Here is a 227,494-nt window from a genome sequence, read left to right on the forward strand (position 1 = left end):
AAGAGACAGGTCCCGGACCGCAAGGCCCCGGACCGCAGGGGCCCGGCGGCGAGCGGCCGATGCGCGGTGGCTACCGCCCGCCCCCCAGCCCGCCGAATCCCGAGGAGCGCGAGCCGGGTCTGCTGACCCACGACGCACTCGGCGCCGGTGCCGGCTACAGCGACGACTACGACGATTACGACGAGGACCAGACCAGGTTCAACGAGTTCGGTCCGGACGACGACGAGGCCGGCGCGGACGCGGACGGCAAGAAGAAGGGCAAGAAGGACAAGGCGGCACTGACGCCCAAACAACGCAAGAAACGCCGGTGGAAGATCGTCCGGCGCACCCTCTACGCGTTGTTCGGCTTCTTCGTGGTGCTGCCCGCGCTCGCCTTCACCATCGCCTACTTCTTCGTCGACGTGCCGACGCCCGACGAAGTGCTGGCCCAGCAGAGCCAGGTCGTGACGTACTACTACAGCGACAACACGGTGATGGGCAAGGAAGTCCCGGACACCGGGAACCGGCAGATCCTCAAGGCCGGGCAGATCCCGGACACCGTCAAGCACGCCGTGTACGCCGCCGAGGACGCCACCTTCGAGACCAACAACGGTTTCGACGTGATCGGCATCCTGCGCGCCGCCTACAACCAGGTCACCGGCGGCAGCGGCGGTGGTTCCACGATTTCGCAGCAGTACGTCAAGAAGGCCACCGAGAACGAAGCCCCGACGCTGACCCGTAAGGCGACGGAGCTGGTGAAGTCCTTCAAGATGAACCAGACACAGTCCAAAGAGGACATCATCACGGCGTACCTGAACATCGTCTACTTCGGACGGAACGCCTACGGCATCCAGGCCGCCGCGCACGCGTACTTCAACAAGGACGCCTCGCAGCTCTCGGCGTCGGAAGCCGCGTTGCTGGCCGGTCTGATCCAGGGCCCGAGCAAGTCGGAGAACACCGACTACACGTCGTGGCGCTGGAACTACGTGATGGACAACATGGTCAAGTACAACTGGCTGCCACAGGCCGAACGGCAGGCAGCCCAGTTCCCGACCCCGTTGCCCAAGGACCAGACCAAACCGCAGGCGATCACCGGACCCAACGCGTTCATCCAGGGTCAGGTCGAGGACGAACTGGACGCGGCGGGCTACTCCAAGGAGAAGCTGCAGGCCGGCGGCTACAACATCTACACGACCATCGATCCCAAGGCCCAGCAGATGGCCGCGGACGCGGTCAACAAGTACATGGCGGGCCAGCCGGCGGAGCTGAGAAAAGCGCTCGTGGCCGTCGATCCGAAAACGAGAGGCGTGCTCGCCTACTACGGCGGGCCGAACGACAAAACGGATGCCGCGGACTGGGCGAACACGACGAGAAACCCGGGTTCCTCCTTCAAGGCCTTCGACATCACAGCCCTGCTGAAGATGGGCAAGGGGCTGGGGGAGACCTACGACGGGACCTCACCGAGACAGTTCGGCTCCCGCACGGTGCGAAACGCGGGCGCGTCCAACAGTTGCAGCCAGCAGTGCACCGTCGCCGAGGCGACCATGAGATCCACGAACACCGTGTTCTTCGACATGGTGGCGAACACGACCGGCTGGCAGGCCGTGCGTGACGCCGCGTCGGAGGCCGGGGTGAAGAGCGTGGACAACCCGAAGGTCGCGCTGGACAACAACATCTCGCTCGGTGGTGGCACCACCGAGGTCACGCCGCTGGACATGGCCTCGGCGTACGCCACCTTCGCCGACGACGGGATCGGGATGGACCGGCACTTCGTCACGAAGGTGACGGACCCCGGCGGCAACGTGGTGTACCAGGCGCCGAGCAACCCGGCGCCGGCGTTCGCGGCGAACAACGCGGCCAAGAGCAAGCAGATCGCCGGGAACGTGACCGACGCGCTCAAGCCGGTGATCGACTTCTCGAAGCTCAAGTGCCCCTCCGGCCACGAATGTGCCGGCAAGACCGGTACGCAGCAGTACGTCGCGCCGGACGGCACCACGTCGGCGACCGGTAACTCGCAGGTGTGGATGGTCGGCTACACCCCGTCCATCTCGGTGTCGTCCTGGGTGGGTACCGGTGGCAACAACGAGCTGAAGGACAAGAGCGGAAAGGCGATCGGCAGTACCGGGCTCCCCGCGCAGATCTGGCAGGAGTTCATGAACAACTACCTGAAGGGCAAACCGAGCGAGAAGTTCTCGACGGTGGACCCGATCGGCAAGACGGCCACGGCGGGTACGGACGACGCGTCGTCGACGACCAAGACGACGACGCAGAACACCAACACCCAGCAGCCGACGACCCCGACGCAGCCGCCGAGCACGCCGCCGACGTCCGAGACGACGACGCCGAGCCGGAAGACCACGACGAGCACGCCGGGCGGGATCCTCTTCCCGACCGGTGACGGCCGCAACAACCTCGGCAACGGCGGGGGCGGCGGCGGCTGAGCCGGACGGCACACCTTCGGAACAGGCGGCGGGCGGCAAAGCCCGCCGCCTGTTTTGTCACCGGCGCACGATCATGGACACGACTCCGGCCGCCTTCAGCCGAAACCCACGTGACGGGCCGTAACATCGCGCGCGTGTCCAGCCCCACCGAGCAGGAGAACCCGGCCGAACCGGCGCCGGCGTCGCTGACGCCCGGCGAGCGGAGCGCGCCCAGTCGCGAAGAGCCACTGGTCGCCGCCGCGAGCAGACCGATCGGCGGGCCGCTCGGCGAACACGCGGCCGTGGGCAGGCACTGGTTCTGGACCCCGCAGCGGGTCGGGCTCGCGATGGCGGTGCTCGCGCTGATGCTGTGCTGGTTCGGCAAGGCCAGCTGCATCCAGCAGTACACCGACGACAGCGGGCAGAACCAGCTCGACTGGCGGGCGGGGCGGCCGTACGTCGCGATGTGCTACTCCGACATCGTGCCGCTCTACAGCGCGGAACGGCTCAACCAGGACGGCACCTTCCCGTACAAGACGAGCTGGGTGGACAACGCGGGCACGCCCAGCGCGCAGGTGCGCTACATGGAGTACCCGGTGCTCACCGGGTTGTTCCAGTGGGTCAACGCGAAACTCACCGCGGGCTGGACGGCGATCTCCAGCGCCGGCTGGTTGCCGGGCGCTCTGCCGGTCGCGATCTACTTCAACATCACCGCGTTCTGGCTCGCCGCCGCCTGGCTGGTGACGGTCTGGGCAGTGGGCCGGACGGCGAACCGCAGACCGTGGGACATGGCGCTGGCGGCGATCTCCCCGCTGGTGCTCGTGCACGCCTTCACCAACTTCGACACCCTCGCCACCGCGTTCGCCGCCACCGGACTGCTCGCGTGGGCGCGGCGAAAACCCGTGCTCGCGGGCGTGCTGCTCGGGCTCGGCGCGGCGACGAAGCTGTACCCGCTGTTCTTCCTCGGCCCGCTGCTGATCCTGTGCGTGCGGGCGGGCAAGTTCCGGGAGTGGGCGAAGACGGCCGGCACCACCGTCGTGGTCTGGCTGGCGGTGAACCTGCCGATCGCGCTCAGCCTGAACGCGGGGTGGCGCGAGTTCTTCCGGCTCAACGCGCAACGCGGGATGGACCCGGACTCGCTGTACAACGTGATCTCGTACTTCACCGGCTGGGCCGGGTTCGACGGACCGCTGCAGCCAGGGCAGACGCCGACGTGGCTCAACGCGGTGAGCGGCGTGCTGTTCCTGTTGTGCTGCGCGGGAATCGCGTACGTCGGGCTGACCGCCCCGCGGCGGCCCCGGCTGGCGCAGCTGTGCTTCCTCGTGGTCGCCGCGTTCCTGGTGACGAACAAGGTGTGGAGCCCGCAGTACTCGCTGTGGCTCGTGCCGTTGGCCGTGCTGGCGATCCCGCGCTGGCGGCTGCTGCTGGGCTGGATGCTCGTCGACGCGCTGGTGTGGGTGCCGCGGATGTTCTACTACCTCGGCACCGACCACAAGGGACTGCCGGAGGACTGGTTCCTCGGCTTCGTCGTCGTGCGCGACCTGGCGGTGGTCGGCCTGTGCGCGCTGGTGGTCCGCGAGATCTACCGGCCGGACAAGGACAAGGTGCGCTTCGACGGGGTGGACGACCCCGCGGGCGGGGTGCTCGACCGCGCCCGCGACGTGTTCGTGATCAAGCCGCGCCGAACCAGGCAGCCAGTGCCCCAGTGACCGGTTTGCCGGGCGCGGCCCAGCAGACGTAGCCGTCGGGGCGCACCAGGATCGCTTCCGCGCCGGGCAGTTCGGCCATCCGCACGGTTTCGACGCGGCCTGCCCACGGCCGCGCCTCGGCGAGGATCTCGTCGTCGGTGCTGAGCAGGACTCCGTGCCCGTCGCGGAAGATCCCGGCGGGCAGGTCGAGGTCGGGCAACCGGGAGCCGACCAGTTCGTGCTCGTCGCCGAGCTCGTACCGGATGTCCAGGCCGGACACCATCCCGGCGATCTCGCGCTCCCCGTCCGGCGTGTGCAGCAGCCGGTCGAAGATGCCGCGCAGCGCACGGGCTTCCGGGTCGGGGCTCATCAGCACGGCCTGCGCCCTGGTGTTGGCGATGACCCCCGCGCCGACCGGATGCCGTTCGGCGTGATAAGTGTCCAAAAAGGACTCGGGCTGGCTGCCGGCGACCACGAGGGCGAGTTTCCACCCGAGGTTCATCGAGTCCTGCACGCTGAGGTTGAGCCCCTGACCGCCGGCGGGCAGGTGGATGTGCGCGGCGTCGCCCGCCAGCAGCACGCGGCCGACGCGATAGTGCTCGGCCTGCCGCGATGCGTCGCTGTAGCGCGAGGCCCAGCGGACCTCGCCGACCCGGATCTCGTCACCGTAGAACCGGCGAACGATCCGCGCGGGTTCGTCCGCGGGCACCGGTGCGCGCTGATCTTCGATCTCCAACGCGGGATCCGCGTACACGAGCCGGTAAAGGCCCGGCTCGGAAAGTGGGATGAAGTGGGCGAACGCGCCGTCCTCCCGTTCCCGGCCGAGGTTGAGCATCGAGTTCCAGACCTTCGGCACGTCGGCGGACTCCCCGGCGAGCACGACGTCGGCGACCGTGCCGAAGTTCCGCGCGTCCACCCCGGGGAAGCCAACGCCCAGCCGTTTCCGCACCACGCTGCGGCCGCCGTCGCAGCCGACGAGGTAGCGCGCCCGCAGCGGAACGTCCGAACCCGCGACCGTGACCTCGACCCCGCGCTCGTCCTGGGTCAAGTCGACGAGCTCCACACCGCGGCGCACGGTGACGCCGAGTTCGCCGAGCCTTTCTTCCAGCACCGCCTCGACCCTGCCCTGCGGAATGCCGACCTGGAACGGGAAACGAGTGTCCAGGACGCCGTAGTCGAAGACGAGCTTGGCGAAATGCCCCTGGGAAACGCGGCCGAGCGACCGGCCTTCGGCCTCGTCGAGCAGCCCGCGCAACTGGAGTACTTCGGCTGTCCGGGGCTGGAGGTTGAGCGCCTTGCTCTGCCCGCTGCGCTCGGCCAGCTTGTCGATGACCAGCACGTCCGTCCCGGCCAGTGCGAGTTCACAGGCCAGCATCAACCCGGCGGGCCCACTGCCGGCCACGATCACGTCCGCGTCCATCGCCCTCTCCTTAACGAGATTAAATTTAATGACGTTAAGGATGCCTCTAACGATGTTAAGGTGTCAAGCATGGGGTTGAGCAGGCAGGACATCGCCCGCGCCGGGCTGAAGCTGCTGAACGACGTCGGCCTCAACGGGCTGACCCTGCGGCTGATCGCCGAGGAGCTCGGGGTGAAGGCGCCCGCGCTGTACTGGCACATGAAGAACAAGCAGGAACTGCTCGACGAGATGGCCACGCAGATGGTCCGCGACGCCGCTTCGCCCGAACAGCCGCAGACGGGAGACTGGGCGGAATCGCTTACGCGGAACGCGAAACAGGCGCGCGCGATGATGCTGCGCTACCGCGACGGCGCGAAGGTCTTCTCAGGTACGTACTACACCGACGAAACCCTGCCCCACGAAGGCGGGCTGCGGCAGCTGACCGACGCAGGCTTCCCGGCCGCGCGCGCGCAACGCGTGCTCATGACCGTGTACAGCTACGTCGTCGGGTTCACCATCGAAGAGCAGGCTGTGTACCCGGTACCGGGTGAACGCGACGAGCGCTACGCGGACACCGGCGTGCTCTCCGGCAATGTCGACGAGGCGTTCGCCGCCGGGCTGGAACTCGTCCTCGCCGGAGCGCGAACTTGGCTCAGCTGAGCGCTTTTCGCAGGTAGGCGATGTCGGCGGACTGACCGGCGGCCGGGGTCTCCACGAGCACCGGCGCGTCCGCCGCCCGCGCCACTTCGACGAGCTGGTCGGCCTCGATCGTGCCGTCGCCCTCGACCACGTTGGCGTGCCGGTCCCTCGTCGAGCCGAACTCGTCGCGCGAGTTGTTCAGGTGCACCAGATCGATCCGGCCGGTGATCGCCTTGACCTTCGCCACCACGTCGCCCAGGTCCCAGCCCGCGGCGTACGCGTGGCAGGTGTCCAGGCAGAACCCGGCGCCGAACTCGCCGACCTCGTCCCACAGCCTGGCCAGCATGTCCAGGTGGCGGGCCATCGCGCCGTCCCCACCCGCGGTGTTCTCGATCAGCACCGGGACCGCGAACCCGCCCTCGGCGGCCTGCCGCTCGAACAGCTTGCGCCAGTTCGTCAGGCCCTCCTGGGGATCGTCCTCCTTGCGCACGTGACCGCCGTGCACGATCAGCCCGCGCGCGCCGATCTCGCCCGCCGCGGTCGCGTGCTGGATGACCAGTTTGCGCGAGGGGATGCGGATCCGGTTGTTCAGCGAAGCCACGTTCACGACGTAGGGCGAGTGGATGAACACGCCCAGCCCGGACTCCGCCACTTCGGCCGCTGTCACCGGTGGCACCGGCTTCTTCCAGCCCTGCGGGTCACCGAGGAAGAACTGCACCACGTCGGCGTTGCGCTCGCGGCCGCCGGCCAGCGGATCCTCGTCGTGGATGTGTGCACCGATCTGCATGCGGCCACGCTACAACCGGGCGAGCACTCCGGCGCTCACGGAGATGAAGTAGGTTGAACGCGTTCCGTGAACCAGCGTGGATCGGCGACGCCAGGGGGAAGCGAAGCATGGGGAAGACCACGGTCAGGATCGGCGCGCTCGGGTTTCTGCTCATGGCCTCGGCCGCGGTGACACTGCCCGGCGTCGCCTCGGCGGACACGGCGGCGCCGGTGGTCGACGGCAACTGCACGGCCACTTTCCAGGACGATTCCGGTAAACCGCTGACCGTGGACGCCGGCGCCCTGCTCAACAGCCCGAAGGCGCTCACCGTCGGCACCGGCACGCAGGCCGACGGCCTGGTGAAGATCCCGGCCGCGGACGCGGTGAAGACGCTCGGGATCGGCGGTATCCCGCTCGTCGGCGACCTGACGGCGAAGGTCGTCTGCCCTGCCGCGCAGGACACGGCGAACACGCTGGGCGCCACCACGCAGAGCCTGCTGTCCGGTGAGCCGAAGGACGTGCCGCATCCGAGCGCACCCGCGCCGGCGCCGACACAGCCAGCGCCGCCGTCCACTCCACCCGCCACCACGCCGCAGCAGCCCACCACAAACGAGAACCTGACCGGCGGCGGCTTCCAGTTCGCGAACTACCCGCTGACCATGACCTCGCCGTGGGCAGGCCTCGACCTCGCCGCGCTGGCGGGGCAGAACCCGATCAGCGCGCTCGCCCCGGGAATGGTCCCACCGACTGGGACGGCACCGGCCCCACTGGCGCAGGATTCGGGGACCGCACAGGCCATGCCCGCCGACTCCGCCGGGCCCGCGAAACTGCCGTTGTTGCTGGCCGCGGTGGCTCTCGCACTGGTGGTGGCCGGTCTCGCTCACACCTGGTTACGGCGTAAGATCACCTGATTTTCCGCTCTGCGTGCGTCACACCTCTCGGTTACCGTCGTTATCTCAGTGAGTGACGCACTGGAGGTCCCGTCGCATGCAGGATCGAACTCGCAAGGCAGCCGCGGTCGGCGCGACCGCATTCATCCTGGCCGGGTCGGCCGTTTTGGCCACTTCGGGCACGGCTTCGGCAGCCACGCCGGCGTCGACATCGACGGTTTCGGCGAAATGCGGGGACACGGTCACGGTTCACCCCGGTGACGTGCTCAGCACCCCGCTCGGGTTGAAGACGGTTACGGACGGTCTCACCTCCATCGTGGGCGGACTGCTCACCGGGCTCTGCCAGATCACCGTCAACGTCGTGGACACCGTCGTCGCTCCGGTGCCCGTGGTCGGCGCCCCGGTCGCGGGCGCGGTGGACAACGCGGTGAAAGGCACGACCAACGGAGTCACGGGTGCGGTCCAGCAGGCCACCGGCTCCGGCGGGAACAAGCAGCAGCCCGCCCCGCAGAACCCGCCGAGCAACGGCGGTTCACCGCAGACCGGTCCCTCCGGCGGGAACGGCAACGCGGGCACTCCGGCGACCATCCCCGGCTCCACGAGCCCGGTGCTGGGCGGCGACCCGTCCACCTTCGCCCTGCTGCCCTTCGGTTCCTCCGGTTACGCACCGATGCGGGACTACAGCGACATCCCCTACGCGCTGGCCGGACTGTGGGCTCCGTCACCCGGCGTCCGCTACGGCGGGCAGATTCCCGGCTACGCGCCGGAAGTCGGCGCGCTCGGCGACAGCGGGAGCAAGGGCAACAGTTCGGTGCAGAACGCAGGTCAGGCGGAAGCTTTGCCCGGCACGGCCGGCGGCGCGCCCGGGCCGCTCGGGCTGCCGATGCTGATCGCGGTGCTCAGCCTCTCCGGCGTCAGCGCGGCTTTGGTACGCACGTGGGTTCTCCGCGGAGCTACCCGCTAGTATCCTCGGCGCTTGCTTTTCGTTGTCTCTTTCGGATGACGACGACGCCTGCGACCACTGGAGGACAGTGCCCGTGCGGATGCCAACGCGGTCCGACCTGACCAGGAAGACCCGCAAGGTGGTCATCGCATCGGCACTGGCCGCGATGTTCACCGGCGGGCTGTTCACCGGTTCCGCCTCCGCGAGCACGGTGCTTTCCCAGGGCTGCACCGGCACGGTCGTCGGCAACATGGGCGACACGGTCGCGGTGCAGGGCAAGGACGTCGCCGGGCTGGTCAAGGCGGGCGCGCAGGAGCAGAACGTCTTCCTCGGCGGCGTGGACCCGGACAAGCTCGCCAACGAGATCACCGCCAAGGGTGCGCTGACCGTCGGCTCGATTCCCAACGCCGCCAACGGAACCGTCACCGGTGAGAACGTCGCCGCCGCGGTGAACGACGCGCTCAAGGGCGCCGACGGCCTCGGCTGGTGGGGTCCCGACCAGCAGCAGAAGACGCTGGACTCGATCAAGAACAAGGTCACCGGAAGCTGCGGGCTGACCACGTACGCCAGCAACTTCACGACGACCACCGGGCTGCCCAGCGCGGGCACCGGCGGTACCGCCCCGGCCACCGTGCCCAACACGGGTTCCGCCGGCTCGGTCGCCGGCACCGGCTCCGCCACCGCGCCGCCGCGCGACTACGGCAACATCCCCGCCGCGGTCCCCGGGATCGCCCTTTCGCCCGGCGACCGCTACCCCTCCAGCGCCCCGATGTCCGGCGCCGCCACCCCCGAGATCGGCGTGCTGCCCGGCAACTCGGCTGGCCAGACCGACGTGCGGAACGCGGGCAACGCCAACGCGCTCGCCGACGATTCCTCCGCGCAGACCGTGCAGCTGCCGATGCTGCTGGCCGTGGTCGCACTGGCCGGCGTGAGCGCCGCGCTGGTCCGGACGTGGGTGCTGCGCAAGGTGTCGTAGCGGCCAGCTACCCTGGTACCTCGACAAACCCTCCTGCCACGGACAGTCCGTGGCCGCGAGCCCACAGGAGGTGAGTGGTTGTGTCACGCCATTACGAGGTAATGGTCATCCTCGATCCGACTCTCGACGAGCGCACCGTCGCCCCGACGCTGGACACGTTCCTCAACGTGATCCGCACGTCCGGCGGCAGCGTGGAGAAGGTCGACGTGTGGGGCAGGCGGCGCCTGGCCTACGAGATCAAGAAGCACGCGGAGGGCATCTACGCCCTGCTGGACCTGAACTCCGAGCCCGACGCGGTCAAGGAGCTCGACCGGCAGCTTTCGCTGCAGGAGAACGTGCTCCGCACCAAGGTCGTCCGCAAGGTCGCCCCGCGCAAGGCCGCCAAGGTCGCGGCGAAGGCCTGAGGCGGCGGACATGGCCGGAGACACCGTCATCACAGTGGTCGGCAACCTGACCGCCGACCCCGAGTTGCGCTTCACCCCGTCCGGTGCGGCGGTCGCGAACTTCACCGTCGCGTCCACCCCGCGCACCTTCGACCGCCAGTCCGGCGAGTGGAAGGACGGCGAGGCGCTGTTCCTGCGCTGCAACATCTGGCGCCAGGCCGCGGAAAACGTGGCCGAGAGCCTGACCCGCGGGGCGCGGGTCGTGGTTCAGGGCCGGCTCAAGCAGCGCTCGTTCGAGACCAAGGAAGGCGAGAAGCGGACCGTCGTCGAACTCGAGGTCGACGAGATCGGTCCGTCGCTGCGCTACGCCACCGCCAAGGTCAACAAGGTCAGCCGCGGCTCGGGTCCCTCGGGTGGCGGCGGCTACAGCGGAGGCAGTGGCGGCGGCGCGCCCGCGGACGACCCCTGGGGCTCGGCCCCGCCCGCCGGAGGCGGCGGTGGGGGCGGTTTCGCGGACGAGCCCCCTTTCTAACCAACCACTCTTTTTCGGATTACCAGGAGCATTACCGTGGCCAAGCCACCCATTCGCAAGCCAAAGAAGAAGGTCTGTGTGTTCTGCAAGGCGGAGCAGAAGGGCCGCCCGGAATTCATCGACTACAAGGACACGAACCTGCTGCGGAAGTACATCTCCGACCGCGGCAAGATCCGTGCCCGGCGCGTGACCGGCAACTGCAGCCAGCACCAGCGTGACATCGCCATCGCGGTCAAGAACTCCCGCGAGATGGCACTGCTGCCCTACACGTCCACCGCGCGCTAAAGGGAGGCATGTCGCAATGGCGAAGATCATTCTGACCACCGACGTCGCCAACCTCGGTGGCCCCGGCGACATCGTCGAGGTCAAGGACGGCTACGCGCGCAACTACCTGCTCCCGCGGGGCTACGCGATCGTGGCCACCAAGGGCGCGGAGAAGAACGTGCAGACCATCCGGCGTACCCAGGAGGCCCGGCGCATCCGGGACCTGGACCACGCCAAGGAGGTCAAGAACCAGCTGGAGCAGCTCGGCACCGTCGAACTGGTCGCGAAGGCGGCCGAGGGTTCGAAGAAGCTGTTCGGCTCCATCACCACGGGCGACATCGTCGCGGCCATCAAGGCCGCCGGCGGCCCGCTGCTGGACAAGCGCATCATCGAGACCGGCGGGCACATCAAGACCGTCGGCAAGCACCAGGTCAGCGCCAAGCTGCACCCCACCGTCGAGGCGGGCGTGCGGCTGGAGATCAAGGCCGGTCAGTAGGCCCTGAGCCGCAGCGAAGGCCCCTTCCCGATCAGGGAGGGGGCCTTCGTGTTTTCCCGTACGGGAACCGTACTCGCTGCGATAACATCCAAGCTGCTGATCTCGCCGCGGATGGGGATGCGGGCATAGCGAAAAGGGGAGCTCGGGATGACGCAGCCGGCGCAGTCCGCCTCGGCACCTGTCGACACGCTGACCTCGGTACCGCCGCCGGCGCCCATCCAGGTCGGCAACAACGGCGGTTCCGGGGGCTACAAGTTCGATCCGGACCAGGTGCAGGGCGTCATCAACAAGTGGCAGGCCCTCCTGGATGACGTGAACAACGACATCGCGTACGCCAAGAACATCGCCGGGGTCAAGCCACCCGGCCAGGAGTTCGCGAGCGGCGATTTCGTCGAGCAGGGCGCGAATCCGTCCGGGCAAACACTTTTGACGCAGCACGAGCGCATGCGCACCTACATCCAGAACTACATTCAGGCGCTGCAAAAAGCGAGCGGTCAGGTGGCACAGTCCGAGGACGACGCGCGCGCGGCCGCGCAGAAGCAGGGGCAGGAAATCACATGAGCAAGATCCGGGCCGTCCGACTCGGAGCCGCTGTCCTGGCCGTGGCCGGCGCACTGTCCGCCTGTTCCTCCGGGAACAGCGGTTCGCCTTCGCCGGTGGGCAATTCCAGCTCGTCGGCCGCGGCAGGCAGCAGTAGCGCCGCCCAGCTCGCACCGTCGGTGCCCTCGCCGTTGCCGGTGGACAGCCTGACCGCCAACCCGTGCACGGCACTGTCCGCCGACCAGGTCACGCAGCAGGGGCTGACCGGAGCAGGTGAGCAGGGCTCGAGCCAAACGGGCCCCGACTGCAAGTGGAAGTCCTCGACCTCGCAGCTCAACGTCGTCTACATTTCGCCGATCACCGGCAACAAGAACGGCTTGAGCGACACCTACGCGCTCAAGAGCAAGTTCGCCTACTTCGAGCCGACCACGGTGAGCGGCTATCCCGCCGTCTACGCCGAGGCGGACGACTCCCGCTCGATCGGCGACTGCTCGTTGTGGGTCGGCGTGACCGACCAGCTCGCGGTCTCGGTGTCCGCCCAGATCGGCAGCGGGCCGAACAAGTCGAACCCGTGCCCGGTCACGGCGCGCGTCGCGGGCGCGATGATCACTCACCTGCAGGGCCAGTAAGAGGGGGTTGGGTTCTCATGGGGAACGGCGCACTCACCGGCGCGGAGGTCGGCACGGTGATCATGCCCGGCGCGGGCACCTTGATCGGCGCCGGGATCGGCGGGCTGGTCGACATCTTCTCGGGGCCCGAAGCCCAGCAGCAGCAGGCCAACGTCGGCGGCCGCACGATCGACGCGCGCCAGATCTGGGAGCAGATCCACGGCGGCAACTCCGACTCGCTGCGCGAGGGCGCGGGTGCCGCGGGCACCCTGCAGGGCGTCCACGAGGCGCGGGCGAAGCAGATCGACGACATCAACAAGGCGATGGACGCGGCCTGGCAGGGTGACTCCTCGCAGCAGGTGCAGGCCGGCGCGCATCCGCTCGGCACCTGGCTGAACGACTCTGCGCAGAACCTCACCAAAAGCCGCAGCTACCTGACCAACCAGGGCGACGCGTTCGACAACGCGCACGCGAAGGTCGAGGAGATCGCCGCGACGCCGCCGCACGCCGGGTTCATGGACCACATCAACCCGTTCAGCGACAAAGACGACGAGATCAACAAGTACAACGAGCAGGGCCAGACGAACGTCCAGGCGTTCAACGCCTACTACCAGGCCAGCGCGCAGAACGCGGCCGGGATGCCGCAGTACAAGGAGTGGCAGGGCAACACGTTCTCCGACGGCGGGGACAAGAACGGGAACGACGGCAACACCGGGAACACGGGAAACACCGGTAATACCGGCAACACCGGGAACACGGGCGGCTTCCAGCCGAGCACCACCGGAAACGTGCCCAGCACCGGGAACATCCCCAGCCACAGCACCAACATCCCCGGCACCGGCAAGAGCGACGTGCCCAGCTACAACACGCCGAGCACGAACATCCCGAGCTACAACACGCCCGGCACCAGCACTCCGAGCTACAACGACGGCACCACGGCGGCCGGGTACACCCCGAGCACGTCGGGAAGCGACTTCGGCACCGGCGGGTTCGGCCCGACCGGTTCCGGCTACGGCAGTGGCGCCGGAGCGGGCGGCGGCTCGGGTTCCGGCGGCGGCTACGGCGTCGGTGGCGCGGGAGCACTGGGCGGTTTCGGCCCGGCGGGCTCGGGCAGCGCGCTCGGCGGTGGCTCCAGCACAGGCAGTGCGGCCGGTGGCGCGGCGAGCGGCGCCGCGGGCGCCGGCCGTGGCGGCGTCGGCGCGGGTTCGGCGGGCGCGGCCGGCCGCAGCGGGCTGTCGGGTATGGGCGGCCACGGCGGTAAGGGCCAGGGCGGCGACGACGAAGAGCACCAGACCAAGTACCTGGTCGGCGACGACCCGAACGAGCTGTTCGGCACCGACGAGCTCACCGCGCCGCCGGTGATCGGTGAGTGACGTGACCGCTCCGATCAAACTCGCCACCCCGATCGTGCTCAACCTGATCCGGCGCCGCGGCGGCGAGCCGCACGCGGTGCTGTCGAGCACGCCTGTCTGGTACGAGGAAGGCGCCCAGCGCAAGCTCGACCAGGAAGTCAACAACCTGCTGACCCAGCACGGGCTGATGGGCCCGCGCGGGATGGACCGCGGGCTGCTGGGCCTCGTCGAGTCGATTTCCCGGCCGCAGCTGGAGTACTACGGCTGGTTCGAGGGACAGTTCCCCGGTGCGCCGTCGAACTTCGCGGTGCTGGCGGGCAGTGGCAGCGGGGGCGCGTTCGTTCTCGTGCGCAACCTCGGCGACGAGTCGGTGGTGCTGGCGTCCGAACGTCCCGAAGAGCTGCTGATCGGCTTCGTGAACCAGATCCCGCACGCCAGGCCCGGGGCCGGACAGCCGCTGGTCGCCACGAAATCGGAGTTCGAGAGCGGCCGCGACGCGCGCCCGGATGGCGACTTCCCGGTGATGCAGTCCGGCCGGGAGGCGCGGCCCCCGGAGCCGGCGAAGGAAATGCGACGGCTCATGCAGCTGCCGCGCACCGGCGCCGGCAGCCTGTATGTCGCGGCACGGAACCGCAGCGGGAGCCGCCGCCGCAGTGAACGTCCGCTGAACTTCGTCGATACGGCCGAAGGCCGCTGGCTGATGGAAGAACGACCAGGTCGGGGCGATCCGCTCGTGGTGTTCACCCCGGCGACCCCGCAGGTGCTGGGCGAGCGGTTACGCAACGCACAGGGCGCGCTCGGCTGAGCTAGCGCCGTTCCACCCACTCAGCCTAACGAGTGGTCTGTCTACGTTCCGTAGCACCTATCCACAGGACAGGTGTGCCAGGGGCGCTTTCCGCCATCCACGACACGCCGAACAGACGAACCGCCACGACACGCCGACGAGTTTTCACCAATGTTTTCCACAACTTACACACAGGGTTTGAGCTGCAGGTTTGCCGAACCCCACAGTGTTTGTCCCCAAGTTGTACACAGCTTGAGCCGAGGGTGTGGTTCGTTCGGCCAACCCTTCCACAAGTTATCCACAAGGTGTCCCCAGACGATCAACAGGCGGGTTTGCCTTGCTCCTTCCGAGGGATCTAAGTTGCCCGCCTGGTGGTAGCTCGCAGTACGCGTCGCGGCCGCCGACATGCCGGCACCCGGTGGTGGGCACCGGTCGGCGGCTGCGGCATAATCGAACTGGTGTTCGCTTGACGAGGAGGTGTCCGCGCGGTGGCGCTGACGGACGACCGTGGTCCCGCTTTTCCGCCCGATCCCGGTCCAGAGGAGGACCCCGGGCCACGGCGCGGTGGTGACTACGACCGGCAGCCGCCTCAGGACACGGCCGCCGAGCAGTCGGTGCTGGGCGGGATGCTGCTGTCCAAGGACGCCATCGCCGACGTGGTCGAGGCGATCACCCCCGGGGACTTCTATCTCCCGAAGCACCAGGCCATCTACGACTGCATCCTCGACCTGTACGGCCGGGGGGAGCCTGCCGACCCGATCACCGTCTCGGCCGAGCTGGAGCGGCGCGGCGAGCTCGCGCGGGTCGGCGGCGCGCCGTACCTGCACACCCTGATCGCCACGGTCCCCACCGCCGCGAACGCCGGTTACTACGCCGAGATCGTGTCGGAGAAGGCGGTGCTGCGCAGGCTCGTCGAGGCCGGCACGCGGATCGTCCAGTACGGCTACGGCGCGAACAACGACGGCGGCGACATCAACGAGGTCGTGGACCGCGCGCAGGCGGCGATCTACGACGTCACCGAGCGCCGGACGACCGAGGACTACGTCGCGCTGGAGGAACTGCTCCAGCCGACCATGGACGAGATCGACGCGATCGCCTCCCGCGGCGGCAGCGCCCAGGGCATCCCCACCGGGTTCATGGACCTGGACGAGGTGACCAACGGGCTGCACGCCGGTCAGATGATCATCGTCGCCGCCCGCCCCGGTGTCGGTAAGTCGACACTCGGCCTGGACTTCGCCCGCTCGTGCTCGATCAAGCACGGGATGAGCAGCGTGATCTTCTCGCTGGAAATGAGCCGCATCGAGATCGTCATGCGCATGCTCTCCGCCGAGGCCAGGATCCGGCTGGCGGACATGCGCGGTGGCCGCATGTCGGACGACGACTGGACGAGGCTCGCCCGGCGGATGAGCGAGATCAGCGAGGCGCCGCTGTTCATCGACGACTCGCCGAACATGACCATGATGGAGATCCGGGCGAAGGCGCGGCGGCTCAAGCAGCGCAACGATCTCAAGCTCGTGGTCGTGGACTACATGCAGCTGATGACGTCGGGCAAGCGGGTCGAGTCGCGGCAGCAGGAGGTTTCGGAGTTCTCCCGTCAGCTCAAGCTGCTGGCCAAGGAGATCGAGGTGCCGGTGATCGCGATCAGCCAGCTGAACCGTGGTCCCGAACAGCGCACCGACAAGCGCCCGATGCTGTCCGACCTTCGTGAGTCCGGTTCGCTGGAGCAGGACGCGGACATGGTCATCCTGATCAACCGCCCGGACGCGTGGGAACGGGACGACCCGCGCGCCGGCGAGGCGGACCTGATCCTTGCCAAGCACCGTGCGGGTCCGACGAGCACCATCGTCGTCGCCCACCAGCTGCACTACAGCAGGTTCGCCGACCTCGCGCAGAGCTGAGGCGCTAGGGCCTACTGGCTCGGTGCTGTCTTGGGGACGGCGTTGTCGATGAGGACGACCGCGATGGCGGCGGCGGTGGGGAAGGTTTCGGCGTTGAGGGCTCGGTTGCGGGCCGAGGCGCCATCGAGCAGCAGCGCCAGTTGTTCGCCGAGCTCTTCGGGGTTGGTGGCGCCGGCTTCGCGAGCGGTCTCGGCCAACCGCGCGGCAACAGCTTTCTTGTAATCGTGAGCGCGTTGGCGTGCGGGGTGGTCAGGGTCGTGGATTTCGACGGCCGCTCCGATGAAGGGGCACAGCGGCGTGACGTCGTCCTCTGTCGCGTTCGCGGGCGCCTCGAAGGCGGCGAGAAGTCGTTCGCGGGGCGTGAGGTCGGTGCGGTCGAACACTCCGGGCATGACGTCGGGATCGAATCGGCGCAGGTATTCGGCGACGAGTTCGTCCTTGCCGGCGAAGTGCTGGTAGGCCGTGCGCTTCGACACCTGGGCGGCCGCGCAGAGCTGGTCCATACCAGTCTGGTTGATGCCTTGCTCGCGGAACAGTTGTCGTGACGCGCTGAGGATGCGCTCGCGCGCGCCTCTGCCGCGGCGCCGGCCTTGGGGGCCCTTCTCCAACTCCGTCATGCCTGGAGTGTAGCCGAACTGGGTAACGACCGGTGTACATAGCTTGTGTCCATACTGATCGACTGCTACGTTAGGCACACAGATCGGTTTACTTAATCATTCATCAAGGCAACGGAGTGATCATGGGCAAGCTCGACGGCAAGGTAGCGGTGATCACGGGCGGAACAAGCGGCTTGGCACTGGCCGGCGCGAAGCTGTTCGTCGAAGAAGGAGCGCACGTTTTCATCTCGGGCCGGCGGAAAGAGACGCTGGACGACGCCATCGAACTGATCGGCCGGAACGTGACCGGCGTGCAGGGTGACGCGGCCGATCTGGACGACCTGGACCGCTTGTTCGACACGGTCAGGCGGGAAAAGGGCGCGATCGACGTGTTGTGGGCCAGCGCCGGCATGGGTGAGCAGCGCAAGCTCGGCGAGATCACCGAGGAGCACTTCGATGCCACCTTCGGGCTCAACGCCCGCGGCACGCTGTTCACGGTGCAGAAAGCGCTGCCACTGTTCAACGACGGCGGCTCGATCTTCATGACCGGGTCGAACGCTTCACTCAAGGGCTATCCCGAGTGGAGTGTGTATGCGGCGAGCAAGGCCGTGCAGCAGGCCTATGCCCGCGTGTGGCTGTCCGAGTTGAAGGACAGGCGGATCCGGGTCAACGTGCTGACCCCCGGCCAGGTCGCCACGCCGAAACAGGAGGAACTGTTCGACGAGGCGACGAAGCGGCAGTTCGAATCCCTGATCCCGCGCGGAACGATGGGCCACCCCGAGGAGATCGCGACGGTCGCCCTGTTCCTCGCCTCGGACGACTCGAGCTATGTGAACGGGATGGAACTGACCGTCGACGGCGGCACCGCGGCGATCTGAGTGGCGGAAAGGTCAACCTTTTCGAGCAGCATCAGCATCATCGGCACCGGGAACATGGCGCGCACCATTGGCGCGCTGGCGGTATCGGGTGGCAACACCGTCGAGATCATGGGCCGCGATCAGGCCAAAGCCGCTGACCTGGCCAAGGCGCTCGGCGACAGCGCCACGACGGGGCAGTGGGGCGCCGTCCCGGCCGGGGACATCGTGATCGTGGCCCTGTTGTACGCCAGCGTCGTTCCGGTCGTCGCCCACTATGGAGACGCCCTCGCGGGCAAGGTCATCGTCGAAATCAGCAACCCATTCAATTCCGCGGGCGACGGGCTGGCCCACGGCGAGGACACCTCGATCGCGCAGGAAGTCGCCAAGGTTGCCCCGGCCGGCGCCAGCGTGGTGAAGGCGTTCAACACGATCTTCCGCCACGTCCTGGAAAAGGGCCGCCCCGTCGTCTTCATCGCCGCGACGACACACAGGCCAAAGCGAGCGTGGAGGCGTTCATCGCGAGCCTCGGGCTGCGCCCGCTGGACGTCGGCGACCTGAAGATGGCGTACTGGCTGGAAGGTGCGGGCGTGGTCACGATGGGCCTGGCCCGCCACGGCGTGGGGAACTGGGACTTCGCCCTGGGCGTCACCGAATTTCCCGGATGAGCCGCAAACGATCAGTCGCCTGAGCCACGGGCTCCGGCCGAGATCGTGATCGGTCTTGTGGCCTCGGCGACGCGCGCGGATTCACCGCGTGCAGTCAGCAGGCCGACGCCGGCGGAGACCACGAACAGGGCCGCGAATCCCCATGGCGGTAGCAGGGTTTTCCCGTCAGGGCAGGTGCTCACGACCAGCCACGTCGAGCCCGCGGCGGCGACCGCCGTGCGCCAAGCCGGCCACGCGGTCGCCGCGCCGAGCACCAGCGGCCAGGCGAAGTACCAGGGGAATGCCACCGGCGCCAGCACGACCGCCGCCAGTAGCGCCACCGCCGCCCCGCGGACCGCGACCGCGCCGCCCACCCGCGAACGCCACCAAAGCCACGCCACCAGACCGGCGAAGACGATCCAGCCGAGCACCCGGCACACCGCGATCACGTCCGGGGAATCGTGGAGCATCAGCCCGATGACCTTCCCGAGCGCGGTCGGGATCGACAGCCACGGTTCCAGGGCCGAGTTCCCGCTCAACGTCCGGAGCCAGCCGAGATCGACCCCGGCGAGTGCCGAACACAGCCCGAACGTGGCGACCACGATGGACACCGAAGAAACCAGCACCGGGAAGTAGACGCGCCCCGATACCCGTCCGACCGATCGCTGCGCCGCCCAAACCCAGACCAGGAACGGCAAAACGATGGCCGCGGGAGCCTTCACCGCGGCGGCCAGCGCGACCGAGACGAACCCGGCCACCGGGGCACCGGTCAGCACCAACGCCGTGCCGGCCGCGAGCAGTCCGATCATCAGCAAATCGTTGTGCCCGCCCGAAACCACGCACAGCACCATCAGCGGATTCGCCACTGTCAGCCACAACGCGCGTTCCGGCCGGGCGCCGAGATGGCGGCACAGCACCGGCAACGCCCAGCAGAGCAACGCCAGTCCGGCCGCGATCCCCAGCCGGGTAAGGAAAGCGCCGACCAGGATCTGTTCGCCGGTCACGGCGAGCACGGTCTTCACGAGCAGGATCTGCAGCGGCCCGTACGGCGCCGAGATGGCCAGCCAACCGCCCGAGGCGTTTTCGGTGATCGGGCCGGGGAGTTCCGCGGGAACGTGTGTGTACGGGTCGAGCCCGACGTGCGCCACCAGGCCCTGCGCGAGGTAGGTGTACAGATCTGTGCTGAACAACGGTGGCGCGCAAAGCAACGGGACGCACCACATCCAGGCCGTCCGCACGACGTCGCGTGCGCTCGTCGTGCCCGCGCGCGCCGAGTGGCCCAGCAGTACCCAAGCGGCGAGCAGCAAGGCGATGCCGAGGTACAGCAGGACGGTCGCGATCAGCCTGCCCGGCCCGGAACGCACCGCGCCGAGCAACGGTCCGGTCAGCACCGGATCGTGCAGCAGCGTGGCACCCGCGCCCAACGCACCGAGCGAGGCCAGCACGGACCCGCCCAGCCCCACGGCGGCCGCGGTCCTCCCGGCGAACATCATGCGCCGGGTCCGGTGAGCAGGTGATCACAAACAGTGAAAGTCAGTGTTTATCCAACCCTCGTCCTCGTTCGGCCACTCATGCACGGCGATGAAGTCTGCCGGAAAATTGCCGACATAAACAGGGAGTCTTGTGTGCTGAAGCTCACCGCGTCGAAGGGCTCGGCGGGTGGACGCGGTCCTCCCGGGTGGAGAACGGACTCCACCCGGGATACGGCGCTGCTCTCAGGACCACTCGGCCTGAGCGTCCTAAATTCATCAGCAGAGACAACGAACGAGAGATCGAAATTCTGTTCGAAAGGCTGCGCTGATGAGTTACCTGCGAGGATTCGCCCCGTGGATCGCCTTCTCCGCCACGTCCGCGTTCGGCTGGCAGTGGGCGGCGCTGATCGCGCTGGTCGCCAGCGGGATCTCGCTGACGGTGGACCGTCGCGCCGGGACGCGGATCGACGGGCAGATCCTGACCATCGGCATGACCCTCTACTTCGCCGCTCTCGCCGCACTGGCCTTCGCAGTGCCGGACTCGCCCGTGCAGGCCTACGACAGCCCGATCTCCACGGCCTGGCTCGGGCTGATCGCGTTGACCAGTCTCGCGGTCGGACGGCCCTTCACCCTCGGCGTCGCCCGCCGCCGCGTCCCGGCGGAAGTCGCGGACTCGCCGCGGTTCCGCACCACGAACATGGTCATCACCGCGTTCTGGACGGCCGGCTTCGTGTTCATGGCCGCGGCCGGGTTCACCTGCGTCGCGCTGGATGCCGCACCGGCGCTGCGGATCGCCTCCCAGGTCGTCGGGATCGGCCTGCCGATGCTCTGCACCCACCTGTACGCCGCGCGGCTCCGGGCCCGCCGCCCCCAGCCCGCCGTCGCGATGGCGTGACGTGCCTTCAGGCGTATCGGGATCGAACGAGATCGGCGAGCGCTCCGAGGTCGGCGGCCTGGATCGTCGCCTCCGGTGCGCCGGGGAGTTGGATCTGGCCAGGGCGCGCGACGAATCCCGTGTGGAGGCCGACGGCTTGGGCGCCCGCGATGTCCCAGCCGTGCGCGGCGATCATGATCGCCTCGTCGGCGGGAATGCCGTAGGCGTCGAGAACCTGGCGGTAGGGCGCGGCGGAGGGTTTGAGCGATCCGGCCTGCTCCGCGGAGAAAACGCGGTCGAACATCCCGTCGAGCTGCCCGTTGGCGAGCTGCGCTTCGACGGTCGCGAGCGGCGAGTTTCCCAGTGCCACCAAGGTGAATCCGTCCGACCGCAGCCTCGCCAGCGCATCGGGGACCTCGGGGTGCGGAGGCAGCGAACGAAGTCCGGCGCCGATCCGCTTCCGCTGTTCGTCATCGATCTCGCGCCCGTACGAAGTCGCGACCGCACCGGCCGCGGCGCCCGCGATCTCCGCGAAGTCGCGGTAGCCGCCGGCCGCGGTGACTGTCAGGGCGGTGTGGATGACCAGCGAGAACCACTCCTGGCGCGCGGTGGCCGAACCGGTGATGTCCGTGAAGACCTCGTCCAGCGCGGTCAGATCCAGCAGGGTTTCGTTGATGTCGAACACGCAGAGCACCGCGTCGCCTCCCAGGTACTGGTTCCTTCGTACCCAAGGTACGAGCTCCGCCCGGCCGGGTCAGGAGTCAGGGCACCGCGAGGCCCGAGGAGCGCAACTTCTCCTCGATCCGCAGTCGTTCCACCTCACGTTCGACACCTTCCGGCACCTCGTCCAGCCAGTGTGGCTCGCCGATGGCTTGGCACGCCTGGATCAACAACGCGTCGTACGCCTGGCGGGTGGCGCGGCGGCGGACGACAGGGGCATCGGGAGCGAGCGTCGCCAGCGCCCGATGCACACGACGCAGATCGGCCGCGAGCTGCTCGATCGGCGGGGCGCTGGTGAGCGGCGGGCGACGACGGCGTCTGAGCGCGGCGTCCGCCAGTGCCGGGATCTTGAGCATCAGCCAGAAGAACACCGGTGGCACCGCCGAGATCGCCAGATAGACGATCACGTTCCCGATCGGAACGGACTCCGCCACGTCTCCAGCCAAACACCGCCGCCGCGTCGAGGCCAGTCTTTACCGGTTCCGGCCCAAAGGGGCGATTTCCCCGTAACGCCGGATGCGGGAACTCGGAATAACGCGGCGGCCTCGAACGTCAGCTACAGTGGTAGTTGAAGTTTCAAGCAATGGAGGCTGCGATGGGTGCGACACCCGTGCTGTACCTGAGCCACGGCGCGCCGCCGCTCGCCGATGACCCGACGTGGACCCGGCAGCTCGCCGACTGGTCCGCCGGACTGGCCAAACCCAAGGCGATCCTGGTGGTGTCGGCGCACTGGGAAGAGGCGCCGCTGACCATCGGCGCCACCACGACGGTGCCGCTCGTCTACGACTTCTGGGGTTTCCCCGAGCACTACTATCAGGTGACGTACCCGGCCCCCGGCGCGCCCGAGCTGGCCGCACGAGTCCGGAAACTGTTGCACAGCAACGAAACGCCGGTACACGACGCGCCGGAGCGCGGTCTGGACCACGGCGCCTACGTGCCGCTGGTGGAGATGTACCCGGACGCCGACGTGCCGGTGCTGCAGATTTCCATGCCCTCACTGGATCCGCGTGCGCTGTTCGACGTGGGCCGGAAACTCGCGCCACTGCGGGACGAAGGCGTGCTGATCATCGGCAGCGGGTTCTTCACACACAACCTCGCGGCAATGCGTTCCGTCACCGGGACGGATGGCACGCCGCCGGCGTGGTCCGCGGAATTCGACGAGTGGGGTGGGGAAATGCTGCGCTCCGGTGACCTCGACTCGCTGCTGGACTTCCAGCGCAAGGCCCCGGCCGCGACGCTCGCGCACCCGCGGATCGAGCACTTCGCCCCGTTGTTCGTCTCGCTCGGCGCCGGGATCGACAGTGCCGCACCGGAAACGGTGATCGACGGCTACTGGTACGGCCTCGCGAAACGTTCGGTGCAGCTGGGCTGAAAAGCGGGCCCGGGGGCGTCGTTGCCCCCGGACCCGCTCCGGCTGAGGAGATCAGCCCTGGATGTGGATGCCCTTGCCGCTCACCATGTCGGTGATGTGGGTGATCAGCGTGGTCGGGTTCGAGTCGATGCTCGACACGCCAGGCAGATCAGCCTGCGGCAGCAGACCCTGCACGCTCGCCGGGGCGGCGGGCAGCTCGGTCGGCAGGACGCCCGACAGCGACGGCAGCGCGCTCGCGGCCGGGGTCTGCACCGGGAGCGTGTTGACCTGGGGCAGGTCCGCACGCTGCTGCGTGGGCAGCGGCAGCGACTTCAGCGACGGGAACGTCGGCAGCTTGTGCGCCTGCAGCTCGGACAGGGTGACCGGGAGGTCGAACTGCGGCTGGTGGTCCGCAACCGTCGCCTCGGTGTCGTTCACCGTGTCCGAGGTGACCGTGGCGAGCAGGCCCGCCGGGATGTCGTACACCTGAACGAGCGCGCCGACCGGGATCTGCTTGGCCACACCGGACAGCGAGTTCGTCGAGCCGGCCGTGGTGTCCGTGCCCGCGTCGGTCGCCGTGGTGGTGTTGTCCGCGACCGCGTGCGCGACGCCGCCGAGCGAAGCGGCAACGCCGAACACCTGCGCCACGGCCTCGACCGGGGCGTCGAAGATGTCACCGGCGAGCGCGCCACCGACACCGGAGGTGGTGATGTCGCCGCCGGAGGTCACCGCGGTGTCGTTGAGGCTTTCGCCGTCCGCGACGCCACCCAGGCTGGCCGCGTCACCGAAGACCTGGGCGACCGGGAGCAGCTGGGCGCTGACCACGTCACCGGCGATCGAGCCGCCGTCGCCGTTGGTCTCCGCGTCGCCGCCAGCGGTGGAGGCCACGTCGTTGGTCGACTCGCCGCTGGCGAGCCCGCCCAGCACCGCGCCGAGACCGTCCACAGTGGCCGCACCGGCCGTCGGGGCCTGCACGATGTTGCCCGCGACCGAGCCGCCCTCACCGTTGGCGGTGGCGTTGCCGCCCGCCGTCGAGTCGGTCAGGTTCTGGCTCGCGCCACGCCCGATGCCGCCGAGCGCACCGCCGATGCCGTGCACCTGGGTGGGCAGCGAAACCGGGACGTCGCCGAGGTTCCCGGCCAGGAAACCCTTCTTGCCGTTGGCGTTCAGGTCGTCGCCCGCGGTCGAGGTGGTGTCGGTGCACGCCTCGCCGATGGCCTGGCCCGCCGCCGCGGCACCGATGCCGAAGACCTGCGCGGGCACCGAAACCGGGGCCGCGATCAGGTTCGCGCTGCCGGCGCCGTTGTCGTCCTGGGTGTTGCCGCCGCCGCCCGCGGTAACGTCCTTGGTCTCGGACGCCGTGCCACCGCTCTGCCCGGCCGCGGCACCGGCCACGCCGAGCACCTCGGCGGGCACGGCCACCGGCACCTGGGCGACGTTGCCGGAACCGGCGGAGTCGTTGCCCTGGCTGCCGTTGTAGCCACCGGCGGTCACGTTCTTGTCCTCGGTGGCCGAGCCCGAGGCGAGGCCAGCCGCCGAAGCCGCCGAACCGAAGACCTCGGCCGTGCCGGCAGGCTGCGCGCTGGCGCTGTTGCCGGAGACCACGCCACCGTTGCCGTTGGTGTAGGTGCCACCCTGGCCGGCGGTCGCGTCGACCGTGTTCTCGCAGCCGCCCGCGGCGGAGCTGCCGATCGCGGCCGCGCCGTCGCAGAACACCTCGGCCGGGATCGCGACGGGAGCGTCGGCGATGTTGCCCGAGAGTGCCGCGTCGCGTCCGGCGGTGCTGGTGAAGCCGCCGGAGGTCGCGTTGCTGCCGATGATCGTCGAGGCGCGGTCGAAGCCGCTGCCCGCGACGGACTTGCCGACGAACGACGCCGCGTTGCCGACCACCGTCGCCGGGACCGCAGGCTGCGGCTGCGCGACGTTGCCGCCGAGGAACGCGTCGTCGCCGTGGGTCTCGATGTAGGTCGGGGTCTCGCGGATCGAGCCGGGACGGGTGCCGCCCGCGGTCGCGTCGGCGGTCGAGCCACCGGCGGAGTCGGCGTCGCCGCCCCAGGTGACCGCGTTGTTGGAGACCTTGGCGGGCAGGGCGACCGGCACACCGGCCACGTTCCCGCTGCCGGCGCCCTGCGAGCCGTCCGTGAGGATCGAGCCGCCGGAGGTGGCGTCGCTGCTGCCGTTGAAGTCGGTCTCGGCGTGGCCCAGGAACCAGCCGATCGCGTTGCCGGAGACCTGCAGCGGCGTGGCGCCCTGCGGGGCGACGACGTTGCCCGCGAGCGCGCCGTTGTTGCCGTCGGTGGTGGTCTCGCCGGTGGTGGCCGCGGACTGCGTGGCGCTGCCCGAGGTCTTGCCGCTGCCGCCGACCGCGCCGGCGTTGCCGGAGATCTGGATCGGCAGGGCCCAGTCGAGGTTCACCGCGTTGCCGGCGAGGCCGCCACTGGCGCCCGAGGTGTCGACGTCGGTGTTGTGCTCGTAGGTCTGCGTGTCGTCCGAGTCGACAGCGGCGTCACCCAGCACACCGATCGCGTTGCCGGTGATCTGGATCGGCACCGCGACGTTGCCGACGACCTTGTTGCCCATGAACGGGTCACCGGTCGACTCGATGCTGGGCGCGGCGGCCTTCGGCTGGTCGGTGCGCTTCCCGGCGGCGGCTTGGGCCTTCGAGACCGCGCCGCTGACCGCCTGGGAGGCGGGGGCGGCAGCCTTCGAAACCGCGCCGTTCGCCGCCTTCGTCACCGGGGCGGCAGCCTTGGCGGCGCCCGAGTTGCTGACCGGGGCCAGCGCCTTGTTCACCACGTCCGTAACCGGCTTGGTGCTGATCTCCTTGTGCACCTCGGGCAGGTTGACCTGCTTGCCGAGGGTGCCCAGCGCGTTCTTGGAGATGTCGATCGGGACGCTTGCGTGGAGATCAACGGGGCCGGCCGGAGTGTCAGGGTTGACGTTCTCGTCGGCAGATGCGATGCCGGTGCCCAGCATCAGCAGGCCACCCGTGACCAGCGCGGTCTGAATACCGCGCTTTGCCCAGGTCTGCATTGAGAATTTCTCCTTTTCCTTGGGTTCCCTTGCGGGGCTCATGGGTTTTTCGGGTGGTTGGACACCCAGGGGTCGCGGACGAAAAGCCGCGGGGAATGAGCGGGATGCAGGGAACACGCGACCGCGCGGGAAAAGGCACGGTGGACAGGGCGCGTTCGGCTGCCCCGCACGTGCGATCAGTCAGGCGTGACGCCGGGCTGCGTGCCCGGCTCGACCGGCGTGTGCCGGATGCCGAAACGCAGGGCGCGCAGCCGCTGCGTGTCGACGACGGTCAACGAGTGGGCGGGGACGCCCAGCAACGAACCGTCGAGATGTCCACCCGTGGTGGAACCGTTGGGAACGAACGGAATCCCGGACGGGGCCAGCGGGCCCGGCTGCGGCGCCAGCGGGAAGTGCCCCCGCTGGACGTGCTGATCCTTGCCCTGCTGCGAAAAATGCAGACCGGCGTGCTGAATTCCGTTGTGTGCCGAGGAGATCACCGTGGTGATCGGGCCCATCGGCGCGGCCGGGACAGGCGCGGCTTTCGGCGCCGTCACGGCCGGGGCGTGCGACTCGCCGCCGTGTTTCTCGGCGAGCTGCTGCGGAAGGTCGATCAGCTCCTTGGCACCACTGGGGTGCAACAGGTCGAGCACCGCTTTCGGCGGTGTCAGTGCCTGGCCGATGACCTTCGGTGCGTCCTGCGGTTTGCGCGTGATGTGCTCGGCGGAACCGAGCAGCCGCTGCGCCGGGTGCAAGACCGCGGTGCGGGTGAACTCGTGCACCGAGTCGGCGACGTGCTGGTCACGCTCGACGCCGTCCCGGAACTGGCCGGTGCCGAACTTGACCGCGGTTCCGGCCGCGTCACCCGCGAGGTTCGAGGCGCCCGCGACCACGTCGTCGGACGCGCCGATCGCGGCGTCGGTGAACGGGGTGAACTGGTCGCCATCCACCTGGCCGCCCGGAACCTCTTGCGTGGCGGTGGAATCCGCCTGCGGAGTGGTGACGACCTCGGCCGAGGCGCTCGCGGTGCCGATGGCCCACGCGGCGGCAGTGCCGGCGACGGCACCACCGACGACGAGCAGCGCACGCGAAAACCAGCGAGAGGCACGTGCCGTGCCCCGTCGATTGGCCGCGTTGTACTGCTTCACCGTTCTCCTGTGCCGAGGTTTTTCGCGTCGTCCACCGTTTCTGAAATAACTTTCACAGTGAGGTGGACCGGCTTGTTCTTGACGAGGTAATCAAACCGAGAGCCCGCCGCGCATCCTCAGGGGCACTTGATGCCACGATCGTGTGAAGAACACACAGTGTGGTCGGATGTCACGACCGGTCATCGCCGCTGGGCCGGCGCCCGAACGCGAAGTAAACGGCCCGCCGAGGTGTTTTTCCTTACGGCGGGCCGTTTCTTCACATCGGGAAAATCAGCCGAGCGAGCCGGCCGCACCCTGGATGATCGACGGGATGGCACCGGCCCAGGCCGAGCTGACCAGACCGGCCGCACCCGCACCGGCGAGCGCGCCGGACTGGTTCCACGCGTTCACGTAGTCCGCACCGGTCGGGTGCGACGGCACGACCACCGGGGCCGAGATCTCGTCGGCCGAGGCGATGCCGCCGGACATGCCGAGGATTCCGGCCGCGATCGCGACAGCGGCGCCGGTACGCACGAGGGTCTTGCGCATGATGGTTCTCCTTCGAAGAAAAGTGTTGGGTGGAAAGGAAAAGGTGATCAGCCGAGGGAGCCGGCCGCACCCTGGATGATCGACGGGATGGCGCCGGCCCAGGCCGAGCTGACCAGACCGGCCGCACCGGCGCCCAGCAGCGCGCCGGACTGGTTCCACGCGTTCACGTAGTCGGCACCGGTCGGGTGCGACGGCACGACCACCGGGGCCGAGATCTCGTCAGCGGAGGCGATGCCGCCGCCGAGGCCGAGGACGCCGGCGGAAAGGGCGAGAACGGCGACGGTGCGGGTCAGGGTCTTGCGCATGAGAGGTTCTCCTTGGGTATTCGAACGTACGAGCCGATGGATGGAGGTGTTCAGCCGGCAGCGCCGAGCGCGCCCTGGACGATCGACGGGATCGCGCCCGCCCAGGCCGAGCTGACGAGTCCCGCCGCGCCCGCACCGAAACAGGTGCCGGACTGGTTCCAGGCGTTGACGTAGTCCGCCCCGGTCGGGTTTTCCGGCACCTGCGCCGGGCAGGTGACCGATCCCGTGCTCGGTGCCGGTTCCGCCGGTGCGGGGGTTTCCGGTGCCGGCGCGGGCTTCGCCGGTGCCGGCGCGGGCCGCGGGTGCGAGCCCGGTCCGGGCAGGCAGCCGCACGGCGAGTCGAAGTGGGCCGTACTGGCCATCGGGGTGGACTGCGGGTTCTCCGCTGCCATCGCGGTGGAGCCGAACGCCCCGAACGCGAGGACACCGGCCGCGGCCGCGACGGAGGCGGCGACGACCTTTCTGAAGTTCACCAGTAGTGCTCCTTGAATTCACCGGCGGCGAAATCGCGGGTATTGCGATCGCGCCGCCTGCCGGGTTCCCGAGGAAACGCTTTCACGTCGCCTCGCGATCAAGGTAGACAGCTAATCCGAAAATTATCCACCCCGCTTACCCCATCGTGTGCCACCTGATCGGACGACCTGCACAAAGAGTGAATGTCACCGAATTCAGCGACATTTTCCGGGCAGCACGAAAGTGCGCATCCGAACTGGATGCGCATTATTGCCGAAAAGAAGGTCCGTCGTTTTTGCCACGTGCGGGTGAGAAAAGATTCGCAGACCGCAGGTGATCTTGCGCGGCGGACACGCCGAGGCCGCCTGATCGTGTGACGTGCCGGGGACACCGGGAAGCCACCTCGTCCGTTTCGCCCTGGTCGCTAGGGTGGGGCACGTGACCAACGGCCCCCGCCCCAGCGCACCCGCCGGAGATTCGAGCAGTTCAGCGGCGGTGCCGCGCGGGCTGCGGGTCGCGGCCGCCTACGCCTGGCGGTTCCTGCTGGTGATCGCCGCGCTGTACGTGATCATCTGGCTGATCGGCAAGCTGTCCGTGGTCGTGATCCCGGTGTCGATCGCGCTGCTTGTCTCCGCGTTGCTCGCGCCCGCCGTCGGGCGGCTCGTCGATGTGAAGGTACCGCGCGGGCTGGCCACCGCGATCGTGTTGATCGGCGGGCTGGCCGTGCTCGGCGGGCTGCTCACGTTCGTGATCATCCAGTTCACCGACGGGCTGCCGCAGCTGCAGGCGCAGCTCTACAACAGCCTCAACCAGGTGCGCGACTGGCTGATCAACGACCTGCACCTGCGCCAGGAACAGCTGCAGCAGTTCATCGACAACGCGATCACCTACCTGCAGACCCACCAGGCCGCGATCACCACGAACGCGCTGACGACGGCAGGCACGATCGGCGAAGTCCTGACCGGGATGCTGCTGACCCTGTTCACCACGATCTTCTTCCTTTCCGGTGGCGAAGGGATCTGGGGTTTCCTGATGCGCGGGGCGCCACAGGCGATCCGCGCCAGGGTGGACGTGGCGGGCCGGCGCGGGTTCGCGTCGCTGGTCGCCTACGTGCGCGCCACCGCGGCGGTCGCGGTGGTGGACGCGGTCGGGATCGGCGTCGGGCTGTGGATCCTGCAGGTGCCGCTGGTGGTTCCGCTGGCGACGCTGGTGTTCCTCGGCGCGTTCATCCCGATCCTCGGCGCGTTCGTCACCGGGGCGGTCGCCGTGCTGATCGCCTTGGTCACCAAGGGTTTCGTCACCGCGCTGATCTCGCTCGGCGTGGTGATACTGGTGATGCAGCTGGAAAGTCACATCCTGCAGCCGCTGCTGCTCGGCCGGGCGGTGAAGCTGCATCCGCTGGCGGTGGTGCTGTCCATCGCCGCCGGGCTGGTCGTCGCGGGGATCGCGGGCGCGCTGCTCGCGGTGCCGCTGCTGGCCGTGCTGAACGCCGGGATCAAATCGCTGCTGCACGAACGGGATCCCCATCCCGAGGACATCGACGTGTTGCACGACCAGACCGCCGGTGAGCCCGACGAGGAGCCGCGGGAGGAGGACACCGAAGTCCGATGAGTCGTCACTTCGGGCCCACCGCCGTCGAACCGGCCGCACCCCTGTGGTGGGGCGGGATCGGGCTGCGCATCCTGACGCTGCTGTTCGCGCTCGGCGCCGTCATCGTGCACGACACCGACTATCAAAGACCCGGGCTGGCGTGGACCGTGCTGGGCGCGATGGCCGTGTGGACGCTGCTGACCAGCCTCGTCTATTCGCGGGAAGCGCTGCGGTGGCGGTGGGGCTGGTTCGTGGTGCTGGATCTGGTGGTCACGTGCGGGCTGATGCTGACGTCGCCGTGGATCCTCAACCCCGAACAGCTCGGCGGGGTCGACCCGCTGATCACCACGGTGTGGGTCGCCGGCGTGCCGATCGCGACGGGGACCCGGTACGGCCCGGTCGGCGGCGTGTCCGCCGGGGTGGTCCTCGGCGTCGGCACCGCGGTGGCGCGGCACGCGTTCACCCTCGACGTCGCCCGCGACGGAGTGCTGCTGATCGCCACCGGGCTGCTGATCGGGCTGAGCGCCACCACGGCGCGGAAGTCGGCAGCGCTGTTGCGCCAGGCCTGGCGCACGGAGGTCGCGAACGCCGAGCGGGAACGGCTCGCGCGCTCGATCCACGACAGCGTGCTGCAGGTGCTGGCCAGGGTGCGGCGGCGCGGAGCGGAGCTCGGCGGGGAGGCCGCGGAGCTGGCGGAACTGGCCGGTGAACAGGAAATCGCGTTGCGCGCGCTGGTCACCACCGAACCGACGGGACCGAGCACCGGCCGGACGGACCTGCGTGCCGCGCTGCAGCTGCTGGCCTCGTCGAAGGTGCAGGTGGCGGCGCCCGCCGGCGAGGTCAGGCTGCCGGCGCACCGGACGTCGGAACTGGTCGCCGTGGTCAAGGAGGCACTGTCCAATGTGGACAAGCACGCCGGCCCGTCGGCGAAGGCCTGGGTGCTGCTGGAGGATCTGGGCACCGAAGTGGTGATCACGGTGCGGGACGACGGGCCGGGCATCCCCGAAGGCAGGCTCACCGATGCCGAGCAACAGGGCCACCTCGGCATCGCCCGGTCCATGCGAGGCCGCGTGCTTGAACTGGGTGGGACCATCACCCTGGACACCTCGCCGCGGCGGGGAACGGAATGGGAGGTCCGGGTGCCGACGAAATGATCTCGGTGATGGTCGTCGACGACCACCCCATCTGGCGGGACGGGGTGGCGCGGGACCTGGCGGAGAACGGGTTCGACGTCCGCGCGACGGCGCCGGACGGGGACGCGGCCGTCCGGATAGCCGCGACGGTCCGGCCGGATGTCGTGCTCATGGACTTGAACCTGGGCAGCACTTCGGGCGTGCAGGCCACGCGGGAGATCACCACGGCGCTGCCGGACACGCGCGTGCTGGTGTTGTCCGCGAGCGGCGAGCACAGCGACGTGCTGGAGGCGGTGAAGGCCGGCGCCTCGGGGTACCTCGTCAAATCGGCCTCGGCGCGTGAGCTCGTGGACGCCGTGCACCGGACAGCGCAGGGCGACCCGGTGTTCACCGCTGGGCTGGCCGGGCTCGTACTGGGCGAGTACCGGCGGATGGCCGAAGCGCCGGCGGGCGGGGCGCCCCCGCCGCAGCTGACAGAGCGCGAGACGGACGTGCTGCGGCTGGTCGCCAAGGGGCTGACGTCGCGGCAGATCGCCGAGCGCCTGGTGCTTTCGCACCGCACGGTCGAAAACCACGTCCAGTCGACGCTGCGCAAGCTCCAGCTGCACAACCGGGTCGAGCTGGCCCGGTACGCGATCGAGCATGGGTTGGACAGGGACTAGGGGTTTTTCCCCGATCCGCCGGGGGTTTTCCCGACTTACGCTGTTCGCATGGGTGAAGAGACCGAGACGACAGCGGTGAGCCCGCGCGACCTCCGGGTGTCCGACGAGGAGCGCGAGCACGTGGTCGCGGTGCTGCAGAAGGCCATCGGCCGGGGGATGATCGATCTCGACGAGTTCACCGACCGCACCGACATCGCGCTGGCCGCCCGCACCCGCGGCGAGCTGAACGCGGTGCTCGTGGACATCCCCGGGCTGATCAACCACGAGCAGGCACCCGCGCCGCCCGCGTACGTCAGCTCCGACCAGCGGCTCGAGCTGTCCGCCAAGTACTCGTCGCTCAACCGGAGCGGCCGCTGGATCGTGCCGCCGGAACTGGTGGTGCGCAACAAGTACGGCTCGACGAAGCTCGATTTCACCCAGGCGCAGGTGTCCTCGCCGACCGTGCGGGTCGAGCTGGACGCCAAATGGGGTTCGGTCGAGGTGACCATCCCGGAGAACGCGTCGGTGGACCTGAACGCGATCTCCGAGCTGAAGTACGCCTCGCTGGAGGACAAGACCGGCTCGGACGGCAGGCCGGGCACGCCGAGGTTCATCTTCTCCGGGCGGCTGCACGGTGGCTCGCTGACCATCCGCAACCCGCGCCGGGGCCTGTTCTCCTAGTTCGCGGCGGCGCGCCGGGCTTCGGCCGGGTCGGCGGTCTCGAGCACGGCGGACGCGGCCGCGCGGCACTGTTCGTAAGTCACTGCCGCCAGTGCGGCGCCGACAGCCTTGATCGCGGCGGCGTTCATCGACAAGCTCGTGAGCCCGAGGCCGGTGAGCACGCGCGCCAGCGCCGGGTCGGCAGCCGCTTCCCCACATACGCCGGCGGGTTTGCCGGTGATTTCGGCGGCGACTCCGATCAGCTTCAGCAGGCGCAGGAGCCCGGGCTGCCACGGGTCGTTGAGCTTGGCGACCGCGCCCAGCTGTCTGTCCGCGGCGAACGTGTACTGCGCGAGATCGTTGGTGCCGACCGAAACGAAGTCCACCGCGTCGAGGATTTCCTTGGCGGACAAGGCGGCCGCGGGGATCTCGATCATCACCCCGGCCCGCTCGATGCCCGCGGCGCGGACGCGTCCCGCGAACCACGCGGCTTCGGCGGCTGTCGCCACCATCGGCGCCATCACCGACACCTCGGCACCGGAATCGGCCGCCGCGCCCGCGATCGCTTCCAGTTGCCTGTCCAGCACTTCCGGCCTGTCGAAGGCGACTCGCAGGCCGCGCACGCCGAGCGCCGGATTCGGTTCGTGCTCGGGCGAAAGGAAGGGCAGCGGTTTGTCGGCGCCCGCGTCGAGCGTGCGCACGATGACCGGTTTGCCCGCGAACGGCGCGAGCACGGCCGCGTACGCCGCACGCTGTTCGTCCACCGTCGGCTCTTCCGCCGCGTCGAGGTAGCAGAACTCCGTGCGGAACAGGCCGACGCCTTCGGCCCCCGCGGCGGCGGCCGCCTGCGCGTCGGCGGGCGAGCCGACGTTGCCGAGCACCTTGACCCGGTGCCCGTCCGAGGTGGTGCCGACGCCGTCCCAGTTCACCGGTCCGGACGCGGTGGCGGTGACCACTGGCGCGTCGGCGGCGACGGTCTGGACCACTCCGGTGTCCCCGTCCACGAGCAGTGCTTCGGCGTCCAGTGCCAGCAGGCCGCGCACCGCCACGACGGCCGGAATTCCCAGTGCCCGCGCGAGGATCGCGGTGTGGCTGGTCGGGCCGCCCTCCTCCGTGACGAGCGCCAGCACGCGCTTCGGGTCGAGCCCGGCGGTGTCGGCCGGGGCAAGATCACGGGCGATGAGCACGCTCGGCTTCGCCAGCTCGGGCACGCCCGGCGGCGCGACGCCGAGCAGCTCAGCCACGACGCGATCACGGATGTCTTCCACGTCGCGCACGCGCTCTGCCAGGTAACCACCCGCCGCGGCAAGGGTTTTCGCGAAACCGTTGGCGGACTCCCACACCGCGCGCGGGGCGTTCAGCCCCTCGGCCGTGACCAGGCGCTCGGCTTCCGCAACGAGTGCGGGGTCCGCGGCCATCGCCGCGGTGGTCAGCAGGATCGTGGACGCCTCACCGGTCGCGGCTTCGGAAAGCGCTTCCAGCCGTGCTGCGACGGCCTGCGTCGCCGGGCCGATCCGCGCGGCTTCCGCCTGCGAGTCCTCCGGTTTCGGCGTGCCGTCCGGCTCGCCGAGCGGTTCGGCGACCCTGACGACGGGGCCGCTGGCGCGACCCGGACTCACGGCGACACCGGTAAGTTCCGACATGGTCTAGACCATACCTCTCCGCTATCCCGACCAACAGCCCGTCGAGTCCCGTTCGACGAGCGCCTGGAAATAGGCTTGCACGTCTCGCGGCGGAAGGCAGATCCCGCGCTCGCGCAACCGGGCGACCACCGGCAGCACCTCCTGCTCCCACCAGGACTCCGCGAGCGCGCACCGGTCGGCGAGCCCGTTGCGGAAACCCCAGGCCTCGGCCGCGTCGGCGAGGCGCGCCCAGTCCGCGGGCTCGTCCAGCCACAGCCCCAGCCGGACGTCGTCGGGCAACGGCACCCGTTCCAGGAACATCCGTTCCGCCGTCTTCACCGGCAGGTCGGCCAGGGTGAGGCAATGACTCGCGCACGCCGTCGTGCAGATCCGGTACACCCGTGCGGGAATCGTCGCCTGTTCACGGGCGCGGGCGATCGAGACCCGGTGGTGCCCGTCCTGGACGAAGTACAGGTCACCGATCCGCACGAGGGAAACCGGCGGCAGTTCGGCACAGCTCGCGGCGAGCCGCTCCCACCGTTCGCGCAGCGCCGGATTGCGCGGCCGGAAGTCGCGGTCGAAGTCACCGGCCCTGGCCACCGTGCCCACGATCGCGCACACCGGCACGTCCTGGCGGCCCTCGTCGCTTTCGCTTTCCTTGCCCAGCGCGGCGATCGCCTGGTCGAGCGGCATGATCTCCAGCTCGCCGGGACGCCGCCCGGTCAGCGTCGACCTGAGCCTGTCGACGTACGCGCGCCGCCACAGAGTGCCGAAGGTCACCGTGCCCATACCGGGGTAACGCGGATCACCCCTCGGTCAATTCCGCCGCCGACGGGTACGAAGGCTGCGCGCCGTGCCTGGTCACGGAGATCGCCGCGACCCGGACCGCCTTGCGCGCGGCCGCTTCGAGGTCGGCTCCCTCGGCGAGTGCCGCCGCGAGCGCACCCGTGAAGGCGTCACCGGCGCCGGTCGTGTCCACCGCTTCGACCTTGGGCGACGGGATCTTCGCCGTGCCTTCGGCCGTGATCACCAGCGCGCCCTCGGCGCCGAGCGTGACCACGGCAGCCGACGGGCCGAGGTCCAGCAGCTTCACCGGATCCGCCCCGTCGCCGAGCAGCCACGCCGCTTCGTGCTCATTGACCAGGAGAACGTCCAGCGCGCCAAGGGTTTTCGAACTCACCTCGGCGGCGGGGGACAGGTTCAGCATGGTCCGCACGCCTGCCGCGGCGGCGGCCGCGATGGCGCTTTCCACCGTGGACAGTGGGATCTCGAGCGACGCCACCAGGACCCGCGCGCCCTCGAAGGCCAGGTCGTCCGCAGTGACTTCCTCGTTGGCGCCGGGGGACACCAGAATCGAGTTTTCGCCGTCCGGGGTCACGGTGATGTAAGCGATTCCCGTCGGACGCTCGACCCTGCGCACGAGCGCGGTGTGCACGCCCGCTCCACCAAGGGATTCCAGCAGGATTTCGCCATAGGAGTCCGAGCCGACCGCACCGGCCAGCGCCACGTCGGCACCGAGCCGCGCCGCGGCGACAGCGGTGTTCGCGCCCTTGCCACCGGCGGAAACCGTCGTGTCGCCGCCGAGGACGGTCTCGCCGGCGCCCGGCCTGCGCTCGGCGGGAACGACCAGATCGACGTTGGCCGATCCGACAACGAGGACTCGGTGTGTCATACGGGCGCGCTTCCTCTGCAAATGTGAAGAACTTTGTAACTTTCTGCCGGGTGGATGCGACACTAGGGTAAGCGTCCGGTGACGCTCACCCGAACGGGTCAATTCTCCGCTCGGCGCGTCCCGCAGGCGACAGACCGGACTCTCCCAAGCTGTCCGACCCCGGCCCCGCCGAGGACGGGCATCGGGTCGCCGGTACCGATCGCGTAGCCCCCCGAGCGATCGGTACCGGTGGCGCCCGACTCCCGCGGAAAGCGCTTTCCGGCACGGTGTTCAAGCCTTTGACCAGGTCGCATCCGGGGTAACACGCACGTTCCGCTCATGGGCCGGAACCGGAACTTCTAGAATGCCGGAATGGACAAGCCGACGCGCCGAGGCCGCGTACGGGTGGCGACCGACCAGGACATCCGGCGGACCGCCCGCACGTTGCTCGTCGAGCGCGGGCCGGAAGCGGTCACCCTGCGGGCGATCGCACGGGAACTGGGGATCACCGCACCCGCCCTGTACCGCTACTACGGCTCCAGGGACGACCTGATCAGCCACCTGCGCCACGACGTGGTCACCGATCTCGGCGCGGAGCTGGCCGACGAGGTGTCCACGATCGGCGCGGACGGGCCGGCGCAGCTGTTCGCGATCTGCCGCGGTTTCCGCCGCTGGGCGCTGACCCACACCAAGGAGTTCACCCTGGTGTTCGCGTCGCCGACCGGCGAGGTCGGGTCGGCCGCGGGCAGTGTCGCCACGCTCAGCCGCGCGAACGAGCCGTTCGGCCGGATCTTCCTGATGGCGGCCGGGCACATCCTCGCCACACAGGAACTGACCATCCCGCCCGCCGAGTCCGTGCCCGCGGAGCTTCGGGACGATCTGACGGCGTTCCAGGACGAGCTGCTCTCCGTGCTGGGCGAGAGCGGAGTCGAGGTGCCGCCGACGAGGATCGACCTCGGCACCACCTACGTGATGATCCAGTTCTGGGCGCGGATCTACGGCCACATCACGCTGGAAGTGTTCGGCAACTACCCGATCCCACTGTCCAAACCGGACGCGGTGTTCGACGCCCTGCTGGCCGATCTGGCGAACCAGATCGGCCTCACCGGCTAGAGCACCACGTTGACGAGCTTGCCCGGCACCACGATCACCTTGCGGGGCTCGCCGCCGTTCAGCAGAGCCGCGATCTTCTCGTCCGCCAGCGCCGCCGACTGAACCGCGTCCTTGTCCGCGTCCGCGGCGACCGTGATCCGCGAGCGGACCTTGCCGTTGACCTGGATCGGATACTCGACCGAATCCTCGACCAGGTACTTCTCGTCCGCCACCGGGAACGGGCCGTGCACCAGGGTGTCCTGGTGGCCCAGCCGGTGCCACAGCTCCTCGGCCACGTGCGGGCACAGCGGCGCCAGCATCAGCACCAGCGGCTCGACCAGCTCGCGCGGCGTGCTCGCGGCCGAGCCGTACACCTTGGTCAGGTGGTTGTTCAGCTCGATCAGCTTCGCGCCCGCGGTGTTGAACCGCATTTCCGCGTAGTCCTCGCGGACGCCCGCGATGGCCTTGTGCAGCTGCTTCCGGTCCTCGGCCGTCGGCTCGTCCGCGGCGACGCGCAGCTCACCGGTGGCCTCGTCGATCACCAGCCGCCACACGCGCTGCAGGAACCTGTGCGCACCCACGACGTCCTTCGTCGCCCACGGACGGGAATCGGCCAGCGGGCCCATCGCCATCTCGTAGAAGCGGAAGGTGTCGGCCCCGTAGTCCGCCGCCATCTGGTCCGGCGTGACCACGTTCTTCAGGCTCTTGCCCATCTTCCCGTATTCCTGCTTGACCTCTTCGCCGTTGAAGAAGAACTTTCCGTCCTCTTCCACGACTTCGTCGGCGGGAACGTAGAAACCGCGGGAATCGGTGTACGCGAAGGCCTGGATGTAGCCCTGGTTGAACAGCCGCCGGTACGGCTCCTCCGAGGACACGTGGCCGAGGTCGAACAGCACCTTCTGCCAGAAGCGCGAGTACAGGAGGTGCAGCACCGCGTGCTCGACGCCGCCGACGTACAGGTCGACGCCGCCGGGGTCGCCCGTGCCGTGCTCGGCGGGACGCGGGCCCAGCCAGTACTTCTCGTTCTCCGGGTCGACGAAGCGCTCGCTGTTGGTCGGGTCCACGTAGCGCAGCTGGTACCAGCAGGAACCCGCCCAGTTGGGCATCGTGTTGGTGTCACGGCGATACGTCTTGAGCCCGTCGCCGAGATCCAGCTCGACCTCGACCCATTCCGTCGCGCGGGACAGCGGCGGCGACGGCTCGGAGTCCGCCTTGTCCGGGTCGAACGTGATGGGCGAGTAGTCGTCCACTTCGGGCAGCTCGACCGGCAGCATGCTGTCCGGCAACGCGTGCGGCGCCCCGTCCTCGTCGTAGACGACGGGGAAGGGCTCGCCCCAGTACCGCTGGCGCGAGAACAGCCAGTCGCGCAGCTTGTACTGCACGGTGCCCTCGCCGTGGTTGTGCTCCTCCAGCCAGTCGATGATCGTCTTCTTGGCCTCGGCGATGTCCATGCCGTCCAGGAAGCCGGAGTTGATCGACGGGCCGTCACCGGAGTACGCCTCGCCGTCGAAGCCCTCGGACGGCTGCACGGTGCGCACGATGTCCAGGCCGAACTTCGTCGCGAAGTCCCAGTCGCGCTGGTCCTCGCCCGGCACGCCCATGACCATGCCGGTGCCGTAGCCCATCAGCACGTAGTCGGCGACGAAGACCGGGATTTCCTTGCCGTTGACCGGGTTCACCGCGAAGGAGCCGGTGAAGACGCCGGTCTTCACCTTCTGCTCCTGGCGGTCCAGTTCGGATTTGCGCGAGGCTGCCAGCCGGTACGCCTCGACGGCCTCGACGGGGGTGGCCGCGCCGCCGGTCCATCGTTCGTCCACAGTGGACGGCCACTCGGCCGCGGTCAGCTTCTCCGCCAGCGGGTGCTCCGGGGCCAGCACGACGTAGGTGACGCCGAAGATGGTGTCCGGACGGGTGGTGAAGACCTCGATCGTCTCGGCACCGGCGGCGAACCGGACGCGTGCGCCGTGCGAGCGGCCGATCCAGTTGCGCTGCATGGACTTGACCTTCTCCGGCCAGTCCAGCCGGTCCAGATCGTCCACCAGCCTGTCCGCGTATGCGGTGATGCGCATCATCCACTGGCGCAGGTTCCGCCGGAAGACCGGGAAGTTCCCGCGCTCGCTGCGCCCGTCCGGCGTGACCTCCTCGTTGGACAGCACCGTGCCCAGCCCGGGGCACCAGTTCACCGGCGCCTCGGAGATGTAGGCCAGCCTGCTTTCGTCCAGCACCGCCAGCTGCTCGGCGCGCGTCAGCTCGCACCAGCCGCGGCCGTCCGGGGTGCGGCGCTTGTCCTGCGCGTACTCCGTCTCCAGCTCGACGATCGGGCGCGCCTTGCCCAGCTTCTCGTCGTACCAGGAGTTGTAGATCTGCAGGAAGATCCACTGCGTCCACTTGTAGTACTCGGGGTCGATCGTGGAGATCCGGCGGCGCTCGTCGTGGCCGAGGCCCAGCCTGCGGATCTGCCGCAGGTACGTCTCGATGTTCTCTTCGGTGGTCTTGCGCGGGTGCTGGCCCGTCTGCACCGCGTACTGCTCGGCCGGCAGCCCGAACGCGTCGAAGCCCATCGTGTGCAGCACGTTGCGGCCGATCATCCGGTGGTACCGGGCGAACACGTCGGTGCCGATGAAGCCCAGCGGGTGGCCCACGTGCAGGCCGGCGCCCGAGGGGTACGGGAACATGTCCTGCACGAAGAGCTTGTCCGAGGGGATGTCGGCCGCCGCGAGCGGGCCGGCGGGGTTCGGCGCGTGGTACGTGCCGTGATCGGCCCAGTAGTTCTGCCAGCGCAGCTCGATCCGGCCTGCCGCCTCCGCGTTGTAGCGGTGGCCGGGCGTCTCCTCGGTTGCTTCACTCACAGGTCAATGGTATGGCCTCGGCCTAAACGGTTAAGAGCGGACCGCGAAAGCCGGTCAGCAGGCGTCGCGGCATGGCGTGCGGCACAGCGGATCAGGGTGAGCAACAGGCTGCTTGGGGAGCACACTTATTCTTGACCGGTGTTCGTTGTCGCGCTGATTCCCGTCGTGCTCGGTGTCGTCGTCGGCTGGGGCGGTCTCCTCGGCTGGCGGGAGAAGCTGCCGCGCGACCGCGGTGCGGGGGTGCGCACGGACGCGACCCTGCGATCCGACGAAGCCTTCCGGCTCGGCAACAAGGTCGCCGGGCTGCCGACGATCTTCGCCGGCGTGGTCGGCGTCCTCGCCGGGATCGCCGGGCTGGTGATGCCCACTACCGCGGGCACGATCATCGCGACCCTCGTCGGCGTGGTCGGGATCGTGGCGCTGGTCCTGGCCGGCGGCCTGCTCGGCCACCGCGCGGCGCAGAGCGTTCCGGCTCCGGCCGCGACGCCTGCCGGGTGCGCCGGCTGTGCCTGCGGCGGCTGCTCGCTCAGTTCCGCTGCAAGTCCCCAGGGTGCGTAGCGAGTAGGGCCGTCGGCACGCCCTGACGCCGCAGCACCTGACCCCACAGATCGCGTTCCGGCGTGGCCAGCACATCGCTGGGCAGCGCTGGCACGATCAGCCAGTCACCACGGTCGATCTCGCCGGCGAGCTGGCCGGAATCCCAGCCCGCGTAACCGGCGAACACCCGCAGGCCACGGACTTTCGGCACCAGCAGATCCGGGTCCGAGTCGAGATCGACCAGCGCGACCGGGCCGCGCACGCCGATCAGCCCCGGCACCTCCGACGCCGTCTCGCCGGTGCGCAGCGCGGCCAGACACAACGCCGTCTTCTTCTCCACCGGGCCGCCGACGAACACCGACTGCGGCTCCACCACGTGCCTGCCCCAGCTGGGCAGCACGTCGTCCACGGGCACGTCGCTCGGCCGGTTCAGCACCACACCGAGGGTGCCTTCGTCCCGGTGGTCGATGATGAACACGACCGTGCGCCGGAAGTTGGGATCGAACATCGTGGGTGCGGCGACCAGGAGCGAGCCCGGTTCAACCTCGGCGTCGGCTGGCACGGGAGTCATGATCCCACCTGCCCCCCGAACGAGTCTCGGGGCGCGGGAACAACACGCCGCTCCAGGCCGTTGGACGGGATGACCGGCGCACTCCGTGTCCCCCGGGCCCACTTGAGAAGAGCCTTTGTGGAATACCGTCCGGCTGGAGCCACACTGCGCCACGCCGCCGAGAGGCGACCAAGTGCGCCGGTCCCAACTCTTCGATCTCACACGGGCTGAGAACACCTTTCGGCACCGTATGCTTGCCTGCTGTGACCACCAGCGCGGGAGTACCGGAGAAAGTCGGTCCGCGCGCCTTCCTGGCGATGCCCGGCTTCCGCCGGTTGCTGCTCACCCGCTTCGCCGCGCAGTGGTCGGACGGCGTGTTCCGTGCCGGGCTCGCCGGTGCGGTGCTGTTCAACCCCGAGCGCGGCGCCGATCCGGTGACCATCGCCGGCGGGTTCGCGGTGCTGCTGCTGCCGTATTCGGTAGTCGGCCCCTTCGCCGGCGCGCTGCTCGACCGTTGGGACCGCCGCCGCGTGGTGTTGCTGGCCAGCCTGCTGCGCGGGCTCGCGGTGATAGCGGCCGCTGTCGCGGTGGGGTTCGGCCTCGCGGGCTATGAGCTTTTCGTGCTGGCGTTGCTGGTGGAAGGGATTTCCCGGTTCGTCGGCTCGGGGATGTCGGCCGCGCTGCCGCACGTCGTCCCCAAACAGAAGCTGGTCACGGCGAACGCGCTGGCCACCACGAGCGGGGCGATGATCGCCGTACTCGGCGGCGGTTGCGCGATCGGGCTGCGCGCGCTGTTCGGCGAGGGCAACTCCGGTTCGGGGTGGACGACTTCGTTCGCCGTACTGGGTTCCCTGCTCGCCGCGGCCATCGTCTCGCGGTTCACCCGCGGCAGCCTGGGACCGGACGCGGTCGACGAACCGGCCGACCCGGTGCTCGCCGTCGCGCGAGGCCTCGTCGACGGAGGCCGCGCCGCAGTCGCCGCCCCAACGGTGACGGCGGGCTTCGTCGCGCTGTTCGCGCATCGCGCCTCGTACGGGATTTCCTTGCTGCTGACGGTTTTGCTGATGCGCTACGCGTTCACCGACCTCGGCGTGTTCAAGGCAGGGCTGCCCGGGTTGGGCCAGATGGCGGTGATGGCGGGCGCCGGAATCCTGCTCGCGGGGTTCTGCACGCCGCGGCTCGTGACGCGGTTCGGCAGGCACCGGGTGGTGTTGTGTTCGCTGCTGGTGGCGGCCGTCGCGCAACTCGGGCTCGGGCTGCCGATGGTGTTGCCGACGGTGCTGCTCGCGTCGTTCTTCATCACCTCGGCAGGCCAGGTTCTCAAGCTGTGCGTGGATTCGGCGATCCAGCGCGATGTCGGCGACCAGTCACGTGGCCGCGTCTTCGCGCTCTACGACACGCTGTTCAACATCACCCAGGTGGCCGCCGTCGCCGCTGCGGCCGCGGTCACGCCGCTGGACGGGCGGTCCCCGTCGCTCCTGATCGTCGCCACCGTGGTGTATCTGTTCGGCGGGCTCGGCTATCTCCTTGCGATTCGGCGGAATCCGGCGTCCTGAAGGGGACAGTTCGCTTAGAGTGACCACGATGGAAAGAACGGCCGGACGCCCGCTCGCCGTCACCTTCAGACAGGCGCGGGTCGTCGACGCACAACCCCCGGACGCGCCGCCGGTGGTCGAGCGCGAGCCGCTGTCCGAGGCCGAGACGGCGGCGGTGTTGCGGTACCTGGACGCGCAGCCCGCGGTTCTCGTCGGCAGCGGACTCGGGCCGGACATCTTCAGCGATGGCGCCGAAGCCGACGTGCCGGAGAGTTACCACACCGACGGCGTCTGGGTCTGGCACGCGTCGGTGCCGCACTACCTGCGCAAGTACGGAACTCCGCCGGAGCCGGACTTCCTGGCGCACATCCGCGCGCAGGAGTTCCGTCCGCCATATGTCGATAAGTTGCTACGCCGAACGGCGGCAGCGGATCTGCTCGGCAGGCCACGGCCCCGCGCCGACCCCCGCGATCTCGGGCCCACCAGCGGTGACGTGGCCGCGCAGCTGGAGACCCGCACCGACCCGGAGCTCGAAGATCCCGCGCTGCTCGTCATGCTGGCGCAGCGGCTGGGGGAGCAGGGTGTTTGGCCGGAGGCGTACCGGATCGCGGGCCGGGCCGACGGCGCCTGGTGCCTCAACTCCACCGAACAGGGCTGGGAGGTCGCGAAGTACGAGAACGGGCGGCCGGTCGAAGCGTGGTACTTCTACCGGGCCGAACCGGCCGCGCAGTTCCTGCTCGGCGCGCTGCTGCTGCATCCGGCGCGGATCACGGCCGGGCACCCGACCCCGCTCGAGACCTCCGCCGAGCTCGCCGACTGGCCGATCCAGCCCACCGAAGGGGAGCCGCCGCTCACTCTCCTGCGCAACAAGAGGATCGTCCGGCTCGGCGCGGGTACGGTCGTACTGCGCTTCGGCGGGGACGGCGGGAACCTCGTGCACCACGACGAAGCGCGGTTCCCCACCACCTCGTTGCCCATCGAACGGGAGAATGAGGAGCACAAGTACCGGTTGTGCCGGCCGCTGTCGGTGATCATCGGTCTGGCCGTGCCCTGGGCGAGCCTGCCTGGCGGTGCGGTGAGCTACGTGCTGCCGAAGGCGATCCGTGAGCATCTCGCCGACGGGAGCCTCGAACGCGTCGTGGGTTAGGTTCTTACCGGTTCGTCGAACTTCAGGGGGAGCAGGTGCGGTATCGAGTCGAGCTGGCGGAACGTCCGGATGGGCTGTTCGCGGTCTGGCGTGGACGGGTCTTCCAGGCGCAGCGGTCCACCGAGGACCGATCGCTGCTGCTCGTCGCACCGCGCGGGGAAGAACCGCCCGAGGAGGCGGACACCGAATGGGACGCGCGCCCGGCGAAGGTGATCGGCGAGGACGAGGTCGAGTCCACCTTCAGCCTGCAGACGCACTGTCTGTTCGCCGACGAGATCTTCCGCATCGTGCCGGACGGCGAGACGCTGGCCCTGCAGTGGAACGGGCATGACGAGCAGCGCGCGAAGCAGCTCGGTCTCGCCGAGTTCACCACCAGCGCGGACCCGGACGAGATCACCGCGCTGTGGCAGGAAAGGCACGATTTCGCGGGCGGCATCCAGCCTGAGGCGGAGGAGCCCGAGGTGCTGGTGCGCGCGATCGCACGGGCGGTGCGCGCGATCCTGCCCGGCGGCTGGGAGCGGGTCGCGGCGCAGTTCCGGCAGGTCGGCGCGTACAGCGAGGTCGAGGTCCGCGCGGTCGGCGAAGGGTATTCGGTGTCGCTCCCGGCGCCGCCGGAAGTGGGCCAGCTGTTCAGCTCGCTGCGAGCGGCGATGTACCAGCCGGAGAACGGCACGTGGTTCAAGGGCACGCTGACCCTCGAGGCGCCGTCGTCGTTCCAGTTCGACTACGACATGACGAACGAGCCGGCCTGGCGGCAGCCGCCGGAAGCCGAGCGGTTGACCGCGCCGGCGTACGAAGCGGAGTTGGCGCGCTTCCCTCGGGAACGCAGTCAGGTTCCGGACTGGCTCGCGGAGAAGGCCGGGCTGACGCTGGGCGTGAAGTTCCGCCAGGCGTCGCTGCCCGAGCAGCCACAACCGTTGCCACCACAGGAAGTCCGGCCGGTGCTGGATTATCTGTACCGGGCGCCGGTCGTGCTCACGCGCCCGGGCACGCTGCCGGACGCGGTGAACGCGGCGGGCCCGGCCGACGTGCCCGACGCGTTCCACACTGACGGCCTCTGGATCTGGCCCGCCGCGGTGCCGCACTACCTGCGCAAGTACGGGCTGCCGCCGGAAGCCGGGCTGCTGGAACGGATCCGGTCGAACAACTACCGCGTGCCGTTCCTGTCGCCGCGGCTGCGTGCCACGGCCGAGGCCGAGGTGCTGGGGAAGCCGCATCCGCCGGCGTTCGACCGGGTCGAGGTGGACCCGGTGACGGTGGTCGACCGCGGCGGCGAGCCCGCGCTGGGGCTGCGCGCGTCGGAGGTGCTCGTGATGCTGCAACGGCGGCTGACCGAGTACGGGATCCCGGAGTCGGCGTACCGGCTGGGCGAAGTGGCCGACGGCGCATGGTGCCTGCAGCGGGTCGGGGCCGCGTGGGAGGTCAGCGGGCCCGGCGGCGAACCGCTGGTGTTCCCGCACATCGAGGCGGCGGCGCGGTTCTTGCTGGGCTCGCTGCTGATGTACCCGGCGCGAGCGGGCGAAGGCCCGGACGTGGAGTGGCCGATAGCGCCGATGCGCGGCGAGCCGCCGTTGAACTTCTTCCGCGCCAAGCGGATGGTGCTCCTCCCGGCAGGCGCGACTGTGCTGCGCTTCGGGCATGAGCAGGGAAATCTCGTGCACGAGCAGTCCACCCGGTTCCCGGAGGCCTCGCTGACTCCGGACCGGGAACAGCCACAGCAACGGTTCCGGCTCACCCGGCCGCTGCCGGCGCTGACCGGAGTGACCCAGCCCTGGGGCCCGATGCCCGGCGGCGGGCTGGGGTACTTCCTGCCGCACTCACTGGCTCAGTACCTGGAAAACGGTGCGGTGGAACGGGTTCAGTAGTCGCGTTCGCGGCTGTCTCGCTCCAGGTTCGTGAGCAGCGCGACGATCTGCGCCATCCCGAGGTTGAGCTTGGCCAAGATACGGCCGTGCTCTATTTGAGCCGAGCGAATGCCGCACAGTTCCTCGTTCAGCACCAGCCGACTCGCTTCCCGTGCCTCCTGAAGAGCCACGCGAGCGTTTCGCGACACCACCGCGGCAGGGGCCGCGCCGCGCCGCGACCTAGCGCGGCATCCACAAAGTCACCCGGGTCCCGCTGCCCGGGCTCGACTCCACGAGTGCCCGCCCGCCTGCCTCGGCGAGCCGCGCGGTGATCGACTCGCTGATGCCGAACCCGGCGGGCCGGTGCGCGTCGTCGAAACCCGTGCCGTGGTCGCGGATCACGACGGCCACGCCGCCTTCCTGCTCGTCCACCCGCACCACGACCTCGTCCGTGCCCGCGTGCTTGAGCGTGTTGCGCATGGCCTCGCGGGCGGCGTCGCGGATCGCCAGTTGCCTTACCTCGTCAAGGGTTTCCTCATCCAGCTCGGCCATCACCAGCTGAGCCCGCAGCCCTTCCCGCGCCATCTCCGCGGCCAACGCGGTCAGCTTCTCGCCGAGTGGCCGTGCCGCTTCCTCCGCCGACTCGCGGCTCGCCTTTTCGATGGTGTTGCGCAGTTCGACTGCCTGTGCCCTGGCGATCCCGCGCAACTGCGCGAGCTGCCGCCCCGGATCACCGGCTCCAGGCAGCGCAAGGGTTTCCAGCGTCTGTAACACCGAGTCGTGCAACGCCCGGTGCTGCCGCGCGCGTTCGGCGAGCCGTCCGTTGCGGATGCCGTACGCGAGTGCGAGCCGGGTCCCCATGCCGAGCAGGACGAGCGCGCCGGTGGCGGTCAGTGCCACGCCGAGCATCGTCCCGAAACCGGTGAAGCCTTGTTTCACGTTGAACACGCCGGTGTTCAGCCACGAGCAGACCGCCGCGAGCGGGATGCTCAGCACCACCAGCCCGAGCCCGTAAACGACTCCGAGCGCCAGCGTCAGCAACGCCACCGCGCCAAGGAGTTGCTTGTCCGGCACCACCATCGCGGTGTTGTACGCCGACTCCGGGACGGACGCCGCCACCGCGAGATTCACCGCCAGGGTGAACACCACGTCGAGCAGCAACAGGCGCCCGGTGTTGGTGTCCTGGAACGGCGCCGACCGCACCAGCCACCGCACGCCGTAGCCGTTCCACAGCACGGCCAGCACCGCCACCGCGAGCACGGCCGCGTTCGCCCCGTCCTCCGCGACGGACGCCGCGAGCGCCCCGATCACCGCGACGATCCGGTACAGCAACGGGACCATCGCGACATACCGGGTCGCCCGGAGCAGCAGGTTGTCCCGCACCGTCGGATCGACCGGCCCGGCCATCTGCTGCAGGCGGCGCATCGCCCGTAGCGGACTCGGGTCGGCGAGGTCGTCGTCCAGCGAGCTGGTCGCGCTCGCCATCGCCGGCGCGCCACGTCGCAACAGGGTCAGCAGGAAGCCGGCCCGGGAATTCTCGGACGTCACGCCTTCGTAGTCCCCGGGACCGGCCAATAAGTTACGAAATCCCGCGCTCTTGCGCCCAACGGCGCAACTCGGCCACCGCTTCTTCGTGCGAGAGCGGCCCGCGGTCGAGCCGGAGCTCCTTGAGGAACCGCCACGCCTCGCCGACCTGCGGCCCCGGCTGCAGGCCGAGCAGTTTCATGATCTCGTTGCCGTCGAGGTCCGGTCGCACCCGCGCCAGATCCTCCTGTGCCTCGATCCGCGCGATCCGCTCTTCGAGCTCGTCATACGTGCGCTGCAGCGCGGCGGCCTTGCGCTTGTTCCGCGTGGTGCAGTCGGCGCGCACCAGTTTGTGCAGCCGCGGCAGCAACGGCCCGGCGTCGGTGACGTAGCGGCGGACGGCGGAGTCGGTCCACTCGCCCTTGCCGTAGCCGTGGAACCGCAGGTGCAGGAACACCAGCTGGCTCACGTCGTCCACGATCTGCTTCGAGTACTTCAGCGCGCGCAAACGCTTTCGGGCCATCTTCGCGCCGACGACCTCGTGGTGGTGGAAGCTCACGCCGCCACCGGACTCGAACTTGCGAGTGGCCGGTTTGCCGATGTCGTGCAGGAGCGCGGCCAACCGCAGCACGAGGTCCGGCTCGCCGTCCTCCAGCGCGATCGCCTGCTCCAGCACCGTCAGCGAGTGCTGGTAGACGTCCTTGTGCTGGTGGTGTTCGTCGATCGCCAGGCGCATTCCCGGCACTTCGGGCAGCACGTGCGTGGCCAGCCCCGTCTCGACCATCAGCTCCAGCCCCTGCCGCGGATGCGCGCCGAGGAGCAGTTTGGACACCTCGGTCTGCACCCGTTCCGCGGTGATCCGCTGGATCTCGCCCGCCATGCTCGTCATCGCTTCGACCACGCGCGGCGCGGGCTCGAAGCCGAGCTGCGACACGAACCGGGCGGCGCGCAGCATGCGCAGCGGGTCGTCGGCGAAGGACTCCTGCGGCGTGGCCGGGGTGTCGAGCGTGCGCTGGGCCAGCGCGTCCAACCCGTGATGCGGGTCGACGAACTGCTTGGTCGACAAATCGATGGCCATCGCGTTGACCGTGAAATCGCGGCGCAGCAGATCGCCTTCGATCGTGTCGCCGAAGGTCACCTCGGGATTGCGGCCGACCCTGTCGTAGGAGTCGGCGCGGAAAGTGGTGATCTCCAGCGTCGAACCGCGCTTGGTCACCCCGACCGTGCCGAACTCGATCCCGGTCTCCCAGACCGCGTCGGCCCAGCCTGCGACGATCTCGAGCACCCGGTCCGGCCGGGCGTCGGTGGTGAAATCGAGATCACTGGACAACCGGCCGAGCAGCGCGTCGCGCACGCTGCCGCCGACCAGGTACAGCCGATGGCCCGCCGCCGCGAACAACCCCGCGAGGTCGTCCGCCAGCGGGGAGATTCGCATCAGCTCGGTAACCGCATTCCGCTTCGCGGCCAGTTCGTTCACTGGGACACAACCACCCGCAGGGTCCACTCATCCGGACAAGACACGAGAAACCAGCCTACCGATCGACCGAAAGTGAAGGAGCAACTACGCGTTCGTAACCGCTTGGCAGTCGCAAGCACTAGCATCACAGCATGTCTGGATCGGCCGGTCGTTCCGGCGGGGGCAAGCCGCGACGCCGGTCGCGACGCCGCCGCGGCAGGCGGATGACCACGGTCGACGAAACCTCGGCCGGCGGCCTGGTGGTCGACGGCAACCGCACCGAAGCCGTGCTGATCGGCCGCCTCGACCGGCACGGCAAACTGCTTTGGTCCCTCCCGAAGGGGCACATCGAGGACGGCGAAACCACGGAACAGACGGCGATCCGGGAAGTCAAGGAGGAAACGGGCATCTCGGCCCGCGTACTGGCTCCGCTGGGCACCATCGACTACTGGTTCGTGGCCGAACGCAGGCGGGTGCACAAGACGGTGCATCATTTCGTCCTGGAGGCGGTCGGCGGCGAGCTATCCGACGAGGACGTGGAAGTCACCGAGGTGGCGTGGGTGCCGATCGCGGAGGTCGAGGCCAAACTCGCCTACACCGACGAACGCGCACTGGTCCGCAAGGCCCGCGAGCTGTTCGAGGACGAAAAGCCGGCTACCGAAGGAGTCACGGAGTGAAGCGGTTCGCCGCTGCCGCGCTGGTTGTGCTCTTCACGCTCTTGACCGCCCCGTTCGCCTCGGCAGCCCAGCCGGTCACGGACACCCCCAGGCTGCGGCTCGACGTGTCGCAGATGAATCCACGCGTAGTCACTTCCACCTCGACCACGCTGACCATCACCGGCACGGTGACCAACATCGGCGACCGCCGGATCAGCGATCTGCAGGTGAAGCTCGACCTCGGCGAGAAGCAGAGCAGCGAGCGCCAGCTGCGCACCGCGATGTCCGGCAGCGCGGTGAGCGCCGCTTCGAGCAGCAAGTTCATCGACATCGAGCCGGGCACCTTGGAGCCGGGGCAGACCGGTCAGCTGAACATCACGGTGCCGATCGACGGCTCCGCCGGCAATCTCCACGTGACCAGCCCCGGCATCTATCCCTTGCTGGTCAACGTGAACGGCACCCCGGACTACGGCGGCCAGGCCCGGCTCGCGTCGCTGAGCATGCTGCTGCCGGTGCTCAGCGCGCCGGGCAAGAACACGACGCCGACCACGGGCGACCCCGCGCAGGTCTCGATGCTGTGGCCGATCGCCGACACCCGGCCGCGGATCGTGGCCGCACCGTACGGCGGCACGACGGTGCTGGGTGACGACGTGCTGGCGTCCGAGCTGCGTCCCGGCGGCAGGCTCGACGCGCTGGTCTCGTCGGCGCTGGCGGTCCGCGACAACGCGGCCGTGTCGAAATCCCTTTGCTACGCAATCGATCCCGACCTGCTCGACACCGTGGACGCGATGAGCCGTGGCTACGAGGTCCGCACGGCCAGTGGCAACGTGGCGGGCTCCGGCGCCGAAGCGGCGAAGCTGTGGCTGGAGCAGCTGCGCCAGCTGGTCGCCGGGCAGTGCGTCGTGCAGATGCCTTACGCCGACGCGGATCTCTCCTCGCTCGCCGGTGTCCGAGGCGGTGACCTGCTGGGCTACGGGCTGAACACCGCGCAACGCGTCCAGCAGCTGCTCGGGGTGCGGCCGCTGTCCGGCGTGCTGTGGGCGGACGGACCGCAGAACTCCGCCACGCTGAGCCAACTCGGCAACGCCGGGATCAAAACGCTGATCACCGATCCCGCCTACCTCTCCGGCCAAGCCGACGGCGGCACCACGGTGAAGGGCACCTCGCTGCGCGCCCAGCCGGTGGATTCGCTGGTGTCGACCGGGCTCACCGGCCCGGCCACCCAGTCGGACTCCGGCGCGGCCACCCCGTCCGACGACCCGGCGGTCGGCGCGCAGAACGGGCTGGCGGCCCTGGCCTACCGGGCGATGAACGGCAGCACCTCGGACGAGCCGATGCTGATCGCCCCGCCGCGGCGCTGGTCGTTGCCCACCGCCGAGCTGACCGAACTGCTGCAGACGTACGGCGATTTCATCGAGCGCAATCTGCTGACCTCCGTGTCGCTGAACCAGATCCTCGCCTCGCCCGCGCAGGGTTCGGCGACGATGAGCTACACCGCCGAGGACGTCACGAAGACGATCCCGGATTCGGTCACCGCGTCGATGGCCTCGGTCGAAACCACGATGACCGATCTGCGCAGCGCGATGACCGTGGACCCGGCCGCGCAGGTCGACCCCGACCAGGTGCTGCTGCCGCTTCGCTACGCGCTGGTCCGCAACTGCTCGGCGGCATGGCAGGGCTCCGCGGACGCCGCCGAGATCTCCGCCGCCGACTCGCGCACCCAGCTGCAGGCGCTGCAGAACCGGGTCACCGTCGACACCCCCGCCGTGCCGATCTCGCTGGCGTCCGGTTCGGCGCCGCTGCCGGTGCTGCTGCACAACACGCTGCCGGTGCAGATCGCGGTCCGGATCTCGCTCGAGGGCAGCACCGGGCTGCGCACCGGCGACATCCCGGACCGGGTGCTGCCGGCCGGGCTCGGCAGCAACAACAACATCTCGATCCCCGCCGAAGCGCTGCGGGCCGGGAAGTTCAGCGTCACCGTGGCGTTGAGCACCCCCGGCGGCACCTCGCTCGGCAGCCCGGCGCGGTTCGACCTGCGCTCGAACGAATACGGCGTGGTGACGCTCATCCTCATCATCGTCGGCGGCGCGGCGCTGGTCCTGCTGTCCGGACGGCAGATCTATCGCCGGATCCGTGCCCGGCGGGCGGGATGATTACCCTGGGGTGACCGTACCGTCGACCGCCGAAGATTGGGCACGTCTTGGACAGAGAGCCGGGGTGGCCACCCGAGCGTCCCGCCGAACGTGTCACTCGGCGGCCGCCGCCTGAGCGCGTCCCGCCGCCGGACCAGCCGACGCGGCGCCGGATGCCCCCACCATCGCCGAACGGTCAGCGGCGCCAGCCGCCCCCGCGTCGCGCGGCTTCGCAGCAGGGGCAGTTGCCCCCGCGGCAGCAGCCCGCCCCTCGCCAGCCGCCGCCACCTCCGCCGCGGAAGCCGCCGCCGGTGCGGCCGTGGCGCCAGGAGCAGCAGCACCAGGACAGCATGCCGTTCGGCGCGCCACCGCTGGCCCCGAACGACCCGGACGCCACGATGTTCATCCCGCGGATCGGCGGGGTGCCTGCGAGTTCGAAGTGGCCGGTGGCCGACCCGGACTCGATGCGTCCCTACGACTCGCTGGCCACCCGGATGCTGCCGCGGTTGCCGACCAGCGCGTCCCCGGCCGAGATCACCTCCTTCGGTGAGGGCCCCGGCCTCGACGCGACGGGCTTCGTCCCGAAGGTCGAGCCGACCACCGCGGAGCCGTCGCTGGCCAAGTCCAGCAGCAAGATGGCGATCGCGTCACTGGTCAGCCGGATCACCGGGTTCTTCTGGAAGATCATGCTGGTCTGGGCGGTCAGCATCGGCGTGGTCAACGACTCCTTCAACATCGCCAACACGCTGCCGAACCAGGTCTTCGAGCTGCTGCTCGGCGGTGTGCTGAGCAGTGTCGTGGTCCCGCTGCTGGTCCGCTCGCAGGACGATCCGGACGGCGGCGAGGCGTACACACAGCGGATGCTGACCGTCGGGTTCGTGCTGCTCCTCGCCGGCACGATCGTCGCGGTCATAGCCGCGCCCGCGATCACCTCGCTGTATCTCGACAGCAGCGACAACGCCAGCCCCGAGCTGACCACCGCGTTCGCCCGGCTGCTGCTGCCCGAGATCTTCTTCTACGGCGCTTTCGCGCTGCTGTCGGCGATCCTGAACGCGAAGCACATCTTCGGGCCCACCGCGTGGGCGCCGGTGATGAACAACCTCGTCGTCATCGTGACGCTCGGGATCTTCATGCTGATGCCCGGCGACATCAGCTACAACCCGGTCAAGATGGGCGAGCCGAAGCTGCTGGTGCTGGGGATCGGCGTGACGATGGGCATCGTCGTGCAGGCGGTGATGCTGGTGCCCGCCCTGCTCAAGACCGGGTTCAAGTTCCGCTGGCGCTGGGGCATCGACAAGCGGATGAAGGAGTTCGGCGGGCTCGCGCTGTGGATCCTCGGCTACGTGGCGGTGAGCCAGATCGGCCTGACGATCAACACCCGCGTGCTGACCAACGGCGACCCCGGCGGCGTCACGATCTACTCGAACGCCTGGCTGCTGTTCCAGCTGCCCTACGGCGTCATCGGTGTTTCGCTGCTGACCGCGATCATGCCGCGGCTGAGCCGCAACGCCGCCGACGGCGACACGCGCAAGGTGGTCGCCGACCTGTCCTACGCGTCGCGCATCTCCACCGTGATGCTGGTGCCGATCGCGGCCGTGCTGAGCGTGACCGGCTCGTCCATCGGTATCGCGCTGTTCAGCCACGGTTCGAGCTCGGCGACGGAGGCGGCGCGCCTCGGCGACGCGCTGGCCATCTCGGCGTTCGGTCTGCTCCCGTACGCGCTGGTGATGTTGCAGCTGCGGGTGTTCTACGCGATGAAGGACGCCCGGACGCCGACGCTGATCATGATCGTGATGACGGTCGTGAAGATCCCGCTGCTGTACTTGTGCCCGGTGCTGTTGTCGCCGGGGAACATCGTGCTCGGCGCGATGATGGTGAACTCGCTGACGTTCGTGGTCGGCGCGATCATGGGCCAGGTCTGGCTCTGGGTCAGCCTCGGCAACCTGCGCAGCAAGCGCGTGCTCGGCGTCATCCTCTTCACGGTCGTCGCGAGCGTCCTCGGCGTCGTCGCGGCGGTGCTCGTCGGGAAGATCGTGCCGGACTTCGGAGTCCGGATCACCGCATGGATCAAGCTGATTCTGCAGGGTGTCGTAGGCCTGGGTGTGTCGTTCGGAGTACTGGCCGCCCTCAAGGTGGAGGAACTCGCGCCGGCCACGAAACGAATCACCCGTTTGGTCAAGCGCCGGTAACGATCGACACACGGAGAACCCTGATTCACGCCCGGTATTCACGTACCCTCGTCCCCAAGGTGCGGAAAGAGAGCGTGGGGTGAACGAGAAGCGGAGTGAGCAGTCCGGTGCTGCCCGGACGGGGGTCCGCGCGCGGGGTGGTTCCCTCGCGCCCGGAAGCGTCGTCGGCGACGGCAGGTATCGGCTGCTGGCCCAGTTCGGGATCGACGAACGCGCGGGCGCCCATCTCTGGCGCGCCCGTGACGGTCAGTTGCGCCGTGACGTCGCGCTGACCCTGCTGGTCGGCGACCCGGCGGACGCGGAGTCGGCGCGGATGGCGCGCCGGACGCTGGAGCGCGCCGCGCACGCCGCCAAGTTCAGCCACGACGGGGTCGCGCGCGTGCTCGACGTGCTCAGCCTCGGCAGCGGGATCACCTCCAGCGAGGGCCTGCTCGGCGTCGTGGTCACCGAATGGACCAAGGGCACCGACCTGATCGACCTCGTCGCCGAGCATCCGGTCGCCCCGCTGACGGCGGCGCGGATGGTGCAGAAGCTGGCCGAGGCGGTCGAGCAGGCGCACCACTCCGGCCTCGTGCTGGGTCTCGACCACCCGCAGCGGCTGCGGATGACGTCCGACGGCGCGCTGCGCCTCGCCTTCCCCGGCCCCCTTCCCGACGCCACCCTCCGCGACGACGTGAAGGCGATCGGCGCGGTCCTGTACCTGCTGCTCACCGGCCGGTGGGCGCTGCCGGGCGGTCCGGCGGCGATCCCGGCCGCGCCGCACGCCCCCAACGGCAGGCTCGTCCCGCCGCGCACGCTGGTGCCCTCGGTTCCGCAGGAGCTGTCGTCGCTGGCCGTGCGCACGATCGAGGACGGCGGCCACGGCGGCATCCGCACCAGCGCCGCGATCCTGCAGGCGCTGGGCCAGGCGGCCGCGGTCGAAGAACGCACCCAGCTGATGAAGGCTCAGGCCGCCGCCGGGGTCAAGGCCGAAGAGGACGACGGCACCGTCTGGACCACGAAGAAGCCGATCAAGGACAAGGCCCGCAGGCGCAAGCTGGCGCTGGGCGTGACGGTCCTGGTCGTCGCCGCGGTCGGCATCCTCGCCTGGCTGGGCATGCTCGCCATCAGCTTCTTCCAGAACGACCCCACCTCCGGCGGCCCGCCGATCAACGTGGCGCAGCCGACCACCTCGGCCCAGGCCCCGCCGCCTTCCACACAGGCGGCGCCACCGCCGAGCACCCAGACGGGTCAGGCACAGATCGGCGCCGCGGTCGCCCCGTCGAGCGCTTCGGTCTACAACCCGGACGGCGACGGGGACAACACGAGCCGCGCCAAGAACACGGTGGACGGGGACCCGGGCACCACCTGGCGCACCGACCAGTACAACCAGCAGTTCCCGACCATCAAGCAGGGCGTCGGCATCGTCGCGAGCTTCGACAACCCGATCAACCTGGCGAAGGTGACGATCGCGGCGAACAGCCCCGGCACCGTGGTCGAACTGCGCGCGGCGGACTCGAAGAACCCGAACCTGTCCTCCACGCGAGTGCTCGGCACAGCGACGCTGAACGGCCAGAGCACCGACATCACGCTCCCGCAGCCAACCCAGGGTCAGTACTTCATCATCTGGATCACCCAGTTGAGCAAAACCGGCGGGAAGTACCAGTCACAGATAGGCGAACTGACGTTCCTGCCCGCGCAGTAGTCTCTGCCGGGTGACCGCAGCTGCACCGACGGACGCCGATCTCATCGCGGCACACGCCTCGGGGGATCCGAACGCGTTCAGTGAACTGGTCCGGCGACACAGAGACAGGATGTGGGCGGTCGCGCTGCGTACGCTGCGCGACCCGGAGGAAGCGGCCGACGCGCTGCAGGACGCCTTCATCTCGGCTTTCCGTGCCGCCGGCAACTTCCGCGCCGAATCACAGGTGACCACCTGGCTGCACCGGATCGTGGTGAACGCGTGCCTCGACCGCGTGCGCCGGAAGCAGGCCCGGCCCACCGTGCCGTTGCCGGAAACCGGGTTCAACGAACCGGCCGCACCGCGCGACTCGATGGCCGAGCGGGAGACCAGGCTCGTCATCGACGAGGCGCTCGGCCAGCTGCCGGAGGAGCAGCGCGCGCCGATCGTGCTGGTCGACGTGGAGGGCTATTCGGTCAGCGAAACGGCGAAAATGCTGGGTATCGCCGAGGGCACGGTGAAGAGCCGGTGTGCCCGGGGTCGCGCCAAACTCGCGAAGGTTCTCGGTCACCTGCGGAACCCCGATGCACCAGCAAACGTCCCAACTTCCGAAAGCAAACGCCTTGGGGAGGGACGATGACGGACGAGAGTCGGGGGATCGAGGCCGCCGGCCCGCCCTGGTCTGTCGATCTACTCGCGGATCTGCACGCGGGTGTGCTCGACGAGGCCGCCTCGGCGGAGCTCTGGCCGCGCGTCCAGGCCGATCCCGAGGCCCGCGCGATCATCGAAGCACTCGAGGCGACCACAGCCGACCTGGCGAGCCTCGGCACGTCACCGGCACCGCCGATGCCTGCCGACGTGGCCGCCAGGATCGACGCCGCACTGGCCGAAGAGGCCAAGCAAGCCGCGCCCGTCGCTCCCGTGGTGAGCATCGACGCGGCACGCCGCAGGCGCAACCGCCGCATCGGCTGGATCAGCGGTGTCGTGGCGGTGGCCGCGGCCGCGGTGGCAGCCGTGGCGATCGCCGTTCCCGGCTCACAGGACACCACCGGCTCGCCGGTCGCCATCGCGCCGACGAGCAGCCCGGAGCAATCGGGCAGCAGCCCTGGTCTCGCGGTCCGCAGCGACCAGCCGCAAGCCGCGGTCGGCAAGCTCAGCACCGGGGTGAAGGACTACGGCCCACTGGGTGACGCCCAAGGGCTGAGCCGCTGCCTGCAGGCCGCGGGCTTCACCGGCGCGGCCGATCCCATCGGCGTCCAGCAGGGCACCATCGACGGCAAACCGGCCGTGCTGGTGCTGCTCACCACGGGCAGGCTGGCGGAGTTCCGGCTCGTCGCGCTGTCCCCGGAATGCGGCTCCACGCCGCTGCTGGACAAGGTGGTCGGCAAGTAGCCGCGGGCCCGGCGGCGACGCCTGTCACCGCCGGGAACACCTGACCCTACGATCGTGTTGAGCCTGGTACGCAGGTCGAAACGAGCGGAGGTCACGGGTGGCTGCAGAAGACGTTCGGAACCTGATCATCGTCGGGTCCGGGCCGGCTGGTTACACGGCGGCGGTCTACGCCGCGCGCGCCCAGCTCGAACCCCTGGTGTTCGAGGGTTCCCAGTTCGGTGGCGCGCTGATGACCACGACCGAGGTCGAGAACTACCCCGGCTTCCGGGACGGCATCCAGGGCCCCGAGCTGATGGACGAGATGCGCAAGCAGGCCGAGCGCTTCGGCGCCGATCTGCGCGCTGAGGACGTCGAGGGGGTCGAGCTGCTGGGCGAGACCAAGTACGTGACCGCGAACGGTGTGCGCTACGCCGCGAAGGCCGTCGTGCTGGCGATGGGTGCCGCTCCGCGGTACCTGCACGTGCCCGGCGAGCAGGAGCTGCTGGGCCGTGGCGTGTCGTCGTGTGCGACCTGTGACGGGTTCTTCTTCCGCGACCAGGACATCGCGGTGATCGGCGGCGGCGACTCGGCGATGGAGGAGGCGACGTTCCTCACCAAGTTCGCCAGGTCGGTGACGATCATCCACCGCCGCGAGGAGTTCCGCGCCTCCAAGATCATGGTGGAGCGCGCCCGCGCCAACGAGAAGATCCGCTGGCAGCTGAACTCGCAGGTCACCGAGGTCGTGGGTGAGGGCAAGGTCGAGGGCGTCAAGGTCCGCGACGTCAACTCCGGCGAGGAGAAGACGCTCGACGTGACGGGCTTCTTCGTCGCGATCGGCCACGACCCGCGCAGCGAACTGGTGCGCGGCCAGGTCGACCTGGACGACGAGGGCTACGTGCTCACCAAGGGCCGCACCACGTACACGAACATCGACGGCGTCTTCGCCGCCGGTGACCTCGTGGACCACACCTACCGCCAGGCCATCACCGCGGCAGGCTCGGGCTGCTCCGCGGCGATCGACGCCGAGCGCTGGCTCGCCGAGCACGGCACGGCGGCGGCCGAAGAAGCGCCGGAACTGGTCGGCGGCGGGTACGGCGCCTCCAACTGACCACCTGTCTCAACTGTTGATCGAAGGAGAAACGATGTCCAACACCGTCAAGGTGACTGACAAGTCGTTCGCGGACGACGTGCTGACCAGCGACAAGCCCGTGCTGGTGGACTTCTGGGCGACCTGGTGCGGTCCGTGCAAGATGGTCGCCCCGGTGCTCGAGGAGATCGCCGACCAGCACGGTGACAAGCTGACCGTCGCGAAGCTCGACGTCGACGAGAACCCCGGCACGGCCCGTGACTACCAGGTCATGTCGATCCCGACGCTGATCCTGTTCCAGGGCGGCAAAGCGGTGAAGCAGATCGTCGGTGCCAAGCCGAAGGCAGCGCTGCTGCAGGATCTTTCCGACGTTCTCGCCTGAGCGAGGCAACCTGAACCCGGGGGCCGGCGTCTTTCCTAGAAGGCCCCCGGGTTTCTTGCTGCCCGGAATTCGCAGGCGGTGACGCACCGGCTGGCCCTGCGCGGATACGGAGAGTTCTCAAGGCAGAATAAGGCTCCGGGTCTGTCGCCCGAAACTGTTTGTGCCGCACCGGATCTCACCCCGGTGCCCAAGGAAGAGCGAGGAGTGCATGCGGGTACTCCGCCGCGGTGACGCCGGAGAAGACGTCGCTGAGATCAGGTCGATGCTGGTCGCACAGGGCCTGCTCCGCACCCCTGGGGAGGCGGACGACCACGCGCCTTTCGACCACGAGGTCGAGCGCGCCGTCCGTGGGTTCCAGCAGCGCCGGGGGCTGATCACCGACGGCATCGTCGGCCCGGCCACCTACCAGGTGCTGCGTGGGGCGACCTACCACCTCGGCAGCCGTCCGCTCGCGTATCTGATTTCTTCGCCGGTGCACGGCGACGACGTCTTCGCGCTGCAGGACAGGCTCACCGAGCTCGGCTACGACGCGGGCAGGCCCGACGGCCTGTTCGGCGGGCGCACGGAAAAGGCGCTGAGGAACTTCCAGCGCGACTACGGCCTGGTCGTGGACGGGATCTGCGGTCCGGCGACGGTGCGCGCGCTGCGCCAGCTGTCGCCGCGTGCTCGTGGTGGCCGTCCGGTGTTCCTGCGTGAGCAGGAGCAGGTCCGCCAGGCGGGCCCCCGGCTGCGCGGCAAGCGGATCGTGATCGACCCGGGGCACGGTGGCGAAGACGCCGGTGTCGAGGTCAAGGACGTCCGCGAAGCCGACGTGGTGTGGGACCTGGCGCGCCGGCTCGAGGGCCGGATGAAGGCCACCGGCATGGAGGCCTTGATCTCGCGCGGCCCGGACTTCGGCCCGACCGAAGCCGATCGCGCCGCCTTCGCCAACGACGCGGGTGCCGACCTGTTCCTGTCCCTGCACTGCGACGTCAACTCGTCGCCGCACGCGCAGGGCGTGGCCACCTTCCACTTCGGCAACGGCTACGGCACCACGTCCACGGTCGGCGAACTGCTGGCCGGGTTCATCCAGCGTGAGCTGGCCGCGCGGACGGGGCTGCTGGACTGCCGTACGCACGCCAAGACGTGGGAGATCCTCCGGCTCACCCGCTGTCCCGCGGTGCGCATCGAGATCGGCTACCTGAGCAACCCGAACGACCGGGCGCGGATGTCCGACCCGGCCTTCCGCGACGTGGTGGCCGAAGGCATCCTCATCGCCGTCAAGCGGCTGTACCTGCTCGGCGAGGGCGACCAGCCCACGGGTACGTTCACCTTCGCCGACGTCCTCGCGCACGAGCTCGCGAAGGCCGAATAGCCACAGGCATCCATGCACAACTGGGGATAACTCATCGAGTTATCCCCAGTTCTGTGGATAACTCAGGCTCGCGTGGTGCTCGGCTCCGCCGTGGTGATGGTGACCTGGCCCAGCAGCCGTTCCAGCGCGGCCTCTACGTCTTCCTTCCAGGAGATCGCCGAACGCAGCTCAAGGCGCAGCCGCGGCCACTTGTGGTGCGGCCGCACGGTCTTGAACCCCACCGCCGTGAGGAAGTCCGCCGGCACCACGCAGGTGTGGCCCATCGCGTCGTTCTCGACCTCGCTCGGGTTCGCGTCCCCGAAGGCCTCGATCGCGCGGACACCTCGCTTCGTCAGGTCCTTCGCGACGGCCTGGATGAGCATCCGCCCGAGCCCGCCGCCGCGGAACTCCGGCAGCACGTTGAACCCGGTCAGCAGCACGGCGTCCGCGCTGGGCGGGGAAGTGGGGAAGGCCTGCGCCCTCGGCACGGCGTTCGGCGGGGCGTACAGCACGAAACCGACGGGCAGGGTGTCGCTGTAGATCAACCGGCCGCAGGAGCCCCACTCCAGCAGCACGCTGGAGACCCAGGCTTCCTTCTCGACCTCGGTGGAGCCGAACTCCTCCGCCTGCGCCTTCAGATGCGGCGGGAGCTCCCAGTAGACGCAGCGCCTGCAGTTCTTGGGCAGGTGCTCCAGGTTGTCCAGCGTGACGCCCACGACGCGACGCGACACCCGACCTCCCAGATTGCAGTGCTCATGGCTCGCGGGCAGGCGTGACCGCAGCTGCCTTTCGGACCGTACAAGAGCATAGGGCGCTGTGACGCCTGCCGAAAGGACGCGAAGGTCACAAGGACGGGTGGTTACACTCGACTAACTGAACCCACGACACCCAAGCGAAGTGCTGATGACTGCCTCACCGCCCGAGAGAACCGGCCGCCACAACCTCGATCCGCACCTCGACCGGTACGCCGCGCGTACCGAGGGGATGACGGCATCGGAGATCCGGGCGTTGTTCGCGGTGGCGAGCAGGCCCGAGGTGGTATCGCTGGCAGGCGGCATGCCGAACCTCGCCGCGCTCCCGCTGGACAGCCTCTCGGCGCAGGTCGGTGAGCTGATCGCCGAAGACGGGCTCACAGCGCTCCAGTACGGCTCCGCGCAGGGCATCCCGGTACTGCGAGAGCAGATCTGCGACGTTATGGCGCTGGAGGGCATCTCAGCCCACTCTGACGACGTCGTGGTGACGGTCGGCTCCCAGATGGGCCTGGACATGGTCACCCGCCTGTTCTGCGATCCCGGCGACATCGTGCTCGCCGAAGGGCCCTCCTACGTGGGGGCCCTCGGTTCGTTCGCCGCCTACCAGGCCAAGGTCGTGCACGTCGTGATGGACGACGAGGGCCTGGTGCCGGAGGCGCTGCGTGAGGCGCTGGCCGCCGCGAAACGGGCCGGGCAGCGGGTGAAGTTCCTTTACACGATCCCGAACTTCCACAACCCGGCCGGCGTGACGCTGGCCGTCGAGCGCCGCGCGGAGATCATGGAGATCTGCCGGGAGCACGGCGTGCTCGTGGTCGAGGACAACCCGTACGGCCTGCTCGGGTTCGACGGGCAGACGTATCCGTCGCTGCGCTCCATCGACCCGGAGAACGTCGTGTATCTCGGCTCGTTCTCCAAGACCTTCGCCTCCGGCCTGCGGGTCGGCTGGGTGCTGGCGCCGCACGCGGTGCGGGAGAAGCTCGTCCTGGCCGCCGAGTCGGCCACGCTCTGCCCGCCGACGCTGAACCAGATGATCGTGTCGCGGTACCTGGCCACACACGACTGGAAGGGCCAGATCAAAACCTTCCGCGAGAACTACCGCGAGCGCCGGGACGCGATGATCTCCGCGCTCGAGCAGTACCTGCCGTCGGGATGCAGCTGGACCCACCCCGATGGCGGCTTCTACGTGTGGGTGACCGTGCCCGAGGGCGTCGACACCAAGGCGATGCTGCCCAGGGCCGTCACCGCGCGGGTCGCGTACGCCTCCGGCACGGGTTTCTACGCGGACGGGTTCGGCAGCAGGCAGATGCGGCTGTCGTACTGCTACCCGACGCCGGAGCGGATCAAGGAGGGCGTCCGGCGGCTGGCCGCGGTGCTCGAGTCCGAAATGGACCTTGTGCGCACGTTCGGTACGGTCAGCATGAAACCCATATCCGGGCCGGAAAATCCGTCCCCGGACACGGCTTAGATTCCACATTGGACATTCAAGGGGAGTACGGCGTGGTTGTGCCCACCGTGGCGGTTCTGGCAGGCGGGCTTTCGCATGAGCGCGACGTTTCCCTGCGCTCGGGCCGGCGGCTGTCCGCCGCGCTGCGCTCGCAGGGGCTGACGGTCGAGGAATGGGACACCGATGGTGGCCTGCTCGACCGCCTGCGCTCCGAACGGCCTGACGCCGCGGTGGTCGCCCTGCACGGCGGCGAGGGCGAAAACGGCTCCGTGCAGACAGTCCTGGAGATGCTGCAGGTGCCTTACGTCGGCACCAGCTCGCAGGGTTGCCGCCGCGCTTGGGACAAGCCGACTGCCAAAGCGCTGCTGGAGCAGGCCGGGTTCGCCACGCCGGACTGGGTCGTGCTGCCGCACAGCACTTTCCGCGAGCTGGGTGCGCAGGCCGTGCTGGACGCGATCGTGGACCACCTCGGCCTGCCGCTGATCCTCAAGCCGGACCAGGGCGGCTCGGCGCTGGGCACTCAGGTGGTGCGGGACGCCTCGGAGCTGCCGACGGCGATGGTCGGCTGCTTCGCGTACGGCGACACGGTGCTCGCCGAGCGGTACGTGGAAGGCGTGGAGGTGGCGGTCACCGTCATCGAGCGCGATGGCGGCCCGGAAGCGCTGCCCGCGGTGGAGATCGTGCCGGAGAGCGGCGTCTACAACTACACCGCCCGCTACACCGCCGGGCTCACGAATTTCTTCGCGCCGGCCCGGATCTCCGAGGAGTCGGCGAAGGCGGTCGGGGAGTTGGCCGTCGGGGCGCACCGGTTACTCGGTCTGCGGGACATCTCCCGCACCGACGCGATCGTCGACGCCGACGGCACCGTCCAGTTCCTCGAAGTGAACTCCTCGCCCGGTCTGACCGAGACCTCCACCGTGCCGATGGCGATCGAGTCCTCCGGGGCTTCCCTCGGCGGGGTTTTCGCCGATCTGGTCAGCCGGGCGATCTCCCGCACCGCTTGATCAAATCATCACCGTGACGAAATGACCTAGGGTCATCCTTCATCGGTTTCACGTGTCTGATTTGACTCTTTCGGCGCCATCAATGCCACGATCCGCTCGAGATCGTCGACCGAGCCGAACTCGACGACGATCCGGCCCTTCCGGCGGCCGAGGTCGACCTTCACCCGGGTGTCGAAGGTGTCCGACAGGCGAGTGGCCAGATCCTGCAATCCCGGCGCCTGCATCGCCTTGCGCGGCTGCGGCTTCGGCTTGGCCGGCGTCTCGCTCTTCTTGAGCGTGACCGCTTCCTCCGTCGCGCGGACCGAAAGTCCCTCGGCGACGATTCGGGTCGCGAGGTCTTCCTGAGACTCGGCATCCTCCAACGACAGCAGCGCGCGGGCGTGCCCCGCCGAAAGCACCCCGGCGGCGACGCGACGCTGCACGGGGAGGGGGAGCTTCAGCAGCCGGATGGTGTTCGTGATGACCGGGCGGCTGCGGCCGATACGGCCGGCGAGCTCCTCGTGCGTCACCTCGAACTCGTCGAGCAGCTGCTGATAGGCCGCCGCCTCTTCGAGCGGGTTCAGCTGGACGCGGTGGATGTTCTCCAGCAGGGCGTCCCGCAGCATCGCCTCGTCGGCGGTCTGCCGGACGATGGCCGGGATCTTCTCCAGCTCCGCCTGCTGCGAAGCGCGAAGCCGGCGCTCGCCCATGACGAGCTCGTACTCGTCATCGCCGAGCTCCCGCACCACGATCGGCTGCATGAGGCCGAACTCGCGGATGGAGTGCTCCAGCTCGGCGAGCGCCTCTTCGTCGAAAACCTGCCGGGGCTGTTTGGGGTTGGCCTTGATCGCGCTGATCGGGACTTCGCGATAGACCGCCCCGGCGACCTCGCCGCCGACGGCCGGCGCGCCTTCCTCCGGCGCGGGGACCTGATCGCCATTACGCGAGGATGGCTCGGTGCGGACCTCGATTGTCGCGCCTTCGGCGGCAGCGGGCCCGGTCGGGATCAGCGCCGCAAGGCCGCGGCCGAGCCCCCCTCTGCGTTCGGTCATAGTGTTCCGCTCCTCGATCCGTTGGTGCTGCCGCGCTCGGCGATCTCCTTCGCGGCGTCCATGTAGCTCATCGCGCCGCGCGATCCGGGGTCGTACGCCAGCACGGTCTGGCCGTAGCTGGGCGCCTCGGACACCTTCACGTTGCGGGGGATGACCGTCTTGAGCACGACGTCGCCGAAGTGCCCGCGTACCTCCGCGGTCACCTGATCGGCCAGTTTGGTCCGGCCGTCGTACATCGTGAGCAGGATCGTGGAGACGGCCAGCGCCGGGTTGAGGTGCTTCTGCACGAGGTCGATGTTGCTCAGCAGCTGCCCCAGACCTTCCAGCGCGTAGTACTCACACTGGATCGGGATCAGCACCTCGCGGGCGGCCACCATCGCGTTCACCGTGAGCAGGCCGAGCGACGGCGGGCAGTCGATGAAGACGTAGTCGACGCCCGTCTCGTCGATCGCCTCGGCGGAGAGCGCCTCCTTGAGCCGCGACTCGCGGTTGCCCATCTCGACGAGTTCGATCTCCGCACCGGCGAGATCGATCGTGGCGGGCACGCACAAGAGGTTCGGCGACTGCTCGGACACGGCGGTCGCCTCGGCGAGCGAGACCTCGCCGAGGAGCACCTCGTAGACCGACGGGGTGCCCGAGCGGTGTTCCACGTTGAGCGCGGTGCTGGCGTTGCCCTGTGGGTCGAGGTCGATCACGAGGGTCTTGAGCCCGTGCACGGCGAGGGCGGCGGCGAGGTTCACGGCGCTGGTGGTCTTGCCGACGCCGCCCTTCTGGTTGGCGACGGTCAGCACGCGACGGTGGTCGGGCTTGGGGAGCATGTTGGATTCGGGATGGAGGACGCGCGCGGCGTTCTCCGCCTCTTCGGCGATCGGGGTCCAGTCTGACGAAGGCGGGGTCACTGGCCGAGCCACCTCTCTGGTATCGACACTCCACCGCGCACTTCGCACGGTTTCACGTGGAACATGGCCATCTTTTCATCCCGTCCGCTTCGATCGGACACCGACAGCGCTTCGCCGTCGTCTCTGTTGAGCCGATGCCTGCGGGCGGATTCGCTCGACAATCACAACTGTCGTGGGAGTCTCAAGTAGGTCGACTCCGCACTCGGAGACCGTGGGCTCGCCGCCTCCGACCCTGGCGACGGCGGACATGTCACGCGCGACTTCGTCCCGCGCGCTGGCCCCCTTCAGTGCAAGCATCATGCCACCTTCGCGGAGGAGCGGCAGACACCAGCCCGCCAATTTCGCGAGCGGCGCCACAGCGCGCGCGGTCACGACGTCGACGGTGCCGATTTCTGCCCGGATCGCCTTCTCTTCCGCCCGGCCACGGAGCACGCTCACGTCGAGGTCGAGTTCCTCGATCACTTCGTCGAGCCAGTCGACCCGTCGCGCCATCGGCTCGACGAGCATCAGGTGAAGGTCCGGCCGCGCGATCGCGAGCGGGATGCCGGGGAGGCCGGCACCCGAGCCGACGTCCACGACGCGCGCCCCGTGCGGGATCCGCTCACCGATGACAGCGGAGTTGAGCAGATGCCGATCCCACAGCCGGTCGACTTCCCGCGGCCCGATGAGTCCGCGCTCGACCCCGTGCCGCTCCAGGAGAGCGGCGAACCGCTCGGCGCCCTCCAGTCCGTCTCCGAACACGCGGGCTGCTGACTCTGGTACCGGCGCCACTCGTCACTCCGTTTCACGTGAAACCGCTGTCGTTCCGATTGTCCCCGACGCCGGACGTGCATCGGGGGAGTGGCTCGGTTTCACGTGAAACTGGGCAAGAAAAAAGCGGCCCGCCGGATGTCCGGCGGGCCGCTTCGGGTTCCTGGTTGTCAGTCTTCGTCGCTGTCGGGGATGACGACCACCCGACGCTTGGGCTCCTCGCCCTCGCTCTCGCTGTGCACACCGTCGACCGCCGCGACGGCGTCGTGCACGACCTTCCGCTCGAAGGGGCTCATCGGCTGCAGGCGAACCTTCTCGCCATTCGCCAGCACCGACTCGGCAGTCGACCGGCCGAGCTCGCGGAGCTCCTCACGGCGACCCGCGCGCCAGCCCGCGATGTCCAGCATCAGCCGGCTCCGCGTTCCGGTCTCCTGTTGCACCGCGAGCCGGGTCAGCTCCTGCAGCGCCTCGAGCACCTGACCGCGGCCGCCGACGAGCTTCTCCAGATCGTCACCGCCGTCGATGCTCACGATCGCCCGGCCCGCTTCCACGTCCAGGTCGATGTCCCCGTCGTAGTCGAGCAGATCCAGCAGGCGCTCCAGGTAGTCCCCGGCGATGTCGCCCTCACGCACGAGCAAGTCGGCGCCGGTGGGCGCGTTCTCCTCGTTCTCGTTCTCGGTCTTCTCCGACTCGGTGTCGATCGCCTCGACCGTCTCCGACATCATTCGTCTCCTCTCCCGGGGCCGGCGTCAGCGACGCTTCTGCCCCGAGCCTTTCTGTCCTGAGTTCTTGCCACCCTGTGCCGACTTCTTGCGCTGCCCGCCCGAACCCTGCGGGCGCTGCCCCTGCTGGGCGAACCGGTGGGGTGAACCTGCCTTGGGACTCCGCTTGCCGTTCGACTGCTGGCCGTTGGCGGAGGACTCGTTCTCTTCGTCGGTGCTTTCCGTCTTGGTCTCGTTCTTCGGCTGCACGGGCTTCGCGCCCGGCTTCGGCTTGGCACCCGGCTTCGGGGCGAGCGCGTCGCGCTTCTCCTTCGCCTCGGCCTTCTTGGCCGCCTCTTCCTTGTCGATCCGGGTGTAGACGAGTCGCTGCTGCATGAGGGTCCAGCCGTTGTTGGACAGCCAGTAGACGAGCAGGCCGATCGGGAAGAACGCACCGAAGACGAGCACACCGAGCGGGAAGATGTACATCGTCAGCTTCTGCATGAGCGCGGCCTGCGGCTGCGCCTCCGTGGCCGTCGCCGCCTGCCGGGCCGCCGAGTGCCGCGCGGTGAGGTGGGTCAGGACGCTCGCGAGGATCATCAGCGGAACGGCCACCGGGGCCACGTTCCAGTTCCAGCCACCACCGGTGCCACCCAGCACCGAGGCGTGGTGGATCGCGTCACCGATGTTGACGCCGAACAGCTTGGCGTTGACGTAGGACTCGACGCCGGCGTGGTCGAAGAAGTAGTTCTCGGTCTTCTGGTCCAGCGGCTTGTTCGTGAACGAACGCAGCACCCAGTTCAGCCCGATGAACACCGGGATCTGCAGGACCATCGGCAGACAGCTGCCCAGCGGGTTGACCCCGTGCTCCTTCTGGAGCTTCTGCATCTCCGCGGCTTGGCGCTGCTTGTCGTTCGCGTATTTCTTCTGGACCCGCTTCAGTTCCGGCGCGAACTCCTGCATCTTCTTCATCGACCGGACCTGGTTCACGAACGGCTTGAACATGATGCCGCGGACCGTGAAGGTCAGGAACATGATCGCGAGGATCCAGGCGATCGCGTTGTCGTCGCCAAGGACGAAGCCGAAGACTTTGTGCCAACACCAGAGGATGAAGGACACGGGGTAGTAGATGAAGTTGAGCACTGAGCTACTCCTCGGTTGACAAACCAGGTCTGGTGTGGCGCCAGGAGAACTTCTCGGGCACCGGGTCGCGGCCGGGCATTGTCCACGGGCCGCAGCGCAACAGCCGTCGCAGCGCGAGGTACGAACCCCGGGCCGCGCCGAAGCGGGTCAAGGCCTCAACCGCGTACGTGCTGCAGCTCGGATAGAACCGGCAACTCGGCGGGAGGAAGGGGGAGATGCATTTGCGATAGAACCGGAGCGGGAGCAGCAACAGCCAGGCGACCGGACCAGGCCGGCCTGCCTCGCGGGGCCCGTCGTCGATCGCGGCCGTGGGTTCGTTCACACCGCTGACCCATCATGATCGTGCTCGGCCGGGCCGGCCGCTCGCCGGTCCGGGATCAGGCCCAGTTTGCGGAGCGCGGAGTCGAGATCCACGCCCAGTTCGGCACTGGACGCCGTCGCCGCCGGCGGTAGGGCCCTAATCACCAACGAGCTGCCCGCCGGAACGGTTCCAAGGCGCGCGGCGACGAGATGACGCAGCCGACGGCTCACTCGGTGGCGAACGACGGAGTTGCCGACGGCCTTGCTCACCACAAAACCCGCCCGCGTTCCAGACGCGGGCGGGTCCGAGGCCTGCAACACATGGACCACAAGGCGCCGCCGCCCGGCGCGAGACCCGCGACGCATGACTTCGCGGAAGTCCTCACTTCGCCGCAGACGAGCGGCAGCGGGCAGCATGGGCGCGCCTGGGTTCAGGCGCGATCAGGCGGACAGCTTCTCGCGGCCCTTGCGACGACGGCCCGCCAAGATCGCCCGGCCCGCGCGGGTGCGCATGCGCAGCCGGAATCCGTGCGTACGGGCGCGTCGGCGGTTGTTCGGCTGGAAAGTGCGCTTACCCTTGCTCACGACTCTGCTTCTCCTGGTCTCGACATACCGGTGGCTTCGGTGTGCCACCGTCAGGTCTGGGTGTCAGCCCGCGCTGTCAGCGAACATGGACACGCAAATGTGCCCGTCGCAAGCGGGAGACCCTACGAGAGTACGCACCCGGTCCCGCCGTCCGGCAACCGGCCCCGCCGAGTACGCGCGAGGACCGACTGGCGACCGCCGGTAGACCATGGAATCCTTCTGCGACGGGTGTCTTGTGGGACAGCGCCGGGCTTGTTAGCGTGTCTCCTCTTGAGTCACCCGTTCGAGGGGCTCGACGCCATGGTCGGAAGGTGTGGAGGCTCTGGCTGGCGTAGGTTGCACCCGCAGGTGGAGGCGCTGCGGGGGCCCGTACATTAGTGCACAGTTGTGGACAACTCTGTGGATTACCGCTGCGCGCGGTGACCACGGCATACGGAGACGCCGCTCCATGTGATGAGCAGGCGACCCGCAGGGTGGTTTCAAGGTGTCGTCCAGCGCGGCGAGGGGAGGGGAGCGGAGTCGGTGTCCGAGCACCAGATCAATCTGGGCGTCGTCTGGGATCAGGTCGTGCGCGAGCTGTCCGACGGCACGCTCTCTCCGCAGCAGCGCGCGTGGATGCGAGTGACCCGCCCGATAGGTCTGCTCGACGGGACGGCACTCCTCGCCGCTCCCAGTGACTTCGCCAAGGAAGCGATCGAGCGCGCGCTGCGCGAGCCGATCACGCACGCCTTGTCCCGGCGCCTCGGGCGGCCGGTCTCCCTGGCGGTGAAAGTGGACACCGCGGAAGTGGCTCCCGCGCCGCCGGTGCCGACCCCGCAGTACGCGCCTTCACCCGCGCGAGTGGAAAACGGGAGCGCCGCGGAGGCGCCTTCCCGCACGATGCCGCCACTGGACGACGGACTGCTGCCGCCACTGCGCCGCACGCGTGTCCAGGCCGAGCCGGCCAAACCGGTCGTCCCCGAAGACGACGGGGAAGAAGAAGTGGACGAAGAGGGCGACGCGCTCGCGGCCGCGCACGAGATCTGGCCGATGTTCTCCGGCCAGCCGGTGGCGGGCCAGCCGTACACCGCTCCGGCACAACCGCAGACTTCGAAGACGCGCCTGAACGAGAAGTACACCTTCGACACGTTCGTGATCGGCGCGTCCAACCGCTTCGCGCACGCGGCGGCGTTCGCCGTCGCCGAAGCGCCTTCCCGCGCGTACAACCCGCTCTTCATCTGGGGCGAGTCCGGCCTGGGCAAGACGCACCTGCTGCACGCCGTCGGGCACTACGCCCAGCGGCTGTTCCCGGGGATGCGCGTGCGGTACGTGTCGACCGAAGAGTTCACGAACGACTTCATCAACTCGCTGCGGGACGACCGGAAAGTGGCGTTCCAGCGCCGCTACCGCGACATCGACATCCTGCTCGTCGACGACATCCAGTTCTTGGAAGGCAAGGAAGGAACCCAGGAGGAGTTCTTCCATACCTTCAACACCCTGCACAACGCGAACAAGCAGATCGTGGTGTCCTCGGACCGGCCGCCCAAGCGGCTGGAAACCCTGGAGGACCGGCTGCGCACGCGGTTCGAGTGGGGGCTGATCACCGACATCCAGCCGCCCGAACTGGAGACCCGGATCGCGATCCTGCGCAAGAAGGCCGCGCAGGACAGGCTCGCGGTGCCGGGCGAGGTGCTGGAGTTCATCGCGTCTCGGGTCGAGGCGAACATCCGTGAGCTCGAGGGCGCGCTCATCCGCGTCACCGCGTTCGCTTCGCTTAACCAGCAGCCGGTGGACGTCGGGCTCGCCGAGATCGTGCTGCGGGACCTGATCCCGGATTCGCAGGCGCCGGAGATCAGCGCACCGACGATCATGGCGACCACCGCCGAATTCTTCGACGTGACGATCGACGACCTGTGCGGGCCGGGCAAGACGAAGGCGCTCGCCACGGCACGCCAGATCGCGATGTACCTCTGCCGCGAGCTCACCGACATGTCACTGCCGAAGATCGGGCAGACCTTCGGCGGCCGCGACCACACCACGGTGATGCACGCGGACAAGAAGATCCGGAAGGAAATGGCCGAACGGCGCCGGATCTACGACCAGGTGCAGGAACTGACCTTCCGCATCAAGCAGCGCGCCCGCCAGTAGCCGGCCGCGCGCGCACCTCTTCTCTACGCTCACCTCTTCTCTAACTGTCATGCCGCGTTCGACCGCGGTATGCCGCGCGCTCCTTGCCACGCAAGGGGATTCGCACGGCCTCGTGTCGGGGCGGACCTAGAGCCGCACAGTCCGCGCGAAGCCGCTTCGTCCGCCGACACCGTCTCGGCCCGCGCGCTTTCCCAGTCCGCGTAAGCGGTTCGTCGCCGCGCTCGCGAATCCTTCCTTGCCGCTCAACGGATTCGGCTTCGCACTCCTGTCCGCGTTCGTGCCGCGGCCCGCTCGGCTCGTGTGATCCCAATAACGACAACGCATCGAAGAACGATCACCGTCGCTCACAGGAGTGAAGTACTTGGTCCCCACGTCCCTCCGCGACCGTGGGTACAACTCGGCCCACAGCTGGGGAGAACTGTGTGGACAACTGTGGATGGATGTGGATGGGTTGTGGGGAGCCGAAAACTGTCCACCGGCGGCCGAAACTGTCCACGGGGATGACCGCCCGGATGTCCACAGCCGGACGCGCCGTGGGACCTGCGACAACACCGGCTGTCCACACAACCCACAGCCCTTATTACTGTTACTGCCCTTGTTCTTCTCAAGAAGATCTTCTAAAGCAAAAACAGGGGACTGTGGATCTGGGGACAAGCGGGGAGGACGAGGAGTCTTGTCGACTTGTCGATGGCGTGCCCCGGATGACGGGCGGAGCGGTCACGTTCTAACGTGGGTGTCCACACCCAAGCCCGCAGGCCGCTGGCGACATTGGCATCGGGCCAACACCACACACGAGATCCCCTGGCCAAAGCGCTGCGCACCGCGCCGTCCAGGGCCGTTTGTCGATCTTCTCGAGCCCAGGGGTGGCTCGGCTGTCGAAAGGATGGGCGCATGAAGATCCGCGTCGAGCGTGACGGGCTGGCCGACGCCGTTGCCTGGGTGGCACGGAGCCTGCCGTCCCGGCCGCCGGTCCCGGTGCTGGGCGGTGTGCTTCTCGACGCCGGTTCGGACGGGACGACCGACGCACTGACCGTCTCCGGCTTCGACTACGAGGTGTCGGCCACGGTCGGTGTGCCCGCGACGATCGCCGACGGGGGGCGGCTGCTCGTGTCCGGCCGGTTGCTCGCGGACATCACCAAGTCCCTGCCCGCCCAGCCGGTCGAGATCTTCGTCGACGGCTCCCGAGCTTCCATCACTTGTGGCAACGCGCGGTTCAGCCTGCCGACGATGCCGGTCGAGGACTACCCCGCGCTGCCGGCCCAGCCCGCGCTCGCCGGCGAGGTCGCCGGTGACGCCTTCGGCCAGGCCGTCACCCAGGTCGCCGTCGCGGCGGGCAAGGACGACACGCTCCCGATGCTCACCGGGATGCGGCTGGAGATCTCCGGCAGCTCGCTGACCCTCGTCGCGACCGACCGGTTCCGGCTGGCGATGCGCGAGTTCGCGTGGCAGCCGGCCGAAGGGCTGGCGGACGCCGCCGTCCTCGTCCCCGCCCGCACGCTCGCCGACGCCGCGAAGTCGCTCGGCGCCAGCGGTGCCACCGTTTCCGTCGGTCTCGCGAGCGGCGAGGGTCTGCTCGGTCTGTCCGGCTCCGGCCGCTACACGACGACCCGGCTGCTCGACGCGGAGTTTCCGCCGTACCGCCAGCTGTTGCCCGCGCAGCACACCTCCCGAGCGGTCATCGAGGTCGCGCCGCTGTCCGAGGCGATCAAGCGTGTGTCGCTGGTCGCCGAGCGTGGTACCCAGGTGCGGCTGGAGTTCGCGGACGGTTCGCTGCGGCTTTCCGCCGGTGGTGACGACGAAGGCAGCGCGGAAGAAGAACTGCCCGTGGACTACGAGGGTGAAGCGGTGACGATCGCGTTCAACCCCGGCTATCTCGTCGACGGCCTCGGGGCACTGCACGCCGATCGCGCGGAGCTGACTTTCACCACCCCCAACCGGCCGGCTTTGATCAAGCCGGCGGACGAGCAGGGCCAGGTCATTCCTGGTTACCTCTACCTGTTGATGCCGGTCCGCCTACCCGGCTGACCGGCGCCCGCGAACGAAGCAGAGGGGAATTTCCAATGGTTCAGCTGGGACTCGTCGGCCTGGGCAAGATGGGTTTCAACATGCGGGAGCGGCTGCGCGCGGCCGGGCACGAGGTGGTCGGCTACGACCGCAACGAGGCCGTCAGCGACTCCTCCTCGCTGGCCGACATGGTGTCCAAGCTCGACGGGCCGCGGATCGTCTGGATCATGGTTCCGGCCGGTGGCCCCACCAGGGACACCGTGGCCGAACTGGGTGAGCTGCTGAGCGAGGGCGATCTCGTGATCGACGGCGGCAACTCGAAGTTCACCGACGACAAGCACAACGCCGGGGTGCTCGCCGAGAAGAAGATCGGCTACCTCGACTGTGGCGTCTCCGGTGGCGTGTGGGGCAAGGACAACGGGTACGGCCTGATGGTCGGCGGCGCGGCCGCGGACGTCGAGCGCGCGATGCCGATCTTCGACACGCTGCGCCCGGAAGGTCCGCGCGAGGAAGGCTTTTCGCACGCGGGCTCCGTCGGCGCCGGACACTACGCGAAGATGATCCACAACGGCATCGAGTACGGGATCATGCAGGCGTACGCCGAAGGGTTCGAGCTACTCGAAGCCGCGAAGGTCGTCGAAGACGTGCCCGCGGTGATCAAGGGCTGGCAGCGCGGCACCGTCGTCCGCTCCTGGCTGCTCGACCTCCTCGTCCGCGCGCTGGACGAAGACCCGGACCTCGACGACCTCGAGGGTTACGTCGAGGATTCCGGCGAAGGCCGCTGGACACTGGAAGAAGCGATCAACAACGCCGTTCCCGCGCCGGTCATCTCGGCCGCGCTGTTCGCCCGATTCTCTTCGCGCCAAAAGGATTCCGCCGCCATGCGCGCGGTCGCCGCGCTGCGCAACCAGTTCGGCGGGCACGCGGTCAAGAAAATAGGTCAGTAGCAGCCTTGTACCTCCGTCATCTCCAGGTCACCGACTTCCGCTCATGGGAGCACGTCGACCTGCCGTTGACACCGGGGCCGACCGTGCTGGTCGGGCCCAACGGGCGGGGGAAGACCAATCTGCTCGAGGCCATCGGGTACGTCGCCACGCTCGGCTCGCACCGGGTCGCGACCGACGCGCCGCTGGTCCGGCACGGTTGCGAACGCGCGCTGGTGCGCGCGGCCGTGGTCAACGAGGACCGCGAACTGACCGTGGAACTGGAGATCACGCCCGGTAAGGCGAACCGGGCGCGGATCAACCGGGGGCAGGTCGGCAAACCGCGCGACGTGCTCGGCATCCTGCGCACGGTGCTGTTCTCCCCGGAGGACCTGGCGCTCGTGCGCGGTGATCCCAGCGAGCGGCGCCATTTCCTCGACGATCTTTTGGTACTGCGCGCGCCGCGCTGGGCCGGGGTCCGGTCCGACTACGACCGCGTCCTGCGCCAGCGGAACGCGTTGTTGAAGACAGCCGGTAAGAGAAAGGGAACGCGCGAAGATCCGTACGCGCTGTCGACGCTCGAAGTGTGGGACAACCACCTCGCGACCGCCGGCGGCCAGTTGCTCGCGGCCCGGCTCGACCTGGTCGCGGACCTCGCACCGCACGCCGCTGCCGCATACATGGGGGTGGCGCCGGATTCGAGGCCGGCCAAGATCTCCTACCGATCGAGCCTCGGGGCCGCGCTGCCTGCCGGATACGGAATTCCCGGCGGGGAACGGGCCGATCCGGACAAACTGGCGGGTATCCTCGTGCAGTCCTTGTCCGAGGTTCGGCAGGCCGAGCTCGACCGCGGGGTCAGTCTGGTCGGTCCGCATCGGGACGAGCTGGAGCTCGTCCTCGGCGAAGCGCCGGCGAAGGGATACGCCAGTCACGGGGAGTCCTGGTCCTTCGCGCTCGCGCTGCGCCTCGGTTCGTACGAGCTGCTGCGGGCCGAAAACGGTGAGCCGGTGCTGCTGCTCGACGATGTGTTCGCGGAGCTGGACCGGCGCAGGCGGGCGCGGCTCGCCGAGGTGGCGGCCGGTGCCGAACAGGTGCTGGTGACCGCCGCGGTGGACGAGGACGTGCCCGAAGAGCTATCGGGCACGCGGTTCGCGGTCTCGGACGGGGAGGTCAGGCGTGGCTGAAGAAGATTCAACAAGATCAAATCAGGCACACCGAGTGACCGGCGCCACACATTTTATGCACCGATCTGGGGACAACTCTGTGGATAGTGTGGATAACACGGTGAGCGAGTTATCGCCGCCTGTGATCAAGAGGCCAAATGAGTCGTCCTCGGCCACTGGTACGGGGGTTAACCCCGACGAGGGGACTCTATCGAACACGCAGAGTGATCCCGCGCCTGGGCCGAACGAGCAGGGGTCCGGACGCGACCTCGCCAGGGCGGCATTGGCGGCAGCCAGGGCGAAGGCCGAAGCCCGCGGCGTGGAGCCTGGCGTGCGCAAACGCGCCAAGCCCAGCGATTTCAGCCAGAACCCCCGTCGCCGCCGCTGGTCCTCGCCCGGCGCCGACGCCCGTGATCCCCAGCCGCTCGGCAGGCTGATCTCCCGCCTCTCCGCCGAGCGGGGCTGGGCGGCCAAGCTCGCCGACGGCCAGGTCTTCGGGCAGTGGGCGCAGCTGGTCGGCGAAGAGGTCGCCGAGCACGCCCAGCCGGTTTCGCTCAAGGACGGCGAGCTCACCGTCCGTGCCAGCTCGACGGCCTGGGCCACGCAGCTTCGCCTGCTGCAGGGCCAGTTGCTGACCAAGATCGCCGCCGCCGTGGGGCACGGCGTCGTCAAGCGGATGCGGATTCACGGGCCCACCGCGCCCAGCTGGCGCAAGGGTTTGCGGCACGTTCCCGGCCGCGGTCCTCGGGACACTTACGGCTGACACTTGAATGCGCCGAGATGCCCCGGCATGACGCAGAGCCATCTCGGCACCCATCTGGGTTCGAGTTCGTGCGTCTGTGACGAAATCAGGGGTGTCCTTGCCGCATGTATGCGGAGGTGGCCAAGTAGAATATACGGGGAGCGGGGAACCCTTGGGCGAGACTGAGGAGAAAGCAGGCCTGTGGCAGCCAATCAGAGTGACTACAACGCGTCCTCCATCACCGTGCTCGAGGGGCTCGAAGCCGTCCGGAAGCGTCCGGGTATGTACATCGGCTCGACCGGCGAGCGCGGTCTTCACCATCTTATCCAGGAAGTCGTCGACAACTCGGTCGACGAGGCGATGGCGGGCTATGCGACCAAGGTCGAGGTGACCCTGCTGGCCGACGGCGGCGTCCGCGTCAGCGATGACGGCCGCGGCATTCCGGTCGCCATGCACCCCAAGGAGAACCGGCCGACCATCGAGGTCGTGCACACCGTGCTGCACGCGGGCGGCAAGTTCGACAGTGACTCGTACGCGGTGTCCGGTGGCCTGCACGGCGTCGGCATCTCGGTGGTCAACGCGCTGTCCACGGCGCTCGACGTCGAGGTCTGCCGCGAGGGCAGGCTGTGGAAGCAGCACTACGACCACGCGAAGCCCGGCGAGCTCATCGACGCCGGACCCACCGACGCGGCCGGGACCACCACCACGTTCTGGGCGGACCCGGACATCTTCGAGACCACCACGTACAACGCGGAGACGGTCGCGCGCCGGCTGCAGGAGATGGCCTTCCTCAACAAGGGGCTGTCCATCACGCTGCGGGACGAGCGCGTCAGCGACGACGACACCGAGACCGACGTGGACGGTCAGCAGGCCAGGGTCAAGGAGCGCATCTACCACTACCCGGGTGGGCTCGAGGACTTCGTCAAGCACATCAACGGCAGCAAGGACCCGATCCACCCCAGCGTGATCTCCTTCGACGCCAAGGGAGACGGCCTCGAGGTCGAGGTCGCGATGCAGTGGAACAACTCGTTCACGCCATCGGTGCACACCTTCGCGAACACGATCAACACGCACGAGGGCGGTACGCACGAAGAGGGTTTCCGCGCGGCGCTCACGCGCGTGGTCAACGTCTACGCGCGCGACAAGAAGCTGTTGAAGGAGAAGGACGAGAACCTCTCCGGTGAGGACGTGCGCGAGGGTCTCGCCGCGATCGTGTCCATCAAGCTTTCCGAGCCGCAGTTCGAAGGGCAGACGAAAACCAAGCTGGGCAACAGCGAGGCGAAGTCGTTCGTGCAGAGCAAGACGAACGAGTGGCTGTCCGACTGGTTCGAGCGCAACCCCGGCGAAGCCAAGACGATCATCAACAAGGCGGTGTCCAGCGCACAGGCGCGGATGGCCGCGCGGCGGGCCCGGGATCTGGTGCGCCGCAAGGGCGCGATGGACATCGGCGGGCTGCCGGGCAAGCTGAAGGACTGCCAGTCCACCAACCCCGAGGAGTGCGAGCTCTACATCGTGGAGGGTGACTCCGCGGGTGGTTCGGCCAAGGAAGGGCGCGAGTCGCGGTTCCAGGCGATCCTGCCGATCCGCGGCAAGATCATCAACGTGGAGAAGGCCCGGATCGACCGGGTGCTCAAGAACAACGAGGTCCAGTCGCTGATCACCGCGCTGGGCACCGGCATCCACGAAGACTTCGACATCACGAAGCTGCGCTACCACAAGATCGTGCTGATGGCGGACGCCGATGTGGACGGCCAGCACATCCGCACGCTGCTGCTGACCCTGCTGTTCCGGTTCATGCCGCAGCTCATCGAGCACGGCCACGTGTACCTCGCGTGCCCGCCGCTGTACAAGATCAAGTGGCCGCGGGCGGAGCCGGAGTACGCCTACTCCGACAAGGAGCGCGACGGGCTGATCGCCGCCGGCGCCGAGGCGGGCCGGAAGCTGCCGAAGGACGACGCGATCCAGCGGTACAAGGGTCTCGGCGAGATGAACGCCGAAGAACTGTGGGAGACCACAATGGACCCGTCGCACCGGTTGCTGCTGCAGGTGACGCTCGACGACGCCGCCGCGGCCGACGAACTGTTCAGCGTGCTCATGGGCGAGGACGTGGAGGCGCGCCGCTCGTTCATCACCCGCAACGCCAAGGACGTCCGGTTCCTGGACGTCTGAACCAGCCTCTCTGTCCAAAGTGCACTGACTCTGTTTTTCCTTCGAGAAGGACCCCATGACGGAAACCTTGCCGCCGGATCACGACCGCACCGAACCGGTCGACATCCAGCAGGAGATGCAGCGCTCGTACATCGACTACGCGATGAGCGTGATCGTGTCGCGGGCGTTGCCGGACGTTCGCGACGGGCTCAAGCCGGTGCACCGCCGCGTGCTCTACTCCATGTACGACTCGGGTTTCCGGCCGGACCGCGGGTACAACAAGTGCTCGCGCGTCGTCGGCGACGTGATGGGCAACTACCACCCGCACGGTGACTCGGCGATCTACGACGCGCTCGTCCGCCTCGCCCAGCCGTGGTCGCTGCGCTACCCGTTGATCGACGGGCAGGGGAACTTCGGCTCGCCGGGCAACGACCCCGCTGCCGCCATGCGGTACACCGAGTCGCGGCTCGACCCGCTGGCGATGGAGATGCTCCGGGAGATCGACGAGGAGACCGTCGACTTCTCGGACAACTACGACGGCCGCACCCAGGAGCCGGACGTCCTCCCGTCGCGCATCCCGAACCTGCTGGTCAACGGCACATCCGGGATCGCGGTCGGGATGGCGACCAACATCCCGCCGCACAACCTGCGCGAGGTGGCCGACGGCGTCATCTGGGCGCTGGACAACCCCGAGGCGAGCGAGGACGAGCTGCTCGCCGCGTTGCTGCAGCGGATCAAGGGGCCGGACTTCCCGACCAAGGGCCAGATCCTGGGCACCTCCGGGCTCGAGGAGGCGTACCGCACGGGCCGCGGTTCGGTGAAGATGCGCGCGGTCGTCGAGGTCGACGAAGACGTCAAGGGCCGCACGATCCTCGTCGTCACCGAGCTTCCGTACCAGGTCAACCCGGACAACCTGGTGGAGAACATCGCGTCGCTGGTCCGGGACGGCAAGCTGACCGGCATCTCCGACATCGCGGACGAGTCGAACAGCCGCCGCGGTATGCGCATCGTGGTCACGCTGAAGCGGGACGCGGTCGCGAAGGTCGTGCTGAACAACCTCTACAAGCACACCCAGCTGCAGTACAACTTCGGCGTCAACATGCTCGCCCTCGTCGACGGCGTGCCGCGGACGCTGCGGCTGGACCAGGTCGTCCGGCACTACGTCAAGCACCAGCTCGAGGTCATCGTCCGGCGCACCCGGTACCGGCTGCGCAAGGCCGAGGAACGGGCCCACATCCTGCGCGGGTACGTCAAGGCGCTGGACATGCTGGACGAGGTCATCGCCCTCATCCGCCGGTCGCAGACCGTCGACATCGCCCGCACCGGCCTGATCGAGCTGCTGGAAGTCGACGAGATCCAGGCGAACGCGATCCTGGAAATGCAGCTGCGGCGGCTCGCCGCGATGGAGCGGCAGAAGATCATCGACGAGTTGGCCGAGATCGAGGCCAAGATCGCCGACTTCAAGGACGTCCTGGAAAGGCCGGAGCGGCAGCGGCAGATCGTCAAGGACGAGCTGACCGAGATCGTCGAGAAGTATGGTGACGACCGGCGCACCGAGATCATCCCGTTCGACGGCGACGTTTCGGTCGAAGACCTGATCGCGGTCGAGGACGTGGTCGTCACCATCACGCGCACCGGCTACGCGAAGCGGACTAAGACGGATCTGTACCGCTCGCAGAAGCGCGGCGGCAAGGGCGTGCAGGGCGCGCAGCTCAAACAGGACGACATCGTCCAGCACTTCTTCGTGTGCTCGACGCACGACTGGATCCTGTTCTTCACCAACAAGGGCCGGGTCTACCGCACGAAGGCGTACGAACTGCCGGAGGCGAACCGCAGCGCACGCGGCCAGCACGTCGCGAACCTGCTGGCCTTCCAGCCGGACGAGACGATCGCCCAGGTCATCGAGATCCCGAACTACGAGGTGGCGCCGTACCTGGTGCTCGCCACGCAGAAGGGTCTGGTCAAGAAGACCAAACTGAGCGATTTCGACTCGAACCGCTCGGGCGGGCTGATCGGCGTCAACCTGCGCGAAGGCGACGAACTGGTCGGCGCCGTGCTCGCCGGCCCGGAGGACGACCTGCTGCTGGTTTCGGCCGAAGGGCAGTCGATCCGCTTCCACGCCACCGACGAGGCACTGCGCCCGATGGGCCGTGCCACCTCGGGCGTGCTGGGGATGCGGTTCAACGACGGGGACGAGCTGCTCGCGCTGAACGTGGTGAAGCCGGAGAAGTTCCTGCTGGTCGCGACCGACGGCGGGTACGCGAAGCGCACACCCATCGAGGACTACCCGGTGCAGGGCCGCGGAGGCAAGGGTGTGCTGACCATTCAGCACGACCGGAAACGTGGCAGGCTGGTGGGGGCGCTCATCGTCGATGTGGATGACGAGCTCTACGCCATCACCTCCAGCGGCGGGGTCATCCGGACCGCCGCCGAGCAGGTGCGCAAGGCGGGCCGGCAGACGAAGGGCGTGCGGCTGATCAACCTCGGGGAGGGCACCACCCTGCTCGCGGTGGCACGCAACGCGGACGAGCCTTCGGACGTCGGTAATGGTGAAGGCAACGAAGGAGACGAGGCCGGCGCGGACAACGCCGGGTAAGGACTAGTTGGTGACTTCCCCCGAAAACTCGGAGCAGCCGACAGCCACCGGTGAAGCGGCGACTCCGCCTTGGCAGCGATTGAGCAAGGACGCCTCCGGCAACGGCAAGTCGGAGACCACATCTGAGCAGTGGTTTCCAGGCGGCCAGGCCGGGGAAAGTGTGTTGTACTCGAACGGCGGCGGTGATGAGCAGCCGGTGGTGACCGGCACCGCGGCACAGGGGCTGTTCGGCAATCCCGGCCCGTCGCAGGATGACGCGCTGGCCGGGCTGAGGGGGCAGGAGACAGTGAGCGTGGCCGGTCCCGGCGTGAAGCAGCGCTCCGCACCGAGCGCGCTGCGCCGCCCTGGTCGCGGCCCGCGCCGGGCGAGCCTGCAGGTCAAGCGCTTCGACCCGTGGTCGGTGCTGAAACTGTCGCTCGTACTCGGCGTCGCCATGTTCTTCGTCTGGCTCGTCGCGGTCGGCGTCCTGTATACCGTGCTCGACGGCATGGGCGTGTGGGACAAGCTGAACGGCACCTACTCGTCCCTGGTCTCCGGCGACGGCGGCGACGCCCCCGCCGACCCCCTCATCAGCGCGGGCCGCGTGTTCGGCATCGCCGCCATCCTCGGCGCGATCAACATCGTGCTGATCTCGGCGCTGGCCACCGTGAGCGCCTTCATCTACAACGTCTCGGCCGATCTCGCCGGCGGGCTGGAGGTCACCCTGTCTGAAAGGGAGTAGGAGGCATCCTGTAGTCTTTCTCCGTTCCCACAGACGGGCCCATAGCTCAGGCGGTTAGAGCGCTTCGCTGATAACGAAGAGGTCGGAGGTTCAAGTCCTCCTGGGCCCACCACCACCCCGGTTCGCCAATCGGCGAACCGGGGTTTTTGTGTTCAGTGAACGACTTCGAGCACCTGCTTCTGCAGGCCGTTGCTGTAAGGCTCGGACTCGACGAGCTTTAGTTTCTGCGCGTCCTTGTCCGTGGTGCTGAACAGTCGTTTGCCCGCGCCGAGCAGCAGCGGGAAGACGAGCAGGTGGTAGCGGTCGATCAGGCCCGCGTCGGACAGGCCGTGGTTCAGGGTCGCGCTGCCGTGCACGATGATCGGGCCGCCGTCGGTCTCCTTGAGTGCCGCCACCTCGTCCAGCGAACGCAGGATCGTGGTCTCACCCCAGCCGGACACCAGCCCGTCCTCGGTGAGCGTGGTGGAGACAACGTACTTCGGCATCGTCTTGTATCGCGCGAACTCCGCCATTCCTGGCCACACCGGCGCGAACGCCTCGTAGCTGACCCGGCCCAGCACCATTGCGGTGGACTCTTCCTGTTCTCTCCCTTTGATTTCGAAGGCTTCGGGGACGAACTCGACCTCCTTGAAGGTCCATCCGGCGTTCCGGTAACCGGACTCTCCGCCCGGCGCCTCGGCGACGCCGTCGAGCGAGATGAAGGCCGTGCTGATGAGCGTGCGCATGGGAATCTCCTCGTTTCCAGTATCAGGTCCTACGAAAGGTCAGACTCGCGTAGACAAGAAAAGTTGTCGGTGATGTGGTGAAGAGTTTGACGCGCGTGACGTGTGTAACGAGCAGACCGGACTTGCGCCCTCCGCTGTTTAGGGTCGTGGACAACAACCGTCAGCGAGGGGAGTGGGACATGTTCGGCCGTCTGGGTCGCCGGGCCGGCCGGCAGGGAGAACCGGTCAGCTTCGAGTCCGGAGCGGGACTGGTCAGCGCCAGGGTCCGTGACGAACAGGGCCGCCCCATGCCGGGCGCGGAAATGTCGTTGCGGCACAAGCGATCGCAGCGAGTGAGCCGGACCGCGGCGGATGACTTCGGGCTGGTGGTCTGCACAGCGGCGGCCGGCAACTATGAGGTCTCCATCAACGTCGGCGGTTACCGCACGGTCACACAGAATGTCGATGTGGCGACGGGCGACCACACCGCGCTCGGCGAGGTGCATCTCATCCCCGACACCGGGCTCCGGCTGCCCGAGGCCGGCGAATGGATGCTGGACCCGGACCACACGTCGATCCGGTTCGTGGCACGGCATATCGGGCTTTCCCGGGTGCACGGCAGGTTCACCGGGTTCCGCGGCCGGGTGCACGTCGGCGATCGGCCGGAGGACTCGTTCGTCGAGGTGCTCATCGAGGCCGCGAGCATCGACACCGGCTCGCCGAAACGGGATGAGCACCTGAAGTCCGCGGATTTCCTTGATGTGGAACGGTTTCCGCGCCTCCAGTTCTACGCCGACCGCTTCCGGCCCGTGGCAGGCGACCAGTGGACGCTCGACGGCACGTTGAACCTGCGCGGCGCGAGCCGCGGGGTGCAGCTGAACGCGACCTACCTCGGTCTGCGGTCCTGGAACGGCGACCGGCTGGGCGCGGTGGCGACGACCGAACTGCACCGTGAGGATTTCACCATCAACTGGCAGCAGACCCTGGCCAAGGGCCTCGTGGTCGTCGGTTCGACCGTCGAGATCCGGCTCGACGTGCAAGCCGTGCGAGCCTGACGTCGCGGGCCTTGTTCCACGTGGAACGGCCAGGGCCGATGAGGGCCCTCGCCACCCCGGGGCCGCGTGGCGTGCAGTAGCATCGTGTGGTCAGTCAGATCGTCGAGAAGGGGCTTCAGGTGAAGAAGCTGTTGGCGCTCGCGGTTATCGCGGGTGGTGTGCTGTTCGTCATCAAGCGCAACAAGGACGCCAAGGCCGAAGCCGACCTGTGGCGCGAGGCCACCGCCCCGACGGACGGCCCGCTGGGCACCGTCTCGGCGAACGGCAACGCCCCGGCGAAGGCCGCCGGCGCGGGCCACAACAACTGAACTTCCGCGGGCACACGCCCGCGTCCGGGGCTGTAGCTCAATTGGTAGAGCGCTGCTTTTGCAAGGCAGAGGTCAGGGGTTCGATTCCCCTCAGCTCCACACGAGTTCGGCCGGTCAGGCCGGATCACGATACTGGTGCAACACGCTGTTGAAATTCCGCAGCATGTCGATGGCATCCTCGGGCACCGGATCGGGGTGAAAGTGCATCACCTTGTTGCGGATGAGCCGGATCTTTTCCAGTCGTGTGATGAACGGCTGCCGGTCCAATGGCCAGCCCAGCTTTCGCCAGACTTTGCGGTTTTCCAGAATGCGTTGGTAATCACCGAACGAGAGTTGGTCGAAGCTCGTGATCGGCCTGCCGCAGAGCGGCTGCACGGTCGGCACGTCCAAGGCACGGCTCAAGATCCACCGGAGTGTCTGGTCCAGTTCGCCCAGCTGGAAAAACGGGGTGGCCATTTCGCCGTAGCGCTGTGCTACGTCTGATGTGGTCACGATGCCTTTGACCTCGTTGCTCTCGTCCAGGACGAACACGAACTCCCGCTGTTGCAGTGTCGGGAGCACTTCGAAAAGGTCGCGGTCGTATTTGGCGACTTCCACGTGACTGTCGATCGCATCCGCGATGCTCGCATCGGATTTCTGGTGCATGGCCTGAACGATCGACCGCCACGTCACTGCACCGCGCAGGGTGCGGGGACCGTTGAGAACGGCGAGCTGCGAGTAGTCGTTGAGGAGCATTTTCGTGATTGCTTCCTCGAGCGTGCTGTTCGGACTGACGGACTCCACGCCGGCCAACGGGGAAAGGTTTCCCAGCGTCAACCGGACATTCAGGTCGCTGCCCCCCTCATAGTCCTCGCCGACCGGCAGGTCTTCGATTTCGGATGTTTCGGCCGCCGGAGGTGCTTCCTCGTCATCGGGTGGCGTGGTCAGGGAAACGACCGTGTCCAGCGTGACCGCGCGAAAGCTCGGTGAGGTCATCAATCCGTGGTTGGCCAGGTCCGCTTCGATTTGGCTGACCTGGTCACCACGATCCGTGGCCCCCCACAATTCCAGGAGCTGCCGAACAGATATGCGCTCGGGATTGTGTTCGTCGGCTCGGGCGCGCGCCTGGCGCAGACGTTCATGGATTCGCTGGCGTGCCGTGTCCTCGCTTTGCCGGTAGGCCGCAGCCGCCGCTGTCGAGATCGCTCGGTCGAGCAATTCCTGACGTACCGCGTCCAGCAACCGGTCCTGATCGACCACCAGCCAGGCGTGCCAACCATCGACTGCTCGCATTCCGGCCGCCACCATGGCGGCCCGCGATGGCGAACGGAACTCCTCACCGTCAGGCTCGAGCCGGATCCGGCCTTTGTCGGTGACGGTCGCGTCGTAGGTCACGCCGATGCGGTTGCGTTTGAACCTCAGCTTCGTGCCGGCCTTGATCAAACCCGCTTCGAGCAGATCCGCCACCGTGACGCGGCGACCGCCGATCAGGTACATCGAGCGACCGCCGGCGAGCTCGTCCTTGGTTTCCTGCGTCCCACCGGTCAACGCGCTCACCACTTTCGCAGTCCGGCGAACTTGCGTCGGGCACCGATCGCTTGTTTGAGTACTCTCTTCTCGAGTTCTGTTTGGCTGAGCCGGTTCACTCGCGTCAGCTGCAACTCGGCAGCGACAGCGAGCAAGCTTTCCCGGTCCAGGTGTTCGGCGTGAAGGTACGCCGTTCCTTCTTCTTCGGTCTCGGTTTCGCGCAGCCGTGTGGCGATGGCCGCCACGTCCACATCCAGCCTCTTTTCGGGCGGCGTAGCCGAAGTAGGTGCCGCCTTGACCTCATCGACTTCGTGGTCGGTGCCGTGTGTCGCCAGGCGGTCCACGAGGTTGGTGCGGTTGAGGTTGCTGTACCGGGTCAGACCCATGAATTTGGCCACCCGTTTCAGCCCGGCAACCGACATCCCGGCGGCGTTCAAGTAGGCCCGGCGTTCGTGCTCCGACAGCCGTCCAAGATCTTGCGCCACCTGCAGCGGATCGTCGGAAGGCATCAAGCCTCGGGAAGCTTTCGCCTCCTCATGCGGTCGTGCATCGAAGGGCGCCTGTGCTTCGTCGGGAGCCGAGACCTTCAGCTGCACCGTCCCACTGGCTATCGCCTGCAATGTCGCTTCATCCTGGTGCGCAAGGAATTGATACAACCGTGCCTGCAATGCGACGAACGCCTTCAGACCGTTCACCGCTGACCACCCGGCACCAGCTCGAGCGCGCTCAATACCTCGTCGGTGAGCTCATGGAACTCCCGGACTACCTCGTCCCGGCCAGTGGTGCGGAGCATCGCGGGCACGCCACTTTCACCGGCGTCGCCGAAGTGGCGAGGGCTGTTGCGGATCCTGCTCTCCAGCACCGGAACCCGCGAATTCAGGCGCACTTCTTCGATATACGTGTGCTGCGCCAGAGTCACCTGCTGCGAATAGATCTGCACCATGGTGAAGACGACCCCCAGGATGCCGGGATCGATGGGACGATGGTTCCTGGTGCCGCCCTTGTGGTTGACGAAATCGTTGAACTGTTGCACCAGCGCGGCGCAGTTGCCGACGAGGTAGTCCAAACCCAACGTGGACAGGTAATCAGCCTTGGCCGGAACGAGGATCTGTTGGCTGGCGACGATCGCGGTCTTGGTCACGAGGCCGAAGTTGGGTGCGCAGTCAATAAGCACGAGATCGTATTCGGCGAAGTGAGCGTCCTCCAGCGCCTGTCGCAGGCAACCGTGGAGGTCCAGGAATTTCCGCTTCGAGCCGTCCAGGGTGGTCGTCCCGCCGAGTCGCGCGGCGAGTTCGAGATCGATGTCGATGAGGCCGAGGTGAGAGGAGATCAGATCGAGTTGCCCCGCGGTGTTGTCCAGCGCCTTGTTGACCCGTTCCGGCGTGACGACGAGATCCGCCAAAGAGGTGTCCCGGCCCGGTATCTCGGCGTCGTACCACTGCCTGATGGTGCGGTTGTCCTTCAAGCTCTGGTGCCAATCATCGATCGAGAAGAACGAGAACGTCAGGTTGGTCTGCGGATCAAGATCGATCAGTAGTACGCGCAGGCCGCGACTTGCGGCGACCGCCCCGAGGTTCGCGGTAAGAGTCGTCTTACCCACACCACCCTTGTAGTTCATGACCGCGACGATCCGCATACGCCTCTCCCCAGAAAGATCGAATTCGCCTGTCAATCGATCTACGACCTTCGCAGAGCCCACCTGACGAAGGCAACTGCGGAAATGTGGATCGACACGAAAGTGAGTCCTGGATACGCCATTCGTCGTACTCGCTATACCGCTCTGCTGGACGATTCACGGCAGGGAGTAACAAGCCGGCCGAGTAGGGAGCAATATTCCGGTTTCACCATTCCGAACCACGACGACGTCATGACCGCTGGACCACGCCTTCCTTCGAAATCGTCAACGGGTTGCCCGGTAGTTGTCCGGCGACGATCGCCGCCAGTGAGACCGCGAAACCGAGCAGCTGCACCGGATTCAGCGTCTGTCCCAGCACGAGCACGCCCAGCAGCGCGGCGACGATCGGTGAAAGCAGGGTCAGCACCGCCACGGACGTGACGGGCAAAGTCGTGATTCCGCGGAACCACAACACATACGCGATCAGTCCGCCCGCCAGGCCCAGCCACAGGTAGCCCGCCACGGCGGGCAGGTCGATCGCGGGCGGCGCGCCCTCCACCAAGAACGTCATCGGCAACAGGACCACACCGCCGGCCGCGAGTTGCCAGCCCGCGAATGCCGTCGGGCTCACGCCATCCGGTCGCCCCCAGCGTTTCGTCCATGTCACGCCGAAAGCCATCGACGCGGCACCGCCCAGCCCGGCCGCGATCCCGACCGGATCGACCCCGGCGCCAGGGCGAATCACGACCAGCCCGACACCGACGAGCCCCGCCACGCCCCAGCCGAGTTTCCACCCGGAAGGCCGTTCGCCCAGCAATGTCACCGCCAGCACGGCGACGACGATCGGCTGCGACGCGCCCAGGGTGGCGGCCACGCCACCGGGCAACCGTTCCGCGGCGACGAACAGCAGCGGAAAGAACAAACCGATGTTCAACACCCCGAGCGCGGCCGCTTTCGCCCACCAGATCCCGCGGGGCAAAGTCCGGGTCAGCGCCACCGCGACCAGGCCCGCGGGCAACGCGCGCGCCAGCCCGGCGAACAGCGGATGACCGGCCGGGAGCAGCTCACTCGTCACCAGATACGTCGTGCCCCAGCTCGCCGGGGCCAACGCTGTCACCAGTCTCTTCATGCTTTCCAGTGTTGGTTGACCTGCGTACATGAGTCCAACACATCGTTGTCATCTCACTGATCTGACTTCACGATTGATCCATGGAGCTTCAGCAGATGCGCTACGTCCTGGCCGTCGCCGAAACGAACAGCTTCACGCGTGCGGCGAAGCAGTGCCTCGTGGTGCAGTCCGCGCTCAGCCACCAAATCGCCCGCCTGGAGCGCGAACTCGGCGCCAGACTCTTCGAGCGCACCAGCCGTCGCGTCCGGTTGACGGCCGCCGGCCGGGCTTTCCTGCCCGAAGCGCGCCAATGCCTTGACGCCGCCGAGCGTGCGGCCGCCCGGGTCGCCGCCGAGGTCGGGGAGATCCGCGGCCGGCTCACCGTCGGCGTCATCCCGACCGTCGCCGCGGTGGACATTCCGGCTGTACTGCACGAATTCCACCAACGACACCAGCAAGTCCGCATCGGCCTGAAGGTCGGTGCCAGTGCGGACCTGGCCGAACAGGTCGAGCGGGGCGCGATGGAGGTCGCGTTCCTCGGGCTGCCGGCCACCGCCCACCCGCGTGGCGTGCGGGCGCACGAGTTGGCGCGCGACAGGCTCGTCGCGGTTGTCGCGCCGGGGCACCCGTTGGCGGGTGAGCGTGAAGTGGACTTACAGCGGCTCGCGGACGAGTCTTTCGTGGACTTTCCGGCCAAAACCGCGGGCCGCCTCCAGTCCGATCAGGCCTTTGCCGCAGCCGGCCTGCCGCGGGAGGTCGCCTTCGAGGTCACCACCGCAGACCTGATGCTTCGCCTGGTGCTGCAGGGTTTTTGTGTCGGATTACTGCCGTCTGCGTACACGCCACAACTCGGCGGGGTGATCACGATTCCGGTGACCGACGCGCCGGCCAGGGTCGAGTACCTCGTCTGGCCTCGGCTGGGGCTCACGCCCGCGGCCGCCGCTTTCCTGGACGTGCTGGACATTCCCGCTTCTGATGTCACTTGACCGGGCGATTCTGCTCTTTCCCCGCGCGGTGATCCCCGCCTGCACGGAGGATCGCGGTAACCCTGAACTGGCTCTTCCGCGAAACCGAAAGGTCGTCGATGGCGCAGGAAGCGGTGTACCGCAGGTTGGCGCTGGGCGGAGTCGCGTGCCTGGTAGCGGGCGTGATCGCCACCGGAATGCAGGCCAATGTGCCGGTCGCGCGGGCGGCCGGCGGGATCAACCCGGTGATGCCGGTCGCGCCGAACGACGTGCAGGCCGACCCGAGCCACGGGTTCCTTGTGCTGGTCGAGAAGGACGCGAACCTGTACGAGAACGAGACCGAGGGCCCGGTCGCGATCGGCGGTGACGTGCGCTTTCGCAGCTACCAGGTCGCGTTGAACAACCCGGGTACCTACATCGCGCCGGGGGACAGCGTGGTCTCCGGCCTGGTGGTCGGCGGCGCCCCCGACTACGCGGGCAGCCCGGCCGACGGCCAACTCCGCGTGCTCACCAACACCTACGCCAAGATCGGCGACCTCTCCGGTTCGGACGTCGAAGCCTCCGGATCGCACACTTTCGTCGAGCCCTCCGGCGCCGGCCCCGGCGTGCTGCCGGACGTCGACATCCAGACGGCCCAGCCCGAGGCCAGCGTCGGCGGCACCAGCGGGTTCGATTTCCCCGCCCTGTTCGGGATCTACCGCGGACTGAACGACCGCATCGCGGACTGCCCGCAGACCATCACGCTGAAGGACCAGAACGGCCAGGCGGAGTGGAACGGCACCGACCCGGTGGCCACGATCGGCCTGGAGCCCGGCGAGAACGTGCTGACCCTGACCGAGGACCAGATGTCGGCGCTGAAGTACATCAACCCGGTCAACGGTTCGCTCCAGCCCGGCGACAACGCCTCACTGATCATCAACGTCCAAAGCCAGGGCGACTACGACTGGCCCGTGCCGCAGGTCAGCTGGCAGGGCAACGCCCCTTCGCGGCACGTCCTCTGGAACTTCACCAACGACGGCACCATCACGTTGCCCGAGGGCTCGGCCACGGTCTGGGGCACGGTCTACGCACCCAACGCCGAGCTTGTCGACCACAGCTCCAACAACATCGAGGGCAACGTCGTGGTCCGCGAGTTCACCCACGGCGGCGCGGTCGCGGGCGGTTCCGGATCGAACGGCGGCGAGGTGCACTACGCGCCGTTCTCCAACACCGTGAGCTGCCTGGACAACGACGTACCGACCACCACTGAGCCGACCACCACCACCGAGCCGACCACCACCACAACGGAACCCACGACGACGACCACCGAGTCCTCGACGACCACGACCACGACCACCGTGCCCACCACCACGCAGCCGACCTCCACCGAACCGACGATGACCACCACCACGACCAGCTCCGAATCCGGCGGGATCGTGCCGACGACGACCTCCGAGACGGGCGAGTACCCGGGGCAGCCGGGGCCGTCCGACAAGGGCCCGTCGAGCGGCGAACTGGCCAGCACCGGTGTGTCGATCGTGCCGTGGCTGGTGGTCGGGCTCGGGCTGATCGGCTTCGGCGTCGGCATGCTGGTGTTCGGCAGGCGGCGGGCACGGGGATCGTCCCAGAACTGACCCGCGTTACGTTGGTGCGGTGACTTGGACGGCCCCCGAGGCGGAGATCGTGTTCGGTGCCACCGCCGCCGACGAGCGGACGATGCTCGCCGGTTACCTGGACTGGCACCGCAGCGTGCTGCTGCACAAATGCGCCGGGCTCACCGGTGAGCAGCTCGCGGAGCGCAGCGTCGAACCGTCGAGTCTTTCGCTGCTCGGGCTGATCCGGCACATGGCCAAGGTGGAGCGGATCTGGTTCCGCGAGCGGTTCGCGAACCTGCCCGTCGAACGGCTGCACGCGGGCACCGACACGGATTTCGACCAGGCCGATCCGGCGCGGGCCGCCGAGGACTACGCCCAGCTGCTGGAGGAACGCAGGCAGGCGGACGAAATCGCCGCGCGGGCGTCGCTCGAGGACACGTTCACTTTCGACGAAAACGTCTTTTCCCTGCGTTTCGTCTACCTGCACCTGATCCAGGAATACGCGCGGCACAACGGGCACGCCGACCTGCTGCGCGAACGCATCGACGGGGTCACCGGAGCTTGAGCAAACGAAGGAAACCGGCGCAGCCGATCCCGGGCGATTACCCGGTCCGCTTCGGCACGGCCGAATTGCGCGCCGACGCCGACCGGCCCGGCGGCTGGCTGCTGAGCGTCGACGGCATCGCACAGTCCTATGTGGACCTCGACGAGCCGCGGCACCTCGAGTTCGACTACGTGCGGCGGATGGGCGACGTGATCGATTGCCTTGGCACGGCAGGGGTGCCGATGGACGTGCTGCACCTCGGCGGCGCCGGGTGCACGTTGCCGCGGTATGTGGCGGCGACGAGGCCGGGGTCGCGGCAGCTGGTCTTCGACGCCGACGGCGAACTCATCGAGCTGGTGCGGGAACACCTGGATCTGCGCGGTGTGCCGAAGCTGCGGGTGCGTATTTCCGATGCGCGCGAAGGCGTCGCGACCCGGTACGACGATTCCGCGGATCTCGTGATCGCCGACGTTTTCCAGCGGGCGAGCATGCCCGGCGGGCTCGCCACGGTCGAATTCACCACCGACGTCGCTCGCGTGCTGCGGTCGGCCGGAACGTATTTGATCAATATCGCCGACGGCCCGGGGCTGGTCTTTTCCCGCCGCGTGGCCGCCACCGTCGCCGAGGTTTTCCCGCACGCACTGCTCCTCGCGGAGCCAGGTGTGTTGCGGGGCCGCCGATTCGGCAATGTCGTCCTCGCCGCGGCGAAGAACGAACTGCCGGTGCAGGCAGTGGCGGCGCGGGCGGCATCGGCGGCATTCCCGGCACGGTGCGTCGCGGACGCGGATTTCCGTTCCTTCCACGGCCGCGCCAAACCGCTGACCGACGACGCACCGATGACCGCGCCGACACCGCCACGCGGTTCGTTCGGTTAGCCCACCAGCTCCCGGAACCGGTCGACGGACACGTTCCCGCCGGAGAGGATCACGCCGATCTTCGTGCCCGGCAACGAGATCCGGCCCTGCAACAACGCGGCGACGCCCACCGCGCCGCTCGGCTCGACCACGATCTTCAACCGGTCGAACAGGAATCGCATCGCGTCCACGATCTCTTCGTCGGCCACCGTCACGACCTCGGAAACCAGTTCCTTGTTGATCGGGAACGTGAGTTCGCCGGGAGTCCACACGGCGAGCCCGTCCGCGATCGTCCGCGGCGCATCGACGCTGACGCGTTCGCCCGCCGCGAAGGAAAGCTGGGTGTCGTTCGCCGCGCTGGGTTCGACGCCGATCATCGTGATGTCCGGCAGCAGCGAGGTCGCCGCGACGGCGCTCCCCGCCATCAGCCCGCCGCCGCTCATCGGGACGGCGAGCGCGTCGAGCTCGCCGGCGTCCTCGACCAACTCCAGTGCCGCGGTGCCCTGGCCCGCCATGATGTCGGGGTGGTCGTACGGCGGGATCAGCGTGGATCCTTGCTGTTGAGCCAATTCTTCGGCCATTGCTTCGCGACTGTCGGCGTAGCGGTCGAACCGGCGCACCTCGGCGCCGTAGCCGAGCACAGCGTCCACTTTGGACTGTGGCGCGTCTTCCGGCATCAGGATCGTCGCCTTGGTGCCGAGCAACGCGGCGGACAACGCGATCGCCTGTGCGTGGTTCCCGGACGAGTGTGCGCACACGCCGCGTGCCAGCTCTTCGGCGGACAGCTTCGACAGCGCGTTGTACGCGCCGCGGAACTTGAAGGCGCCGATCCGCTGGAAGTTCTCGCATTTGAGCAGTACCTGGGCGCCCACCCGCTCGTCGAGGGTGCGGGAGGTCAGGATCGGCGTCCGGTGCGCGTGCCCGGAGATGCGGGCGGCCGCCGCCCGGATGTCATCGAGGTTCACCTGGACATTATGTCAAATTCTCAGACTGATCGTCTATTTCGTGCGAACCGGGGCGGATCTGGTTCACTGTGCGGGCTATGCGACGAGTCCTGTTGACCCTCGGTGCGCTCGGGGCGCTCGCGGCCTGTTCCGCCCCGCAGCAAAGCGCCCCCGCTTCGTCCTCCGCGTCCGCTCCGCCCGCGAGCGCCGCCGTGCAGGTGCCGCCTGATCCTCAGCCGACCGCCGACGGACCCTGTCCGTACCTGGAGACCTCCTTCATCGCCGACGCCAATGGGCAGCACGTCTCGAAGGTGCGGACGTCGGCCGACCAGCCCCATCCCGCGTGCTTCTTCTACGCGCTGAGCGGTCAGCTGCAGTTGACCGTGCGGGTCTACGTCGGTGACACGGCCGTCGCGAAGGCGCTGGTGGACCAGTCGGCGCCGGTGAACAGCAGCAATCCCGCCACCGACCCCGCTGGCTGGTCCGGCGGTTACCAACCCACCGGCAACGGTGCCGTTTACGCGGTTTCGAAAGCGGGGACGGCCGTCGTGGTGACGACGAACCAGAAGCAGACCGTCAAGGCCAGAACCGTTGCCAAGCAAACGATTTCGGCACTCGGGCTATAAAGGCCGAGTGGCTGAAGTGCCGGTTGGATCTTGTACTACGCTGACCTCCACCTGCGGCCGGGGAGGACCAGCACCCGTGCGGAGTGCCAAGGGCCGTGGCAGATTCCGTGTACCTCGAAGTGAAGAAGTAAGGACTACAGCAGTGGCTGACACCCTCAAGGAAATCCTGCTCGACTCCAGCAGGCGTCCGGCCGTCGTGACCGATCTGGGAAACCTGGTCGACGAAGAGGTTGCGGACAAGGGCGGCGTCTCCGGTGCCGTGATCAAGACCGGCTTCGCCGCGGTCAAGAAGATCAAGCCGGGCATCATCGGCTCTGCCGTCGACAGCCTGCTGGACGACTTCACCGCGAAGCTCGAGCCGTTCTACGCGGACTTCAAGGGCAAGGGCGGCGGCGACTTCGGCGCCTACCTGTCCGGCCGGGGTGACGAGGCCGCCGACGCGCTGCTCGGCGTCACGGACGCGCGCGCCGAGAGGAGCAGCCGGGACAGCATCAAGAAGGTCTACTCGAAGCTGCGCCCGAACGGCAAAAAGAACGTCGAGGAAGCGCTTCCCCGGCTCGGCCAGCTGATCGACAAGCACGCGGCCAACGCCTGACGTTCGCACGAAAACCGTTGAGGCCACCTCCGTTTCGGAGGTGGCCTCAATTGGTTTCGCCCTCGGGTCAGTTGTTCTTCTGCTCCGCGGGAGAGGTGTTCGCCGCCTGGCCGTTGCTGGACTGCGTCGGCTCGGCGGGAGCCGGCGTCGCGCGCGGGGGCTCGGTGGCGACCGGCGGCTCCTGCTTGCTCTTCAGCACGTAGACAGCGCCGGCGGCGACCACGCCGACGCCCAGCAGCCACGGCCACTTGCGGCGCTTGTGCTCGCCCTTGGCTGCGGCCTTGGCCTCGACCACCGCGGCCTTGAAGTCCTTCTTCGCGGTCTTGAACTCGCGCTTGGCCTTGCGCTTCGACTCACCGGCCGTCTTCGCGGCCTGGATGGCGGCCTTGCGTGCCTTGCGGCCGGGCTTGCGCATCTCGGCGAGCCTCGCGGCAGCCTCCTTGCGCGCCTCCTTGCCGGCCTTGGCCAGCTCCTTGCGCGTCTTGCCGGACTTCTTGGCCAGGTCCTTGCGTGCCTTGCGGCCGCGCTTCCCTGCTTCTTTCCTGGCCTCTTCGGTGTTCTCGGCGAGCAGTTGCTCGGCCGCCTGCGCCGCCTTGGCGGTCGCCTCGGCACCCGCCTTACCGGCCTCCACGGCACGGTCACGCAGGCCCAGCAAGCCGGTCTTGACCGACTCACCGACCGAGTCTGCGGCTCGGGTCATGGCCTTCACCTCGTCAATCGTTCGGACTACCGTTGTTTCCCTGTTACCTATCCTGCCCGTTTCCGGCGGATCTCGCTGCGGATGGCACGATGAGTCTCGTGACTGAGAGCAATGAATCCCTCGTTGGTGCGAAGGTGGCCGCCGTGCTGCACACCAACCACGGTGACATCCGGCTGAACCTCTTCCCTGATCACGCCCCCAAGACCGTGGCCAACTTCGTGGGCCTGGCCGAAGGGACGAAAGAGTACACCCAGCCCAACGCCAAGGGCGAAAAGTCGGGGCCGTTCTACGACGGCTCGGTCTTCCATCGCGTCATCTCCGGCTTCATGATCCAGGGCGGGGACCCGACCGGCACCGGTCGTGGCGGACCGGGCTACCGGTTCGGTGACGAGTTCCACCCGGAACTGCAGTTCAACCGTCCTTATCTGCTGGCGATGGCGAACGCGGGGCCCGGCACCAACGGCTCGCAGTTCTTCGTCACCGTCGCGCCGACGACCCACCTCAACTTCAAGCACACGATCTTCGGTGAGGTGGCCGACCAGGACTCGCAGAACGTGGTCGACGAAATCGCCAACACCGCAACCGGCGTCGGTGACCGTCCGCTCGAGGACGTCGTCATCGAGAGCGTCGAAATCCAGCGCTGAGAGCACGGCGGAATCTGAGGCTAGCCTGGAAGTACTGTGACCCAGCCTCCTCATCCCCAGACCCCGCCGACCTCCGCACTGCCCGGCTGCTGGTGGCATCCCACCCGGCAGACCGGCCTGAGCTGTGTCCGCTGCGGCCGGCCCGCGTGCCCGGATTGCCTGCGTGAGGCGTCCGTCGGTGCCCAGTGCATCGATTGCGTGCAGGCCGGCCGCAAGCAGGAGCGTGCGCAGCAGCGGAGCCGCCCGATCCCGGCCGGCGCGCGCACGGTCGCGGGCGCGAAGCTGTCGACCAACCTGGCTGTCACGCCCACCCTGATCGCGCTGAACGTGCTCGTATACGTGTTCACGGCGTTCCAGGCGAAGAGCGTGATGGACAACGACACCGCGACGGTGTTCCGGGACTGGGTGCTGTGGCCGCGCGCGGTGGCGGGGGAGAGCGAGTGGTGGCGGCTGTTCACCTCCGGCTTCCTGCACTACGGGCTTCTGCACATCGCGGTGAACATGTTCTCGCTCTGGATACTGGGGCGGGACATGGAGATCCTGCTCGGCAAGGTCCGGTTCGCCGCCGTGTACCTGCTGTCGCTGTTCGGCGGCGGCGTATCGGTTTATCTCTTCGACGACTCGAACCGCGCCACGGCAGGCGCCTCCGGGGCGATTTACGGGCTGCTGGGCGGAATTCTCATCGCGGTGATCCGGTTGCGGCTCAACCCGGCCGCCGCGATCGGGACCATCGTGCTGAACATCGTCATCAGCGTCTCGGTGCCGAACATCTCGCTGCTCGGCCACTTCGGTGGGTTCGTCGTGGGCGCGCTGGTCACCGCGGCGATGGTCTACGCGCCCGCGAAGAACCGGGTGGCCTGGCAGTCCGCCGCGGTTGCCGTCGTGCTGGTTGCCTTGGTGGCGCTGGTGTTCTACGGGAACGCCCAGCTCGCGGGCGTGACCTGCCAGTACGTTCAGGGGCAGCTGGGCTGTACGCCGCCCAGCGGTTAGCCCTGGAGGCGGGCCAGCTCGTCGTGTACGTCGCGTGGGTCGGCGCCCAGCTCCACCCAGCCGAACACGAACAGCTGCTCGCCCGCGGAAACCTCCAGTGTGGTGCTGTCCCGGGTGAGGCGGCGCGTCTGCCGCAGGGCCACGTGCGTCCCGGCCCAGGGCAGCTCGTGCGCGCCGCTGAGCGTACGGACGCGGACGCCGTGCTCGTCGGCGACCAAGCGGGGCCGGACGAGCATGCCGTGCAAGGACAACAGCACGAGGACGACGGTGGCGATGCCGAACAGCACGTCGCCGAGCCGATCTTCGTACAGCAGCGTGCCGGCCAGCGCGACGGCCGCCGCGAGCCAGCCCACGGCGACGAGAGCGGGCTTGGGCGCCCAGCTGACCGAGGAGTTATCCACAGGAGTTATCCACAATGGGGATGAGTCACACCGGTGTAATTCGCTGTCAATCGGCCGTTCGGAGTATCTCTGTGAACACTTGCCGAACTAGCGCCAGCGCATCGTCATCAGCAGGCCGACGATCATGAGCGCGAACCCGATGGCGAAGTTCCAGTTGCCGAGGCCGGCCATGAACCCGATCTTGTCGCCGGCGATGTAGTTCACCACCAGCCAGGCGAGCCCGATCAGCATCAGCCCGAACATCACGATCTTGTAGACCGGGTGCGACGGCCCGGCGGCGCGCACCTTGACCGGGGTACGCCGGTCGGCAGGCGGGGTGTACGCCGTCTTCTTGCGAACCTTGGACTTGGGCATCGGGAACCTCGCGTGATCGGGTGACTCCTGGGGGACGCGCTGCCTCCTCGGGCGCATCCACCTCTCCCATCACACGTTAACGTAAGCGAGTCCTGGAGAGGAGCGTGCGTGGCGATCCTGGAAGCACCGCCGCCGAAGAGATCGGGCGGCCGCGGTGGCAAAGTCGTGCGGACCATCGGCGAGCTGCTGATCACCGCCGGTCTCGTGGTGCTGCTCTTCGTCGTCTACGAGCTGTACGTGACCGATCTCTTCTCCGCGCAGAAGCAGGCCAGCGCCGCGCAGAGCCTGGACGACGACTGGGCGCAGGGCCGCGAGCTGCACCCCGAGCTGATCGACGGGAAGGCCTTCGCGAAGCTCTACATCCCCAGCTTCGGCGCCGACTACCACTTCACCATCCAGGAGGGCACCGACGCCGCGGCGCTCGAGGTTGGCCCGGGGCACTACAAGGGCACGGCGCTGCCGGGCGAGCCGGGCAACTTCTCGGTCGCCGGTCACCGCGTCGGCAAGGGCGCGCCGTTCAACGACCTCGACCTGCTCCAGTCCTGCGACGCGATCGTCGTCGAGACGCAGACGGACTTCTTCGTGTACCGCGTGATGCCGCACGAGGACGAAATCGCCGGCTGGGCCGACGGCAAGGGCAAGCAGCCCCAGTGCGCGCATGTCGGCACGCTGCGTACGAGCGCGCCGGACGGCGGCCCGTACGGCAAGACAGTGGGCCGCGAGGTCGTGTTGCCGACGCAGGGCGACGTGGTCGCTCCGGTGCCGCACCAGACCGCCGACGTGCTGCCCGCCGCGCAGCAGGTGGCGCTGCTGACGCTGACCACCTGCCACCCGCAGTTCTCGGACAAGCAGCGGCTCGTCGTGCACGCGGTGCTGACGAACCAGTACCCGAAAACGCCGGGCGCCACGTACGCCCAGCTGCTGCAAGCCATCGGGGAGGGCTGATGTACGCGTGGATCTGGCGCCACCTGCCAGGACCGGTGGCCGCGAAACTCGTGCTCGCGATCGTGCTGGTCCTGGCGGTGGCCGCCCTGCTGTTGTTCGTGGTGTTCCCGTGGCTGGACCCGATGCTGCCGTTCAACCAGGTGTCGGTAACCAACTAGGCGCGAACCAACTAGTCGCGGCTGACGCGGACCATCTCGTCGCGCTCGACCACCTTCACGCGCTCGCGGCCGTGCGGCTCGCCGAGTGAGCGCTCGTGCGCGTCGAGCTTGCCCCAGCCTTCCCAGGTGGTGAACGGGATTCCGCGCTCCTCCAGGAAGCCGAGGATCGCGTCCGGGTCGCCCTCCTTGGGCTCGGCGGGCGCGTCCGCGAGGAGGTTCGCGATCGTTTCGGCCGCGTCGCCCTTGGTGTGCCCGATCAGCCCGACCGGGCCGCGCTTGATCCAGCCCGTGACGTACACGCCGGGCACCTGGTCGCCGTCGATGTCCAGCACACGGCCGCCGTCGTTGGGCACGGTGCCGGTGTTGTGGTCGAACGGGACTTCGGGCAGCGGCGACGAGAGGTAGCCGACCGCGCGGTAGACGGCCTGCACGTCCCAGTCGTGGAATTCGCCCGTGCCGCGCACGTTCCCGTCGCCGGTCAACTCGGTGCGCTCGGTGCGGAGGCCGGTGACGCGGTCGGTGCCGAGCACCTCGGCCGGGGAGTGGAAGAAGTGCAGGTGCAGCCGCTTCGGCCGGTCGCCCTGGTCGCGGATCGCCCATTCCTGGACGGTCTTCACCACCATGTCGACCTGCTTCGAACCGCGGATCGCGGCCATCGAGCCCTCGTCGAACTCGATGTCCTCCGGGTACACGATGACCTCGACGTTCGGCGAGTGGTCGAGCTCGCGCAGCTCCATCGGCGTGAACTTGGCCTGCGCGGGGCCGCGGCGGCCGAACACGTGCACGTCCGTGACCGGGCTGGCCTTGAGGCCCTCGTAGACGTTCGGCGGGATGTCCGTGGTCAGCAGCTCGTCCGCGGTCTTGGCGAGGATGCGCGCGACGTCCAGTGCCACGTTGCCGACACCGAGGACGGCGACGCTGGTCGCTTCCAGCGGCCAGGTCCGCGGCACGTCGGGGTGCCCGTCGTACCAGGACACGAAGTCGGCGGCGCCGTGGCTGCCGGGCAGTTCGATGCCGGGGATGTCCAGCGCCCGGTCGCTCATCGCGCCGGTGGCGAAGATGACCGCGTCGTAGAACTCGCGCAGGTCGTCGAGTTTGATGTCGGTGCCGTAGTCGATGTTCCCGAGCAGGCGGATGCCCGGTCGGTCCAGCACCTTGTGCAGGGCGGTGACGATGCCCTTGATCCGCGGGTGGTCGGGGGCGACGCCGTAGCGGATCAGGCCGAACGGCGCCGGCATGCGTTCGAAGAGGTCCACGCTGACCTGCACGTCGGACTTGTCGAGGATGTCGGCGGCATAGATACCGGCAGGACCGGCACCGACGATGGCAACGCGTAGGCTCACCCTTCCACGGTAAAGTGAGGTGACCCTAACTTTCACTGTGATATCGAGTACCATCCAGGATCCGGACACCGGTAGCCTTGCTGCCATGCGCGTTCTCGTCGTCGACAACTACGACAGCTTCGTCTACAACCTGGTGCAATACCTGGCGCAGCTCGGCGCCGACTGCACGGTGTGGCGCAACGACGTCGTGGACATCGAACGCGTCACAGAGTTCGACGGCGTGCTCGTCTCGCCCGGCCCCGGCACGCCGGAGCGGGCAGGCCAGAGCATCGAGGTGGTGCGCCGCTGCGCCGACACGAGCACGCCGGTGCTCGGAGTCTGCCTCGGGCATCAGGCGATCGGCGTGGCCTGGGGCGCCACGGTCGATCGCGCGCCGGAGTTGTTGCACGGCAAGACGAGCCAGGTCCACCACGAGGGTGCCGGGGTGCTGGCCGGGCTGCCGGATCCGTTCACGGCCACCCGCTACCACTCGCTGACCGTGCTGCCGGAGACGATCCCGGCCGAGTTCGAGGTCACCGCGCGCACCGAATCCGGTGTGGTGATGGGCATGCGCCACCGCGAGCTGCCGGTCGAGGGCGTGCAGTTCCACCCCGAGTCGGTGCTCACCGAACGTGGGCACCGGATGCTGGCCAACTGGATGGCAGGCGCCGGGTACCCGGTCGAGAAGTCCATTGTGGACGGATTGGTGGCTCAGGTCGAGTCGCTGCAGAAGGCCGCGGTTGCGTGAACGCGCTGCTCCGCCTCCACGGAGTCGGCAAGCGCTACGGACGGGGCCGCGCCGTACTCGACGGCCTGGACCTCGAAGTCGAAGCCGGGCAGGTGCTCGGGGTGGTCGGCACAAACGGTTGCGGAAAATCCACCCTGCTGCGGATTCTGGCTGGCGTTTCGCGGCCGACGGAAGGCGTGCGCGCCGGTTCGCCGTCGCTCGGGTACGTGCCGGACAGGTTTCCGGCCGCCACCCGGATGAGCGCGCTGGGCTACCTACGGCACCTCGGCCGGATCAGCGGTTTGTCCACTGTGGACGAAAGGGCGGTCGCGCTGCTGGAACGGCTGGCGCTCGAAGGCGGGCCGAAGGCGCCGATCCGCCGGCTGTCCAAGGGGAACGCGCAGAAAGTCGCGCTGGCACAGGCCTTGCTGGGTGATCCCGAGCTGCTCGTGCTCGACGAACCGTGGTCCGGGCTGGATCCCGCGGCGCACGGCGTGCTCGGCGAGCTGATCGCGGAGACCAGGGAGCGTGGTGCCGCGGTGGTGTTCACCGCGCATCGCGAGGACGTGGCCCACGACCACGCGTCCCGCGTTTTCCGGCTCACCGAAGGAAAACTCCGCGCTGTCGAGGCGTCCGACGAACACGGGCCCTGCGCCCGGATCCGGTTGCGCGGGCCCGGTAGCGGCGACTGGTCCGGCGAGCCCGGACTGTTCGGCATCACCGTGAACGGCGAGCACCTCGACCTGACCGTCGCGGCAGGCCGTTCCGACGCGATCCTGCTGACCGCGCTGCGCCGCGGCTGGTCCGTGGTCGCCGTGGACACCCCGGTCGCGAAATGATCCGGTACCAGCTGGCCCTGCTCCTGCACACCCAGCGCTACGTGCCGCCCCTGCTGGCGTACCTGCTCCTGCTCGGCATCCTCTACACCGACGTCGGCGCCGTGCCGGTGCCCGAGCTCGCGGTGAGTGCCGGCGCGCTGTCCGTCGTCGCGTGCTGGCTGACGATCGCGTTGGTCGACGCGGAGGATCCGGTGCAGCGGCTGATCACGCTCGTGCACGCACGCCGGGTTTCCCAGCTGCTGCTCGGGATCGCGTCGACCGCGCTGGCCCTCAGCGCGGTGGCGACGGTCGTTTCACTGGCGTGGTCCTCGCTCGAGCACCACGGGCTTTCGGCGGGAGACCTCGGCCTCGGGCTGCTGGCGCACCTCACGTGCGCGTGCACCGGGATCGCGATCGGGCTGCCCTGTTCCCGCCTTCTGGTGCCGCGCATCGGTTACACCGTCATGGCGGCGCTGGCCGGGCTTGTCGCCGTGCTGCTGATCCGCTGGCTCCCGCTGATCAACCCGATGTTGCGCGCCATGACCTCCGGCTCATCCGTGACCGGCGCCATCCTGTGGTGCCTCGTCGTCTCTGCCGCGGTACTCGCGCTTTCCGCCACCGTCACCGGGTTCGTTCACCAGCGTCGCAACTGAAAGAGGCCCAGGGCAAGCTGCCCTGGGCCTCATTCAGTCATCCGTGTCGATCAACCGCCGTTGCTGCCGGGGAAGAGCCCGCCGCTGGTCGGAATCGTCGGTGTGGTGGGGTTGGTGCTCCCACCGCCGCCGCCGTCGCTGCGTTCCCCGATGATCAGGGTGATCGTCTGGTTCTTGGCGATCTGCGACCCCGCCGTCGGCGAGGTCTGCTGCACGATGCCGTCCTGGTCCCGGTCGGTCACCTTGGTGGCCTGGTAGTTGATCTTCCCGTCCCAGCCGGCCTGCGTCAGCGCCGCCATCGCGTCTTCCTGCGTCTTGCCGACCAGGTTCGGCATGCTGATCTGCTGCTGCGAACCGTCGGACACGTAGACGGTGATCGTGGCGCCCTCCGGCTGCTGGCCGGCGTTCGGCTTCTGGTTCACCACCGTGTTCTCGGGTTCGGCACTGGCCTGGGTCTGCTTGCTGACCTTGAAGCCCAGCGCCTTCAGCCCGGCCTCCGCCTCGGAGTACTGCTTGCCGGTGAAGTCGGTGACGGTGACCATGTTCGGCGTCTTGCCGACGGTGATCTTCACCGTGGTGCCCTCGTCGACCGTCGTGTTCGCGTCGACGCTCTGGTCCACGACCTTGCCGTACTGGTTCGGGTCGCTGACGTCGACCTCTTCGACGTTCGGGTCGAGGTACAGCCCGGCCTGCGTGAGCGCCGTCTGCGCGTCCTGCTGGGACTTCCCGGTCAGCGAGGGCACGCTGACCTGCGCGGGCTTGGCGCCGACGCTGAGCTTGATCTCGGTGGTCGCGCTGACCGACACACCGGAGGCCGGGTCGGTCGAGAGCACCCTGCCGATGTCGTCCGGCGAGCAGGACGAGGTGCCGTTCTGCTGCATCTTGCAGGGCACCTGCACCGGCGTGACGTTGGTGAAGCCCTTCGCCTTCAGCTGCTCCACCGCCGTGTTCTGCAGCTGGCCGCGCACGTCGGGCACCGCCACCGTGGCCGGCGGGCTGTCGAACGCACCGGCCAGCCACAGGATGAAGGCCAGCAACGCGAGGCCGATCACGGAGAACGCGGCGATCGTCCAGCCGCGGCGCTTGCGACGGCGCGCGGCGTCGTCCTCGTCCGCCCCCGGGTACTCGTCGTAGTCCGCGGCGTGCCCGACCGGGCCGCCGCCGTTGAGCACCTGGGTGCGCTCGTCGGCTGTCATCACCATCGGCGCGGACGGCCGCTGCCCGGACAGCACGCGCACCATGTCCGAGCGCATCTCCGCGGCCGACTGATACCTGTTGGCAGGCCCCTTGGAAAGCGCTTTCAGCACGATGGCGTCCAGCTCGGGGGAGACCGCCGGGTTCACCGTGGACGGCGCCTTCGGGTCCTCCCGGACGTGCTGGTACGCCACCGCCACCGGCGAGTCACCGGTGAACGGCGGCTCCCCGGTGATCAGTTCGTACAGCACGCAACCGGCGGCGTAGACGTCGCTTCGCGCGTCCACACCCTCGCCGCGTGCCTGCTCCGGGGAGAGGTACTGGGCCGTACCGATCACCGCGGCCGTCTGCGTCATCGCGGCCTGGCCGTCGTGCATCGCGCGCGCGATGCCGAAGTCCATCACCTTGACCGCGCCGTGGTTCGTGATCATCACGTTGGCCGGTTTGACATCGCGGTGCACGATGCCGTGCCGGTGCGAAAAGTCCAGCGCGGCGCAGACGTCCGCCATGACCTCCATCGCCCGCTTCTGCGACATCGGGCCTTCGGTCTTGACGATGTCCCTCAGCGTCCGGCCGCTGACGTACTCCATCACGATGTAGGGCAGCGGACCGTACTCCGTCTGCGCCTCACCGGTGTCGTACACCGCGACGATCGCCGGGTGGTTGAGTGCCGCCGCGTTCTGCGCCTCGCGGCGGAAGCGTTCCTGGAACTGGGGATCACGGGCCAGATCGGCACGCAGGATCTTCACCGCGACCTCGCGCCCGAGCCGGACGTCGGTACCGTGGTGGACCTCGGACATGCCGCCGTAGCCGAGCGTGTCGCCCAGTTCATAGCGGTTGGACAGCATTCTGGGTGCGCTCATCGGGGAAAGCCGTTCCGTTCCGTCCAAGATTTACTCATCATGCCCTGTACGTGGTCTGTTGGGTGGGAGGCGGTTGTCTGCTCGGCAGCACATCGGACGTGCCGAGCCTGCCTCCTGGCGGCGGGTTGTCATCGTCTGACGGGCTGAGCAGTTTCGGCAGTAAGAGCACCGCCGCCACCACCAGCCCGACGAACAACACGGCGAGCACCACCCACAACGCCGTCAGGTTCCGCCGCCGTGGGGGGACCGGCATCGGTACGACACCGCTCGGGTGGCCCATCGGCGGCGGGGGCACCGGCTGCATAGCCGGCTGTGACACCGGGCCCACCGGGGAGATCGGGGCCGGCATCGGGTTGTGGACCTGGTACGCCTGCACCAGCCCGGCCGGTGCCGGCAGCGGATGGCCCGCGCGCACGGCGGCCGCGGCGGCGGCGAACTCGCCACCGTTGCCGTAGCGCTGCCGCGGATCCTTGACCAGGGTCGCCTCGATCAGCGCGCGCACTCCCGGCGGCACGTCGGGCGGCAACGGCGGCGGCACGTCGCGGATGTGCATCATCGCGACCGTCACCGAGTGCTCGGACAGGAACGGGCGGTGCCCGGCGAGACATTCGTAACCGCACACCGCGAGCGAATACACGTCGCTGGCCGGGCCGGCGTCGTGGCCCAGCGCCTGTTCGGGCGCGATGTAGTGGGCCGTGCCCATCACCATGCCCGACCGCGTCACCGGTGCGGCGTGCGCGGCCTTCGCGATCCCGAAGTCGGTGACCTTCACGGTTCCGGTCGTGGTGACGAGGATGTTGCCCGGCTTGATGTCGCGGTGCACCAGCCCGCGCTCGTGCGCCGCCTGCAGCGCGTTGCCCGCCTGCTCGAGGACGTCCAGCACGCGGTCCGCGGCCAGCCTGCCTTCGCGCGCGAGGATCCCGGCCAGCGGCTCGCCCTCGACGAGCTCCATGACCAGGTACGCGATCGAATGCTCGTTCGCGTCGTTCGCATCGGCGGTCGATTCACCGTAGTCGTGCACGGCCGCTATCCCGGGGTGGTTCAGCGAGGCCGTGGTGCGGGCTTCGGTGCGGAACCGGTGCAGGAACTCCGCGTCACCGGACAGTTCCGCCTTGAGGATCTTGACGGCGACGGTGCGGTCCAACCGGGTATCGCTGGCCTGCCAGACCTCGCCCATCCCACCGACGGCGATCCGGCTGACCAAACGGTAGCGATCCGCTACCAGCTGACCCGTGGACAGCATCCGCTACCCACCCCCGAGCTGGGCGTTGATCGCGGCGCGGCCGATCTCGGCCGCGACGGTGCCACCGGTGGCCTCGAGGCCGCGGTTACCGCCGGACTCCACGATCACCGCGACCGCGATCTGCGGGTCGTCGGCCGGGGCGAACGCGGTGTACCAGGCGTGCGGCGGGGTGTTCTTCGGGTCGCTGCCGTGCTCGGCGGTGCCGGTCTTGGAGGCGATCTTGATGTTCGACTTCTTGCCGCCGCCCTTGGTGTTGTCCTCCGAGGCCTCCATCATCTGCTTGAGGATCTCGGCGTTGGACGAGGACAGCGCGGGCTCGCCGGTCAGCTCCTCCGGGGTGAAGCCCTCGAGGTCGGACAGGTCGGGCGCGAGCAGCTTCTTCACCAGCTGCGGCTTCATCGCCATCCCCCCGTTGGCGATGGTGGCGGCCAGCAGCATGTCCTGGATCGGGGTCAGCTGGACGTCCCGCTGCCCGATGCCGGACTGGTAGAGCGCGGCGGTGGAGTCGAGCGCGCCGAGGCTGGACGCGGCGACCTTCTGCGGGATGGCGAGGTCGGTCTGGCCGATGCCGAAGTTCGCCGCCGTCTGGCGCAGCTTTTCGGCACCGAGCTGGCCGGCGAACGTCGCGAAGGGAACGTTGCACGAGTGCGCCAGCGCGGCCTGGAACGTGGTGCCGGGGCACACTTCGCCGCCGTAGTTCTCCAGGGTGGTGCTGGTACCGGGCAGGGTCACGTTCGGCGCGTTGCTGACCGGCGTGTCCGGGGTGGCCCCGTTCTCCAGCTCGGCGGCGGCGACGACCAGCTTGAACGTGGAACCGGGCGGGTACGTCTCCGAAATCGCCCTGTTCAGCATCGGGTTCTTCGGGTCGTTGCTGTACTGGTTCCAGGCCTGCTGCTGGGTGGTGCTGTCGTGCGAGGCCAGCGCGTTCGGGTCGTAGGACGGGGTGGAGACCATCGCGAGGATCTCGCCGGTCTTCGGGTTCATCGCCACGACCGCGCCGGTGTAGCCCTTGGCCATCATCGCGTTGTAGGCGGCCTGCTGCACCGCGGGGTTGATCGTCAGCTGCACGTTGCCGCCGCGCGGATCCCGGCCGGTGACCATGTCCGACAGGCGGCGCACGAACAGGCGCGGGTCGGAGCCGTTGAGGATGTCGTCCTCCGAGCGCTCCAGGCCGGCGGAGCCGTAGCGCACCGAGTAGTAGCCGGTGACCGGGGCGTAGAGCGGGCCGTTGATGTAGCGGCGCTGGAACTTCAGCTTGTCGTCGGTCGGCGTGACGTCGGCGATCACCTGGCCGTTGAACTGCGACACGAGGCTGCCGCGCTGGCGGGCGTACTCGTCGAGCAGCACGCGCTGGTTGCGGGAGTCCGTGCGGTAGTCGTCGGCCTTCACCACCTGGATGTAGGTGATGTTGACTAGCAGCAGCACCACCATGACGAGCATGGCGATGCCGACTCGGCGCATGGGTTTGTTCACTGGGCACTCCCCGGTTCGGTTCCGCCAGACGGGGGCCGCTGCACCATCACGGTGTGCGCCTCCGCGAGCGGGGCCTGTTGCTGCTGCGCCTGCTTCGGCCGCGGCTTCTGCGCCGGGCGCCGTGCCGCGTCCGAGATCCGCAGGAGCAGCGCCACCAGGATGTAGTTGGCGAGCAGCGAGGAGCCACCGTACGAGAGGAAAGGGGTGGTGATACCCGTCATCGGGATCAGCTTGGTCACCCCGCCGACGATCACGAACACCTGCATGACGATCGCGAACGACAGCCCGCAGCCGAGCAGTTTGCCGAAGGTGTCACGCACCGCGAGCGCGCTGCGCATCCCGCGCGTGGCCAGCAGCAGGTAGACGATCAGGATCGCGGCCAGTCCGACGAACCCGAGCTCTTCGCCCAGTCCGGCGGTGATGAAGTCGGTGTTGGCCTCGGGCACGATCTCGGGACGGCCGGCGCCGAGCCCGGTGCCGCCGACACCGCCGGTGCCGAGGCCGAACAGGTCCTGCGCGATCTGGTAGCCGCCGCCGGGGTCGTAGTAGGTGGCCAGCGGGTCGATCCAGTTCGCCACGCGCTGCTCGACGTGCGTGAACAGCTTGTACGCGATCAGGCAGCCGATCACGAAGAAACCGAGCCCGGTGACCACCCAGATCGCGCGCTCGGTGGCCACGTAGATCATCACCAGCACGATGCCGAAGAACAGCAGCGAGGTGCCGAGGTCCTTCTCGAACACCAGCACCAGCAAGCAGACCGCCGCGGCGATGAGCAGCGGGCCGAGGTCACGCGCGCGCGGCAGCTCCACGCCGAACACCTTGCGCCCGGCGATCATGAACAGATCTCTTTTCGCCACGAGGAAAGCGGCGAAGAAGATCATCAGCAGGATCTTCGAGAACTCACCTGGCTGGATCGACAACCCTGGCAGCTTCAGCCAGACCTTCGCGCCGTTGACCTCGGACAGCGAACTGGGCAGCAACGCGGGCAGCGCCAGCGCGATGATGCCGACGAGGCCACAGGTGTAGCCGTAGCGCGTCAGCGTGCGGTGGTCCCTGACCCAGAACAGCACGGCGAGGAACAGCGCCAGTGAGAGCGCCGTGAACAGCACCTGCCGGGGCGCGACGCTGGTGTAGTCGTCACCGCTCTGCGTCGCCTTCTCGGCCATCGCCAGGTCGATCCGGTAGATCATCACCAGGCCCAGGCCGTTCAGCAGTGCGACGCACGGCAGGATCAGCGGGTCCGCGTACGGAGCCCAGCGCCGGACGGCCAGGTGCGCGATCCCGAACAACGCCAGGTAGGCAAGGCCGTACCAGACGATCGAGAACGAGAGCTCCTGTTCCTGGTTGGCCTGGACCAGAACGAACGCGCAGGTGACGATGAACGCGGCGAAACCGAGCATGGCTAGCTCGGTGCCGCGCCGCGTCGGGAGTTCGCGCTGCGGGTTGCTCTGGTAGACCGCGGCGGCCGGGTCGGGCACGGACGGCTGGCTCATCAGCCACCGCCACCGGTGGGTGGTGTCGTGCTCGTGCAGCCCGCCGCCTGCCCGGTGGTCGGGGCCGCTGGATCCGTCGACTGCTGCGAGCAGTCCTGGAGTGTCTTGTAGCGCAGGAAGTTGTTGATGTAGTCACGCGCGGACTGCAGGCTGTCCTTCTTCACGCCGTTGCGGACCGCCGTCTGCGCGTCCTGCTGCAGCTGCGAAACCTTGAGCACGTCGCACAGCGAGCTGCCGCTCGGGCACGATCCCTCGGCCTGCTGGTGCAGCTGCAGGCCGAGGATGCTGCCCGGCACCCCGCGGAACACGGCGACCTCGGAGTTCGCGCCCTCGCCGACGTAGTACTGGCTGAGCACGAAATACCTGGTGGCGATACCACCCGCGGCGAGTAGCACCAGCACCAGGAAGATGCCGACGAACCAGCGCCAGCGCTTGCGGCGCTTGGCTTTCGGGTCCGGTGGCGGTTCGCTCTGCTGCTGCGGCGGGGCCGGCGGAGGCGCCGTGAGCGCCCTCGCTCTGGCCGCCGGCGAGTCACCCTGGTGGTACTCGTCGCTGCCGTCACCGGCGGCGCCCCCGACGATCGGGGCGTCCTCACCGAAGTCGACGTCGACGATGTCCGCGACCACCACGGTCACGTTGTCCGTGCCGCCGCCCTTGAGCGCCAGCTCGATCATCCGGTCCGCGCAGTCCTGCGGATCGGGGATCTGGATGGCCTCGGCGAGCGTCTCGTCGCTGACCATGCCGGACAACCCGTCCGAGCAGAGCAGGTACCGGTCACCGGCGCGGGCCTCGCGGACCACGAGCGTCGGTTCCACCTCGTGTCCCGTAAGCGCTTTCAGCAACAGCGAGCGCTGCGGGTGGGTGGCCGCCTGGTCGGCGGTGATGCGGCCCTGTTCGAGCAGCTCGTTGACGAAGCTGTCGTCACGGGTGATCTGGGAGAACTGGCCGTTGCGGTATTGGTAGGCGCGCGAGTCGCCGACGTGCACCATGCCCATCCGCGAGCCGGAGAACAGCATCGCGGTGAGTGTGGTGCCCATCCCGTCGAGGTCAGGGTCGTTGGCCACCAGTTCCGAGATCGCGGCGTTGCCGCCGGCGACCGCATCTCTCAGTAGGGACAGCAGGTCGTCACCCGGCTCATCGTCGTCGAGCGGGGCGAGGGAGGCGATCACGACCTTGCTGGCGACTTCACCGGCGGCGTGGCCACCCATGCCGTCGGCGAGTGCGAGCAGGCGTGGGCCCGCGTACACCGAGTCCTGGTTGCTCGATCGCACCAGGCCACGGTCACTGCGGGCCGCATAGCGAAGGACGAGTGTCATGGGCGAAGCTCGATCACCGTCTTACCGATCCGGATGGGGACCCCCAGTGGAACTCGGAGGGGTGCAGTGACCTTAGCCCGGTCGAGGTAAGTCCCGTTTGTGGATCCCAGATCTTCCACGTACCAATCCGCTCCGCGCAGCGAGAGGCGCGCGTGCCGGGTCGAGGCGTAGTCGTCGTCGAGCACCAGGGTGGAGTCGTCCGCCCTGCCCAGCGTGATGGGCCGTCCGTCCAGCGCGATCCGGGTTCCGGCCAGCGCCCCGTGCGTCACGATCAGCTGCCGGGGCGACTTGCCGGTGCCCTTGGGGCGCTGTTTGTCCTTGTTCCGGCGCAGGCCGGGCACCGCCACCTTGAGTCCGGAGGCGGCGTACAGATCCGAACGCACCACCCGCAAAGCGGCAAGCACGAACAGCCAGAGCAGGACGAGAAAGCCCACTCTGGTGAGTTGAACGACCAGCTCTGGCACTTGTTGTGTCAGCTCCCGCCTTCATCTGCTCCCACCCCGCGACACGGGTTCGCCACGGGGTCCCGCAGGGTAATTCTGCGGGACTCGGGAAATCAGCTTCCCAGGGGCTCGGCCGAGCGCAACAAGTGGCTGGTCGACTCAGCCCTGGGTGCGGAAAACCAACGACGAATGACCGACCCGGATCACGTCTCCGTCGGCCAGCTGCCACGTCTGCACGGGGGTGCCGTTGACCGTGGTGCCGTTCGTGGAGCCGATGTCCGCCAGCGTCGCGCTCTGGCCGTCCCAGGTGATCTCCAGGTGGCGGCGGGAGACGCCGGTGTCCGGGAGCCGGAAGTCCGCGTCCTGGCCGCGGCCGACGACGTTGCCGCCCTGCTTCAGCGAGTAGGTGCGGTTCGAGCCGTCGTCGAGCTGGAGCGTGGCCGCCAGCTGGCGGTTGCCACCCTGCACCGCGGGCGGGGCGTAGCCCTGCTGGGCGTACGGGTCCGGGCCACCGGCGGGCGGTGCGTAGCCGCCCTGCGGGGCGCCGCCGTAGCCGCCCTGCGGGGGCTGGCCGTAGCCCTGGTCGTAACCGGGCTGGCCGCCGTAGCCGCCTTGGTCGTACCCGCCCTGGGGCTGGCCGTAGCCCTGGTCATAGCCGGGCTGGCCGCCGTAGCCGCCTTGGTCGTACCCGCCTTGCGGCTGGCCGTAGCCCTGGTCATAGCCGGGCTGGCCGCCGTAGCCGCCTTGGTCGTACCCGCCCTGGGGCTGGCCGTAGCCGCCCTGGTCGTATCCGCCCTGTCCGTAGCCGCCCTGGTCGTAACCCGGCTGGCCACCGTAGCCGCCCTGGTCGTAACCGGGCTGGCCCTGCTGTCCGTAGCCGTACTGGCCCTGCTGGCCGTACGGGTCACCCTGGTCGTATTGGCCGTAGCCGGGGGGCTGGCTCATTGCTGGGTCTCCTGCGTTGCTGGGTCGTGCTGGCCGTCCTGGACCCGAGACGCCCTTCGGGGTGACGTCCGGGTCGACGGATGAACGGATCTTGAATTGTCCAGTATGCAGCGCCTCGTTGCGCTCGAGCGAGACTACGACGTCACCATAGGTGTCCCAGACGTGCTCGGCGAGGTGCTGTCGTACTGCTTCCGTGAGCGCCCCGGTGACTCGCTGTTCATCGCCGGCCATCCGGTCATGGTCGGTCGGCCCCAAAGACACGACGTAGTGATTCGGGGCGAGCAGCCTGCCACCGGCCAGCTCACGAACGTTCTCCTCGCTCTCCCGCTCCAGGGCGGTGGCCACCTCCTGGGTGACCACGTTGCCTCCGAACATCCGCGCGAAGGTGTTACCTACCAGGCTCTCCAGGCGCCGATCAAACCGTTCAACTCGGCCCACCGGGTGTTGCCGCCTCCTTCACGCGTGTGCTTTCGCACCCGATCCTATCGGGATCTGCGCCTGCTGACACCGACCCCGCGAAAACCGCCCGAAGGGGCCTGATACGCTTTGCTGGCTGTCGAGGCGACTCGGGCGAGTGGCGGAATGGCAGACGCGCACGGTTCAGGTCCGTGTGTCCGAAAGGACGTGAGGGTTCAACTCCCTCCTCGCCCACCGAAAAAGCCCCCTGGTTCACCAGGGGCTTTTCTCGTGGGGTGGATCACAGTGCTCCTGGCGCAGGGTGCACAACCAGTTCGATGGGGAAGCTGAAGCGGTTGTGCAGGCCCGTGACATCGGAGAAGTCCACTTTCGCTCTCCGAGAAACTCCTGACCGCGAATGGCTGGCAGCCCGACGAATTACCGGTGAGCCTGGCTGGCGCTCGTGCAGCGACGGCAAGCAATTGGGCGATCGGGGGGCGCGGATCGACCGCGTTTCGCGCCCAGCGCCTGCCGGTAGGACTCGCGCAGCGGCAGGCCTCACCGAGGTCGCCGCCGTAACTGGCCGCGATCGCGAAATCCGGTTTCCGCCAGCCGGGTGGCCGCCGTGGTGTTGTGCACGACGGCCAGTACCGTCCGCTCCGCGCGCACCGTGCTCCAGCGCTCAACCGACACGACGGCTGAGTTCAGGCGCGGGACCTCAGAAGTTGATGTTGCCCTGGATGTCGCGGGCCTGCACGACCTTGCCGCTGACGTTCCCGAGATCTGGTTGAGCACCCCGCCGGACTCGACGTGCTGCGCGTACTCGGTGCGCAGCGCGGCGGCGAACTCGGGATCCGCCTTGCCCGCCTCCTCCAGCCGCTCGGCGACGGCGGTGATCGTCTCGGGCTTGTCCTCGCTCGCGGCCTCCAGTTCCGCGATCGCCTTCGGATCCTTGCTGAACTTCTTCTTGACCAGGTCGAAGAGGGTGGTCGCGGCCTTGGTCGACAGCGCCGTGGCGATGGAGATCAGAATCGGCTCAGGCATGGGTCAAACCCTAGCTACGGAGTCCAGTCCGCGTTGGCGCCACAAAGAAGAACGCACGGAAGCGCACCGGGCACCCGGCCGGCAAGGAAGGCCGCGAAGGGGACAGCCGCGGCCGGTTCCACCGCGAGGCGGAACTCGTGCCACAGCCTGTCGCGCGCCGCAAGGATCTCGTTCTCGCTGACCAACACCGACTGCACGTTGTGGCTCGACAGGACGGCGAAGGGCGCTTCGCCGACGCGCGTGGCCCCGAGGGCCGAAGACGCGACGGAGTCGACCTCGGCGTCGACCGGTTGTCCGGCTTCGAGCGCCTGGTGCAGGCACGAGCACCGCTCGGGCTCGACAGCGACGGTCAGCCTGCCGCCGGCGCCCAGCGCTGTGCCCGCCGCCAGCCCGCCACCGCCGACCGCGACGGCGATCGCGTCCACGTCCGGCGCGTCCGCGACGATCTCGGCGGCCACCGTGCCCTGGCCCGCGATCACCGCCGGGTCGTTGTACGCCTCGACGTAGCGCGCGCCGGGCGCAGCGGCAGCTTCGTGCGCGGCTGCGGCCGCCTCGGCGTAGCGATCGCCGACGCGGACCAGCCGGGCGCCCGCCTCTTCGATCCGGCGCGCCTTCCCTGCTGGAACCGAGTTCGGCACGAACACCGTGGCGGGCAACCCGAGGATCGCGGCCGCCGTGGCCACCCCAATGCCGTGGTTCCCACCGGACGCGGTCACCACTTGTTCCGGCAGCGGGCCGGTGAGCAGCGAGTTCAGCGCGCCGCGCAGTTTGAACGAGCCGGTGCGCTGCAGCTGTTCGAGCTTGAACACGAGCGGCCTGCCGTCGGCCTCCGCGCGCAGTAAGGGCGTCCGGCGAACGTGCGGGGCGATCCGCGCGGCGGCGGCTTCGGTGGAAAGGGTGGCTGTCATACCTCCACTCTGGGCCGCCGAAGCCATCAGCTGCCAGCCGAGGAGGACTGGATTTCCGGCCCCCGAAGCAGGTGGTCACGATGGTGGCCCTGCTCCGGGAGGCCGCGACTCCTGACTAGCCGACCTCGACCAGGTCGACCACGAAGATCAACGTCTCGTTCGGCTTGATGACCCCGCCCGCGCCGCGTTCGCCGTAGGCGAGGTGCGGCGGGATGACCAGCTTCCGGCGGCCGCCGACCTTCATCCCGACCACGCCCTGGTCCCAGCCGGGGATGACGTGCCCCTGGCCCAGCGGGAACCGGAGCGGCTGGCCCCGGTCCCAGGACGCGTCGAACTGCTCGCCGCTGGAATGCGAGACGCCGACGTAGTGCACCGAAACGACCTGACCGGCGTTGGCCTCCGCGCCGGTGCCCTCTGTCAGATCGGTGATCTCCAGTCCGGCGGGCGGCGGGCCGTCGGGCCGGTCGACCTCGGGCTTCTCCAATGCCATGTGTAACTCCTCGTCTTTCGGTCGGTGCACGGTATCCAGCTGAGACCCGGATCGCATCACGACACGGGTGCGGCCGCGGCTTCCGTACGCTGGCGCCGAACACCGGACAAGGAGCACTGATGAACGACTGGTCGCCGCGCACCCGCGCGATCGCCGCGGGCAGGCCCGCCGGGGCCGGGAAGCCGCTGAACACGCCGATCGTCCCGGCGAGCACCTTCTACGCGGGCGGCGACCACACCTACGCCCGCGAGGAGGGCACCCCGACCTGGACCGCGCTGGAAGAAGCGGTCGGGGCGCTCGAAGGCGGCAAGGCGACTTCGTTCGCGTCGGGGGTCGGCGCCGTCGCGGCGGTGCTCGACCTGTTCCCCGCCGGGGCGCAGGTGGCGGTGCCGACGTTCAGCTACGCGGGCACGCGCGGGTTGCTCGACCACGCCGCCGAGATGGGCAGGCTGAAGGTGCGCCGGATCGACCCGGCCGACACCGCGGCATGGGCCGTCGCCGCCGAAGAGGCCGACCTGCTGTGGATCGAGTCGCCGACCAACCCGACGCTGGAACTGATCGACATCGCCCCGCTCGTCGGGCATCGCGCCCGCGTGGTGGTGGACAACACCTTCGCCACCCCGCTCGGTCAGCAGCCGCTTTCCCAGGGCGCGGACATCGTGGTGCACAGCGCGACCAAGCTGATCGGCGGGCACAGTGACCTGCTGCTCGGGATCACGGTCACCGCCGACGACGCGCTGGCCGAAGAGCTCGTTCACGCGCGCACCCGCACCGGCGCCACTCCGGGCGCGCTCGAAGCGTGGCTCGCGCTGCGCGGGCTGCGCACTCTCCCGGTGCGCTTCGCCGAGCAGTCGAAGAGCGCCGCGCTTCTGGCCGAGCGCCTCGCCGAGCATCCGGCCGTGACGAAGGTGGCGTACCCCGGCCTCGGCACGATGATCGCCTTCGAGCTGCCCGACGCCGAAGCCGCGGCGAAGGTCTGCGAATCGCTCGAACTGATCGTGCACGCCACCAGCCTCGGCGGGGTGGAGAGCCTGATCGAACGGCGTGCGATGTGGCCGGGCGACGCGCACGTGCCCGCCGGGTTGCTGCGGTTCAGCGTCGGCCTCGAAGACCCCGAAGACCTCTGGCGAGATCTGCGGAACGCACTCGGTTAAGCGACGTTCCTGTTGTACTGCAGCTGGTCCGCGTCGAGGTGCCAGCTCAGGATGCGGCGTGGGTGGATTCGGATGGTCTCGTTCGAAAACCACTCGCCGCCGTAGGCGGGTTTGTGCCCGGTGACCAGTTCGGCGGTGCCGCGGATCTCGATGCCGCGACCCCAGCCGGGTTTCACCGCGCCGGGCTCGTCCGGGGTCATGTCGTCGATCACGAACGACACCCGCGGGTTGGCCGCGATGTTGCGCCATTTCTGGCTCTTGGACAGCTCGGGCCCGCCGATGTCGATCGTGCCGTCGGAGTTCACTTCGAAGCCGAGCGGCCTCGACTGCGGGGAGCCGTCCGGTGCGACGGTCGCGAGCCGGCCCAGCGACTGGGTCTTCAGGTAGCCGAGCTCGTAGTCCGTGAAGATCATGCCTCGACCCTAGAACTTCGAGTTAACTAGAGGTCAACCGTTCGTCTTGACCATGGTCGGCCGGGGTGCAAGCCTTCGTGGGTGAAGGTCCGGAACTCGGTGCTGGCGCTCGCCCTGCTGCTCGTGGTCTCGGGCTGCTCCGCCGGTTCGACGGCGTCGGTGAGCACCGGGCCGGACACTCTTTCGGTCGGTTTCTCGGCCGAGCCGCAGAACTTCGACTTCACCCGCACGGACGGCACGGCCATCCCGCAGGCGCTGCTCTACAACGTCTACGAGGGACTGGTGAAACTGGACAGTGGCGGCAACATCGTGCCCCTGCTGGCCCGCTCGTGGACCGTCAGCCCGGATCGCACCACCTACGACTTCCAGCTCGCGCCGGGGGTGAAGTTCAGCAACGGCGCGCCGTTCACCGCTTCCGACGTGAAGTTCTCGATCGACCGCGTGAAGACCGACTGGACCATCTCGATCAAGTCCAAAATGGACGTCGTGGACCACGTCGACGTGGTGGACCCGTCGCACGCGCGCGTGGTGCTGAAGAAACCGAGCAACGGCTGGCTGTTCGACATGACCGGCCGCGTCGGCACGATGTTCAGCCCCACCGGGGTGGGCGATCTGGCGAACACGCCCATCGGCACCGGCCCGTACGTGATGGCGCAGCGCAAGCGTGGCGACTCGATCGTCCTGCGCGAGAATCCGGCGTACTGGGGCGCGAAACCGGCATACGGGACCGTGGTGCTCAAGTACTACAAGGACGCGACCGCGCTCAACAACGCCTTGCTCAGCAACGGGATCGACGTGATCTCCACGGTCGCCGCGCCGGACTCGATCCCGCAGTTCGAGACGGACACCCGGTTCACCGTCCTGCAGGGCACCACGAACAGCGAAGTCGTGCTGTCGTTCAACGGCGCCCGCGCGCCCTTCAACGATGTCCGGGTGCGCCGCGCGCTGACGCTGGCCATCGACCGCAAGGCCCTGCTTGCCACGGCGTGGGCGAACCGCGGCACGCTGATCGGCAGCATGGTCCCGCCGACGGATCCTTGGTACGAGGACCTTTCCGGCTACTACCCGTACGACCCGGCGCAGGCCAAGGCGCTGCTCGCGCAGGCAGGCCAGAGCAACCTCTCGATCCGGCTGCGCATCCCGAACCTGTCCTACGCGACCAACGCCGCGCAGGTGGTGGCCTCCGATCTCGCCGACATCGGGGTGCACGTGACCATCGAGCCGCTGGACTTCCCCGCGGTGTGGCTGAAGCAGGTGTTCACCGACCACGACTTCGACATGTCGATCGTGCAGCACGTGGAGGCGCGGGACATCACCACGTTCGGCAATCCCAAGTACTACTGGGGATACGACAGCCCGCAGGTGCGCCAGTACCTCGCGGCCGCCGACGCCGGCACCCCGCAGCAGCAGATCGACGAGATGCGCCAGGCGGCGCGCACGATCACCGCGGACGCGGCGGCGGACTGGCTGTTCCTCTTCCCGAACGTGGTGGTGGCGAAGAAGAAGGTCACCGGGCTGGCGCGCAACCAGGTCAGCGAGTCCTTTGATCTGACGGGACTCGGGCGCGCATGACCGCGATCCTGCGCAGGCTGGCGATCTTCGTGGTGAGCGTGTTCGTCGCGTCGATCGTGGTGTTCGCCTTCATGGCCGTCCTGCCCGGTGACCCCGCGCAGGTCGCGCTGGGCGTGAACGCGACGCCGGAGCTGCTCGCGAAGACGAGACACGACTTCGGCCTCGACCGCTCGCTGGTCACGCAGTACCTCAGCTGGTTCGGCGGCGTGCTGCACGGGGACTTCGGGCATTCCTACGTGACCGGCGAGGCGATCGGGCCGCAGCTGGTGGACCGCCTCGGCGTGACGTTGTGGCTGGTGGGCGCCGGGATGCTGGTCGCGCTGGTGCTCGCGATCCCGTTCGGCACGCTCGCCGCGACGTGGCACCGGCGGTTCTCCGGCGCCGCGATCTCCGGGATTTCCCAGCTGGGCGTGGCTGTTCCGGCGTTCCTTGCCGGGATCCTGCTGGTGCAAATCTTCGCGGTGCAGCTGCGCTGGCTGCCGTCCGGTGGCTGGACCCCGCCGGATCAGGACGCGGGCGAGTTCGTGCGCGGGCTGATCCTTCCCGCGCTGTCGCTGGGAATCGTGCAGGGCGCCGTGCTCACGCGCTACGTGCGGTCGGCGGTGCTCGACACGCTGGGCCAGGACTACCTCCGCACGGCGCGGTCGAAGGGCCTTCGCCCGTACCCCGCCCTGATGCGGCACGGCCTGCGCAACGCCGCCGTGCCGGTGGTGACGGTGCTGGGCCTGCAGCTGAGCACGTTGCTGATCGGCGCGGTCGTGGTGGAGCGGGTGTTCGTCCTGCCGGGGCTCGGCAGCATGTTGCTCGACTCGGTGTCCTCGCGGGATCTTCTTGCGGTGCAAGGGATCGTGCTCGTGCTGGTGGTGGCGGTGCTGCTGGTGAACTTCCTCGTGGACGTGCTGTACGTGCTGATCGACCCGAGGCTGCGGGTGAGCCGATGAACCGGAATCTCGTGCTCGGCTCGGTGCTCGTCGGGCTCGTGGTGCTCGCCGCGCTGGTGTCTTTCGTGTGGACGCCGCACGATCCGCTGAAGGTGGACGCGGCGGTGCGGCTCATGGGCCCGAGCGGCGATTACTGGTTCGGCACCGACAAGTTCGGCCGCGACGTCTTCTCGCAGATCATGGTCGGCGCGCGGACGACGCTGTACGTCGGCGTGATCGCGGTCGGCGTCGCGGCGGTCATCGGCACCCCGCTCGGGATGCTGGCCGGGATGTCGGGGCACCGTCTCGGCGAGTTCGTCATGCGTGTCAACGATCTCGTGCTCGCCTTCCCCGCGCTGCTGCTGGCGATCATGCTCGGCGCGGTCTACGGCGCGAGCACGCTGACGGCGATGATCGCGATCGGCGTCGCCACGATCCCGTCGTTCGCGCGGATCACGCGCGCGGGCACGTTGCAGGTGATGAGCACCGAGTACGTGCTCGCCGCGCGGGCGGGCGGCCGGTCGCGGGTGTTCATCGCGCGCCGGCACGTGCTGCGGAACATCGCGGGGCTGGTGATCGTGCAGTGCTCGGTCTCGTTCGCGATCGCGGTGCTGGCCGAGGCGGCGTTGTCGTTCCTCGGTTTCGGCACCCGGCCGCCGACCCCGTCGTGGGGGCGGATGCTGCAGGAGTCGCAGGAACTGCTGACGGTGCAGCCGCGGCTGGCGCTGGTGCCCGGCATCGCGATCGCGGTGGCGGTACTGGGTTTCAACCTCCTCGGCGACGGGCTGCGTGACAGGTTCGACCCACGGCTGGAGCGGCGATGATCAGCGTTGCCAACCTGACCGTCTCGAGCGGTGGCCGCGCGCTGGTGCGCGATGTGTCGTTCGAGGTCGGCGCCGGGGAACGGGTCGGGCTGATCGGCGAGTCCGGCTCCGGCAAGTCGCTCACGGCGCTGGCGATCACCGGCCTGCTGCCCGAGGGGCTCCGGGCGGCTGGATCGATTACGTTCCACGGGAAACAACTCGTTGGGACATCGGAACGCCAGATGTCACACCTGCGTGGGGCCGAGCTGGCGATGGTGTTTCAGGAGCCGATGACGGCGCTGAATCCGTTGATGCGAGTGGGAAAACAGGTCGCCGAAGCGATCCGGCTGCACGGCGGAAGAGGCGCGCGAGAAAAGACCGCGGCACTGCTGGAGAAGGTCGGGCTGCCCGACGTCGCGCGGGCGTACCCGCATCAGCTCTCCGGCGGGCAGCGGCAGCGGATCGTGCTGGCCATCGCGCTGGCGAACGACCCCTCGCTGCTGATCTGCGACGAACCCACGACGGCGCTCGATGTGACGGTGCAGGCGCAGATGCTCGAACTGATCCTCGCCGGGGTGGCGGAACGCGATGCCGGGCTGCTGTTCATCACGCATGACCTCGCCGTGGTCGCGAAGGTCTGCGAACGACTGCTGGTGATGCACGAGGGACAGATCGTCGAAGAAGGCTCGACCCGCGCGGTCCTCACCCAGCCGCGGCACGAGTACACGCGGAAGCTGCTTGCCGCCTCGGACTTGGAGGCCGCGTGATCGAGCTGAAGGACGTGCATCGCCGGTACCGCCGGGTGCACGCGCTGCGCGGGGTTTCGCTGGAAGTCCCAGCGGGACAACGGTTCGGCATCGTCGGCGAGTCCGGTTCGGGCAAGTCCACTCTGGTCCGCCTGCTGGCCGGGTTGGACCGTCCGACGTCGGGGGAGATTTCCTTCCAGGGCAGGCGGATCGACGGGCTGCCGGAACGCCGTCTCGGTTTCCTGCGCGAGGCGCTGCAGGTGGTGTTCCAGGATCCGATGGGCTCGCTCGACCCGCGCATGCGCGTGCGCGACATCATCTGCGAACCGCTGGGCCGCACCGATCGCGCCCGCGTCGCGGAGCTGCTGGCCGCGGTCGGGCTGCCCGAAGACAGCGGAGAGCGCTTTCCGCACCAGTTCTCCGGCGGTCAGCGGCAGCGGATTTCGATCGCCCGCGCGCTGGCCCCGCGGCCGCGCGTGCTGGTGGCCGACGAGCCGGTCAGCGCGCTGGATGTGTCCGTGCGCAAGCAGATCCTCGACCTGCTGCGCACCCTCGTCGAGCGGTTCGACCTGACACTCGTGTTCGTGTCGCACGACCTCGCCGTGGTACGCCGGGTTTGTGACAGCGTGGCGGTGATGCGTCGTGGTGAGATCGTGGAACAGGGCACGGTGGCGGAGGTGTACGACACCCCGCGGCACCCGTACACCCGCGAGCTGATCGCCGCCGCCCCGAACCTGCGGGCCGAGCTGGCCCGGCTGAAGGAGGAGCCGTGATCGAGCTGACCGCGACGGAACTGCTGCGCCACTATCGCGAATCGGGTCTTTCGCCGGTCGAGGTCACCGAGGCGGTGCTGGAGCGGATCGACCGGCTGGAGCCGGAGCTGCACGCCCTTTACGCCTATCACCCCGAGCACGCGCGGGCCGCGGCGAAGCAGTCCGAACAGCGCTGGCGCACCGGAACAGCGGGCCCGCTCGACGGAATTCCGTTGACCCTCAAGGAAAACATCGCCACCAAGGGCACGCCGGTGCCGCTCGGCACGGCCGCCACCGAGCTGGTGCCCGCGGCCGAGGACGCGCCGGCCGCCGCGCGGGTGCTCGAGGCCGGGGCGGTCCTGCTCGCCAAGACCACGATGCCGGACTTCGGGATGCTCACGTCCGGCCGCTCGAGTTTCCACACGGCCAGCCGTAATCCGTGGGACACCAGCCGGACACCGGGCGGCTCCAGCGCCGGTGCCGCCGCGGCGGCCGCCGCCGGCTATGGGCCGCTCCACGTGGGAACGGACATCGGCGGCTCGATCCGGCTGCCGGCCGGGTGGTGCGGCCTCGTCGGGTTCAAGCCGAGTTTCGGCCGGGTGCCGGTCGATCCGCCGTACATCGGCCGCGTCGCCGGGCCGTTGACCCGCACTGTCGCGGACGCGGCGTTGCTGATGGGCGTGCTCGCCCAACCCGATCCGCGCGACCACATGTCCTTGCCGCCCAGCGAAATCCCGTGGTCCGAGCTCGACTGCGAGCTCGCGGGACTGCGCGTCGGGTTGCAGCTCGACGCGGGCGTCGGCCTGCCCGTGGAGCCGGAAATCGCCGCTGCCGTCGCCGAAGCGGCCCGTGTCTTCGAGTCGGCAGGAGCGATCGTGGAGCCGGTCGAGCCGTTCCTGACCCGCGAGATGCTCGACGGCCTCGACACGTTCTGGCGCGTGCGCGCGTGGTCCGACATGAGCGGGCTCCCGCCGGAAAGGCAGGCGAAAGTGCTGCCGTACATCGCGGACTGGGCTCGCGGCGGGGCGGAAGTCGACGGGCTCGCGACCTACCGCGGCTTCGCGCAGATCGACGCGATGAGCGCCGCCACGGTGCGGGCGACCGAAAAGTTCGATTTCGTCCTTTCGCCAACGTGCCCGGCCGGGCCGCCGCCCGCGGACTGGGCCTCGCCGACGAACGATCCGGCGCGCCCGTTCGAGCACATCGCCTTCACCGTGCCCTACAACATGTCCGGTCAGCCCGCGGTATCGGTGAACTGCGGCTACACCGCGGCGGGCCTGCCGATCGGGCTGCAACTCGCCGGGCGGCGCTTCGATGATGCCGGGGTGTTGCGAACGGCTGCAGCATTCGAAGGAATTCAGGGCCCGGCACGCTCTCCGGAGGTGTAATCGGCGGCCGAACTTGAGACCATCGTCTCATGCGCATGGTCTACACCGGAGCCGACGAAGAGGACTTCATCGACGCCCGTGAGCGCCTGCTCGTCGAACTCGACGCGTGGTCGCAGATGCGGCAGCGGATGATCGATCCCGTGGTGGCCGGCGCCATGCTCGACTACCGGTTCGAACGGGACGGGATGCTCGGCCGATGGTCGCGCGAGGTGCTGCGCGGCGCGCTGCTCACCTGGTTCCCGCGCAAGGTCGTACTGCTCGATCCGCATTCGACGGCGGTGCTGTCGACCGTCGAATCGTTGCTCGACTTCTTCGACGACGCGGATCTGTTCGACGAGCGCAGCGAACCGCCGTCGGTGCTGCGTTCGTTCGTGCGCGGCATCGCCGACGAGTTCGACGAGGCGATGAACGAGCCCGCCAACTACGGGCTGGCCAAGTTCTGGGCCGTGGCGATGGCCGAGCACGGCATCGACCCGCTCGACGAGCAGGCCGCGCAGGCGTTCATCGACCAGGTGCAGCAGGGCGAGGTCGAGGTCGACCAGGTGCTGCTGCACGAGATCGCGTACCGGCACTACGAGGGCGACCCCGAGGTGGAGCCGCTCGACCCGACGCCGGTGTTCGCGCTGACCACGGACGAAGAGCTGACGGCGGAAGCCGCGGCCACCACGGTGGTGCGGGTGTTGCGCCGCTTCGTCGACTGGGTCGGCGAAGGCCGCGAGCTGGCCCCGAAGGGCAGGCTCGCCGAGGCGGACTCCCGTGAGCTGGCCGAACGCCTGGCGATGGACGACCCGGGCGAGGTCGTGTCGCTGGCCAAGACGGCCGGCGTCGTCCGGGTTCTCAAAGGCCGGCTGGTGCGGGTGAAGCGCGCGGCGCCGCTGCTCGACAATCCGCTCGCGCTGTGGCGCGCCGCCGTTCCGCACGCGGTCGCCGACCACAGCGAGCCGGTGCGCCGCCGCGCCGCGGACAGGCAGCTGGCGTACGAACTGATGGAGTCGATCCAGGCCGATCACGACTGCGCGACCGTGCCGATGCTCGTGGAGATCCTGGACGACCTCGCCGATCTCGCGTGGCGCTCGGCCGACGCGGCGCCCGTGTTGAGGGTGGTGCACCGGCTGAGCCTGTACGGACTGGTGGAAATCGCCCCGGCGACGGAGGAGCACTACGAGGACCTGATCGATTTCTCCGGTGTGGACTCGGTGGAAGAGGTCCCGGAGGAGGAACGGCAGGTCGTGCGGATGCTGCCGTTGGGCACGCGCGCGATGTACGAAGCGCGCGTCGCGGCGGGGGTGCCCACGCTGACGCTGCAGGATCTGGCCGAAGAGACGGCCGAGGTGTTCTTCGCCCGTATCGCGCCGCTGCCGCGCGAAGCGTTCGAGGAAGGCGCGCGGCTGTGGCTTCAGGCGCGCGCCGCGAGCCGTGCGATAGCCGAGCTGACCGAGTTGGCCCGCCGCACGGACGATTTCGAGCACCGGATGCTGGCGTTCCAGCTCCTTGCCGAGTACGGCGAAGCGGGTGTGACGGCGATAGACGAACTGCGCGAGCACTCCGCCGCCGGTCCCGCCGCGCTGAGCTGGCTGCTCGACGCCGGCCTGATCGACTCCAGCGAGGTGCACGGCCGCGAGCGCACGTACAGCATGGTCGACGTGCTGGCGAGCGGAATCCGTTCAGCAGGGCGGAAAAAGGCCCTGGAGGAGTTCGCCGCGCAACCCCGCCCCGCACAGCTGCTGTTCCTCGCCGACGCGACGATCTGCGGTCACCCCAGCACCCGCGAGGTGCTGGAGTCGATGGTGGTCGCGCATCCGGACCGGATGGTCTCGAACGCGGCGCGCAAGGCGCTCGACTGGCTCCACGAGGAGGACTGAGCCTGCTCTGTCCACACTGGACAGAGCAGGCGTCCCGCGTCAGGCGCCGAAGGCCTCGGCCAGTGCGAGTACCCGCTGTGCGTTGTCCACATGCAGGTTTTCGATCATCCGGCCGTCCACCGTGACCACCCCGCGGCCCTCGGCCTTGGCCTCGTCGAACGCGGCGATGATCTTGCGGGCCTGCTCGACCTCCGCCTCGGACGGGGCGAAGATCCGGTTGCACGGCTCGATCTGGCCGGGGTGGATCAGCGTTTTGCCGTCGAAGCCGTACTCCCGGCCCTGCCGGCATTCCGCCTCGAACCCCTCGGTGTCCTTCACGTCGTTGTAGACGCCGTCGAGGATCACCTTGCCGGTCGCCCTGGCGGCGAGCAGGCACAGCGAAAGCGCGCCGAGCAACGGCCCGCGGCCCGGCACGAACTCCGCGTGCAGCTCCTTGGCCAGGTCGTTCGTGCCCATCACCAGCACGGTCAGCCGGTCGCTCGCCGCGGCGATCTCCTCGGCGTGCAGCATCGCGACCGGGGTTTCGACCATCGCCCAGATCTTGGTGTGCTCCGGCGCCCCGCCGAGCTCCAGCGCGCGCTCGATGTTGTGCACCTCGCGAGCCGAGTTCACCTTCGGCACGACGACCGCCGCCGGGCCGGCCTGCGCGGCCGCACGGAGGTCCGCGTCGTGCCATTCGGTATCGAGCCCGTTGACGCGGATGGTGACTTCGCGCTTGCCGTACTCACCGGAAGAAGCGGCCGCGCAAACGCGTTCACGTGCGGCTTCCTTCGCGTCCGGTGCGACGGCGTCCTCGAGGTCGAGTATGAGCGCGTCGGCTGGGAGTGCCTTCGCCTTCTCCAGCGCGCGTTCGTTCGCGCCCGGCATGTAGAGCACCGATCTGCGCGGTTTGACCTCGGTCACGCGAGGGCCTCCTTCGTTGCTTCGTCGTACGCCTTCGCCAGTTCCGGGTCACGCTCGGCCAGCGCGTCGGCCAGCTCCGCGACCACCCGGCACTGTTTGTACGAGGCGTCGTCCTGCATCTTCCCGTCGATCATGACCGCACCCGTGCCGTCACCCATCTCGGCGATCACCCGGCGGGCCCACGCCACGTCCGCGGGCGCCGGCGAGAACACCTTCTTCGCGATGTCGATCTGTACCGGGTGCAGCGACCAGGCGCCGACACAGCCGAGCAGGAACGCGTTGCGGAACTGGTCTTCGCAGGCCACGACGTCGCGGATGTCCCCGAACGGGCCGTAGTAGGGCAGGATCCCGTGCATCGCGCAGGCGTCGACCATCCGCGCGACCGTGTAGTGCCACAGGTCCTGCTGGTAGGTGGTGCGCCCGGCATTCAGGTCCTCGCCCGTGGGGTCGGTGCGCACGAGGTACCCGGGGTGCCCGCCGCCGACGCGAGTGGTCTTCATCCGGCGGCTCGCCGCGAGGTCCGCGGGACCGAGCGAGATGCCCTGCATCCGGGGGCTCGCCCCGGCGATCTCCTCGACGTTCGCGACGCCGCTCGCCGTCTCCAGGATCGCGTGCACCAGCAGCGGTTTCGTCAGCCCGGCGCGCGCTTCGAGCTGGGCGAGCAGCCGGTCGACGTAGTGGATGTCCTGCGCGCCCTCGACCTTCGGCACCATGATCACGTCGAGTTTGTCGCCGATCTCGGTGACCAGGGTGACCAGGTCGTCGAGCACCCACGGCGAGTCGAGGCTGTTGACCCGCGTCCACAGCTGCGTGCCGCCGAAGTCGGTGGCCTTCGCGATGGTGACGAGGCCGTTGCGGGCGGCCTCCTTGCGGTCCGCGCGCACGGCGTCCTCGAGGTTGCCGAGCAGCACGTCCACTTTCTTCGCGATGTCCGGCACCTTGGCCGCCATCTTCTCGTTGCTCGGGTCGAAGAAGTGGATCATCCGCGAGGGCAGCGCGGGGATTTCGCGGACCGGCTCCGGTGCGCCGACCGCGAGTGGCGCGAAGAAGTCCTTCGGCGAGCGCATCGATCCTCCTGACATCTGTAACTGGCCAGTAACCCTAACCTCGATCCAGGGGGAACCGCTGCGGCGAAACTCACCTCAGAGTCCCGTGGACGGATGGTCGTTGCCCGGTTTCACCGAGATCAGAGCACTGGGCGAAGGTGGCTTCGGCCGTGTCGTGCTGGCGAGACACGACGGCTCGGGCACCTTGGTGGCCATCAAGTACCTGTTCGGGCACTACCTGCGCGACCCGGCGCGCCTCGCCGCGTTCCGCCGTGAGGCCGAGATCCTCAGTCGCGTCCCGAGCGAACACATCACCCGGTTGTACGAGTTCGTGGAGACGCCGCACGGCGCGGCGATCGTCATGGAGGCCGTGCGCGGGGTGCCGTTGCGCGAGCTGATGCTCGTCGACGGACGGCTCGCTCCCGAAGCGGCGCTGGCCGTGTTGAAGGGCTCTCTGCTCGGGCTCGCCGACGCGCACCGGGTGGGTATCGTGCACCGGGATTACAAACCCGACAACGTGCTGGTCGGCCCGGACCGCGAGAGCAAGCTGGTCGACTTCGGCATCGCGACGCTCGCCGGGGAGACGGGCCTCCCGATCGGCACCCCGGCGTACATGGCGCCGGAGCAGTGGAACGGGCTACCCGCCAGCCCGGCTACGGACGTTTACGCGGCGACGGCGGTCTTCTTCCAGGGAGTGACCGGCCGCAAACCGTTCGCCGCGGAGGACACCGAGACCCTGCGCGACATGCACGAGAACGCGCCGATCCCGCTGGAGATGGCGCCGGAACCGGTGCGCCCGCTGATCGCCCGCGGCATGGCGAAGAACGCCGAGGCCCGGCCCGGTGGCGCGGCGGAGTTCGTCGGCGATCTCGAAACAGCGGCCGTCGCCGCGTACGGCGAGGATTGGGAGGAGCGCGGCCTGGCCCGGCTCGCCCAGCGCGCCGGAGTGCTACTCGCCTTGTCTCCCTTGGCTTTGCTCACCGTCGGCACCGCTGCCGCGCCGACCGTCGGCGCCGGGGCCGCGGCCGGCACAGCGGTGGCCGGGACAGCCGGAGCCGGCACGGCTGCCACGGCCGCGGGGCTGCTGGCCGGGGGAAAGATCGCGGCGATCGTCGGCGCGGTGGTCGCGGCCGCCGTGGCTGCGGTGGTCGTGGTCTCGGTGAACAGCGATCCGGCGCCGCCGCTCGCCGTGAACCTCAAGACCAGGACGGGAACCGAGGACAACTTCGACGTCAACGCCCAGTACGCCGAGGTCACCGGCATCAGCGACCCGGCGTTGCAGCAGCGGATCAACGCGGCGCTCACCGCGCCGCTCGACGAGTGGATCTCCTACGTCCGGGAGGGAGCGCTGGAGCGCGAGCCGGACGGCAGCCGGGCCCACGTCGGCAACGGCGTGAAGATCGACCGGCAGGACGCCAAGGTGCTTTCGGTGCACTACGACCTGACCGTCGACTCGACCCAGTTCGGCGTCCACGGTGGGTACGACACGAAGCTGCTCAACATCGATCTCCGCACCGGGAAGGTGATCACGGCAGGTGACGTGTTCACCGGCATCGCCACGAGCCAGGCCGCGATTTCGGAACTCGAGCAACGGATCCTCGCGCACGCGCCGGGCGGGTACTGCTCCGGCGAGAGCGGGCCGTCCGTCGGACTGCAGCCCGACGTCCTCCAGGAGTACACCATCGGCGGCTCGCCGGCGCTGCAGATCGCCTTCACCCCGCAAGGAGTCGACTTCAGCGTCTTCGCGGCCGCGATCGGCTACTCGTACGCGTGCGGTGTGCCCGAGTTCGTGGTTCCCTACCAGGAGGTTTCCGATCTTCTGACGCCCGAGGGACGGGCGCTGCTGCCGGGCAACTGAGCCAAAACGTCCACAGTGGACGAAACCGCGGATTGCTCCGTTCGGCGGTACGGAGATCGGCTGGGTAACGCCGTTCGGCTGGCCCTCACCCGTTCGGAAGCAGGGTCGGACTGAAGTCCGTCGACCGCTTATCGACCGGTCACCGACCGTTGGGCGCCGCCGATCGCAGCTGTTCCGCCGACCCGAAGACCCGCGGCCCTAGCACTGGTAGTCAAGTCATGTGCCACTTTTCACGAGGGGGAGCGGCACGGAAGACGAAGCAGGGCAGAAGGAGGCGGAGTCGTGGCGGTTACACCAGGACACACCGGGGATGCGGTGGTGGCTGGGGGAACCCGGTCTTTCCCAACCCGGGCGGTGCCGCGCGTCGAGCTTCCGGCGAGTACGTCGTATCTGGCCGGCGCCGCCGCGGCGCAGCTGGGCTGGGAAGGTGTGGTGCTGCCCGAGGTCACCATCCTCGGCCGCCGCGTCTGCGTCGTCGCCAAGCTGCGCACCGACGTCCACGCCGAGCGGATCGCCGTGGGCATCGGCCCGGTGACCGACCGCACCACGGTCGCCACGTGGACCTGGCCCGAGTTCGCTCGCACCGCGCCCGCCCCCGCCGCGGAGATCGTCGGCGTGCTGTCCGTCGCGCGGCACTGGCGCACCGGCATGGCGTCCGTGGTCCCGTTCTCCCGCTACGGCGAGGCGGCGATGCTCCTGCCGACGTCGGCGGTGCTGTCGAAGGACTATGTGGACAGCTGCCTGCCGCGCGCCCGCTCCTACGGCATCGCGGTGGTCTCCGCCGACGAACACGCCAATGTGGAGCGTGACATCCCCGGCCGCCCGGAGCGCACCCTGCTCCCGCAGGACTCGGTTTCCCGCTGGATCAACGAGATGGTGTACGAGCAGCTGCTGGCGTCCTACGACCTGCCGGTGGCCTAGGGGGTGTCCTCAAAGCCTGGTCGATGGGCTTGGTGATCCAGGTGGTTCCTGGCGGTGCCGGGGATTCTCCCTCGTACCGGGTTGTACTCGGGTGAATCACCGGTGCCCGCCAGGGGCCGCCTGGGCGCCAAGAGCGCGAATGAGGCTTTGAGGACGCCCCCTCGGTACAGTCGGCGGTATGCGAGTCGTCATTGCCGGAGGACACGGGAAGATCGCGCTGCACCTCGAGCGGCAGCTGGCCGCCAGCGGTGACCAGGCGGTGGGCATCATCCGGAACGCCGCGCAGGCGGAGGATCTGCGCGCGGTGAGCGCGGAGCCCGTCGTGCTGGACCTGGAGAACAGCACCGCGGCCGAGGTCGCGGAGGTCCTCAAGGGCGCCGACGCCGCGGTGTTCGCGGCGGGCGCCGGGCCGGGCAGTGGCGCGGAGCGCAAGCAGACGGTGGATCTCGGCGCCGCCGCCCTCTTCGCGGAGGCGGCCGAGCTGGCCGGGGTTTCGCGGCACGTGCAGATCGGCTCGATGGGCGTCGGCCGTCCGCCGCGCCCCGGCACCGACGAGGTTTTCGCCGCGTACCTGAAGGCCAAGGAAGCCGCCGAGGACGATCTGCGCACGCGCCAATTGGACTGGACCATTCTCCGGCCAGGCAGGCTCACCGACGAGCCGGCCACCGGCGAAGTGCACATCGCCGAATCCGTGGACTACGGCGAGATCCCGCGCGAGGATGTGGCCGCGTTGATCATCGCCCTGCTGGAGGAGCAGCGCAGCGTCCGCCGCACCTTCGAAGCGGTCGGGGGTAACACCCCGATAGCGGAGGCCGTCGTCCGCCTGTGATCCGTCCTTTCAGGACGATCGGCCGAGCACCCGCTCCAGATAGGGATTGCCGAAAACCCCGGCGGGGTCCACTTCATCGCGTACGCGCACGAAGTCGTCGAAGTGCGGGTACAGCTTCTGCAGCGCGGCGGCGTCCAGGTTGTGCATCTTCCCCCAGTGCGGCCTGCCGCCGACCTCGGCGGCGATCGCCGCGAACCCGGCGAAGTACTCCAGGTACGGCATGCCGACGAACTGGTGGATCGCGATGTACGCCGAGTCGCGGCCGTTCGCCGTGGAAAGCCAGATGTCGTCGGCCGCGGCCACCCGCACCTCCACCGGGAAGGCGACCGGATTTTCCAGTCGTGGCACCAGATTCCGCAGTTCGCGCAGGACGTGGTGCACGGATTCGCGCGGCACGGCGAACTCCGACTCGACGAACCGCACCCCGCGGTGGGTCACGAACACGCGGTGCGAATGGTCGCTGTACTCGCGCGCGGACAGCACGGCCGAGGCGAACCTCCCGAGTGGACGGACGAGCCGCGGCACGGTCCGGCCGATCCGGCACAGCGTGCCGAACGCGACGTTCTCCATGATCTCGTAGTCGACGAACTGCTTGGCCCGGCCGAGCGGTTTCCGCTCGCTGCCAGCCGGCAGCCGGTTGTTCCGCTTGACCAGCGCGTTGCTGCCGTACGGGAACCAGTAGAACTCGAAGTGGTCGTTGCCGTCGGCGAACTCGTCGAAGCCCTCCAGCACCTGCTCCAGCGGCTCCGGCCGTTCCTGCGCGGACAACAGGAATGACGGCTCGCACTGCAGGGTCACGTGGGTGAGCACGCCGAGCGCGCCGAGGCCGACCCGCGCCGCGTGGAACAGCTCCGGCCGCCGTTCCGCCGAGCACGTGACCACCGAACCGTCGGCGAGCACCAGTTCCAGCTGCACGATCTGGGTGGCCAGCCCGCCGAGCTTCGCGCCGGTGCCGTGGGTGCCGGTCGACACCGCGCCCGCGATGGTCTGCGCGTCGATGTCGCCGAGGTTCGTCATCGCCAGCCCGAGCGCGTCGAGTTCGGCGTTGAGCTGGTGCAGCGGAGTCCCCGAGCGCACGGTGACGCGATGGGAGTCGGCGTCGACCGAGGTGATCCCGGCCCACTGGGTCAGGTCCATCGCGTCCGAGTCCGCGACGGCGATCGGCGTGAACGAATGCCCGCTGCCTCGCGCGCGCAGCCGCCTGCCGTCGACGGCGACACCCGTCACGACCTCCGCGATTTCGGCCACGCTGCGCGGCGTGTGCACCCGTCGCGGGTCGGCCGTGGCGGTGCCGGCCCAGTTGGTCCACCGGTTCATCGGGCCTCACCTGTCCAAGTCGAATGCAAGAGACCGTAAGTGAAGAGTATTCGCGTTTCAAGGGTTCTTGCCGTACCGTACTGCGCATGACCTTGCCGAACGCGGCAGCATATGACCTGGCCACGAAGGATTTCGACGCTCCGCTGGCCATCGTCGACCTGCCCGCGTTCGACGCCAACGCCGCCGATCTCGTCCGCCGCGCCGACGGGTTGCCGATCCGGCTGGTCAGCAAATCCGTCCGCTGCCGCTACCTGATCGAACGCGGGCTCGCGAAGCCAGGGTTCGCCGGGCTGATGTGCTATTCGCTGCGTGAAGCGCTGTGGCACGCGAAGCTCGGGACCAGCGAAGACATCCTGGTCGCGTACCCGACGGTGGACCACGACGCGCTGCGCCGGCTGGCCGCCGACGACCACGCGCTCGCCACGATCACGATCATGGTCGACTCCGCGGAGCATCTCGACGTGGTGGACAGCGCCACCGGTCCGGACCACCCGGAGATCAGGGTCTGCCTCGAACTCGACGCCTCGTGGCGTCCGCTGCCGACGCTGCACGTCGGCACCAGGCGGTCGCCGGTCTTCACGCCGGGCCAAGCCGTGGCCGTCGCCCGGACAGTGTTGCGCCGCAAGGGTTTCCGGCTCGTCGGACTGATGGCCTACGAGGGGCAGATCGCCGGCCTCCCGGACGCGGCAGGCAGCCGCACCGACCGGCTCGTCCGGTGGATGCAGCGCCGCTCGGCGCGCGAGCTCGCCCGCCGCCGCGCGGAAGCCGTGCGCCTCGTGCGGGAGATCGCCGACCTCGAGTTCGTCAACGGCGGCGGTTCCGGCAGCATCGAGCGGACCCGCGCGGAGTCGGTGGTGACCGAGGTGGCGGCGGGGTCCGGGCTGATCGGCTCGACCCTGTTCGACGGCTACACGAGCTTCAGCCCGCGGCCGGCCGCGCTGTTCGCACTCCCAGTTGTCCACAAGCCGACCCGGCGGATCGCCACCCTGTTCGCGGGCGGGTACATCGCCTCCGGGCCGGCCGCGGAATCGCGGCTGCCGTCCCCGTGGCTGCCAGCCGGGCTGAAGCTGCTCGGCTTCGAGGGCGCCGGTGAAGTGCAGACGCCGGTGACCGGGAAAGCGGCCCGTGACCTGCGGCTGGGCGATCGGGTGTGGCTCCGCCACGCGAAGGCGGGCGAGCTCGCCGAGCGGTTCGACCACTACCACATCGTCGCGGACGGGCAACTGGAGCGCACCGTGCCGACCTACCGCGGGGAGCGGCAGAACTTCGGGTAGCCGACGGTCCACATATCCACAGGCCTGTGGACTACTCTCCGAGCCTGCTCGCGAGGTATCCCTTGATCAGATGCTTGGCTTCGTCCACAATCTCCGGGTCGCCGTCGGGGTCCCGGTGAAAGGCCAGCTTCAGCACCGCGTCGGCCGCCTCGATGGCCACCGTGATCGCCAGCGAAAGCCGTTCGCCTGGCGTCTCGATGTACTTGCGCACCAGTTCGGTCAGCGAGTCCGCGATGACCTTGTTGTTGTCGCGGCTGTCGTCGAGGAGCTGCCTGTCCACCACGTCACCGAAGTGCACCTTCGAGAAACCGGGGATCCGCCGGTGCATGTCGAGGTAGATGTCGAGGATCGAGTCGACCACGTCCCACCAGTGGCCGGGGTCCTCGCCAGCCAGCCGTTCGCTCACCGCGGCGACGAACCTGTCCAGGTTGCGCTGGGTCAGCGCCTGCACCACGGCCCGCTTGTCCGGGAAGAACTGGTAGAGCGAACCGACGGCGACCCCGGCCCGTTTCGCGATCAGGGTGGTGGTCAACGAGTCGTACCCGACCTCGTCGATGAGCAGCGCGCTGGCGTCCAGCATCTGCTCCACTCTTCGCGCGCTGCGCTGCTGTACCGGTTGCCGGCGCAGCGGCGTCGCCTGGGTCTCCGACACTGATGCTCCTTCTGGTGCTCTGATCTGCGACTTTAGCGGGTCGAAACGCTTCCCCCCGGACCAGGGACCGGCTATTGTATGAGAACTTTTCATGTTTCCTCGGCGAAAGGTGAAGCGCCAGTGGAAAGCCTGAGCTTCCCGCCCGATTTTCTGTGGGGCGTGTCCACCTCGGCCTTTCAGATAGAAGGTGCGAACGACGCGGACGGCCGGGGAACGTCCATTTGGGACACGTTCACCTCCGCCCAGGGCAAGATCGTCGCTGACGATCACTACCACCGCTACTCCGAAGATGTCGCACTGCTCGCCGATCTGGGTGTCGGCGGCTATCGAATGTCGTTTTCCTGGCCCAGAATTCAGCCGAATGGAGTAGCGGCCCCGAATTCGCGCGGACTCGATTTCTACGACCGGCTGCTCGACGAAGTGTGCGCCGCCGGAATCGCGCCGGTGGGCACGATTTACCACTGGGACACGCCGCAGCCGCTCGAGGACGCCGGCGGCTGGCTCGTCCGTGACACCGCGGAACGGTTCGCGGAGTACGCGAAAATTCTTGGCGAGCACTTCGCCGACCGGGTGAAAATGTGGATTCCGCTCAATGAGCCGATGGTCATGTCGATTTACGGATATGCCATCGGGGAGTACGCGCCGGGGAAAACGCTCCTTCTGGACGCATTGCCAACGGCTCATTTTCAACATCTCGCGCACGGGCTGGCCGTTCAGGCATTGCGGTCGGCCGGGGCGGAGCGCATCGGTACCGCCAATCATCATTCCCCGATCTGGCCTGCCTCGCCCGCCGAAGCCGACCGCGCCGCCGCGGACTGGCTCGACGCGCTGCTGAACCGCGCCTACCTCGAACCCGTGGTGCTCGGCAGCTATCCCGAGGAGATCGTGCCGTACCTGCCCGCCGGGTTCGAGGCCGATCTGCCGGACATCGCGCAGCCGCTGGACTTCTACGGCATCAACTACTACGAACCACAGGGTGCCGCCGCGCCGGGAGAAGGCAACCCACTGCCGTTCGAGCTGCGCCCGATCGACGGTTTTCCCCGTACCACCAACGATTCCCCGGTCGTCCCCGACGCGTTCCGCGAGCTGCTCGTCGATCTGCACACCCGCTACGAGCTGCCGCCGGTCTACATCACCGAGAACGGCTGCAGCTACGACGGCGTGCACGACCCGGAACGCATCGAATTCCTGTCCGGGCACCTGGCGGCGTTGCGGCAGGCGATGGACGCGGGCGTCGATGTGCGGGGATATTTCGTGTGGTCGTTGCTCGACAACTTCGAATGGTCGAAGGGCTACGGCCCGCGGTTCGGGCTCGTGCACGTCGATTACGAGACCCAGCGCCGCACCCGCAAGGATTCCTTCGACTGGTACCGGAAACTGGTGAGCCGATGACCGACACCGACGCCCCGGCGGCGCTCGCCGAACCGACCACGCGCGTCCGGCGCGGGTGGACCAGCCTGCTGTTCGTCGCCAATATCGGGCTCTGGCTGGGGATCTACGCGCCGATCCAGGTGTTGTTGCCCGAGCAGGCGGAGCTGTTGAACGCCGGGCACAAGGAGCTGGTGTTCGGGGTGGTCACCGGGGTCGGTGCGGTGGTTTCGCTGTTCGCCAACCCGTTGGTCGGGCTGGCGTCGGACCGCACGAGGTCCCGCTTCGGGCGGCGCCACCCGTGGACGCTGGGCGGCGCGTGTGTCGGTGCCGTCGGGCTGGTGGTGCTGGCGCTGGCGGGCAACGTCGTGGTGATGACCGTCGGCTGGTGTCTCGTGCAGGCCGGGCTGAACGGGATGCTCGCCACGCTCACTTCGGCGGTGCCGGACCGGGTGCCGGTCGAACAGCGCGCGCAGATCGGTGGCCTGGTCGGGATCAGCCAGATGCTGGGCACGGTGCTCGGCGCGGTGGTGGTGACAGTGCTGATCACGAGCCTGCCCGGCGGGTACGTCGCGTGCGCGGTGGTCGTGGTGCTGGGCGCGCTGGCTTTCGTCCTGCGGACCCCGGATCTGGCGCTGCCGAAGAGCTGGCACCCGTCGAACCGATGGCGCGACGTGCTGGCCGAGCTGTGGGTCTCGCCGCGGGAACAGCCGGACTTCCTGTGGGCGTGGGGCTGCCACTTCCTGATCAACCTCGGCAACGCGCTGGGCACGTTCTATTTGCTGTACTTCCTGAAGGACGCCGTGCACTACCCGGACCCGGACACCGGGCTGTTGATCATGATGGGCCTGTACGGGGTCGCGCTGGTGATCGGCGGGCTCTCGGTCGGCTACCTTTCGGACCGATCGGGCCGCCGGAAGCCGTACGTGTACCTGGCCGTGCTCGTGATGGCGGCGGCCGCCCTGGTGCTGACGTTCTGGCAGACCTGGCCGGCCGCACTGGCCGCGTCTCCGTTGCTGGGCGTGGGTTTCGGTGCCTACTGGGCCGTCGCGCTGGCGATCCTCACCGAGGTGCTCCCCGCCGCGCAGGACCGCGCCAAGGACTTGGGAGTGGTCAACATCGCGAACCTGCTGCCCCAGGTGATCGCCCCGCTGGCCGCCACGGTGATCTTGGCGAATCTTGGCGGATACCCGGCGCTCTTCGGGGCAGCGGCGATCGCGACTCTGGCCGCCGGGGTGTTGATCGTGCGGGTGAAGAAGGTTCGTTGAGGTTGGGTGGTCCGGTTCAGGGATGGGCGGTTCCGGTTCAGGGATCAAAAGAATGTCCTCGCCGGACGGGCTGGCTCCGGGATGACTGGGGTTTTCGCAGGTTCTCTTGGCTTGAGTGGGTGGTTGCGTGGGTGTCATCCCGTCGCCTACTCCCAGGAGTATCACTTCGTCCCGGGCCCGCACGCTTTGTGTTGCTGGGTGGCGGTTCCGGCGCGGGGTGCGGGCCCGGGACAAAGCGATTTCGGGGTCGCAGGCGACGGGATGACACCCAACGCGGGCTTGCGACAAAAGCACAAGAAGTGGTGGGCGCTGGTGTATGTAAACGTCACCAGGCCGTCAGGGTGAGGAGCTCGCACCGTGGGGGTCTGGGGGCTCGGCCCCCAGAAGCAATAACCAGCCCTCCCCGGCGCCGCGAGCGAAGCGAGCAAGCAGGGGAGGGCCAGAGGAGATGGGCCCGCGGGCCGGTGCCGGTCGGGGGAGGGGAGTGCAACGGCACCGGCCCGCGGAGTCGGGGGGTCCCTCTCAGGAGGGCGGGGGTGGCCGCAAGCTGCCTTCTGCAAATTCACAGCCAGCGACCATGATGATCAACATACCCACGGATTCACCCCTGCGCTAGGGGTTTGCGCTCACTATTCACGATTAATCGCCGAGTGGTCAGCGGGTGGCGACCTGCGGGATAAGCGCGTGGCGGCCGGTGCTCTCGGCCTGCGTCGCCTTCGGGCCCCGGGTCTGCGACGGCACGCTGTTCTTGCTCTTCCGCCAGGAGCCACGAAGGTCCTGTTGCGGAGCGAGTCCCCCGGCGACCAGGTGCTCGTGCGCGACCTGCCAGACCGAGCACGGCGCCTTGCAGCGGTGCCACCGGGTCGAGCAGGTCGGGCAGTCGCCGCGCTCATCGGGTTCGTGCGCCGAGAGCATCGCGCGCCAGCCTTCGGTCAACCGGGGGAGTTCGCTCCTTGCCACCGACACCAGCGAATCCGTGTCGGCGCGGTTGGCGAGGTCGGCGAGCATGTCCAAGCGCTCCCAGACCGCGTTGCGGAGCACCTGTCCTAGGATCTGATCCACCTGTAACTCACCGTCACCTTTCCGTCAGCTTCGCAGCTTCGTTGAGCGCCGCCCGCAGCTGGCCCAGTTGGCCCGCGGACAGTCGCGCTGTTTCTCCGGGCGGTCCCACGAGCACGACCTCGCCGTCTTGGACGAGCACGGTCACGCATCGCTCCCGGTTGATCATGTCGCCGCACTGCACGCGCCACACCAGCTGACCGCTCTCGTACCGGCGCACCTGCGCCGCACGGGGGTCGGTCACGGCCGGTACCGCCGAGCGGGCTGCCAGCCCGGACGGCCGCATCGGGCTCCTCGCGGCCTGGGCGGTCGCACGTGCTGCCGGGATCGAGTCCACGAACTCCACCGCGTCAACTCCGCTCTGTCGGTTCCTGTTGCGTTTGCAGTTGCTCTGAGTGATCGCGGGCGGTGCCCGGTCGCTCACGGAGAACTGAGAACTAGATTGCGATGAACCGCTGCGGAAGAGAAGCCGAACCGACGCAGGAGCGGCGACCGGCTCAGGTTCGACGGTGAACGGTCCGAGAAGTTCGGTCCGGCCGATCAGGCTCGGCAAACAGCGTTTCGCACGGTTCAATGGGTATGCCTACGCTGCGAATCGACGCCCAAGGTGACGGTGAGGGGGCGCAATATGGACGCCAGTACTGCTGCGGAAGCCCGGCAGGGTCATCCGATCAGCTCTGATGTCTGGGAAAAGCGCGAGATGCGGGAAGCGCTGGCCGGTCGCGAGATCAGCTCGGTCTACCGGAACCTCCGCAAGGAGGGCATCTCGCAGCGCCAGATCGCCGCGCTCACCGGCCAGTCACAGTCCGAGGTCTCGGAGATCCTCAAGGGACGGCAGGTCATGGCCTATGACGTGCTGGCGAGGATCGCCGACGGGCTGGGCGTCCCCCGTGGATACATGGGCCTCGCGTACGACGAGGCCACCGAGATTCAGGTCGTCGGCGCGGCCGACGAGCAGCAGGCTGAGGAGGACGAGTCCGTGAAACGGCGGAACTTCCTCGCGCATGCCGCCCAGGTCACGATGGGGGCGGCGGTCTTCGGATCGTCCCCGCAGGCCTGGGCCGCGAGCCCCGCGAGGACGCCGGCACCGGGCCACATCGGGATGACCGACGTGCGCCAGGTGGAAGCGGCGACAAGGGCGCTGCGGGCACTCGATTACCAGTACGGTGGCGGTTTCTGCCGGGACGCCGTGGTCGCGCAGCTGTCCTGGGGGCAGCAGATGCTCGATTCGTCGGCGACCACCCCGGTCAAGTCCAGGCTGTTCGTCGCGCTCGCCGACCTGCACAGCCTCGCGGGCTGGACCTCGTTCGACACCGGGCTGATGGACTCCGCGCGCGGGCATTTCGCGAACGCGCTGGAACTGGCCAAACAGGGGGACAACGACTCGCTGGTGGCGAACATCCTGTACCGCATGGGCCGCGTGTACCTGCACCAGGAAGCGCCCAACGACGCGCTGAAACTGTTCCAGCTCGGGCAGATCGCGGCACAGGAGTCCGGTTCGGAACTGGCCATCGCGGTGCTCGCCGCGAACCAGGCGTGGGCCTACGCGATGATGCAGAACGAGGACCAGGCGCTGAAACTGCTGGGACTCGCCAAGGACGAGTTCGCCCGCGCGAACCTCGCCGAGGCCGAGGACTGGGTCAAGTTCTTCAACGAGACCGACGTGTACGCGATGATCGGCACCGTGCACACGGTGCTCGCGCGCAGCGTCGACCTCAAGCACACCAGGTACGCGATCCCGGCGCTGACGAGGGCGGTCGACTCGTACGGCGAGGACATGCAGCGCAGCAAGACGTTCAACCTGAGCGCGCTCGCGACGAACCACCTCCTCGAGGGCGACATCGACCACGGGGCCAGGGTCGGCCGCGCCGCGCTGGAGTCCGCCGAGGGCCTCAAATCGGCCCGCATCAAGGACCGGATGGAACCGCTCAAGGACGAGGCCGAGAAGCGCAAGAACAACCCGGACGCCCGCGATCTGGCCGAACGGCTCGGCATCTTCTTCGCCGCCTAGCCGGTCGTCAGGGTTCCCAGTGACCACCGAGAACGCCCGCCGTCGACGCAAGCGCCGCGGCGCCCGGGTCACGGGTACGCCGGTCCGGCGTGCCGCCGTTCGCGGCGGTGAGAGGTGCACCAAGATGCCTGCCGGCACCATGAACGGCCGGTTCACCAGGGAAAAGCTGGACCGGGCGCTGGCGCAGGCCTGCGAACTGCTTGGCCTGGACCACCGTGGCGCGAGGCTGCTGCGGTTCACCAACAACGCGGTCTACGCGCTCGCCGAGGCCCCGGTGGTGCTGCGCATCGTCGGATCGACGACGCTGCGCCACCGGGCGGCCAAGGTCGTCGAGGTCGCGAAACACTTCCAGCGGCACGGGATCCCGGCGATCCGGCTGCTGCCGGGCGTCGAACAGCCCATCGAGGTGGGCGAACACGTGGTCACGGCGTGGGAGTACGTCGAGCCGGTGGCCAGGGCGACCGCCGCCGACCTCGGCACGCTCCTGCGCCGCGTGCACGAACTGCCGCTCCCGGCCGACGTCGGCGAGTGGGCGCCGCTCGCCGACGTCCGCGCCAGGGTCGCCGACGCCGAGGAACTCGAGTCCGGCGACAGGCGGTTCCTGCTGCGGCGCTGCTCCGAGGTCGGCGCCGCGCTGGCCGAGCTGCAGTTCCCGCTCCGCAGGGCCCTCATCCACGGCGACGCGCACCCCGGCAACGTGATCGTCGGCGTGGACGGGCCCGTGCTGTGCGACTTCGACTCGTCCTGCTTCGGGCCGCCCGAATGGGACCTGACCCCGCTGGCCGTCGGCCGCGAACGGTTCGGGGACCCGGCAGGCCGGTACCGCGCGCTGGCCGAGGTCTACGGCTTCGACGTCACACGCTGGGAGGGGTTCGCCGTGCTTCGCCAGGCGCGCGAGCTGAAGCTCACCACCAGCGTGTTGCCCATCCTGCGCAGCCATCCCGAAGTGCGCACGGAGCTGCGGAAGCGCCTGGACGACCTGAGGACGGGCCGCCGCGAGAAGTTGTGGGCCCGCTACCGGTGACCCACGATGCGGGAAGCGGCGGTGACACTCGCCGCTGGTTGGTGACCGCTCGTCGTTTGTGCAAATGCACGTGCATTGAGTAGTAAATTCGGCTCGACTAGTCACCCCGACCGGTCCATCCGTCACTCGCTCAGTGCAAGTTGCAGCTACCTGCGGTTACGACACCGGCGCGCGGGTCAACACCACCGCGAAACCGAACGCCAACCCCATCACCATCAGCTCCAGCGTGGCCCACGTGGCGAGCGCCGTGCGCTCGTGCTTGGCGATTCGCGGCATCAGCCGCCACCTCAGATGTGCACCGAGGGCCCCGATCGTCACGGCACAAGCCGCCTTCAGCAGCACGAGCACCCCGTAGGGCGTGGTGAACAGGGCGGACCAGAACCCGATCGTCGGATTGAGCAGGATTTCCACGCCGGCGTTGAAGAGCCCGGTCAGCACGGTGAGCACCAGGCACAACGTCGCCAGCTTCGAAAACCGCGGCAGCGCGTAGGCCAGCAGTGTCCGGTTTCCGACGAGCAGCACCGCCATCGCGCCGAGCCCGCCCGTCCACGCGACCGCGCCCATGACGTGCAGCTCCATCGAGATCATCGTGTAGTCGTGGTAGTTCCAGTTCGACGCGTGGCCCGTCACCGGAAGCGGCAGCAGCGCGAACAGGGCGAGCCCGACGCGAACCTCGGCCGGCACCTTCTCGCCGTGGCGCAGCGCGAGAACGCCGAGCACCGCGTGCGCCAGCGCGAGCACCGCGACCACGAGCAGCGCCTTGCCCGCGCCGATCTGCACCACGTAGTCCCAGATGTCGCCGAAGCTGACGTTTGCTTGCTGCGGCCGGAATTCCGCGGTCTGCAGCACCAGGGTGACCAGTGCCGTGACCGCCCACAGCAGCGCGCTCGCCACCGCGGCGGGCCGGGCCAGTTCGAGCACCGGCTCGGTCAGCTTCGGCCGGTCGTAGCCGACCAGGATGGAGAGCAGGGCGAGCCCGATCGTGCCGACCGCCGAAAGATCCAGCAGTACGCGCACGATCGGGATGGCGACCGTGACCACCTCGCCGACTTCCGCCACGCCGGGCACCGGCGCCGTCGCCGTGATGGCGACGCCGATCAGCGCGGCGGCGAGCGACGCGGTGAGCACCGCGAGGATCGTCGGATAGCGGACCCGCGAGGTGGTCCCGGCCTGTGTCATTCGACCTTCCTGCCCATCCGCAGTGCCAGCGAGAGCCCGATCGCCAGCAGGACGACGGCACCCACGATCCACACCCAGATCGGGATGCCGGTCGAGCCGTCGGACGACTCGGCGGACGCCCCGGTGGCCGCGTTCGCGGTGGCCGGGGTGCCGTTGCCCGCCTTGGTCAGGGTGAACGTGTACTCACCGGAGACCGGGTGCCCGTCGGCGGAGAGGATCCGGTACCCGACGGTGTAGGTGCCGGCCGGGCCGAGCGGCCGCACCCCGGCCGAGATCACGTTGCTGCTGATCTCCACCGAACCCTCGGCCCACTGGGTGTTGCCGGGACCCACCACCGAAATCTGGTTGATGTTCCCGCCCTGGACCGGTGCGTCGAAGGTGAGCGTGATCTTCGCCGGGCCGGTGTCGAGCGAGGCGCCCTTGCCCGGATCCGTCGAGATCAGCACGTTGTGCGCGGACGCCGGGGCGGCCATGCCGAGCATGGCCGCCACCGTGAACGCCAGCGCGAGCAGTGCCCTGCGCATTTACTTCTTGACCGCCTTACGTGCCCGCAAGGTCGCGCCCGCCCCGAAACCGAGGCCGAGCGCGCCGACGACCAGCCCGGCGCCGCCGAGCCAGCGGGCCGTGCTGTCGGTGCCGCTGGAATCGGAGTCCGGCGCTTCCGCCGTGCTCATGTCCATCCCGTCGTGCGCGGACGTGGTGGACGCGGCGGCGAGCGTGACCGTCGGCGCCGGGTGCTCCGGTTCCTCGCTGCCGTTCTGGACCTGGTCCCAGTTCACGACCTCACCGTTGTCGTAGGTCTGGATCGCGGGCAGCACCAGTTCGTCCACATTGGACGGAAGGGTGGACACGCTCAGCTCGAACTCCTGGAACTCGCTGTCGCCCTTGGCGATTCCGCCGCCGGGCTGCGCGGTGAACACGACCTTCGTGACCGGGTTCGAGACATCGAGGTTCTTCCCGTTCTTCACCGGTGCGGGCAGCTGTGTCTTGGTGACCTCCGCGGTCCAGCCCGGAATCGGCTTGTACCGCACGGAACTGATCGCGTACTCCTGCTTGAAGTCGATCTCCAGCTTGGTCGTGCCCGCGTCGGCTTCCTCGTTGGGGACACGGAAGACGATGGCGCCGCTGCCGCCCTTCTGCGGTTCGCTGCCGTAGATGTTGGCCGTCACGTGCGCCGAGGCGACACCCGAGCCGAGCAGGCCGGCGATGCCGATCGTGGTGGCCATGACTGTCGTGCGCAGGACGCGTTTCGATGACATGGGTAGGGATGCTCCTGAATGAGTCGGGCCGACGCGTTGCGCCGGTGTGAGAAAGAGATTTCAGGAGTTCCGCGGTGGGCCACGCCTGCCGTGAACACGGTTCAAAACGACCCCGATCAACGGGGTGTTCTCGGGAGACGGCACCGGGGCCAAGTCCGGGCCGGCGGAAACCGGGGCGGCACGCCAGACGACGGGCAGCAGCAGCCACAGGGTGGCGGCCGCGCCGCGCAACATCGTCTCCGCGTGCGCGAGCAGCAGTCCGGTGAGGACAGTGGCCATCGCGTGCGCCAGGTACATGGCCGCGTGCGTCGGGCCGTGGTGTGCCATCAACTCGGTGAGCACGAGGTGCATCCCGAGCTGGGCTGTGCCGAGCACCGCGAGTACGCCGAGCGGTCCACGCGTCTTCTCGGCGAGCGCGGCGCCGATCCAGCCGACGAGGCAGGTGAGCAACAGGGTCAGCGCCGTGTCCGGACAGCCCCCGCCGCCGAGGGCGTGCGCGGTCACCGCGAGCCCACCGGAGCTGAGCGCGAGCAGGCCACCACGCACAGTGCGTAACGCGCTGTATCGCCCAGCCTGCTTGCTCACCCGCACAGCGTATGAGACGAGCGGAGGCGCGCGGGACGCTGTCTCATGTGGTGAACACGACGTTAAGTATGGCGCCTGCAAAATTATGGGAAACGGTTATCTTGCCTGATCACGTACCCACGAACGGGCGACGCGGCTTGTTTCGGAGGGTGTCGATGGTTGCTCATTCTCGGTGAATGAGGAACTGTGAGCAGGCCATTGACCAACGCAGACGGCCTTCGGGGGCCGGCGTCGGCATGCTGAATAGCGGGCCTCCTTGCCGTCTCCGTTGGGCCGGACGAGTGAACTGCATCGGGGAGGAGGGCACACCGCGTGAACCTGTTCGACTACGTGGCGGACCGGTGGAGCAGACTGTCGTTGCAAGCGTGGTTGCACGTGAGCGAGGTAGTGCAGGCCACCATCATCGCCGCGGTGATCGGGGTCCTGATCGGGGTCGCGGTTTACCGCAGTCCGATCGGTTCGGCCCTGGCCACCGCGCTCGCCAGCACGGTTCTGACCATTCCGTCGTTCGCCCTGATCGGGCTGCTGATCCCGCTGGTCGGGCTCGGCGTGGCGCCCAGCATGATCCCGCTGGTCGTCTACGCCCTGCTGCCGATCGTGCGGAACACCATTGTCGGCCTGTCCGGTGTGGACCCGGCGGTGGCGGACGCCGCGAAGGGCATCGGGATGAACAGGTTCGGTGTGCTCACCAGGGTCGAGCTGCGGCTCGCCTGGCCCGCGATCCTGACCGGGATGCGGGTGGCCACCCAGATGCTGATGGGCATCGCGGTGATCGCCGCCTACGCGAAGGGGCCCGGCCTCGGCTCCGAGGTGTTCTCCGGGCTGACCCGCGCCGGCAGCGCGAACGCCACCAACCAGGCGCTCGCCGGAACCCTCGGCGTGGTCATCCTCGCCCTCATCCTCGACGGCATCTACGTCCTCATCGCCCGCTTCACCGTTCCTAGGGGTGTCCGTGTCTGAAACCGTGGAAAGCTCAGCAGCCACTTCCGTGCCGGCCGACGGCGTGTCCGGAGTGGAGATTCAGCTGGAGAACGTGACCAAGCGGTATGCAGGCTCGCGTGAGCCCGCGGTCAACGACGTCACGATGACCATCCCCGCGGGCAAGATCGTGATCCTGGTCGGCCCGTCCGGTTGTGGCAAGACGACCACGATGCGGATGATCAACCGGCTCATCGAGCCCAGCTCGGGCAAGATCACGATCGGCGGCGAGAACGCGCTCAAGATCAACCCGGACCAGCTTCGCCGGAAGGTCGGCTACGCGATTCAGCAGGCCGGTCTCTTCCCGCACTTCACCGTGGCGCAGAACATCGCGGTCGTGCCGGGGCTGCTGAACTGGGACAAGAAGAAGATCAACGCCAGGGTCGAGGAGATGATGGACCTGGTCGGGCTCGACCCGAAGCAGTTCCACGACCGCTTCCCGCGTCAGCTTTCCGGTGGTCAGCAGCAGCGCGTCGGCGTGGCACGGGCGCTGGCCGCGGACCCGCCGGTGCTGCTGATGGACGAGCCGTTCGGCGCGGTCGACCCGATCACCCGAGGCAATCTCCAGGACGAGTTGCTGCGGCTGCAGTCCGAACTGCACAAGACGATCGTGTTCGTGACGCACGACTTCGACGAGGCCGTGAAGCTCGGCGACAAGATCGCGGTGCTCGGCAACCAGTCGAAGATCCTGCAGTACGACACCCCGGAGTCGATCCTCGCCAACCCGGCGGACGACACGGTCGCCGGGTTCGTCGGTGCCGGCGCTTCGCTGAAGCAGCTCACCCTGTTGCGCGTGCGTGACGTGGAGCTGCAGACCGACACGGTCACCGCGACGACCGGCGAGTCGCCTTCGGAAGTGCGGCAGAAGCTGACCGAGAACAAGAAGACGTACGCGCTGATCCTGGACGACCGCAAGCGGCCGATCCGCTGGGCGCACGTTCGCGACCTCGCCTCGGCGGGCTCGCTCGCCAACGCGGGCAAACCGCTGGGCGACCTGGTGAGCCTGCAGTCCACGCTGCAGGACGCGCTGGAGGCGATGCTCGTCGAAGGTGGCGCGGTGCCGGTGACCGGCGCGCGCGGTGAGTACGCCGGGATGATCGAACTGGACACCGTCATGGCCACGGTCCAGCGGCTGCGCGAGGAGCACACCGAGTCATGACAGCCACCGTAGAAAGCGGTTTCTCGACCGGATCCGGTTCCAAGCGCGCCGAACGCGGCAGGCTGTTCGCCCAGCCGGTCGCGGTGATCGTGATCGTCGGCGCGGTGCTGATCTGGGCCCTGACCCGCGACAACGACGCCATCGAAGCGGAAAGCCTCAACTGGAGCACGCTGCTCAACGACACCTGGCACCACCTGCTGATCACCATCGCGGTGGCGGCGATCGTGGTGCTGGTCGCGGTGCCGCTCGGCATGGTGCTCACCCGGCGCTGGGCCCGCCCGGTCGCCCCGGTGTTCCTGACCATCGCCAACATCGGCCAGGCCGCGCCCGCGCTCGGCATGATCGTGCTGTTCTTCCTGTGGACCAGCTGGGAAGGCTTCTGGTGCGCGGTTCTGCCGATCGCGTTCTATTCGCTGCTTCCCGTGCTGCGCAACACGATCGTCGGCATCGACGCGGTCGACCCGGCACTCACCGACGCCGGCCGCGGCATCGGGATGTCCGGCGCCGGCGTGCTGTTCCGGATCGAAATGCCGCTCGCCCTGCCGCTGATCCTCGCCGGCCTGCGCACCTCGCTGGTGCTCGCGGTCGGTACCGCCACCCTGGCGTTCTTCGTCAACGGCGGCGGGCTCGGCGAACTGATCGACACCGGCTACAAGCTCAACCGCATCCCCGTGCTGATCACCGGCGCGGTGCTCGCGGTCGGGCTGGCGCTGCTGATCGACTGGATCGGTGCGGTGCTGGAGGAGGCATTCGGACCGAGGGGGCTCAAATGAGGAAACTGAAAGCGATCCTCGGCGTCATCGTGCTCGCGGCTTCGCTGACCGCGTGCGGGCTGAACGTCAACGCCTCGCTGCCGTACAGCGTGAAACCGGGTTCGATCCAGCCGGTGCCCGGCCTCGAAGGGCTGAAGGTGACGGTGGGGTCCAAGGACTTCACCGAGAACATCATCCTCGGCTACATGGCCGAGCTGGCGTTGTCGGCCGCGGGTGCGGACGTCATCGACCTGACCAACATCAGCGGTTCGAACAGCGCCCGGCAGGCGTTGCTGAACGGGCAGATCGACCTGTCGTGGGAGTACACCGGCACCGGCTGGATCTCCTACCAGGGCAACACCGAGCCGATCCCGGACGAGCAGGGACAGTTCGACGCGGTGAAGGCTGCGGACGAGAAACAGTACGGCATCACGTGGCTGGACTACTCGCCGGTGAACGACACCTACGCGTTCGGTGTGCGGGAAGCCTATGCGCAGCAACACAACCTGAAGTCCAATTCGGACATGACGGAGTTCCTCAAGCAGCATCCCGAGGAAGGCTCCTTCTGCGTCGAGACCGAGTTCGCCAGCAGGCAGGACGGGATGCCAGGGGTGCAGAAGGCCTACGGCTTCACGCCCAGCGTGGTCAAGACCTTCGGTACCGGCGCGATCTACACCGCGGTCGCGAACAACACCTGCAACTTCGGTGAGATCTTCACGACGGACGGCCGGATCGCCGGGCTGAACCTGCGCGTGCTGCAGGACGACAAGAAGTTCTTCCCGCAGTACAACGCCGCGGTGACGATGAAGAAGTCGTTCCTCGACGCGCACCCGGAGCTGTCCGGTGTACTGGTGCCGGTGGGCAAGGCGCTGGACAACCAGCAGATGATCGAGCTGTGCAAGGAGGTCGACGTCGACGGCAAGGACGCCGGCGAGGTCGCCAGGGACTGGATGGTCTCGAAGGGATTCATCAAGTAGCGGCAGGCAGCGCCGTGGCCCGGGTTCTTCGTCGGAAGAGCCCGGGCCACTCGCTTTTCCGGGGCTAGACGCCGAGTCGGTGCAGGAGCTGTGACTCCAGGCTGCTCAGCTCCGAAGCGACCGCCTGGTGTGCCGCCTTCCGGCGGGACGCCGGCATCCGTTCGGCCGCATGCACCGCCGCGGTGAGCTGTTCCAGCGTTCCGTGCGCGTTGTCGGCGAACTCGGTGTCCTCCTTCGTCGCGCGCTCGGACTTGCGCAGTTCCGCCAGCGCTTCGGAGACACCGGCGATCCGCGCGAGCAGGCTCGCGCCGCGGCCGGTGAACTCCGAGAGCCTGTCGACGGGCACGCCGAGGCGCCGCGCCTGGTACCTGTCGTAAGCCTCGCGGGCGGCGCCCGCCGCGCGCACCGCGAAGGGCAGCACCACCGGCGCCACCGCGGGCACGACGATCTTGGCCACGGAGACGTAGTTGCGGGCCTTCTTCGGCGTCAATCCCTGGTCTTCCGCCTTCTTGCGTGCCATGAGGAGAACTTACTTGGCCCCACAAGCGCGAGCATGTCGGACACACTCGCCGTTTCGGCGGAAGTGCCGTGTACAGGTGGTCAGGCCGGACGCACTCGCTGTTTTGTCGGTGGCGCCTTCTACAGTGTTGGCTATGTACACACAGGTGCTACTCGATGCCGGAGCGGTGAGCCGCTGCCGGCGCCGGGTGCACCTCGAACACGATCCCACCGCCCGCGAGTTCGAGCTCGCTCCGCCGGATCCGGCCGCCGAGCAGCGCATGGCCGACGCGGCCGCCCACCGGGACGAGCTGCGCCGCCGTCTGGTCGAGGCCGTTCCGGGCACGTGGGTCACGGTCGCGCGTGACCTGCCGGTCCAGGAGCGGTTGAGCATCACCGAGCAGGCGCTGGCCGAGGGTGCCACGTACATCTGGGGCGGGCTGCTCCCCACGGGAGACGGGCATCGCCGCGGTGGCGCGGAGCTGCTGGTCCGGACCGATGGCGGGTACCTGCCGGTGCTCGTGGTGCGGCACCGGATCACGGACCCCGGCGCGGGCGCGGTCACCACCGCCCCGACGGATCTCGACCCGGGCAACGCGAAGACGGACGAGAAGCGCAAGGTGCGTTCGCAGCCGCGGGATCAGCTCCGGCTCGCGCATCTGCGCCGGATGCTGGAGTCGCTCGGCCTCGCCACGGCCAGGCCGCTGGGCGCGGTCATCGGGCTGGACGCGGATGTCGTGCTGTGGCATGACCTTTCGGCGCAGACGTGGCCCGGCGGCCGCAGCGCGCTCGCGGAGTACGACGCGCGTTTCGAGGACAGGCTGGCCATCGCGGAGGCGGCGGCGACCGGTGGCCCTGGGCTCGCCGAGCCGTCGCGAATCCTGGAATGCCGCAGCTGTCCATGGTGGCCGACGTGCGAGGCCCAGCTCCGCTCGGTTCGTGACGTGAGCCTGGTGGTCCGCGGTGAGGACGCGATGGAGCTGCGTCGCGCCGGCGTGTCCACTGTGGACAAGCTGGCGGCGCTCAACCCCGGTGACGAGCCGCCGATCCTGTGGACGTCGGGCACGTTCGCCGACGCGGTGGCGCTCGCGCGGGCCTGGCTGGCGGATCTCACCGTGGTGCGCAAGGTGCCGGAGGTCCAGGTGCCGAGGGCCGACGTCGAGGTCGACGTGGACATGGAGAGTTTCGGCGAATCCGGGGCGTACCTGTGGGGCTGCCTGCTCTCCGGCGCGGACATCGGCCTGCCGCACGGTTATCACTCGTTCGTCACCTGGGACCCACTGCCCACTGTGGACGAAGCGCGGTCGTTCGCCGAGTTCTGGGCGTGGTTGAGCGAAGTCCGCGCGCGCACGGCCGCCGCCGGGCTCACGTTCCGCGCCTACTGCTACAACGCGATGGCCGAGAACCGCTGGCTGTTCGGTTCGGTCGAGCGGTTCGGTGGCAGGCCGGGGATCCCGGTCAAGCGGGAGATCCAGTCCTTTGTGGATTCCGACGAATGGGTGGACCTGTTCCGCGGGGTGTCGGACCAGTTCCTGTGCGCGCGGGGCAAGGGGTTGAAGGTGGTCGCGCCGGTGGCCGGGTTCAGCTGGCGTGACCCGGAGGCGGGCGGCGAAGCGTCGATGCGGTGGTACCGCGCCGCGGTCGGTATGAACGGCACCGAGCCCGAGCCGGGTCAGCGCACCCGCCTGCTCCGCTACAACGAGGACGACGTCCGGGCCACGAAGGTGCTGCGCGAGTGGATGTCCGGCGCCGCCAACGAAATCCCGTACATGGGCGACCTGTAACCCAGCTCACGTTGAACCTGACACCGATGGCAGGTTCGACCATCGGGGCATGCGAAACCTCCCGGCATTGCTGGCGCTGACCACAGCCGCCTTCATCACGGTGCTCACCGAAGCGCTGCCCGCGGGCGTACTGCCCGCCATGAGCGCCGACCTCCGGGTCGGCGAATCGGCGATGGGCCAGTCGGTCACGATCTACGCGACCGGCACGGCGCTCACCGCCATCCCGCTCGCCACGGCCACCGCGGGCTGGGGCAGAAAACGCTTGCTGCTGGCCGGGGTGGCGGGTTTCGCGGTGGCCAACACGTTGACGGCCATCTCGGATTGGTACCCGCTGACGATGGTGGCCCGGTTCGTCGCCGGGGTGGCGGCGGGCGTCGTGTGGTCGCTGCTCACCGGCTACGCCCGGCGGCTGGCGCCGGAAAACGGCCAGGGCAAGGCGATCGCGGTCGTCATGGCGGGCATCCCGCTGGCGCTTTCGCTCGGCATCCCGGCCGGGACCTTCCTCGGCGGCGCGCTCGGCTGGCGGGCCACGTTCACGGTGATGACCGCGATCGCCGTCGTCCTGCTCGGCTGGATCCTCGCCGCGGTACCGGACTTTCCCGGGCAGCGCGCCGAAAGCAGGCCGCCGGTGCTGCGCACGCTCCGGAGCCCCGGGCTGGCCGTGATCCTCGTTGTCACCACTGTGTTCGTGCTGGCGCACAACATCCTGTACACCTACATCGCCGCGGTGCTCGACCGGTTCTCGCTCGGCGGCGAGGTGGACCGCGTGCTGCTCGTCTTCGGCATCGCGTCGCTGGTGAGCATCTGGGTGGTGGGCGCGTGGATCGACCGCAGGCTGCGTGCGCTCACCGTCGCGGGCGTCGGGCTTTTCGCCGTCGCCGCAACGATTTTGGCCGTGCTCACCGGTTCCCCCGCGCTGGTCTACACCGCCATCGCGTTGTGGGGCCTCGGCTGGGGCGGCGCGCCGACGTTGCTGCAGACGGCGGCGGGCATCGCGGGCGGGGAAGCGGCGGACCTGGCGCAGACCATGCTCGTCACCCTGTGGAACGCCGCGACGGCGGGTGGCGGGCTCGCCGGTGGGCTGCTGCTCGACCTCGCGGGCCCGCTTTCCCTGCCGTGGAGCGGACTTCTGCTCGCGCTGCCGGTGTTGGCCCTGGTGCTCGCCACCCGCGTCTTCGGGCCTACTTCGGCGCCATCCGCAGCGAGCCGTCCAGCCGGATCACCTCGCCGTTGAGGTAGTCGTGCTCGACGATGTCCAGCGCCAGCTGCGCGTACTCGTCCGGGCGGCCGAGCCGCTTCGGGAACGGCACACCGGCGGCGAGCCCCGCGCGGAACTCCTCGCTGACCGTGGCCAGCATCGGCGTGTCGATGATGCCGGGGGCGATCGTCATGACGCGAATCCCGTGCGAGGCAAGGTCGCGCGCCGAGGGCAGGGTCAGACCGACCACGCCGCCCTTGGACGCCGAGTACGCGACCTGCCCGATCTGCCCGTCGTAGGCGGCGACCGAAGCGGTGTTCACGATGACACCGCGCGCCTCGTCTTCCAGCGGCTCGGTCTTCGCGATGGCCTCGGCGGCGAGCGTGACCACGTTGAAGGTGCCGATCAGGTTGATCTCGATGACCTTGCGGAACAGGTTCAGATCGTGGCGGCCCTTGCGGGACAGGATGCGCGCGGAGGGGCCGATCCCGGCGCAGTTCACGACGGTGCGCAGCGGCACCCCGGAGCCGGCCGCCTGGTCGACGGCCTCCTGCACCTGGTCTCCGTCGGTCACGTCGGCCTCGACGTAGGTGATGCCTTCGATCTTCGGCGCCTTTTCGATCCCGGCCGCGAGATCCAGCGCGAACACCCGCGCGCCCTTCGCGGCCAGTGCCTTGGCCGTCGCTCCGCCGAGCCCCGAGGCGCCGCCGGTGACGATCGCCGCCGTGTCCGTGATCCGCATGTTCTTTCCTTCCGACCGGACTGTGTGCGGTTTCGAGGCTAACGCTCGTTCACTTGCCGGCCGGGTGGCCCTCCTCACCCGTCGTGCGGAGTATCCGGGCCTGACCACTGCAGTTAGCGAACCCGTCAACTCCGGCTGTCACCGTCGTCGCATGGGCTCAGCTCGGATCGTCGTGATCGGGACCGGATACGTCGGACTGACCACCGGGGCCTGCCTTGCCGGCCTCGGCCACCAGGTGACCTGCGTGGACGTGGATCGGGTCAAGGTGGCCAGACTCGCCGCCGGTCAGGTGGACATCCTCGAACCCGGCCTGGAGGAACTGGTTTCGCGCGGGCTGAGCAACGGACGGCTGCGTTTCGTCGTCGGTTCGCGGGAAGCCGTCGCCGACGCGCAGGCCGTGTTCCTCTGCGTGCCGACGCCGATGGGCGCGGGCGGCGCCGCGGACCTTCGCGCGGTCGAGGCGGTCATCGACGAAATCTCCGGAACAGTGCCCGCGGGCTGCTCCGTGATCACCAAGTCGACCGTGCCGGTCGGTACCGCGCAGCGCATCCGCGACCTGCTCGGCCGCCGCGACGTTCCGGTGGTGGCGAACCCCGAGTTCCTGCGCGAAGGCACCGCGGTCAGCGACTTCCTGAACCCGGACCGGATCGTGGTCGGCTCGGACGACCAGCCCGCCGCGGCCTGGGTCGCCGGGCTCTACGCCGACCTCGCCGCGCCGAGCGTGGTCACCGACGCGGCCAGCGCGGAGCTGGTGAAGTACGCGGCGAACTGCTTCCTCGCGATGAAACTGTCCTATGTGAACGCTGTCGCCGAACTCTGCGAGCGGCTCGGCGCGGACATCGAGTCGGTCACCGACGGGATGGGGTACGACCGCCGGATCGGCCGCGCGTTCCTCAAGCCCGGCCCCGGCTGGGGCGGTTCCTGCCTGCCCAAGGACACGCACGCGCTGGTGCAGGTCGCGGAGTCGGTCGGTTTCGACTTCTCCCTGCTGTCGGCGGCGATCCAGGAGAACATCGCGCAGCGGGACCGGATCGTCGCGAAGATCGCGGGCGCGGTCGGCGGCACGCTGGCCGGCACCCGGATCGGCGTGCTGGGCCTGGCTTTCAAGGCGGGCACGAACGACCTGCGCGACTCACCGGCGCTGTCGGTCACCGCGATGCTCGCCGCGCACGGCGCCGAGGTGACCGCCTACGACCCGGCGGTCGGCGGCGAGCAGCCGGGAATGCGCATCGTGGACGACCCGTACCAGGTCGCGAAGGGCGCCGACGCGATCGTCGTGCTGACCGAATGGGCCGAGTTCTCGAGGCTCGACTGGACCTACGTCGCCGACCTGATGCACGGCGACGCGGTGGTCGACACCCGGAATCTCCTTGACCCGCAAGCGATCCTGAACGCAGGGCTGTGCTGGCTCGGCCTCGGCCGCCCGCGAAGGCACGCCCGCGCGAACGCCTAGCGCTGCCACAACCAGAACTCGATGCCCTGATCGTCCACGCATTCGGCGCTCAGCCCGTACGGGAACCGCTCGATTTCCCCTGCTGTGCCACCGAGTTCGCGGACGCGACCGAGCGCGGCTTCGAGATCGTCCACCGCATACATCATCTTCCAGCCGATCTGACGACCCGGGCCGCCCCAGAGGCCGCCCATCATGCCCGCACCCTCGACACCCCAGCCGTTTTCGACGTGTCCCGGCGAGAACTGCCAGCCGAGAACGCCGCCGTAGAAGGATTTCGCGGCTTCGGCGTCAGGAACCTGGAAGGTGAAGTACCCGGCCTCGCCGTGCCGCGGACCGGCCTGCCCGCCGCTGCGCGCAGGCGCCTGCGTGACCAGCCAGCGCTGGCCGAACGGGTCGCGGATCGTGCCGCCGCGGCCGTGCCCGCTGTCCTGCACCGGGCGGATCAGCTCGGCGCCCCGCGCCACGGCGCGTTCCACCGAACCGTCCACATCGGACACTTCGACCCGGATGGACGCGCCGCCGGGCGAGGCGACGTGCCCGATCTCCTCGAACTCCTCGGCCAGCATCAGCACGGTGTCGCCGATGGCCAGTTCGGCGTGCCCGATCCGGCCGTCCGGCATCAGGATCGGATCGCCGCGGCGGGCCGCGCCGAACACTTCGACGTAGAAGTCCAGCGCCCGCCGCGCGTCGGAAACGGCGAGATACGGGGTCAGGGAACGAAGTTCGGCCTGTGCGGGGGTTTCGGTGGTGGTCATCTCTTCTCCCATCAGCACGGCGCGACGCAACCGCTCGCGCAGTTCGGCGGCGAACCGCGGGTCCGGGTCGGCCGGGCGCACCGGTGCGCGGAGGGCATCCAGTGGATCAGTCACGACGGCCCTCCTTCTGCTGGTAGACGGTGCGGAATGCGGCCTTGGCGCGGACGAGCAGCGCTTCGGTGGCGTGCACGGTGCGGCCGAGCAGCTGCGCGACTTCGGCGACCCGCAGGCCGTCGAGGTAGCGCAACGTGAGAGCGGCCCGGTGGTGCGCGCCGAGTTCGGCGAGCACCTCTCGGGCCAGCAACGCGTCCACTTCCTCGTCCCACGGGTCGACGGACTTGGCCTCGTGGACCAGCCGCAGTCCGCGCTCCTCCCGTTCACGCCTGCGCCAGTGGTCGACCAGCTTGTGCCGCGCGACCCCGATCAGCCAGGGGGTGCTCACCGGCGCTTTTTCGTTCCGGCAGGCGGACACCGCGCCGAGGAAGGTCTCGGAAGTCAGGTCTTCCGCGACGCTGCGGCTGCCGCACCGGGACAGCAGGTAGCCGTACACCTCCGGCAGCGCCGTCTCGTACAGTTCGAGCAGCGCGAATGCCGGGTCCGGTCGTACCCGCGGTTCGCTCACATCCCTATCGTCGTCCGGGAGCCCGGTTTTCCGACGGGTGAATTTCGGTCAGCCGCGCGGGTCGGGCAGCCGCGTGGCGGCGAGCGCGATCCCGGCGAGCAGCACGGCCTGCGTGATCATGACGATGACCAGCGCGTGCTCCGTTCCGGACATCGCCAGCGTCGCGAACAGCGTGCCCAGTGTCGCGACGCCCAACGCCAGCGATGTCTGCTGCGTGGTGGTCAGCATCCCGCTGCCCGCGCCGGCGTTTTCGGTGGGCACGCGCGACAGGATCACGCGGAACAGCGTCGGCGCCGCGAGCCCCTGACCGGCGCCGAAGACCAGTGTGCCGGGCGCGAGCGCGAGGGCGTCCAGCGCGGGCCATTCCGCCAGCACTGTGCCGATGAGGATGAGCAGGCCGAGCAGTTGCACGCTCGCGCCGAGCACGATCGTGCGCGTCCCGAGTCGCTGCACGATCCGGCTGCTGAGCAGTGACATGACCAGGAACGCCACGGCGAGCGGGGTCAGCGCGAGCCCGGAGCCGAGCGGGCCGAGGCCGAGCCCGTCCTGCAAGGCCAGCGCGTAGACGAACAGGAAACCGCCGAAGACCAGGAAAAACGGCACGGCGATGGCGAGCCCGCGCCGCATGCTCGGCACGTGTAGCACCGACATCGGCAGCAAGGGGGTGATGCCGCGCGACTCCAGCCGCCGCTCGACGACCACGAAAGCGATTGCCAGGAACGGAAGGGCGGCCAGCGCGAGCCAGCACCACACCGGCCAGCCGAGCGCGCGGCCCTCCATCAGTGGCACGAGCAGTGACAGCAGGGTCAGGCCGAACAACGCGGTGCCCAGCCGGTCCACACGGAGCGGGTCGTTCGCCCTCGTTTCGGGGAGCGTGCGCCGGGCCAGCACCACGCCGAGCAGCCCGAACGGCACGTTGATCAGGAAGATCGGGCGCCAGCCGGTGCCCGCGATGTCGGCCGAGACGAGGACGCCGCCGAGCAGCTGACCGATCACCATCGCGATGCCGCCGGTGGCGCCGTAGTAGCCGAGCATCCGCGAGCGTCGCTCGCCCGCGGTCGTGGCCTGGATGATCGAGAGGACCTGCGGCACCATCAGCGCGGCGGCCGCGCCCTGCGCGATCCTGGCGAGCACGAGCACGGTGGCGTTCGGGGCGAGTCCGCAGATGAGCGAGGTCAGCGTGAACGCCGACATGCCGGCGATGAACAGCCGCCGCCTGCCGAAGGCGTCGCCGAGCCTCCCGCCGACGACGAGCAGCAGCCCGAAGGCTATGCCGTACCCGGCGACGATCCATTCCAGGGTGGCGGTGGAGGCGTGCAGGTCGGCATCGATCGTGGGGAGGGCGACGTTGACGATGAAGTAGTCGATGGGCGCGAGCGCGGCACCCAGCAGGACAGTGCCGAGCCCGGCTCCGGTGAGTCCCCGGGTCGCGGGGGCCTCGAGCGTGGTGGTCATGACTACCACGCTCGGCCGACAGCGATCCAGGTACCAGAGCGTGTTTATCCAGGTATCAGCACTACCTGGTACCACGTTGCGGGCGCTGGCATCGTGGAACCGTGAACACTCCTGTCCTCCGTCGCGAACTGGCCGAGTTCCTGCGCAGCCGGCGGGAACGCATCACGCCCGACCAGGTGGGCCTGCCGAATGTGGGCCGGCGCCGCACCCCCGGCCTGCGGCGCGAGGAGGTCGCGCAGCTGGCGGGTGTCGGGGTCACTTGGTACACGTGGCTGGAGCAGGGGCGCGACATCCACGCGTCGGAGCAGGTGCTGACGGCGATCGCCGGGACGCTTCGGATGGATCCGTACGAGCGCGGCCACCTGTTCACGCTGGCCGGGAGCCCGGAACCACCGGCGGAGAAGGAATGCCGGGCGATCCCGGACGCGATCCACACGATGCTGGCCAAACTGGAGCCCTTCCCGGCGGCGGTCCACAACGCGCGTTCGGACATCCTGGCGTACAACCGCGGCTACAACTGGCTGATGGATGTGGACGCGCTGCCGTTCGAAGAGCGCAACACGATCCTGCAGGCGTTCACGAATCCACAGTGGGCGAGCCGGCTCGCCGAATGGCCGGAAAGCGCGCCGCGAGTGGTCGCCCAACTGCGCGCGTCGATGGCCGCCCACGTCACCGAGCCGAGCTGGAAAACGCTGGTCAAACGCCTGCGCCAGGCCTCGCCGCTGTTCGAGCAACTGTGGACCCAGCACGACATCCAACCGATCCGCAACCTCACGAAACGCTTCGTGCACCCCGAGGCCGGACTGCTGAGCTTCGACTACACGCACCTCTGGTTCGGCCCCACCTCAGAAATCCGCATGACGACGTACACCCCCGCCGACGACGAGACGGCGTCGAAGATCGCGGCGCTGCCCTGACTGCCATGACCGCCACCTCGGTTGCGGATATTGCGATTATTGCGGATAATGCGTTTGTCGGTGAAGTCGACCAGTGGAGGGCTGATGACAACGTGCACCGTTGACCAGGTCACCCCGGGACCGGCCGACATCGACAGCGCGCATGAGGCGCTCCCGCACATCAAGGCGTACCTCGCGCAGCACAGCCAGGAAACCGTCCGGCTGGTCGTCGATGATGACCAGGACGAGGCGCTCGAGGTGCCCCGGCCTGCCGTCGAACTGCTGGCCCGGATACTGGCGCATATGGCAGCAGGGGAGAGCGTCTCGCTCGTCCCCACGCACGCGGAGCTGACCACCCAGCAAGCAGCGGATCTGCTGCACGTCTCCAGGCCGTTCCTCATCGGCCTGCTCGAAGCGGGGGAGATCGAGTACCGGACCGTGGGCAAGCACCGTCGCGTCAAGGTCGAGTCGCTGAGGCAGTACCTGCGCGCGGACGACCGTCGACGTCGCGACGCCGCTGATGAGCTTTCGGCTTTGAGTCAGGAGATGGGGCTGACCTGAGCAGCGGCCTTCGTTGTTGTCTACGACGCGAATGTGCTCTACCCGAATGCCCTGCGTGATCTGCTGATCCGGATCGCGCAGGGCAGATCGGTCCGGGCGAAGTGGACCGAGGAAATCCTGGACGAGACGTTCCGCAGTCTCAAGGAGAAGCGGCCCGATCTTGATCCGGACAAACTCGACCGAACCCGCCGCTTGATGAACTCCGCGGTCCGTGACTGTCTGGTCACCGGCTACGAGCCGCTCGTGCCCATGCTCGAACTGCCGGACGCCGACGCTCGGCGCGACCCGCCGACCACTGTGGGCGACGTGCTGTCCGAACTCGAACGCAACGGACTGCTCGAATCCGCCGCGGCGCTGCGCACCTGACTCCACGCACCAGACTGCTCGAACCCGCGGCGCTGCCGCGCACATAACGCAGCCGTCGTAATCCAACAGTCGCTTTTCGACGGACGCGCGGGGCTCTCGTGTGACGTAGCTTTTCAGGCGTGTGGCGAGAAAACGGGCGCGGGCCAGGTCTCGTGGACGTGCTGATCACGGCCGTCCCGCTGGTTTTCGTGCTCGCGGTGACGACCGTCGCGGCGCATTTTCAGCCTGGGCGTCACCCGCTGGACGCGCTCGGCTACGGGTGGCTCGTGCTCGCGGCGTTGCCGTTGCTGCTGTCCCGCCGCTTCCCGCTGCCCGTTTTCGTCCTGGTCGCGGGGCTGACCTGGGCCTACTACTGGTCCGGCTACCCGGGCGGCCCCGCCGCCGTGCTGCCGACCATCGCGCTGTTCACGCTCACCCGCCTCCGCGGCCCGCTCCAGGCGGGCATCGCCGGGGCGGCCGTCCTGCTCGCCGGGCTCGGCGTGCTCCTGGCCACCGGCAGCACGATCGCCCTCGACGGCCGGGTCGGGTTCTTCCTCGTGTGGCTGATCGCCGTCCTCGGCATCGGCACGGCGGTCCGCAACCGCGTCGCGGCGATCCACGCCGCGCGCGAGAGCGCCGCCGAGCATCAGCACCGGATGGCCGAGGTCGAACGCCTCCGCATCGCCCGCGAGGTGCACGACGTGGTCGCGCACAGCCTCGCCATGATCAACGTGCAGGCCGGGGTCGCCGCGCACGTCGCGGACCGGCGGCCCGAGCAGGCGGTCGAGGCGCTGCTCGCGATCAAGGAAGCGAGCGCCGCCGCGTTGGCCGATCTGCGCGCCACGGTCACGGTCCTGCGCTCCGGCCAGGGCCTCGGGCCCGCCCCGAGCCTGCGGCAGCTCGACGAGCTGGTCGAGCACACCCGCGCGACCGGGATCGACGTCCGCGTGCACGGTTCGCCGGGCGAGCTGCCCGCCCCGGTGGACGCCGCGGCGTACCGCATCCTGCAGGAGTCGCTGACCAACGTCGTGCGCCACGCGAACCAGCCCACCGCCGTGACCATCCACTTAGGACGGAAGAGCGACACCTTCCGCCTCGTGGTGCGCGACAACGGGCGCGGCGCCGTGGAACCCAGGGCGGGCAACGGTTTGCGCGGTATGTGCGAACGGGCCACGGCGCTCGGCGGCGAGGTGACCGCCCACCCGCTGCCCGACGGCTTCGAGGTCCTGGCCGAACTGCCCATCGAGGGGGAACGATGACGATCCGCGTGGTGCTCGCCGACGACCAGGCCCTGGTGCGCGCCGGGTTCCGCGTGCTGCTCGAGACCGAGGACGGTTTCGAGGTCTGTGGCGAAGCCGGAGACGGCGCCGAAGCGGTGGCACTCGCCAGGCAGCACAAGCCCGACGTCGTCGTGATGGACGTCCGGATGCCCGGCGTGGACGGGCTCGAAGCCACCCGCCGGATCACCGCCGACGAACAACTCGCCGCGGTGAAGGTGCTGGTGCTGACCACTTTCGACGTCGACGAGTACGTCTACGACGCCCTGCGCGCCGGCGCCAGCGGCTTCCTGCTCAAGGACACCGACCCCGTCGAACTGCTACGGGCGCTCCGGGTGGTCGCGGCGGGGGAGGCCCTGCTCGCCCCGACGGTGACGCGCAGGCTGATCGCGGAGTTCGTTGGGCGACCGGAAAACCGGCGCGTCCACGCCGGCGCGGTCACGCAGGTCACCGAACGCGAACGCGAGGTCCTCGCGCTGGTCGCGGGCGGGCTTTCCAACGACGAGATCGCCGCGCACCTGGTGATTTCCACGGCCACGGCGCGGACGCACGTCAGCCGGATCATGACCAAGGTCGGTGCGCGGGACCGGGCGCAACTGGTCGTTCTCGCCTACGAATCCGGGCTCGTCGTGCCGGGCGGATGAGGGCGGCTCCGGCGCGGCGTGCCGACCCCGCACGGGCGGCAACACCGTGGTCTCCTCAGCCGGGCGCGGCCGGGGCCGGGGCCTCGGCGGCGGGGGAACGCGGCGGCGCGGCCCGGCCTTCGGGATCTCGACCGTGGGCTCGGCGCTGTCCGGGACCGGCTCTTCGACCTCTTCGACCTCTTCGACTTGTTCCTTGGGGGGCTCGGGTTTCCGGTGCGACAGCCGTCGCGCCAGCCCATGGGAAGGCCGTTCCACGAACCGGTAGCTGATCTCGACCATCCCGAACACCGCCGGGATCACGATCAGCAGCGCGATCGGCAGCGGCACCGCCGGGCGCAGCAGGTTCAGCAGCACGAACGTGACCAGCATGTGCAGCAGATAGATCGAATAACTGCGCTCGGACAGCGCTGTCCAGACCTTCCGCTGCTTCAGCTTCGGCTCGGCGAACATGCCGAGCAGGAAGCAGAGCACCGCGAACGCCATCGCCAGGTTGTACGAAGTGTCCACGCGGCCGACGTTGATGATGTCGCCCAGCACGTACAGCGACCACGCCACCGCGCCGAACACGGCGCCGGCCCACAGCGGGATGTGCTTGGACGTGGTGGCCCAGATGGTCTGTCCGATGATCATGATCGGCAGGTAGGACGCGTTGACCGCGAACAGGAAGTACGAGGCCGAGAACTGCCTGCTGCTCATCATCACCACGAAGATGAACGTGAGCTCGATCGCGATCGCCAGCCACACCCACCGCCGCAGCAGCGGCAGCAGGAGCATCAGCACCACGTAGAACAGGACCTCGACGATCATCGTCCAGGCCACCGGCACCAGGACAACCTGCGGGACGACCAGGTAGTTGAGCAGCAGGGTGTTGGTGAGCAGAGTGAGCGGGGTCAGCGTCTGCGGCTGGCCCGGCGTCTCCGGCGGGTGCAGGTGCACCAACAGCAGCAACGCGGTCAGCAGCACCACGAACACCATCGGCGCGTAGACGCGGATCAGCCGGTTGAGCGCGAAGCGCCCCTGGCCCTGGCGAAGCGCGATCGGGGTGACCACGAACCCGCTGACCAGGAAGAAGAACGGCACCGCGATCTGCCCGATGCCCTGCTGGGACATGTGCATCGGGTTGCTGGTGAGCGCCTCGATGAACGAGATGTACGGGGCGTCCTCGTGCTTGGCGATCACCCACGGGTGCGCGATATGGCTGTAAAAAACCAGCAGCGCGCCGAGGCCACGGCCGATGTCGATGAAGACGATGCGCGTCTTCTTCTCGGTGGGTTCGCCTGCGGGTTTCGGGGGCGCGGTCTCGACCAGTCCCCTCACCCCCCAGGCTCGTGCCGCATGGTCGTTACCAGGTTGGAGTGTAACCAAGAACCGTTGGTGCTTTTCCGGCTTCGCGGAACCGGGGTTACGGCTCCAGCCAGAGGGTGATGAACTCCTTGTCGCTGCGGCGGGCCGTGCGGATCAGCTCGGTGTCGCCCTGCTCGCGCTCCAGATGCCCGTCCTCGGTGACCTCGACGGGGCGGTAGCCCAGCTCGCGGTACCCGGCCAGCACCTGCTCCGGATCGTCGCCGAGCTCCTCGATCGCGTTCGGGCAGAACTCGCACACCACGTGCGGGCGGTCCCTCCGCAGCACCTCGGTCAGCCCGGCCAGCGCCCGGTGGTCGCGCCCCTGCAGATCCACCTTGATCAGGCTCAACGGCTGCCCGGTGACTTCCGGCACCGCGTCGAGACGCACGGCGGGCACTTCGACGCCGGGGCCATCGGTGCTGACCCTGTTGTCGCCGCTGTTGTTCGGGCTGGCGTGGCTCAGATGCAGGGTGCCCGCACCGTCCCACGCCGCCGCCTCGACCACGGTGACCAGCGCACGAGCCGCTTCCGGCAGGTTGACCCGCAGGTTCCGGCGGAGGTACTGGGCGTTGACCGGATCGGCCTCGACCGCCACCGCGCGGGACACTTCCGGACGGCGCATGAGGCGCAGCGTGTGATAGCCGACGTGCGCGCCGATGTCGAGGATCGCGCCCGGCTTGCGCCGCACCAGCTCGGCCATCAGCTCTGCTTCGCCCGGCTCCCAGGAGCGGTGGAACTTGATCCACGGCAACATGACCTGGTCGACGGGCATCAGCAGCGAGCCCACATCGCACAGCACCACGTCCGCGTCACGGGGGATCGGGGCGTGCGCCAGCCGGGCCGTCTCGCGCATGGCGTCGACGTCCACGGTGATCCGCTTTATCGCGGCCTCGTCCTGGTCGAAGCGCTCGTCGCGGGCCTCGAACATGCGGCTCATGGTCGCGTTGGTGGCTTCGAGCTCACCGGTGAAGCCCTGCGAGACCTTGCTCAGGTCGGCTTCGAGATTCCGCAACGCCAACTCGGTGCCCGGCTGGCGCTCGCGCAGTTCGTCGACGCTCGCTTGCAGCGCCTTCAGATGTGCTTCGACCGTCCCCTGCACCGAGTCCAGTCGCTCGCCGAGCAGGCGGGTGGCCTCGCCCGCGCGCTGCGAGTCGCCGAGCCGTTCTTCGAGCGACTCGATCCGGGACAGCAGCCGCTGCACCGTCTCCTCCGTGCCGCTCTGCAGCGCGCCCATGACCTTGCGCTGGTGCACGTCGTAGTGGTCGATCGCGCGGAGCACGGCCTTGCGCATTGCGGGCGCGAGCGGAGTGCGCGACGCCGTGCCCGGCTCGGGCCGCCAGTGCAGCGCCTCCGTCGCGCGGCGCAGGGGAGACAGCGGGTGCTCGGGCGCTTCGGCCGCCAGCGGTCGCCGTTGTTGCCATGTGCGGTACGCCGACGACAGCTCGCGGTGCATCCACTCCGCGGCGGCCGTCATGGACCGGGTGGTCAGGATGTGTTCACGCGCCGCCGTTCCGCGCCGGTGCGCCTCTTCCGGGTTGTCCGCGACCTCGCGCATAGCGGCGGCCGCGGCGTCGATGTCGGCGTCCGCCCACCGGGAGTCGGCGCTGTAGGGCTCGCAGTTCTTGCCGACCGGGATCAGCTCGTACGGGATCGGCCAGCCGGTCCTCTCGTCGAGGAACTCGGTGGTGCTGGAGTAGTCGGTGGCTATCACCGGCATCGCGCGCGCCATCGCCTCGGCGACTGTGAGCCCGAAACCCTCGCTGCGGTGCAACGACACGTAGCAGGTGCTCGTCTCGTACAGCTCGTGCAGCTCGTCGATCGACAGGTAGCGCTCGATCAGCTCGATCCTGTGGTCACCGGCCGCGGCCGCGCGCAGCTGTTCGGCCTCCATCGGCCGCTGCTTGGCATTGATCGTCTTGATCGTGAGCCGCACGTCGTCCCGGCCGGGGAACGCCCGCTGGAACGCGGTGATGGTGCCCCACGGGTTCTTGCGCTGGGCGATGCTGTTGAAGTCGAAGGCGAACAGGAACCGCACCGGTTCGCCCGCTTCCCTGGCCGGCCTCGTGGGCTCGCCGGGGTCGCGCACCGGGACCGGGATGGTCTTCACCGGGATCGGCGAGTGCTTCTGGATGGCGCGGCGGCAGAAGTCGCTGACCGTCCACACTTCGTCCAGCTGCCCGAACGCTTCGTGTTGCCAGGCGGGGAAATCCTCCAGCTCCCACGCCCACAGGCCGATCCGGTAGCGCTCGTACGCGACCTCGCGGTGGCCTGACAGCACATGCGCGGTCTGGTCCGCGTTCACCGCGATCACGCTGACCGGGAACTTCGGGTCTCCCACCGTCACCGGGCGCTCCAGCCCTGTGCGGTTGAGGATCTTCTCCTCCAGCACGGAAGCGACCGGGATGTTCGCGGTCTCGATGGCCTCGTGCACGATCCGGCCCATCTCGCCGACGCCCAGCTCGGCCGTCAGGTAGCCGAGCAGGTTCGCCCCGAACTCGTCCACCGGCGGCCGCGGCGGGATCGGGTGGCCAGGCAGTGCCCACTCCGCCAGCTCGCCTTCGCTGACCCCCGAGGACACACACCAGGCGCGGAACGCCTCGGCGTTGGCGCCGGTCGGCTGCGGGAAGGCGATGCGGAGATCCACCCGCGCGTCCCACACCGCGAGCGTCATCCTGTTCAGCCCAGCCGCGGACTGGGCCTGGTCCTCCGGCGACGCGAGCCACTGGCGCAGCGCTTCGCCGCCGTCCTCGCCATACGCGTGCGGCGGCAACGTCTTCTTCTTGCGCTCGGCCTTGATCCACGCTTCGCGGAAAGCGCGCCGCGCCAAGCGCGGAAGCCGTGTGCCATCGCCGAAGCCCGCGAAGCCGTACGGCACCGCTTCGAGCGTCTCGGCGTACCCGGCGTCGCGCAGTGCGGCGCCGTACTCGTCGCACAACGCGCGCAGCTCTGGGTTCGCCGACAGCAGCACGCGCGGTTTGCGCGGGCAGTACATCGTCAGCACCCACGGCTTTTCCGGCCGGTAGCCGCTGAAGTGGAAGAAGCGCAGCTTGACGCCGCCGGCCGTCAAGTCGCCCTGCTCGTCCTTCGCCAGCGGGCGATCGTGCAGGTTCCAGTACGCGACGTTGAACCCCGGGTCCGTCAGCACGTGGTGACGGAACAGTGCGGGCACGTTGTCCACCCAGCGCTGGTCGGTGAACAGCTGCTGCTCGGGCGCGACGATCGCGTCGTGCTTGAGGCGTTCGGCCCAGAAGTCCAGGAACTCGCCCGAACCGGGGCCGACGCCGATGAAGCCGAGGTTGAAGATCCCCGCCCCCATGATCACGGCCTCGTCCGGCTCCAAGCCGTCACGCGGCAGCGGTTCGAGCACGTGCGGGGTGAGCACGATGCCGTGCTCCATCGCGCGCTCCGCGATCTCCGGCATCGCCTTGAACACCCGGATGTCGGGGTCGAGGTAGATGGCCACGTCGTACTCGCGGCGCAGTTCGCGCAGCAGGTACGGCTTCACCGACGTGGCCAGCTCGGTGACGGAGTAGGCGGTGGCCATCCGGAGGTAGTCGTCCTCCGCGATGCCGAAGGCCGCGGGCCCGACGACCCGCACACCGTCCTCGGAGAACTCCTCGTCCCGCGGCGCGTCGATCACCGCGATGACGAAGGAGTTTTCCGGGTGCTCGGCGAGGTACGACCTGGCGAGCACTCTCGCCGCCGGCAGGTAGTTACGGGCGACGATCGTGCACGCGGTGACCTCAGGCATCAGCAGGCAGGACCTTCAGTTGTGAGTTCAGGATCGAGGCGAAATCGGTTTCGGCCGTCTGCACGCTGGTCGGGTTGTCGACCTCGATGCGGACCACCACGTCGTCGTGCGCGTAGTGCCCGCGCACCTGTGCCGGGTTGCCGTCCTTGGTGTCGAAGTAGGACGCCAGCACGCCGTCCGGCGCGGTGGTGAGCCGGGTGGCGCCGTTGCGGATCTGGATGCTCAGCAGCTGGTCGGCCGCGTTCTGCGCCGCTGTCGGGCTGTTGACCTTGGTCAGCAGCATGAGCACCCGGCTGCCGTCGTCGAGCTTGCGGACGACGAACCGGACGTCACTGGCCTGCGCCGTCTCGTACACCGACTGCTCTGCCGACACCAGGTAGTTCAGCGCCGGGACCTGGTCGAAGGTCTTGATGGTGTCGTAGTTTTCCGCCTGGCCAGGCAGGTTCGCGACGCCGAGCGGGTCCGGCGGTGCCTGGCTCGTCGGCGGCGCTTGGCTCGTGGTCGGCTCCGCTTGGCCGCCTCCGCTGTCCCGGCCCCACAACATGTACGCACCGAACGCGATGCCGGCGAGCACGACGACCGCCGCGACGATGGCGCCGATCTTCGCGCCGTTGCCCTTCTTCGGCTTGTCGTTGAAGGATTCCGGGCCCTGCTGGATCCAACCCTGGTCGCCGGAGGGCACCAGCGGCGGCAGATCGCCACCGCCCCACGGCGGGCTCTGGTCGGACTCCGGCGCGTTCCACTGCGGCTGGTGTTGCGGGAATCCACCGGCAGGCGACGCCGGGCCGGGGAAACCGCCGGGCGGCGAGTACGGCGTCTGCGGGTTCTGCGGCGGGGGCACGTGCTGGGTGCGGTTCGGGTCGGCCTGCTGCGGCTGCCACGGCGGGACCGCCTGCGTGCGGTCCGCGCTGTTGTCCGGCGCCTGCTGCGGCACCCCCTGCGCGGGGCTTATCGGCGCGATCACCTGCGTGGAGTCGGCCGAGTTGGTGTTGTCGCCGCTCTGCCCGCCGGGCTGTTGCTGCTGCGGCTGGCTCTGCTGCGCGTCGGGCTGCCCGACGGCCGACGACAGCACCTGGTCACGCCGTACCCGGTAGTCGTCCGCGGAGAGTCGGCCGGATGCAAGCTCCTCGTCCAGCTTGCGCAGCTCCTCCTGCCAGGACACCAGGGGCCCCCTATCTCTTGGTTCAGGCCCGCGATTGCGGACGCCACGACCCGACGTGTATAGCGACGTGCACATTGTGCACGGGTGCGGCCGGTTGCGGCTGCGCGGGTCGTATTGTTATCTACCGGTCCGTAGCAGGCGTTTCAGCCCGCCGGGAGCGCACCGGTCACCTGGGTCCTGATCTGCTCGAGCCTGCTGCGCAACTGGGCCGGATCGCTGGTCGAGGGCTGGGAAACCCCGATGCCGACGGCGAGTGAGCCGGAGGTGTACCAGAGCGCGCTGACCCGCCCGGTCGCGTCGCTGCCGGTGTACGCGATGTCCGATTCGGCGGGCCCGTGCGGTTCGGCGACGAACCCGTTCGCGGTGAGGTTCTTGCGCAGGGTGGCGACGAGCTTCGCGGCCTCGGCCGCCGAGGTCGCGGGCACCGCGAGGACCATGTTGCCGTTCGGGCTGTTCGCCGGGTCCGACGAGGCGCGATAGACGATTTCCTGCGCCCCGCTGGCCTTCATCAGCGCGGCGTCGCCCTCGGAGACCAGCTTGAGCTGCACGGCCTTGTCGATCGACATCGTCGAGTTGTTCGGGTTGGCCTCGCCGGGCAACGTCGGCAGCCGGGCCTCGGCGGCGCCCGCCGCGTCCTGCGGGGCGAGCGTCGGGCTGGAGGTCGGCTGGGCCGCGGTGGTGGTGTCGTCGCGCGCGCCGAGGAAATACGTGGCGCACAGGATCATCGCCAGCACCACGAGCACGCCGAGGGTGACGAACAGCCAGGTCGGCCTGCCCCGGCCGGTCCGCTTGGGGATGGTCGGCAGGCTCGGGACCGAGGGCGGCTGGGCCGGCGGCGGGGTCAGCCCCGGCAGCGACGGCGTGCGCACCACCGGCGTGATCACGGTGGGCGCCTCGTGGATCATCGGGTACGGGATCGACTCGGTGGCGCGGTAGTCGGCAGGGCTGGGCGCGCTCGTCGGGCGGTCGGTGTGCAGGAGCGCTTCGGACGCCGTCATCGCCGGTTCGGGTTCGGGCTCCGGCTCGGGGTGCGGTACGGGCGCGGTCGCCTGCCACTGCTGGGACTCCGGCGCGGGTACGGTCGCCTGCCACTGCTGAGGCTGCGGTGCCGGCACGGTCACCTGCCACTGCCGCGGCTGGTTCACCGGTGCGGGCACCGGCGATGGCGACATCCCGCCCGAGGCCGCGGCGAGCAGCTCGTCACGCTGCTTGCGGTGCTGGTGCAGGCTGATCTTGCCGCTCGCCAGTTCGGCGTCCAGGCGGCGCAGCTCGTCCTGCCAACTCATCCGGGGCTCCTCGGGTGTGTTTCGGGCGCGCGACCTGCGTACAACGCCGGCCTGGTCGTAACGGTAACGCTATGGGGTGAACTTAGTCCGATCACTGGTCGTTTGGGGCCCCGTACAGTGGAAACATGGCGTGGTTCGGCATGGACAAGACCCGTCGAGTGGCCGCCGGTGAGGCGCTGCCGGGGCGGGCGGAGGCGCTGGACACCCCCGACTGGCATGACGTCCACGAGGACAGGCGGATCAAGCCCCCGTTCCCGGACGGCCTGCGCACGGCGGTCTTCGGGATGGGCTGCTTCTGGGGAGCGGAAAGGCTGTTCTGGCGCACCCCCGGTGTGTACTCGACGGCGGTGGGCTATGCGGGCGGCCACACGCCGAACCCGACGTATGAAGAGGTGTGCACGGGGCTGACGGGGCACGCCGAAGTGGTGCTCGTGGTGTACGACCCCGCGCAGGTCTCCTACGAGACGCTGCTGAAGGTGTTCTGGGAGGGCCACGACCCGACGCAGGGCATGCGCCAGGGCAACGACGTGGGCACCCAGTACCGCTCGGCCATCTACTACACGGACGAGACGCGGCAGGCCGAGGCCGAAGCCTCCCGCGCGTCCTTCGAGCAGGCCCTGCGCGGCGCGGGCTACCACGCGATCACCACGGAAATCGCCCCGCTGGGCGAGTTCTACTATGCCGAGGACTACCACCAGCAGTACCTGCACAAGGTGCCGGACGGCTACTGCGGCCTCGGCGGCACCGGGGTTTCCTGCCCTGTCGGGCTCGGGGTCAGGAAGGGCTGACCTGCTCATCCAGGTAGGCCGCCGCCTGGAGGGTGAACAGGTCGGCGTAGTGGCCGCCGACGGCCATCAGTTCGTCGTGGGTGCCGTGTTCGACCAGCTTTCCCTGTTCCAGGAACATGATCTGCTCCGCCTGCCGCACGGTCGAGAACCGGTGCGAGATGTACAGCGTGGTGCGCCCCGCGGCGAGCGCCCGCAGACGCGTGAACAGGTCGTGCTCGGCCTGCGCGTCCAGCGCCGAGGTCGGCTCGTCCAGGATCAAGAGCGGGGCGTCGCGCATGAAAGCCCGCGCCAGAGCCACTTTCTGCCATTCACCGCCGGACAGGCTCACGCCCTGGTCGAACCACCGGCCGAGCGGGCTGTCATACCCCTTCGGCAGCCGCTCGATCCGCTCGGCCGCGCCCGCGCGGTGCGCCGAGTCCGCGATGCGCTCGCGGTCGTCCAGCCCGTCGAGCTCGCCGAGGCCGATGTTCTCCGCCGCTGTCCCTTGGTACGTAACGTAATCCTGGAACATCGCGCTGATCGACGACCTCAGCTCGTCCGGGTCGAACTCGCGGATGTCGTTGCCGTCCAACAGGATCCGCCCCGCGGTCGGGTCGTAGAGGCGGCACAGCAGCTTGATCAGCGTCGACTTCCCGGCTCCGTTGCGGCCCACCACGGCCACCGTCTCCCCGGGCCGGATCTCGAAGCTCACCCCGTCCAGTGCCGGCTCGGCCGCACCGGGATAGCTGAACGAAACGTCCTCGAACCGCACGTGCCCGCGCACCTTTTCGGGCATCCGCCGCGGCTCGACCGGTGCGACGATCGCGGGTTCGGTCCCCAGGAACTGGTACAGCGTGTCGAGGTACAGGTTGTTCTCGTACATCCCGGTGAACCCGGTGAACAGCCCCTGCACGGCCGTCTGCACCGCCGTCGCGGCGCTCGTGTACAGCGCCAGGTCACCGATCGTCAGCCTGCCGGCGACCGCCTCCAGCGCGATGTACAACGCGATCCCCGAACCGGCCACTGTGGACAGTAGGCTCCACGAAGTCCCGACGAGGTTCCGCTTCGTGGTGAGCTTCCGCTCGCGCGCGTAGTACGTCTGCCCGAGCCGCTTGAACCGGTCCACGAGGTACGGGCCGAGCCCGAAGAGCTTGGTCTCCTTCGCGTAGGTGTCGGTGGTCACCAGCGAAGACAGGTAGTCCATCCGCCGCCTGATCGGCGAGATGTACAGCGCCAGCATGAAGGCCCGCCCGCCGTACTTCGACTGCGAGATGAACGCCGGCACCGGAGCCAGCAGCGCGACGAACGCCAGCAGCGGGTTCACCGAAACCAGCAGCGCGACCATGCTCGCGAAAGTCACGCCGGTGCGCACGAGCCCGAGCGCGGAGGTCATCATCGAAACCGGCCGCGACGGCGCTTCCTGCGAGGCCTGGCGCAGCAGGTCGTAGGACTCCGAGCCCTCGAAGAAGGCCAGATCCAGCCGCGCCGCGTGCGCCATCACCTGATGCCGGATGGTGAGCGTCATCCGCTCCTGCAACAACTGCTGCGCCACGTTCGTCAACGCCGTGGTCACCGCGGTGGCCGTGAAGATGCCCAGCTGGAACGCCGCCACTTCGACGATCCGCGCTGTCGTCCCGTGCCCCTGCACCGCCGCGACCACCGAGTCCAGCAACAGTTTCGCCACATACGCGGTCACCGTCGGCAGCAGCCCACTGACCAAAGTGGACAGTACGATCACGACGGTCATCACCGGGCTGGCCTGCCACGTCAGCTTCGCCACCTTCGGCAGCCCGCGCACGGTGCCGCCGACGTTGGAACGCAGCCGCCGCCACCGGGCCCGCAGGTCCTTGGCCTCGTCGGCCGGTTTCGGGTCCGGGATCTCGATCGGCCCCGTCAGCCCGCTGTCCGGCACCGAACTGGCCGCCGCCTTCAATCTCTTCCGCAGCCCGACCGGCGGCCCACCCCCGTGCATCATCAGGCTTTCACCGCCCCGTGCAGGAAAACGTCCACGAGTTCGGCCGCGGTCGCCGGCTGCTCGCGGTCCTGCGCGCGGCTGAACAGCAACGACAGGAAGAGCCCGCTCGATTTGTCCGCGGACAGACGCAGCTTGCCGACGTCCGGCTCGAACAGTTCCTCGATCGCGCCCCGCATGGCGGCGAACGATTCGGCCCGGTTTCCCTTGCCCGGCTTGCGTTCCCGGCGGCGCCCGGACGCGTGCATCGCCCCGATGATGGCGCCCATCCGGTTCAGGTGCGCGGAAAGCGCTTCCGCGGCCTCGGTCAGCCGCTGCTCCAGCGGCCGGTCGAGCGGGATCTCCGCGATCAGCTCCAGCGCGTGGTCCGGGCGCAGCGCCTCCACGAGACAGGCGTCCACCAGCTCGTCCTTGTCCTTGAACGCGCGGAAGATGGTGCCCTCGCCGATGCCGGCCGCGCGCGCGATCTGCGCGGTGGTGACCGCGGCGCCGTGCTCGACCACGAGCGGGAGCACGGCGCGCACGATCATCTGGCGCCTGTCCTCGGGACTCATCGCGCGCGCACGACGTTTGGGCTGGGGTTCGGTCATGCACCCCAGTGTGCGGAGTGAGCGCTCACTCCGTCAAGTCACTTCTCCCGGCGGATCATCCGTCCCGCGCCGGCCGCCACCGTCGTCGCGAAGATCCAGCCCATCGCGATGAACCCGTCCGAAACCCATTTGTCGAGGTCGTGCATGTACCAGCGGCCCTTGTTGCCGAAGTCCACGATCGGCACCAGCAGGTCCGCCGTGTACAGCACCGGGTTCCACTGCATCCCGCTGTCCTGGGAGTTGATCACGCACCGGGGCCCGACGGCGAGCACGGCATGCATGTCCGTGCGGGTGTCGTCGACGCAGGAATCCGTGCCCAGCCCGAAGTACAGGCTGCCCACCACGAGCAGGCTGATCAGCCACCCCAGCGCCCGCGCCGGCCGGTAGCCGTACCCGACCATCCACCGCTGAAGCCAGCTCCACAGCCGGACACCGGGCCCGAGCAGTTTGTAGCCCTGTGCCAGCGCTTCGTAGCGATCCTGCTGTTTGCGGAACAGCACCGTATCCGCGTGCTCTTCGTTTCCCGCGCTGCGCAGCATGGCGGCCAACTGGTCATACGGCCCGGGTCGGTAGCCGGCCATGGCGCCGCGCAGTTGCTCGATGCGGACGTCGACGGCGCGGTCGTCTTTCATCGCTATCGGGCGTTGGAGTACGTCGTAGCGGAAGTCTTCGAGTTCGATGCCGCCGGTGGTGGCCCAGAACTGGTCGTTGTCGCCGAGGGTGCGGCAGTGCGCGTGCCGCAACAGGATCCGGCCCTCGGGCGGCTTGGCCGGGTTCAGCAGCAGCTCGTCGGCGGAGAGGTCGCTGGCGTCGAGCGCTATCCGGTGTTCCGGGCGTGAGGAGAGTTCCGAGCCGCTGAGATCGACGCGGCGGACGGCGGTGGCGCCGTCGAGGTTGACCCCGCCGGTGGCGCGGAAGGGCATCGTCCCGGTGGGAGTGAGGCTGATGTTGCGGCCGACGCGGACCGTGCGCAGGTCCACCGAGTAGCTCGTCTGCGTGCGCACGGTGGGCGCGCTGACGTCGGTGCCGTAGAGGTCGATGCTGCCGCCGACCTCCGCGCCCTGCAGCCGGATCGTGCCTTCGATGGTCGATTCGGTGAGCTGGACGTTGCCGACGACTTTGATGCGCCGCGCGGACACGACGTCGCGTTCGGCGTGTTTGAGTTCGACCTTCGCGGCCAGCATGTTCCCGCCGATGCTGACGTCGGCCATCCGGAACTGGCCCGAGGGCACCCGCAGCCCGGTGGCCTCCAGGTCACCGCTGATCTCGCTGCCGTCGAGGTGCACGGCCCGGTCGTAGAACGGCTCCGACGTGCCACGACGCACCTTCACCCGCGCCTGGGCCAGCCGCAGGGTGCCGCCGATCCGGGTGTTGATCATGCGCAGGGTGCCCAGCGCGGTGAGCCCGTCGGAGAGTTCGAGGTTGCCGTCCACGCGCAGCCGGTCGGCCACCAGCGCCGGCCACGGGTCGATGTAGGGGTCGCTGGAATTCCACGCCTCGGCGGGGATGTGGCCGCGTTGCGGGCAGGCCAGGTCCGCGCCGCGGAAGACGATGTCCCCGTCCACCCGCGCGCTCGGCAGATGCAGCACTCCACGCGCGACGAAGGGTTTCTTCTTTTCCGGGGCGCTGTAGTTGTCCACCTCGCACAGCAGGCTGCCGCCGATGTGGACGCCGTTGCAGTCGAGCGCGAACCCCATCGGGTTGCGCAGCGTGGCGCCGGAGAAGTTCACGTTGCCGCCGGTCCACATGCCGGGGAACCGGACCTGGCCCTCGGCGTGCAGCCGGTACGCCAGCAGCGCGCCGCTGATCTTCAGCCTGTCCGCCTGCAGCGCCCTGCCCTGCGCCGACGCGATCTGCGTGCGGGTCAGCACCAGCGAGCCTTCGATCACCGCGTCGGTCAGGTTGATCGCCGCGTCCGGCACCCCGCGCTCACGGGTGGATCCGCGCTGCACCGCCGTTTCCCCGTCGTCGTGGGTGCCGGGGAACGGCTCGACCACGCTGCGGATGAGGCGGACGTCGTTGCGGCTGCGCAGGTTGCGCGCCTTGAGCCCGGGCAGCCAGCACCGCCGGAACACCAGCCCGAGCAGCTTCGCCTCGCGCACGTCCGGCGGGTACTCGAACCGGCAGTTCTCGAACCGGAACAGGCAGTCGAGATCCGCGCCGCGCAGATCCAGCCTGCCGGTGATGTACGCGTTCTCCACCGGCACGATCGGCGCGTTGCTGGTCTGCCTGCGCCAGCGCAGCAACCCGCCGCTGCCCGGCTCGAGCAGCGGTTTCACGATCTCGTCCGCCGAGATGTGGTGACGGCTGTCCGGGACGCCGGCGAACGGATCCAGCGGCGGCAGCTCCCGCTCGAAAGATCCGGCCTGGCCGTTCACCATTTTCGCCCACTCCTCGTACTCGACGGGTTACCGACTTTAGTAGGACGGTTACTCCGGTAGGGCCGTTTCGCTGAACCGGGGTAAGAACGGAGCTATCGTCGGAATGTGGAGGCGCTCGCCGAACTGCGCGTGGTCACCGACGCGGTGACCTACGGCGAGCTGGCCACGCTGCGCCGCAGGCTGTGGGCCGACGAGGAGAACGCGTACCGCTGGTCCGGGCAGTACCTGCCGCCGGCGCCGGAGGAACGGCACGAGATCGAGGCCGAGTTCGAAGCGTCGGTACGCCGGGCGGTGGCCGCCGGTGGCCCGCTTTCCGAATGGTGCGCGCGGTTGCGCGAGGAGATCGCCCCCGCGATGTCGCTGCGCAGGCTGCTGGCCAGGCATCCGAACCTGGACTACCCGGTGATTTCGCCGAACGTGGCCGCCTGGCGGGTGCTGGCCCGCTTCGGCGGCGTGTTCGAGGTGGCGCAGGGCTGGGCCGCGGTACCGGACCTGAGCACTGCCGTCGCGACCACCAGGGACACCGTGACAGCGCTTTCCACGGGGATAGCTTCACCCGCGGAAGCCTTGGCGGCACGGGGTTTCTCGATGAGCGACGACGAGCTGGTGTCCTGGCTGTGGTTCAGCGGCTACCGTGCGTCGCCCGCCGAACTGCACCAGCCGCGCCGGGCGCTGCATCGCGCGTACGAACGGATTTCCCCTGGCAGGCGGACGATCCGCGGCCCGACGGCCACCGACTCCACCGCGGAACTGCTGACCCGCGCGGGAAAACCGCTGCACCTCGACGAGATCCTCAACGGGCTCGACCGCCGCTACAGCCGCGGCCCGCTGTACAACCGCCTCAACGCCGACGAGCGCTTCGTCCGCGTCGCGCCGAGCACCTTCGCGCTGGCGACGTGGAACATCGAGCCGGACGCCGCGCCCGCCGGCTCCAGCACGGACAACGCGATCCGGCTGATCCAGCAGGCAGGGCGCGCGTTGCACCTCGACGAAATCCGCGCCAGGCTGGAAAAGCCGATCACCCGCGAGGGACTGCGCAACGCGCTCAACGCCACCGGCAAGCTGATCCGCGTCGCGCCGTCCACCTACGACGTCAGGCGTTCGGGTTGAGCACCCTGGCCAGGAAGCCGCGGGTCCGCTCGTGGCGCGGTTCCGAGATGACCCGGTCCGGCGGGCCCTCTTCGACCACCACACCCTCGTCCATGAACACCACCTTGTCCGCCACCTCGCGCGCGAACTGCATCTCGTGCGTCACCACGATCATGGTCATGCCGTCCTTGGCGAGCTGCCGCATGACGCCCAGCACGTCGCCGACCAGCTCGGGGTCCAGCGCCGACGTCGGCTCGTCGAACAGCATCAGCTTGGGCTCCATCGCCAGCGCACGCGCGATCGCGACCCGCTGCTGCTGACCGCCGGAAAGCTGCGCGGGGTAGGAGCGTTCCTTGTCCGCCAGGCCCACCCTGTCCAGCAGCTCGCGGGCGTGGTCCCGTGCCGTCGCCTTGTTCGCGCGCCGGACCTGCACCGGCGCCTCCATCACGTTCTCCAGCGCCGTCATGTGCGGGAACAGGTTGAAGCGCTGGAACACCATGCCGATGTCCTTGCGCTGCTGGGCGATTTCGCGTTCCCGCAGCTCGTACAGCTTGCCGCCGTGCTCGCGGTAGCCGACGAGATGGCCGTCCACGTACAGCCGCCCGGCGTTGATCTTCTCCAGGTGGTTGATGCAGCGCAGCAGCGTGGACTTGCCCGAGCCGGACGGCCCGATGAGGCAGGCGACCTCGCGTGGCGCCACCTCGAAGTCGATGCCCTTGAGCACCTCCAGCCTGCCGAACCTCTTGTGGATGCTCTGCGCCTGCACGACCGGGGTCATCCGGTGACACCTCCTCCCGCGCCGCCGCCCTTGTCGCCCGAGCCGAAGGTGAACCCGAACAACCGGGTGCGCCACTTGTTCCGCTCGGTCATCGCGCGCGACGTGCCTCTGGCGAAGTACTTCTCGATCTGCATCTGGATCACCGTCAGCACCGAGGTCATGAACAGGTACCAGAGCGCGGCGGTGATCAGCAGCGGCGCGATCTTGTAGTTCTGCGCGTAGATCTGCTGTGCCGAGGTCATCAGCTCGAAGTAGCCGATGACCACCACCAGCGAAGTGGTCTTGAGCATCGCGATGGTCTCGTTGCCGGTCGGCGGGATGATCACCCGCATCGCCTGCGGCAGCACGATGCGCCGCAGGGTCTTCCCGCGGGACATGCCCAGCGCGCTGGAGGCCTCCAGCTGCCCGGAGTCGACCGACAGGATCCCGCCGCGCACGATCTCCGCCATGTACGCGGCTTCGTTCAGGCCGAGCCCCAGCAGGGAAGCGATGAACGGGGAGATGAGCACGTTGGTGTCGGCGCCGACGAACTCCGGGCCGAACGGGATGCCGAGGCCGAGCCGCGGGTAGAACAGCGCGAGGAAGTTCCAGAAGATCAGCTGCGTGATCAGCGGCGTCCCGCGCAGCAGCCAGATGTAGATGCCGGCCGCGCCCGCGGCGAGCGGGTTCGGCGACATCCGCATCACGGCCAGCAGCACGCCGCCGACCACGCCGATCACCATCGAGATGACGGTCAGGATCAGGGTGTTCTGCAGTCCGCGCAGGATCCGGTCGTCGAAGAGGTAGTCACCGACGACGCTCCACTGCATGTTGGCGTTGGTGATGACGCTGCGGATCGCGATGACGGCGAGGATCGCGATGACCACGCCCGCGACCCAGCGCCCGTAGTGCCGCACGGGCACCGCCCGGATGTCCTCCGTGGTGCCCGTGCGCTCGGTGGTCTCGCTCATCTCAGCTTGCCGGGTTGATTTCCGACTTCGTGATGGCGCCGGAGGTGCTCAGCCCCCATTTGGCGAGGATCTTGCCGTAGGTGCCGTCGTCGATCAGCGCCTGCACCGCGCCCTGGATGGCCTGCGAGTACGAGCCCTGGTCCTTCTTCAGCGCGATGCCGTAGGGGGCGGTGTCGTAGGGCTGCCCGACCACCTCGACGGCGTCGCCGGTCTGCTTCACCGCGTAGTCCACGACCGGCGAGTCGGCGAGCATCGCCTGGCTGCGCTTGGTGGTCAGCTGCAGGTTGACGTCGGTCTGTGCCTGGAACTGCTGGACGTTGATCGCGGGCTTGCCGGCCTTGGTGCAGTCGTCGGAGCGCTTGGTGACGTCGTCGACCTGGACGGTGCCCTGCTGGACGGCGACGTTCTTGCCGCACAGGTTGTCCAGCGTGATGCCGTCCGGGTTGCCCTTGAGCACGCCGAGCGAGGTGCCGGCGCTGTAGTAGCTGACCATGTCGACGGTCTGCAGCCGCTCGGCGTTGATGGTGAACGAGGACATCGCGAGCTCGTACTGGCCGGAACCGAGACCGGCCAGGATGCCGGAGAACGCGGCGTTCTGGTACTCCATCTTGACGCCCAGCTTCTCGCCGATGGCGTTGCCGAGATCCACGTCGAAACCGGTGACCGTGCCGTTGTCGACGAACTCGTTCGGTGGATAGGTCTGGTCCTGTCCGACCACGATCTTGCCGTCGGCCTTCACCGCGTCCGGGACGAGCGCGGCCAGCTTGTCGTCCTTGACCGGGGACGGCACGGCCGCCGCGGCGCTGCTGGACGCGGTGCCGCTGCCGGAACCGTTGCCGGAGGCGCCGCAGGCCACGGTCAGACCGGCCAATGCGACGGCGGGGAGCAGGACTAGCGCCTTGAGGTGGGTTGCACGCGCCACGATGGGTCACTCCTAGTAGTTCATACCGTGTGAGTTCCCGCATCCTGCCATCCGCGTGAGGGACTTCGCAGCATCCGAAAGGTCACGTAGTGGTGTCGACCAATCAGGCAACAGATCGGTAACGGCGGGTTAACCGCAGGTCGGCGCCCATCTCGGCGGCCTGTCCTTTGTGGATGCAAATCCGTCCACATAGGACTATCGCCTCGCGCGTACTTCCTTAAGACGCTTGGGGTTCGCCCGGGTTGCGTGCCTGCGGGCGATCCCACAGGCGGGCATCCAGGTCGGTCCATGAGCGTCTTTCCGGGTGAGAGCGATCAAGGTGAATTACTCACCGACCACAGCAAAAGGGGAACAGATCATGACCATCCGGACGATCCTTCGCCGTACGGCCGCCACCCTCGCCCTCGCCGGCATCGCCACCGGGGCTTCGGCACTGGCTGTCAGCACCGCCTCCGCCTCGGAGTTCTCCCTAGGGAGCGGCGTCGCCTCGGTCTCCTCGGCTTCCCAGGCGCAGGGCACCGGGTCCGCGTCGAGCGCGTCGACCGTCTCCGAGTGCACGTCCAACCAGTTCACGGCCGAACTCGTCTACGGCGGCGCGGGCATGGGGAACCGCAACGCCGCCATCCAGATCACCGCGAACCCGGGCGAGCGCTGCTACCTGCCGGGCAACCTCACGACGAACCTCGTCGGCGCCCACAACGTGCTGCTCACCAGCACCGCCCCCGCCGACGCGCCCAACGTCGCGCTGACCGACGGCTCCTCGGCCTACATCCCGCTGCACTGGACCGGCATCGAAGCCGCCGCCGACCAGCAGACCCCGAACGCGATCACCTTCGACGCCCCCGCCGACTCCAACATGCACGGCGACTACATCGACCCGACCGTCTCGCTCGACTGGACCCTCGGCGCCGTCGACGCGTCCGCGAACAGCCACACCATCGAGGTCGGCGCCGTCACCCAGGGCACCGCCCCCACCGCATGACCTTCTAGCGGCAAAAGGCGGGTGGTGTCAGGGGGCACCACCCGCCTTTTCAGGTACGCGGCCCGTCCGTCGACCAGTGGACACGGGCACCCCCGACCGGTCGACACCGGAGGACGGCACCGGCCGCAATGCTTTCGGCATGAAACATCTCAAGGACGACGAACTGGTTCCCGCGCTGTCCGCCGAGCTCCGGCAGGAACTGCGCGCCGCCGTGTACGCCAGGGTCGACACCGTGCTTGGCCCGGCCCGGATGTTGTCCCCGTTGGGCAACTACTTCATCGCCCGGCCGGCGGCGCGGGCCGCCGCGCACCGGATCACCGAACGCACCGACGTCCCGCTGGACGCGGCGATGGTCCTCGGCATCACGACGGACGCGCTGCACATTTGGCGCGCGGACCCGATGCTGAACCGGGTCGGTGAGCACGTCGGCCGGGTCTCGCTGGACCGCATCACAGGCATCACGGTGGGCCCGGCGCGGAGCTGGCAAAAGGTCACGGTCCTGCTGGCCGAGGGGGAGACGATCGAGGTCGAGGGTCGTGGGGCAGCGCATGCACTGGCCGCCGCGTACCGGGATTGCCGCGCGGGTTGATTCGCGCGGAAACCGAGTGCCGAAAACGCGAAACCCGGCCCGCCCGCCGTCCGGAGGGCTGCCGGGTCCCCTTCGAAAGGCCTACCGACCTCCGCGTCTGTAACTCTGCTCAACCCCGCGCGTGTGCGTCCACCGCGTGTGCGACGGCCTCCGTGAGTCGCTGTGCCTGGGGGAGGTGCAGCCATTCGTCCGGGACGTGGGCGTTCGAGTCCGGGCCGAGTGCGCCGGTGACCAGGAACTGCGCCGCCGGGTACTTGGCCGCCAGCAGTCCCATGAACGGGATCGACCCGCCAAGGCCGACGCTCCGCCAGGGCGCGCCGAAGACCTCGTCGCTCACCTTTTCCAGCGCCGCGGCCAGCCAGGGCGCGGCATCCGGCGCGTTCCAGCCCGTCGCGTGTTCCACGCCCGCCAACTCCACCTGCGCGCCGTACGGCGCATCCGTGGTCAGCGCCTTTTCCACCGCGTTCAGCGCCGCCGCCGAATCGGCCGTCGGGGGCAGCCGGAAGCTCAGCGCGAGCGTGCTCGAGTCGCGCAGGACGTTGCCGGCGTCGGCGGGCTCCGGGAAGCCGGCAGCGCCGATCACGGACAGGGTGGGCCGCCAGCTGTTGTTCAGGGTCAGCTCCAGCTCGTCATCCGACACCGGCCGCATGCCTTCGACCAGCGGGAACGCCGACTTCACCGAACCGGGAGCCACCTCGACCGTCGCCCGCGCCTCGGCGATCCGGTTCTCCGGGATGGCCACGTTCAGCTCGGCGAGCTTGATCTCGCCGGTCTCCGCGTCCTCGAGCCGGTCCAACAGCAGCCGCAGCACGCGGAACGAGCTCGGCACGACCCCACTGGCCAGCCCCGAATGCTGCGCCGACTCCAGCACCCGCACCTTCACGTGCACCTGCGCCATCCCGCGCAGACTGGTCGTCAGCCACAGCCGCTCGTAGTCGTTGCCTCCCGAGTCGAGGCAGATCACGAACGACACCTCACCCAGCCGCCCGGCCAGGTGCTCCAGGTACACCGGCAGATCCGGGCTGCCCGATTCCTCGCCCGTCTCCAGCAGAATCACCGAGCGCGCGTGCTTGCCGCCCGCGGCGTGGATCGCCTCCAGCGCGGTGACCGCGGCATAGCCGGCGTACCCGTCATCGGCCGAGCCGCGGCCGAACAGCTTTTCGCCCCGCACCACCGGAGTCCACGGGCCGAGCCCCTCCGACCAGCCGCCGACCGGCGGCTGCTTGTCGAGGTGCCCGTACAACAGCACCGTTCCGCGATCCTCCGCGCCAGGACTGGCAGGCACGTCCACCAGCAGCACCGGGCTTCGGCCGTCCACACTGACCACATCGAGCTTCGCGCCGGGCAGCTGCCGGGCCGCGACCCACGCCCGGACGTGCTCGACCGCGGCGGCGAGATGCCCGTTCGCGGCCCAGTCCGGATCGAAGCTCTGCGACAGGGCGGGGATCTCCACCAGCCCCGACAGACTCGGCAGGACCTCGTCGGCCCACAGCCTGGACACGGTTTCACGCACGGTTGTCTGCTCCACGGCGCCATTCTGCCAGCGCCACGCCGGTGTGGTGCAGGTCACGACACGCGCCGGTTTGGCAGCCACCCGCCCGTGGCCCCGTCGGGCACGGGAACCAATCGGCTGCTCACACGCCGTGTGCAAGACCGACTTTCGGCGGCCCGTTCGTCGGTAGTCCTAGGATTTTCGCAGCTCAAGTGCCGTTTCTCAGCAAGAAATCAGCCGACGGCCCTCTCCCGCGCCCACCCGTTCGTGCCAGGATGTTCCGCGTAAGCCGTCACGGCCGACGGTTACCCGAGCGCTTCGGACCCGATGCGCAGGTTGCCGCCGGCGCCGTCGCGAAGCCGCCAAAAGTGGCTTCGCGGCACCGACATCGAGGAGAACACGCGCATGTCGTCCCCCGAGCAGTGGACGCACCCGGAGCCCGGAGAAGGACCGGCCGCACGAGCGGCACAACCGTCCCGGGAGCAGGTGATCGCCGGTTTGCGAGCAACGACCGAAGGTGGAGCTGAGCTGACTCAGCTGCTCACCCCCGAAGGCGAACGAGTCGCCTCACCCCAGTTCGACCGCTATGTCGCCGATATCGACGGCGACGCGTTGCGCGGCCTCTACCGCGACATGGTGCTGGTGCGCCGGGCGGACCGCGAGTCCAACGCGATGCAACGGCAGGGCCAGCTCGGCATCTGGGTGCCGCTGCTCGGCCAGGAAGCGGCGCAGATCGGCTCGGGCCGCGCGCTGAAGCCGCAGGACATGGCCTTCCCCAGCTACCGCGAGCACGGCGTGGCGTACACCCGCGGCGTCGACATGCGTGAGCTGCTCGGCATCTTCCGCTGCACCGACCACGGTGGCTGGGACTTCCAGGCGCACCGCTTCCACCCGTACACCATCGTCATCGGCAACCAGGTGCTGAACGCGACCGGGTACGCGATGGGCCAGAAGTTCGAGGGCAAGGTCGGCGACGACGACGGGGAAGCGACCATCGTCTACTTCGGCGATGGCGCCACGAGCCAGGGCGACGTGCACGAGGGTTTCGTGTGGGCCGCGGTGTACGACGCCCCGCTGGTCTTCTTCTGCCAGAACAACCAATGGGCCATTTCGGAGCCGACCGAACGCCAGTCGCGGCTGCCGCTGTACCAGCGCGCCCGCGGCTACGGCTTCCCCGGCATCCGCGTGGACGGCAACGACGTGCTGGCCTGCCTCGCCGTTTCGCGGTGGGCGCTGGACGAATGCCGCCACGGCAACGGTCCGGTGCTGATCGAGGCCTTCACCTACCGCATGGATGCCCACACCACCACAGACGACCCGACCCGCTACCGGCTCTCCGACGAGCTGGAGGCGTGGAAGCTGAAGGACCCGATCGAACGGGTGCGGGCTTTCCTGGCGCGCAACGGTTTCGCGGACCAGTCCTTCTTCGACGAGGTGCAGGCCGAGGCCGACACGTTCGCCGCGGAACTGCGCGACTTCTGCTTCAACATGCCCGAACCGCCGCCGGAGCGGGTGTTCGAAAACGTCTACGCGGAGCCCTCGCCGGTGCTCGACGCGCAGCGCGAGGAGTATCTGTCCTATTTGGACGGTTTTGCCACGGCAGGTGAGCGATGATGGCCGCCCCAGTGAAGTCCCGTGCGGACGAAGCGCCTTCGAGCGTGCAGACGCTGACCATCGGCAAGGCACTGAACCTCGGCCTGCGTGCCGCGATGGAGGCGGACCCCAAGGTCCTGATCATGGGGGAGGACGTCGGCAAGCTCGGCGGCGTCTTCCGGATCACCGACGGGCTCCAGAAGGACTTCGGTGAGCAGCGCGTGCTGGACACGCCGCTGGCCGAGTCCGGGATCATCGGCACCGCGGTCGGCCTCGCCGTGCGCGGGTTCCGGCCGGTGTGCGAGATCCAGTTCGAGGGGTTCATCTTCCCCGGTTTCGACCAGATTTCCAGCCAGCTCGCCAAACTGCACTACCGCACGCAGGGCAGGGTCAAGATGCCCGTCGTGATCCGGGTGCCGTTCGGCGGCGGGATCGGCGCGGTGGAACACCACTCCGAATCGCCGGAGTCGTTCTTCGCGCACATTCCCGGGCTGAAGGTGGTCTCCTGCTCGAACCCGGCGGACGCGTACTGGATGATCCAGCAGGCGATCGCCAGTGACGATCCGGTGCTGTTCTTCGAACCGAAGCGCTTGTACCACAACGGACAGCTGAAGTCCGAAGTGGACACTGTGCACCCGGTGGGCCCGCTGTTCGCCTCCCGGGTGCTGCGCCATGGCACCGACGCGACGCTGGTCGGCTACGGGCCGTCGGTGAAGGTCTGCCTCGACGCCGCCACCGCGGCGGCCGAGGAGGGCAAGTCGCTGGAGGTCATCGACCTGCGCACGATCTCGCCGCTGGACCTCGGCCCGGTGTTCGAGTCGGTGCGGCGCACGGGAAGGCTCATCGCGGTCAGCGAGGCCTCTGGCGAATCCTCGGTCACGTCGGAGATCGCCGCGCGGGTGCAGCAGGAGTGCTTCTACTCGCTGGAGGCCCCGGTGCTGCGCGCGACGGGTTTCGACACCCCGTACCCGCCGTCGAAGCTGGAGGAGCACTTCCTGCCGGACCTCGACCGGGTGCTGCACACCGTCGACCGATCGCTGGGGTGGTGAAGCGTGCCGGAATTCAAGCAGTTCCTGCTCGCCGACACCGCCGAAGGCCTGACCGAAGCCGAGATTCTCGGCTGGCGCGTGCAGCCGGGCGACGCGGTGACGGTGAACCAGATCGTGGTCGAGGTCGAGACGGCCAAGGCCGCGGTCGAGCTGCCCATCCCGTGGGCGGGCAAGGTTACCGAGCTGCTCGTCGAGCCGGGCCAGACGGTGGAGGTCGGCGCGCCGATCCTGACTATCGACGTGGACCCGGCCGGCGTGGCGAAGAACGGTTCCGCCCCGGCCGCCGCCGAGGAGGAGATGAAGCCCCTCGTCGGCTACGGCTCGAAGACGGTGCAGGCGAAGCGGCGAACCCGTAAGGCTCCCGCCGAGAAAGCGCCTGAGCAGCCACAACCCGAGCCGGTCGCGAAGGGCGGGTACGTCCCGTTGGCGAAGCCCCCGGTGCGCAAGCTGGCGAAGGACCTCGGTGTCGACTTGACGACCCTGTCCGCGGGCGGCGAAGTGATCACCCGTGAAGACGTCGAGCGGGCGGCTTCCCCTGCCGCACCGAAGAAGACGGGCGAGCGCGAGCGGCGAGTGCCGATCAAGGGTGTCCGCAAGGCCACCGCGCAGGCGATGGTCTCGAGCGCCTTCACCGCCCCGCACGTCACGGAGTTCCTCACCATCGACGTGACGCCGATGATGGAGCTACGCGAAAAGCTGAAGAAGCACCCGGGCTTCGCGGGCGTGAAACTCACCCCGCTCGCGTTCGCCGCGAAGGCGGTTTGCCTTGCGGTGAAACGGACTCCGGACGTCAACGCGACCTGGGACGAGGAAGCGGGCGAGATCGTCTACAAGGACTACGTGCACCTCGGGATCGCCGCGGCGACCCCGCGCGGGCTCGTGGTCCCGAAGATCCGGGACGCCGACGCGATGTCGCTGGCTGAGCTGGCCGGCGCGCTGGAGCAGCTGACAAGTACCGCCAGGGAAGGGAAAACCACCCCGGCCGACATGCTCAACGGCACGATCACGATCACCAACGTCGGGGTGTTCGGAGTGGACACCGGTACGCCGATCATCAACCCCGGCGAGGCCGCGATCCTGGCGTTCGGCGCGATCAAGGACATGCCCTGGGTCGTGGACGGCGAACTGGCGGTGCGCAAGGTGCTCCAGCTCGCGCTGAGCTTCGACCACCGGCTCGTCGACGGGCAGCAGGGTTCGCAGTTCCTCGCCGATGTCGGGGCGCTGCTGGCCGACCCGGCGATGGCGATCACCTTCTGAGCCAACAAGAAAGCCGCTCCCCGGCAACAGGGGAGCGGCTTTTTTGTTGCTATTTGGGAAGATGCGGGCGCTTGCCCGGCTCCTGCGTCGGCGGCTTGTCGACCGTCGGCGGGACGGTCGGGGCGGGCAGGTTCGCGGCTTCGTAGCGGGACAGCGTCAGCGGGCCCGAGGTGTCCGGCAGCGTCGGCGGCTTGGATTTGGCTTCGTTGAAGCGGAAAGCCGAGGTCAGGTCGCCGAAGGTCTTGCGGCGCCAGCCCGAGATGTTCGACTCGGTGACGCCGGTGAGCTGCTCCAGGAACCGCAGCTGCGAGGTGTGGTCGAAGTTCTCGCTGCACACCCAGCCGCCCGCGGTCCACGGCGAGACGATCACGCAGGGCACGCGGAACCCGCCGCCGACCCACAGGCCGTTGCCCTTGGTGCCGCCGTGCGAGGTGCCGGTGACGAACTCGTCCGGCGTGCCTGCGGGCGGGATCGGCGGGACGACGTGGTCGAACAGCCCGTCGTTCTCGTCGTAGGACAGGATGAACACGGTCTTGGCCCACACCTCGGGGTTCGAGGCGATGGCGTCGATCTTGCTGGCGACGAAGGCGGCGCCGTCGGCCGGCGTGTAGTTCGGGTGCTCCGACTGCGTGCTGGTGGTGATGATCCAGGAGACGGTCGGCAGCTTGTCGTTGCGCGCGTCGTACTCGAACTGGCCTTCGGGGCGGTGCGTGAGCCCGTTGTCGTACAGCTCGGAACCGGGCGCGGAGTTCTTGAACGCCGCGAAGTTCTCCAGCATGTTGCAGCCGTAGGTGTCGTCCTGCTCGTAGACCTTCCAGCTGACCCCGGCCTCGGTGAGCCGCTCCGCGTAGGTCTTCCAGGTGTAGCCGCCGGCGGGCACGGTGTTGTCGAGGATCGGGCCGCCGTTCTCCGCGTTCGGGTCGACGGTGCCGGTCATCCACATCATCCGGTTCGGCCACGTCGGGCCGAGCACCGAGCAGAAGTACGCGTCGCACACCGTGAAGGACTCCGCGAGCGCGAACTGGAACGGCAGGTCGGCGCGGGTGTGGTAGCCCATCACGTACGGGCCGTTCTTGCCGTCGGCCTTGCGGTGGGCGGGCAGCCAGTTGTCCATCTTGCCGTTGTTCAGCGAGTCGTGCTGGACCTGCCAGGCGTGCGACGTCGACGGGATCTTCTGCGCGTTCGTGGCGTGCGTGTCGAGGTGGAACGGCAGCGCGTAGCCCGCCGGGTTCGCCGTGTCGGGCTGGTAGAAGACCGACTTTCCGTTCGAAAGCTTCAGCGCGTCCGGGTCGTTGAAGCCGCGGACACCCGAGAGCGTGCCGTAGTAGTGGTCGAACGAGCGGTTCTCCTGCATGAGCAGGACGACGTGCTCGATGTCGGCCAGCGACCCGTGTTTCGGCGCCTCCTGCGCGAGCGCGCGCTGGACGTTGGGCGGGAGCAGGGTCGCCGCGGCAGCGGTCGCCGCCGCTCCTGCCGCCGAGCCGAGCAGTCGTCTCCGGGTGACTTCGGACATGGCTGAAGGCCTCCAGTGGGTTCGGGAAGGGCAAAACCTCCGCAACCCTGCTCGCCTTGCACGCCGTTGGTCACTACCTCGAACCAACTCCGGAAGAACAACCAATGACCAACTTCGCGAAATCGCCCATCAAGTGACGATCAGCCGCTCGCCGCTTTCGACGTGGTCCTGCTTGTGGCGCAACAAGTCCAATCCCGCCTCGGACGCGCTGCCCGGCGCGGCGAAGTCGAGGTGCCCGGCGAGTAGCAGGTGCACGAGCCGGTTCCAGGCCAGGATTTCGTTGCGTACACCCAAAACCACGGCCGGCACGTCGTGCATGGCGTTGATCAGCTGCAGGGTCCCGCGGCGCACTGTTGCCGGACGCGTGCGGCGGCGCTTCGCGGGCGTCGGCCGGGCGAGGTCGTGCAGATGCGCGCGCTCGTCCTCGTCAAGGCGCAACGCGCGAGCGAGCGCCAGGCGCAATGTCGGCTGGGGCAACGTCGCCGGTCTGCTGGCATTCCTGACCGAGACTTCGCTCGTGTTCCTGCTGCCCCTGTGCTTGCAGGATGTGCTCGGCTACTCGCCGCTGGAGGCCGGGCTGTCCTCCGCCGTGCTGGGCGTCGGCCTGGTTCTCGGTGCAGGCGCTGGCCACGTTCTCGCTCGTGTTCCTCGGTCCGGCCCCGGCGTGGATTGCGCTGCTCCTGGTCGCGACTTTCGTCGGTGGCGAGGCGGACGCCGCGCTGAACGTGGCGCTGCCGGCCGCCGTGGTCCTGGGAGTCGTGGTGACCCGGAAACGACCGAAGGCCCCTTCCCTGAACTTCGGGAAAGGGCCTTCGGTGTGAGAGCGGATGACGGGATTCGAACCCGCGACCCTCACCTTGGCAAGGTGATGCGCTACCAGCTGCGCTACATCCGCACGCCCGGCATCAACCGGTGCGCACACTCTATACCCTCCCTACGGAGGCCGTGACAGGCACCCGGTCGGAGGTAACTCCGTCACTCCCGGAGTACAAGGGGTGACGGCAAGCGCTTCTCTCCGTATGGTGTCTCCATTCAACCGAACGGGGTAGTGCCCCGCCCGGGGAGGAGGTGCCTGGCCGGATGACGGAGGAAGCGACGGTACCGGAGCAACGCACGGTATCGGCCGATGAGCAGGCTCTTCTGCGTCGCCTCCGTGCAGGCGAAGACCAGGCGTTCAGCGAACTTTTCGAGCTTCACGCGTCGGCCGTGCGCCGGCTCGCGCGCGGGCTCGCCAGCGACGCCTCCGAGGCCGAGGACATCACCGCGGAGACCTTCTTTCGCGTGCTGCAGGCATTGCGCCGCGGCTCGGGTCCGCGTGACCACGTTCGGGCGTATTTGCTGACCGTCGCCAGACGCGTTTCGTGGGAGTGGCACGGTGCCCGCCGCGATGTCCCGGTGACCGACGACGAACTGACCCACCGCGCCGGAGCCGGCGCGGACGCGCACGCGCGCACGGCCGAAGCCAGCCTGATCGCGACAGCCTTCACGAGCCTGCCCGAACGCTGGCGTTCGGTGTTGTGGCAGACGGAGGTCGAGGGCGAGCAGCCCGCCGTCGTCGCGCCACACTTCGGGCTGAGCGCGAACGCGACGGCGGCGCTCGCGCGGCGAGCCCGGCAAGGGCTGCGCGCGGCGTACCTCCAGGCGCATCTGGCGATCAACCGCGAGTCCGACGTCAGCTGCCGGGGGGTGATCGAAAAGCTCGGCGGGTACACCGCCGGCAGTGTGACGGGCGCCGAGGCGACCAAGATCAGGACCCACCTGCTCGGTTGTGCCTCCTGCCGGTCGATGCACGCCGAACTGCGCGAAGTCTGCTCCTCGCTGCGTGCCCACGCCGGCGTACTCGCGATGCTGGTGCCCGCCACGGCGGCAGGCGTCGGCGCGGCCTCCGGTTCCGGGGTGCTCGCCACCCTCAAGGGCGTGCTCTTCTCGAAGCTGAAGGTCGGGATAGCGCTCGCGTCCACGGCCGCGGCCGGGGTCGTCGGCATCACCGCCGGGCCCGCGATGCTGAACTCGGACCACACGCAGGTCATCGGCCTGCCGCAGAGCGGGATCGAACTGGAGATCTCGCAGCCACAGCCCACGTTGCTCAGCCCGCCGCCGAACCAGCCGGGCAGGCCGGACGAGGCCACGCTGCAGTACCCGGGCAACGGCGCGAACCCGCCGTCGAAGCAGAGCACCGGCCGCGCGGAACAGCCGGCGCAGCAACAAGAACCGAAGCAGCAAGAACCCAAGCAGCAGGGCTCCGCGCCGGTCGAGCAGAAGCCCGCGCAGGCGCCCGCCGGCAAGACGGACGGAACAACGCCGCGCGACGACACCTCGACGGGCGTGGACTCGCGTGACGATCTCCCCTCGTCGGGCACCACGTACAGCTCCACCGAGAGCTCGCCGAGCAAGCACGGGCGGGACTCGAAGAGCCGCTCGCGGGCGGATCTGCCGAGTTCGGACGAGGACGAGGCGCCGTCGGGGCTCCTGGAGTGGTTGCTGCCGATCGTGCGGGACGAGCCGGCGACGACGACCGAATCCGGTGAGTCCGGGTCATCCGGTTAGACGATCTTCACGCGGACCTCGCGCGGCGCGGCTCGGCCACGCTACCGTTGTTGACGCTCAAGACGTTCGAGCGTGACCCGGGAGGCCACGGAAGATGAACCGGCTGGTGCAAGGCGGAGACGGCCGGGAATGGGTCCTCCGGGCGCAGATGGAGTGGCGCCGTCCGGCCACGGTCGAGGACTTCGAACACGACGTCGCGGGCAGTCCGGCGCCGGGCATCGCGATGCTGGTCGTCGCCATCGTGCTCGCGGTTATCCTGGTGGCCTGGTTGCCCGACGGGGTCGTCGTCCCGCCGTGGGTGATCTGGGGCCTGCTGCTGATCGGCCTGTTCTTCCCGCTGCGGTGGACGTTGAACCGGCCGTGGACAGTGGTCGCCGAGACCGAGGGCGACGGGCTGGGTGAGCACCCGCCCGAGCGCTGGGTCGGCATCGTGCCGGGGATGTTCCGGGTGCGCGGCGAGGTGACCAAGGTGGCCAAGACCATCCAGCGCGAGTCGCTGCCGGACTTCGACGGCCCCCTGCATCCCATGGAGTGAGCCATGCCCGAACTGCCCGAGGTCGAGGCACTCGCGCACCATCTGCGCGAGCACGCCGTCGGCCGGACGGTGACCCGGATCGACGTGGCCTCGCTGAGCGTGCTCAAGACAGTGACCCCGGCGTGGACGGACCTGCACGGCCGCGAGGTCACCGCCGCCGGACGGCACGGCAAGCACCTCGACCTCGACTGCGACGGGCTGCACTTGGTGGTGCACCTGGCCCGCGCGGGCTGGCTGCGCTGGTCCGACTCCCTCTCGCCCACCCCGCCGAAGCCCGGCAGAGGCCCGCTGGCGTTCCGCGTCCACCTCGGCGGCCCCGGTTTCGACCTGACCGAGGCCGGCACGAAGAAGGGCCTCGCGGTGTGGATCGTGCGCGACCCCCAGGAGGTGCCGAGCATCGCACGGCTCGGCCCGGACGCGCTCGAGTTGACCAGGGAGAAGCTCGGCGAGTTGTTCACGGGCCGCACGGAGCGGCTGAAAACCGCCCTGACGGACCAGTCGCTGATAGCCGGGATCGGCAACGCCTATTCCGACGAAATCATGCACACGGCCAAACTGTCGCCTTACGCCACACCGGGAAAGCTGTCCGAGGAAGCGCTGGACAGGCTCTCCGACGCGATCCACGAAGTGCTCACCGGAGCGGTCGAGCGTTCGGTCGGACAGGATGCCGCGCGGCTGAAGGGCGAGAAGCGCTCGGGGCTGCGTGTGCACGCCAGAGCGGGTCTGCCGTGCCCGGTCTGTGGTGACACGGTTCGCGAGATTTCCTTCGCGGACAAGGCTTTCCAGTACTGCCCGACGTGCCAGACCGGCGGCAAGCCGCTCGCCGACCGCAGGATGTCCCGCCTGCTCAAGTAGTCCAAAGGGGACGGTCGCGCTGCGTGCCGTCCCGGTTCACCCGTTCGGCCGCCCGGCCGGACACAGCCCCACTGAAAGCGCTCGCAGTCGCGCTGTCGGTAAACTCGCCCCTACCCCTGGGTGTTGATCTCTACACAGAAAGTGGGCTCGAAGGCTTGCACCTGACCGGGCAAGCGCAGAGCATTGACGCCGTGTCCGAGTTGCCGATCGCGCAGATCATTCCGTGGAGCGTCGCGGGCCTGCTGCTGATCGCTGTCCTGATCCTGCTCGCCCGCTCGCGCAAGCCGAGCAGCTTCGTCGACGACGCGGTTCTGGAAGCCGTGTACCACATGTCGAAGGCGACGCCGGACCTGCGCGAAGGCTTCGACGGGGCCTCCGCGGACAGGATCACCTCGCAGCTGCTGGAGCTGCTCAAGTGCGTCGCCGTCGGCATCACGGACCCCGAAGGCGCGCTGGCCTCCTGGGACGGCGAGGCGAACGACCACTACCTCGACCTGACCTCCGCGGTCAGCCTGGCCATCCGCAAGCACCGCCGCGAGGTCGTCTCGCACGACGACGTGCCGTGCGACCACCGCGGCACCTGCAAGATGAAGACGGCGGTGATCGTCCCGCTGATCGTCGAGGGCGAGATCGAGGCGGTGCTCATCGTCGTCGGCCGCACCCGGGGCAAGCGGCTGGTGCAGATGGCCGACGCGGTCGCCCAGTTCGTCACCACCCAGTTCGAACTGGCCCGCCTCGACGAGTTGAAACTGCAGCTGCAGCAGGCCGAGATCAAGGCGCTGCGCGCGCAGATCTCCCCGCACTTCATCTACAACGCGCTGAACACGATCTCCTCGCTGATCCGCACCGATCCCGAGGAGGCGCGCGAGCTGCTGCAGGAGTTCGCCGACTTCACCCGCTACTCGTTCCGCACCTCCGGCATGTTCACCTCGCTCGCCGACGAGCTGCGCAACATCGACCGCTACCTGACCATCGAGCGCGCTCGCTTCGGCGGCAGGCTCGAGGTCCGGCTCAAGATCGCGCCCGAGGTGCTCTCGGTCGTCGTGCCGTTCCTGATCATCCAGCCGCTCGTGGAGAACGCCGTGCAGCACGGGCTGGCGAACAAGCCCACCGGCGGCATGGTCACGGTGACGGCGCAGGACTACGGCACGGAGGCGTTGATCAGCGTCGAGGACGACGGCATCGGGATGGACCCGGCGCGGCTGTCGGACCTGCGCAACTCGCACCGCACCGGCGCGCACGTCGGGCTCGGCAACATCAACGCGCGGATGCGGCAGCTGTTCGGCGACGAGTACGCGCTGATGGTCGAGACGGCGCCGGGCGCGGGCATGAAGGTGACGCTGCGGGTGCCGAAGTTCGCGCCGGGCGTACGCACGGAGCTCCCGGACTACTCGGCCGCGGTGCCGCCGCAGGAGTCGCGCACCAACGGTTCGCCGGCGCACGCCCGCCGCAGCAGCTGACCTGACTGCGGTCTCAGCTGGTTCGGCCTAACCTGGCGGCCATGACCAGCCTGACCGACAAAGTGACCAGCCGGATCCCGCGGATCGGCGAACGGGGCGACCGCAAGGACGTCGTCGCGGTGGTCAAACTGCACGGCGTGATCACGCCGACGCCGTCCCCGCTCGCCCGTGGCACGATCAACCTCGCCGCCGTGGAGTCCGCGCTGACCAGGGCCTTCGACCACGACCGGCTCCAGGCCGTGGCACTGCTGATCAACTCGCCGGGCGGGGCGCCGACGCAGTCGGGGCTCGTCGCGGAGCGGATCCGGCAGCTCGCCGCGAAGAAGCCGGGCGTGCCGGTGATCGCGTTCTGCGAGGACCTCGCGGCCTCCGGCGGCTACTGGCTGGCCTGCGCGGCCGACGAGATCTACGCGCACCGCACCTCGCTGGTCGGCTCGATCGGCGTCGTCAGCGGCGGGTTCGGGTTCACCGGCCTGCTCGAACGGTTCGGCATCGAGCGGCGGCTGCACACGGCGGGGGAGAACAAGTCGAGGCTCGACCCGTTCCGCCCGGAGAAGCCCGAGGACGTCGAGTGGCTGGAGAAGATGCACGGCCAGCTGCACGAACTGTTCGTGGACTGGGTGCAGGAGCGGCGCGGCGGCAAGCTGACCGACGGCGAGAACCTCTTCACCGGCGACGTCTGGCTCGGCGCCAAGGCGCTCGAGCTGGGCTTGGTCGACGGGCTCGGCAACCTCCGCGAGGTGATCGCCGAACGTTACCCGGACGCCGAAATCACCGTCGCGGAGCCGAAGAAGCCCTTGCTGGCGCGGCTCGGCCTCGGTGCGCCCGCGGCCGCGAGCGCCCTGCTCGACGCGGTGTCCCAGCGCGCGGCCTGGTCGAGGTTCGGGTTGTAATGTGATCGCCCGAGCGCGGTATGGACACCGACCTCCGCCCTAGGCAGGATGCGAATCACTGTGAGTGCGCAAAATGACACCCGACGGCTGCTCGTTCTCGCGGTGGACGACGAGCCGCACGGGCTGAGCCTGCTCGTCGAGAGCTTGCAGAACAACCCCCACATCGGCCGCGTGTTCACCGCGGTCGACGCGTCGGAAGCGCTGCGGCTGCTGGCCTCCGACGATCCGCAGCTGCTCGAGCGCAAGGATCGCGGGCTGCCCGCGATCGACGCGGTCTTCGCCGATCTGCAGATGCCCGGCCTGTCCGGGATGGAGATGGCGCGCGTGTTCTCCGCGCTGAACCCGGCGCCGGTGCTGGTGTTCGTCACCGGGCACGCGTCGGAGGCGGTGAACGCGTTCGACCTCGGCGCGGTGGACTACCTGCTCAAGCCCTGCAACCAGAACAGGCTGGACAGGGCGGTGGAGCGGGTGCTGGACAAGCTGCGCTCCACGCCGGCGCCGAGCGGCGAAAGCCCCGCGGCCCCGGCGAAACCGGACGACGACGAGGTCATCCCGGTCGAGCTCGCGGGCACCACGAAACTCGTCCCGCGCTCCAGCGTGCGGTGGGTCGAGGCGCAGGGCGACTACGCGCGGCTGTTCACCACGGACGGCAACAGCCACCTGGTCCGCATCCCGTTGACCCAGCTCGAAGAGCGCTGGGAGAAGGCGGGTTTCGTGCGCATCCACCGCTCGTTCCTGGTGGCGCTGAACTTGATCACCGAACTGCGCATGGGCCAGGGCGGTTACCAGGTGGTGATCGGCAACGACGAGAAGCTGCTGCCGGTCTCGCGGCGGCACACCCGTGAGCTGAAGGACCGGCTGACCGGCGGCCGATGAACGACGACTACCTCCGCCGCGTGGAGGGGGTCCGGGAGCCGGACCCCACCCTCGGCAAGAACTACGCGCCGCACGAGCCGGCCATCGTCGAGCGGGTGCCCGCCGCGCCTGAGGAGGAGGCGAAGGCAGAGCCCGCCGCGAAGCCGCCGAAGCGGCAACGCGTGGTGCTGGCCGACCCGCGCTCGAAGAACGCGCCGACGTTGCGCGCGCGGGTGGAGCTCGAGGAGCAGACGTCGTGGGGCACGCTGCTGATCAACGACCTGGTGAAGCGCCAACTGCGCACCGGGTTCATGCTCGCGGGGATCGTGCTCGTCGTACTCGGCGCGTTCCCGCTGGCCTTCTACCTGTCCCCGGGTTTCGCCGGGCTGCGGGTGATCGGGGTGCCGCTGGCGTGGCTGCTGCTCGGAATTCTGCCGTTCCCGCTGTTGCTCGTCACCGGTTTGGTCTACAACAGGCTTGCGGAGCGTCACGAGCGTGACTTCGTGGACATGATCGAAAGTTAAGGCTGCAGCGCCGATGGTTACCAATCCGACCGGCAGTCACGGCTATCGACTCGCGCAGGTCGGCTGCCGGTCGAGCGGGTCGGCCTGCTTTAGGTCGGATTGGTAACTTCCCCCTGTGGAAATGAACCCGTGGGTACTGACCGGCATCGTGCTGGTCGCCGCGCTGACCTTTTACCTGGGTCATCGCTCGTCCCGGTTCGCCAACTCCACGCACGACTTCCTCGTCGCGCGGCGGACTGTCCGCTCGCGCCGCAACGCCGCCGCCATCTCCGGTGAATACCTTTCCGCCGCGTCGTTCCTCGGCGTCGCCGGGATCGTGTTGAAGGAGGGCGCGGACGGGCTCTGGTACCCGATCGGCTTCACGGCGGGCTACCTCGCGCTGATGCTGTTCGTCGCCGCGCCGCTGCGCCGCTCGGGCGCGTATACGCTGCCGGACTTCCTCGAAGCGCGCCTCGGTTCGGTCGCGCTTCGCCGCTGTGCCACGGCTTTCGTGGTGTTGATCGGGATCATGTACCTCGTTCCGCAGCTGCAGGGCGCCGGGCTCGCGCTGCACACGGTGCTGCCCGGCGTGCCGCTGTGGGTCGGCGCGCTCGCGGTCACCGTGCTCGTGGCGGGCAACGTGCTCGCCGGCGGGATGCGCGCGATCACGGTGGTCCAGGCCTTCCAGTACTGGCTCAAACTGTTCGCGATCGCGGTGCCCGCGTTCGTGTTGTGCGCGGTTTTCGTTGTGGGGCAACACTCCAGCCCCAGTGGGGCGCTCGGCGACGCCGCGCCACCGGTGTTCTCCCAGGACACCACGGTCGCCGTGCAGACCGACGTCGGGCTGCGGGTCGACGTGGTCACCCCGGTGCGGATCAAGGATCCCGGCGCGACCACCGAGCGGACGGTGGTCTGGGCCAAGGGCGCCACCGAGCAGGTCGCCAAGGACACCCAGCTGAAGTTCGCCGCGGGCACCCCGGTTCCGGTGGTCGAGGACGCGGTCGCGAACAACTCCGACTGGCTGCGGCCCGGTTCCGGCGGGCTCGGCGACCTGCTGCAGACGTACTCCCTGATCCTCGCGACCTTCCTCGGCACGATGGGCCTGCCGCACGTGCTGGTCCGCTTCTACACCAACCCCGACGGCAAGGCCGCCCGGCGCACCGCGGTGCACGTCCTGTTGCTGCTCGGACTGTTCTACCTGTTCCCGACACTGCTCGGGGTGATCTCGCGGATGTACGTGCCGGAGCTGCTCGTGACCGGGCAGACCGACGCGGCGGTGCTGCGGCTACCGCAGTCCGTGTTGCCCGGCGTCGCGGGCGAAGTGCTGACAGCGGTGGTGATGGCCGGTGCTTTCGCCGCGTTCCTGTCGACGTCTTCGGGGCTGCTGGTGAGTGTCGCCGGGGTGGTCTCGACCGACCTGTTCAAGGGCCGGGTACCGGATTTCCGTTGGGCCACCGGCATTGTCGCCGTGATCCCGGCGGTGCTGGCGCTGACGATGCGGCCCACCGACCTGTCGCTGAGCGTCGGGATGTCGTTCGCGCTGGCGGCTTCGACGTTCTCCCCGTTGCTGGTGCTGGGCATCTGGTGGCGGCGGCTGACCTGGCCGGGCGCGATGGCCGGGATGATCGTCGGCGGCGGGCTGGTGATCGCCGCGATCGTGCTGAACACGGTGAGCGGTTACACCGGAAACTGGGCGCCGTGGCTCGCGGATCAGCCGGCGCTGCTCACCGTGCCCGCCGCGTTCCTGGTGACCGTGCTGGTCAGCCTGGCGACGAAGGACGGCACGCCCGCGGACGTCAACGCCGTGATGCTGCGGCTGCACGCGCCGGACCCGCTGGGCTTCATGCGCGACCGCGCGGTGGCGCGGTTCGGCCAGGTGCAGAACAAGGAGCGCACCGGCAAGGGCAGGCACCGCAAGTAGCGGGCCGTCAGCGCTGGAGCCCGATCAAGCACTTGATGTCTGGTTCACCCGGATGGCGGTGTCTTGGTGCGCCATTGAATCTCGTTTGACCTTTGCTGACTCAGTGCTACCAGAAATTTGGACATTATTGTCCGAAAGGGATAGAAATCGGCTCTACGGACAGTAAAGTAACTCACTCGAAAGGATTAACAACTTACCTGGCCTTTAAGGGCAAGATCTACCGCAGCCGTCGACCGGAAGAGGTAGTGATCATGTACAGGGAGGTCGTCCCGTGAGTACCACCGACCAGGGCCTCAGCGATGGGACAGGCCCGGGCAGCGACTGGAAACAGGTCCAGGACAGTCCGGAGTTCCGGCAGCTGCGCCACCGGCTCCGCTCGTTCGTCTTCCCGATGACGGTGCTCTTCCTCGCCTGGTATCTCGTCTACGTCCTGCTCGCCGCCTACGCGCACGACTTCATGTCCACGAAGCTGGTCGGCAACTTCAACGTCGGCCTGCTGATCGGCCTGCTGCAGTTCGTCTCGACGTTCGTCATCACCGGTGTCTACGTCCGTTACGCGAACCGGAAGCTCGACCCGGTCGCCGACGAAATCCGCGACGGCATCGAAGGGGGCGCCGCGTGAGGAACCTCGCCGCGAGCGTCGAGGGCAGCAACCCGACGCTCAACATCATCATCTTCGCGCTCTTCGTCGCGATCACGCTGGTGATCGTGTTCTGGGCCAGCCGCAACACCAAGACGGCCTCGGACTACTACGCCGCGGGCCGCGCGTTCACCGGGCCGCAGAACGGCATCGCGATCTCCGGTGACTACCTGTCCGCCGCGTCGTTCCTCGGCATCGCCGGTGCCATCGCGGTCAACGGCTACGACGGGTTCCTCTACTCCATCGGGTTCCTGGTGGCGTGGCTGGTCGCGTTGCTGCTGGTCGCGGAACTGCTGCGCAACACCGGCAAGTTCACGATGGGCGACGTGCTGGCGTTCCGGATGAAGCAGCGCCCGGTGCGAGCCGCGGCAGCGGTCTCCACGCTGATCGTTTCGTTCTTCTACCTGCTCGCGCAGATGACCGGCGCCGGCGGGCTGGTGAACCTGCTGCTGGGTGTCCAGGGCAACGTCGGGCAGGACGTCGTGATCGCCGTCGTCGGCGTGATCATGGTGCTGTACGTCCTGATCGGCGGGATGAAGGGCACCACGTGGGTGCAGATCATCAAGGCCGGGCTGCTGATCATCGGCGCGCTCGCGATGACGATCTGGGTGCTCGCGAAGTACGGGTTCAACTTCTCCAGCCTGCTGCAGGCGGCCGTGGACAAGGCGGGTGGCGGCGCCAAGGGCGAGGCGCTGCTCGACCCCGGCAAGCAGTACGGCAAGACGGGCACGAGCAAGCTGGACTTCCTGTCGCTGGGCATCGCGCTGGTGCTCGGCACGGCGGGCCTGCCGCACGTGCTGATGCGCTTCTACACGGTGCCCACCGCGCGTGACGCGCGGAAGTCCGTGGTGTGGGCGATCGGGCTGATCGGCGTCTTCTACCTGTTCACCCTGGTGCTGGGCTACGGCGCGGGTGCGCTGGTCGGCGCGGAAAAGATCAGCAAGGCGCCGGGCACGACGAACTCCGCCGCCCCGCTCCTCGCGCTCGAACTCGGCGGGCCGGTGCTGCTCGGGTTCATCGCGGCGGTCGCGTTCGCGACGATCCTCGCGGTGGTCGCCGGGCTGACGATCACGGCTTCGGCCTCCTTCGCGCACGACGTGTACGCGAACGTGATCAAGAAGGGCAAGGTCGACAGCAAACAGTCCGAGGTGCGGGTCGCCCGGATCACGGCACTGGTGATCGGCGCGATCGCGATCGTCGGCGGCATCCTCGCCAAGAGCCAGAACGTCGCCTTCCTGGTGGCGCTTGCGTTCGCGGTGGCCGCCTCGGCGAACCTGCCGACGCTGCTGTACTCGCTGTTCTGGAAACGGTTCAACACCAGGGGCGCGCTGTTCAGCATCTACGGCGGGCTGATCGTCACCATCGTGCTGATCGTGTTCTCGCCCGCGGTGTCCGGCGAATCCACGTCGATGATCAAGGGTGCGGACTTCGCCTGGTTCCCGTTGTCGAACCCGGGCCTGGTGTCCATTCCGCTCTCGTTCTTCCTCGGCTGGCTCGGCACCGTGCTGTCCAAGGAGAGCAACGAAGACAAGTACGCGGAGATGGAGGTGCGCGCGCTCACCGGCGCCCACGCCGAGAAGGCCACCGCGCACTGACGCTTTCCCAGTGAACGCCCCAGTGAAGGCCACCGTCCGGCTGGACGGTGGCCTTCACTGCATCTCATGTGCAGCAAACGGGGTCGCGTGCGACGATGTCGGACGTGAATCCCGCTGAACTTCCCACCGTGTCGGTCACCGAACTGCCGTCAGGCGAACTGACGCTGCTCGACGTGCGGGAGGACGACGAGTGGGCCGCCGGGCACGCGCCGGGAGCGGTGCACATCCCGCTCGGTGAGCTGCCCGGCCGCGTCGAGGAGCTCGCGAAGCTGCCCGACGACAAGCCGATCTACGTCGTCTGCCGCAGCGGCGGCCGGTCCGCTCGCGCCACCGCCTGGCTGAACGCCAGCGGCTGGGAGGCCGTGAACGTGGCAGGCGGAATGAAGTCCTGGCACACCGAGGGCCGCCCGGTCGAGGGCGATCACGACGGCGTGCCCCCGGAAATCCTGTAGATGCATCCCAGCCGGTACGCCCGTCCCCGCGTGCGCTGGGTGGCTTCACCGCCGCCCGGCGCTTTCGTGCCGCGCCGCGCGCGGCCGCCGGAGCGATACACCGGCCCGCCCGCGTACCCGGTGCCGCCCCGCTGGGGCTTCCCGAACCTCACCTGGCGCGAGCCGACGGCCGTGCCCGGCACGCCGTCGAGCTACCCGCGCCCGATGGAGCGGGTGCGGGTGCTGTCCCGCAACGCGATCACGATCCTGTGGTTCCTCGCCGGGCTCGCGGCGGTCGCCGCGATAGCCGAGTTCTGGCAGTACGCGCTGCTGGTGATCAGCCGCACTTCGGCGCTGGACACCGATGTCGTCACCTTCTCCGACAGCCTGAAGGTGATCGCCGCGCTGCTCTCGGTCATCTTCGGGGCGCTGGCGTTCGGCTCGGTGCTGTGGTGGCTTTACGTCGCCCGCCAGGCGGCGGCCGAGGAGAGCGGCCAGGAGCCGCCGCGGTCCAGCTGGCAGGTGCTGGCCGGCACGCTGATCCCGTTGCTGAACCTCGTGATGGCGGGGTCGATCCTCGCTGAGCTGGAACACGCCGCGTTGCGCCGCCCGGCCGTGAAGAGGCCGAGGCCCTCGCGGCTCGTGCTCGGCTGGTGGGCCACCTGGGTGCTGAACGAAGTGCTGCTCGTCGTGGTCATCGTGTGGCGTTTCCGCGGCGGGATCCAGGCGCAGGCCGACGGCGTGCTGCTGTCCGGGCTGCTCGACCTTTCGGCCGCCGGGCTTGCCGTACTGACCGCTGTGGTGCTGCAGCGCATCACGAGCCTGCTGGCGCCGATCCCGCTCGACAGGCTGCGGGTGCGCCGGGTCGTCGCCGTGAAGGGCGCGCCCCGCGCCACCGAGCGCCCGCCCCGCCCGGTCAGCGCTTCACGCTGAGACGGGCAGGGTCCGCAGCCCGCGGATGACGAATTCCGGCCTGCGCTCGGGCTCGCGCGCGAAACGCAGGTTCGGCGTCTTTTCCAGCAAAGCCCGCACGGCGGCGGCGATCTCGATCCGCGCCAGCGGGGCGCCGATGCAGTAGTGGATACCGGCGCCGAACCCGATGTGCTGGTTGGGCGTGCGGCCGACGTCGAAGGTGTCCGGATCTTCGAACACCTGCGGATCCCTCGCCGCGGCGCCGAGCAGGGCAGCGATCTTTTCGCCCTTCGCCACAGGAAACCCGGCTATCTCCAGGTCCTCCGTCGCCGTGCGCTCGAACAGCTGCAGCGGCGCGTCGTAGCGGATCAGTTCCTCGACAGCGCTTTCCGCGAGCGAAGGATCGTCGAGCAGGCGTTGCCACTGCGCGGGATGCCGCAGCAGCGCGGACACGCCGTTGCCGATCACGTTCACCGTCGCCTCGTGCCCGGCCATCAGCAGGAGCACCGCCGTGGCCACCACTTCGTCCTCGGTGAGGCCGGCGCGCACGAGGTCGCTCACCAGGTCCTCGCCGGGGTTCCGGTGGCTCAGCTCGCGCAGGTAGCCCGCGAACTCGGCGGCCGCGTTCTCCGCCGCGCGCCGCCCTTCTTCGGGCAGGCCGTACTCGTACATCTTCACGATCGCGTTCGACCACGGCACGAGGCGCGGCCGGTCGGCGTCGGGGATGTCCAGCAGTTCGGCGATCACCGCCACCGGCAGCGGCTGCGCCAGCTGCTCCAGCAGATCGGCCTCGCCGCTTTCCGCGATCCGCGCGACCAGGCCGTCCACCATGTCCCGCGCCAGCTCGCCGACCTTCGGCCGCAACCGCTCGACGTGCCCGCGGTTGAACGCCGCCGAGATCGACCGGCGCAGCCGCGTGTGCACCGGAGGTTCGTTCTCCAGCAAGGAGTTCCGGTGCAGCAGGTTGAACGAGACGAACCGCTCGGCCGGCTGCGCGTCGGACCAGATCCGGCCCAGCCCACGGTGCCGCAGCACGGCCGACGCGGCGGAATGCGACACGGCGACAGCGAGGCCCAGCCCCTCGTGCCGATGTACCTCGCCTTGCTCGCGCAGCCGCGCGAACTCCGGGTACGGGTCGGCGAGAAACTCCGGGTCACGGGGATCGAACACCCGGCGAGCGTATCCGGTAGCGTCTGCGCCCGAACTGCACGAGGAGGCGAAATGGGTAAGGCCGCGCGAAAGAAGAACAAGGCCCCGAAGGTGCGCGAGAAGTTCGTGGCGCAGCCCTTCGAGGGGCTTGCCGCCGAACCCGAACTGATCGCGCTGCGCGAGTTCGTGCCGTCGGCGACCGCGCCACTGTCCCTTGTGGACAGTCCGGATCGGGGGATCACGCTGGCCACCGTGCTGCCGATGGCCGCGGCCGCGTTCGTCCGCACGGACGGCGAGGTGTTCGTCGGGCTGCAGGTGCAGACACGGTCCTCCGACATCAGCCGCGACCTCGGCCGAGCCGTGCGCTGGGCGCTGGAGGCCGAGCCGGGCGACGTGCTCTCGGTACCGGACACCACGAGCGCGCCCGCCGAGGGTGAGCGGCTGCAGGACCTGCTGGTCGCGGACGCGGAGCTGGACGTCACGGTGCACACCGACTTCGGCTGGTGGCTGCCCGAGGACACCGACGCCGACGGCGAGGTCAAGCTTTCGCTGGACCGCGCGAACGAGGCGATCATGCCCACCGAACGGCTCGGCGCCGGTTCGTACTGGGTGCTCGCGGGGGAGAAGGCGCACCTGCGCTGGGTCCGCCCGGAGCCGGAGAACAAGCTGCTGCAGGCGCTCGCCCGGCTGTCCGCCGCCGGCGAACTCGGCCTCGGTGAGGGCTCCCGCTACGCCGGTTCGTTCCGCGCGCACGGGCTGCTCGTCCCGGTCTGGGACCTCGACCCGGAGGCGCATGCGCGCGAGTGGACGGAGCCGGCGAAGCAGCTCGGCGTCCGGCTCGACGAGGCGCTGGCGTCGCTGGACGACCAGCCGCTCGACGCCACCGAGCGCCGCGCCCGCGACGGGCTGATCGGCCGCCAGCTGACGCTGCGGTGATCCTGCACATCTGCGCCGAAGGGGACTGGACGGGCGGGGACTACCGCCCGTCCTCCCTGGACACGGTGGGTTTCGTGCACTGCTCCGATCCGGGCACCGCGCACCTGCCGGCCAACGCGCTCTACGCCGGACGTCGTGACCTCGTCCTGCTGGAGATCGACCCGGTGCGGCTCGGCGTCCCGCTGCGCTGGGAAGAGGGAGACCCTCCGCATCCTGCGGGTATCTGGTTCCCGCACGTCTACGGCCCGATCCCGGCGGAGGCCGTCCTAGCCGTGCATCCCTTCCCGCCGCGCGACGACGGCACCTTCCGGCTCCCCGCCGCCATCGCGAATCGGTAACCCCTGGCAACACCCCCGGGTCTCACGCGTCCCTCAAATGGTGGGCAGCGCGAGACAACCCCAGGGGGCATCTCATGCGTGGTGGCAACGAAGGAGATGTGGCGGACAGACGCTGCCCGGGAGGAGACGCTACGGTGACCACGACCGTTCCGGCCGTTACCAGCTGGCCGGTGGGGAGGGAATCACCGATGGCGGGCGAGCTGGCGGACTTCGAGGAGTTCGTGCACGCCAGTCTGCCGGGTCTGCTCCGCTACGGGCACGCGCTCACGGGTAACCCGCACGACGCCGCCGACCTGGTGCAGACGGTGCTGGAGAAGATCGGCTCCCGGTGGACGCACGTCCAGCGCAAGACCGGGGACCCGCTCGCCTACATCCGCCGCTCGATGGCGAACGCGCACGTCAGCCGCTGGCGGCGGACCCGCCGCGAGAGCCTGGTCGCGGACGTCCCGGATGCCCGCGTGGTGCAGCCCGCCGACCCCTTCGAACACGAGCCGCTGTGGCAGGCCCTACGCGAACTGCCACCGAGGCAACGCGCGGTCATCGTGCTGCGTTACTACGAAGGACTGTCCGAGGTGGAGATAGCACGGACGCTCGGGATCAGCCAGGGCACGGTGAAAAGCCAGGCCAGCAAGGCGATCGCGAGTCTGCGGGGCAAGATCGTCCCGGCATCCGACGAGAACGATGGGAGGGAAGCGGGTTGAACCAGCCTGAGGAGCTGGACGAGGAGCTGCGGCGGCTGTTCGCCGACGAACGGCTGGCCGTGCCGCCGGGCGACGGCGCCGAAACCGCGATCCTCGCCGGGGCCCGCCGGATTCGCCGCCGCCGGAGGGTGCTGACGGCGACGGGCGGCGCGCTGGCCGCGGTCGCGCTGGTCGGCACCGGGCTGCTCGTGAGCGACCTGCGTTCGAATCCCGACCGGGTGGCCTCGCCCCCGGCGGACCAGACGCTGTCGATCGCGAATTCCACGGGCCAGCCGACGTCGATCGCGCCCGCCCCGCCCGCGGCCTCGCCCACGTCGACCGAGGCGGCCCCGCCCCCGGAATCGACCACGTCGGTGCCACGGCAGACCACCTCGAAGACGGCACCGCCGACTTCGAGTACGCGCGTGGCCACCGTTCCCCAGGTCTCCGGCCCGGTGCTCGGGCCGACCGGGTACAGCAAGCTGAAGCTGGGCATGAGCTTCCAGGACGCGAAGTCGACCGGACTGCTGGCGAACGCCGACTCCGAGCCGGCCCAGTGCACCTACTACACGCTGACCGAGGGCACTTCCGCCGTCTCGAAGGTGAAGATCTCGCCGACGGACGGGGTCGTCGCCTTCCTGGCGAGCGGCGCGCATACCCCGGAGCAGATCCAGATCGGTTCCACCAAGGACCAGCTGGAGGCGGCGTACCCCGGCCTTTCCGGTGGCAGCAGCCTCTACAGCGCGGACGCCGGTGGCAACGGCACGTACATGTTCACGATGAGCGGGGACAAGGTCTCCGTGCTGTCTCTCATCGGGCCCGGCAGCGACTGCTGAGCCCGATGCGCGGGAAAAAGCCCGGGCCACTCCAGGGGGAGGGCCCGGGCTTTCCCGCTCCAGGTGCTGCTGGACTCAGAGCTTGCCGCCGGCCACGGCCGGCATGTCCGAGCCGCCGTCCGAGACCGACTCGCGGGCGAGCCAGGTCTCGACGTCGAACAGGTTGCTGCCGGCCCGCTTGACGACGTTCAGCAGCGTCTTCATCTGCGAGACCTCCTCCACCTGCTCGGCGAGGAACCACTGCAGGAACTGCTCGCCCTGGAAGTCGTCCTCCTCGCGGGCCGTCTTGACCAGCGTCCTGATGTCCGCGGTGACGTCCTTCTCCTGCGCCAGTGCGAGCTCGACGAGCTCGACGGCTTCACTGAATTCATTGCGTACCTCGGCGACACCGGGGATTTCCACGTGGTGGTCGGTGTCCATCAGGTACTGCACGATCGCGAGCGCGTGATTGCGCTCTTCCACCGACTGCCGGTAAAACAATTTCGCCAGTTGGGGCAGATCCTCGTTGTCGAACCAGACTGCGAGTGCCACGTATTGCTGCGACGCGGTGAATTCGTTGTGCACCTGCTGTTGCAGCAGCTCGTAGAACTTGGAGCGCGGTTCCCTCTTTCGCGTGGCCATGCCTCGACGATAAGTGAAAGTACTGCTGAATTTCCACTCGAACCTGGTGATGTCCACCCTATTTGGGTAGGCTTACCAAGATCGGTCGTTACTTATTCGGTAAGGCTTCCCTCATTGGGAAAAGCATTTGTTTAGGCAAGCCTTTCTTTATTCGACCGGCGCGCGTTCGATCGGGCAGGACATGCATCGTGGCCCGCCCCGGCCGGAACCCAGCTCGGAGCCGGCGATCGGCAGCACTTCGATCCCGGCGTCGGTCAGCCGCGCGTTCGTCTCCACGTTGCGCTCGTAGCCGACGACCACGCCCGGCGCCAGCGCCAGGGTGTTGTTGCCGTCGTCCCACTGCTCGCGCTCGGCGGTGACGGGGTCCAGTCCCGTGTCGATCACCCGCAGTTTTTCGATGCCCATCGCCTCGGCGGCGGCGTGCAGGAACGGCTGGGGCCCGCTCACCCGCAGGCCACCGTCGTCGTCAGGGCACAGGGTGAACGCGACCAGCGAATCGCGGGCGAGCGGATACATGACCACCGCGTCGCGATCGACCATCGTGCAGACGGTGTCCAGGTGCATGGTCGCCCTGTCCTGCTCGATGGGCACGGCCAGCACGGTGTGCGCCAGGTTGTCGGTGAACACCGAGCGGGCCAGCGACTCGGCGCCGGCGGGCGTGGTCCGTTCGCCGACGCCGACGGCGAGTACGCCCGGCGCCAGCAGCATCACGTCGCCGCCCTCGACCGGCGCGGAATGCGCCCCGTACGCGCGGGCAGCGTGCCGGAACCGCGGGTGGTAGGCGTAGATCAGGTCCAGCAGCATCGTCTCGCGGCGGCGCGCGGGCAGCGCGAGCGACGAGAGCGCCACTCTGTCCCCGATCCACACCGAGGAGTCGCGGGTGAACAGCAGGTTGGGCAGCGGGTCGATGGCGAAGTCGTGCGGGTGGTGCATTTTCCGCACCAGCGAAGGACCCGCCGCGGTGGGTAGCTCCTCGAAGGTCATCCCGCCGGTGAGCACCTCGGCCAGCGTATCGGCGTCCACAGTGGACAGATGATCGCGGAGCGAATCGGCCAGCACGTCACCGAGTCGCCGGTCGTCGATCGCCGCGTGCACCCCGGCCGTGCGCGCACGCGGGTCCGCCAGCGCCTCGGTCAGCACGTCCGTCAGCAGCAGCACCTCGACCCCGCGCCCGCGCAGCACGCCGGCGAAGGCGTCGTGCTCCTGCTGGGCGCGGTCCACCCACGGGATCGAGTCGAACAGCAGCTGGTCGTTGTTGCGCGGGGTGAGCCTTTTGAGCTCGTTGCCCGGCCGGTGCAGCAGGACCGTGCGCAGCGGCCCCACCTCGGTGTCCACCTTGGGTTGGGTCATTTCGGCAGCCTACGGCAGGACGGAGAGGTGGCCCTTCAGCAGCGAATAGCCCACGAACGACACCACGTCGAGGATCGTGTGCGCGACGATGAGCGGCCACAACCTGGTGGTGCGCTGCCAGATCCGGCCGAACACGAGCCCCATCACCAGGTTGCCGACGAACCCGCCGAAACCCTGGTACAGGTGGTAGGAGCCGCGCAGCACGGCGGCCGCGAGCACCGCGGAGTTCTCCCGGAAGGCCAGCTGCCGCAGCCGGGTCAGCAGGAAGCCGATCACCAGCATCTCCTCGGCGAAGGCGTTGCCGAACGCCGAGAGTACGAGCACGATCGGCCGCCACCAGGTGCCGTCCAAAGTGGACGGGGCGACGGCGAGGTTGAAGCCGAGCTTCCAGGCGGCGAAGTACAGCGCCAGTCCCGGAATCCCGATCAGCGCGGCCAGCCCGACGCCCCACAGGGCATCCTTGCCGCGCCAGGTCAGCCCGACCGAGGCGAGCTTGATGCCGCCGCGGTAGAGCAGGTAGCCGCCGAGCGCGCCCCAGCCGATCAGCTGCACGACGCTGAGCAGCTGCGCCAGCAGGTCGAGCAGATCGAGCGCTTCCTGCGGTGCGTTGAGCGCGACCTGCTGCTTGCTCAGCGGCGTCGGCTGCAGCAGCGAGTTCAGCAGGGAGACCAGGCTGCGCGCCCCCGACAGGCCGAGGGTGATCGAGAAGACGATCAGCAGTTCGAGCTTGATCCGGCGCCGCTCGCGCTCGTCCTCCACCACCGCGGGCAGGGCCGGGCGCGGCGGGGACAGCCAGTCGCGGGCGAGTGAGGTCACGGGCGCACGCTACCTTCGGTACACATGGCACCGAAAATAGCGACGGCGGACCGGGTCGGACGTGAAGAACTGCTCGAGTTCCTCCGCCCCCGGCACCGCGCCATCCTGATGACCACCCGGGCGAACGGCAGCCCCCAGCTGTCCCCGGTCACCTCCGGCATCGACACCGAAGGCCGCTTCGTCGTGGCCACCTATCCGAAGCGGGCGAAGGTCGTGAACGCCAGGCGGACCCCCGCGGTGTCCGTCATCGTGCTGTCCGACGAGTGGAACGGCGCGTGGGTGCAGTTCGACGGCCAGGCCGAAGTGCTCGACATGCCCGACGCGGTGGAGCCGCTGGTGGAGTACTTCCGCAGCATCTCCGGCGAGCACCCGGACTGGGACGAGTACCGCGAGGCGATGCGCAAGCAGAACAAGAGCCTCCTGCGCGTGACGATCGAGCGCTGGGGCCCGATCGCCACCGGCGGCTTCCCGCCCGAGCTCGCTCAGGCGGAGTGACGCTGCTGTTGCTGGGCGGCGAGGAACGGGCAGCCGACGAGCCGGCGCAGCTCCACCGCGAGCTGCGCCGGAGTGAGCACGGGCCGCTCGAAGGCCAGCCGCACGTCGTGGTCGCCGGAGTCGGACTCCACGCGTAGCCGCAGCCCGAACCGGTCGAGCCCGAGCGGCCGGATGTGCCCGGTCCGCAGTTCCTCGGGCAGGTGGCGGGCGAGCTGATCGACCACGTCCGCGTGCTCGTGCTCGAGATGCCGCAGCCAGTTGGTCTCGTAGTCGTGGAAGGGATCGGGCGAGGCCGCGCCGAACATGTGCGGCCGCAGCGAATGCGTGCCCTCCGCGTCGGCCAGCACCAGCGACGCCGGGGTCAGGCGGAGCAGGCTCGCGCCGTGCCCGAGGTCGAGCAGCCTCGGGTCGGGGCGGGTCTCCGCGATGGCCACCGCGCGCGCCCTCGCCGCCGCCGCGCTCAGCGGGCGGAGCCAGCCGGTGATCCACAGCAGCCCGCGCACGGGCTCGCGGAGCTGGACCGGGGCGTGGTCGGCGAGTTCGAACATCACCGCGACCTCGGCGTCGGTGGCGCGCGCCAGCAGCGGGTGGTCTTCCCTGAGCAGGACGCTGACGCTGCCGCTGGCGTGCACGTGGTGCAGTTCCGGGGTCACGCGCTCGGCGTTGGCGGAACCGGTCGGCATCAGTGTTCCTGGACAGTCGCGGGTCGCGATCGTCTTGGCGCGCTCGGCCGGCGTTGGTGCGGGCGGACGGGTCTCGGTCACGGGCCACCTCCTAGTTAGGTGAGCCTAACCTCTGTCTCGGAAAAGGGGAAGTGATCTCACTCCGCCAACCGGCCTAATGCTGATTTGTCCGCCCTGCGGACCGGTTTGTCCGGCTGTCGTACGCTACTAGCGTGTCCCTTGTGTCAAGCGCTGTGGAACTCACGCCCCCCGGCCCCCGTGGAATTCCGCCCCTGTTCGCCCGGCTCGTAGACGACTCGGCGCTGTTCCCGCCGGGAACGGCGACGATGCCCGAGGCGCTGCGGGCGCACTACGAAACCCGCGCGGCCGAACACTCGGGACTGCTGGGGGTGTTCCTCTGCCAGGCCTCGCGGCTGCCCGAGCTGATCACCGAGCTGATCAAGCTCAAGCCGAAGCAGCCGCTGCCGCTGTCACTGATCATCGACACCGGCCTCGGGGGCGTGCCCAAGGCGATCTCGATCGTCGAATCCCGCAGCGAACTGCTTTCCCTGCGCATGGTGGAGATGCCCGCACCGTCCGATGTGGACGAAGTCTGGCTGGAACGTGTGTCGGAGTTCGTGCCGGAGGACGTGATCAGGGTGGTCGAGCCGCGCCGCGGCGTCGGCTGGCTGGACGGTGTCCGCAAGGTGATCGAGCACGGCAGCTGGCCCAAGATCCGCTGCGGCGGGGTGTCCAGCGAGAACTTCCCCAGCGTGGACGAGGTGGCCGACTTCCTGTCCGTGGTCAGCGGGTTCAGCGGCGCGTCCTTCAAGGCGACCAACAGCCTGCACAGGGCGGTCCGGCACGCCGACCCCGAGACGGGCTTCGAGCACCACGGTTTCCTGAACCTCCTCGTCGCGGTCGGCCGCTGCCTCTCGGGCGGCGACGTGCGGGAAGCGCTTTCCTCCACCGACGGGGAAGCACTCGCGGAGGAGGCCCGCTCGCTGTCGGAGCCCGCCGCGAAGGCGGTGCGCTCGCTGTTCGCCTCCTACGCGTCGGCCACCTTCGCCGAACCGGTCGCGGATCTCGAGGCGCTCGGCCTGCTGTGACAGCCGAGGGTTCGCTGACGCTGGATCGCGGACTCGCGCTGTTGCAGGCGATCGCGGACGCGGGCGGCGAGGCCGCCACGATTTCCGAACTCGCGGCGGCCATCGGTGCCAGCCGGGCGGCCGTGTACCGCCTGCTGGTCCCGCTGTCCGCGCGCGGGCTCGTCCGGCGGGACGCGAACAAGGTCCGCCTCGGTGTCGGTGTGCTCCGGCTCGCCGAGCAGGTCGTCCCGCAGCTGCGCGAGGTGGCCCGGCCCGTGTTGCGTGAGCTCGCCGAGGAGTCCGGGGCGACGGCGCACCTCGCGATCGCGGAAGGCGACCAGGTCGAGTCCGTGGTGGTCGTCGAACCCTCGTGGACGGATCTGCACGTGGCCTACCGCGTCGGCACGCGGTTCCCCATCGGCACCGGGGCGGCGGGCAAGGCCATCACGCTGCGCCAGGGCGGGCGCGGCTGGGTCACGTCGGCCGGTGAGGTGCGGCGCGGGGTTTCCGGAATCGCGGCGCCGGTCCGGACGGTGCCCGGGCTGCGCGCGTGCGTCGGGCTGGTCTCGCTCGGCCCGATCAAGGCGGAGACGGCCGGGCCGCAAGTGGTCGCGGCGGCGGCGAAACTGGCCGAGCTGCTCAAATGAGGCCGGGGCTCAGGCGAAGGCCTGCCAGATCGCGAGCACGGTGAAAGCGGCGAACGCGAAGCCCGCGACGCGCTGCAGCAGCTTGGGGCGGATCTTGCTGCGCACTTTGTGCCCGATCAGCACGGCTACCCCGGCCACCGTGATCAGCGCGAGGAAAGCTCCGAGACCGACCGCGAACGGCTGCCCGTAACGCGCGGTCAGACCCGCGGTGGCCAGCTGCGACGCGTCACCCCATTCGGCGGCGAACAGCACGCCGAACGAGGTGAGCGCCGAGCGGAAGAACGACACCGGGCCAGGCCCGGAACGAGACGCGTCTTCGCCGCCGTCGACCTCCCTGGAGAAGCCTTCCTTCAGCAGCAGGATGGCGCCGATGCCGAACAGGGCGGCGACCACGCCGGCCACGAGCCCCTCCGGCAACAGCGTCAGCGCGTGCCCGAAAGCGACCGCGATAACGCATTGCACGGCGAACGCGACGGTGACTCCGGCGAACACGGCCAGCGCCTTGAAACGGGTGGTCAGAACAAGAGTTGCGATTAGTGTCTTGTCCGGTAGCTCCACGGCGAGGATGAGGGCGAAAGTGCTGGTCAACGCCAGTAGCGCGGAAGACATCGCGTTTTCACCCCTTTCCGTCTTACACGATAAAGGGGTCAAGTTAAGAAGACCAGCTGATTGGGTTTGCGAATCGCGGGTTAAGGCACGCCGAAATTGTTTTTCCTGCGCCCCGGCCGTGGCCTGAGGTGCGGTTATGACGGTGCGTGGGCCGGGTCTCACGTTAGGTAAGCCTTAGTTCAGTGCGGCGGAATGGCGACGGGACCTAGGTCCCGGGATGATCAGGACCGCCGGACCTGATGAGCGGGTCGCGGGGGGAGAAGGCTGAACAACGTGGATGTGCTGCAACTGGCCCGGTGGCAGTTCGGGATAACGACCGTCTACCACTTCCTGATGGTGCCGCTGACGATCGGCCTGTCCGTGCTCGTCGCGGGCATGCAGACGGCGTGGGTCCGCACCGGCGACCGGCGCTACTACAAGATGACCAAGTTCTGGGGCAAGCTGCTGCTGGTCAACTTCGCGATGGGCGTGGTGACCGGGCTCGTGCAGGAGTTCCAGTTCGGGATGAGCTGGAGTGCCTACTCCCGGTTCGTCGGTGACGTGTTCGGGGCCCCGCTCGCGATGGAGGGCCTGGTCGCGTTCTTCGTCGAGTCGACCTTCCTCGGGTTGTGGATCTTCGGCTGGGACCGGCTGCCGAAGCGGGTCCACCTCGCGTGCGCCTGGGCGTTCTCGCTGGCCACGGCGGTTTCGGCGTACTTCATCCTCGCCGCGAACTCGTGGATGCAGCACCCCGTCGGCGTGGAGTTCGTCGACGGCAAGCCGACCATGCGCTCGATCTGGGCGGTGCTGACCAACAACACCGCGCTGGCCGCGATCCCGCACACCATCGCCGGGGCGTTCTCGGTGGCCGCCGCGTTCCTCGTCGGGGTGGCGGCGTGGCATCTGTGGCGCAAGCGCAAGGACGACGACGAGCACCGCAGCGTCTGGCGCAGCTCGCTGCGGCTCGGCGGCTGGGTCGGCATCGTCGCCTTCGCGGTGCTCGCGATCACCGGCGACACCCAGGGCAAGCTGATGTTCCAGCAGCAGCCGATGAAGATGGCCTCGGCGGAGGCGCTGTGCCACACCGAGCAGCCTGCCAGCTTCTCGATCATCGCGATCGGCGACGTGCGCAGCCAGAACTGCGAGGACGTCAAGACCTTCAACGTGCCGGCGCTGCTGTCCTTCTTGGCGCACAACGACTTCTCGACCGAGGTGAAGGGCGTCGAGGACCTCGTCGGCGAGTACCAGGCCAAGTACGGCACGAACTACCCGGACGACCCGGCGCTGGGCGAGCTGGCAGGCAAGCCGATCGACTACGTGCCGAACCTCCCGGTCACGTACTGGGGCTTCCGGATCATGATCGGGTTCGGCGCTGTGTCGGCCGGGCTCGGCGTGCTGGCGCTCTGGTTCACCCGCCGCGGCCGCATCCCGGACACGAAGTGGTTCCCCGTCGTGATGCTGCTCGGGATCGCGACCCCGTTCATCGGCAACAGCGCGGGCTGGGTGTTCACCGAGATGGGCAGGCAGCCGTTCGTGGTGGCGCCGAACCCGACGGGTGTGGACGGCGTGTGGCTGTTCACGGCCCAGGCGGTGTCGGACCTGTCCACAGGCGAGTTGTGGACCTCGATCACCACGCTGACCTTGCTTTATGGCGTGCTCGCCGTGATCGAGCTGGTGCTCATGCGCAAGTACGTCCGGGGCGGGGTGGACGGCGTGCTGCCGCCTGAAAAACCGGAGAAACCCAAGGGGCCCAACGATTCCGGCTCCGATTCCGACGAAGCACTCTCGTTCGCCTACTAGGGATGCACATGCCCACCTGTGGACAACCTCGCAATCTGTGGACAAGCCTGTGGACAACTTTCCCGTCGGCTAGCTCGGGGAGGTGGGGGCGATGAGCCTGGAGACCCTCTGGTTCTGCATCATCGTGCTCTTCTGGGTCGGCTACCTGTTCCTCGAAGGGTTCGACTTCGGGGTCGGGATGCTGCTGCCGGTGCTCGGCCGCGACGACACCGAGCGCCGGGTGCTGATCAACACCATCGGGCCGGTGTGGGACGGCAACGAGGTGTGGCTGATCGTCGCGGCGGGCGCGACCTTCGCGGCCTTCCCCGACTGGTACGCGTCGCTGTTCTCGGCGACGTACCTGCCGCTGCTGATCGTGCTGGTCGCGCTGATCGGCCGCGGGGTGGCGTTCGAGTATCGCGGCAAGGTGGACTCGGCGCGCTGGCGGCGCAACTGGGACCGGGTGATCATGGCCGGGTCGTGGATCGCGCCGCTGGGCGTCGGCCTGCTGCTCACCACGAGCATCCTCGGGCTGCCGCTGGACGAGCACGGCAACCGCATCGGCCCGGCGTTCGAAGCGGTCCGCTGGGACACGCTGCTCGGCGCGGTCGCCGTGGTCGGGTTCTCACTGGTGCACGGCGCCGCCTTCCTGGCGCTGAAGACCGCGGGTGACGTCCGTGAGCGGGCCCGGCGGCTGGCGATCCGGCTGCTGCCGGTCGCACTGCTGCCGATGGTCGCGCTGCTGGTGATCGTGCAGCTGCGCGAGGGCGAGGCGTGGACCCTGGTCCCGCTGGTCCTCGCCGTGGTGGCCACCGTCGTGGCGTGGCAACGCCTGGTGGCCGATCGCGACGGGCAGGCGTTCGCCGCGCTCGGCGTCACGATCGCGGCCGCGGGGGTGGCGCTCTTCGGCGCGCTCTTCCCGAACGTCCTTCCGTCCACTCTGGACGCGGCGAACTCGCTGACCGTCGGCAACGCCTCGTCCAGCCACTACACGCTGACCGTGATGACCTGGGTGGGCGCGTTCGGCGCCCCGGCGGTGCTGGTCTACCAGGGCTGGACCTACTGGGTCTTCCGCAAGCGGATCAGCGTCAAGCAGATTCCCCCGGTGCACACCCCATGAACTTTCCCGGACGCCCCACCCTTCCCGCAGATGTGTCCACAACGGACACAGGGCGACTGGGAAAGGGGCCGCTCGGCGCGCTGCCGGCCCTGTCCGCGGCGGCGCGCCGGGCGCTGGCCCTCGGTGGGTTTCTCGCACTGCTGAACGCGGCAGCGCTGGTGGCGCAGGCTTTCCTGCTCGCGTCGGCCTGCGCGGCGCTCGTCGCCGGTACCGGATTTCCGGCGACGCAACTGGCCGTGCTGTTCGGTGTCGTGCCCGCGCGTGCGCTCGTCGCGTGGGCGATGCGCACGGTCGCGGCGCGGGCTGCGGCCGGAGCCAAGGAGGAGTTGCGGGCGAAGGCCGTCGACCACGCGATGAAACTCGGTCCGGAGTGGATCGCCGAGCGCGGCCCCGGTGAGCTGACTTCCTTGACCACCAAGGGTTTGGACGCACTCGACGCGTACTTCACGGACTACCTCCCGGCGCTGGTGACGGCCGCGGTCGTGCCGCTCGGGGTCGGCGCCGCGGTGTTGTTCGCCGACTGGCCCTCGGCGGTGATCATCGCCTTCACCGTGCCGCTGCTGCCGTTGTTCGCGATCCTCGTCGGGAAGTACACGGCCGAGCGATCGGCCGCCGCGACGGAGGCACAGCACCGGCTTTCCGGGCAGCTGCTCGAATTCGTCCGCGCGCTGCCCGTGCTGGCGGCGTTCCGCCGCGCCGAAGCGCAGGCGGAAGCGGTCCGCCGGGTCTCCGAGCGGCACCGGCAGGCCACGATGAAAACGCTCCGGGTCGCCTTCTCATCGGCCTTCGTGCTGGAGCTGGCGGCGACCCTGTCGGTGGCGTTGGCCGCGGTCGTGATCGGGGTCCGGCTCGTCAGCGGGGACCTGCCGCTGGTCATCGGGCTGGGCGTGCTGATCCTCGCGCCCGAGTGCTATCAGCCGATCCGGTCGGTCGGCGCCGCTTTCCACGCGAGCGAGGACGGCGTCGAGGCTGTCCGCCGGGTGACCGACGTGCTGGCGGAACCTGTTGCGGCGCAAGGGACTCAGGTGCCCAGCCGTGGCGAGGTTCGCGTGTCGGGTCTGCGTGTTGCCCGCCGGGGCGGGTTCGCGCCGGACGGCGAGTCGTTGTCCGTGCGACCGGGGCAGACGCACTGGCTGCGTTCGCCGAGCGGTGCGGGTAAGTCGACAATTTTGGCCACCCTGCTCGGTTTCGTCCGTCCGGCCGAGGGGTCGGTGACGGTGGATGGCCTCGAATTGTCCGATGTGGACATGTCGACATTCAGGCGAAGTGTGGCCTGGGTTCCGCAGTCACCGGCCTTCACCGGCGGCACGGTCGCCGACGAGGTGCCGGACGTGCCGGACCTGCTGGCGTCGTTGAACCTCCAAGGCCTGGAAGGAAAGCGGCTCAACGAACTCTCGCTCGGTCAACGCCAGCGGGTCGCGGTGGCGCGGGCGTTGCTCCGCATCCGCGACGGCGCCTGGCTGCTGCTGCTCGACGAACCGACGGCGCACCTGGACCAGGCGAACGCGGAACTCGTCCTGACCGCGGTGGAAAAGGCCCGTGCGGACGGGGCCGCGGTGATCGTCGCCGCGCACGAACGGCCCCGCGCCGACGAACTGCCCGGCGCGGCACCGGTTGCCACGCTGAAGAAAGCGGTCGCGTCGGTGCCCGGCCCCGTGCGGCGGATTCTCGACCGCCGATTCCTGTTCGGGGCCGCGCTGGGCGCGCTCGCGCTGCTCTCGGGCATCGCGCTGACGGCGACGTCGGGCTGGCTGATCGCGAAAGCCTCGCAACAGCCGCCGATCCTCACGCTCACCGTCGCGGTGGTCGGGGTGCGGGCGTTCGGGCTCGGCCGCGCGGGACTGCGGTACGCCGAGCGGCTCGTCACGCACGACGCCGCGTTCCGCATCGCCGGGCGGACGCGGGTGCGGCTCTGGCGCGACCTGGTGCGCCTCGGCCCGGCGCGCACTCTCGGCCTGCGGCAAGGAGAAGGGCAGCGGCGGCTGGTCGACGACGTCGACACGGTGCGCGATCTGCTGCCCCGGGTGCTGACCCCGCCGGTGATCGCCGGCGCGGTGCTGGTGTTCGCCGTCGCCGTGCAGACGATCGTGCTGCCCGCCGCCGGGCTCGTGCTCGGGATCGCCGTGGGGATCGGGGCGATCTGCGCCCCGCTGCTGACGCTTCGGCTGGAGCGGCGGGCGACCTCGGTGCTGGCGTCGGGCCGTCGTGTGGTGAGCTCGCAGGTGCTCGAACTCTTCGAGGGCGCGGCGGAACTGCTGGCGTTCGGCCGGGACGGGGCGCGCCGGGCCGAGCTGGCGGAGTCCGACACGCGGCTGGCCGCGCAGGCTCGGCGGCAGGCGCTCGCCGCGGGCGCCGCCGACGGCCTCATCGCGCTTGTCACCGGATTGGCTGCGGTGGCCGGGGTCTGGCTGGCCGCCGGTACTTCCGTCGACCCCGCGCTGGTGCCGGTGCTCGGGCTGATTCCCTTGGCACTGGGCGAAGTTCTCGGCTTGCTCCCGCCGGTCGCGCAGCACTGGGACACGTTGCGCACCGCGCGTGCGCGGCTACGGATGCCGTCCGCCGAGCGGCCGGAACGGGACCAGTCGGCCGACATCGAGCTGTGGGACGCCGACCTCGCGTGGCCGGACAGCGAACCGGTGCTGCGCGACGTGCACATCCGGATTCCGGCGGGCACGCACGTCGCGGTCGTCGGGCCCTCTGGCGCGGGCAAGTCGACGCTTTTGGCCGCATTGCTCGGTTTTCTCCAACCGGTGCGCGGCACGGCGCGGGGGCCGGTGGCCATCGCATGGTCGCCGCAGGAGCCGCAGCTCGTCTCGACGACGGTCGGGGAGAACCTCCGGCTCGCCGATCCCCATGCCGACGACGACCGGCTGCGGGAGGCGTTGCGGCTGGCCTGTCTGCCGGACCTCGACCTCGGCACCCGGCTCGGGAGCGCGGGCAGTGGCCTGTCCGGCGGCCAGGCCCAGCGCCTCGCGCTGGCCAGGGCGCTCGTGGGTGTGCCGAAGTCGGAGCTGGTACTGCTCGACGAACCGACCGCGCACCTCGACGAGCCGACCGCGGAACGGCTGCGGGCGAACCTGCGCACGGTGCTGGCCGGCCGGACAGTCGTTCAGGTGACGCATCATCCGGACGAAGCGGCCGATGCGGATTTGCTGCTCGAAGTGCGGGACGGCTCCGTCGTCGCGCGGATGCCTGCGGGAGAGGGCGTCTACTCTTGATGACGCTCATGGAACCGACGCTCGCCGCGCACGCCTTGTCCGCGGCCACCGAGATCACCACCGCCGCGCTGTCCGGCGACGAACCCGACACCGTGCTGGCTTCGGTCGTGCGGAAGGCCGCCGAACTGGCCGGTGCCCACCTCGGCCTCGTGATGGTGCGAGCCGACGACGGCAGTGTGACCGTCGAGGCCGCGTACGGTTCGAACACCGACGACCTGCGGGGCCTCGTGCTGCCCGCCGAGTCCGCCGCGGGCCGTGTCGCGCGCGGTGGCGAAACGGTGGTCACCGACGACGTGGTGACGGACCCGCGCACGGCGCCGTACGTGCCCGGCGAGCTGCGGAAGTTCGGGCCCTTCGCGGCCGCGCCGTTCGGCACCGGCGGCCGCGTGCTCGGGGCGCTGGCGGTGTACAAGTCGGCCGGGGCCGAGGGGTTCTCTCCGGCGACCGTCGAGGTGCTGACGGCCTTCGCGGCGCAGGTGGGCGTGGTGCTGGCGCTCGCCGACGGGGCGAACGCGCGCCACCGCGTGACCCTGTACGAAGAGCGCGAGCGGATCGCCCGCGAACTGCACGACGTCATCGTGCAGCGGTTGTATGCAGCCGGTATGCAGCTCGATCGCGTGCGGCGGCGGATGCGCAAACGCTTCGCCGGTACCGACGCGGTCCGCCTCGGCGAGGCGATCGACCAGCTCGACCAGACGATCGGGGAGATCAGGGCGACGGTGCACAGCCTGCGTTCGCCCGCCCCGGAGCCGGAGGCCGCGCCGAAGACGGACCTCGCCGAGTCCGCCCGCGGCGAGGTGCGCATCGCCGAGGAGCTGCTCGGTTACCCGCCCACCCTGGAACTCTCCGGCGAGTTCGCGGACATCCCGGTGGAGCGCGCCGACCACATCCGCGCCGCGCTGCGCGAGGCACTGTCCAATGTGGTGCGGCATTCCGGGGCGAGCGAGACGCGCGTGACGTTGCGCCGTGACCACGACGAGGTGCAGCTTCGCGTGCGGGACAACGGTTCCGGCGTTCCGCAAGACGTCGCGACCCGGGGGCTGCGGCATCTCGCGGAACGGGCGGAGCGTGCGGGCGGGAAGTTCTACCTGAACTCCTCGCCGAGCCTGGGCACACTGGTGGCCTTCGACCTCCCGTTGGAGCCGGGCAAACGCCTCACTTGAGCTTGTTCTCGGTGATCCTGGCCAGCTGGTCCCGCGACGCGGACGCGACGTCGTTGGGCACGCCCAGTTCGTCCAGCATCTCCGCCGCCGCGGCCATCTCGTCCGTCCGGCGCTTGGAATGCTGGTAGGAGCCGGTCTCCAGCCTGTCCACAGTGGACTCATCAGCGGCGGTCAGCTCGTCGGTGATCATCTTCCGCAGCCAGTCCTCCTTGCCAGCCGCCTTCGCCGCCGTCAGCGCTTCGACCACGGCGGCCGACATGCCCTTGAAGAACACGCTTCGCAGTAGCTTCCGCTCCGCCGCGAGCCCGGCCTCGCCCTCCAGTACATCGATCGACGCGCCGAGCGCCGACAAGGTCTCCGCGACCGAAGCCGCCGCCACGCCGCTGACCAGCAGCGGCACCTTCAGGCCCTTGCCCGGCACCGGCGCCATGATCGACACGTCGGCGAACGCGATGCCCGATTCCGCCGCGATCGCGGCCAGTTGCCGCTTCAACCCCGGCGAGCCGGTGTTCAGGTCCGCCCACGCCGCGCCGCTCCCGACACCCTTCGCACCGGCCCGCAGCGCGTCCACCGCCACGGACGCGCTGTTGACGCTCAGCACCAGGTCAGCGCCCTCGGCGGCCTCCGACTCGGAGCCGGTGTCGATGATCCCTTCGGCCGCCGTCACCTGCGGGTCGTAGCCGCGGACGACGGCGCCGGCCCGCACCAGATCGCGCGCCAGCGCGCCGCCCGCCTCACCCAGCCCGAGGACCGCGATGGTGACTGGCATTACGGACATAGCAAACTCCTTGTCGTCCAGGGCATTACGATCGAGTAGACGATGTCAGCGACAAAATTGTCAACAATGTCGGCGCGGGAGTGGGGAAGCTGTGACGGAAGCTCAAGCCGAGGTGGACCAGCCGGTGGTCGTCGCCATCCGCGATGCCATCGTGCGGGGTGAGTTCGTGCCCAACCAGCGGCTGGTCGAGGCCGACCTGTCCGCCCAGTTCGGGGCCAGCCGCGCCAACGTCCGCGCCGCGCTGATCGAACTGGCCAACGAAGGTCTCGTCGAACGTGTGCAAAATCGCGGCGCGCGCGTGCGGGCGGTGTCGGTCGAGGAGGCCGTCGAGATCTCCGAGGTGCGCATGATGCTCGAGTCGCTCTGCGCCGCGAAGGCCGCCGAGCGGATCGACGACGCCGAGATCGCGGAGCTGCGTCAGCTCGGCGAGGACATGCGAGCCGCCGTCGCCGCGGGTGACGTCGTCGGCTACTCCGGGCTCAACCAGCAGCTGCACCGGCGCGTCCGCGAGATCAGCGGGCAGAACACCGCCGCGCAGGTGCTGGAGCGCCTGCGCGGGCAGAGTGTGCGGCATCAGTTCCGGCTCGCCATGCGGCCGGGCCGCCCGTCGGTCTCGATGCCCGAGCACCTCGCCATCATCGACGGGATCTGCGCGCACGACCCGGTGAAGGCCGAGAAAGCGATGAAGGCCCACCTGTCGAGCGTGATCGAAGCGCTGCGCGAGTCGGAGGCCGCCACAATCCAGGGTTGACGGCTGTCGCCAAGATTGTTAACAATTTGGTCGGAAAATGGCGCAAAGGAGCGACATGACCGACCAGCTCAGGCACGCTGCCCGTGAGTACGTCCGATGACCGCGGTGCTCACCGCGGACGCGGTGACCAAACAGTTCGCCAAGGGTGATGCCGCGACGGTGGCGCTGCGCGAGTTCAGCGTCGGCATCGAGGAAGGCAGTTTCGTCACGGTGCTCGGCCGCAGCGGCTGCGGCAAGTCCACCCTGCTGAACATGCTCGCCGGGCTCACCACGCCCACCACCGGCGAAGTCCGCTACCGGGACCGCAGACTCGACGGGCCCGACACCGACATCGGGTACCTCACCCAGCACGACACGCTGATGCCGTGGCGGGACGTGCGGCGCAACGTCGAAATGCCGCTGGAGATCGCCGGCGTCCCGGCGAAGGAACGCGCCCGCGTGGCCGCGGATCTGATCGGCCGCGTCGGGCTGTCGGGGTTCGAAGCCCATTACCCGCGCGAGCTCTCCGGCGGCATGCGACGCCGGACCAGCCTCGCCAGAATGCTCGCCGCCGAGCCCGAAACCCTGCTGATGGACGAGCCGTTCGGCGCGCTCGACGCCCAGCTGCGCACCGAGCTGCAGGCGGAGCTGCTGCGGCTGTGGCAGGGCACCGGCCAGACGGTCGTGTTCGTGACCCACGACATCGAGGAAGCGTTGCTGCTCGGCGACCGCGTGGTCGTGCTCGGCAAGCTCGGCCGGGTGCTGCTGGACCGCGAAATCGCGCTGAAACGGCCGCGCGACGCCGACGACCTGCGCGTCGATCCCGAGTTCGTCGCGCTGCACCGCGAACTTTCCGCGGCACTCAAGGAGGACCGATGACCCTTACCGCGACCGGTCCTGTCCGGGTTGCCCTCGATCGCACCTGGTGGCAGCGCCACGGCAGGACCACCACCGTGTGGGCGTTGCGGATCGCGCTGCTGGTGGTGATCCTCGTGCTCTGGCAGGTGGCCGCCGACCGCTGGATCGACAGCACGTTCACCAGCAAGCCCACCGACATCGTCGGGCGGCTCGGCGAATGGAGCGCCGACGGTACATTGTGGACGAACACGTGGATCACCGTGCAGGAGATCGTCTACGGCTTCCTGATCGGCGCCGCGGCCGGTGCGATCGCCGGGTTCGTGCTCGCTTCGCTGAACCTGATCTACCGGGTGCTGGACCCGTTCGTGCTGGCGCTGTACTCGATCCCGAAGGTCGCGCTGGCCCCGCTGTTCATCGTCTGGTTCGGCATCGGCATGCACATGAAGGTGCTGCTCGCCGCCGTCACGGTGTTCTTCCTGGTCTTCCTCAACACCTCCGCCGGGGTGCGCGAGGTCGACCGCGGGCTGATCGACGCCGTGCGGCTGATGGGCGGGAGTCGCTGGGACATCGCACGGAAAGTGGTGCTGCCCGCGTCGATGACGGGCGTGCTGACCGGGCTCAAGGTCTCCATTCCGTACGCGCTGATCGGCGCCGTGATCGGGGAACTCGTCGCGTCGAACCGCGGGCTCGGTTACCTGATCAACGACGCCGCTTCGCAGTTCGACACCGCCGGAGTGTTCGCCACGCTCGTCGTGCTGAGCGTGATCGCCGCGGTGCTGAACGTCTTCGTCAGCCTCATCGGGCGCCGGGCCAACCGCTGGAAGCCGCTCGATGACTGACCGGCGGACGTTCCTGAAAGCGCTTTCCGCAACCCCGCTGCTGCTCGCCGCCGGTTGTGCCACGCGCGAGTCGACCACTCCGCCCGGCGTGCTCAACGTCGGCCAGATCAGCGATTCGGTGGCGTTCCTCCCGTTGTTCATCGCGGAGAAACAGGGCTATTTCACGCAGGAAGGCGTGACGCTCGGCGAGCGCCCGCGGCTGGGCACCGGCGCGAAGGTGGCGGCCGCGCTGAAATCCGGCAGCATCGACCTCGGCGCCGGGGTGATCACGGACGCGTTCAACCTGGCCAAAATCGACAACGGCACGCGCATCACCACGAGCCTCGTCACCGAGTACTACGTGGACATCGTGGTGCCGCCGTCGTTCCCGGAACCGGAGTCGCTGGAGCAGAAGGTCACCGCGCTGCTGGGCCGCAACATCGGCATCACCGGCCCCGGCAGCGGCACCGAAGCGCTGGTGGACTACCTGTTCACCAGTATCGGCCGTAACGCGGCGACGGACGCGACGCTGGTGAACCTCGGCAGCGCGACCACCTCCGCCATCGGCGCGCTCAAGACGAAACGGGTGGACGCGCTGGCGTTCTTCCAGCCGATCGCGCAGCAGGCGGCCGCCGCGGGGGTGGGCCGGACGTTCATCTCGCCCGCGCGCGGCGACGTGCCGAGCCTGCGCGGCGCACTGCACGGGGTCGTGTTCAGCACGCAGAAGCTGTTGAACCGCAAGAAGAACGAGCTCGCCGGCTTCCAGCGGGCGATCGCGCGGGCGCTGGCGGACATCCACGGGGACCAGGCGAAGGTGCGCTCCCTGCTCGGCCAGTACCTGAAGGGCACGGACGGGAAGGCGCTGGACGCGCTGATCCCGATCCTGCGCCAGGAAGTGCCCGCGAGCCCGGACGTCCAGCGGGCCGCGTACGACACCGCGCGGTCGTTCCACCTGACCAGCGGGCTGGTGAAGAAAGCCCCCGAATACCAAGGAGTCCTGTACGGCCAGACCGCCACCTAGGAGCTCTTGCCCTCGACGGTCTGCAGCACCCTGCCCAGCAGTTCGGCGAGTTCGGCGCGTTCGGTGTCCGACAGGTCGTCGAGCGCGTTGAGCTCGGCCCGCAGTTGGCGGGGGAGCAGGTCGTCGATCAGGGCCACGCCCTTGTCGGTCAGCCGGACCTGCACCACCCGCCGGTCCCTGGCGCTCGCCGCGCGGGACACCAGGCCCATTTTGGTGAGCCGGTCGAGCCGCTTGGTGATCGCCGCGCCGGAGGACAGCATCTCCCGGCTGATCTGGCCCGGGTTGAGCACCCCGTTGCGGCGCAGCGCGCTGAGCACGTCGAACTCCGCGCGGTTGAGCTCGTGCCCGGCCAGCAGGTCGTCGGTGTCGCGCCGGATCAGCGACGCGAGCCGCAGTACCCGGCCCACCACCGCCATCGCGGAGGTGTCCACCTCGGGGCGCACCTCCCCCCACTGCCGCCGCACCCTGTCGATGAAATCACTCACCGGACCGCTCCTTCGCGCCGAATCTTTCGTTAGTATTTTACTTGTGAAACATCTGGACCGTCATGACCTTCGCCGTGCGCTCGCCACCCGCGGCTGGTGGCGGCTGCGTCCGGTGACGGGACCCGTCGGGCTGACGGCGTTGCGTGCCATGACCGGGGCGAACATAGTCCTGGCCGTGGTCGTGCTCGCGGGGCACGCCGAGTTGGCCGCCGCCGCGGCGTTCGGCGGCATGACGGCGGTGCACGCCCGGTTCGAGCCCTACCCGATGCGGGCCCGGCTGCTGACGGTGATCGGCGGCGGGATCGTGCTGTGCGTGGCGCTCGGGAGCGTCGCTTCGGCGGCGCACTGGGGCGCGGTCCCGGTGGTGGTCCTGGTCGCTTTCGTTGCCGCGGCGGGAAAACTGCTGACCGACGTGATCCGCTCCGGGCCGCCCGGTGGGCTGATCTTCGTCTTCGCCGTCGCGACCACTTCGGTGCTGCCCGTGAGCTGCGGCCAGGCCGGGGCGCAGGTCCTCGTCACGGCCGCCGGTGCGCTCGTCGCTTGGCTCGTCGCGCACGCCGGCTGGTTGTTCAAGCGCGCGAAGCAGGAGAGCCGGACAGCTTGGCGCGAAGGGCTGCGCGCCGCTTTCCACCTGCCTTCGGACGAACTCCCGCGCGCGGCCAAGGTCGGCGCCGGGGTGCTGATCGCGGGCCTGCTCGCGCACTTCCTCGGCCTCGGCCACCCGTACTGGACGATGATCGCCGCGGCCGCCGTACTGCAGTCCACGCACCTGCAGCACACCGTGCACCGCACCGTCCAGCGCGTGCTCGGCACGGTGGCCGGTGTCGTGATCGGCGGGCTGCTGCTGGCCGCGGACCTGCCGACGGCGGCGAAGCTCGCCTGCATCGTGATCGCCCTGCTGTGCGCGGAGTTCACGGTGGTGCGCAACTACGCCGTGGCGATGCTCTTCGTGACCCCGCTGACCCTGCTGCTGGGCTCGCTGCTGAACCAGGGCACCGCGCTCGGCGCGGCCTCCGACCGGCTGATCGACACCGCGCTCGGCGCGGCGATCGGACTGGTCGCCGCGATGGTCCGGCCGGGGCGCGGGTACCACCTCGCGCCGGTCACTTAGCGCGCCGGGCCACCCAGGCGGCCGCCTGCGTCCGCCGTTGCATGCCCAGTTTCGCGAGTACCGAGGTGACGTAGTTCTTCACCGTTTTCTCCGCGAGGAACAGCCTTTCGGCGATCTCGCGGTTGGACAGCCCATCCCCGATCAGCTCCAGCACGCTGCGTTCGCGTTCGGTGAGCTGGGCCAGTTCGTCATGCTCCGCGGGGTTGCGCAGTTTGTGGAGTACGTGCGCCGTCGTGACCGGGTCGAGCAGCGAACGGCCGGCGGCGACCTCGCGCACCGCGTTCACGACGTCCTGCCCGCGCACCTGCTTCAGCAGGTACCCCGCGGCGCCGGCCATGATCGCGCCGACCATCGCCTCCTCGTCGTCGAAGGCCGTCAGCACGAGGCACTGCGGCGGGTTCGGCGCCGCGCGGAGCTCGCGGCAGAGCGAAACGCCGTCGCCCTCGCCGAGCCGCACGTCCACCACCGCGACGTCCGGCTCCACGTGCATGGCCACGGCGAGCGCCTCCTCGGCGCTGCTCGCCTCGGCCACCACCTCGATGTCCGGCTCGTCGCCGAGCAGTTCCTTCAGGCCACGGCGCACCACTTCGTGATCGTCGACGAGCAGTACTTCGATGGCCATACTCCGAGATTACGTCGTCTTCTCCCAGATCTTCCTGGAGGCGGCTTCGGGGTCGGCCGCCACAGAAACCGGGCTGTCCCAGATCCGGGTCAGGCTCTCCCCGGCGCGGAACTCCGGCCAGCCGGGATCGCCCGTGGCGGCGAAGGAAAGCCACGCCTTGCGGATCTCCGCGGACAGGTACTCGGCCTCCTGCGGGATCGGGTCGCCGAGTACCAGCGCCGCCATCGGGCCCTCGAAGTTGCCGAAGGTCAACGGCACGTCCAGGCCGTGGCAGGCGCCCAGCGCGCCGCCCAGCGACGGGGTCGGCCAGGTCAGCTCGTAGCAGAAGCTGTGGCCCGCATGCTTTTCCGCGCACCAGACCGTCGGCATCCGGAAGATCGCGTCGGAGGAGATCAGCACGTGCAGGTCGCCGTCGGACAGCTCCGGGTACGCGGCGCGGTAGTCCTGCACGGAAACCCCGTAGCGGGCGGCGGTTTCGGCCGGGTCCTTCGTGGTCAGGTCCTCGTTCAGGGCGAAGAGCCGGTACTCGTCGCGGGTGAACCCGGCGATCAGGTCGACCTCCGCGCGCAGGCCCTTCCACGGGTTGCCGCGCACCAGATCGCCGTCGATCACCGGGCCGTACGGCGTGATCTCACCCGGAGCGCGCTGCACGCGGTGGATCTCCTCCGACGGCAGCCGGGCGAAGCCCTCGATGGTGGCGGGCACGCCCAGCTCCCCGGCGATCCGTTCGCTGGTCCGGCGTGCGCGTGACTCGGGCAGGAAACCGCCCGCGATGCTCTGCCCGATCGCCCGGCGGAACAGCCCGCGCCCCGCGTAGCAGGCTGTCAATGCCGCGACCGACGTGCCGCCGGCGGACTCGCCGAAGATCGTGACGTTGTCCGGATCCCCGCCGAACTGCGCGATGTTCTCCCGCACCCAGCGCAACGCGGCGAGCTGGTCGAGGAAGGCGCGGTTCTGCGGGGCGTCCGGCAGCCAGCCGAAACCTTCGAAGCCGACGCGGTAGTTCAGCGTGACCACCACCGCGCCGTCCCGGGCCAGGACGGCGCCGTCGTACTCGGGTTCGCTCGCCGTGCCGATCAGGAACGCGCCGCCGTAGATCCACACCAGCACCGGCAGCCCGGAGGTGCTCGGATCGGGCGTCCACACGTTCACCGTCAGGCATTCGGTGTTGTTCCACGGCTGCCACGGCGAAGGCAGGCCGGGCATCAGCGTGCCCTGCGGCGGGTCGGCGCTGAAGCGCACGGCACTTCGCACGCCGTCCCACGGCTCGGGCGGGGCAGGCGCCTGGAACCGCCTGATCCCGTCCAGCGGCGCCGCGTACGGAATGCCCTGGAAAGTGCTTACGCCGCCTGCTTCCCTGCCACGGACGGTGCCGGACGTGGTCTGCGCGATCGGGTCCACCGGACCACTGATACCAGAGCGGCGTTGGGTGGCGAAGATTTTCGCGCCAGGTTGGGCTATTCGCAGGCCACCCCGTTGTGGTCGCGATCGAGGCCGGGGCGGTATCCGGGCTGCCACAGGTACAACGGCGCCTTGCCCGCGGCGCGCACTTCTTCGCAGTCCTCGTAGTACGTGCGGTCCGGGCCCGGTTTGGTCGACGGCGGCCGGGTTGTCGTGGTCTGGGGCGGCGGCGGGGTCGAGCTCGACGGCTTCGGCGTGGTGGTCTTCGGGGTGGTCGTGGCGGGTTTCGTGCTGGTCACCGGTGTCGGGCCGGTGATCATGCCGTTGCAGGGCGCCGCCCACAGGCCGGCGTTCGCCGAGCGTGCGTCGTCTTCCGCGGTCTGCAACGCGTCGCTGTTCGCGTTGGCGACGTACTTCGCGTGCCCGGTTTTCAGCGCCTGGGTGGAAAAGTCGGTGCCGTCGGCGAGCGTGACGAAGGCGAGGGTGGGTTCTTCCGCGTTTGCCAGCTGGACGGTTACTTGTTTCCCGCCGAGGAACTGCGTTGCCCATTCCTCGGTTTCGGTGGCATAGCAGTTGCCGGCCGCCGGTGTTTCGATTCCCGCCGCCTGCACGCTTTTGGTCACCCCGGCCGGATCCGTGAGGTACACCGTCTCCCCGTCGACCACGCTCGTGACGGTGTACGTCGGTGGCTTCACGGCGCTCGAACTGGGCTTGTCCGTGGTGGCCTGTGCCGCGTTGTCGGATTTCGCCGGCGCCCTGCCGAACACCGCCCCGAGTACGAAGAGCACGCCGAACACCCCCAGGGTGATCTTCATCCACCGCGGCAGGCGGCGGCGGGAAGCTGCGGGCATCGACGGTTTCCTGACTGCAGGGGTGCGTTTCCTTACTCGTTCGAAGTGGTCGAGTCGTTACGTTTTCCGTGCCACCCGCGATTGATCCGGCGATGAAACCCGTAACGGATCTCCGGTTGTCCGCGAGCGGCGCTTTCCCGGCGCACACGACGGAGTTCACCGCGCTGGAGTTGACCACCACCGCGTTGCGCCCCGGGCACGTGGTCGAGCTGGGCGCGGTGCGGCTGCGCGCGGACGGCACGGTGCTGGACGAGTTCTCGACGCTGGTGAACCCGGGCTGGAACGTGGACGCCGGGCCGGTGCACGTCCACGGCCTCACCCGCCGCGACCTCGACTCCGCGCCCGCGTTCGGCGAGGCGCTCGGCGAGCTGGCCGACCTGTGCCGGGGCACCGTGCTCGCGATGCACAACCTGCCGTTCCAGCAAGAGTTCCTGCTCGCCGAGCTGGCCAAGGCGGGCGTGCAGCTGCCAGCGCTGCCCGGGGTTTGCACCGCCGCTGCGGCCGGCGAAGCGTTGCGGCTGCCGAACTACCAGCTCGCCACCGTCGCCGCCGCGCTCGGCATCGGCGACTACCCGAGGCACCTGGCGCTGGCGAAGGCGCGGACCTGCGCCTGCGTGGTGGCGTCGCTGATCACGACGCACGGGTTCGCGCTCACCGCCGACCCGCGGCCGCCGGAGCTGCCGAAGATCGCCACCGGGCTGCGCGTGATCAATCGGCCGGAGACGCCGCCCGAGGAACCCGGCTGGCTGAGCGAAGCGCTGCCGAGGTTGCCGGTGACGGACGGGCAACCGGCGCTGCTGGCGTATCACGAGCTGCTCGCCGTCGCGGTCACCGACCAGGACCTGTCGCCGGACGAAGCCCGTGAGCTGGGGGCACTGGCGGGCGAGGCGGGAATCCCGGTCCGCCAGACCCACCTGGACTTCGTCGCCGCCCTGCGCCAGGTGGCCGAGGACGACGGCGTGATCACCGCCGTCGAGGCGCGTGAGCTGAGCCGTATCGCGAACGCGCTGGCCGTTCCCGAGGCTGTATACAACCTGCGTACAGGCGCTAGAACGCAGACACCGGCACGAGTCCTGGTCCTCGGCGACACGGTGGAGGCGGACGGCCTGCGCGCGGCGGTGCTGGCGGCCGGGATCCAGCTCGCGAAACGGCTCACCCCGGCCGTTTCCCACCTGGCGGTCGCCGACGACGTACCCCGCAGCGAACCGCGTCTGGCCAGGGCGCGGGACCTCGGCATCGCGGTGCTCGACGTGCGTTCGGCGTGGACCGTGCTCGGGCTCGTGAACCCGGCGCCCACGGTGGTGCGGGTCGCGGCGAGCGCACCGCCGCCGTTGCCCGGTCCGGTGGGGCGAGGGCAGTTGTGGGCGTCCCGTGTCCTGATGATCGCCGGTGTCCTCGTCATGGCTTTCGCGCTCGTCGCCCTTTTCGGCGGAGCGCCTTTCGTTGCAGGCCTGTTCCTCGGCGCTTTCGGCGTGGCGGCCCTGCTCGGCGGTTGGTACCTGAGCGAGCCCGCGGCGCCTTAGGCGGCGGCGAACTCGCGGGGGCGCTGGATCAGGTCGTCGAGCTTCACGGGGTCCGAGTACGCGCCCCTCCGGCCGTCCTCCATCCGTGGCTGTCGGTCGGATGAGGTATCACTGTGGGTATGTCGCCGATCCCCGAGCTACAGCAACGGCAGATCGATCGATGGTGTGAACGGCGCGTACCGGCCCACAAGCGTGACGAGTTCCGCGTCCAGTCCCGCTGGCGCGGCCGCATGGTGACGCTCGTCGAGAAACGGACCGAATGGTCGGACGTGCCCGCCCCCGGCGACTTGACCGAACACGCGTTCGCGCAGCTCAGGTACGGGATCGACGGCATGTGGACGCTCTACTACTGGTCGGCGGACCAGAGTCGCTGGCGCAAGTATCCGGAGAGCCTGCGCAAGAACTCGCCCGTCCCGCTGCTCGCGGACATCGACAGCAGCGCGGACAAGCGGTACTTCGAGAGCTGGCTCGAAGCTCACTGAACGTGCCCGGTTTCCCCGAGAATTCGACGCTCCTGGGTGACGGTGCCACTCCTTGGGGTCCGGCAGGATAGTGCCCGTGACCTCGGCCCCCGATCTCCGCGCCTATCTGCGCACTCTCGACGCCGAGACACTGGCCGAGTTAATCCTGGCGGAGGCCGATCGTGACGCACGGTTACGGCAGGAGCTGGAGCTCCGAGCCCGCGCGCACGGCAAGGTCGGCCCGGTGCTGGACACCGTGGCGCGGCTGCTCGACTCGGGCACGCAGGCCGATCTCACCCCGCTCGCCCGCCGCATGGTCGACGGGCTCGACGGCGCGTCCAGCACGGAGCTCCGCCGGGCGCTCGCTCTCTACGCGCGGGCCTGTGCCGCGCACCCGCCGGACCCGGTCCGGCTCGCCGACTGGATTCTCGGCGTCGCCTTCAACCGTCCCGACTGGCCGCTGATCGAGCTGGCCGAGTTCGCCGACGCGCTCGGCGAGGCTGGTCTCGCCCACCTTCGGTCCATTGTGGACAGAGTGCGGACGGAGCGGGCCGGACCGCGGCGCGAGGTCGCCCGCTCGCTGGCCGAACAGCTCGCGGAGATCACGGGCGACGCCGAAACCCTGCTCGCGATACTGGCCACGAAACCGCCGACGCCCGAGGTCAACCTCCGCATCATCCGCACGCTGCGAGCGGCGGGACGGCACGGCGAGGCGATCGCATACGCGGCGCGTACGAGGGTCCACGCCGAGCGGCCGCGCACGGGGGTGCTGGCGCTCCGGCGCGCCGAGTTCCGCCGGAATCCTTGTCCGGCAAGCTATTCGTCGCTGCGAACGGCTGCCGAGCAAGCTGGCGTCTGGCCGGCCGAGCGGGCTTCCGCGCTCGAGGCGCTCGCGGGGCGCGAGCCGGGCGAGGTGATCCCGGTGCACAGGCTGTACGTCGAGGAGCTGATCGAGCAGAAGGATTCGACCTGCTACCGCGAGGCCGCGCTCGCGTTGCGGCAGCTGCGCGTGCTGCACCGCGACGCGGAGACGCCGGGCGAATTCACCGAGTACCTCGCCGAGCTGGTCGAGAAGCACAAACGCAAGACCCGCTTGCTCGTCGAGCTGCGCAACGCCCGCATCGCCCTGCCCCGGCGGCGTGCTGCCACGATAGGTGCATGAGTCCGGTCAGCCGCGGTCGCAAAAGCAAGAAGAAGAAACCCCAGTCCCTGGACTCCGAACTGCGCGCGGCTTTCGACGACGCACTCGCGGAGTACGAGGGCGTCACCGACGTGCTCGACGTCGAACTGCTCACCAGCGATCTGCTCGGTGAGTTCTGGTCCCCGCGCGACCCGGAGCGCAGCGCGCGCGAACTCCTGTTCCCGCTGCTCCGCTACGCCGCGAAGGACCAGAGCGCCGCGGGTTTCGCGTTGCTGCGCGCGGTCGCGGCGCTCGCCCCCACCGAAGAGCTGCGGGAACGGGCCCGCGAAACGGCGGAGCGGCAGTCCGCGCTCGGGATGCGGGAACCGTCCTGGGCGGCGGCGATCGAGGCCGTCGAGGTCACCGGGTGCGTCCGGCAGACCGACGTCTTCGGTGACCACGAGGTGCTCGTCTTCCGTTGCCGTCGCGGCGAAACCCGGCACGGCCTGGTCGCGGAGATCGACCTGCACGGCCTCGACGACGTCTACCTGACCGTCGAAGAGGACAAGATCATCAACGAGCTCGAGAAGGACGAGGGCGAGTTCCTCAGCTGCGGCGAGATCCCGTTGGCCGAAGCGCGCGGGATCCTCGAAGCGGCGATGGCGGTGAACGACAACCTCGCCGAGGCCGAGCCCGACGAGGACGACGATCCGCTCCCCGAAGCCCGCGCCTACGTCCTCGCGCGCCTGCGCGCCATGCCGCCCGCCGAATCTGTCGTGTCGGAAGAGGCCGACGTCGACGGCGTCGTGCAGGAGTTTTTCGCCGCGGGCAAGGACATCCCGGACAATGAGGACAGCCGGTACTTCGCCGCCGCGCTCGTCGAACTCGGGTACGCGCTCGACGAGCGGCGGCCCCTGCGCGCGAGTCCCGGACGCGTCGAGGCGTACCTCGCGGACCTGCTGGTAGAAGGCGAGATCGACGAATCGGCGCTGGATTCGTTGCGTGCCGTCGTGCTCGGGTGGGCGCGGTGGCGCGGCGCGGAGGAGGGCCTGCCCACCGCTGCCGCCGAGCTGCTGCTGGAGGAGGCCGAGGCGATGCTCGCCGCCGTCGCGGAGGAACTGGCGTACGCCGGACCGCGATAGGCCAAGATGTGCCGGTGACCGATCTTCGGGGCTACCTGCGTTCGCTGGACGCCGAGACGCTCGCCGAGCTGTTGCACGAGCAGGCCGAGCGCGATCCCGAACTGTTCGGCCGTCTCCAGCTGCGGGCCACCGCCTCGGGCAACGAGCTGTCCGAGAGTTCCGGTGAGGCCGCGAAGATCGGTGCGGTGCTGGACACCGTGGCGCGGCTGCTCGATTCGGGCACCCAGGCCGACGTCGCGCCGCTGGCCCGGCGCACGGTCGACCGGATCGCCGAAGCCCTGCGGCACGGGGACGATTCCTCGGGCGCGGCAGGAGCCGAGCTGCGGCGGGCGATCAAGCTGTACGCGCGCGCCTGCGCCGGGCACCCGCCGCAGCCCGAACAGCTGGCCGACTGGATAGTCGGCGTCGTCTTCGGCGGGGCGGAGATCGAGCTCGCCGACTTCGTCAAGGCGTTGGGGGACAACGGACTTCGCCGGATCAAGTCCACTGTGGACGAAGTGCTGGCGGAGCCGGGAACGGAAGCGCGGCGGCGCGCGGCCGAGCGGCTCGACGAACAGGTCGCGGAGATCACCGGTGACGTCGACGCCCTCCTCGCGATCCTTTCGCGACAGCCGCCGCGGCTCGACGTCAGCCTGAAGATCGTCCGCGTGCTCCGCGCCGCCGGCCGTACGACGGAGGCGGTCGCGCATGCGGCCAGGGCCCTGAGCCAGGAGAAAAGTCAGCCGCCGGATGACGGCACCACGGAAGACGGGGCCACGGAGGGTGAGGCCACCGCGGACGAGGTCATCCGCGCGCTCATCGCCGAGGACCGGCCGGAGGAGGCGTGGGAGGCAGCGCGACGGCTCGGCACCGATCCGACCGAAATACTCGTTGTATACAAAGCGTATATCGAGGACCTCATCGGACTGAAGGACGCCGTCCACTACGAACAGGCTGCGAAAGCGTTGCGCAAGCTCCGCACGCTGCATCGCAGGGCGGGCCTGGCGGCGGAGTTCGCCCCCTACCTGGCCGAACTCGTGCGCACCCACCGGCGGAAGACCCGGCTGCTCACGGAAATCTCGGCCGCGCGGATCGCTCTGCCAAAGGTGTGATCACGGGTCCCCGCGCGTGCTGCCCCCGGAGGGCGGTGCGAATATGTGCTTCATGACCGAGCTTTCCCAGCACGAGCCCGAAGACGACACCGAGAGCGTGAACGGATTGCTCGAGGAGGTCCTCCGCGAGTTCGCGGCGCTGGAGCCGGACGCCGATCCACTGCGTGTCGAGCTCGTCACCTCCGAGATACTCGGCGAGTGGTGGGAGGCCGGTGACGACCTCGCCGCCGAGCTCATCGAGTTCGCCTCCGCCGCGCCCGAGCCGGAGCGCCTGGTCGGCCCGCTGGCCGCCCTGCGCACGCTGGCCACCACGGAGGAGCAGCGGGAGGCCGCGGGCCTGGCGCTGGAGAAGCTGGGGCTGCCGGAGCCCGACTGGGCGGGCAGGCTCAACCAGGTGGCTGCCGGCGAGTGCTGGCGCACCGCCGATGTCTACGGCGACGAGACGTCCGTGCTGTGCGTGTTCGGCGAAGGGGAGCAGTCCCACGGGCTGCTCGTGTCGATCGGGTACGCGGTGTTCGGCGGCTGGGTCGACGAGGCGGTCATCGTCGAGTCGCCCGAAGAGGTCGTGGCCGAGATGCACTCGCAGGCCAGCGAGGGCGGTGACCTGGTCACGGTCGAGGCGATCACCCCAGGGCGCGCGCACCAGCTGCTCGCCGATGCCTTCGTGGGCACCGAGCTGCAGAGCGAGCCCGAGGTCACCGACGACTACGTGCGCTTCCGTGCGCTGGCGATGGCGCGCACCCGGGCGCTGCCGCAGGCGGAGCGGGTGGACGAGCCCAAGATCATGACCACCGAGGACCAGGCCGAGGCGATCGACGAGTTCTTCCGCGCCTCGCCCGACCTGGTGGACAACGAGGCCGCACGGGTGTGCGCGCTGCGCATCATCGAGTTCGGCTGCGAGCACGACCCGCGCCGTCCGCTGCGCGTCGGCCCGGACAAGCTGGCGTCCTTTGTGGACTTCGTGGACGACGGCGCGATCGAGCTGACCGAGGAGCAGGACGAGGCGCTGGAAGC

Annotated in this window: 220 protein-coding genes, 4 tRNA genes and 1 pseudogene (1 of these 225 cut by a window edge); 136 read left to right on the forward strand and 89 right to left on the reverse strand. The window is 69.0% G+C overall.

Going from position 1 to position 227,494, the window contains the following annotated elements; genetic code table 11:
• Both FPZ12_RS00005 and FPZ12_RS00010 read left to right on the forward strand, forming a co-directional pair.
• Positions 1-2,420 (forward strand): transglycosylase domain-containing protein (locus FPZ12_RS00005; RefSeq protein WP_341771176.1); only part of this gene is annotated, 2,420 nt, incomplete at its 5' end.
• A 134-nt stretch (positions 2,421-2,554) separates the two neighbouring features.
• Entirely contained in the window at positions 2,555-4,108 is a 1,554-nt protein-coding gene (locus FPZ12_RS00010) for a glycosyltransferase family 87 protein (protein WP_144745277.1), read from the forward strand.
• Here FPZ12_RS00010 and FPZ12_RS00015 read toward each other — a convergent pair.
• Positions 4,071-5,507: an FAD-dependent monooxygenase gene (locus FPZ12_RS00015; protein WP_144745278.1), complete on the reverse strand. Its 1,437-nt coding sequence runs from the start codon at positions 5,505-5,507 to the stop codon at positions 4,071-4,073. The genes FPZ12_RS00010 and FPZ12_RS00015 overlap by 38 nt on opposite strands.
• Before the next feature lie 69 nt (positions 5,508-5,576).
• On the opposite strand from FPZ12_RS00015, the gene FPZ12_RS00020 reads away from it, so the two are divergent.
• Positions 5,577-6,146, forward strand: coding sequence for a TetR/AcrR family transcriptional regulator C-terminal domain-containing protein (locus tag FPZ12_RS00020; protein WP_144745279.1), 570 nt, complete (start codon positions 5,577-5,579; stop codon positions 6,144-6,146).
• On the opposite strand, the gene FPZ12_RS00025 is transcribed toward FPZ12_RS00020, so the two are convergent.
• A complete protein-coding gene (locus FPZ12_RS00025) occupies positions 6,139-6,912 on the reverse strand; it encodes a deoxyribonuclease IV (protein WP_144745280.1) in 774 nt (257 codons plus the stop codon). The two genes, FPZ12_RS00020 and FPZ12_RS00025, sit on opposite strands and share 8 nt — an antisense overlap.
• A 107-nt stretch (positions 6,913-7,019) precedes the next feature.
• On the opposite strand from FPZ12_RS00025, the gene FPZ12_RS00030 reads away from it, so the two are divergent.
• From FPZ12_RS00030 to dnaB, 12 genes are all read left to right on the forward strand, one after another.
• A complete protein-coding gene (locus FPZ12_RS00030) occupies positions 7,020-7,802 on the forward strand; it encodes a hypothetical protein (protein ID WP_144745281.1) in 783 nt (260 codons plus the stop codon).
• 76 nt (positions 7,803-7,878) lie between these two features.
• Entirely contained in the window at positions 7,879-8,745 is an 867-nt protein-coding gene (locus tag FPZ12_RS00035; RefSeq protein ID WP_144745282.1) for a hypothetical protein, read from the forward strand.
• A 79-nt stretch (positions 8,746-8,824) separates the two neighbouring features.
• Positions 8,825-9,700, forward strand: coding sequence for a hypothetical protein (locus tag FPZ12_RS00040; RefSeq protein WP_144745283.1), 876 nt, complete (start codon positions 8,825-8,827; stop codon positions 9,698-9,700).
• An 80-nt stretch (positions 9,701-9,780) separates the two neighbouring features.
• On the forward strand, positions 9,781-10,104 hold the full coding sequence (rpsF, locus tag FPZ12_RS00045; RefSeq protein ID WP_144745457.1) for a 30S ribosomal protein S6: 324 nt from the start codon (positions 9,781-9,783) through the stop codon (positions 10,102-10,104).
• A 10-nt stretch (positions 10,105-10,114) separates the two neighbouring features.
• The gene (locus tag FPZ12_RS00050) at positions 10,115-10,615 is read left to right on the forward strand and encodes a single-stranded DNA-binding protein (RefSeq protein WP_144745285.1); all 501 of its coding nucleotides are present in this window, start codon (positions 10,115-10,117) and stop codon (positions 10,613-10,615) included.
• A 36-nt stretch (positions 10,616-10,651) separates the two neighbouring features.
• Positions 10,652-10,900, forward strand: coding sequence for a 30S ribosomal protein S18 (rpsR, locus tag FPZ12_RS00055; RefSeq protein ID WP_144745287.1), 249 nt, complete (start codon positions 10,652-10,654; stop codon positions 10,898-10,900).
• Positions 10,901-10,916: 16 nt separating this feature from the next.
• Positions 10,917-11,375, forward strand: a complete 459-nt coding sequence (gene rplI / locus FPZ12_RS00060) for a 50S ribosomal protein L9 (RefSeq protein WP_144745288.1) — start codon at positions 10,917-10,919, stop codon at positions 11,373-11,375.
• Positions 11,376-11,522: 147 nt separating this feature from the next.
• Positions 11,523-11,936, forward strand: a complete 414-nt coding sequence (locus tag FPZ12_RS00065) for a hypothetical protein (protein WP_144745290.1) — start codon at positions 11,523-11,525, stop codon at positions 11,934-11,936.
• Complete coding sequence (locus FPZ12_RS00070) at positions 11,933-12,544, forward strand: DUF3558 domain-containing protein (RefSeq protein ID WP_144745291.1); 612 nt, start codon at positions 11,933-11,935, stop codon at positions 12,542-12,544. The genes FPZ12_RS00065 and FPZ12_RS00070 overlap by 4 nt, the downstream gene beginning before the upstream one ends.
• Before the next feature lie 17 nt (positions 12,545-12,561).
• A complete protein-coding gene (locus FPZ12_RS00075; RefSeq protein WP_144745293.1) occupies positions 12,562-13,896 on the forward strand; it encodes a PPE domain-containing protein in 1,335 nt (444 codons plus the stop codon).
• A 1-nt stretch (position 13,897) separates the two neighbouring features.
• A complete protein-coding gene (locus tag FPZ12_RS00080; protein WP_144745295.1) occupies positions 13,898-14,680 on the forward strand; it encodes an ESX secretion-associated protein EspG in 783 nt (260 codons plus the stop codon).
• Between the two features lie 467 nt (positions 14,681-15,147).
• Positions 15,148-16,557: a replicative DNA helicase gene (gene dnaB / locus FPZ12_RS00085; RefSeq protein WP_144745297.1), complete on the forward strand. Its 1,410-nt coding sequence runs from the start codon at positions 15,148-15,150 to the stop codon at positions 16,555-16,557.
• Between the two features lie 11 nt (positions 16,558-16,568).
• On the opposite strand, the gene FPZ12_RS00090 is transcribed toward dnaB, so the two are convergent.
• Positions 16,569-17,174 (reverse strand): TetR/AcrR family transcriptional regulator, encoded by a 606-nt coding sequence (locus FPZ12_RS00090; RefSeq protein WP_144745298.1) that lies wholly within the window; start codon positions 17,172-17,174, stop codon positions 16,569-16,571.
• A gap of 122 nt (positions 17,175-17,296) precedes the next feature.
• Between FPZ12_RS00090 and FPZ12_RS00095 the strand changes: the two genes are divergently transcribed.
• From FPZ12_RS00095 to FPZ12_RS46195, 3 genes are read left to right on the forward strand one after another with little or no spacing between them, the layout of a single operon-like run.
• On the forward strand, positions 17,297-18,031 hold the full coding sequence (locus FPZ12_RS00095; RefSeq protein ID WP_144745300.1) for an SDR family NAD(P)-dependent oxidoreductase: 735 nt from the start codon (positions 17,297-17,299) through the stop codon (positions 18,029-18,031).
• Positions 18,032-18,568 (forward strand): NADPH-dependent F420 reductase, encoded by a 537-nt coding sequence (locus FPZ12_RS00100; RefSeq protein WP_243769590.1) that lies wholly within the window; start codon positions 18,032-18,034, stop codon positions 18,566-18,568. It abuts the gene before it with no gap.
• A complete protein-coding gene (locus tag FPZ12_RS46195) occupies positions 18,514-18,675 on the forward strand; it encodes a hypothetical protein (RefSeq protein WP_243769591.1) in 162 nt (53 codons plus the stop codon). Before FPZ12_RS00100 ends, FPZ12_RS46195 begins: the two co-directional genes overlap by 55 nt.
• Positions 18,676-18,686: 11 nt before the next feature.
• Here the strand turns inward: FPZ12_RS46195 and mptB are convergent, their stop codons facing one another.
• Entirely contained in the window at positions 18,687-20,147 is a 1,461-nt protein-coding gene (gene mptB / locus FPZ12_RS00105) for a polyprenol phosphomannose-dependent alpha 1,6 mannosyltransferase MptB (RefSeq protein ID WP_144745302.1), read from the reverse strand.
• Between the two features lie 307 nt (positions 20,148-20,454).
• On the opposite strand from mptB, the gene FPZ12_RS00110 reads away from it, so the two are divergent.
• Positions 20,455-21,021, forward strand: coding sequence for a hypothetical protein (locus FPZ12_RS00110; RefSeq protein WP_144745304.1), 567 nt, complete (start codon positions 20,455-20,457; stop codon positions 21,019-21,021).
• Between the two features lie 7 nt (positions 21,022-21,028).
• Here FPZ12_RS00110 and FPZ12_RS00115 read toward each other — a convergent pair whose 3' ends face one another.
• The gene (locus tag FPZ12_RS00115; protein WP_341771177.1) at positions 21,029-21,685 is read right to left on the reverse strand and encodes a haloacid dehalogenase type II; all 657 of its coding nucleotides are present in this window, start codon (positions 21,683-21,685) and stop codon (positions 21,029-21,031) included.
• Between the two features lie 76 nt (positions 21,686-21,761).
• The gene (locus FPZ12_RS00120; RefSeq protein WP_144745308.1) at positions 21,762-22,154 is read right to left on the reverse strand and encodes a hypothetical protein; all 393 of its coding nucleotides are present in this window, start codon (positions 22,152-22,154) and stop codon (positions 21,762-21,764) included.
• Between the two features lie 161 nt (positions 22,155-22,315).
• On the opposite strand from FPZ12_RS00120, the gene FPZ12_RS00125 reads away from it, so the two are divergent.
• A complete protein-coding gene (locus FPZ12_RS00125) occupies positions 22,316-23,092 on the forward strand; it encodes a dioxygenase family protein (protein WP_144745309.1) in 777 nt (258 codons plus the stop codon).
• A gap of 51 nt (positions 23,093-23,143) precedes the next feature.
• On the opposite strand, the gene FPZ12_RS00130 is transcribed toward FPZ12_RS00125, so the two are convergent.
• The 5 genes from FPZ12_RS00130 to FPZ12_RS45950 all read right to left on the reverse strand — a co-directional run bounded on the left by FPZ12_RS00130 (position 23,144) and on the right by FPZ12_RS45950 (position 28,537).
• Positions 23,144-26,104, reverse strand: a complete 2,961-nt coding sequence (locus tag FPZ12_RS00130) for a beta strand repeat-containing protein (protein WP_144745311.1) — start codon at positions 26,102-26,104, stop codon at positions 23,144-23,146.
• A gap of 176 nt (positions 26,105-26,280) precedes the next feature.
• Positions 26,281-27,231 (reverse strand): hypothetical protein, encoded by a 951-nt coding sequence (locus tag FPZ12_RS00135; RefSeq protein WP_144745312.1) that lies wholly within the window; start codon positions 27,229-27,231, stop codon positions 26,281-26,283.
• Positions 27,232-27,501: 270 nt separating this feature from the next.
• Positions 27,502-27,759, reverse strand: coding sequence for a hypothetical protein (locus FPZ12_RS00140; RefSeq protein WP_144745314.1), 258 nt, complete (start codon positions 27,757-27,759; stop codon positions 27,502-27,504).
• Between the two features lie 47 nt (positions 27,760-27,806).
• Positions 27,807-28,064 carry a hypothetical protein gene (locus tag FPZ12_RS00145; protein WP_144745316.1) on the reverse strand — a complete coding sequence of 86 codons (258 nt, stop codon included), beginning with the start codon at positions 28,062-28,064 and terminating at the stop codon, positions 27,807-27,809.
• A 50-nt stretch (positions 28,065-28,114) separates the two neighbouring features.
• Positions 28,115-28,537: a hypothetical protein gene (locus FPZ12_RS45950; RefSeq protein ID WP_208025699.1), complete on the reverse strand. Its 423-nt coding sequence runs from the start codon at positions 28,535-28,537 to the stop codon at positions 28,115-28,117.
• A gap of 418 nt (positions 28,538-28,955) precedes the next feature.
• Between FPZ12_RS45950 and FPZ12_RS00155 the strand changes: the two genes are divergently transcribed.
• The 4 genes from FPZ12_RS00155 to FPZ12_RS00170 are packed head-to-tail and all read left to right on the forward strand — an operon-like array spanning position 28,956 to position 32,562.
• On the forward strand, positions 28,956-30,128 hold the full coding sequence (locus tag FPZ12_RS00155) for an AI-2E family transporter (protein WP_144745318.1): 1,173 nt from the start codon (positions 28,956-28,958) through the stop codon (positions 30,126-30,128).
• Positions 30,125-31,261 (forward strand): MacS family sensor histidine kinase, encoded by a 1,137-nt coding sequence (macS, locus tag FPZ12_RS00160; RefSeq protein WP_144745320.1) that lies wholly within the window; start codon positions 30,125-30,127, stop codon positions 31,259-31,261. Before FPZ12_RS00155 ends, macS begins: the two co-directional genes overlap by 4 nt.
• Complete coding sequence (locus tag FPZ12_RS00165) at positions 31,258-31,902, forward strand: response regulator (protein ID WP_144745322.1); 645 nt, start codon at positions 31,258-31,260, stop codon at positions 31,900-31,902. The genes macS and FPZ12_RS00165 overlap by 4 nt, the downstream gene beginning before the upstream one ends.
• Before the next feature lie 48 nt (positions 31,903-31,950).
• The gene (locus FPZ12_RS00170; protein ID WP_144745324.1) at positions 31,951-32,562 is read left to right on the forward strand and encodes a DUF1707 SHOCT-like domain-containing protein; all 612 of its coding nucleotides are present in this window, start codon (positions 31,951-31,953) and stop codon (positions 32,560-32,562) included.
• Here FPZ12_RS00170 and ptsP read toward each other — a convergent pair.
• Genes ptsP through FPZ12_RS00185 form a run of 3 tightly spaced genes read right to left on the reverse strand, consistent with a single transcriptional unit; the run spans position 32,559 to position 35,835 of the window.
• Complete coding sequence (gene ptsP, locus FPZ12_RS00175) at positions 32,559-34,184, reverse strand: phosphoenolpyruvate--protein phosphotransferase (protein WP_144745325.1); 1,626 nt, start codon at positions 34,182-34,184, stop codon at positions 32,559-32,561. The two genes, FPZ12_RS00170 and ptsP, sit on opposite strands and share 4 nt — an antisense overlap.
• A 21-nt stretch (positions 34,185-34,205) precedes the next feature.
• The gene (locus FPZ12_RS00180; RefSeq protein ID WP_424923559.1) at positions 34,206-34,943 is read right to left on the reverse strand and encodes a hypothetical protein; all 738 of its coding nucleotides are present in this window, start codon (positions 34,941-34,943) and stop codon (positions 34,206-34,208) included.
• A gap of 25 nt (positions 34,944-34,968) precedes the next feature.
• Positions 34,969-35,835 carry a ribokinase gene (locus FPZ12_RS00185; protein ID WP_144745329.1) on the reverse strand — a complete coding sequence of 289 codons (867 nt, stop codon included), beginning with the start codon at positions 35,833-35,835 and terminating at the stop codon, positions 34,969-34,971.
• Between the two features lie 351 nt (positions 35,836-36,186).
• On the opposite strand from FPZ12_RS00185, the gene FPZ12_RS00190 reads away from it, so the two are divergent.
• Positions 36,187-36,927: a TetR/AcrR family transcriptional regulator gene (locus FPZ12_RS00190; RefSeq protein ID WP_144745331.1), complete on the forward strand. Its 741-nt coding sequence runs from the start codon at positions 36,187-36,189 to the stop codon at positions 36,925-36,927.
• On the opposite strand, the gene leuS is transcribed toward FPZ12_RS00190, so the two are convergent.
• Positions 36,924-39,755 (reverse strand): leucine--tRNA ligase, encoded by a 2,832-nt coding sequence (leuS, locus tag FPZ12_RS00195; RefSeq protein ID WP_144745333.1) that lies wholly within the window; start codon positions 39,753-39,755, stop codon positions 36,924-36,926. The two genes, FPZ12_RS00190 and leuS, sit on opposite strands and share 4 nt — an antisense overlap.
• 138 nt (positions 39,756-39,893) lie before the next feature.
• Here leuS and FPZ12_RS00200 point away from each other — a divergent pair, with 138 nt between their 5' ends.
• A complete protein-coding gene (locus tag FPZ12_RS00200) occupies positions 39,894-40,313 on the forward strand; it encodes an SdpI family protein (protein ID WP_144745334.1) in 420 nt (139 codons plus the stop codon).
• Here the strand turns inward: FPZ12_RS00200 and FPZ12_RS00205 are convergent.
• Positions 40,282-40,863, reverse strand: coding sequence for a YqgE/AlgH family protein (locus tag FPZ12_RS00205; protein WP_144745336.1), 582 nt, complete (start codon positions 40,861-40,863; stop codon positions 40,282-40,284). The genes FPZ12_RS00200 and FPZ12_RS00205 overlap by 32 nt on opposite strands.
• Positions 40,864-41,159: 296 nt before the next feature.
• Here FPZ12_RS00205 and FPZ12_RS00210 point away from each other — a divergent pair, with 296 nt between their 5' ends.
• Genes FPZ12_RS00210 through FPZ12_RS00220 form a run of 3 tightly spaced genes read left to right on the forward strand, consistent with a single transcriptional unit; the run spans position 41,160 to position 45,389 of the window.
• Positions 41,160-42,398: an MFS transporter gene (locus FPZ12_RS00210; protein WP_144745458.1), complete on the forward strand. Its 1,239-nt coding sequence runs from the start codon at positions 41,160-41,162 to the stop codon at positions 42,396-42,398.
• Between the two features lie 28 nt (positions 42,399-42,426).
• On the forward strand, positions 42,427-43,524 hold the full coding sequence (locus tag FPZ12_RS00215) for a TNT domain-containing protein (RefSeq protein ID WP_144745338.1): 1,098 nt from the start codon (positions 42,427-42,429) through the stop codon (positions 43,522-43,524).
• Between the two features lie 35 nt (positions 43,525-43,559).
• Positions 43,560-45,389, forward strand: coding sequence for a TNT domain-containing protein (locus FPZ12_RS00220; protein ID WP_144745339.1), 1,830 nt, complete (start codon positions 43,560-43,562; stop codon positions 45,387-45,389).
• Here FPZ12_RS00220 and FPZ12_RS45405 read toward each other — a convergent pair.
• From FPZ12_RS45405 to FPZ12_RS00230, 3 genes are all read right to left on the reverse strand, one after another.
• A complete protein-coding gene (locus tag FPZ12_RS45405; RefSeq protein WP_166462504.1) occupies positions 45,383-45,523 on the reverse strand; it encodes a hypothetical protein in 141 nt (46 codons plus the stop codon). The genes FPZ12_RS00220 and FPZ12_RS45405 overlap by 7 nt on opposite strands.
• Before the next feature lie 85 nt (positions 45,524-45,608).
• A complete protein-coding gene (locus FPZ12_RS00225; RefSeq protein WP_144745459.1) occupies positions 45,609-46,853 on the reverse strand; it encodes a sensor histidine kinase in 1,245 nt (414 codons plus the stop codon).
• 94 nt (positions 46,854-46,947) lie between these two features.
• Positions 46,948-48,369: a CCA tRNA nucleotidyltransferase gene (locus FPZ12_RS00230; RefSeq protein WP_144745340.1), complete on the reverse strand. Its 1,422-nt coding sequence runs from the start codon at positions 48,367-48,369 to the stop codon at positions 46,948-46,950.
• 131 nt (positions 48,370-48,500) lie between these two features.
• Here FPZ12_RS00230 and FPZ12_RS00235 point away from each other — a divergent pair, with 131 nt between their 5' ends.
• The 9 genes from FPZ12_RS00235 to FPZ12_RS00280 all read left to right on the forward strand — a co-directional run bounded on the left by FPZ12_RS00235 (position 48,501) and on the right by FPZ12_RS00280 (position 59,179).
• Positions 48,501-49,025, forward strand: coding sequence for an NUDIX hydrolase (locus FPZ12_RS00235; RefSeq protein WP_144745341.1), 525 nt, complete (start codon positions 48,501-48,503; stop codon positions 49,023-49,025).
• Complete coding sequence (locus tag FPZ12_RS00240; protein WP_144745342.1) at positions 49,022-51,157, forward strand: DUF6049 family protein; 2,136 nt, start codon at positions 49,022-49,024, stop codon at positions 51,155-51,157. The genes FPZ12_RS00235 and FPZ12_RS00240 overlap by 4 nt, the downstream gene beginning before the upstream one ends.
• A 290-nt stretch (positions 51,158-51,447) precedes the next feature.
• Positions 51,448-53,325, forward strand: coding sequence for a murein biosynthesis integral membrane protein MurJ (murJ, locus tag FPZ12_RS00250; protein ID WP_424923560.1), 1,878 nt, complete (start codon positions 51,448-51,450; stop codon positions 53,323-53,325).
• Between the two features lie 79 nt (positions 53,326-53,404).
• Complete coding sequence (locus FPZ12_RS00255) at positions 53,405-55,009, forward strand: protein kinase family protein (RefSeq protein ID WP_144745343.1); 1,605 nt, start codon at positions 53,405-53,407, stop codon at positions 55,007-55,009.
• Between the two features lie 10 nt (positions 55,010-55,019).
• Positions 55,020-55,625 carry an RNA polymerase sigma factor SigM gene (gene sigM, locus FPZ12_RS00260; protein ID WP_144745344.1) on the forward strand — a complete coding sequence of 202 codons (606 nt, stop codon included), beginning with the start codon at positions 55,020-55,022 and terminating at the stop codon, positions 55,623-55,625.
• Positions 55,622-56,377 carry a hypothetical protein gene (locus tag FPZ12_RS00265; RefSeq protein ID WP_144745345.1) on the forward strand — a complete coding sequence of 252 codons (756 nt, stop codon included), beginning with the start codon at positions 55,622-55,624 and terminating at the stop codon, positions 56,375-56,377. The genes sigM and FPZ12_RS00265 overlap by 4 nt, the downstream gene beginning before the upstream one ends.
• A gap of 97 nt (positions 56,378-56,474) precedes the next feature.
• Positions 56,475-57,464, forward strand: a complete 990-nt coding sequence (trxB, locus tag FPZ12_RS00270; protein ID WP_144745346.1) for a thioredoxin-disulfide reductase — start codon at positions 56,475-56,477, stop codon at positions 57,462-57,464.
• Positions 57,465-57,498: 34 nt separating this feature from the next.
• On the forward strand, positions 57,499-57,825 hold the full coding sequence (gene trxA, locus FPZ12_RS00275) for a thioredoxin (RefSeq protein WP_144745347.1): 327 nt from the start codon (positions 57,499-57,501) through the stop codon (positions 57,823-57,825).
• Between the two features lie 208 nt (positions 57,826-58,033).
• Positions 58,034-59,179, forward strand: a complete 1,146-nt coding sequence (locus tag FPZ12_RS00280; RefSeq protein WP_144745348.1) for an N-acetylmuramoyl-L-alanine amidase — start codon at positions 58,034-58,036, stop codon at positions 59,177-59,179.
• A gap of 62 nt (positions 59,180-59,241) precedes the next feature.
• On the opposite strand, the gene FPZ12_RS00285 is transcribed toward FPZ12_RS00280, so the two are convergent.
• Complete coding sequence (locus FPZ12_RS00285; protein ID WP_144745349.1) at positions 59,242-59,889, reverse strand: GNAT family N-acetyltransferase; 648 nt, start codon at positions 59,887-59,889, stop codon at positions 59,242-59,244.
• Between the two features lie 172 nt (positions 59,890-60,061).
• Here FPZ12_RS00285 and FPZ12_RS00290 point away from each other — a divergent pair, with 172 nt between their 5' ends.
• Both FPZ12_RS00290 and FPZ12_RS00295 read left to right on the forward strand, forming a co-directional pair.
• A complete protein-coding gene (locus FPZ12_RS00290; protein WP_144745350.1) occupies positions 60,062-61,375 on the forward strand; it encodes an aminotransferase-like domain-containing protein in 1,314 nt (437 codons plus the stop codon).
• A 32-nt stretch (positions 61,376-61,407) separates the two neighbouring features.
• Positions 61,408-62,358, forward strand: a complete 951-nt coding sequence (locus tag FPZ12_RS00295; RefSeq protein ID WP_144745351.1) for a D-alanine--D-alanine ligase family protein — start codon at positions 61,408-61,410, stop codon at positions 62,356-62,358.
• A 32-nt stretch (positions 62,359-62,390) separates the two neighbouring features.
• Here FPZ12_RS00295 and FPZ12_RS00300 read toward each other — a convergent pair whose 3' ends face one another.
• The 8 genes from FPZ12_RS00300 to rpmH all read right to left on the reverse strand — a co-directional run bounded on the left by FPZ12_RS00300 (position 62,391) and on the right by rpmH (position 67,767).
• Complete coding sequence (locus FPZ12_RS00300) at positions 62,391-63,389, reverse strand: ParB/RepB/Spo0J family partition protein (RefSeq protein ID WP_144745352.1); 999 nt, start codon at positions 63,387-63,389, stop codon at positions 62,391-62,393.
• A complete protein-coding gene (locus tag FPZ12_RS00305; protein ID WP_243769592.1) occupies positions 63,386-64,288 on the reverse strand; it encodes a ParA family protein in 903 nt (300 codons plus the stop codon). Before FPZ12_RS00305 ends, FPZ12_RS00300 begins: the two co-directional genes overlap by 4 nt.
• 75 nt (positions 64,289-64,363) lie before the next feature.
• Entirely contained in the window at positions 64,364-65,059 is a 696-nt protein-coding gene (gene rsmG, locus FPZ12_RS00310; RefSeq protein ID WP_144745353.1) for a 16S rRNA (guanine(527)-N(7))-methyltransferase RsmG, read from the reverse strand.
• 149 nt (positions 65,060-65,208) lie between these two features.
• Positions 65,209-65,760, reverse strand: coding sequence for a Jag family protein (locus FPZ12_RS00315; RefSeq protein ID WP_166462505.1), 552 nt, complete (start codon positions 65,758-65,760; stop codon positions 65,209-65,211).
• Positions 65,761-65,787: 27 nt separating this feature from the next.
• The gene (gene yidC / locus FPZ12_RS00320; protein WP_144745355.1) at positions 65,788-66,882 is read right to left on the reverse strand and encodes a membrane protein insertase YidC; all 1,095 of its coding nucleotides are present in this window, start codon (positions 66,880-66,882) and stop codon (positions 65,788-65,790) included.
• 4 nt (positions 66,883-66,886) lie between these two features.
• Positions 66,887-67,204 carry a membrane protein insertion efficiency factor YidD gene (gene yidD / locus FPZ12_RS00325; RefSeq protein WP_424923561.1) on the reverse strand — a complete coding sequence of 106 codons (318 nt, stop codon included), beginning with the start codon at positions 67,202-67,204 and terminating at the stop codon, positions 66,887-66,889.
• A complete protein-coding gene (gene rnpA, locus FPZ12_RS00330; protein WP_144745356.1) occupies positions 67,201-67,599 on the reverse strand; it encodes a ribonuclease P protein component in 399 nt (132 codons plus the stop codon). Before rnpA ends, yidD begins: the two co-directional genes overlap by 4 nt.
• Before the next feature lie 24 nt (positions 67,600-67,623).
• A complete protein-coding gene (gene rpmH, locus FPZ12_RS00335) occupies positions 67,624-67,767 on the reverse strand; it encodes a 50S ribosomal protein L34 (protein WP_084628390.1) in 144 nt (47 codons plus the stop codon).
• 522 nt (positions 67,768-68,289) lie between these two features.
• Between rpmH and dnaA the strand changes: the two genes are divergently transcribed.
• From dnaA to FPZ12_RS00380, 9 genes are all read left to right on the forward strand, one after another.
• A complete protein-coding gene (gene dnaA, locus FPZ12_RS00340) occupies positions 68,290-69,894 on the forward strand; it encodes a chromosomal replication initiator protein DnaA (RefSeq protein WP_144745357.1) in 1,605 nt (534 codons plus the stop codon).
• 891 nt (positions 69,895-70,785) lie between these two features.
• Positions 70,786-71,919, forward strand: a complete 1,134-nt coding sequence (dnaN, locus tag FPZ12_RS00345; RefSeq protein WP_144745358.1) for a DNA polymerase III subunit beta — start codon at positions 70,786-70,788, stop codon at positions 71,917-71,919.
• A gap of 35 nt (positions 71,920-71,954) precedes the next feature.
• The gene (gene gnd, locus FPZ12_RS00350) at positions 71,955-72,845 is read left to right on the forward strand and encodes a phosphogluconate dehydrogenase (NAD(+)-dependent, decarboxylating) (RefSeq protein ID WP_144745359.1); all 891 of its coding nucleotides are present in this window, start codon (positions 71,955-71,957) and stop codon (positions 72,843-72,845) included.
• Between the two features lie 5 nt (positions 72,846-72,850).
• Positions 72,851-74,005 (forward strand): DNA replication/repair protein RecF, encoded by a 1,155-nt coding sequence (recF, locus tag FPZ12_RS00355; RefSeq protein WP_144745360.1) that lies wholly within the window; start codon positions 72,851-72,853, stop codon positions 74,003-74,005.
• A 262-nt stretch (positions 74,006-74,267) separates the two neighbouring features.
• On the forward strand, positions 74,268-74,747 hold the full coding sequence (locus tag FPZ12_RS00360; RefSeq protein ID WP_243769593.1) for a DciA family protein: 480 nt from the start codon (positions 74,268-74,270) through the stop codon (positions 74,745-74,747).
• A gap of 180 nt (positions 74,748-74,927) precedes the next feature.
• Positions 74,928-76,895 carry a DNA topoisomerase (ATP-hydrolyzing) subunit B gene (gene gyrB, locus FPZ12_RS00365; protein WP_144745361.1) on the forward strand — a complete coding sequence of 656 codons (1,968 nt, stop codon included), beginning with the start codon at positions 74,928-74,930 and terminating at the stop codon, positions 76,893-76,895.
• A gap of 55 nt (positions 76,896-76,950) precedes the next feature.
• A complete protein-coding gene (gene gyrA / locus FPZ12_RS00370) occupies positions 76,951-79,470 on the forward strand; it encodes a DNA gyrase subunit A (protein ID WP_144745362.1) in 2,520 nt (839 codons plus the stop codon).
• A gap of 10 nt (positions 79,471-79,480) precedes the next feature.
• Positions 79,481-80,191, forward strand: a complete 711-nt coding sequence (locus FPZ12_RS00375) for a DUF3566 domain-containing protein (RefSeq protein ID WP_144745363.1) — start codon at positions 79,481-79,483, stop codon at positions 80,189-80,191.
• 35 nt (positions 80,192-80,226) lie between these two features.
• Positions 80,227-80,303: transfer RNA gene (locus tag FPZ12_RS00380), tRNA-Ile, on the forward strand.
• A gap of 40 nt (positions 80,304-80,343) precedes the next feature.
• On the opposite strand, the gene FPZ12_RS00385 is transcribed toward FPZ12_RS00380, so the two are convergent.
• Positions 80,344-80,916 (reverse strand): dihydrofolate reductase family protein, encoded by a 573-nt coding sequence (locus tag FPZ12_RS00385; protein WP_144745364.1) that lies wholly within the window; start codon positions 80,914-80,916, stop codon positions 80,344-80,346.
• Between the two features lie 179 nt (positions 80,917-81,095).
• Between FPZ12_RS00385 and FPZ12_RS00390 the strand changes: the two genes are divergently transcribed.
• From FPZ12_RS00390 to FPZ12_RS00400, 3 genes are all read left to right on the forward strand, one after another.
• A complete protein-coding gene (locus FPZ12_RS00390; protein WP_144745365.1) occupies positions 81,096-81,950 on the forward strand; it encodes a YceI family protein in 855 nt (284 codons plus the stop codon).
• A 119-nt stretch (positions 81,951-82,069) separates the two neighbouring features.
• Positions 82,070-82,258 carry a DLW-39 family protein gene (locus tag FPZ12_RS00395; RefSeq protein WP_144745464.1) on the forward strand — a complete coding sequence of 63 codons (189 nt, stop codon included), beginning with the start codon at positions 82,070-82,072 and terminating at the stop codon, positions 82,256-82,258.
• A 26-nt stretch (positions 82,259-82,284) separates the two neighbouring features.
• Positions 82,285-82,357, forward strand: a tRNA-Ala gene (locus FPZ12_RS00400).
• Between the two features lie 15 nt (positions 82,358-82,372).
• Here FPZ12_RS00400 and FPZ12_RS00405 read toward each other — a convergent pair.
• The 4 genes from FPZ12_RS00405 to FPZ12_RS00420 all read right to left on the reverse strand — a co-directional run bounded on the left by FPZ12_RS00405 (position 82,373) and on the right by FPZ12_RS00420 (position 86,508).
• Entirely contained in the window at positions 82,373-83,794 is a 1,422-nt protein-coding gene (locus FPZ12_RS00405; RefSeq protein ID WP_243769594.1) for a restriction system modified-DNA reader domain-containing protein, read from the reverse strand.
• Entirely contained in the window at positions 83,791-84,459 is a 669-nt protein-coding gene (locus FPZ12_RS00410) for a hypothetical protein (RefSeq protein ID WP_144745366.1), read from the reverse strand. The genes FPZ12_RS00405 and FPZ12_RS00410 overlap by 4 nt, the downstream gene beginning before the upstream one ends.
• Positions 84,456-85,400 carry a ParA family protein gene (locus tag FPZ12_RS00415; protein ID WP_144745367.1) on the reverse strand — a complete coding sequence of 315 codons (945 nt, stop codon included), beginning with the start codon at positions 85,398-85,400 and terminating at the stop codon, positions 84,456-84,458. The genes FPZ12_RS00410 and FPZ12_RS00415 overlap by 4 nt, the downstream gene beginning before the upstream one ends.
• Positions 85,401-85,629: 229 nt before the next feature.
• A complete protein-coding gene (locus FPZ12_RS00420) occupies positions 85,630-86,508 on the reverse strand; it encodes an EamA family transporter (protein ID WP_144745368.1) in 879 nt (292 codons plus the stop codon).
• An 80-nt stretch (positions 86,509-86,588) separates the two neighbouring features.
• On the opposite strand from FPZ12_RS00420, the gene FPZ12_RS00425 reads away from it, so the two are divergent.
• The 4 genes from FPZ12_RS00425 (at position 86,589) to FPZ12_RS00440 (ending at position 90,445) form a co-directional block, all read left to right on the forward strand.
• Positions 86,589-87,473, forward strand: coding sequence for a LysR family transcriptional regulator (locus FPZ12_RS00425; RefSeq protein ID WP_144745369.1), 885 nt, complete (start codon positions 86,589-86,591; stop codon positions 87,471-87,473).
• 98 nt (positions 87,474-87,571) lie between these two features.
• Positions 87,572-89,065, forward strand: a complete 1,494-nt coding sequence (locus tag FPZ12_RS45955; protein ID WP_144745370.1) for a collagen-binding domain-containing protein — start codon at positions 87,572-87,574, stop codon at positions 89,063-89,065.
• A 19-nt stretch (positions 89,066-89,084) separates the two neighbouring features.
• The gene (locus tag FPZ12_RS00435) at positions 89,085-89,591 is read left to right on the forward strand and encodes a DinB family protein (protein ID WP_144745371.1); all 507 of its coding nucleotides are present in this window, start codon (positions 89,085-89,087) and stop codon (positions 89,589-89,591) included.
• A complete protein-coding gene (locus tag FPZ12_RS00440) occupies positions 89,588-90,445 on the forward strand; it encodes a spermidine synthase (protein WP_243769595.1) in 858 nt (285 codons plus the stop codon). Before FPZ12_RS00435 ends, FPZ12_RS00440 begins: the two co-directional genes overlap by 4 nt.
• On the opposite strand, the gene FPZ12_RS00445 is transcribed toward FPZ12_RS00440, so the two are convergent.
• Positions 90,442-91,389, reverse strand: a complete 948-nt coding sequence (locus tag FPZ12_RS00445) for a pyridoxal-phosphate dependent enzyme (protein WP_144745372.1) — start codon at positions 91,387-91,389, stop codon at positions 90,442-90,444. The two genes, FPZ12_RS00440 and FPZ12_RS00445, sit on opposite strands and share 4 nt — an antisense overlap.
• 77 nt (positions 91,390-91,466) lie before the next feature.
• Between FPZ12_RS00445 and FPZ12_RS00450 the strand changes: the two genes are divergently transcribed.
• Positions 91,467-91,994: a DUF2020 domain-containing protein gene (locus FPZ12_RS00450; protein ID WP_144745373.1), complete on the forward strand. Its 528-nt coding sequence runs from the start codon at positions 91,467-91,469 to the stop codon at positions 91,992-91,994.
• 142 nt (positions 91,995-92,136) lie between these two features.
• A complete protein-coding gene (locus FPZ12_RS00455) occupies positions 92,137-92,589 on the forward strand; it encodes a DUF6918 family protein (RefSeq protein ID WP_144745374.1) in 453 nt (150 codons plus the stop codon).
• A 67-nt stretch (positions 92,590-92,656) separates the two neighbouring features.
• Here the strand turns inward: FPZ12_RS00455 and FPZ12_RS00460 are convergent, their stop codons facing one another.
• A complete protein-coding gene (locus tag FPZ12_RS00460; RefSeq protein ID WP_144745375.1) occupies positions 92,657-93,289 on the reverse strand; it encodes a hypothetical protein in 633 nt (210 codons plus the stop codon).
• An 89-nt stretch (positions 93,290-93,378) separates the two neighbouring features.
• On the opposite strand from FPZ12_RS00460, the gene FPZ12_RS00465 reads away from it, so the two are divergent.
• Positions 93,379-93,933, forward strand: coding sequence for a peptidylprolyl isomerase (locus FPZ12_RS00465; RefSeq protein WP_144745376.1), 555 nt, complete (start codon positions 93,379-93,381; stop codon positions 93,931-93,933).
• Positions 93,934-93,969: 36 nt separating this feature from the next.
• On the forward strand, positions 93,970-94,923 hold the full coding sequence (locus tag FPZ12_RS00470) for a rhomboid family intramembrane serine protease (protein WP_144745377.1): 954 nt from the start codon (positions 93,970-93,972) through the stop codon (positions 94,921-94,923).
• On the opposite strand, the gene FPZ12_RS00475 is transcribed toward FPZ12_RS00470, so the two are convergent.
• Positions 94,920-95,324, reverse strand: a complete 405-nt coding sequence (locus tag FPZ12_RS00475; protein ID WP_144745378.1) for a PH domain-containing protein — start codon at positions 95,322-95,324, stop codon at positions 94,920-94,922. The genes FPZ12_RS00470 and FPZ12_RS00475 overlap by 4 nt on opposite strands.
• Before the next feature lie 87 nt (positions 95,325-95,411).
• Positions 95,412-95,678 (reverse strand): cell division protein CrgA, encoded by a 267-nt coding sequence (gene crgA, locus FPZ12_RS00480; protein ID WP_144745379.1) that lies wholly within the window; start codon positions 95,676-95,678, stop codon positions 95,412-95,414.
• Between the two features lie 108 nt (positions 95,679-95,786).
• Between crgA and FPZ12_RS00485 the strand changes: the two genes are divergently transcribed.
• Together FPZ12_RS00485 and FPZ12_RS45415 are read left to right on the forward strand one after the other, a co-directional pair.
• The gene (locus FPZ12_RS00485; protein WP_144745380.1) at positions 95,787-96,623 is read left to right on the forward strand and encodes a class E sortase; all 837 of its coding nucleotides are present in this window, start codon (positions 95,787-95,789) and stop codon (positions 96,621-96,623) included.
• Positions 96,623-96,781: a hypothetical protein gene (locus FPZ12_RS45415; protein ID WP_166462506.1), complete on the forward strand. Its 159-nt coding sequence runs from the start codon at positions 96,623-96,625 to the stop codon at positions 96,779-96,781. The genes FPZ12_RS00485 and FPZ12_RS45415 overlap by 1 nt, the downstream gene beginning before the upstream one ends.
• An 11-nt stretch (positions 96,782-96,792) precedes the next feature.
• Here FPZ12_RS45415 and FPZ12_RS00490 read toward each other — a convergent pair whose 3' ends face one another.
• A complete protein-coding gene (locus FPZ12_RS00490) occupies positions 96,793-98,106 on the reverse strand; it encodes an FAD-dependent oxidoreductase (RefSeq protein ID WP_144745467.1) in 1,314 nt (437 codons plus the stop codon).
• A gap of 103 nt (positions 98,107-98,209) precedes the next feature.
• Between FPZ12_RS00490 and FPZ12_RS00495 the strand changes: the two genes are divergently transcribed.
• Genes FPZ12_RS00495 through FPZ12_RS00505 form a run of 3 tightly spaced genes read left to right on the forward strand, consistent with a single transcriptional unit; the run spans position 98,210 to position 100,301 of the window.
• A complete protein-coding gene (locus tag FPZ12_RS00495; RefSeq protein WP_144745381.1) occupies positions 98,210-98,851 on the forward strand; it encodes an aminodeoxychorismate/anthranilate synthase component II in 642 nt (213 codons plus the stop codon).
• Positions 98,852-98,856: 5 nt separating this feature from the next.
• Positions 98,857-99,669 carry an ABC transporter ATP-binding protein gene (locus FPZ12_RS00500; protein ID WP_144745468.1) on the forward strand — a complete coding sequence of 271 codons (813 nt, stop codon included), beginning with the start codon at positions 98,857-98,859 and terminating at the stop codon, positions 99,667-99,669.
• Positions 99,666-100,301 (forward strand): hypothetical protein, encoded by a 636-nt coding sequence (locus tag FPZ12_RS00505; protein ID WP_144745382.1) that lies wholly within the window; start codon positions 99,666-99,668, stop codon positions 100,299-100,301. The genes FPZ12_RS00500 and FPZ12_RS00505 overlap by 4 nt, the downstream gene beginning before the upstream one ends.
• Positions 100,302-100,351: 50 nt before the next feature.
• Here FPZ12_RS00505 and pknB read toward each other — a convergent pair whose 3' ends face one another.
• From pknB to FPZ12_RS00540, 7 genes are all read right to left on the reverse strand, one after another.
• The gene (gene pknB / locus FPZ12_RS00510) at positions 100,352-102,358 is read right to left on the reverse strand and encodes a Stk1 family PASTA domain-containing Ser/Thr kinase (protein ID WP_144745383.1); all 2,007 of its coding nucleotides are present in this window, start codon (positions 102,356-102,358) and stop codon (positions 100,352-100,354) included.
• Positions 102,359-102,395: 37 nt separating this feature from the next.
• Complete coding sequence (locus FPZ12_RS00515) at positions 102,396-103,601, reverse strand: serine/threonine-protein kinase (protein WP_144745384.1); 1,206 nt, start codon at positions 103,599-103,601, stop codon at positions 102,396-102,398.
• A gap of 3 nt (positions 103,602-103,604) precedes the next feature.
• Positions 103,605-105,074, reverse strand: coding sequence for a peptidoglycan D,D-transpeptidase FtsI family protein (locus FPZ12_RS00520; protein ID WP_144745385.1), 1,470 nt, complete (start codon positions 105,072-105,074; stop codon positions 103,605-103,607).
• Positions 105,071-106,567: an FtsW/RodA/SpoVE family cell cycle protein gene (locus FPZ12_RS00525; RefSeq protein ID WP_144745386.1), complete on the reverse strand. Its 1,497-nt coding sequence runs from the start codon at positions 106,565-106,567 to the stop codon at positions 105,071-105,073. Before FPZ12_RS00525 ends, FPZ12_RS00520 begins: the two co-directional genes overlap by 4 nt.
• A complete protein-coding gene (locus tag FPZ12_RS00530; protein ID WP_144745387.1) occupies positions 106,567-107,883 on the reverse strand; it encodes a PP2C family protein-serine/threonine phosphatase in 1,317 nt (438 codons plus the stop codon). Before FPZ12_RS00530 ends, FPZ12_RS00525 begins: the two co-directional genes overlap by 1 nt.
• Positions 107,880-108,347, reverse strand: a complete 468-nt coding sequence (locus FPZ12_RS00535; RefSeq protein WP_144745388.1) for an FHA domain-containing protein FhaB/FipA — start codon at positions 108,345-108,347, stop codon at positions 107,880-107,882. Before FPZ12_RS00535 ends, FPZ12_RS00530 begins: the two co-directional genes overlap by 4 nt.
• Positions 108,348-108,485: 138 nt before the next feature.
• Positions 108,486-109,709, reverse strand: coding sequence for a DUF3662 and FHA domain-containing protein (locus FPZ12_RS00540; RefSeq protein WP_144745389.1), 1,224 nt, complete (start codon positions 109,707-109,709; stop codon positions 108,486-108,488).
• 130 nt (positions 109,710-109,839) lie between these two features.
• Here FPZ12_RS00540 and FPZ12_RS00545 point away from each other — a divergent pair.
• Positions 109,840-109,922, forward strand: a tRNA-Leu gene (locus tag FPZ12_RS00545).
• Positions 109,923-110,225: 303 nt separating this feature from the next.
• On the opposite strand, the gene FPZ12_RS00550 is transcribed toward FPZ12_RS00545, so the two are convergent.
• The 3 genes from FPZ12_RS00550 to FPZ12_RS00560 all read right to left on the reverse strand — a co-directional run bounded on the left by FPZ12_RS00550 (position 110,226) and on the right by FPZ12_RS00560 (position 112,109).
• Complete coding sequence (locus tag FPZ12_RS00550) at positions 110,226-110,711, reverse strand: hypothetical protein (protein ID WP_243769596.1); 486 nt, start codon at positions 110,709-110,711, stop codon at positions 110,226-110,228.
• A gap of 14 nt (positions 110,712-110,725) precedes the next feature.
• Positions 110,726-111,619, reverse strand: a complete 894-nt coding sequence (locus tag FPZ12_RS00555) for a serine/threonine dehydratase (RefSeq protein WP_144745390.1) — start codon at positions 111,617-111,619, stop codon at positions 110,726-110,728.
• A 115-nt stretch (positions 111,620-111,734) separates the two neighbouring features.
• Positions 111,735-112,109 (reverse strand): FKBP-type peptidyl-prolyl cis-trans isomerase, encoded by a 375-nt coding sequence (locus FPZ12_RS00560; protein WP_144745391.1) that lies wholly within the window; start codon positions 112,107-112,109, stop codon positions 111,735-111,737.
• Between the two features lie 119 nt (positions 112,110-112,228).
• Between FPZ12_RS00560 and FPZ12_RS00565 the strand changes: the two genes are divergently transcribed.
• On the forward strand, positions 112,229-113,263 hold the full coding sequence (locus FPZ12_RS00565) for a trans-sulfuration enzyme family protein (protein WP_144745392.1): 1,035 nt from the start codon (positions 112,229-112,231) through the stop codon (positions 113,261-113,263).
• On the opposite strand, the gene FPZ12_RS00570 is transcribed toward FPZ12_RS00565, so the two are convergent.
• The gene (locus FPZ12_RS00570) at positions 113,260-113,676 is read right to left on the reverse strand and encodes a PPOX class F420-dependent oxidoreductase (protein WP_144745393.1); all 417 of its coding nucleotides are present in this window, start codon (positions 113,674-113,676) and stop codon (positions 113,260-113,262) included. The genes FPZ12_RS00565 and FPZ12_RS00570 overlap by 4 nt on opposite strands.
• An 81-nt stretch (positions 113,677-113,757) precedes the next feature.
• Here FPZ12_RS00570 and FPZ12_RS00575 point away from each other — a divergent pair, with 81 nt between their 5' ends.
• Genes FPZ12_RS00575 through FPZ12_RS00605 form a run of 7 tightly spaced genes read left to right on the forward strand, consistent with a single transcriptional unit; the run spans position 113,758 to position 121,719 of the window.
• Positions 113,758-115,248, forward strand: a complete 1,491-nt coding sequence (locus tag FPZ12_RS00575) for an ABC transporter substrate-binding protein (protein WP_243769597.1) — start codon at positions 113,758-113,760, stop codon at positions 115,246-115,248.
• Positions 115,245-116,189, forward strand: coding sequence for an ABC transporter permease (locus tag FPZ12_RS00580; RefSeq protein WP_144745394.1), 945 nt, complete (start codon positions 115,245-115,247; stop codon positions 116,187-116,189). Before FPZ12_RS00575 ends, FPZ12_RS00580 begins: the two co-directional genes overlap by 4 nt.
• Positions 116,186-116,992, forward strand: a complete 807-nt coding sequence (locus FPZ12_RS00585; protein WP_144745395.1) for an ABC transporter permease — start codon at positions 116,186-116,188, stop codon at positions 116,990-116,992. The genes FPZ12_RS00580 and FPZ12_RS00585 overlap by 4 nt, the downstream gene beginning before the upstream one ends.
• Positions 116,989-117,738, forward strand: a complete 750-nt coding sequence (locus FPZ12_RS00590; protein ID WP_144745396.1) for an ATP-binding cassette domain-containing protein — start codon at positions 116,989-116,991, stop codon at positions 117,736-117,738. Before FPZ12_RS00585 ends, FPZ12_RS00590 begins: the two co-directional genes overlap by 4 nt.
• Positions 117,735-118,490: an ABC transporter ATP-binding protein gene (locus FPZ12_RS00595; RefSeq protein WP_144745397.1), complete on the forward strand. Its 756-nt coding sequence runs from the start codon at positions 117,735-117,737 to the stop codon at positions 118,488-118,490. Before FPZ12_RS00590 ends, FPZ12_RS00595 begins: the two co-directional genes overlap by 4 nt.
• On the forward strand, positions 118,487-119,857 hold the full coding sequence (locus FPZ12_RS00600; RefSeq protein ID WP_144745398.1) for an amidase: 1,371 nt from the start codon (positions 118,487-118,489) through the stop codon (positions 119,855-119,857). Before FPZ12_RS00595 ends, FPZ12_RS00600 begins: the two co-directional genes overlap by 4 nt.
• Before the next feature lie 29 nt (positions 119,858-119,886).
• Complete coding sequence (locus tag FPZ12_RS00605) at positions 119,887-121,719, forward strand: hypothetical protein (RefSeq protein ID WP_144745399.1); 1,833 nt, start codon at positions 119,887-119,889, stop codon at positions 121,717-121,719.
• Positions 121,720-121,758: 39 nt separating this feature from the next.
• On the opposite strand, the gene FPZ12_RS00610 is transcribed toward FPZ12_RS00605, so the two are convergent.
• Together FPZ12_RS00610 and FPZ12_RS00615 are read right to left on the reverse strand one after the other, a co-directional pair.
• Complete coding sequence (locus tag FPZ12_RS00610) at positions 121,759-122,622, reverse strand: HpcH/HpaI aldolase/citrate lyase family protein (RefSeq protein ID WP_144745400.1); 864 nt, start codon at positions 122,620-122,622, stop codon at positions 121,759-121,761.
• Positions 122,619-123,689 carry an HpcH/HpaI aldolase/citrate lyase family protein gene (locus FPZ12_RS00615; RefSeq protein ID WP_144745401.1) on the reverse strand — a complete coding sequence of 357 codons (1,071 nt, stop codon included), beginning with the start codon at positions 123,687-123,689 and terminating at the stop codon, positions 122,619-122,621. The genes FPZ12_RS00610 and FPZ12_RS00615 overlap by 4 nt, the downstream gene beginning before the upstream one ends.
• A 100-nt stretch (positions 123,690-123,789) precedes the next feature.
• On the opposite strand from FPZ12_RS00615, the gene FPZ12_RS45960 reads away from it, so the two are divergent.
• From FPZ12_RS45960 to FPZ12_RS00630, 3 genes are all read left to right on the forward strand, one after another.
• Positions 123,790-125,526 carry a serine/threonine-protein kinase gene (locus FPZ12_RS45960; RefSeq protein WP_208025689.1) on the forward strand — a complete coding sequence of 579 codons (1,737 nt, stop codon included), beginning with the start codon at positions 123,790-123,792 and terminating at the stop codon, positions 125,524-125,526.
• A gap of 282 nt (positions 125,527-125,808) precedes the next feature.
• Positions 125,809-126,447: a hypothetical protein gene (locus FPZ12_RS00625; protein ID WP_144745402.1), complete on the forward strand. Its 639-nt coding sequence runs from the start codon at positions 125,809-125,811 to the stop codon at positions 126,445-126,447.
• 178 nt (positions 126,448-126,625) lie between these two features.
• Complete coding sequence (locus FPZ12_RS00630; protein WP_144745403.1) at positions 126,626-127,276, forward strand: NAD(P)H-binding protein; 651 nt, start codon at positions 126,626-126,628, stop codon at positions 127,274-127,276.
• Between the two features lie 9 nt (positions 127,277-127,285).
• On the opposite strand, the gene FPZ12_RS00635 is transcribed toward FPZ12_RS00630, so the two are convergent.
• Positions 127,286-128,593 carry a D-arabinono-1,4-lactone oxidase gene (locus FPZ12_RS00635; protein ID WP_144745404.1) on the reverse strand — a complete coding sequence of 436 codons (1,308 nt, stop codon included), beginning with the start codon at positions 128,591-128,593 and terminating at the stop codon, positions 127,286-127,288.
• Positions 128,594-128,679: 86 nt separating this feature from the next.
• Between FPZ12_RS00635 and FPZ12_RS00640 the strand changes: the two genes are divergently transcribed.
• Entirely contained in the window at positions 128,680-129,867 is a 1,188-nt protein-coding gene (locus FPZ12_RS00640; protein WP_144745405.1) for an amino acid deaminase/aldolase, read from the forward strand.
• 31 nt (positions 129,868-129,898) lie between these two features.
• On the opposite strand, the gene FPZ12_RS00645 is transcribed toward FPZ12_RS00640, so the two are convergent.
• On the reverse strand, positions 129,899-130,519 hold the full coding sequence (locus FPZ12_RS00645; RefSeq protein ID WP_144745406.1) for a TetR family transcriptional regulator: 621 nt from the start codon (positions 130,517-130,519) through the stop codon (positions 129,899-129,901).
• Between the two features lie 120 nt (positions 130,520-130,639).
• Here FPZ12_RS00645 and FPZ12_RS00650 point away from each other — a divergent pair, with 120 nt between their 5' ends.
• Positions 130,640-131,911, forward strand: coding sequence for a GH1 family beta-glucosidase (locus tag FPZ12_RS00650; RefSeq protein WP_144745407.1), 1,272 nt, complete (start codon positions 130,640-130,642; stop codon positions 131,909-131,911).
• Positions 131,908-133,155 carry an MFS transporter gene (locus FPZ12_RS00655; RefSeq protein WP_144745408.1) on the forward strand — a complete coding sequence of 416 codons (1,248 nt, stop codon included), beginning with the start codon at positions 131,908-131,910 and terminating at the stop codon, positions 133,153-133,155. The genes FPZ12_RS00650 and FPZ12_RS00655 overlap by 4 nt, the downstream gene beginning before the upstream one ends.
• Before the next feature lie 654 nt (positions 133,156-133,809).
• Here the strand turns inward: FPZ12_RS00655 and FPZ12_RS00660 are convergent.
• Together FPZ12_RS00660 and FPZ12_RS00665 are read right to left on the reverse strand one after the other, a co-directional pair.
• A complete protein-coding gene (locus FPZ12_RS00660; RefSeq protein ID WP_144745409.1) occupies positions 133,810-134,217 on the reverse strand; it encodes a hypothetical protein in 408 nt (135 codons plus the stop codon).
• 13 nt (positions 134,218-134,230) lie between these two features.
• A complete protein-coding gene (locus FPZ12_RS00665) occupies positions 134,231-134,560 on the reverse strand; it encodes a hypothetical protein (protein ID WP_144745410.1) in 330 nt (109 codons plus the stop codon).
• Positions 134,561-134,842: 282 nt separating this feature from the next.
• Between FPZ12_RS00665 and FPZ12_RS00670 the strand changes: the two genes are divergently transcribed.
• Together FPZ12_RS00670 and FPZ12_RS00675 are read left to right on the forward strand one after the other, a co-directional pair.
• On the forward strand, positions 134,843-136,225 hold the full coding sequence (locus FPZ12_RS00670) for a helix-turn-helix domain-containing protein (RefSeq protein WP_144745411.1): 1,383 nt from the start codon (positions 134,843-134,845) through the stop codon (positions 136,223-136,225).
• 139 nt (positions 136,226-136,364) lie between these two features.
• Positions 136,365-137,249 (forward strand): phosphotransferase family protein, encoded by an 885-nt coding sequence (locus tag FPZ12_RS00675; RefSeq protein ID WP_144745470.1) that lies wholly within the window; start codon positions 136,365-136,367, stop codon positions 137,247-137,249.
• Between the two features lie 156 nt (positions 137,250-137,405).
• Here FPZ12_RS00675 and FPZ12_RS00680 read toward each other — a convergent pair whose 3' ends face one another.
• The 4 genes from FPZ12_RS00680 to FPZ12_RS00695 are packed head-to-tail and all read right to left on the reverse strand — an operon-like array spanning position 137,406 to position 140,272.
• The gene (locus tag FPZ12_RS00680; protein WP_144745412.1) at positions 137,406-138,428 is read right to left on the reverse strand and encodes a copper resistance D family protein; all 1,023 of its coding nucleotides are present in this window, start codon (positions 138,426-138,428) and stop codon (positions 137,406-137,408) included.
• On the reverse strand, positions 138,425-138,952 hold the full coding sequence (locus FPZ12_RS00685; RefSeq protein ID WP_144745413.1) for a copper resistance CopC family protein: 528 nt from the start codon (positions 138,950-138,952) through the stop codon (positions 138,425-138,427). The genes FPZ12_RS00680 and FPZ12_RS00685 overlap by 4 nt, the downstream gene beginning before the upstream one ends.
• Positions 138,953-139,687: a YcnI family copper-binding membrane protein gene (locus FPZ12_RS00690; protein WP_144745414.1), complete on the reverse strand. Its 735-nt coding sequence runs from the start codon at positions 139,685-139,687 to the stop codon at positions 138,953-138,955.
• Positions 139,688-139,747: 60 nt separating this feature from the next.
• Positions 139,748-140,272, reverse strand: coding sequence for a hypothetical protein (locus FPZ12_RS00695; RefSeq protein WP_243769598.1), 525 nt, complete (start codon positions 140,270-140,272; stop codon positions 139,748-139,750).
• Between the two features lie 312 nt (positions 140,273-140,584).
• Here FPZ12_RS00695 and FPZ12_RS00700 point away from each other — a divergent pair, with 312 nt between their 5' ends.
• From FPZ12_RS00700 to FPZ12_RS00715, 4 genes are read left to right on the forward strand one after another with little or no spacing between them, the layout of a single operon-like run.
• Positions 140,585-141,232, forward strand: coding sequence for an ABC transporter permease (locus FPZ12_RS00700; protein ID WP_144745415.1), 648 nt, complete (start codon positions 140,585-140,587; stop codon positions 141,230-141,232).
• Positions 141,233-141,275: 43 nt separating this feature from the next.
• On the forward strand, positions 141,276-142,409 hold the full coding sequence (locus tag FPZ12_RS00705; protein WP_144745472.1) for an ATP-binding cassette domain-containing protein: 1,134 nt from the start codon (positions 141,276-141,278) through the stop codon (positions 142,407-142,409).
• A complete protein-coding gene (locus FPZ12_RS00710) occupies positions 142,406-143,182 on the forward strand; it encodes an ABC transporter permease (protein WP_144745416.1) in 777 nt (258 codons plus the stop codon). The genes FPZ12_RS00705 and FPZ12_RS00710 overlap by 4 nt, the downstream gene beginning before the upstream one ends.
• Complete coding sequence (locus FPZ12_RS00715) at positions 143,179-144,138, forward strand: glycine betaine ABC transporter substrate-binding protein (RefSeq protein WP_144745417.1); 960 nt, start codon at positions 143,179-143,181, stop codon at positions 144,136-144,138. Before FPZ12_RS00710 ends, FPZ12_RS00715 begins: the two co-directional genes overlap by 4 nt.
• A gap of 64 nt (positions 144,139-144,202) precedes the next feature.
• Here the strand turns inward: FPZ12_RS00715 and FPZ12_RS00720 are convergent, their stop codons facing one another.
• Complete coding sequence (locus tag FPZ12_RS00720) at positions 144,203-144,658, reverse strand: DUF6474 family protein (protein ID WP_144745418.1); 456 nt, start codon at positions 144,656-144,658, stop codon at positions 144,203-144,205.
• Positions 144,659-144,791: 133 nt separating this feature from the next.
• On the opposite strand from FPZ12_RS00720, the gene FPZ12_RS00725 reads away from it, so the two are divergent.
• Both FPZ12_RS00725 and FPZ12_RS00730 read left to right on the forward strand, forming a co-directional pair.
• Complete coding sequence (locus FPZ12_RS00725; RefSeq protein ID WP_144745419.1) at positions 144,792-146,420, forward strand: TM0106 family RecB-like putative nuclease; 1,629 nt, start codon at positions 144,792-144,794, stop codon at positions 146,418-146,420.
• Between the two features lie 49 nt (positions 146,421-146,469).
• Positions 146,470-147,654, forward strand: a complete 1,185-nt coding sequence (locus FPZ12_RS00730) for an MFS transporter (RefSeq protein WP_144745420.1) — start codon at positions 146,470-146,472, stop codon at positions 147,652-147,654.
• Here FPZ12_RS00730 and FPZ12_RS00735 read toward each other — a convergent pair.
• Positions 147,602-148,360, reverse strand: a complete 759-nt coding sequence (locus tag FPZ12_RS00735; protein ID WP_144745421.1) for an SDR family NAD(P)-dependent oxidoreductase — start codon at positions 148,358-148,360, stop codon at positions 147,602-147,604. The genes FPZ12_RS00730 and FPZ12_RS00735 overlap by 53 nt on opposite strands.
• Positions 148,361-148,511: 151 nt before the next feature.
• Here FPZ12_RS00735 and FPZ12_RS00740 point away from each other — a divergent pair, with 151 nt between their 5' ends.
• Entirely contained in the window at positions 148,512-149,813 is a 1,302-nt protein-coding gene (locus FPZ12_RS00740; protein WP_144745422.1) for a UDP-glucose dehydrogenase family protein, read from the forward strand.
• On the opposite strand, the gene FPZ12_RS00745 is transcribed toward FPZ12_RS00740, so the two are convergent.
• The 3 genes from FPZ12_RS00745 to FPZ12_RS00755 are packed head-to-tail and all read right to left on the reverse strand — an operon-like array spanning position 149,810 to position 152,645.
• Entirely contained in the window at positions 149,810-150,682 is an 873-nt protein-coding gene (locus tag FPZ12_RS00745; RefSeq protein ID WP_144745423.1) for a VOC family protein, read from the reverse strand. The two genes, FPZ12_RS00740 and FPZ12_RS00745, sit on opposite strands and share 4 nt — an antisense overlap.
• Positions 150,675-151,190 carry an RNA polymerase sigma factor gene (locus FPZ12_RS00750; protein WP_144745424.1) on the reverse strand — a complete coding sequence of 172 codons (516 nt, stop codon included), beginning with the start codon at positions 151,188-151,190 and terminating at the stop codon, positions 150,675-150,677. Before FPZ12_RS00750 ends, FPZ12_RS00745 begins: the two co-directional genes overlap by 8 nt.
• 48 nt (positions 151,191-151,238) lie before the next feature.
• On the reverse strand, positions 151,239-152,645 hold the full coding sequence (locus tag FPZ12_RS00755; RefSeq protein WP_144745425.1) for an MFS transporter: 1,407 nt from the start codon (positions 152,643-152,645) through the stop codon (positions 151,239-151,241).
• Positions 152,646-152,746: 101 nt separating this feature from the next.
• Between FPZ12_RS00755 and FPZ12_RS00760 the strand changes: the two genes are divergently transcribed.
• From FPZ12_RS00760 to FPZ12_RS00780, 5 genes are all read left to right on the forward strand, one after another.
• Positions 152,747-153,562, forward strand: a complete 816-nt coding sequence (locus FPZ12_RS00760) for a helix-turn-helix transcriptional regulator (protein ID WP_144745426.1) — start codon at positions 152,747-152,749, stop codon at positions 153,560-153,562.
• 84 nt (positions 153,563-153,646) lie between these two features.
• Positions 153,647-154,102 (forward strand): helix-turn-helix domain-containing protein, encoded by a 456-nt coding sequence (locus FPZ12_RS00765; RefSeq protein ID WP_144745427.1) that lies wholly within the window; start codon positions 153,647-153,649, stop codon positions 154,100-154,102.
• A gap of 33 nt (positions 154,103-154,135) precedes the next feature.
• The gene (locus FPZ12_RS00770; protein ID WP_144745428.1) at positions 154,136-154,468 is read left to right on the forward strand and encodes a VapC50 family PIN domain-containing toxin; all 333 of its coding nucleotides are present in this window, start codon (positions 154,136-154,138) and stop codon (positions 154,466-154,468) included.
• 152 nt (positions 154,469-154,620) lie between these two features.
• Positions 154,621-155,706, forward strand: coding sequence for a sensor histidine kinase (locus FPZ12_RS00775; protein WP_144745473.1), 1,086 nt, complete (start codon positions 154,621-154,623; stop codon positions 155,704-155,706).
• Positions 155,703-156,368, forward strand: a complete 666-nt coding sequence (locus FPZ12_RS00780) for a response regulator (protein ID WP_144745429.1) — start codon at positions 155,703-155,705, stop codon at positions 156,366-156,368. Before FPZ12_RS00775 ends, FPZ12_RS00780 begins: the two co-directional genes overlap by 4 nt.
• Positions 156,369-156,656: 288 nt before the next feature.
• Here the strand turns inward: FPZ12_RS00780 and FPZ12_RS00785 are convergent.
• The 4 genes and pseudogenes from FPZ12_RS00785 to FPZ12_RS00800 form a co-directional block, all read right to left on the reverse strand.
• Positions 156,657-157,685, reverse strand: a pseudogene (locus FPZ12_RS00785) (acyltransferase family protein); the annotation flags it as partial.
• 85 nt (positions 157,686-157,770) lie between these two features.
• Positions 157,771-161,463 carry an FkbM family methyltransferase gene (locus FPZ12_RS00790; RefSeq protein WP_144745430.1) on the reverse strand — a complete coding sequence of 1,231 codons (3,693 nt, stop codon included), beginning with the start codon at positions 161,461-161,463 and terminating at the stop codon, positions 157,771-157,773.
• Positions 161,456-162,625 carry a hypothetical protein gene (locus FPZ12_RS00795; protein WP_144745431.1) on the reverse strand — a complete coding sequence of 390 codons (1,170 nt, stop codon included), beginning with the start codon at positions 162,623-162,625 and terminating at the stop codon, positions 161,456-161,458. Before FPZ12_RS00795 ends, FPZ12_RS00790 begins: the two co-directional genes overlap by 8 nt.
• A 143-nt stretch (positions 162,626-162,768) precedes the next feature.
• On the reverse strand, positions 162,769-163,911 hold the full coding sequence (locus FPZ12_RS00800) for a hypothetical protein (RefSeq protein WP_144745432.1): 1,143 nt from the start codon (positions 163,909-163,911) through the stop codon (positions 162,769-162,771).
• Positions 163,912-164,036: 125 nt separating this feature from the next.
• On the opposite strand from FPZ12_RS00800, the gene msrA reads away from it, so the two are divergent.
• Positions 164,037-164,699: a peptide-methionine (S)-S-oxide reductase MsrA gene (gene msrA, locus FPZ12_RS00805; RefSeq protein ID WP_144745433.1), complete on the forward strand. Its 663-nt coding sequence runs from the start codon at positions 164,037-164,039 to the stop codon at positions 164,697-164,699.
• Here msrA and FPZ12_RS00810 read toward each other — a convergent pair.
• The 3 genes from FPZ12_RS00810 to FPZ12_RS00820 form a co-directional block, all read right to left on the reverse strand.
• Positions 164,686-166,650: an ABC transporter ATP-binding protein gene (locus FPZ12_RS00810; RefSeq protein ID WP_144745474.1), complete on the reverse strand. Its 1,965-nt coding sequence runs from the start codon at positions 166,648-166,650 to the stop codon at positions 164,686-164,688. The genes msrA and FPZ12_RS00810 overlap by 14 nt on opposite strands.
• 2 nt (positions 166,651-166,652) lie before the next feature.
• Positions 166,653-167,204, reverse strand: a complete 552-nt coding sequence (locus FPZ12_RS00815) for a TetR/AcrR family transcriptional regulator (protein ID WP_144745475.1) — start codon at positions 167,202-167,204, stop codon at positions 166,653-166,655.
• Between the two features lie 74 nt (positions 167,205-167,278).
• Positions 167,279-169,621: an oxidoreductase gene (locus FPZ12_RS00820; RefSeq protein ID WP_208025691.1), complete on the reverse strand. Its 2,343-nt coding sequence runs from the start codon at positions 169,619-169,621 to the stop codon at positions 167,279-167,281.
• Between the two features lie 105 nt (positions 169,622-169,726).
• On the opposite strand from FPZ12_RS00820, the gene FPZ12_RS00825 reads away from it, so the two are divergent.
• Positions 169,727-170,731 carry a hypothetical protein gene (locus tag FPZ12_RS00825; protein ID WP_144745434.1) on the forward strand — a complete coding sequence of 335 codons (1,005 nt, stop codon included), beginning with the start codon at positions 169,727-169,729 and terminating at the stop codon, positions 170,729-170,731.
• Here FPZ12_RS00825 and FPZ12_RS00830 read toward each other — a convergent pair.
• The 3 genes from FPZ12_RS00830 to FPZ12_RS00840 are packed head-to-tail and all read right to left on the reverse strand — an operon-like array spanning position 170,715 to position 173,360.
• The gene (locus FPZ12_RS00830) at positions 170,715-171,488 is read right to left on the reverse strand and encodes an amino acid ABC transporter ATP-binding protein (RefSeq protein ID WP_144745435.1); all 774 of its coding nucleotides are present in this window, start codon (positions 171,486-171,488) and stop codon (positions 170,715-170,717) included. The genes FPZ12_RS00825 and FPZ12_RS00830 overlap by 17 nt on opposite strands.
• Positions 171,485-172,438, reverse strand: coding sequence for an amino acid ABC transporter permease (locus tag FPZ12_RS00835; RefSeq protein WP_144745436.1), 954 nt, complete (start codon positions 172,436-172,438; stop codon positions 171,485-171,487). The genes FPZ12_RS00830 and FPZ12_RS00835 overlap by 4 nt, the downstream gene beginning before the upstream one ends.
• A 1-nt stretch (position 172,439) precedes the next feature.
• The gene (locus FPZ12_RS00840) at positions 172,440-173,360 is read right to left on the reverse strand and encodes an ABC transporter substrate-binding protein (RefSeq protein WP_243769599.1); all 921 of its coding nucleotides are present in this window, start codon (positions 173,358-173,360) and stop codon (positions 172,440-172,442) included.
• Between the two features lie 358 nt (positions 173,361-173,718).
• Here FPZ12_RS00840 and FPZ12_RS00845 point away from each other — a divergent pair, with 358 nt between their 5' ends.
• Positions 173,719-174,342, forward strand: a complete 624-nt coding sequence (locus tag FPZ12_RS00845) for a DUF4232 domain-containing protein (RefSeq protein ID WP_144745437.1) — start codon at positions 173,719-173,721, stop codon at positions 174,340-174,342.
• 139 nt (positions 174,343-174,481) lie between these two features.
• Positions 174,482-174,931: a hypothetical protein gene (locus FPZ12_RS00850; protein WP_144745438.1), complete on the forward strand. Its 450-nt coding sequence runs from the start codon at positions 174,482-174,484 to the stop codon at positions 174,929-174,931.
• 109 nt (positions 174,932-175,040) lie between these two features.
• On the opposite strand, the gene FPZ12_RS00855 is transcribed toward FPZ12_RS00850, so the two are convergent.
• Positions 175,041-176,459 (reverse strand): M20/M25/M40 family metallo-hydrolase, encoded by a 1,419-nt coding sequence (locus FPZ12_RS00855; RefSeq protein ID WP_144745439.1) that lies wholly within the window; start codon positions 176,457-176,459, stop codon positions 175,041-175,043.
• 369 nt (positions 176,460-176,828) lie between these two features.
• On the opposite strand from FPZ12_RS00855, the gene pdhA reads away from it, so the two are divergent.
• The 3 genes from pdhA to FPZ12_RS00870 are packed head-to-tail and all read left to right on the forward strand — an operon-like array spanning position 176,829 to position 180,322.
• Complete coding sequence (gene pdhA, locus FPZ12_RS00860; protein WP_144745440.1) at positions 176,829-178,037, forward strand: pyruvate dehydrogenase (acetyl-transferring) E1 component subunit alpha; 1,209 nt, start codon at positions 176,829-176,831, stop codon at positions 178,035-178,037.
• Entirely contained in the window at positions 178,037-179,065 is a 1,029-nt protein-coding gene (locus FPZ12_RS00865; protein WP_144745441.1) for an alpha-ketoacid dehydrogenase subunit beta, read from the forward strand. Before pdhA ends, FPZ12_RS00865 begins: the two co-directional genes overlap by 1 nt.
• 3 nt (positions 179,066-179,068) lie before the next feature.
• On the forward strand, positions 179,069-180,322 hold the full coding sequence (locus FPZ12_RS00870) for a dihydrolipoamide acetyltransferase family protein (protein WP_144745442.1): 1,254 nt from the start codon (positions 179,069-179,071) through the stop codon (positions 180,320-180,322).
• 49 nt (positions 180,323-180,371) lie between these two features.
• Here FPZ12_RS00870 and FPZ12_RS00875 read toward each other — a convergent pair whose 3' ends face one another.
• Positions 180,372-181,835: an alkaline phosphatase family protein gene (locus FPZ12_RS00875; RefSeq protein ID WP_144745443.1), complete on the reverse strand. Its 1,464-nt coding sequence runs from the start codon at positions 181,833-181,835 to the stop codon at positions 180,372-180,374.
• A 129-nt stretch (positions 181,836-181,964) separates the two neighbouring features.
• Positions 181,965-182,312: an MmyB family transcriptional regulator gene (locus tag FPZ12_RS00880; RefSeq protein ID WP_166462508.1), complete on the reverse strand. Its 348-nt coding sequence runs from the start codon at positions 182,310-182,312 to the stop codon at positions 181,965-181,967.
• A 137-nt stretch (positions 182,313-182,449) separates the two neighbouring features.
• On the opposite strand from FPZ12_RS00880, the gene FPZ12_RS45965 reads away from it, so the two are divergent.
• The gene (locus tag FPZ12_RS45965; RefSeq protein WP_208025692.1) at positions 182,450-182,656 is read left to right on the forward strand and encodes a hypothetical protein; all 207 of its coding nucleotides are present in this window, start codon (positions 182,450-182,452) and stop codon (positions 182,654-182,656) included.
• 1 nt (position 182,657) lies between these two features.
• Here FPZ12_RS45965 and FPZ12_RS00890 read toward each other — a convergent pair.
• Positions 182,658-182,730: transfer RNA gene (locus FPZ12_RS00890), tRNA-Gly, on the reverse strand.
• A gap of 185 nt (positions 182,731-182,915) precedes the next feature.
• Between FPZ12_RS00890 and FPZ12_RS00895 the strand changes: the two genes are divergently transcribed.
• From FPZ12_RS00895 to FPZ12_RS00950, 12 genes are all read left to right on the forward strand, one after another.
• Positions 182,916-184,382: a sigma-70 family RNA polymerase sigma factor gene (locus FPZ12_RS00895; RefSeq protein WP_144745444.1), complete on the forward strand. Its 1,467-nt coding sequence runs from the start codon at positions 182,916-182,918 to the stop codon at positions 184,380-184,382.
• Between the two features lie 94 nt (positions 184,383-184,476).
• Positions 184,477-184,917, forward strand: a complete 441-nt coding sequence (locus tag FPZ12_RS00900; protein WP_144745445.1) for a DUF983 domain-containing protein — start codon at positions 184,477-184,479, stop codon at positions 184,915-184,917.
• A 3-nt stretch (positions 184,918-184,920) separates the two neighbouring features.
• Positions 184,921-185,772, forward strand: a complete 852-nt coding sequence (locus FPZ12_RS00905) for an Fpg/Nei family DNA glycosylase (protein WP_144745446.1) — start codon at positions 184,921-184,923, stop codon at positions 185,770-185,772.
• A gap of 182 nt (positions 185,773-185,954) precedes the next feature.
• On the forward strand, positions 185,955-187,232 hold the full coding sequence (locus FPZ12_RS00910; RefSeq protein WP_144745478.1) for a GAF domain-containing sensor histidine kinase: 1,278 nt from the start codon (positions 185,955-185,957) through the stop codon (positions 187,230-187,232).
• Positions 187,233-187,273: 41 nt separating this feature from the next.
• Positions 187,274-188,125: a S49 family peptidase gene (locus FPZ12_RS00915; RefSeq protein ID WP_144745447.1), complete on the forward strand. Its 852-nt coding sequence runs from the start codon at positions 187,274-187,276 to the stop codon at positions 188,123-188,125.
• 48 nt (positions 188,126-188,173) lie between these two features.
• On the forward strand, positions 188,174-189,001 hold the full coding sequence (locus FPZ12_RS00920) for a LytR/AlgR family response regulator transcription factor (RefSeq protein ID WP_144745448.1): 828 nt from the start codon (positions 188,174-188,176) through the stop codon (positions 188,999-189,001).
• Positions 188,998-189,504, forward strand: a complete 507-nt coding sequence (locus tag FPZ12_RS00925) for a DUF485 domain-containing protein (RefSeq protein WP_144745449.1) — start codon at positions 188,998-189,000, stop codon at positions 189,502-189,504. Before FPZ12_RS00920 ends, FPZ12_RS00925 begins: the two co-directional genes overlap by 4 nt.
• A gap of 115 nt (positions 189,505-189,619) precedes the next feature.
• Positions 189,620-191,404: a sodium/solute symporter gene (locus FPZ12_RS00930; protein WP_144745450.1), complete on the forward strand. Its 1,785-nt coding sequence runs from the start codon at positions 189,620-189,622 to the stop codon at positions 191,402-191,404.
• A gap of 271 nt (positions 191,405-191,675) precedes the next feature.
• Entirely contained in the window at positions 191,676-192,026 is a 351-nt protein-coding gene (locus FPZ12_RS00935; RefSeq protein WP_144745451.1) for a DUF485 domain-containing protein, read from the forward strand.
• Positions 192,023-193,639 (forward strand): solute symporter family protein, encoded by a 1,617-nt coding sequence (locus FPZ12_RS00940; protein ID WP_144745452.1) that lies wholly within the window; start codon positions 192,023-192,025, stop codon positions 193,637-193,639. The genes FPZ12_RS00935 and FPZ12_RS00940 overlap by 4 nt, the downstream gene beginning before the upstream one ends.
• A 95-nt stretch (positions 193,640-193,734) precedes the next feature.
• Positions 193,735-194,091, forward strand: a complete 357-nt coding sequence (locus tag FPZ12_RS00945) for a rhodanese-like domain-containing protein (RefSeq protein WP_144745453.1) — start codon at positions 193,735-193,737, stop codon at positions 194,089-194,091.
• Positions 194,092-195,003 carry a DUF4328 domain-containing protein gene (locus tag FPZ12_RS00950; RefSeq protein ID WP_208025693.1) on the forward strand — a complete coding sequence of 304 codons (912 nt, stop codon included), beginning with the start codon at positions 194,092-194,094 and terminating at the stop codon, positions 195,001-195,003.
• On the opposite strand, the gene FPZ12_RS00955 is transcribed toward FPZ12_RS00950, so the two are convergent.
• Complete coding sequence (locus FPZ12_RS00955; protein ID WP_144745454.1) at positions 194,995-196,152, reverse strand: cytochrome P450; 1,158 nt, start codon at positions 196,150-196,152, stop codon at positions 194,995-194,997. The genes FPZ12_RS00950 and FPZ12_RS00955 overlap by 9 nt on opposite strands.
• 51 nt (positions 196,153-196,203) lie before the next feature.
• Between FPZ12_RS00955 and FPZ12_RS00960 the strand changes: the two genes are divergently transcribed.
• From FPZ12_RS00960 to FPZ12_RS00975, 4 genes are all read left to right on the forward strand, one after another.
• Positions 196,204-197,067 (forward strand): DUF5926 family protein, encoded by an 864-nt coding sequence (locus tag FPZ12_RS00960; protein WP_144745455.1) that lies wholly within the window; start codon positions 196,204-196,206, stop codon positions 197,065-197,067.
• Entirely contained in the window at positions 197,064-197,405 is a 342-nt protein-coding gene (locus tag FPZ12_RS00965; RefSeq protein ID WP_144745456.1) for a DUF952 domain-containing protein, read from the forward strand. The genes FPZ12_RS00960 and FPZ12_RS00965 overlap by 4 nt, the downstream gene beginning before the upstream one ends.
• 188 nt (positions 197,406-197,593) lie before the next feature.
• Positions 197,594-198,106, forward strand: a complete 513-nt coding sequence (locus FPZ12_RS00970; protein WP_144745480.1) for a SigE family RNA polymerase sigma factor — start codon at positions 197,594-197,596, stop codon at positions 198,104-198,106.
• Positions 198,103-198,921, forward strand: a complete 819-nt coding sequence (locus FPZ12_RS00975; protein ID WP_150980161.1) for a hypothetical protein — start codon at positions 198,103-198,105, stop codon at positions 198,919-198,921. The genes FPZ12_RS00970 and FPZ12_RS00975 overlap by 4 nt, the downstream gene beginning before the upstream one ends.
• Before the next feature lie 75 nt (positions 198,922-198,996).
• Here the strand turns inward: FPZ12_RS00975 and FPZ12_RS00980 are convergent, their stop codons facing one another.
• The 3 genes from FPZ12_RS00980 to FPZ12_RS00990 form a co-directional block, all read right to left on the reverse strand.
• Positions 198,997-199,542, reverse strand: coding sequence for a ferritin (locus FPZ12_RS00980; protein ID WP_144746282.1), 546 nt, complete (start codon positions 199,540-199,542; stop codon positions 198,997-198,999).
• Positions 199,543-199,689: 147 nt separating this feature from the next.
• Positions 199,690-200,877, reverse strand: a complete 1,188-nt coding sequence (locus FPZ12_RS00985; RefSeq protein WP_166462521.1) for an arginine deiminase — start codon at positions 200,875-200,877, stop codon at positions 199,690-199,692.
• Between the two features lie 24 nt (positions 200,878-200,901).
• Positions 200,902-201,708 carry a CPBP family intramembrane glutamic endopeptidase gene (locus FPZ12_RS00990; RefSeq protein WP_144746286.1) on the reverse strand — a complete coding sequence of 269 codons (807 nt, stop codon included), beginning with the start codon at positions 201,706-201,708 and terminating at the stop codon, positions 200,902-200,904.
• A gap of 24 nt (positions 201,709-201,732) precedes the next feature.
• On the opposite strand from FPZ12_RS00990, the gene FPZ12_RS00995 reads away from it, so the two are divergent.
• Positions 201,733-202,203: a PPOX class F420-dependent oxidoreductase gene (locus FPZ12_RS00995; RefSeq protein ID WP_144746288.1), complete on the forward strand. Its 471-nt coding sequence runs from the start codon at positions 201,733-201,735 to the stop codon at positions 202,201-202,203.
• Here FPZ12_RS00995 and FPZ12_RS01000 read toward each other — a convergent pair.
• Complete coding sequence (locus tag FPZ12_RS01000) at positions 202,191-202,886, reverse strand: DUF2470 domain-containing protein (RefSeq protein ID WP_144746290.1); 696 nt, start codon at positions 202,884-202,886, stop codon at positions 202,191-202,193. The two genes, FPZ12_RS00995 and FPZ12_RS01000, sit on opposite strands and share 13 nt — an antisense overlap.
• Positions 202,887-203,119: 233 nt before the next feature.
• Between FPZ12_RS01000 and FPZ12_RS01005 the strand changes: the two genes are divergently transcribed.
• Together FPZ12_RS01005 and FPZ12_RS01010 are read left to right on the forward strand one after the other, a co-directional pair.
• A complete protein-coding gene (locus FPZ12_RS01005; RefSeq protein ID WP_166462522.1) occupies positions 203,120-203,974 on the forward strand; it encodes a hypothetical protein in 855 nt (284 codons plus the stop codon).
• A complete protein-coding gene (locus FPZ12_RS01010) occupies positions 203,971-204,600 on the forward strand; it encodes a helix-turn-helix domain-containing protein (RefSeq protein ID WP_144746292.1) in 630 nt (209 codons plus the stop codon). Before FPZ12_RS01005 ends, FPZ12_RS01010 begins: the two co-directional genes overlap by 4 nt.
• A 9-nt stretch (positions 204,601-204,609) precedes the next feature.
• Here the strand turns inward: FPZ12_RS01010 and FPZ12_RS01015 are convergent, their stop codons facing one another.
• Positions 204,610-205,209 carry a TMEM165/GDT1 family protein gene (locus FPZ12_RS01015; RefSeq protein WP_144746294.1) on the reverse strand — a complete coding sequence of 200 codons (600 nt, stop codon included), beginning with the start codon at positions 205,207-205,209 and terminating at the stop codon, positions 204,610-204,612.
• A gap of 273 nt (positions 205,210-205,482) precedes the next feature.
• Here FPZ12_RS01015 and FPZ12_RS01020 point away from each other — a divergent pair, with 273 nt between their 5' ends.
• The 4 genes from FPZ12_RS01020 (at position 205,483) to FPZ12_RS01035 (ending at position 212,468) form a co-directional block, all read left to right on the forward strand.
• Positions 205,483-206,988 carry a cytochrome ubiquinol oxidase subunit I gene (locus FPZ12_RS01020; RefSeq protein ID WP_144746296.1) on the forward strand — a complete coding sequence of 502 codons (1,506 nt, stop codon included), beginning with the start codon at positions 205,483-205,485 and terminating at the stop codon, positions 206,986-206,988.
• Positions 206,989-207,079: 91 nt separating this feature from the next.
• On the forward strand, positions 207,080-208,087 hold the full coding sequence (gene cydB / locus FPZ12_RS01025; protein WP_144746298.1) for a cytochrome d ubiquinol oxidase subunit II: 1,008 nt from the start codon (positions 207,080-207,082) through the stop codon (positions 208,085-208,087).
• Complete coding sequence (cydC, locus tag FPZ12_RS01030) at positions 208,084-211,305, forward strand: thiol reductant ABC exporter subunit CydC (protein WP_144746300.1); 3,222 nt, start codon at positions 208,084-208,086, stop codon at positions 211,303-211,305. The genes cydB and cydC overlap by 4 nt, the downstream gene beginning before the upstream one ends.
• Positions 211,306-211,313: 8 nt before the next feature.
• Entirely contained in the window at positions 211,314-212,468 is a 1,155-nt protein-coding gene (locus tag FPZ12_RS01035) for a GAF domain-containing sensor histidine kinase (protein WP_144746464.1), read from the forward strand.
• Here the strand turns inward: FPZ12_RS01035 and FPZ12_RS01040 are convergent.
• Positions 212,461-213,246, reverse strand: a complete 786-nt coding sequence (locus FPZ12_RS01040; protein WP_243769601.1) for an NAD(P)-dependent oxidoreductase — start codon at positions 213,244-213,246, stop codon at positions 212,461-212,463. The genes FPZ12_RS01035 and FPZ12_RS01040 overlap by 8 nt on opposite strands.
• Positions 213,247-213,337: 91 nt before the next feature.
• Here FPZ12_RS01040 and FPZ12_RS01045 point away from each other — a divergent pair, with 91 nt between their 5' ends.
• The 4 genes from FPZ12_RS01045 to FPZ12_RS01060 all read left to right on the forward strand — a co-directional run bounded on the left by FPZ12_RS01045 (position 213,338) and on the right by FPZ12_RS01060 (position 216,673).
• Positions 213,338-213,997: a GntR family transcriptional regulator gene (locus FPZ12_RS01045; protein ID WP_243769602.1), complete on the forward strand. Its 660-nt coding sequence runs from the start codon at positions 213,338-213,340 to the stop codon at positions 213,995-213,997.
• 96 nt (positions 213,998-214,093) lie between these two features.
• Complete coding sequence (locus FPZ12_RS01050; RefSeq protein WP_144746304.1) at positions 214,094-214,855, forward strand: ABC transporter ATP-binding protein; 762 nt, start codon at positions 214,094-214,096, stop codon at positions 214,853-214,855.
• Positions 214,852-215,673 (forward strand): ABC transporter permease, encoded by an 822-nt coding sequence (locus FPZ12_RS01055; protein ID WP_144746306.1) that lies wholly within the window; start codon positions 214,852-214,854, stop codon positions 215,671-215,673. The genes FPZ12_RS01050 and FPZ12_RS01055 overlap by 4 nt, the downstream gene beginning before the upstream one ends.
• A complete protein-coding gene (locus FPZ12_RS01060) occupies positions 215,666-216,673 on the forward strand; it encodes an ABC transporter substrate-binding protein (RefSeq protein WP_144746308.1) in 1,008 nt (335 codons plus the stop codon). Before FPZ12_RS01055 ends, FPZ12_RS01060 begins: the two co-directional genes overlap by 8 nt.
• On the opposite strand, the gene FPZ12_RS01065 is transcribed toward FPZ12_RS01060, so the two are convergent.
• Positions 216,670-217,158 (reverse strand): MarR family winged helix-turn-helix transcriptional regulator, encoded by a 489-nt coding sequence (locus FPZ12_RS01065; protein ID WP_243769603.1) that lies wholly within the window; start codon positions 217,156-217,158, stop codon positions 216,670-216,672. The genes FPZ12_RS01060 and FPZ12_RS01065 overlap by 4 nt on opposite strands.
• A gap of 43 nt (positions 217,159-217,201) precedes the next feature.
• On the opposite strand from FPZ12_RS01065, the gene FPZ12_RS01070 reads away from it, so the two are divergent.
• A complete protein-coding gene (locus FPZ12_RS01070; RefSeq protein WP_243769604.1) occupies positions 217,202-218,269 on the forward strand; it encodes an FUSC family protein in 1,068 nt (355 codons plus the stop codon).
• Here FPZ12_RS01070 and FPZ12_RS01075 read toward each other — a convergent pair.
• From FPZ12_RS01075 to FPZ12_RS01085, 3 genes are read right to left on the reverse strand one after another with little or no spacing between them, the layout of a single operon-like run.
• On the reverse strand, positions 218,262-218,891 hold the full coding sequence (locus FPZ12_RS01075; RefSeq protein ID WP_144746312.1) for a response regulator: 630 nt from the start codon (positions 218,889-218,891) through the stop codon (positions 218,262-218,264). The two genes, FPZ12_RS01070 and FPZ12_RS01075, sit on opposite strands and share 8 nt — an antisense overlap.
• Before the next feature lie 9 nt (positions 218,892-218,900).
• Positions 218,901-220,292, reverse strand: coding sequence for a carboxylesterase/lipase family protein (locus tag FPZ12_RS01080; protein WP_144746314.1), 1,392 nt, complete (start codon positions 220,290-220,292; stop codon positions 218,901-218,903).
• A 56-nt stretch (positions 220,293-220,348) separates the two neighbouring features.
• A complete protein-coding gene (locus FPZ12_RS01085; protein ID WP_144746470.1) occupies positions 220,349-221,143 on the reverse strand; it encodes a thermonuclease family protein in 795 nt (264 codons plus the stop codon).
• Positions 221,144-221,235: 92 nt separating this feature from the next.
• Here FPZ12_RS01085 and FPZ12_RS01090 point away from each other — a divergent pair, with 92 nt between their 5' ends.
• The 6 genes from FPZ12_RS01090 to FPZ12_RS01115 all read left to right on the forward strand — a co-directional run.
• Positions 221,236-222,666 carry an exonuclease domain-containing protein gene (locus FPZ12_RS01090; RefSeq protein WP_144746316.1) on the forward strand — a complete coding sequence of 477 codons (1,431 nt, stop codon included), beginning with the start codon at positions 221,236-221,238 and terminating at the stop codon, positions 222,664-222,666.
• 119 nt (positions 222,667-222,785) lie between these two features.
• A complete protein-coding gene (locus tag FPZ12_RS01095) occupies positions 222,786-223,148 on the forward strand; it encodes a DUF3024 domain-containing protein (RefSeq protein WP_144746318.1) in 363 nt (120 codons plus the stop codon).
• Between the two features lie 76 nt (positions 223,149-223,224).
• Positions 223,225-224,289, forward strand: a complete 1,065-nt coding sequence (locus FPZ12_RS01100; protein WP_144746320.1) for a hypothetical protein — start codon at positions 223,225-223,227, stop codon at positions 224,287-224,289.
• Positions 224,286-225,389: a hypothetical protein gene (locus tag FPZ12_RS01105; protein WP_144746322.1), complete on the forward strand. Its 1,104-nt coding sequence runs from the start codon at positions 224,286-224,288 to the stop codon at positions 225,387-225,389. The genes FPZ12_RS01100 and FPZ12_RS01105 overlap by 4 nt, the downstream gene beginning before the upstream one ends.
• Positions 225,390-225,403: 14 nt before the next feature.
• Positions 225,404-226,480, forward strand: coding sequence for a hypothetical protein (locus FPZ12_RS01110; protein WP_243769605.1), 1,077 nt, complete (start codon positions 225,404-225,406; stop codon positions 226,478-226,480).
• Positions 226,481-226,532: 52 nt separating this feature from the next.
• A protein-coding gene (locus tag FPZ12_RS01115) for a hypothetical protein (RefSeq protein ID WP_144746324.1) crosses the window boundary here: on the forward strand, positions 226,533-227,494 show its 5' portion. 568 nt of this gene lie beyond the right edge of the window; the window shows 962 of its 1,530 coding nt (coding positions 1-962); its start codon is at positions 226,533-226,535; its stop codon lies off the right edge, out of view.

Origin of the sequence: Amycolatopsis acidicola (assembly GCF_007713735.2) — a bacterium.
Lineage (GTDB): Bacteria > Actinomycetota > Actinomycetes > Mycobacteriales > Pseudonocardiaceae > Amycolatopsis_E > Amycolatopsis_E acidicola.

Coding starts and splice junctions, on each gene's coding strand:
- FPZ12_RS00570 (WP_144745393.1), bottom strand. CDS start 113,676: ATGATCTTCACGGACTACGAGCTCGGCTACCTGAAGACCCAGTCGCTG.
- FPZ12_RS00090 (WP_144745298.1), bottom strand. CDS start 17,174: ATGACGGAGTTGGAGAAGGGCCCCCAAGGCCGGCGCCGCGGCAGAGGC.
- FPZ12_RS00505 (WP_144745382.1), top strand. CDS start 99,666: ATGATCCGGTACCAGCTGGCCCTGCTCCTGCACACCCAGCGCTACGTG.
- FPZ12_RS00710 (WP_144745416.1), top strand. CDS start 142,406: ATGACAGCCACCGTAGAAAGCGGTTTCTCGACCGGATCCGGTTCCAAG.
- FPZ12_RS00420 (WP_144745368.1), bottom strand. CDS start 86,508: ATGAAGAGACTGGTGACAGCGTTGGCCCCGGCGAGCTGGGGCACGACG.
- FPZ12_RS01095 (WP_144746318.1), top strand. CDS start 222,786: ATGTCGCCGATCCCCGAGCTACAGCAACGGCAGATCGATCGATGGTGT.
- FPZ12_RS01090 (WP_144746316.1), top strand. CDS start 221,236: ATGAAACCCGTAACGGATCTCCGGTTGTCCGCGAGCGGCGCTTTCCCG.
- FPZ12_RS00585 (WP_144745395.1), top strand. CDS start 116,186: ATGAACCGGAATCTCGTGCTCGGCTCGGTGCTCGTCGGGCTCGTGGTG.
- FPZ12_RS00655 (WP_144745408.1), top strand. CDS start 131,908: ATGACCGACACCGACGCCCCGGCGGCGCTCGCCGAACCGACCACGCGC.
- FPZ12_RS00730 (WP_144745420.1), top strand. CDS start 146,470: ATGCGAAACCTCCCGGCATTGCTGGCGCTGACCACAGCCGCCTTCATC.
- FPZ12_RS00920 (WP_144745448.1), top strand. CDS start 188,174: ATGCGAATCACTGTGAGTGCGCAAAATGACACCCGACGGCTGCTCGTT.
- FPZ12_RS00635 (WP_144745404.1), bottom strand. CDS start 128,593: ATGAACCGGTGGACCAACTGGGCCGGCACCGCCACGGCCGACCCGCGA.
- FPZ12_RS00040 (WP_144745283.1), top strand. CDS start 8,825: ATGCCAACGCGGTCCGACCTGACCAGGAAGACCCGCAAGGTGGTCATC.
- FPZ12_RS00065 (WP_144745290.1), top strand. CDS start 11,523: ATGACGCAGCCGGCGCAGTCCGCCTCGGCACCTGTCGACACGCTGACC.
- pknB (WP_144745383.1), bottom strand. CDS start 102,358: ATGAGCGCACCCAGAATGCTGTCCAACCGCTATGAACTGGGCGACACG.
- FPZ12_RS00315 (WP_166462505.1), bottom strand. CDS start 65,760: ATGTCGGAGACGGTCGAGGCGATCGACACCGAGTCGGAGAAGACCGAG.
- rnpA (WP_144745356.1), bottom strand. CDS start 67,599: ATGCTGCCCGCTGCCGCTCGTCTGCGGCGAAGTGAGGACTTCCGCGAA.
- FPZ12_RS01015 (WP_144746294.1), bottom strand. CDS start 205,209: ATGTCTTCCGCGCTACTGGCGTTGACCAGCACTTTCGCCCTCATCCTC.
- FPZ12_RS00015 (WP_144745278.1), bottom strand. CDS start 5,507: ATGGACGCGGACGTGATCGTGGCCGGCAGTGGGCCCGCCGGGTTGATG.
- FPZ12_RS00165 (WP_144745322.1), top strand. CDS start 31,258: ATGATCTCGGTGATGGTCGTCGACGACCACCCCATCTGGCGGGACGGG.
- FPZ12_RS01040 (WP_243769601.1), bottom strand. CDS start 213,246: ATGTCCGTAATGCCAGTCACCATCGCGGTCCTCGGGCTGGGTGAGGCG.
- FPZ12_RS00905 (WP_144745446.1), top strand. CDS start 184,921: ATGCCCGAACTGCCCGAGGTCGAGGCACTCGCGCACCATCTGCGCGAG.
- FPZ12_RS00780 (WP_144745429.1), top strand. CDS start 155,703: ATGACGATCCGCGTGGTGCTCGCCGACGACCAGGCCCTGGTGCGCGCC.
- FPZ12_RS00590 (WP_144745396.1), top strand. CDS start 116,989: ATGATCAGCGTTGCCAACCTGACCGTCTCGAGCGGTGGCCGCGCGCTG.
- FPZ12_RS00525 (WP_144745386.1), bottom strand. CDS start 106,567: ATGAGCCAGCCGTCCGTGCCCGACCCGGCCGCCGCGGTCTACCAGAGC.
- mptB (WP_144745302.1), bottom strand. CDS start 20,147: ATGATGTTCGCCGGGAGGACCGCGGCCGCCGTGGGGCTGGGCGGGTCC.
- FPZ12_RS00895 (WP_144745444.1), top strand. CDS start 182,916: ATGACGGAGGAAGCGACGGTACCGGAGCAACGCACGGTATCGGCCGAT.
- FPZ12_RS00755 (WP_144745425.1), bottom strand. CDS start 152,645: ATGACCACCACGCTCGAGGCCCCCGCGACCCGGGGACTCACCGGAGCC.
- cydC (WP_144746300.1), top strand. CDS start 208,084: ATGAACTTTCCCGGACGCCCCACCCTTCCCGCAGATGTGTCCACAACG.
- FPZ12_RS00210 (WP_144745458.1), top strand. CDS start 41,160: ATGCCCGGCTTCCGCCGGTTGCTGCTCACCCGCTTCGCCGCGCAGTGG.
- dnaN (WP_144745358.1), top strand. CDS start 70,786: ATGAAGATCCGCGTCGAGCGTGACGGGCTGGCCGACGCCGTTGCCTGG.
- FPZ12_RS00290 (WP_144745350.1), top strand. CDS start 60,062: ATGACTGCCTCACCGCCCGAGAGAACCGGCCGCCACAACCTCGATCCG.
- FPZ12_RS00025 (WP_144745280.1), bottom strand. CDS start 6,912: ATGCAGATCGGTGCACACATCCACGACGAGGATCCGCTGGCCGGCGGC.
- FPZ12_RS00075 (WP_144745293.1), top strand. CDS start 12,562: ATGGGGAACGGCGCACTCACCGGCGCGGAGGTCGGCACGGTGATCATG.
- FPZ12_RS01050 (WP_144746304.1), top strand. CDS start 214,094: ATGACCGCGGTGCTCACCGCGGACGCGGTGACCAAACAGTTCGCCAAG.
- FPZ12_RS00385 (WP_144745364.1), bottom strand. CDS start 80,916: ATGCGCACGCTCATCAGCACGGCCTTCATCTCGCTCGACGGCGTCGCC.
- FPZ12_RS00960 (WP_144745455.1), top strand. CDS start 196,204: ATGGGTAAGGCCGCGCGAAAGAAGAACAAGGCCCCGAAGGTGCGCGAG.
- FPZ12_RS00580 (WP_144745394.1), top strand. CDS start 115,245: ATGACCGCGATCCTGCGCAGGCTGGCGATCTTCGTGGTGAGCGTGTTC.
- FPZ12_RS00875 (WP_144745443.1), bottom strand. CDS start 181,835: ATGTCCGAAGTCACCCGGAGACGACTGCTCGGCTCGGCGGCAGGAGCG.
- FPZ12_RS01000 (WP_144746290.1), bottom strand. CDS start 202,886: ATGCCGACCGGTTCCGCCAACGCCGAGCGCGTGACCCCGGAACTGCAC.
- ptsP (WP_144745325.1), bottom strand. CDS start 34,184: ATGTCGGAACTTACCGGTGTCGCCGTGAGTCCGGGTCGCGCCAGCGGC.
- FPZ12_RS00495 (WP_144745381.1), top strand. CDS start 98,210: ATGCGCGTTCTCGTCGTCGACAACTACGACAGCTTCGTCTACAACCTG.
- FPZ12_RS00790 (WP_144745430.1), bottom strand. CDS start 161,463: ATGCCTGAGGTCACCGCGTGCACGATCGTCGCCCGTAACTACCTGCCG.
- FPZ12_RS00740 (WP_144745422.1), top strand. CDS start 148,512: ATGGGCTCAGCTCGGATCGTCGTGATCGGGACCGGATACGTCGGACTG.
- FPZ12_RS00565 (WP_144745392.1), top strand. CDS start 112,229: ATGAACGACTGGTCGCCGCGCACCCGCGCGATCGCCGCGGGCAGGCCC.
- FPZ12_RS00140 (WP_144745314.1), bottom strand. CDS start 27,759: ATGCGCAAGACCCTCGTGCGTACCGGCGCCGCTGTCGCGATCGCGGCC.
- FPZ12_RS00615 (WP_144745401.1), bottom strand. CDS start 123,689: ATGCGCTCGCCGAAGGACTTCTTCGCGCCACTCGCGGTCGGCGCACCG.
- FPZ12_RS00725 (WP_144745419.1), top strand. CDS start 144,792: ATGTACACACAGGTGCTACTCGATGCCGGAGCGGTGAGCCGCTGCCGG.
- FPZ12_RS01105 (WP_144746322.1), top strand. CDS start 224,286: ATGAGTCCGGTCAGCCGCGGTCGCAAAAGCAAGAAGAAGAAACCCCAG.
- trxA (WP_144745347.1), top strand. CDS start 57,499: ATGTCCAACACCGTCAAGGTGACTGACAAGTCGTTCGCGGACGACGTG.
- FPZ12_RS00845 (WP_144745437.1), top strand. CDS start 173,719: ATGACCATCCGGACGATCCTTCGCCGTACGGCCGCCACCCTCGCCCTC.
- FPZ12_RS01035 (WP_144746464.1), top strand. CDS start 211,314: ATGGAACCGACGCTCGCCGCGCACGCCTTGTCCGCGGCCACCGAGATC.
- FPZ12_RS00225 (WP_144745459.1), bottom strand. CDS start 46,853: ATGGCGAGCGCGACCAGCTCGCTGGACGACGACCTCGCCGACCCGAGT.
- FPZ12_RS45415 (WP_166462506.1), top strand. CDS start 96,623: ATGTACGCGTGGATCTGGCGCCACCTGCCAGGACCGGTGGCCGCGAAA.
- FPZ12_RS00605 (WP_144745399.1), top strand. CDS start 119,887: ATGCGCATGGTCTACACCGGAGCCGACGAAGAGGACTTCATCGACGCC.
- FPZ12_RS00800 (WP_144745432.1), bottom strand. CDS start 163,911: ATGAGTTGGCAGGACGAGCTGCGCCGCCTGGACGCCGAACTGGCGAGC.
- FPZ12_RS00640 (WP_144745405.1), top strand. CDS start 128,680: ATGACCTTGCCGAACGCGGCAGCATATGACCTGGCCACGAAGGATTTC.
- FPZ12_RS00900 (WP_144745445.1), top strand. CDS start 184,477: ATGAACCGGCTGGTGCAAGGCGGAGACGGCCGGGAATGGGTCCTCCGG.
- gnd (WP_144745359.1), top strand. CDS start 71,955: ATGGTTCAGCTGGGACTCGTCGGCCTGGGCAAGATGGGTTTCAACATG.
- FPZ12_RS00675 (WP_144745470.1), top strand. CDS start 136,365: ATGAACGGCCGGTTCACCAGGGAAAAGCTGGACCGGGCGCTGGCGCAG.
- cydB (WP_144746298.1), top strand. CDS start 207,080: ATGAGCCTGGAGACCCTCTGGTTCTGCATCATCGTGCTCTTCTGGGTC.
- FPZ12_RS00035 (WP_144745282.1), top strand. CDS start 7,879: ATGCAGGATCGAACTCGCAAGGCAGCCGCGGTCGGCGCGACCGCATTC.
- FPZ12_RS00815 (WP_144745475.1), bottom strand. CDS start 167,204: ATGAGTCCCGAGGACAGGCGCCAGATGATCGTGCGCGCCGTGCTCCCG.
- FPZ12_RS00945 (WP_144745453.1), top strand. CDS start 193,735: ATGTCGGACGTGAATCCCGCTGAACTTCCCACCGTGTCGGTCACCGAA.
- FPZ12_RS00830 (WP_144745435.1), bottom strand. CDS start 171,488: ATGACCCCGGTCGTGCAGGCGCAGAGCATCCACAAGAGGTTCGGCAGG.
- FPZ12_RS00670 (WP_144745411.1), top strand. CDS start 134,843: ATGGACGCCAGTACTGCTGCGGAAGCCCGGCAGGGTCATCCGATCAGC.
- FPZ12_RS00765 (WP_144745427.1), top strand. CDS start 153,647: ATGACAACGTGCACCGTTGACCAGGTCACCCCGGGACCGGCCGACATC.
- FPZ12_RS00680 (WP_144745412.1), bottom strand. CDS start 138,428: ATGACACAGGCCGGGACCACCTCGCGGGTCCGCTATCCGACGATCCTC.
- FPZ12_RS00070 (WP_144745291.1), top strand. CDS start 11,933: ATGAGCAAGATCCGGGCCGTCCGACTCGGAGCCGCTGTCCTGGCCGTG.
- FPZ12_RS00560 (WP_144745391.1), bottom strand. CDS start 112,109: ATGGCATTGGAGAAGCCCGAGGTCGACCGGCCCGACGGCCCGCCGCCC.
- FPZ12_RS01060 (WP_144746308.1), top strand. CDS start 215,666: ATGACTGACCGGCGGACGTTCCTGAAAGCGCTTTCCGCAACCCCGCTG.
- msrA (WP_144745433.1), top strand. CDS start 164,037: ATGGCGTGGTTCGGCATGGACAAGACCCGTCGAGTGGCCGCCGGTGAG.
- FPZ12_RS00190 (WP_144745331.1), top strand. CDS start 36,187: ATGGACAAGCCGACGCGCCGAGGCCGCGTACGGGTGGCGACCGACCAG.
- FPZ12_RS00820 (WP_208025691.1), bottom strand. CDS start 169,621: ATGGTGAACGGCCAGGCCGGATCTTTCGAGCGGGAGCTGCCGCCGCTG.
- crgA (WP_144745379.1), bottom strand. CDS start 95,678: ATGCCCAAGTCCAAGGTTCGCAAGAAGACGGCGTACACCCCGCCTGCC.
- FPZ12_RS01055 (WP_144746306.1), top strand. CDS start 214,852: ATGACCCTTACCGCGACCGGTCCTGTCCGGGTTGCCCTCGATCGCACC.
- FPZ12_RS00720 (WP_144745418.1), bottom strand. CDS start 144,658: ATGGCACGCAAGAAGGCGGAAGACCAGGGATTGACGCCGAAGAAGGCC.
- FPZ12_RS00980 (WP_144746282.1), bottom strand. CDS start 199,542: ATGGCCACGCGAAAGAGGGAACCGCGCTCCAAGTTCTACGAGCTGCTG.
- FPZ12_RS00020 (WP_144745279.1), top strand. CDS start 5,577: ATGGGGTTGAGCAGGCAGGACATCGCCCGCGCCGGGCTGAAGCTGCTG.
- FPZ12_RS00555 (WP_144745390.1), bottom strand. CDS start 111,619: ATGACAGCCACCCTTTCCACCGAAGCCGCCGCCGCGCGGATCGCCCCG.
- FPZ12_RS00125 (WP_144745309.1), top strand. CDS start 22,316: ATGGGTGCGACACCCGTGCTGTACCTGAGCCACGGCGCGCCGCCGCTC.
- FPZ12_RS00715 (WP_144745417.1), top strand. CDS start 143,179: ATGAGGAAACTGAAAGCGATCCTCGGCGTCATCGTGCTCGCGGCTTCG.
- FPZ12_RS00130 (WP_144745311.1), bottom strand. CDS start 26,104: ATGCAGACCTGGGCAAAGCGCGGTATTCAGACCGCGCTGGTCACGGGT.
- FPZ12_RS00110 (WP_144745304.1), top strand. CDS start 20,455: ATGAGTTACCTGCGAGGATTCGCCCCGTGGATCGCCTTCTCCGCCACG.
- FPZ12_RS00235 (WP_144745341.1), top strand. CDS start 48,501: ATGTCTGGATCGGCCGGTCGTTCCGGCGGGGGCAAGCCGCGACGCCGG.
- FPZ12_RS00170 (WP_144745324.1), top strand. CDS start 31,951: ATGGGTGAAGAGACCGAGACGACAGCGGTGAGCCCGCGCGACCTCCGG.
- FPZ12_RS00865 (WP_144745441.1), top strand. CDS start 178,037: ATGGCCGCCCCAGTGAAGTCCCGTGCGGACGAAGCGCCTTCGAGCGTG.
- FPZ12_RS00265 (WP_144745345.1), top strand. CDS start 55,622: ATGACGGACGAGAGTCGGGGGATCGAGGCCGCCGGCCCGCCCTGGTCT.
- FPZ12_RS00970 (WP_144745480.1), top strand. CDS start 197,594: ATGGCGGGCGAGCTGGCGGACTTCGAGGAGTTCGTGCACGCCAGTCTG.
- FPZ12_RS00050 (WP_144745285.1), top strand. CDS start 10,115: ATGGCCGGAGACACCGTCATCACAGTGGTCGGCAACCTGACCGCCGAC.
- FPZ12_RS00465 (WP_144745376.1), top strand. CDS start 93,379: ATGAGTCTCGTGACTGAGAGCAATGAATCCCTCGTTGGTGCGAAGGTG.
- FPZ12_RS00835 (WP_144745436.1), bottom strand. CDS start 172,438: ATGAGCGAGACCACCGAGCGCACGGGCACCACGGAGGACATCCGGGCG.
- FPZ12_RS00460 (WP_144745375.1), bottom strand. CDS start 93,289: ATGACCCGAGCCGCAGACTCGGTCGGTGAGTCGGTCAAGACCGGCTTG.
- FPZ12_RS00450 (WP_144745373.1), top strand. CDS start 91,467: ATGCGACGAGTCCTGTTGACCCTCGGTGCGCTCGGGGCGCTCGCGGCC.
- FPZ12_RS00145 (WP_144745316.1), bottom strand. CDS start 28,064: ATGCGCAAGACCCTGACCCGCACCGTCGCCGTTCTCGCCCTTTCCGCC.
- FPZ12_RS45955 (WP_144745370.1), top strand. CDS start 87,572: ATGGCGCAGGAAGCGGTGTACCGCAGGTTGGCGCTGGGCGGAGTCGCG.
- FPZ12_RS00685 (WP_144745413.1), bottom strand. CDS start 138,952: ATGCGCAGGGCACTGCTCGCGCTGGCGTTCACGGTGGCGGCCATGCTC.
- FPZ12_RS00850 (WP_144745438.1), top strand. CDS start 174,482: ATGAAACATCTCAAGGACGACGAACTGGTTCCCGCGCTGTCCGCCGAG.
- FPZ12_RS00810 (WP_144745474.1), bottom strand. CDS start 166,650: ATGCACGGGGGTGGGCCGCCGGTCGGGCTGCGGAAGAGATTGAAGGCG.
- FPZ12_RS00530 (WP_144745387.1), bottom strand. CDS start 107,883: ATGACACTCGTCCTTCGCTATGCGGCCCGCAGTGACCGTGGCCTGGTG.
- gyrA (WP_144745362.1), top strand. CDS start 76,951: ATGACGGAAACCTTGCCGCCGGATCACGACCGCACCGAACCGGTCGAC.
- FPZ12_RS00185 (WP_144745329.1), bottom strand. CDS start 35,835: ATGACACACCGAGTCCTCGTTGTCGGATCGGCCAACGTCGATCTGGTC.
- FPZ12_RS00995 (WP_144746288.1), top strand. CDS start 201,733: ATGGCACCGAAAATAGCGACGGCGGACCGGGTCGGACGTGAAGAACTG.
- macS (WP_144745320.1), top strand. CDS start 30,125: ATGAGTCGTCACTTCGGGCCCACCGCCGTCGAACCGGCCGCACCCCTG.
- FPZ12_RS00280 (WP_144745348.1), top strand. CDS start 58,034: ATGCGGGTACTCCGCCGCGGTGACGCCGGAGAAGACGTCGCTGAGATC.
- FPZ12_RS00215 (WP_144745338.1), top strand. CDS start 42,427: ATGGAAAGAACGGCCGGACGCCCGCTCGCCGTCACCTTCAGACAGGCG.
- pdhA (WP_144745440.1), top strand. CDS start 176,829: ATGTCGTCCCCCGAGCAGTGGACGCACCCGGAGCCCGGAGAAGGACCG.
- FPZ12_RS01075 (WP_144746312.1), bottom strand. CDS start 218,891: ATGGCCATCGAAGTACTGCTCGTCGACGATCACGAAGTGGTGCGCCGT.
- FPZ12_RS00390 (WP_144745365.1), top strand. CDS start 81,096: ATGTTCGGCCGTCTGGGTCGCCGGGCCGGCCGGCAGGGAGAACCGGTC.
- FPZ12_RS00415 (WP_144745367.1), bottom strand. CDS start 85,400: ATGCGGATCGTCGCGGTCATGAACTACAAGGGTGGTGTGGGTAAGACG.
- FPZ12_RS00300 (WP_144745352.1), bottom strand. CDS start 63,389: ATGACCGAACGCAGAGGGGGGCTCGGCCGCGGCCTTGCGGCGCTGATC.
- FPZ12_RS00735 (WP_144745421.1), bottom strand. CDS start 148,360: ATGCGGATCACGGACACGGCGGCGATCGTCACCGGCGGCGCCTCGGGG.
- FPZ12_RS00950 (WP_208025693.1), top strand. CDS start 194,092: ATGCATCCCAGCCGGTACGCCCGTCCCCGCGTGCGCTGGGTGGCTTCA.
- FPZ12_RS00095 (WP_144745300.1), top strand. CDS start 17,297: ATGGGCAAGCTCGACGGCAAGGTAGCGGTGATCACGGGCGGAACAAGC.
- FPZ12_RS00030 (WP_144745281.1), top strand. CDS start 7,020: ATGGGGAAGACCACGGTCAGGATCGGCGCGCTCGGGTTTCTGCTCATG.
- FPZ12_RS01085 (WP_144746470.1), bottom strand. CDS start 221,143: ATGCCCGCAGCTTCCCGCCGCCGCCTGCCGCGGTGGATGAAGATCACC.
- FPZ12_RS00630 (WP_144745403.1), top strand. CDS start 126,626: ATGCGAGTCGTCATTGCCGGAGGACACGGGAAGATCGCGCTGCACCTC.
- FPZ12_RS00690 (WP_144745414.1), bottom strand. CDS start 139,687: ATGTCATCGAAACGCGTCCTGCGCACGACAGTCATGGCCACCACGATC.
- rplI (WP_144745288.1), top strand. CDS start 10,917: ATGGCGAAGATCATTCTGACCACCGACGTCGCCAACCTCGGTGGCCCC.
- FPZ12_RS00550 (WP_243769596.1), bottom strand. CDS start 110,711: ATGCCTGAGCCGATTCTGATCTCCATCGCCACGGCGCTGTCGACCAAG.
- FPZ12_RS00915 (WP_144745447.1), top strand. CDS start 187,274: ATGACCAGCCTGACCGACAAAGTGACCAGCCGGATCCCGCGGATCGGC.
- FPZ12_RS00925 (WP_144745449.1), top strand. CDS start 188,998: ATGAACGACGACTACCTCCGCCGCGTGGAGGGGGTCCGGGAGCCGGAC.
- FPZ12_RS00205 (WP_144745336.1), bottom strand. CDS start 40,863: ATGACTCCCGTGCCAGCCGACGCCGAGGTTGAACCGGGCTCGCTCCTG.
- FPZ12_RS00515 (WP_144745384.1), bottom strand. CDS start 103,601: ATGCTGTCCACGGGTCAGCTGGTAGCGGATCGCTACCGTTTGGTCAGC.
- FPZ12_RS00425 (WP_144745369.1), top strand. CDS start 86,589: ATGGAGCTTCAGCAGATGCGCTACGTCCTGGCCGTCGCCGAAACGAAC.